Origin of the sequence: Desulfoferrobacter suflitae (assembly GCF_022603395.1) — a bacterium.
GTDB classification, from domain to species: Bacteria; Desulfobacterota; Syntrophobacteria; order Syntrophobacterales; family Syntrophobacteraceae; genus Desulfoferrobacter; species Desulfoferrobacter suflitae.
Map to the genome: position 1 here is coordinate 115,344 of NZ_JAIBKA010000008.1, position 161,531 is coordinate 276,874.

Here is a 161,531-nt window from a genome sequence, read left to right on the forward strand (position 1 = left end):
TTCGCCTGTCTGCTGTTCGTGCTGATCATCGTCAATCCGGTACTGTCCCTGATCAGGAACAGCTGGCGTTTTCACCTGTTCGAGGTGCTGCTCATCTGGTCCATGGTCACGGTCGCCACCGGCATTGCCTATACCGGCCTGCTGCGCACCTTTGTCATCAACCTCACCAGCCCGGCCTGGTTTGCAACCTCGGCCGGCGACCTGGGGAAACTGCTGCTTCCGCTACTTCCTTCCGCCCTATTCCCCAAGGATCCCGATATCATCCAACCGCTGTATTATGGTTTGAAAGGTGGTCTGGATATGGGATGGTGGGAGGTCATCACGCACATTCCCTGGAATATATGGATACTGCCGATGTTCTGGTGGGGAATGCTTGTCCTGTGCGTCTATGCGGCCCTGCTGGGGATGACCGGGGTATTCTCGCACCAGTGGATCGAAAACGAAAAAATGAACTTCCCGCTGCTGCGCGTTCCCCAGATTCTGTGTGAGGAATCCGAAAGCAACACCCTGTTCGAGTTCCTGCGCCATCGATATTTCCTCATCGGTTTTTGCATTCCCCTCTTTCTGCACACGTTCAACGGACTGCACACGTATTTTCCGCAGGTGCCGGAAATGCCCACCCTCATCCTCACGCAGGGCTATGTTCCCAAGGAGGGCATGCTGGCCGGCTTCTACAAGATGAAAATTTACCTGTATCCCGCTTTCATAGGGTTTGCCTTCCTCACTTCCAACCAAGTCTCATTCAGCCTGTGGTTTTTTTTCATTCTCGGGGGGTTTCTGCCCGGCGTCCTGGAATTTTTGGGATGGCGACTGCCCGCCGCCGCCCTCGGAACCACCTTCGGCCCGGTTCTCTCTCGAGTCGAGGAAATGCAGATGGTCGGAGCCTTCGGGATTTTTTTCCTGTTCATTTTGTGGCTGGCCAGATATCATCTGCTGCTCGTCCTGCGCTCTCTCTTCAAGCGTGATTACCTGCTCGAATACCACGGCCTCATGTCCCCCCGATCGGCTTTTTACCTGTTCGCCGCAGGCTTTGTGGGCATTTTCGCCTGGATGACTTTCTTCGGCATGGATGTCCTTGTGACCATTGTCTTTCTGGCCGTGTGCTTCATGCTGCAATTGGTCGCTTCGCGCCTCATCTGCCAGGGTGGACTGCCGTATTTTACCCTGACCGCCGCCCCATCGGACGGCTTCCTGGCCTTCATGAACACGCGCATGATCGCCCCCCTCACCCTCTATCTGGCGCTGGTGGTGCAAAAAGTCACCTTTCTGGACATGCGCGAATCGCTGGCACCGTCCCTGTTTCACTCCTCCAGGCTGGCGGATGGAAGCACCCCGCACAATCGCTTCCTGTGGGGGGTGGTTTGGGCAATCGGCGTGGGATTGGTGGTCTCCTTTGTCGCCATGATGGCTCTCTACTACAAATTCGGAATTTCCACCCTGCCCGACGACTGGGCCATCGAGACGTCCCGCCGCGTTCATGAAAACGTCGGGCAACTGTTGGAATATCCCGAGCAGGCCAAGGCATGGAGCATCACCTTCACGGCGGTGGGTGCCGCGGTCATGACTTTTCTTGTTCTGGGCTACCATCATTTTCTGTGGTGGCCGCTGCACCCCATCGGTTACCTGACCACCTACAGTTCCGCCATGGACATTCTGTGGTTCAGCTTCTTTATTGGATGGGTCAACAACGCGTTGACCCTGCGCTATGGAGGCGTCAGCCTGTATAAGGAAGTGCGGCGCCTGTTCATCGGATTGGTGGTGGGAGACATGGTGATGGCCGTAGTGTGGCTGATCGTGGGCATGTTTACCCCAATCAGCTACCATGTGCTGCCCTTGTGATCGAACCAGCGCCCAAGCGATGCAGATTCGAGGCCAGAGCGAACAACGCTGTTACCGCTTCGCATTTTTCCAGTGTTCTTCCTATCGTGCTTGCGTGATTGCCTGACTGGAGAATTTGGATGTACGAAGAGCAAGACAAGGAACTCAAGGAATATCGAGACCTTTTAAAGCCACCGGAGGAATTTGAAGAGGGCTTTGGCTGGAAGTCCATCGTCGGGGCCATCCTCATCGGATTCCTGATGATGCCCGGATCGATGTATCTGGGACTGGTGGTCGGCACCGGCATCGGCCCGGCGGCACGCTGGGTCACCGTCATTCTGTTTGCGGAAGTCGCCAAGCGCGCCTACACCCGGCTGCGTCAGCAGGAAGTGTTCGTGCTTTACTACATGGCCGGAGCTGCAATGGCCTCACCCTTTTCCGGCCTCCTCTGGAATCAGTACCTGGTGCAGTCCGAAGCTGCGCGCATGCTCGGACTGACCCAGTTCATTCCCGAATGGATCGCACCGCAGCCGGGATCCGATTCTTTTGTAGAGCGCAGCTTCCTGCATCGCGACTGGCTGATCCCGATTCTTCTCATGGTGGGCTTTGAAATCATTTCCGCCGTCGACCACTTCGGCCTGGGATACGCGCTGTATCGGCTCACCTCCGATGTCGAAAAACTCCCCTTCCCTATGGCCCCGGTCGGGGCTCTGGGCAACATGGCCCTGGCCGAATCCACGCAGCGCAAGGAGGACAGCTGGAAATGGCGCATCTTCTCCATAGGAGGCATGATCGGCCTGTGTTTCGGGGGAGTCTATGTGCTCCTGCCGGCCGCCTCCGGCGTCATTCTGAATGAGCCGGTGCATCTTCTGCCCATCCCATGGATTGAGCTCACCGACATCACCGAAGAGTATCTTCCCGCCGTTGCTACGGGAATCAACCTGGATCTCGGATTGCTGTTCCTCGGCATGGTGCTCCCTTTCTGGGCGGTGATCGGCGGGGGCATCGGCCTCATATTGACGATCATCGCCAATCCCATCCTGCACCACTTCGGCATCCTGCACCGATGGCACAAGGGAATGGGCACCGTCGACACGATCTTTGCCAACAATTTCGATTTCTACATGAGCTTCGGCATCGGCCTCGGGCTCGCCATCGCCCTGGTCGGCATTGTGCACGTCATCTACAGTTTCAGCCGAGAGCAGATGGGGTCTTTCCGTGAACGGCTCAAGACCCTGTTCACACCTCCACCGGGACGCGGCGACTTCAGCATCTGGATAGCACTGGGCATTTACGTCGCTTCCACAACCGCCTATGTGATCCTGTCGTCCTTTCTCGTGCCCGGATTCCCGTGGATCTTTCTGGTCGCTTACGGGTTTATCTACACCCCCATTATTTCTTACATTTCCGCTCGCATGGAAGGCATTGCCGGCCAGTTCATAACCCTTCCCATGGTGCGGGAAGCCAGCTTTATCATGGCCTCCAGGTACTTCGGCTACTCGGGCATCGGCATCTGGTACGCCCCGATTCCCTTCCACAACTACGGCAAAGCCACCGTGAGGTGGCGTGAAATCGAGCTCACCGGCACCAGCTTTCGCAGCATCATCAAGGCGGAAATTCTCGTCATCCCCATCGTTTTGATCGCCAGCCTGCTCTTCTCACAATACATATGGCGGCTGGCCCCGGTGCCCTCCAGCCAGTACCCCTACGCGCAGCAGTTGTGGCATCTCCAGGCGCTCAACACGCTGCTCCTGCAGAGCGCCACGCTGGAAGGAGATTCGCCGTTTTTTCAGGCGTTGAAATTGGATTACGTGGGCATCGGTTTGGCCCTGGGAAGCGTCACCTATGCCGTGCTGGCCTACCTGAAACTGCCGATCATGCTGATCTACGGCGTGGTCCGAGGATTGGGGCAGTCCACCCCGCACAGTATCTTCCTGGAAATCATCGGCGCCTTTTTGGGGCGCTATTACTTCATCAAGAAATACGGCCTATCCTGGCGCCAATACGCCCCGGTGCTGCTGGCCGGGTTCTCCTGCGGCATGGGGCTTATGGGCATGCTCGCCATGGGTTTCACCCTGATCATGCGTTCCCTGCGCAGTCTGCCGTACTGAAACATGATTCATTATTCATTACTCCTTCAGTGCTCCGCCCATGAGCGCCAGCCCACCTGAAATGAATGCTCCCCACCAGGCACTCCTCGTCTTTCTTCGTTACCCCCGGCCCGGTCAAGTCAAGTCACGGCTGGCGGCACAGCTGGGCGATCACCAGGCCTGCGCCGTATATGCCAAGCTGTTGCGCAAGACCCTGGGCGTAGCCGCCGACTTCAAGCGCTCCCACCCCGGCGTGCACATACTGGCATGCTTCACGCCCGCCGACCACCAGACGCAGCTGGCAAAATCCTTCCCCGGGCCCTGGACATTCTTGCCGCAAAGGGGTTCTCACCTGGGGGAGCGCATGGATTTGGCCTTCCGTTGGGCTTTCGCCGCGGGTTACCGGCAGGTGGTGCTGATCGGATCAGACAGCGTCGATCTGGAACCGGAGGATCTGGAAGACGCCTTCGCTCGCCTCGAGCGCGGCTGCGCCGTGTTAAGCCCGGCAGCGGACGGCGGCTTTTGCCTCATCGGGCTGGACCGTCCCTGCCCCTCGGCTCTGACCCCGGAAGAGTGGAGCACCGCTACGGTGTTCGCCAGGACCCGGGAATTGCTTGAAAAAGATGGATTTCGGGTGCGCGTCAACCGAATCAAGCAGGATATCGATCGGCCGGAGGATATGGAGCACTTCTTCAGACAACCGCTGCTGCAGAGTCGGGTGTCCATCATCATACCCACCCGCAGGGGCATTGAAAAACTGGGACCGTTACTCGAATCGTTGCACTCCCGGCTGTGGCCGGGAGATGAAATCATTGTCAGTCTCTCCGGCACCAGGCCGCCCTTGGCAAACCTCACCCGGCTTCACCCGTCAATTCGCCTGGTGTGGTCCGCCGCCGGCCGGGGAATGCAGCTCAACCGCGGGGCACGGGAGGCGATGGGGGATATCTTGTGGTTTCTACACGACGACAGCCTCCCCCCCGACCAGTTCGGCTATTTGCTGCGCAAGATCGCTGTGGATGGGCAATTCAGCCTGGGGTGCTTCCTGTTGGGCTATGCCCCAACCGACCGGGCGATGGATCTCATTGCACGCTGGGCAAACCTGAGAACGCGCCTATTCGGCATTCCTTACGGAGATCAGGGGCTGTTCTGCCGCTCGGACGTGTTCCGGCAGCTGGGCGGATACCGGCAGCGCTACCTCATGGAGGACGTCGACCTGGTGCGCCGTGCAAGCAGAATCGGCAAGCTGCTGATCATCCCCGAAATCCTCCGCACCTCTCCGCAACGATACCGCAGCAAGGGAATCCTGCGCGCATCCCTGGAAAATCACCTGACCCTGCTGTTCTACTGGATGGGCACCGACGAGGACCGACTGTTCCGCTTTTATTATCGCTGAAGCACCGCGCAAGGTCCCTGCCTACGTTTATCCACACGGCTTTTCAACCATTGGCAAACACCCCCCCTCAGACGGCCCGGCAGCCGCCTTCAAGGTTCGTCGTTATGCCAAAATTGATAGGTTTACAAGCGCTTACAGATGTGCTTTAGATCCTTTGCATGGTCACGGTTTAGCGGGTTTTTCGACCTTATTTCACCGGCTTTTGAAAAACACGCAGATAGCGTCATTGCACTGCTCATCCGCTTTTCAGGTTGCACACATGGCAGAAAGGAGAACAACACATGGATAAGATACTGCGCATTGACATGGGTGCCGAAGGCGGCCCCAGGATCACCGAGTCCCCCTTGGGCGGATACGCCGGAATGGGCGGCCGGGGGATGACTTCCGCCATCATTTCCAAGGAAGTGCCTCCCACCTGCCACCCATTGAGTGCGGAAAACAAGCTGGTGATCGCCCCGGGTCTTTTGAGCGGGACCACGGGAGCCATGTCCGGGCGGCTTTCGGTGGGCTGCAAAAGCCCCCTCACCGGCGGCATCAAGGAAGCCAACTCCGGCGGCCAGCCGTCTCAGGTACTGGCGCGGCTGGGGTACGCCGCCATTGTTCTGGAGGGCAAGCCGCCAACCGACGACCTCTACAAGGTGGTCATCAACAGGGACGGAGCCACCATAAGCGTCGACAACGATTTGAAGATGCTTCCCAACTATGACGCAGTGGCAAAGATCAAGGGAGAATACGGCGACAAGGTGGCCTGCATTTCCATCGGCCCCGCCGGGGAAATGAAGATGAGCACCGCCTCCATCGCCTGCACCGACATGGAAATGCGCCCCACCCGACATGCCGGCCGTGGAGGAGTAGGGGCGGTGATGGGCTCCAAGGGAGTGAAGGTGATCGTGCTGGACGACGCGGGCAAGACCATGCGCTCCCCCAAGGACCCGGAAAAATTCAAGGAAGCCAACAAACGCTTTGTCGAGGGCCTGCGCAACCATCCGGTCACCGGGCAGGGGCTGCCGGCATACGGCACCAACGTGTTGACCAACATCGTCAACGAGGCGGGTGGCTATCCCACGTACAACTTCAAGCAGGGGCGCTACGATGAAGCGCATCTGATCAGCGGTGAAACCCAGGCGGAAACCGAGAAAGCGCGCGGCGGACTGGCCACGCACGGCTGCCATCGAGGCTGCGTAATCCGCTGCTCGGGGATCTACCACGACAAAGACGGCCATTTCCTCACCAAGCAGCCCGAATACGAGACCGTTTGGGCTCATGGAGGGAACTGCGGCATTTGCGACCTGGATGCCATTGCCACGCTGGATTTTCTGGATGACAATTACGGCCTGGACACCATCGAGATGGGTGCGACCATTGGGGTGGCCATGGAGGCCGGGCTGCTCAAATTCGGGGATGCCGAAGGGGCCATTAACCTGCTGCACGAAGTGGGCAAGGGAACCCCTCTCGGACGGATCCTGGGCAATGGAGCGGCCGTCACCGGCAAGGTGTTCGGGGTCGAGAGAGTCCCGGTGGTGAAGGGGCAGGCGCTCCCCGCCTACGATCCGAGAGCCGTCCAGGGAGTGGGCGTGACCTATGCCACCAGCCCCATGGGCGCCGATCATACGGCGGGCTACGCGGTAACGGCGAACATCCTCAAGGTGGGCGGAGAAGTCGATCCGTTAAAACCCCAGGGGCAGATCGAGCTTTCCAGGGACCTGCAGATTGCCACCGCAGCGGTCGATGCCACCGGCATGTGCCTGTTCATTGCGTTTGCCCTGCTGGATCAGCCGGAAACGTTTCAGGCACTGCTGGATATGATCAACGCCTTCTATGGGCTGGACCTGGCGGCCGATGGAGTCACCGATCTGGGCAAGAAGATCCTTTCCATGGAGCGCGATTTCAATGCCCGCGCCGGCTTCACCGCGCACCAGGACAGACTGCCGCGCTTCTTCACTCAGGAAAGGCTCGCCCCGCACAATGTCACCTTCGCTGTCAAGGATGAAGAGCTCGACCAGGTATTCAACTGGTGAGCCCACGCACAGCGCCGGTCACCCGCCGAGCGAGGCAGTGCGTGGAAATGCAGGCAGGTGCAGGTTGGGGTTTGCGTCCCAGTGTGCGCTTCCCCGGCCTCCACCGTTTTAACAACTTGTGATGAGCCGAGCGGTCCCTTGATAAAATTTCCTGACGGTTGCCTGACGGCGCGGTTTTGCCGCAGAGAAAAGCGTTTCCTGGTCGAAGTGGAAAGGCAAAACGCGCGGTTCTGGGTGCACTGCAACAATTCCGGAAGCATGCTCGGTTTGCTCAGGCGCGGAGCCGACGTTCTGCTATCACCGGGGCAGCGGCCCGGACGTCGCTTATCCCACACGCTGGAGCTGATAAAACTGGGCGATGCCTGGGTGGGAGTCAACACCCTGACACCCAACCGGATGCTGCGAAAAGCCTGGGAAATGTCCTTGATCCCGCAACTGAGGGGATATTCAGCCTACCGGAGCGAAGCCAAAGTCGGCTCCAGCCGGCTCGACGCCCGCTTGACAGGAGCCGATGGTGCTCTTTGGATCGAGGCCAAGAACGTCACCCTGGTGGAAGATGAGGTGGCCTATTTTCCCGACGCGCCGACCGAAAGAGGCCGGAAGCACTTGCTGGAGCTGATGGAGCTGGCTCGATCGGGCCAGCGCGTCGCCTGCTTCTATCTTATTCAGAGACCCGAGGCCCGCTGTTTTGCGCCGGCGGATTTCATCGACAGCACGTTTGCCGATTTGTTCTGGCAGGCCTTGGACGCCGGAGTAGAAGCCTGGCCCTATCAAGCCCTGATTTCCACCGAAGGCATCCGTCTCGGCGCACCACTGCCCCTGGCCATTGCCCACAAGGTGTAGCCGGGCCCTTACCGGCGGATGCCACGCATGATCACGCCGTCGTCGTGCCACCGACAATCGGCCTCCAGCAAATCAACTCCGCCCTTTGTCGTCCGCCCTCCGTCCTCACGGCAGGCAATCGGGTCCCCAGCCCCAGGGGCGGGAAAGACACGAACCGTACCATCCCCATCCCCAAAAATAGGGGCGGTAATAATACGGAGCGTTATAGGCGGGCGCAGGCGGCCAGAGATGAATCTGTGCAACAGAAACAACGGGGTAAGTATACTCGATGCCGCTCAAAGGGAGCACTTCCTTGCCCGTTATCCTGCCGGCTACGGTGACCTTTCGGCCCTTTTCATAGACTGCGCCGTCCAGATAGCCTGTTGCCCGGGCGATGAACCTGCCTTGCGAGTAGTCTCCATTGCCGGGCATTTGCCCGATTTCCAGCGGTGTTTGCAGCACCTTAATGAGGGTATAGCCGGGCTCATTGACGGTTTCGATGATGATCCCTCCCCAGATAACCATCTGCCCGAGATAACCCTCAGGATTTTCCAGCACCGCCACAAACGCGGGCGCATTCACCGCTCGATCCCGCAGGTCGGGCGCGATCACATGTTGGGTGCATGCGGAAAATGCCGTCCCCACCACAAGCACCCACACTATCTGCACTGCCAACCCTTTTCTCATGCAGCCGTCTCCCATAGAGCCCTTCTCATGAGATGCACGTCGCAGCTTGCCTCCCGCTCCAAATGATCTCCATGAAAACTAACTCTTTTCCGGAAGCGAATAAAGAGTTAAGGTGCTGAACCCGGAATTGACGGGCCATTTCACTACGGAACCCAAACAAACATGATTGAATCGTTTTCGCTATTTGCCGGATGGCTGATTGACGGAACAGGGCAACCGCTGCGGGAAAACATGTTCATTCGAGTCGAGCAGGGCCTGATTCACTCGGTCAGACGGGCACGGCAGGCAGACATGTACGCACCCGATCTTGTCAATTGCTCGCACGCCACAGTGCTGCCGGCCCTGCTGGATGCCCACGTGCACCTGTGCATGTCGGGAACCACCGCCGAGGAACTGCGCAGGAAACAGTTGAACTTCGATTTTGACATGGCGGGGAAAATGATCCGCTCTCATCTCATGGATCATTTGACATACGGCGTTGTCGCCATTCGCGACGGCGGCGATTATGCGGCTCATGCACTTCGCTACAAACACCAGAAACTGGCACAGGATCAACTCCCCATACACCTTCTGGCAGCGGGCAAAGGGTGGCGTTCCCGCGGTCGCTACGGCCGGCTCATAGGGCGCCCGCCGCAGGATGGAAAGAGTCTGGCCGAAGCCATTGCCGAGCAGAACATCCAGGCCGACCACGTCAAAATTGCCAATTCGGGAGTAAACAGTCTCACTCACTTCGGCAAGGAGACTCCGCCCCAGTTCCACGCAGGGGAGCTCACTGCGGCTGTCCGAACAGCGCGCAACAAGGGCCTCAGGACCATGGTGCACGCCAACGGGAAAAAACCGGTGCGGCAGGCGCTGCAAGCGGGCTGTCATTCCATCGAGCACGGCTATTTTATGGGTCCGGACAATCTCCAGTGGATGGCCGATCGCCAGGTCTATTGGGTTCCTACCGCCTACAGCATGAAGGTTTACGCTGATCTTCCGGACAACGGAAGCTCCCGGGCAGACGTCGCCAGAAAAAACCTGGATCATCAGCTGGAACAAATGGCGGCGGCAAGAACGCTGCAGGTTCCCATTGCGCTGGGAACCGATGCGGGCGGCCTGGGAATTAACCACGGCCAGGCCCTGAGTGAAGAAATCAAGCTGCTGATGACCGCGGGCTATTCTCTGGAATGGTCCATCCGCGCCGCCACCTGGGATGCCGCCCGACTGCTCGGCCTCGATGACGAATTGGGCGTGATCAAAAAGGGCATGCCCGCCACCTTCATTGTAGCCCGGGGCAATCCGCACTGCCTGATGGACAGCCTGTGTCCTCCCGAGCAACTCTATATCCGCGGCACCCTCTGGAGCGGCGGTGACACCCGGCTAACCTGAGGGGGGGGAGGCTCTGCCCCTGCCCGGTCGAGTGCTTTCCAAAAGCTCGTCAGCCGGTTTTCCTGGCGACCCACAGCAGGTGCTGGCCCAGACGAGCGAGCAGGGGAATTTTTTCCGCCAGGCGCTCCAAAGGGTCGACCCGGCGCGCGATAACGTCCACATTGCCTCGCGCCAGCAGCTCGACCACCAGAAACGGCAGCACTTCGACTTCGTAACTCCCCCACCAGACCGTCTCAAAACCATTGCGGCGCAGCAGGCGCGCCAGCTGTTGTCGCGAGAAATGATAGTGAATCCCATAGGCCGGTTCGGGCTTTTTCCAGTTGAATTCAAATTGCGCGTGCAGGTTGTGGTATGGCGGCAGCACCCCGTCCCAGGCGAGACTGAGGATCTTTTCCGCAACTCTGAAGGGATTGTTGCTGTAGTCCAGGTTATGGCTGCTCGGGGTTGTGAGCAACAGCAGCCCACCTGTGCGCAGCAGATCGCGACAGGCGGCAAGCCCGGCCGCAGGTTCCAGCAGATGTTCGAGCACCTCCGTGCACAGGATACAGTCGAAGCCGGCCTTCTTGAACGGCGGCCGAGCCGCGTCGCCGCACACCCACTCGAGATCCGCCGACCCGGGCTGCAGTTGAAACGCCCGGACGGCCTGCATCATCTTCATCGGGTTGAGCTCCAGCCCCACCACAGGAATGTGCAGATGGCGCAGAATATAGAGCGTATGGATGCCGAATCCGCAGCCGAGATCAAGGATTCTGCCGGCTCCGGCGGCATACCGATCGAGCATCTGCTGCACCCGTCGATAGCGCCCCAGGTAAAAGTGCCTGTCCAGCGGCGGACGAATCGCGGCCCGTTTCTCGAAGGTGTCGAAATCGCTCCGGCGCGTGTATTCTTCTTCAATGGCCCGGATATCCGCCAGCGTCATGCTCTTGCGAATGGTCTGGGAGTGCTTGAAATTAAGCGACGCTTCACGCCGGTAACCCAGATAATCCACCAGGAAGTACAAAACGACCGCCCAGAAGAGCAACCCGCTGCGCCAGCACACCAGGTCGGTCAGCATGAGGACTACAAGCGCCGCTTCTCGGGCACTTTTCTTCAATCGTTTGCTGATTTTCATCGATGCCTATTCGGACATTTTCAGCAGGATGCCGGATTTTTTAGAATCATGCACCGCAACGAGCAGCGCACCGGCGGCTGCTGTCACGTACAGAATCGCCAGCACATAGCCCAGCACCAGCGGATGGCCGGTGGCGCCGGCGGAAAAGCCGTAGAAAGATCGAAAATACTCCAGAAAGTAGGTAACGGGAAGGATGGCGGAAACCATCTGCAAGGGGCGCGGAAGAACCTCTACCGGATAATAGATGCCGCTCAGCAGGATCATGACACTCACGATGGAATTGGCGCCCACGTGAGCCCGCCCGCCGAATCGGAACGCCAGGGCGCAAACAAAAATCCCGACGGCAGCTGAGGTGAGCAGCAGCCCGCAGAAAAAGTGAATGATCGGTATAATCCCCTGCTGCAGGAGGCGAAAGCCAAAAGCATAGGCACTGAACGCCGACAGAAGGAACAGGACCAGCAGAGCATGAATGAGCCCCATACACCAGGAACCCGCGATCAGATGAAACATGCTCACCGGCGCAGCCAACTCCTGCTTCAGGCTCTTGTTCCAAATGCTGTATAAAATGACATAGGAAATGTCCAACTGCCCGATCTGCACGATACTCAAAGCGATGACCCCAATCAGAACGAACGCCACCATATCGCCGTCGAGGTGCAGAAAACGGGTGAGCAGGCCGACCGACACGAGCCCTATGGCCGGCCAGAAAAGAATCTCGAAGAGGTGAAACACCCTCTTTTTGGTTATCAGCCAGATTTTGAAAAAGAATGCATTAATCCGAATCAGATGGCTCTGCAAGTTTGACAAAGACGTCCCCCAAAGTGGCTTGAGCGATGCTGATGTCCTCGATCCAGGCACCCGCCTGCAGGAGCGACTGCAGGATGGAATGCAGTCGCTGTTCACGGGAATCAACCTGGCAATTCATCTGCCGGTCGCTGAGGAGAGTGCAGGACACGCCCGCGATCCCCTGCAGCCGATCCACCGCCATTCCCAGATTGCGTCCCCGGATGGTAATCCGTTCCTGCAACCGGACGCTCCGCTTGAGCTGTGCGGCCGAGGCGATGCGAATGAAGCGGCCGTCCCTGAGAAACCCGATGCGGTCGCTCATCTGCTCGGCTTCGTCCATCTGGTGGGTGGTCAGAATGAGGGTGGTCTGCCGCGTCCTGTTGAGCTCTTTCAAACGTTCCCGGATCAACCGGGACACCTTGGGATCCAGACCGACTGTAGGCTCATCCAGAAACAGCATGCGCGGATCATTGATGAGGGATTTGGCAAGGGCCAGGCGCTGCTTCAATCCGGTCGACAATTGGTTGAAGGGGATTTTGCGATACGCACCAAGCTCGAAGAATTCCGTCAGGCGTTCCGTTTGCCTGCTACGTTTGCTTTTGGCCAGGCCGTAGAGCATACCGAAATAGTTCAGGGTTTCGTCCACGGTGAAATTATCGGGAAGATTGGAATGGCCGCTGGCAAAGTTGACCACTTCGCGAATTCTGCGGCGATTCCTGGATATTTCGAAACCGCAGACGTATCCCCTGCCCTCATCGTGGTAGAGCAGGCCGGCAAGGATTGCAATGAGCGTCGTCTTGCCGGCGCCGTTGGGGCCAAGAATGCAAAACACCGCACCGGAATCAACCTCCAGATCGATTCCACGCAGGGCATGCACCGGCGGGACTGCCCCTCTGCCCGGATAAGTCTTGTGGATGCCGTGGAGTTGTATGGCCGCTGCCGCCATTGGCTGAACAGCCCCTACCCTCACTCCATCTGATACTTGTTCAAGTCCACCTCGATGAATTTCACCCGCTCAAATTTGTCCGTGCGCGGATAGGGAGCGGTGGCGTCCATACCCATCTTGGTCACTGTTCCGCCCTTCCCGTCCGGGTTGATCTGAACCATCGGATTGAGGATGTGACCGGGCTGATTTTTCATGATCATCAGGTCGGAGTCAGGATTGAAGCGGGTGGTGATGGCCCAGTTGACATCGATGGGATCGTACAGGTTCACATCCGTATCGACGGCAACCACACGCTGCAGCGGCGGGAAAGCGGCGAAGGTCTGCTCGATGGCTTTCCTTCCCACCTCCGGCCCGTCTTTTTCCACCTGCACCACCGCGCCGTAAAAACCGCATCCGCCGGGGCTGAGATAGACGCGCTGCAACTGCGGTACGCTCTCTTTGACTGTAGCAAAAATTTTTGCTTCGGCGGTGAAGCCCACCGCGTTCCAGACTTCCTGCCCTGACAGCAGCGTGTGGAAAACGGGGTCTTTGCGATGGGTAATGGCCTTGACCTGCATCACCCAGCGATTGTCTCTGTGGGCGTAGTAGCCGGTGACCTCGGCAAAGGGACCTTCGGGTTCGCGCACATTGGGCAGGATTTCCGCCTCGATCACGAACTGGGCATCGGCAAACGCCGGCACGTCCACCGTCTGGGCCTTCATCAAGCGCACGGGACGGCCCAGGATATGGCTGGCAATCCCATGTTTTCCGTCTCCCTGACGCGGAATCGCGGAAACAATCCAGGGGGCCAGGCCCACACCGTTATTGATGGTCACCTGCAAGGGCTCATTGCGTTTTTCCATGATCTCGAGGTACTCACCCAGGTGACGGCCGGGATCGATCAAGAAGGTGAGCCGGTCTTTGCCGGTGACCATCATGCGATGAATCGATATATTGGGTATGCCCGTCTCCGGGTTTTTCACGACCACCACGGATGAATCGAAATAGGGGCCTCCATCCTTCAGAGCATGAATGGGAACCGGCAGTTTATAGAGGTCCACTTCCTGTTCCACCACTTCATTGGCCGGTCCCTTGTCCAGTATGGGAGATGGATACTGGTCCTTATTCTTTTTCCAGGGTCCGATGGCCCCGGCGATCACGAAGGGAACTTCTTCCTTGGGCACCGCGAAAAGGTCCCCGATGGTATTGCGATTCCACAGCAAACCGATGAAGACCGGGTAGTCGCTCCCCTTTACCTGTTCGAACAGCAGGCACTTTTTGCCCTCGTACATTTTGGCAATCCCTGCCAGCTCGTACTTGGGATCGACTTCGCTTTTGACTCGTACCAGCTTGTCGGTCTTCTCCAGAAAATCGATGCAGCTTCCGAGATCCACCAGGCGCTCGGCGACGTCATCGGGCATCGGCCGGTTGGCGGCGCCTGCGTTGATCCATGGGAACACGACAAGCAGACACAAAATCCCGAGTAAGGCGGTCTTCTTCATGCTGAAATCTCCTTATTTTATGGTTTTTCCCTTTGGCCCAGGAGGATGTTCGGGAAGAGAGCCAGAGTGCATCCCTGGTCATTTCGGCGAAACACCGCCGGGGAGGCGGGAATCCAGAGGAGCACATGATTCTGGAAGCCGGCGCCCACCGCTATGACCGAAAAGGACACAAGCCCAATTCCCGGACAGGTTCCCAGCATCCTAGCAGAGTTTGACCATTTTTCAACAATTCTGTGCCCGGTCGTCACAACCGTCCGCACCCAACGGCTATGAAAACCGGCCTTTCTTTGCCGCAGATGCACGCGGATAAACGCTGTACCCACTGGGGATCAGGGTTCATCTGCAGTCACGGCCTGTGGTGGGTTACGGCGCAAAAAAACGCGCAGCCACCAACCCTGTCGGATCTGCACTTAACTCTGGCTGACAATTGCTGGCTTTATACTTGTAACCCGGGATGCTATCTCATATAGTGTTTACCTCAAACAAGCGGCGATAAGAACACCCTGAAACGGTCGGGCAAACGGTCATGAGTCTGGAACCCCGTTACTTTGAGACAGAACAAGGCGGCTTCCGTATCTGCGCCCTCCTGCAGCGCCTGGGCAACGACTATCTCGTCGCCATCTGGGGAGGCGCAGCCCATATCGGCGCCGTAGCCATGGCCCAGTCGAGGCCAAGCTTGGCCGATCCCGAGCGGCTGTCGGCGTCCGCCTCGGTATTTTGCTATGTGGGACACAAGGAGGACGAGCTTGCCAAGAAAGTCTCAGAACGCCTGGCGGCAGCTTTGGATGCCAAGGTTGTGGTGGTCGCGGGAATTCATTGGGACCATCTGGAGCCCTCGGGAATCCACCAGATCGTCACAAATGTTTATGCATTGATGGACAGCATTGTGCAACAGGAAAGCGCAGGAAAGATCCGTGAATGACTCTTCGAGGCGGATTGTGGTGGGAATCTCCGGCGCCAGTGGCGTGATCTATGGGCTGGAAATGCTGCGTGCTTTGCGCCGGCTGGGCTACGAAAGCCATGTGGTGATCAGCGCGGCGGCACGCCGAAATTTTACTCTTGAAACCAACGTCTCTTTGCAGGAAGTGGAGTCCCTTGCCGATCACGTGCACGCGGAAACCGATCTGGCCGCCCCTATTGCCAGCGGCTCCTTCCTCACTGCAGGCATGGCGGTCATCCCGTGCACCATCAAATCCCTTTCCGCCATAGCCAATTCGTACAATGAAAACCTGTTGATTCGAGCAGCCGATGTCACTCTCAAAGAGAGGCGCACTCTGGTGCTGGTAGTGCGTGAGACGCCCCTGCACAAAGGTCACCTGCAACTGATGCTGGCCGCCGCCTCGCTTGGCGCAGTAATTCTTCCTCCAGTTCCCGCCTTCTATCATTTTCCCGCAACCATCGACGACATCATTCGGCAAACAGTGGGCAAGGTGCTCGACTGCTTCCGCATTCCTCACAGCCTGTTTCGCCGCTGGGAAGGCCCGCGCGAGTAAGGTCCGGTTCCCGGCTGTTTCGATCATATATCGCAGCTCATTCCACCTGAACAAGGGAGGCGACCGGAATGACGATCAATATGCAAGGATCAAAACCCTATAAGAAGATGAGGCGCACCTGCCGCACCCGAGCGGTTTCTGAAAAGCGCGTCGTATGGCCGCGCTTTGTATCGCAACCCTTTGCGGAGGGCCGTTTTCAAGTGAGGCCGCTGCGCCGGCAACTGATCGATTCGGCCGCGGCCCTGTGGCGCATCGCCTATCCCGAAATATACGGATCACCGCATGAATTCCTGCTCGATCCCGAACGTTATGAAGGGTGCGTGGCCCTCGAGGATAACTGGGATGAGGATTCGCTCAGGCGCGTCTACTGCATGACGGTGGTGGAGGAGCTGGCAACGAACCAGGTGGTCTCGGCGACCCTCTTGACCAAATTTACCAAGAATCTGCAAGTGGAATACACCTTTGCCGCCACTCATCCGGACTATCGCCAGAGCAAGCTGACCGACGAGCTCAGACGAATGACGCGCAAAATCGCCTACAATTCCGGTGCTGAATATCTGACCACCTTTTGCGAAACCTGGCACGATATAACCCAGTACTGGTGCATCAAGGGCGGCTGGAAGATTGCCGGCATCTTCCCGGGAAATTTCGTGCGCTGGAACGGCGACAATGAAGAATATCGGGGCTGCGCCGTGCACTTCTACCGCTTCATCGGGGCAGCAGAAGCCCACACAACCAGGCCGGAAGAATGGCACCTGGCCGCTCCCGCAAAAGCCGTCTGGGACACCCTGGATAGGGTCAACCGGGAAATAGAAAGGGCCGCTAAAACCTCAAGCGAGGCGATTGAAGGGTAACGGAACACCCCTGCGACGCTGCAACGCAAATCGCATAACACCTCATTTGACCAAGGATGATGGCCCATGGATCCGGACCCGGGCAACCCCACGCATTCCTACAAGGCCCTGCTTTTCATTTGCTGTGGCGTGACGTTCACCTGCTATCTCGGCTCGTATATGCGCATTCCCGTAGTTCCTTTGTTTGCTAAATCGTTCGGTGCCAACACTGCTGAAGTGGGCATGATCAACTCCTCGTTCCTGTTCACGGCGGGCCTGCTCTCTCTTCCCCTGGGCATCCTGTCCGACCGTCTGGGACGTAAATTGCTCATTCTGTGCGGATTATTGATCTCTGCCCTGACCTCCGTGATGCTCTACTTCAGCAGCAGCGCGCAGCAGTTGATGTGGATTTATGTGTTGTTCGGCATGGGGCTGGCCGCATTCGCTCCCACCATGATGTCGTTTGTTGCCGACTTCTCTCCCCTCACCCATCTGGGACGCTCCTATGGCTGGTATACCCTGGCCATTTACGGAGGCATGAGTCTGGGGCCTGCCGTTGGAGGCATGACGGCACAGCGGTTCGGATTCCTCAGCGTTTTCCTGGTGTCGGGCGTCCTGATCTTTGCACTGTTCTGGCTGGTGCTGTGCTATCTTCCGCGCGCTCGCCACGTACTGATCAACAGACCGCCTAAACGCAACACCCGGGTGGTGGCCAAAGAATTTCTCAAAAACACCCCTCTGCTTGCCTGCTGGATGGTGACCCTGGGCGGTTGCTTCGGTCTCGGGATGTTTGTCACTTTTATTCCCCTCCATGCCCAAGGGCACGGTGTGAGCATCAGCGGCATCGGTATCATCTTTGCCACTCAGGCCGTGTGCAACGCCCTTTCACGCATCCCTTTCGGACAACTGAGCGACAAAGTCGCCCGCCGCAGCAACCTGGTGATCGTGGGGCTGCTGGGCTTTGCTCTTTGCATGTTCGGCTTCGGCCTGGCACACAGCCTCGTCACCTTCATGGTGTTCGCCGCCGGGCTGGGAATCAGCATGGGGGTAGCCTTCACGGCAGTCGGAGCGCTCATTTCGGAGGTGGTGCCGGCCGATGCGCGAGGCCTCGCCATGGGCGGCTATAACAGCTGCATCTATTTCGGCATGATGCTCAGCTCACTGGTGATGGGCATCATCATCGAAAGGATTGGCTTCAAAAACAGTTTTTTCGCGGTCGCCGGCGTGAACCTCAGCGCCATCCTGTTTTTTTACCTCATGTTCAACCGGACTGCAGCCGCCGCAGCGCCGAAAGTCGTCACACAATTGCCGGGCGAAGCCGACTGCCGCTCCCGGGACTAGCAGCTCGTGCGAGAACGCCGGTCACGCTCTCCGCCGATGACCTTGGACCGTCGCTTCCGCCTCCACCCTCAGCCCTTCAGCAGGGCGAGCAGTTCGGGCCAGGACGATATTCTCGGGACCCGATCATCCACATCCTGCAACTGCTCGGAAGCGACTCCCGGGGCAAACGGAATTTTCCTATCGCGCACATAAGTCATCCAGATGGGCCGCATTCCCGACCGGAGAGCTCCCTCCACATCCGGTTCGGGATCATCGCCGACGTAGGCAATTTGCGCGCAACCGCGGCGCAGCTCGTGCGCGAGCATGCCGAAGACCACTGGATGCGGCTTGCGATAGCCTATGGCGCCGGATATCAGGATCACCTCGAAAAAATCCATCAAACCGAGCACTTCCAATATGCGCCTCGCCGCCGGTGCATGGGTGAAGTTGGAGAGCAACCCCAGAGGATATTTTGCCTTGAGGTTCGCGAGCATTTCCGCGGTGCCGGGGATCAATGTCGAATAGTCCAGGAAGGCGGAAAAATAGGCTTCCACGGCTTCAGCAATGGTTCCCTCATCCGGTCCGATGCTGTAGCCCTGTTGCTGCAGCGCCGCACTGATCCAAAAACGGTTGTGCGTTTCCCTGCCGTCCCTGCGCGTCTCCCCAATGAAGCGCAGCGCCGCCTGCCGATGATCGCGGCGAAACACCTCACAGTCCAGCGACACGCCGTTCCCCTCGAGGCTGTCGGTCAACCGCGTGAGAGCGGCATCGAGAGCATCGGGGCGGACGGTGATCAGGGTATTGAATAGGTCGAAACCCAGAGCCTCTATGTTATGCATCGAGTCATTTCCCTCTCGTACCGTGCAATGGTTCCCGGTAATGATTATTCAATAGTATGGAAAACGTTCTGCCGAGGCATAGTAACACAGAAGGAGAACCATATGGAAACGTTGGAAAGAGACGCGTGCGTGTTTGAGGGGCGTGAATTGGCGGACGGGGCTGAGCTCTGTCAGGGAGACGAGTGCCGGGTGTGCGTGGATGGAAGGCTGACGGAATGGAAGGAGATATGCTGCCCGCGTATGCTGGATGAATGATGGATTCCCTGCCTTAAGAGACCCCTTTGGATAAGAGGCTTTGCCGGTGGGCAGGGTGTGCCTCGGTGGCACGAAATGCCTACCATCCTATCCCATTTTCTGCTATGGTCGAGTTCGTTCGGGAGCCGGCCTGATTGACCGCCGCCCTGTTGCCATCGGCGGCGTAGTGACCTGGCGGCAGGCCTGAGAGTGGGAGATGCTTCTCCCTCGAGGGCTGATCGTCAGGCACACGTGACTCCGTGGGTGGGGCGCAGTGCCTCAACCCGAACGATTTCAAGGTATTGGGTTCCTTCCCCCCGCGGACGGACGGGGTGTGTGCCCCGCAGGGGAAGAGGGAGTATGCGCATGATAACGAAATAAGCTCTTGACCTAACAAGGAGGGATTGCGTATGAAGCGTTTAGTTGTCATTTTGTCGATTGTCATTCTTGCCGGTTCGGGGTTGGCCCGGGCGGCAACCTTGCGATTGGCCATGGACGCCGACCCGGTTTCCCTGGATCCGCATGTCCAGTTATCCGGTGGAATGCTGCAGTACTCGCACATGGTCTATGACCCCCTCATTCGGTGGACTCAGGACGTGCAGTTCGAACCTCGACTGGCGGAGAAATGGGAACGCCTCGATCCTCTCACCGTCCGGTTTCACCTGCGCAAGGATGTCAGGTTTCACTCGGGCAACCCCTTCACCGCCAAAGACGTCGCCTGGACTCTGGCAAGGCTCAAGAAGAGCCAGGATTTCAAGGGGCTCTTTGAACCCTTTGCAGAACCGGTGATCGTCGATGACCACACTATCGACCTTAAGACCAAAAAGCCGTACGGCCTCACCCTGAACATGTGCACCTATATCTTCCCGATGGATTCCCAGTTCTATTCCGGCAAGGATGACAAGGGCCTGGACAAGGATGCCATTGTAAAAACAGAATATTCCTTCGCCAACGAACATGAATCGGGTACCGGGCCGTATTACGTCGAATCCCGCGAACCGGGCCAAAAATGGGTGCTGAAGGCGTTCCCGGAATACTGGGACAAGAACCGGGGCAATGTGGACACCATCATCCTCACGCCCATCAGTGAGGACGCCACCCGGGTAGCCGCCCTGCTTGCCGGGGACGTCGATTTCATTATGCCGGTGCCGCCGCAGGATTTTGATCGCATCGAGAACAGCCGGGGCATTCAGCTCATCACCATGCCCGGTACGCGCGTCATCACCTTTCAGCTCAACCAGAAGCGGCGCCCCGAATTCAAAGATGCAAAGGTACGCCAGGCCATCGTCTACGCCGTGAACAACACCGGCATTGTTGACAAAATCATGAAAGGCCGTGCCACTGTTGCCGCCCAGAATTCACCCCCGGGCTACGTGGGCTACGTCGCGGATTTGTCCCCCAGGTTCGACCTCGAAAAGGCCCGCCAGCTCATGAAGGAAGCCGGTCACGAACAGGGCTTCGTGGTCAGCATGATCGCCCCGAACAACCGTTATGTGAACGATGAAAAGATCGCTGAAGCGGTGGCCTCCATGCTTTCCAAGATCAACATCAAGGTGGAGCTCAAGACCATGCCCAAAGCGCAATACTGGGATGAGTTCGATGCCCAGGTCGCCGATATCCAGATGATCGGCTGGCACTCGGATACCGAGGACTCCGCCAATTTCTTCGAGTTCCTGTACATGTGCCCCAACAAGGAAACCGGCTACGGCCAGTACAATAGTGGCAACTACTGCAATCCTAAAGTGGATGAGTTGACCCTGGCTTCCCAGAGCGAAACGGACCGCGCCAAGCGAGCCACCATGCTGCAGGAGGTGGAGCGCATTCTGTACGCGGACGCCGCGTTTGTTCCCCTCCACTGGCAGATGCTCTCCTGGGCCGGCAGCGACAAGCTCAGGAATGCCGACAAGATCGTCAACGTCATGAATTTTCCCTACTTTGGTGATCTCAACATGGATTAACGCATCAACCGACCACGGACCGGCGCCGGCGGTCACAGCCGGCACCGGCTCCGTGCGGTATCCTGTGGCTCAAGAGCTGCCCCGCTTTTGGGCCGCTTTTGTACTCCAGGACTTTTTGCCCACAACCCGGCCGCCGTTCCGTGCCCCCTGCGGCAACGAAAGCATTGTCGATAGCCATATGTTTGCATTCATCATCAAGCGCACCGCCCAGGCCATGGTCGTCATGCTGATCATCAGCCTCATCGGATTTGCCATCAAGCAGTCCGTGGGGGACCCAATCCGCGAAATCACAGGCATTTCGGTTTCAGCCCAGGAACGGGAAGCCCTCAAGGAAAAATTGGGGCTCAACGATCCCTTCCCCGTTCAGTGGCTGCGCTTCGTGGGCAAGGCTCTCCAGGGCGACCTTGGCAACTCGTTTTACTTCAAGCGCCCGGCGTTGCAGGTCATTTTGAGCAAAGCGCCGGCCACCCTGGAACTGGTTTTTTCCACTTCCGTCCTGGTGATTCTGCTCTCCATCCCCATCGGTATCTATGCCGCGGTCAAACCGACCACCTGGCTGGCGCGATTTTTCATGGGGGCAAGCATCGTGGGAGTCTCCATCCCGGTTTTCCTCACGGCCATTCTGCTCATTTACGTCTTTTCCGTAGGACTGGGGTGGCTGCCCTCCTATGGTCGCGGGGAAACGGTAGAGATTTTTTCCGGCTGGCAAACCGGCTATCTCACCGTCGACGGGCTCAAGCACCTGATTCTTCCAAGCATCGCCCTGTCCTCCATCATGCTGCCCCTGTTCATTCGTCTCATCCGCGCCGAAATGAAGGAAGTCCTCGAAACCGAATACATCAAGTATGCCCGCGCCAAAGGACTCAAATCCTCCCGCATTCTCTTTGTGCATGCTTTTAAGAACACCTTGCTGCCGGTCATAACCGTCGGCGGCGTGCAGCTCGGCACCCTCATCGCCTTCACCATCCTCACAGAGACCGTCTTTCAGTGGAAAGGGATGGGGGCCATGTTCATCGAATCCGTGGAAAGAGCCGATACGTCCCTCATGGTGGCCTATCTGGTGTTCGTCGGATTCATCTTCGTGCTGGTCAACACCCTGGTGGATCTCATCTACGGGCTGGTGAATCCCATGGTCCGCATTTCCGGGAGGAAGTAGGCGTGAACACCTGGCGCAAGATGCAACAATCCTACTTCCTCCACAGCTTCCTGCGCGATCCGCTGGCGGTGGGCAGTCTTTTCATCCTGCTGCTGCTGGTCATTGCCAGTTTCGGCGCCCCCCTCATTGCGCCTCACAACCCCTACGACACGACCACCATTGACATCCTCGATTCGGAACTTCCCCCCATCTGGCTGGAAAAAAGCGACAGCCGGTTTCTTCTGGGCACCGACTCGCAGGGGCGGGACATGCTTTCCACCATGCTTTACGGCATGCGGGTGTCCATCATCATCGGTTTGGGAGCGGTTTTTCTGCAGGCTGTGATGGGCATTCTCATCGGTCTGGTGGCGGGTTATAAAGGCAAACGGCTGGACGCCTTCCTCATGCGTCTGGCGGACGTTCAGCTTTCCTTTTCAACCTATATGGTGGCCATCTTTTTCGGCGCCCTCTTCCAGGCCGCATTCGGCATGGGAATGTATGAGGAATTTGCCATTCCCCTGTTGATTTTCATCATCGGGTTCGCTGAATGGCCGCAATACGCCCGCACGGTTCGAGCCTCGGTTATGGCGGAGAAGAAAAAGGAATATGTCGAGGCCGCGCGCGTCATCGGCCTGAGACCCGGGCGCATCATGTGGCGGCATATTCTTCCCAACACGCTGACCTCGGTGCTGGTCATTTCCACCGTTCAGGTGGCCAACGCCATCATGAGCGAAGCGGCTCTGTCCTTCATCGGGCTCGGTATGCCCGTTACCCGCCCCTCCCTGGGGTCCCTCATCAAAGCCGGGTTCGACTATATTTTCAGCGGCTCCTGGTGGATCACGCTGTTTCCCGGCCTGGCCCTGGTGTTGCTCATCCTTTCGGTCAACCTGCTCGGCGACTGGCTGCGGGACTTTCTCAATCCCAAGCTGTACAAGGAGTAAACGTGGCGGACAGGGACAACCTGTTATCGGTGAAGGATCTTATCATCCGCTTCCAGCTCAGGCAGGGGGCGCTTACCGCCGTCAACCGGGTGAGCTTCGATTTGGCTAAGGGAGAGCGGCTTGGACTGGTGGGTGAATCGGGAGCGGGCAAGTCCGTCACCGGCTTCGGCATTTTGAATCTGATCAGCAAGCCGGGACGTATCACCCACGGCTCCATTCGTTTCGAAGGGCGCGAGTTGACGCAAATGTCTGAGGAAGAGATGCGTCGCATCCGCGGCAATCGCATCAGCATGATCTTCCAGGATCCCATGATGACCCTGAACCCGGTTTTGACCATCGGCACCCAGATGGTGGAAACCCTGTTGGCGCATAAACCGATATCCCGCCGGGAGGCAACGGAAATTGCGCTGGATCGCATCAACAGGGTATCCATATCGTCCCCCCAAAAGCGGCTCGAACAGTACCCGCATGAATTTTCCGGCGGCATGCGCCAGCGCATCGTCATCGCCATCGCCCTGCTCACTTCGCCGGCGCTGATCATCGCCGATGAACCGACGACCGCCCTCGATGTGACCATCCAGGCGGACATTCTGGAACTGCTGCTGCACCTGTGCGACACCGAAAAAACGGGCCTCATCCTGATCACTCACGACCTGGCGGTGGTGTCGCAGGTTACCGAACGCATCGCCGTCATGTATGCCGGAACCATTGTCGAGACCGGGGCAACCGGACAAATCATCCGGAACCCCCAGCACCCCTACACCCAGGGTCTGCTGGCTGCGCTGCCGCAAAACGTTCCAGCGGGCGGCCGCCTCAAACAAATTCCCGGTGTTATGCCCGGACCCAGTCGAATTCCAGCGGGCTGCCCGTTCAACACCCGGTGTGCGCTGTGCGAAGAGGTCTGCCGCACGGTGCAGCCGCCACTCGAACCCAAGCAGGCGGGCTGTCTGGCTGCCTGCCATCTGCTCAATTGAGCGGGATTGGACATGCCCCGGAAAACCTTGATCAGCATTCAAAATGTTGTCAAACACTTCGATATCTCGGGAGGTTGGCTGGACCAGCTGAAATTTTCCGGAGGCCGCCTGGTGCGCCGGAAAACCGTCGTTCGCGCCGTCAATGATGTGAGCCTTGACATTGAACAGGGGGAAACGCTCAGTGTGGTGGGTGAGTCCGGATGCGGCAAATCAACCCTGGCACGGACCGTTATGCGCCTCTACCCGCCCGACTCCGGACAGGTGCTGTACCGCGGCCAACGCATCGACAACTTGAGCTCCAGCGACATGAAGACCTACCGCACCCGTATGCAGATGGTTTTTCAAGACCCTTACGCATCCCTCAATCCGCGCATGAGTGTGCGTCAGATCCTGGAGGAGCCCATCCGTTTTCTGCGCGGCACTCTGCGCCGCGACGAAATCCAGGAAGCGGTGGCGGCAATCATGCTGCAGGTGGGTGTCGATCCGGATTGGAGAGATCGCTATCCACACGAATTCTCGGGCGGTCAGCGGCAGCGCATCTCCATTGCCCGAGCTCTGGCCGTGGACCCTGAATTCATCGTGGCCGATGAACCCATAGCGGCCCTGGATGTCTCGATCCAGGCTCAGATCCTCAATCTCATGATGGACTTGCAGCAGGAGCGGGGTTTGACATACATGTTCATCAGTCATGACTTGTCCGTGGTGAAGCACATCTCCAGCCGCGTGGCCGTGATGTACCTTGGTACCGTGTGCGAGCTGGCCAGGGCCGGCACGGTATTCCAATCTCCGCGGCATCCCTACACGCAGGCGCTGCTCTCGGCCATCCCGCGCCTGGGTGAACAAGGCTTTCGCCATGAAAGGCTCAAGGGGGACGTGCCCACTCCCATCCAATTGCCTTCCGGCTGCGTCTTCCACGGCCGCTGCCGCTACGCCGATGGCCGCTGCGTCAAAGAAATACCGCGACTGCGGCAGGTCGATGAACAGACCATGACGGCCTGCCATGCCGTCGAAGAGGGCCGCATATAGAGTTTTTCAGTGGCGCGTCCGGGATGATCCGGCAAGGTAATTGCCGCTGACTTTGAATTCCACCACCATCGGATTGTGGTCTGACGATTTGACTCGAATCACCCTCGCCTTGACCAGGTCCAATCCCCTGAAAAAGATGTGATCGACCGGTTTCTTGAATACTTTCTTGCGCAGATCTGTTTTGAAGGGCACCGAGCGAAGACCCAGTTCCTCGGTCACCTCGGCCAGCGAATTGACCCTTCTCATACTCCAGGTGTTGAAATCCCCCGCCAGGATAAGAGGGCCGGTATGATTCTGGAGCTCCTTTTTGAGCTCACGTGCCTGGGATCTGAACGATCCCGTCCCCAGAGCAAAATTGATGGCATGGACATTGGCCACCAGCAGCATTTCGCAGCAGTTGGACAGGCGGTACTTGGTGACAAGCGAGCTCTTGGGGACTCGAATGATCGGCTCTGTAGCTCGCAGTGCACGACAGTACTGGGGACGTGCAAAGGACGCAGTAAGAACGCCGCTTGGAACCTGGTTGGCCATATAGATGAAGCTCGGTGAAAAGACCCACCCCCGGCGCTCGGAATTCAACCCGTTCAATACCGTTTCTGTGAGATACGCTTCCTGAATCAGAACCAGATCCATGTTGGCCGAAATCTGCCGATAATCCCGCTTCCACGAGCTCCTGTCGCCCTTGAGTATGTTCCAGTTCAAAAGGACGATGGAGGATGAGTCCAACTGAGATTTGGAAAAGGCCTCCTTTCTTTCCGTTGAATGAACAACCTCACAACTGTTGGCGGCTCGATCATGTGAACCGATCTGTCCGGCTCGAACTGCTCGTACCATAACCAATTCCTTTTGCGGAACGCAAACACACCCTTGCGCCACAAACAAAGCGACGACAAAACAAAAATATTGTGACGCCCTCGCTAAATCAAGCTCTCTCAACGGAGAAACTCTCTGTCCTTGAAAAACAGCGCTTGCTGCGGGAAATGCCGCTATGCAACGGCAGCGAAACCTTTTGCCATGATTCTTCTTTCAATGCCTTTGACCACGACTCGCGCGACTTCATCAAAGGCAAAGTGTTTGCGAAACCACTCCGCCTGGCGCCGCGTGCTCAACCAAAAACCGGGTTTGCCCCGCTCCCCGGCCCAGCGCTCCACCCGTTGGTGAAGGCTCATACCAATGCCTTGCCGGCGATAATCCGGGTGCACCAGAAAGCCGGTGCCGCAGGCGTAGTCATGCAGCCGGTTGCTGACCGCCGCAGGCACTTCGGGAGGCAGGTCGTCATAGTCGATCACGGTATAAAAACCCAAAATTCGACTGCCTTGCAGGGCAAGGGCAAGGTCCCGATCGGTTTTGTAAACATAGCGGCTCAGCTTGTCACGAAACCTGCGGCGCTGCCCGTCGTCCATGTGTCCGCTCAGGCTCGCAGCGGCAGGCTCGATATGGCTTTCATCGGCGATCACGATTTCCCACTTGACATCCGCACAAACTGCGCTTTTCATCGCTTCCCCTTTGACATTACAATGCGGCCGCCGTTGCATGCAAATATTGTTAGTCGGCATACAATTGTGCTAGATTTCCCGTTGTAAAATGGTGCTGACAACGGATCTTCGTTGCAGCCGATACCTGGCCCGTCGTTCGCACAGGAAATCAGGCGGGGAGACCCGCCATCCGCAACCCGTATCGTGCATAACAGAACACAGGATTGCCATGAAAGCAAATAGACTGCAGCGCTTTATGATTATTTTTAAAACCCTGGCTCTCACCCTGTGGATTTCGCTGGAAGTGATCTACAAAGTGCACCGCCGAAGCGAAACCCGGCAGGCCTGCGACCGACGGCTGCGCTGGTGGTCGACCAGGCTCCTCAACAATCTGCGCCTTTCCTACGCGGTCCAAAACCCGCACCAGGTGCGCTTCCAACCGGGCAAGCCGTACATCATCATGAGTAACCACAGCAGTCTGTGCGATATCCCTCTCATTTTCGCCACCATGCCGGGCAGCATCCGCATGCTCACCAAAAAAGAGCTGTTTGATGTTCCCATATGGGGTCTGGGCATGAAGCGCGCCGAATTCATCTCCATTGACCGGAACAATCGACGGCAGGCGATACAGGATCTCAAGGAAGCTCAAAAGAAAATGGAAAGCGGCATCATCCTCTGGGTTGCCCCCGAAGGCACACGCTCGACCACGGGAAAGCTCGGACCGTTCAAGAAAGGCGGATTCGTGCTCGCCGTGAGAACCGGGGCCACCATCGTTCCTGTGGGAATCCGCGGGGCCTTCAATGTGCTGCCTCCCAAGACCCTGGATTTTCTCCTGGGAGAGCACGCCGAAGTTCATATCGGGGAGGCCGTCGACGCCTCGCAATTCAGCAACAAGACCCTCGCTCAACTGATGGGCCAGGTGGAGCAATCCATCCGCCGTCTGGCGGGCCTGGAAAGGGAAACGTCACAACACGATCAGCCCTCGTTCCCGCAACCAGTCGATGCTCGCCTTGAGAGCGATCATACGGCACGAAGGCTGCAAAAACCGGTGCTCCGCCTCCCTGACCAGGAATAACCTCTTGGGCTCCTCCGCCCGTTGGTAAATGTGCAGCGCATCGGTCCAGGGCACCGTCTCATCCTGTTCGCCATGAATGAGCAGGACTCCCTGGATCAGTTCGAGATCCGCCAGGTTGACCGGCGCACCGAGGCCGAAACCGGCCGGGAAAAAGGCTCCCAGCTGCGATGATGCTTCCATGGCCGCCTCAATTCCGGATAGATCAAAGGGAGTGGCCCAGCACACCACCGCATCCAGCGCATAACGGCGCGCAGCCAGGGCCAGCAGTGACAAATAGCCGCCCAGGCTGGAGCCCACAAGTCCCATCCTGCCATCGCTCCACATCTGCCGCTGCACGTATTCGAGCACGGCATGCAGATCGCGCAGACGGGACGAGAGCAAACTGTCGACCGGCTGAATGCGGCTTTGGCCGCAGCCGGAAAAATCAAAACGCAGCACGGCGACTCCCCGTTGCACCAGCTGCTCGCCGATGTATGCGAACTTTCGGCTGTCTTTGGAGCTCAACATGCCGTGGCAGCAGACAACCGCCGGCGCGGGAATACGTTCCGGCAGATGCAGCAAACCCGCCAGGGAACCTGCGGGGGTGTTGACGGATAGAGGTTGGGGAGGAGGCACGTTCATGTCATCTCACAGCAGCACGCCGGCCCTGCCGCACAACGCTGTCAGCTGGCCGTTCCGGCTTCCTTCGAGCGGATGGCGTAGAGCATGATCTGCTGACTCTCGCCGTCCGAATGAATGGTTTGTGTGGTCTGCTTGAATTCGAAATACCGGGTCAGTTCGGCAAAAAACTTCGGGGTTTGCAAGGTGGCGTTTTTGGCGAGAAAAATTATCCCACCGGGAGCCAGCGTTCTGCGCAGGAATTGCACCAGAGCCGGGTACGATTCCCGGTCGTACACCACTTCGGACCCCACAATGACATCGAAAACTTCGGAAAAGCTCGCATCGGTCCAATCCAGCCTGCGCACCTCGGCGTTCCTGGCGTCATTGAGCAGCACATTGGCGCGCGCAAAGCGCAAGGCGTCCTCGTTGATGTCGGTAATGGTCACGCGGTGGCCGCACAGAGCGGCGTAGACACCGACCACGCCCAATCCCGCCCCGATCTCCAGCATCCTCCGACCCAGCACCGCCTGCTGCCTGCCGAGAAAATAGGCCAGCAGGAAGCTCGAATCCCACAGCTTGGCCCAGTAGGGCAAATCCATCATGCCGGTGGCCTTGACGTCAATGAGCTGCTCCAGATAATCCTCAAATTCTTTGATCTGAAGAATCTTGAGCACCTTGTCACCGATCTTGAGCGGCACCACATCCACCGCATACCTGCTCTCAATCCAGACCATCAATTGGTCCAGCTCACTGTTGCTCATAATTGTTTCCCTGACGTTAGCGGTTCAACTCTCTGGGTACAGTCCTATTCGCGTCCCCTTCCGACAAAGGCCGGACCAAAATTGCACACCCGGCAAGCCGAGGTCCGAAACAGCCGGCAGCCATACTGTTCAAATAAATGATAATCGCTAATGCCTGATCCCCGCCCACACCCGTGCCGTTCGAATTCCCGTCAGCCGTGCGTACAGACCCTCCATATACACATAGATGACCGGCGTAATGTAGAGGGTGAGCAACTGCGAAACCACCAGGCCGCCCACTACCGCGAGCCCCAGAGGACGGCGCGCTTCGGCCCCCGCGCCGATGCCCAGAGCGATCGGCAGTGTTCCCATGAGGGCGGCCATAGTGGTCATCATGATGGGTCGGAAGCGCAAAATACACCCTTGATAAATGGCTTCCAGAGGGCTCTTGTCACCGTCCCTTTGAGCCTGCAGAGCAAAATCGATCATCATGATGGCATTCTTCTTGACGATTCCGATCAGCATGATGACACCCACAAAAGCATAAATGCTCAAATCCGTCTTAAAGACGATGAGCGTGAGCAATGCGCCAACGCCCGCTGCCGGCAGGCCGGACAGAATGGTGAGCGGGTGTATGAAGCTCTCGTACAAAATCCCCAGCACAATGTAGATGACCAGAATGGCCATAACCAGCAGCAGCCACAAACCCCGCATGGACGACTTGAATTGTTCCGCCGTGCCCTGAAAACTGGTGGTCACCGCGGCCGGCAGGTTGAGGTCGCGCACCGCCTTCTCGATGCTGCTCACCGCCTGGCTCAGGGCAACCCCCGGTTGCAGGTTAAACGAGATGGTCACCGACGGAAGCTGACCGGTGTGGTTGACGGTCAGCGGACCGATGCTGCGCTCCAGTTTTACAAAGGATTCGAGAGGCGCCATCAAACCTCCGGCCGAGCGCACATGCAGCATGGACAGCGAAGCTGGATCCAGCTGATACTGCGGTTCCACTTCCAAAATCACGGCATACTGATTGGTCGGCGTATAGATGGTTGAAACCTGCCGCGACCCGTACGCATTGTACAGGGTGTTCTCGATCTGCCGGGCGGTGATGCCCAGAGTCTGGGCCTTGTCCCGGTCGATTTGCACCATGATCTGCGGACTGCTGATCTGCAAATCCGTGGTCACATCCTGCAAACCGGGCAGTTGCTTGAGCTCCTCTTCCAAAAGGGGAGCGTAGTAGTAAAGCTCCTCCACGTCCGGCCCCTGCACGGTAAATTGGTAGAGGGCCTTGGTGCTTCTGCCGCCAATGCGAATGGCAGGAGGATTTTGCAGATAGACATTGATTCCGGGAATGTCGGCAAGCTTCCCGCGCAAGCTCTGGATCACCTGATCGGCCGATAGTTCCCGCTCCCGACGAGGCTTGAGCCGCATGGACAAAAATCCGGTATTGCCGGTGGAGCTCATGCCGGTCGCTCCCGCCACCGACATGAACGCCTCCACATTGGGGTCATCGGCAATCACCTCGGAAACCTGCTTCTGGTAGGCCACCATGGATTCGAACGAGGTGCCTTCGGCCGCCTGGGTGAACCCGAACAGCTGTCCGGTGTCCTGGCTTGGGATAAAATCCTTGGGAATGACGACAAAGAGGTACACCGTCGCCGCCAGCAGCCCGAGTGAAACCGCCAGTGTCAGGCGGCGATGATGCAAAACCCACTTGAGGCTGACGTCGTAGACGTTCAGCATGCCCTCGAAGAAACGTTCGGAAAAAGCATAGATGCGGCCATGCTGATCGGATCCAGGCGGCTTTATGAAGCGGCTGCAGAGCATGGGCGTGAGACTCAGGGAAACAAAACCCGAAATGAGGATGGCCACAGCGATGGTCACACCAAACTCGTGCAGCAGCCTGCCCAGGATTCCCCCCATAAACAGCAGCGGAATGAAGACCGCGGCCAATGACAGAGTCATGGACAGAATCGTGAAGCCGATTTCCCTGGACCCCTCGAAGGCCGCCTGCAGCCTGCCCTTGCCCATCTCCATGTGGCGCACGATGTTTTCCAGCATCACGATGGCATCATCCACCACAAAGCCCACGCACAGGGTCAGCGCCATCAAGGAGAGGTTGTCCAGGCTGTAATCCAGCAGGTACATGACGGCGAACGTCCCGATGATGGACATGGGCAGAGCGAGACTGGCAATGAGGGTGGCCGACAGGTTGCGCAGGAACAAGAAAATGACCAGCACGACCAAACCGATGGCCAGATAAAGGGTGAACTTCACGTCCTCAATGGATTCGCGAATCGAAATGGAACGGTCGTAGAGGATATTGAGATCGACCGATCCGGGTATCTGGGCGCGGAAAGTGGGCAGCAATTCCTTGATGGCATCCACCACCTGCACCGTGTTGGTGCCCGGCTGCCGCTGAATCGCAAGGACGATTGCCTGCGTGTTGTTGTACCAGCTGATGCGCTTGTTGTTCTCCACACTGTCCAGGACCCGGCCCAGCTCCTGCAATCGAACCGGCGATCCGTTGCGGTACGCGACAATCAGTGGTCGATAGGCGGCGGCATTGAAGAGCTGCCCGCTGGCTTCCACGGTATAGGCATGGTACTTGCCATACAGGGTTCCCGTGGGAAGATTGACATTGGCTTTATCGATGGCGTTTTCGATTTCATCCATGCCGATGCCCATATTGGCAAGGGCGTTGGGATTGACCTGGATGCGCACGGCATATTTTTGCGATCCGTAGACCATCACCTGGGCCACCCCGCTGATCATGGAGATGCGCTGCGCCATCAGAGTCTGGGCATATTCGTCGACGCGCGACAGGGGAAGGATGGGCGAGCTCAACGCCAGATAAAGGACCGGCTGGTCGGCGGGATTCACCTTACGGTAGCTGGGGGGATTCGGCATATCCACAGGCAGCAGCCGCTGGGCCTTGGCTATGGCCGTCTGAACATCTTGAGCGGCGGCGTCGATGCTGCGCTCCATGGCGAATTGCAGGGTGATCCGGGTGCTGCCGATAGCGCTGGTCGAGGTCATGGAGTCGAGGCCGGCGATGGTCGAGAATTCTTTTTCCAATGGGGTGGCGACGGAGGAAGCCATGTTTTCGGGGCTGGATCCGGGCAGACTGGCGGACACCTGGATGGTTGGAAAATCCACGTTGGGCAATTCACTCACCGGCAGCAGACGGTATCCCATCATGCCGAAAACCAGGATGGCCAGCATCAGCAGGGTGGTCGTCACCGGGCGCCGAATGAAGACGGCTGCAATATTCATGGTCTGGCTTCCCTGCCGGGTTGTTGCGAGCCTTCCACAACCTTGACCAGGGCCCCCGGGAACAGACGCAATTGCCCGTCGGTCACCACCTTGTCGGCGGCTTTAACACCCCCCTCGACCACCACCTCGTCCCCCACCGTAAAACCCAGTTTCACCTGCCTGAGCTCCACAGTCTGATCGGCCTTGACCACATAGACATAGCTCCCTTCCTGCCCCATTTGCACGGCCCGCGAAGGGATAATGACGGCGTTTGGCTGCTCGCCCAGGATCAACGCCACATAGACGAACTGGCCCGGCCACAGCGCATTGTCTTCATTGGCAAAGGTGGCCTTGAGCTGAATGGTGCCCGTTGTCGTATCGACCGAATTGTCGATAAAGGTCAGCCGGCCGACAAATTGCCGCTCCTGCTGCCCCGGGATGACCGCTTCCACCTGCAGCGGCTTGACACTCATGTGCCTTTTGATTTCCGGCAGATAGCGCTCGGGCACGGTAAAAATCGTATAGATGGGGCTGGTCTGGCGGATCACCACCATGGGCTTGTCATTGTCGTTGGCCTTCATGATGTTGCCCACATCCACTTTGACTTCCCCCGTATACCCGTCGATGGGGGAGCGGATGGCGCAATACTCGAGCTCGATCGCGGCTTTCTCCACCGCCGCCTCGTCGGCGCGCAGCGTGGCCTCGAGGGCTTTCACGCTGGTGCGCACCTTGTCGTATTCTTCAGCCGAAACGTAGCCCTTTTTGACCACCGACGTGTAGCGCTCCAATTGTTTGCGCGCGTTTTCCAGCTGCGCCCGGTCTCTGGCGAGATTCGCCCGAGCCAGCTTCAGTTCGGCTTCAAACGGGGCAGCATCCAGCGTGAACAGAAGATCGCCCTGCCTGACCCGCTGTCCCTCCTGGAAGTGCACACCGGTGATTTCCCCGGCCACCTGAGCTTGCACCACCACCTTGGCGAAAGACTGCACGCTGCCTATGGCACGCAGCTGCACCGGTACCGTTCTTTGCACCGCTTCGGCCACGCTCACGGGCATCGCCACGTGCCTGCGCGCATCCTGGACTTTGGCCTTGCTGTCGGCATCGTTGGAACAAGCGCTCAGCGCCGCCGCTAAAACGAACAACAGCGCGGCGGCCGGCTTCCGGCCGATGCGCCATTTCCTCGACGAATGCTCGATTGATTTCATGTGAAACATGTTCCTTACTACCTGCTCCCCGCTAAAACCAGCTGCCCATCATCTCCCATTCTAAGCTAATTTTGCCCAGGCAACCAGTGCTTCAACAGCACATTGTGCCCGAGGTGGTCACAACCGCAGCCGCAACGGCTGCATGGAAAATCTTCTTTTCTTCCTGAAAAGCCGCATGCGGGGGAGAGGAAGGCGAGGGGTCTCGTTGTCGCTACCGGGGCAATTGCCATCCTCCGCCAAGGGCCTTGAACAACGCCACCAGATTGGTCGACACGCGCTGATCGCTTGCCACCAGCTCGTCTTCGGACTGGGAAAGGGCCCTCTGACTCACCAGGACATTCAAAAAATCCACCAAGCCCTCGGCATACAGCGCACTGGAGATGTCAGCCGCACGTCGGTTGGCATCCACGGCGGCCATCAGCGATTTGCGCGTCTGTTTTTCCTTGGCATAGGCAACGAGCGCATTCTCAACATCCTCCAGCGAGGTCAGCACCGCCTGCTCATAGGAAGCCAGGGCCTGCTCCTGGCGAGCGTTCTGCACTTCGATGTTGGCGCGAATCCGCCCGGCGTCAAATACCGGCCAGCTCACCGTCGGTCCGACGTCCCAGAGCAGGCTGCCGCTTTGCACCAGGTCTTGAATGTCGGCACTCTGCAGACCGAGAAATCCGGTCAGGGAAAAACTCGGGAAAAGATCCGCCGTAGCCGCTCCAATGCGCGCAGTGGCAGCCGCCAGTTCCATCTCGGCGCGGCGGATGTCGGGCCGCCTGCGCAACAGCTCCGAAGGCAGTCCGATGGGCACCTCGGGGGGCACCGGAGGAATCGGTTTGTCCTCGGACAATTCCGTCAGCAGCGCCTCGGGCGGGCGCCCCAACAGCACCCCGATGCGATGCATGGCCTGCCGGGCGGACGATTCCAGGGCCGGCACCTGGGATTCGGTCGTGGTCAGCAGGGCTTCCGCCTGGGCCACGTCGAGCTTGTTGCCCAGCCCGGCCTCGAGACGTCCCCGGGTGAGGTCGAGGCTCTTGCGCTGCAAGTCTATATTTTCCTTCAGGATCGCAATTCGTCTCTGGGTGCCGCGCAGCTCGAGGTAATTTCGGGCCACCTCGGAGAGCAGGACCACCAGTACGTCACGCCGATTCCACCGGGCTGCCGCGAGGTCCGCATCGGCCGCTTGCACGCGCCTGCGGATGCGCCCGAAGACGTCGATTTCCCAGCCGGCGTCAAAGCCTGTTTCGAACAGATCCTGTTCGGAGCCCCCTCCGAACTCGGCCGTTTCCCCATCCCGCGCAACGGGTGTGGCTGTGCCGCTGCGCCGCACCCGTGAATAGCTGCCGGAAACGTTGACGCCCGGCGCCAGATCGGAGGCCACCACGCCGCGCAGTGCGCGCGCTTCGCGGATGCGGGCTGCAGCGCCCTTCAAGTCGAGGTTCGCGCTGACCGCACGATCAATCAGGGAATCGAGCTGGGGATCGCCGAACACAGTCCACCAGCCGATGACCTCGGAAGAAGCGCTGGTCACCCCTTGCTGGGGAGCCCCGCTCCATTGCCGGGGAACATCCACTTTAGGACTGTGAAAATCGGGGCCCACCATGCAGCCCGCCAAAGCCGCCAGCATGCAGCCCGCAGCCACGATCGTGAGGATCGATCCGACAACCGGTAATCCACCCTTCATCCATCCACTCTCCACAGGCCGGAAGTCCCGGCCGTCTTTCCCTGTTGTGCTTCCTCAACGTGCGCCACGCCACGGCCAGGTCCCTCGCCCCATTCCACGCACCGCTCGAGCGGCGCCGGCGCGGTTCACTTCTTCCCCTTCATCACCCTGGCTCCACCCAGATCGCCCAACCGCGCCTTCTCGAGATCCGTCCACAGGGTGCCGTCACCGGCGTGCAGGATGTTAACCGCCAGTTGATCGCTCAACCCATCGGCCAGGGTCCACAGATTGTAAGCCATGGGTTCGCCGAACGCCTTGACCTTGAGCTGAAACCCTCTCGCCCTTTCCCCCTCCACCATGCGAATGCGCTCGCTCTCAGCACGGCCCAGGCGCACCGTCTTCTCCGCGCGCACCCCCGCCGTTTCCTTTTCGATCTGGGCAACCCGCTTAAGCGTATTCCCGCGGATTTCCGCCACCTGCTTTTCCTGGTCGGCGCCGATTTCCGCTTTGATCTTTTTCGTCTCCTGCGCCACCTGTTCGCGCCGCTGCTCGATGAGGCTCAGTTCGGTATTGAGCTGCGCCATTTTCTTGGCGGTGTTTTGCTTTTCTTCATTGGTCAGATCCTGTTCCTGGGCGATGCTGGCCTGCTGGATGGGATCGAGAATCTGCATGGGCACGTTGACGTGGCGGATGAGGGCGCTGTGCACAATGATCCGTCGCTCGGCAAGGGTCCTGGCGAGGGCTTCAGTCAAGTCGTTCTGAAATTTTTCCCGCCCTTCCCCCACAATAAAATCGCGCGCCCCGTAAGCCGACCCCTTGAGCCGGGAAACCGAAAGAATCTGCGGCATGATGATCTTGTCGACAGCGGCGGGAAGATCTCCATAGCTGCGATACATCCAGGCGATGTACTTGGGCAGAAGCTCGAATTCCACCGTCATGTCCAGGCTGATTTCAAACCCGTCGCGCGACGGAAATTCCACAAACTGATTGAGCACAAAGGTCGAAATGGATTCATCGCCCAGCGGCTTTGGCGCCTCCCGAGGCTGTTCGGCGGCAGTGGTTTTGGCGGGTGCCGGCGCACGCGCCTTGGAAAGATACCCTGCCCGCTTTTCCTGCTGCTCCATCAGAAGCGAGCGCTGCAGTTCTTCCATGGCCCGGTTCTGCGTGACGATCTGCCCCTTGGTGATGACTTCGCTGCCCTTTTTGCCCAGCAGCGACACCTGATTGACGCCAATTTCCAGTACATTGACGCTGAATTCGCGCGGATTGATGTAGTACAGCCCGGGCTGCAGAATGTCCTGCCGCACTCCCTTTTGGTCGGGTGCGGCGAACTGCCCCTGCGCAGCCTGCTTGCCGGAAAGCGAGGTGATCACCCCGTCGTAGCCGATGGGGATGCTGATGGCCTCGATGATGTCGATCCGGTAGCCGACGGGATTCATGCGGTATTTCCCAGGCCCCAGAATTTTTCGCCAGATGCCCTTCTGACCGGGATCAGCCAGGAATTCCCCGGCGGGAAGTTCGTTGCCCACCTTGGATGTGACCACGCCCACCTTGCCGGCCGGGATGATGGTGACCGGAACGATGTCATGCTCATACAGGAAGGGATTGAGAAAATGCCGCCCCTCCCCCAAAACATCCTCCTGGACCCCCTTCTGACCTTTCTGCGCCAAAATCTGGCCGGGCGGCAGGGGAGCCCCCGTTTTGGCGGTGATCACCGCCATGCAGTTGATCGGTACATAGAAGCGGCAGAAAAACCACTGCCACACCAGCCAGGCTGCAGCGGCGAACAGGACCAGGGAGACGGCCGCCGAAGTCACCTTTTTCATGGCGCCACCTCCTTTCTGGGCGGCAGGTAGGGCAGGAAAAGCCCGCCCAGTCCGCTCTCCTGGTCGGTACTCAGGATGGATGCGATGCGCGGCCCGACCTGCTGATACAAGCGATGGCGGGCAAGATTCATGCCGTTTTCAAATGCCACTACCTGGCCCGCGATGACGTCGGCTTCCGCCTGGTTTTTCATGCGGATCACTTGCTGTTCCGCTTGCGACTGAAGCAGGATGGCTTCCGCCTGAGCCGCAGCGGCGTCTCTTTCCAGCCGCGCCACCTGCAGATCCTTGTTGGCCGCCGTCAGGCGCACCGCCTGATCCTGTTCAGCGAGTATCACGGCTTTGATGCGAACCGTATCGGCTTCCACCTTTTCCTTGTTCTGCTGGGCGAGCATCTCCTGGCGGGTCAGCTCCGCCTGCGATTTGGCCTGTTCAATCTGCTGTTCGAACTTCTTGGCGTTTTGCACGGCCACTTCGCGCTCGCGAATGATGCTGGCGATTTCATCCGGGGGTGTGATGTTGCGGATCAATACCGACTTGATGGCCACCCCCCAGGGTTTGCACAGTTCGACCAGGTGTGTCTCGAGGTTGTCCTGAAAGCGCTGCCGGGTGTCCCCCATGATGTAGTTCTTGGCGGGATTCTTGCTCCCCTCGATGCGGCTGAAGCCTCGAGCGCGCGGCAGAATGATCTTCTTCAAGATGTCGTCCATGTCGCCCACCTGGTGAGTGAGAAGGGCCACGTCGGCAGCCACCAGAGCGTACTCGATGGTGCCTTCCACGGTGATGGTGAAGCCGTCCACCGTGAGGAAGCTGATGGCGTCGTCGCCGCTCATCTCGAAGCGCTGGCTCTGCAGATTGACTTCCACCACGTTGTACATGTAGGGATTCAGATAGTAGGTACCGGGGTCCAATACCTCCGTCTGAACGCCTTTAAGGCCCTTTGCCACGAGAAAAGTATTACGTTCTTGGGGTGCCAGATCACTGTTCAACACATCTTTTCCCGTAAGGCAGGTGACCACCCCGGCGCAGCCGGGCCGGATGTTGAAGGCGTCGAATAATTGCACGTGGTAAGCGTAAGGGTTGATGCGGTATTTCCCCGGCCGCAATACGTCCCCGACAATTCCCTTGGACCCGTTACTGGCAATGATGCTGCCGGGCGGCAGTTCCTCACCGTAAAGCCGGGTCAGCACTCCCAGCTTTCCGGCCGGGATATCGGTGATGCGCTGGATTTCCCAGCCCCACGAGTAGGGGTTTTTGAAATAGCGCCCTTCGGGCAGCACCTCGAGCTGGATGCCCTTCTGCTCCGGGGTCGTGGCGAGAATCTGGCCGCTCGGCAAATCCTTCCCGGTCTTGTGAATAAGGATGGCGATTTCACCCGGTCCGGGTTCGATCCTGCAGTAGGTCCAAACCCACAGAGGCAGGAGCAGAAGCAGGGCCACAAGCAAGATCATTTTTCCGGATGTGCCGGGAGGCCGCCACTTGAAAACGGACTTCAACCGGGAAGCTCTGGACCGCGCACCTTGAGGGGATTGATCGTCATTCATAGCAAATCCTTTTTGCTGGGTTGCCGGAGAACTGCACTTTATCAAGGAATCGCCATTAAGCAAAACTCAATCCAACGACCGGGCAACGATCCGTACTGGATAACTGTCAGTCTGACGCGGGAGAGGGAGCCGACGCCCTTGGTGGGGTAGGCGCACACCGGCATGCGGGGACGAACGGCGAACGCAGGGAGCAAAAAAGCCCGGATCGCAATGCGACCCGGGCTCGAAGTGTTGCTAATTCCGGCTACCTGGCGAGCACCTAATCCCAGCAGGAAACGCAGTTTCCTTCGCTGTCCAGACACTGTTCGCAGTAACTCTCGCTGCATTTGCGACACTCGCTCATTTCCGATTTTCGCTCGAAATCGTAACCGCACGATCGGCAGTCAAACTTTTCTTCGAAATACATCGTATCTCCTTCCTCTCGGCTCCGCCGCCGTCGCCCATGCCGGGCGGCCCGTTGGCCGAGCGGCTTGCTGTTGCTGCAAATACCCGGAAACCGGGTTTTTCCAACCTTATGTCGCATTGTAACTCTTACCTGGAAAATAGCCACTCACCCGCTGAAAATCCATTGCAGACACACGCAATGCTGCTCCCTTCCAAGCGGACCGATGCAGCATTACTTGCATATCCCGCGTTCAGGGTATGGCTGGCTTGATTTTCTCCAATACCCGGGGAGACGCTGCGCCGAGCCATTCCTGTGGGCTCTGCGCCCTCAGTGAGAGCCAACCCCTGCTCCGACGACATCATCCTGTGCGCCGGCTACCGCATCGGGCCGTTTGAAGTGGAGAGCGCCCTGATCAAGCATCCCGACGTCGCCGAAGCCGCCGTGGTGGGAAAGCCCGATGAGCTGCGCGGCGAAACCATCAAGGCCTACGTCGCCCTGAAACCGGGGGGCGCCCCCAGCGAGCAGCTGGCTGATGAGCTCAAGGCGTTTGTCAAAAAACACCTGGCAGCGCACCAGTATCCGCGCGAGGTGGAATTCGTGGACCAGCTGCCCAAGACCCCGAGCAGCAAGATTCAACGATTCCTGCTGCGCAAAGGCTGATTTTGGGATTGAGGATTAAGGACCAGGCATGGATGCCGGGCAGCATCCGGTATCCGTGCCTGCCGTTGCAGTTCCTCTTCAGCCGCAGTCAAGCGGTCCCACCTCAAAGCGGGCAGCGCCCGCACCTTTTCACTCTTGACCTTTGACGTTTTTTGAATAGAGTGGACAGAAGTCGCGTCACCATTTTGCAGACTGATTTCGCACAGCCTTCGACCGGCCCAGCCGGCAGGCATTCAGCCGATCGTTTGTTTGCAGCTTGGAATCTTCGGATTCCCCGTTTTCAGACCAGACGGGAAGTACCGGTGCCAGCAAGAGCGCATGTCTATACAAGAAAGAACATCCTGGTCGCTGTAGCGGGACAAACTCCCGCCATTGTGACCGAAACGCTGTGGGCTCTCGAACAGCAGCGGGCCGTTCCAATCGATGAAATACGAGTCATTACCACGAGCCTTGGCGAGCAGGCCGTCATGCATGCCCTGATCGGCGACCGGGGAAAATTCGGCAGCTATTGCCGGGATTATGGGGTGGCTCCGGGGCGCATTGCGTTTTCGGAAAAGCAGCTTTATGTCCTTTCCGATGATGGCGGCAGGCCGCTGCCAGACATCAGAACCAGCAGCGACAACCGGGCTGCCGCCGATCAAGTGTATGCTCTGATCAAGCAGTGGACGGCACGCCGCGACGACACCCTTTTTTGCTCGGCGGCGGGCGGCCGCAAGACCCTCGGCATCTATCTGGCAATGGCGCTCATGCTGTGCGGGCGTGCCGAGGACCGGCTGCTGCACGTGCTGGTGTCACCCCAATTTGAATCGGGAGTAAGGGACTTTTTCTATCCGCCGCCCGAGGAACAATATTTTCAATGCTTCATGGGCCTGGACGGCGCTGGCGATCCCCTCTACCAGCAGGTCTCATCCAGCGAGGCACAGGTGGAACTGGCAGACATCCCGTTTGTCAGGCTGCGCGACCTCATCGGCGGCGAGCTGCCCCTGGAAAAAGGGCTCATAGAAACGGTCGGCCACTGCCAGTTGCTGCTCAGCTACCTGCAGACGCCTCCCAAGCTGCTCATTCAACTGGATCAGGGACTGGTGCAGCTGGGGCGCATCCAGTTTAGCCTGAGTCGCCAGCTGGTCGCCGTGTACGCCTTTTTCCTGCGGGAACTGCAGGAACGGGGAGGTGCGGCGACGACACTCGAGCTGTTCGAAAAGAGGCTGCGCCTGGCGGAGCTGGAGAGGCTCATCGACCGCTCGCGCAGCGGTGAGCAGGAACGCTACGCGTGGGAAACCATGCAGGACCTCGAAGATTTCCGAGCGCGCCTAGGACCGTGCGTCAGCAAGGTCAACCGGGCGGTCAACCAGGCTTTTGGCAAGAACCGCCTGGCCGAGCGCTATCGTATCGCAACCGGCCGCAGCTACCGGATGCAGCCCCTCGACTTCGCCATCTTCGAAGCCGCGGGGCGACCCTGGGGGACGACATAGCAATGATTCCGGCAAAATTGCCGGCAACGTTATTTTTTCCCGCAACTTTTGCGGGCGGTGTAAACAGGTTTTCAGTCTCTCACCTCCTCAAACTTGCGGCCGCAAGATTCTTATCGATCGAGAGGCTGTACGGCGGATGTGCAGGGCGGGGCAGGAACCCTGACGGAACGGACCGGAACGCCTGCGCGATGGCAGGACGGCAGGTGTAAAACCCTTCCCTCAACACGCCCCGCTTCCTTTGTAGGTCAGGGTGTGCGCAGCACTCCCTGACAGAACGGCTGACCTGCTGCAAATGTTAAAGAACCGGCTGTGATTGGACGGAGCGACTATTGATCGGACGGGACAAGGAGCTTCAAGTGGCACTGGAGCACATGAAAGTGGGGAAATTTCAATTTCGAATCAGGGCACTGGAGAATATCGGCTTGCCCGCATTTCACGGCGCAACCCTGCGCGGCGGTTTCGGCCAGGCCCTTAAAGGGGTTGCCTGCGCGTTGCGCAATCAGGGCTGCGATGGCTGTCTGCTGCGCAACCAGTGTGTTTATCTCTACCTGTTCGATACTCCTCCGCCCGCCGATGCAGCCATGATGCGCCTCTATCCCGCAGCCCCGCACCCCTTTGTCATCGAGCCTCCCGAGGCCTACACCCGCGTCACGGCGCCGGGAGAAACTCTTGAATTTAACCTGGTGCTGATTGGCCGCGCTCTGGAATATCTCGCCTACTTCACTTATGCCTTCATTCGGCTGGGAAAGCAGGGGCTGGGCAGAGGACGGGGCAAATTTGACCTGGAGGAAATTTCCATTGCAGCAGGTAATGGTGCCACTCCCATTTATCGGCAGAGTGAAAAAACTTTGCGTCAGCCGCTTGTGCCGGATTCGGCCGAAACCCTTGTGCAACGCGTCCGGCAGCTTTCGGGGTCAACCCGTCTGAGCCTCCGCTTCATCACCCCAACCCGCATCAAATTTGCCGAAAAACTGGTGGAAAAGCCCGACTTCCATCATCTTATTCGCTCGCTGCTGCGGCGCATCTCGAGCCTTTCCTACTTTCATTGTGGTACCAGACTCGAGTTGGACTTCCGCGACTTGATCGAGCGGGCCCAAACCATTCGCCGCGATGACTACCGACTGCGCTGGGTCGACCGCGAACGCTACTCGACTCGCCAAAAGCAGCACATGACCCTCGGTGGCTTTGTCGGAGAAGTTTCCTTCGAAGGGGATTTTACCGAGTTTTTACCGTTCCTGGCCCTGGGAGAATTGGTCCACACAGGCAAAGGCGCCACTTTCGGGCTGGGCAGATATGAGACCCAAAAACTTGAGTGAATCGCAGTGCGGCATCGAGCCGTTCAAGGGGTTGTTTGTGACTGCATAATCCCCTATTTCCGAGGGTGATTTCCCAGCCGCCAACCTGAATTGCCTGGAATCGTGCCTTCTGCACGATTCAGCATAGAAGTAATAAGCAACGATCGATGGAGACATTCAATGGACGATAATACCCTTAAAGTCGCTATCGCCGCTTTTTTGCACGACATCGGCAAACTGGCAGACGAACGTGTGTTGAATATTTCGAAGGAATATTTACAAAACAATGCGGATTTGTACCAACCTTTTCACCAGGGCAGGCACACTCATCGCCATGCGGTCTTCACGGCAGCCTTCATAGAACATATGGAAAAATGGCTGCCGGCCCAGTTGAACGCCGCGCGATGGGGTTTGGAGGACAGTTTTATCAATCTCGCCGCAGGCCATCACAAACCGGAGTCCCCCCTGCAGTGGATCATCGCTGTGGCCGATCGAGTGAGCAGCGGGTGGGACAGGGCCAGTTATGAAAAGGAGTACAATCGAGCGGTGAGTCCGCGTGACTACAAGAGAACGCGATTGACGCCCTTGTTTGAACACCTTGTTTTGAGCGACGTGCCGGCCGAACACACCACATCATACGATTATATCTACCCGTTGGCGCCCGTTTCCCCTTCGACAATCTTTCCCATTCGCCAGGGGAATGGACAAAAAATCCACAGACAATCAGCCGAAAATGATTATGCGAAACTGTTCGAGGGGTTTGTGCAGCATCTTGAAAAACTTTCCCATCGAACGGAAAACCTGGCTTTGTGGTTCGAGCATTTTGAAAACCTGATGATGATTTTCACCTCGTCTGTACCTGCAGCGCGGGCGGGAAACATCATCCCCGATGTTTCCCTGTTCGATCATGCCAAAGTGACTTCGGCACTTGCCTCCGCCTTGTACCTTTATCATCGTGCTACCGATAGCCTCACTGCAGCAGCGGTGAGGGACGATTCGGCAAAAAAAATGTTGCTGGTGGGTGGTGATTTTTACGGCATCCAAAAATTCATTTTCAGCGACGCCGGCGAAGCCGCACGGAATCGTTCCAAGATCCTGCGTGGGCGGTCCTTCGCCGTGTCTCTCATGACCGAGTTGGCGGCAGACATGCTGTGTCGTAACATCGGCATTCCCTCGGTAGCGACCCTCCTCAACGCAGCCGGCAAGTTCACGATTATTGCCCCAAACACCGAAAGTGCCAAGCACGCCATTCAAACTGCCGCAACGCAACTGGACGACTGGCTGATGAAGATATCCTTCGGCGAGTCGGCACTGGGCATAAGTTGGATCGAGGTATCCACCGGTGATCTCGTCCAAGATCGATTCGTCGCATCATGGGAACGGCTGACTGAAGCGATGGAACATAAAAAGTGTCGCAAGATTGACCTGGATCGTTTCGGCGGGGCGGTGCAGGGCTACCTGGATCATTTTCGCAATGATCTGCGCCATCCGCTCTGCCCCTTTTGCGGTAAGAGACCATCGAGTCAGGAGGTTGAAGGCTCTACTCTGATAGGAGAAGATGCTTCAGCGTGTGCAATCTGTCGTGACCACATTCTATTGGGCACCAATCTGGTGAAGAGATCCCGCCTCGCCGTGGCCACCAGAGATGCGGACATCAAAGGACCCGACAAGCTGCTTGAACCAATTTTTGACACATACCAGGTGGCCTTTGTCAGCGGCAAGCTGAACGAACTCGCACGCACCGGCAAGTTGCTCAAATACTGGGACGTTTATATTGACGAGCAGGGAGAAGTGGCAAGAGACGTCACTGCCAAGTTCATCAACGGCTATGTCCCGGTGACTCGCAAGGACGATTGGGCCGATGAGAGACTTTTGGCGGGTGGCAAATCTGAGCGCAAAAAGGAGGAATTGCTGGAGCAGATGCAGGAAGGGGCGATCAAAACATTCGGGCATATCGCCAACAAAGCACTCAACCTGGCAGAGCATGGCAAGCCTTGTGGAATAGAAGCCCTTGGTGTCCTCAAAGCGGATGTAGACCACCTCGGGTTGCTGATGGCCTATGGTCTAAAAACAGAACACTTCACCCTGTCACGTCTCGCCACACTCAGCCGTCAATTGAATTGGTTCTTTGCTCTTTATCTGCCTCACCTGCTGAAAACCGATGATCGATTCGGCGAAATTTATACTGTCTTTGCCGGCGGCGACGACCTTTTTCTAATCGGCCCCTGGAACCGTATTATCGAGCTCGCGGGTTTTCTGAACAGACAATTTACAGCATACGTCTGCAACAACGAGGATGTCCATCTATCAGCCGGCATCACTCTGCACAAGGCCAACACGCCCCTCGATCGCATGGCGGAAGATGCCGAAATGGCTCTGGCACGCGCCAAATCGAGGGGCAGAAATCGATTGACCCTTTTCTCGCAAACGGCGACCTGGAATGAATTCCATGAGCTTCAGAAAATAAAGATTGCCCTGCAGCGCTGGGTTGAGGACCAACAACTCAACAGTGCGATGATCTACCATTTGAACGAGTTCATCACCATGGCCGAGGCCGAGAAGAGGGTCCTACAGCCGGACAAAACAGTCTCTTTGGAAGACATGGAATGCCTTAAATGGCATGCCCACTTCTACTACGCGTTGGAAAGAAATGTCGGCAGGCAGCTGAAGGGTGAAGCACGTCAGGCCTTCCTGGCTGAATTCACGCAGGCAGCCGCCTGGCTGAAGGAATACGGCGCCACGCTGAAAATGGCTCTTTGGGATGTCATCTACAACCGAAGGAGAGGGAGATAACCAATGGTCGACGTTACATTTTACAAGGATAAGAAAAATCGCAAACTACGCCCGGAACTCTTTTCCCAGACCGCCGAGCAGTTGGCCGAGCGCATTTCGCAAGCTGACCGGTCAAACAAAAGGACTCAGCTCAGAAAGTTCTATGACGAGGTCGTGCGGCTCAACATGCAGACCAAGGCCAATGCCCGCGAGTGGGACAATATCCTGCCTTATGTGAACATGCTCATCGCCAAGGGTGCCTACGCTGAAGGCAGAAAGCTGGTTACCGGTGAGTTCGTAAAGTTTATGAAGGATTCCATCGGTCAAATTGAACAGCCGGAGGACTTGGACGTTTTTGCTAATTTGTTCGAAGCCTTTATGGGATTCTATAAGAAATACCGCCCCAGGGACTAAGAGGAGAAAGGCCATGCAATTGATAGACATGAAAGAGATCAAAGGCAAAATCACTCTAAAGAGTGGACTGCATATCGGGGCCGGAGACATGGAAATGCAGATCGGCGGCACAGACAACCCGGTGGTGAAACACCCCCATACTCTGGAACCTTACATCCCGGGTTCCTCCATTAAGGGCAAAGTCCGCGCCTTGCTTGAGCTCAAGAGCGGGTTGATGTTCAAAACCGGGGGCGAGCCCTTACAACCACGCCACCTGAACGGTCTCGACGAACAACAAATAAGGCAAGCCGAAATCATTCTCAAAATATTCGGCTCGAGTGGTGCCGATTCAGAGGAATTGGCACGCCTTGGACCAACCCGTGCGTCTTTTGCAGATTGTCCGCTGAACGACCAGTGGAGAAAAGAAGCCGTGTCAAAGCGATTGTCCTTAACCGAAGTGAAGTCTGAAAACAGCATCAACCGTATCCAGGGTACGGCACAAAACCCTCGATTTACAGAACGAGTGCCGGCCAATGCCGTTTTTGATTTTTCCATCAGCGTGAAAATATTCCAGCATGACGAGGAGGAGCTGTTCGACGTTCTACTACAGGGGCTCAAATTGTTGGAAATGGACGCCCTTGGCGGGAGTGGCAGTCGTGGGTATGGGAAAGTGCTGTTAGATTTCGAAGATGAGGCTTTGTTGCGCCGCTTTGCAAGCATCACCCTATTCGATATGGGAGGCAAGTGACTGTGAAGCTCTACACATTGACCATAAAACCGTTATCCGGTTTTGGCACGGCATTGAAAGGAGACAGCATTTTCGGCCAGTTCTGTTGGCAAGCCGCCTATGACTCAGCTCTATTGGACGGCGGCTTAGAGCCCTGGGTGGAAAAATACCCACAACAGCCGTTTGCGATCTTTTCTTCAGCCTATCCCACACTACCCGGTGAAACGCCCAAATTTGCACTGAAAAGGCCTGACTTGCCGCTGTCTCTGCTGTTTCCAGGAACCCCCGGAAAAAATAAAAGAGAGGGGGCGCTGCAACGCAAAGAAAACATGAACAAACGATGGATGCTGGTGTCGGAACATGGTGAGATTGCGCTGCATTCGGTCGAATTTGTCAACTCTGAAGAGCTCATAACCAGAATCATCCAGCACGACTCTGCACACACATGCGGCATTGAAACCAACCATTTTGCCCGTTCACTCATTCAGTCACACAACACCATCAACCGGCTGACGTCAACAACCGGCAAAGGGATGTTCGCCCCATTTGCCGAGATGAACACTTTTTATCACCCGGACGTGACTTTGACTATTTTTGTTCTACTTGACCCGGAGGCAACGGATATCGTTCGGATTTGCCGGGCCTTTACGACAATGGGCAGATGGGGCTTTGGTAAGAATGCATCGACCGGCTGCGGGCGTTTTCAACTTGTCGGACACCATGAGCTCTCTTTACCCAGCCCCAAGGCCGCTTGCGCCTGTTACACGCTGGCTCCTGCCGTGCCTGAAAAAGGTACCTTCAAAGACCTGTTCTTCACTCCCTTTGTTCGTTTCGGCAAACACGGCGATGTTCTCGTTCGCTCCCGAAATCCCTTCAAAAGCCCCGTCGTTATGGCTGATGAAGGCGCGGTGTTCATACCCAAATCCCGTAATATTTTTGAGAAACCTTACATAGGCAGGGCCATCGGCGGTATTTCCAAGAGTATGCCTCAGACCATTGCTCAAGGTTATACCGGTTACCTGCCGATCGACATGGAGTCCTGACATGAACGCCCCGGTGAAGTGTTATCTGCGCGTCCTGTCTCCCTTGCACGTGGGCTGTGACGAAGTGCTGGAACCGCTGGCTTTTCGAGTGGATGAAGCAGCCCATCAGCTGATTCACCTGGATCCTTTCGACTTCATAAAAGGCCTTGATCCAGCTGAAAAAACGCAGTTCGCTCAATTGTGCAGAAAGGGAACGATTGCATCCATATTGGAACTGTACAAGTTCATGCGCAACAGGAGTTTTCCCGGTACTTCGATCGAACTCTGCAGCGGCTTTGTGGACCACTACCGCAAGGTTCTCGGCATTCCACTGCACGATGCGAGCAGGATTCAAAAAGAGATCAACTCCTTTTGCATAGCAAGAACGGCAACCAATCCCACCGATGGCCGCTGCTATATTCCCGGATCCTCAATAAAAGGAATGCTGCGCACCGCCTACCTCAACATATTGGCAAAACACAAGCGGGTTCCCACACCCAGAGGCAGAGCGGCAGCGGACGAGTTGGAACGACGATTGCTGGAGGGGGGGAATTTTGCCACGGATCCTTTCAGGATGGTCAAAATTTCTGACTTCGTAGCCGTAGGAGAGGTCAAGACCAGAATCATGTACGCCGTGAATCGCAAAAAGGTGCCATCCAGATTCGAAGCCAGGGGACCCTATCAAATGCTTGAAACCGTCGTACCCGGTGGGCTCTTCACCGGCTGGATATCGGTGCAGCAGCCTGAAGTAGGATCGGGCATCAAGCGACCGCTGACCTTCGAAGAGCTCATGGGCAGCGCAAAATCTTTTTATGGACGGGAATTGATGCGTGAAAATGGCGACCTTGCATCCATCGGAGCGGAACAGGTTCACACCAGTGGTGACAGCAACGCTTTGCCGGTACGCCTCGGTCGGCATTCAGGCGCCGAGTGTCTTACCATAGAAGGTCATCGAAGCATCAAGATCATGCGCGCACGGGGACAGGCAGCCAACTATGCAGGCAACGCCACCACCCTGTGGTTGGCTGCCAATTCCAGCAACCCCAGCAGCAATCGTTTTCTGCTGCCGTTCGGCTGGGCTGCATTGGGCCAGGTAAACGACCAGCTTGGCGCAGCATTTGCCCGGCAGGAAGAAGAGTTCACCGCGAAACTTGCCAAGGCCTCGGCGACGACCCGAGTGTATCCATCAAAGCAGCTGACAACGGAGACGGACAAACCAAAGGGGGAAGTTTCAGGTGGGTCTGTACAAGCGCAGGACGTCCGCGCAAGCTGGCCAAATGCGATACTTTCCTGGAGTCCCGGAAATGCGCTGCTGACCGCCACGTGGCAAGGCAAAAAAGCCACTATTAGCGGGAAAGAACTGGTACCGCAGTCACTGCACAAGAAGCTTTTTGGGAAAAAGAAATCCGCCACGGCACACGTGGAAGTGGAGCCTATTGGCAATGCATTCAGGTTGGTTGCCGTAAAGGAGGCTGAGTGAACCGCGGTGAAAGTGAAAAAACCCGTGGCGTGCTATCAGATTGAGGCCCCTAAGTGGCGGGAAAATCAGCTATTGTGAAGGTTGCGGCCAGTTCTTCGCACGCATCTGGGAATTTCTTGGTGCTAGTCAATACGCGGTTAACTTTGCAGGATAAACCGGAGGTCACATGCATGGCACCACGCCTGTTATTGCTTTTCAACCACCACCTCACCCGTGAACAGCAGGAGGACGCTTATCGCTCCCTGCAAATCGGCGGTATTGTACAGCCCGCCGCGTCCATTCAGCTGATGTGGAGCCAGATACCTGCGGATATGAGCTCCATCAACGAATACCTGCAACCGATTCGTGACTGGCTCTCCAGCACGGCCGCCGGCGGTGATTATGTGCTCATTCAAGGGGACTTCGGCGCGTGCTATCTGATGGCCCGCTTTGCCTTTGAACGCGGTCTCATCCCCCTCTACTCGACCACACGCCGGCAAGCGGTGGAAGAACGCCAATCCAACGGCTGCGTGAAACTGGTCCATCACTTTCAACACCAACGCTTCAGGAGGTATGGCCTGTGAGCCTGAGCAAACAGCGCCGATCGAGGCCGCACCCAAACAGTCGCAGAGCTGGAACGGAGGTCATCGCAAATGAAAAAATGCCTGGTGTCATTGGTCAGTGATCAAACCATCCCCAACGTCCTTATCGCGGCTCACTACGCCCCTGATTACCTATTGTTCATCACTACCGCAACAATGGAAGACAGGGGCAAGTCCGCGTCCATCCTCGAAACACTCGCGTTGCGCGGGCAAGATTACCACGACCGGCACCACAAAATCGTGGTTGCCGCGGACTCCATCGTCGACCTGCAAAACAGGGTCAGCGAATGGATTCACCAATGCCCCGAGGAGTTCACTTTCGTGGTCAACCTGACGGGCGGCACCAAGCTCATGGCCATAGCCGCCTATGATGTGTTCATGGATTTCGGCAGCGAAATGGTCTACCTGCCGATTCCCAAAAACGAAATATTGACGCCCTTTCCTAAACGTCGTCCCAGACCACCCGTTGCCCTGCACGAAAGACTCTGCGTACAGGAGTACTTGACCGCCTACGGATTCAAGACCACCAACCGCAACAAGATCGAGCATCATAAGCAACGCTGTCGCTCTCGCACCCAACTCACCCGCCACCTGCTTGCCCACTACCGTGACCTCCATCCGCTGCTCGAAGCCCTGGGCGATCAAGTCCGTCCGCTCAGGAAAAGCGCCCTGAAGCGCGGCTGCGAAATACAAATGGCTTTTGAGTGCCGGAACCACCACGAGAGCGAGTTCCTATCCCTGATGGGGTTCAGGCACGAGGGACAGCAGATCGGCAAAACCATCCATCGGGAAGAATGGGAGTATCTACGCGGCGGCTGGCTGGAGGAACGGCTGTTTCTGGCGGTTGACGAGGCGCTTCCGCACGGCGGAGACATCTGCCTCAATGTCATGTGCGAAGACCCGGCGGGGAACCGCAACGAGTTCGATGTTCTCTTCACCCTGGATAATGTGCTCTACCTCGTTGAATGCAAATCGCTGGGAAGGCTGCAGGATGACGAGAAGGACATCATCAATGCCTTTCTCTACAAGCTCGGGGCTCTGCGACAGAATTTCGGTCTGACCCCGAAAGCGTTTCTGGCCACTACATCTCCCGGTGTGTTGGACGAGCATGGTAATTTGAAGCAGCACCTGGCTGAACGGGGCAGGCAGTTTTCAACGGAAATCATTCCCCTGCTGAAAACCGATGACTTGGAAGCATACTTTCGCGAACGGCTCATATGAGAACACCCCAGTGAGGAACCAGAATCAAAAGACCGAGAGAAGTGCCTGCGCCATTCCAGCCTCGGGTGGAATGAGGAGACCGCGAGGGGGGGGAGAGGGAGCACCCCCGAGAGTTGCGGGGCCATATGTGGGTAACTGAAAGCCCCGCCGGCGGAGAAGGAGTTAGAGCCCGGACACCTTCACCAGGCTCCGGTGCCGTGCCGCACGGAGGATGAACCATGAACGGAAACCAAATCGATGGCGGCAGGCGGAGCAGCGCCGCCGCCGACAATGATCTTTGTGCGCTGCTTTCTCACGCCGAATCCTGCCTCGCAGCGGGCGCCGAAGGCGAAGCACGGGATGCGCTCCTGCAAGGCTGCCGCCATCCGGCAAACAACCCGCACAGCCTGCGCCGCTGGGCACAAATCTGTCAGGAACTGGGCATGGCACGCCAGGCCAAAGAGTGCTACCAATGGGCCCTGCGCCTTGATGCCAAAGACGCCGAGACACACTGCCAACTGGCGCTGCTGCTGACCGACGTGGGCGACCACGAGGGAGCCATCCGCCACCTGAAAAAGGCCATCGGCGTGCGGCCCGACCACTCGCAAGCGCGCCGGCTGCTGGCGGAAAACTATGCCGCTCTGGGGCTGCCGGGGCAGGCGCAGGCCCTTGGCCACAAACCTCCAGAGCATGACGCTCCGCGGCCGGAAAGATACTTCCCGCCATCTGTGAGTGAGCGGGACACACGAGCTTTTCTGCGTCTGTTTGCCGGCAGGGAGATCGGCTACTGCACTCAGCACCTCGATGCCGCCAACGCAGATGCGCTGCTGCAGTTCCAGGACGCACCGTTAACCGATAAAGCGGCCGCAGCTCATCTTGCCGGCGACATCACTCTTGCAGCCTATCCCCTGCGCTCGGACAACACCGCCTGTTACGGCGCCCTGGTCCTGCGGCCGCCTGGCGGAGTGCTGCAGTCCAACCGGAAAAACCAGGGTTACCTGTTGCGCCTTCACGAGAAAATGCGCCATCACCTCGGGCTTCTCACTCTCTACTGCAACAGCCTCGGCCTGCCCGTTTATCCCGAGCAGAGAACCCCCCTCGAACTTCGCTTGTGGTTGTTTTTTTCCCAATTCACGCATTTTTTGAAAATCAAGCGCGTGATCGACGCAATCCTGGAGAACGCACCTAGGGGCACCCGGGATTTTCTGGTGGAGCCGCTCCTGGCAACCAAACCGGTCGGCATCGGCTGGAGGGAACAGGCGTTGCTGCTGCCCCTCGGCATCGACCGGACGACACTGCAACGATCGCTCTTCCTCGACGAGCACGGTGAGCCGGTAGGGGAACAGCTCAAATGGCTCAAGCAGATCAGACCGATCCCACTGACGGCCGTTTCCGAACAGCTCCGGCAGCTCAGGCGCACGGAACCCGGCGCCCTTGTTACTGAACGGCACACGCCGACTCGCCTGCAAACGCTGCTCAATGTCTGTCCGGTGCTTGCCGAACTCGCCCGCAAAGCCCGGCGCGGCTATCTGCTGCGACGCGATGAAAAGGTCATCGTGTTCTACACGGTCGGCCTGCTCGACGCAGAACACCATTGCCTGCACAGTCTGCTCGCGGGATGTCCGGACTACGATTACTCCAGGGTTGAAAAACAGGCCCAGCGGATGAGATCTCACCCCATCAGCTGCCATCGCATACGTGAACTGGTCCCGGAGATCACCGCTGCGGTCAACTGCCGCTGCAGCTTCGATCTGCGCGGCGCCAAATATCCTTCTCCACTGCTGCACATCAACCCGCACCTGGTCCCTGCGACGGCGGAACTGGCCTCGTCCCAAGATGTGCCGGTGAAGGAAGCCGCGCGCCGCTATGTGAACCTCACAAACCATTTGGCCGAGGTGCAGAGGGCCGTCGAAAGACTCGAAACAAAGCTTGCCCGCCACCTGGATCGGACCGGCGCCGATTTCATCCGAACGGAAGGAGCAACCATCCGCCGCGTGCGGCAGGGCAACCAGATTCAGTGGCACATCGAGTAGCCGGGAGACGGAATACGGCTCGGGCAGAGCGCACAATGTCCCATGTAGCTTTAGAAAGGTAGAGCGTAGGTTGGGTAGAGCGCAGCGAAACCCAACAAACAGCAGTTCAATCCAATGATGCACCCGGCTTGACGAAGCCCATCAGCGACTGCGGGCATAGAAATGCATGTTTCTTTCCTTAACAAGCATACAGGGCTGAAATATGGTTGCTTACGTTACCGAACAAGGCTGCTCCATCGCCCGTGAAGGCGAACGGTTGCTCATCAAAAAAGGCAAGACCGTGCTGCACACTCTGCACATGTTCAAACTCGACCAACTGGTGCTGTGCGGCAATGTGCTCCTCACCCCGCCTGCTACCTTCTATCTGCTCGCCCAGGGCGTGGACACAGTGTTCATGACCGCCGGCGGGCGCTACCGCGGGCGCCTGCAGCCGCCTCTCAGCAAGAACATCACGCTGCGCTGCGAGCAGTTCAAACAACTGAGCGACCCGCAGACGGCACTGGCGACGGCGCGCAGCATCGTCGTCGGCAAGATCGGCAACTTGAGAGCCTCCCTCATGCGGCTCAATCGAAGCCGTGATGGACTGTCCCTGGAGGATCACATTTTGGGTCTCAAGAAGCTGGCCGAAAGGAGCAGCACGGCATCCGACCTGGATAGTTTGAGAGGTTTTGAAGGACGCAGCGCGGTCATTTATTTCCAGGGTTTTGGCCAGGGCTTTCTGGCCGCTGGGGTGACCTTTGAAAAGCGCGTACGGAGGCCCCCGACGGACCCCGTGAATGCGCTGTTGAGCCTTGGCTACACCCTGCTTTTCAATACAGTCATGGCGGCAGTGAGCCAGGTCGGGTTCGATCCCTACCTGGGCGCCCTGCACTCGGTCGAATACGGCCGTCCCTCGCTCCCTCTGGACCTCATGGAAGAGTGGCGCCCGGTCATTGTGGATGCCCTGGTCCTCAGTGTGTTCAACACCAGAGCCATCACCCTGCAGGACTTCATTGTCCAGCGCCCGTCCCGCGAGCATTTGGAGGATGCACCAGGCGATGAGGAAGATTGGGAGGGTGATGCCGAGGATGGAGCCAAGGCTCCTGCAGTTCTGCCGGTACGGCTGACCGATGCCGGATTCAAAAAATTTCTTGCCCAGTTTGAACGTAAGATGGCGGACAAGGTTCGCCATCACCTCACCGGCCGGCAATTGTCCTACCGCGATTGCATCCGTGAACAGGTGCGCCAGTTCGCCCGAGTCATTCGCCGCGAGGAAAGCGGCTATCAGCCGATGCCCTGGAGGTGATGCCATGTATGTGTTGGTTTCCTACGATATCGTGGACCACAAGATTCGAACCAGGGTACTGAAATTTCTGAAAAATTTTGGAACACGCATCCAACAGAGCGTATTCGAGTGTGATCTGGATGAGATTTACTACCAACAAATGAAAAGGGGCGTTGAGGAACTGATCGACAAGGAATTGGACAGCGTCCGCTACTACCGACTGTGCCGCGTCTGCATGAGCCGTGTGGTCATTTCCGGCTGGGGCGAAGTACGCGAAGAGGAAGGTTTTGAAATCATTTGACGGAGATGAGTGCCGATGGCAAAAAGGGAGCATCACATTCTGGCCAGCTATGACGTCAGCGACCCCAGGCGCCTGATCAAGGTGGGAAAGATCATGAAGGACTACGGTGAGCGGGTGCTCAAGAGCGTGTTTGAGTGCCATCTGAGTGAATCGCGGTTTGCGGATATGAAGGAGCGGATCGAGGAGACCATAGATCCCATGGAAGACAGCGTGCGGTATTATTTTGTCTGCGACAAATGCGTAGGGAAGGTGGACGTTTCGGGGCTCGGGCGAGGTTTTGTAGAAGATCCGGAGGTACTCATCAGCTGAATGCGCGAACCTTGGCCCGTTTTGGACCACATACATAACCTATGAATTTAATGACATTTTTTTGCTTGCTGTCGTGGAGCCTCGCGGCACCCTGAATCGTTTACTATTTCAATAACTTGTGGATTACCCGACAAGGAGGACAGGAGCATACCATGAATTTTTGCAGTGATGGCAGCAGGGGTTCGCGCAACAGGGACCGCAAGCATGGGTCATTCCAGCCCAATGCGCCGCCGCTGCCGGAAACACTGACCTGATGAAGAAGGGATTACGACTTTACAGGCATTTTCGCAGGATTGTAATCTGTACCGTGCCGGAAACACTGACCTGATGAAGAAGGGATTACGACTCGGATTGTTCGTCCGACATGATTATTCCTTAGCAGTAGGCCGGAAACACTGACCTGATGAAGAAGGGATTACGACGCTCGTTGGACTTCCTGATGGTTGATTGGCATTGTGTGCCGGAAACACTGACCTGATGAAGAAGGGATTACGACTCTGCCCAAATGCGACCAGGTCGCACCACCACATGCTCAGCCGGAAACACTGACCTGATGAAGAAGGGATTACGACTGCTTGACCAAACCTATCAGCCTACCTCATTCGACCAAGCGCCGGAAACACTGACCTGATGAAGAAGGGATTACGACGCCAGTGGGAAGCATCTGCCCAAATGCGACCAGGTCGGCCGGAAACACTGACCTGATGAAGAAGGGATTACGACTCAAGCTCCGATCTGCCTGCTTGACCAAACCTATCAGCGCCGGAAACACTGACCTGATGAAGAAGGGATTACGACTCAAGCTCCGATCTGCCTGCTTGACCAAACCTATCAGCGCCGGAAACACTGACCTGATGAAGAAGGGATTACGACCGACTTCCAACCAGGAATGGTTACTTTCATTCAGATCAGCCGGAAACACTGACCTGATGAAGAAGGGATTACGACTATCAGCCTACCTCATTCGACCAAGCATGGGTGCCTTTAGCCGGAAACACTGACCTGATGAAGAAGGGATTACGACAAAACCCCTTTAAAAGGGGATAATAAAGGATAGTACACGCCGGAAACACTGACCTGATGAAGAAGGGATTACGACCGTGCAGAGATCGTTCGGGTATGTGGCGACACCGTTGCCGGAAACACTGACCTGATGAAGAAGGGATTACGACCCTCTCGGCGAAAACCTGATCAGGAGACTGAACCGGGGCCGGAAACACTGACCTGATGAAGAAGGGATTACGACGAAAACTGATCTCTTATACTTAAATGTCTTAGTCGGCCGGAAACACTGACCTGATGAAGAAGGGATTACGACTGGAAATCATTTTGAACTCCTTTCCTTGCCCCTAATAAGCCGGAAACACTGACCTGATGAAGAAGGGATTACGACATTTGTAATCCGTGGTCTGTGCTTTCTAGTATCCTAGGCCGGAAACACTGACCTGATGAAGAAGGGATTACGACGGTTGAGATAGCGCCTGGTTTGGCGCAACTCAACCCGCCGGAAACACTGACCTGATGAAGAAGGGATTACGACTTAGTTTGGAGGACTTGGTCATAAGTTTCATACTCAAGGCCGGAAACACTGACCTGATGAAGAAGGGATTACGACTTATTCTAAGGGCGACCCCATGAGCAAGACCATCTAGCAGCCGGAAACACTGACCTGATGAAGAAGGGATTACGACAGGGATAATTTTTTTCCTGCTTAGAGCAGGCGCAACCTTGCCGGAAACACTGACCTGATGAAGAAGGGATTACGACCTGCCCCAGAGACCATCACACGTGAAACTAATCTAATTGCCGGAAACACTGACCTGATGAAGAAGGGATTACGACGAGCAAGACCATCTAGCAGTCCTTCCTCCATCACCAGCCGGAAACACTGACCTGATGAAGAAGGGATTACGACCTCCTTGATCTTGAGGCGGTGCGAATAATCCGCACCGCAGCCGGAAACACTGACCTGATGAAGAAGGGATTACGACGGCAGGGTGTGCCAAGATTGTTGGCAGGGTAATCCACCCGCCGGAAACACTGACCTGATGAAGAAGGGATTACGACAACAAAAAAGCACTACTCCGAAAAGTGATGCTTTTTTTGCCGGAAACACTGACCTGATGAAGAAGGGATTACGACTAACCAGGGGATTTTTTCCCCTAGTCTTTTCTAGGGGGGCCGGAAACACTGACCTGATGAAGAAGGGATTACGACGCATCCTTTCTAACCAGGGGATTTTTTCCCCTAGTCTGCCGGAAACACTGACCTGATGAAGAAGGGATTACGACTCTCTAAGGAGTATTCTCTAAAGAGTCTTTTCTAATGCCGGAAACACTGACCTGATGAAGAAGGGATTACGACTTGTTGGTTTGCTTTCCAGTCGTTTGGCTTTGCTGTTACTGCCGGAAACACTGACCTGATGAAGAAGGGATTACGACGCCGGTTTGGCGTTGGTGTCCACCACAAAAGTGATGGGCCGGAAACACTGACCTGATGAAGAAGGGATTACGACCGACCTGAAAGGTCGCCTGTTTACGAAATTTGTAAGTGCCGGAAACACTGACCTGATGAAGAAGGGATTACGACTTTACGAAATTTGTAAGTAGGTTTTGTACCTTCCTAAGGCCGGAAACACTGACCTGATGAAGAAGGGATTACGACTTTCCGGCCAAGTTTTGTCGTTGACCCAAGCCTTGAAGGCCGGAAACACTGACCTGATGAAGAAGGGATTACGACATTTTGTCAGGTTTACTTCTTCGAAGCCAACCTTCTTTTGCCGGAAACACTGACCTGATGAAGAAGGGATTACGACAATAACTAATAAAGAAATACTCCTAAAGAAATACTCCGCCGGAAACACTGACCTGATGAAGAAGGGATTACGACGCTGTACCGTGTACCGTGTACTATCTATGCTTTTCCGCCGGAAACACTGACCTGATGAAGAAGGGATTACGACGTTCTTCTGACGGCATTTTGTCAGGTTTACTTCTTCGAGCCGGAAACACTGACCTGATGAAGAAGGGATTACGACGTTAGGACTGATAAGCTTGTTGGTCATGTTGCTTTACCGCCGGAAACACTGACCTGATGAAGAAGGGATTACGACCGTTTTTGTAATTCCAGTATGTGCGCAAGGTCACGTGCCGGAAACACTGACCTGATGAAGAAGGGATTACGACTTGCTCAGTTTTTCGTAGAGTAAATTGATTATGGTGACGGCCGGAAACACTGACCTGATGAAGAAGGGATTACGACCATGATAACAACTGCCGGAGATATTCATGCGGACGGGCCGGAAACACTGACCTGATGAAGAAGGGATTACGACTAACCGTGGCATAGTCACCCTTATGTGCCCTCACATCACGCCGGAAACACTGACCTGATGAAGAAGGGATTACGACGGTTTTGTACTTGCACATAGGGATCGCTTCATTTAAAAGGCCGGAAACACTGACCTGATGAAGAAGGGATTACGACTTTGCTGCGGGAATAGGTGATGAACATGCAGGTTAGCTGCCGGAAACACTGACCTGATGAAGAAGGGATTACGACTCGGACTTGCCGCTTTCCTTCAACTTCCGAAGGTTATCGCCGGAAACACTGACCTGATGAAGAAGGGATTACGACCCTGCATTACCCACCACGTCCAGAGCAGCAACAGCAGCCGGAAACACTGACCTGATGAAGAAGGGATTACGACGTATTTTTTGATGGCGTTCATGATTTTTTATCCTCTGCCGGAAACACTGACCTGATGAAGAAGGGATTACGACATTGGTGATGGTCGTATCGTTGACATCAGCCGGAGCTCGCCGGAAACACTGACCTGATGAAGAAGGGATTACGACCCGGTTCGGCATTCAAGTCTCTGATTTTGCTGGGTCGGTAGGCCGGAAACACTGACCTGATGAAGAAGGGATTACGACCCACTCGATGTTATCGTGGTGCATCAATAGCGGAGTCCGCCGGAAACACTGACCTGATGAAGAAGGGATTACGACGCTTCAACTGTATTGACGGTCCCACCGTAATCAAAGCAGGCCGGAAACACTGACCTGATGAAGAAGGGATTACGACACAAACGCCGCTTGAATGCCTCAATCATGTTTTCCCGCCGGAAACACTGACCTGATGAAGAAGGGATTACGACCGACTTCCGCCCGATACTGGTCAAATAATCTGTTTGCGCGCCGGAAACACTGACCTGATGAAGAAGGGATTACGACCCCGGCGTTTCATGTGCCCACATGGGCACATCTACGCCGCCGGAAACACTGACCTGATGAAGAAGGGATTACGACGCAGGCGCCTCCGGCCCCCTATGGGGCTGTGGCGCCGTGCCGGAAACACTGACCTGATGAAGAAGGGATTACGACCCAGCGCGCGCAGCCACCCAGCGCACGCTTAGGTGGCGGCCGGAAACACTGACCTGATGAAGAAGGGATTACGACACGGCGTGTGCTCGTAGATGTCCCGCTCCAATTGGCGCGCCGGAAACACTGACCTGATGAAGAAGGGATTACGACCCCACCGGCATACCTCGCGGCTCAATTTTTCGTCCGCGGCCGGAAACACTGACCTGATGAAGAAGGGATTACGACGCAACAAGGCCGTTGGCCTTGAGAATATCCAGGGTGTGCCGGAAACACTGACCTGATGAAGAAGGGATTACGACCATGCGGGTTTCCTTGTGGTTTGTGGTGGTTTGTGGTGGGCCGGAAACACTGACCTGATGAAGAAGGGATTACGACCCTTGTGGTTTGTGGTGGTTTGTGGTGGTTGCCTTGCCGGAAACACTGACCTGATGAAGAAGGGATTACGACTTTGCCGGTAAATTCAACGGTGATGTCTTGGTTCTTGGTGCCGGAAACACTGACCTGATGAAGAAGGGATTACGACATTGTGAGCAATAGGGCCGTCAAAATAAGAGGGTTTGCCGGAAACACTGACCTGATGAAGAAGGGATTACGACGTGACAAAACCCTTTGCGGTCTTGACGTTGGTAATGAGGCCGGAAACACTGACCTGATGAAGAAGGGATTACGACGAACAGGGTCCATCTCAGGGTCGTCCATCTCGGGGTGCCGGAAACACTGACCTGATGAAGAAGGGATTACGACAAACGTCTTTGACTTTGACTTTGACGATCTCGTTGACGCCGGAAACACTGACCTGATGAAGAAGGGATTACGACACTTCGCTTGACCGACGGATAGAGTCTTTCAGCTTTCGCCGGAAACACTGACCTGATGAAGAAGGGATTACGACTCCCACCAGGATTTATAGCCAAGAATCCGCCCCGGGTGCCGGAAACACTGACCTGATGAAGAAGGGATTACGACCGCCGCTGCCAGGTTCGGCCTGGCCTTCCTCGCCCTGGCCGGAAACACTGACCTGATGAAGAAGGGATTACGACGCAGTGCGCGCAATCGGTCAGCGCGCACACACCGCGCCGGAAACACTGACCTGATGAAGAAGGGATTACGACCGCCGCTGCCAGGTTCGGCCTGGCCTTCCTCGCCCTGGCCGGAAACACTGACCTGATGAAGAAGGGATTACGACTCGAGGTAATCCGCCTCGTTCCACGTCTCGGGGTCAGCCGGAAACACTGACCTGATGAAGAAGGGATTACGACGCAGTGCGCGCAATCGGTCAGCGCGCACACACCGCGCCGGAAACACTGACCTGATGAAGAAGGGATTACGACAGAGATACTGGGTGTGTTGGTTTATGATTTGTTGTTCGCCGGAAACACTGACCTGATGAAGAAGGGATTACGACTTAACACGGCTTTTTCAGTGTTTTGGCAAGGATAATCAAGCCGGAAACACTGACCTGATGAAGAAGGGATTACGACCTACCCGGGTGCCGTTGGGTTGTCTCGTGGCGGTCCGCCGGAAACACTGACCTGATGAAGAAGGGATTACGACGCGTCAAGCACGGCCAGGCGGTCAGCCAGCCGGCGAGCCGCCGGAAACACTGACCTGATGAAGAAGGGATTACGACCGACGAATGTTTTCTCACCCCCCCAAATTCATAACTCTTATGCCGGAAACACTGACCTGATGAAGAAGGGATTACGACCCAATTTCCTGATGCGTTCCCATACCCTACAGTATAGTGCCGGAAACACTGACCTGATGAAGAAGGGATTACGACTCGATGCTTTCCCTTAGTCGCTTAATCCTTACAGGAACCGCCGGAAACACTGACCTGATGAAGAAGGGATTACGACAGCGTAGCCCCACGCCACAGTAGCCCATGTCTGGGGCAGGCCGGAAACACTGACCTGATGAAGAAGGGATTACGACATCGTTATCGTCCCGTCGTCCTCGATCTGAATCTGAGCCGGAAACACTGACCTGATGAAAAAGGGATTAGTTCCGCCGGTTGCCGGCTGCCGAGAACCCCTCCCTCAATGCCGCAAACAGCGGTTATTCTGATCCGATGGCGCATCGATCCGCAACGCGCTTTTTTGTTGGGTTTCATTGCATTCAACCCAACCCGGCTGACCTCTCCAATGGGGATCGCCGACCGTCCACGACATGCCATTGACATATCCGCTCTTCTGGCCCCATACTGGATCGGAAGCAGTGACCCCATGAACCGGGGATCGCCTCCTGAACAAGGAGAAAGCCATGCGCCGTGTCACTTGTTTATTGACCACCGCATTGCTGATGACGTTTGCCCACCCGTGTTTTGCCCCATCCGACCTCCCCAAGGTGAAGGGCACACGGGCGGCCGACGAGCAGGTGGTCCTGCAGGACAGGTCGCCCGAGACGGCCCCCTGGAATCACCACAGGGAATTTCAAGCGGGGCGGCGATTCACCGACATCGGTTTCACCCGGGTCATCGACCGGCAGGAAGGAGTTCACTTCCGCGCGGTGAAGTCCTTTTCGACCGGCGCCGGGAAATGATCATTGCAGGTGCCATCGGGTTTGACCGCAAAGCCCTCTGCATGGTGGATGGCGACGGCATGTTCCCTGGTCGATCGGTTGCGCCCGACCAGGGTGGAACTCGTCTCCCTGCACGTTGACAAGCACCGCTGCATCGCCGACAGAGGCGGGATGACGCGGCAGGATTGATCTCTGGTCGGCATCGGATCGAGGCTGCGGGGCTTTTCCCGCAGCCGCGGGAAGGACTCGAAAGGAGGGTCGAAAGATGCGTTGCAACAATTTCTTGGTCGTGCTGCTTTGTTTTCTTTGCCTCACCGCCGCTGCCGGTGAGGCCCGCGGTGATTTCTACGTGGTCCCCGTGGCGCGCGGCGTGGGCACCCCCATCGAATCGCTGCCCTGCACCATCAGGGAGCCCGGTCTATATTACCTGACGAAAAATCTCACCCATACGGCAACCAGCGAGAATGCGATCACAGTCGATGCGAACCACGTGACCATCGATCTCATGGGATTCAATTTGATCGGACCCGGCACGGGAAAGACCATCGGCATCTACATGACGCACCGCTCCAACGTCGAGATCCGCAACGGCACGATCAGCAATTTCACTCCCGACGGCATCCGCGAGGCGGGCAGCGGCAGCAATCACCGCGTCATCAATGTCAGGGTCGCGGGTATCAATGGAATATCGTATGCCGGATATGGCATCATCCTGTTTGGCTCATCGCACCTGGTGAAGGACTGCACCGTGTTGGGACATTTCTATACCGGTATCAATGTGTCGAAAGGCACAACGGTCATCGGCAACACGGTATACGCCAATAACTACGGCATCTCAACCGGCGCCGGCTGTCTGGCGACCGGCAACACGGTATCCGACAACGCCGCTACCGGCATTTCGACCTCCAGCGGCTGTACCCTTTCGGGCAACAGCGCATACCACAACGGTGTCGGCATCTGGGTGTCATATGGCTGCACCATCGTCGGCAACACCGTCTACGGCAATACGGTGCAAGGGATCCAGTTGAATCCGTATTGCCTGGTGGATCAGAATACCGCCTACGGCAACAGCGGCTACAACATGACGCCGTGCTCGACTTGCGTGTTAGGGAAAAATGTCGCCCCGTGATCGGGTCGGGCCCTTGAAACCCCGACGACGGCTCACAGAGCGAGCGGAGAACGCAGAGGAAAATTTTTCACAACGGCTACGGTTGAAATGGGCGTATACTCGGGAGCGCATCGCGGGCGCCTGCCGATCAACTTTTTGACCTGATGAGCAAAGGGGTTGGGACGCTTTCTGAAATGGCTTTACAAGGATGTGCCGATCCAATAGAAGTGGGGTTTTGGGAAATACCCGCACCGTCTGACCAGCAACGCCAAGGAGGATAGCCATGCCCCACGTGATTGTTAAGCTCTACCCGGGCCGCACGGAAGAACAGAAACAACGCCTGGCTGATGCCATAGCCGAGGACCTTGTGCAAATCGCCGGATGCACGGAGGATTCCATTTCCGTCGCCTTTGAGGAGGTGGCGGCGGAGGAGTGGCCGGAGCGAGTGTACCGACCGGACATTCTGGATAACATGGATAAGCTCTACATCAAGCCGGGATATAACCCGTTTGCGTGAAACAACTGTTTTCCAAATTTCCGGCTTTCAGTTTTTTGCGGATTCACGGCAAAGCATGCGGGAACGACGAAGGCCGATCGGCTATAAAATGATGTTTTTTATCCTCAGCCCGTCTAATTGTGCGGCGCGGTGGTGCGGCACCTTGCCGGGCGCAGAACCGGGGTCCGTTGCCGGACCCCGGGGGTTCGTTCGTATTGTTTGTGACTCAGACCTGGTTTGCGCTCAATGGACGCCCGGAGTGACCCCGTTATCCAGAAACGAAGTGTCGAAATCCCCCGTCCTGAAAAGAGTGTTGCGCAGGGTCTTGAGGCAGGTGGGGATGGTCGTTTTCACCCCTTCGATACGAATTGCCTCGAGGGCCTCTATCAACTTGTCTACGGCCGCGTCGCGGCCGTCCGCCCAGGTGATCACCTTGGCCAGCAGCGGGTCGTAGTAGGGCGGCACCACCGCGTTTGCGCGCAGGGCATGATCGATGCGCAGCTGCGTGTTGTCCTCGGGCAGATACAAGGCGTGGATGGTCCCCGGAGACGGAATGTAGGTGTCCGGATCTTCCGCGTACACCCTGGCCTCGATGGCGTGGCCGCGCAAGCTCACATCCTGCTGTGAAAAGGCCAGCGGCTTGCCCTCGGCAATGTCCAGCTGGCATGCGACCAGGTCGATTCCCGTCAGGAACTCCGTCACCGGGTGCTCCACCTGCAGCCGCGCGTTGATTTCCATAAAGTAGTAGTCGCCCTCTTCCGACCGCAGCCCTTCTATGGTACCGGCTCCGTGGTAGCCCATGCGCAGCACCAGGCGGCGGGTCCAGTCGAACAGCTTTTCCCGGTCGGCCGGCGTCACGATGAGGGAGGGCGCCTCCTCGATGATCTTCTGGTTGCGCCGCTGGATCGAGCATTCCCGCTCGCCCAGGCAGACGCAGTGGCCGAACCGGTCGGCAACAAACTGCACCTCGATGTGACGCGGCCTGGGCACCACATGCTCGATGTAGCAGGCGTCCGATCCGAACGCCGCACTGCCTATGCTGCACGCCTGCCGGTAGATCTTTTCGATGTCCCGGGCGCGGGTGATCCGCGCAATGCCCTTGCCGCCCCCGCCCTTATCGAGCTTCAAAAAGAGCGGGAAGCCATGAGCCCGACCAAATTCCACCACGTCTCCCACACCCGCTACCGGCTTCAACGTGCCCGGAACCACCGGCACCCCCACCTGGTCGGCCATTTGCCGGCAGGTGCACTTGGAACTGATGATTCTTAACAGCTCAGGGGCAGGCCCAATCCAGACAAGACCGGCATGCACCACCGCTTCGGCAAACGCGCCCCGCTCCGACAAAAACCCGTAGCCGGGATGCACGGCATCGGCGCCCGTCTGCAGTGCCACTTCCACCAGCTTTTCGATGTTGAGATAACTCTTGAGCGGGTTGGCCGGGCCGATCAAAACGGCTTCGTCGGCCTCTTCCAGGTAACCCGCATCGCGGTCCGCCTCGGAATAAACCACCACACTCGCCACACCCCGCCGCTTGCAGGTGCGGATGATGCGGCCCACTATTTCGCCTCGATTGGCGATGAGAACCTTTTTTATCATGACACCACTGCCGTCGTTGAGGGGCTGCAACAACGCCGCCCTCAGATCTCGAGAATCACCATGGGATCGCCCACCTGCAGTTCATCCCATTCCTTCACCAGGACCTGCTTGACCACTCCCGCCTCTTCGCTGTTCACCGGTATTTCCGTCTTCATGCAGTTGATCACCGCAACTTCCTGACCCTTTTCCACCCGGTCTCCCACATTGACCACCACCCGGGCGGTGAGCCCCGGCATGATTGCATTTACCGATTTCTCCATAGGTTTGACTCCTTTATCTCGATGTATCCCCTGCCAAATCAGGCGAGCGAGGCTTCGCTCAACAACTCTTTCTGCGCCCTGCGCGCTTCGGTGGCTTCCTGCTGTCCGACCATGCGGAACGTGATGCTGTCGCGGCCGGGAGTCCCCTGCCCGATTTTCCAGAGATCCGCATTGATCACATTGAGGGCGCACATGTAACCGCCCAGGGTGGGACCGTCCGCGATCAGCAAAATGGGCGTGTTGCCGCAGATATTGAGGGCGCCGCGAATGGCGTAGGCGTGGTCCAGAATATTGGACGGGTGACTGCCCCCGACGCCCCCGTCCGGCCGGGCGAAAAAGCTTTCCGGAAGCGGATCCAGCCGATACGCGGAGCGGTTCGAATTGTGGTTGATCTTGAATGACTTGGAAAAGAGCAGGTCCATGCCCTCCTCGGTGACGTAGTCGGGAGACGTGTTCGGCCCCGGGATGGCGCGCAATTGCCATTGCCTCTGGTAATCCGGCCGCACGCCGTCCTTGAGTCTGCGCCCCGCCAGATCTTGCAGCGCACCCCTGGGGGCACCCAGCTTGAGCTCATCGCCGGCCGCCAGCTTGCGGCCCTCGAACCCACCGTACCCGCCGAATATGCAGGTGGACTTGCTGCCCAGATAAGCCGGCACGTCGATGCCGCCGGCCACGCCCAGGTAGCAGCGGAAGCCGTATTCGCCGATGTGACCGAACTTGACGGTGTCGCCCCTGTTGACCGCAACCGATTGCCACATGGGCAGGGATTCGCCGTTCAGCGTGGGCTTCATGTCGGTGCCGGTCACGGCAATGACCGTATCCCGGGCGAATTGTGCCTCGAGGAAACCGCCCGTGATTTCCAGCCCCGCTTCACCCGGGGAGTTGCCCACCAGCAGGTTGGCAAAACCGAGGGCCAGGTTGTCGAACGCCCCCGATGCAGACATGCCCATACCCAGATAGCCAAGACGTCCCGGCCAGTCTTCCACAAGCACCTCGATGCCGCCGTTTATGATCTTCAACATATTCCTCGCTCCTTTCCATTACAGTCTCGGTGCTTTGCGGACACCCTCAGCCTGCTTCGCTTTCAGCTCCCGCACCCCGTTTTGCACTTCTTCGCTGTGCACCCAGGTCAGGTAGTCCTTGGCGACCACCTGGCCGCTTTCGATCTGGTATCGATAGTCGGTCTTGTTGTGCACGTGATCGAAGATGTCCAAGATCTCCTGTTCCTGCACCTCGTGGAACTTGACCCGGTCGGCCGGGCGGTAGAGGAAGGGGCCCTCTTTGAAGATGGGGTGCTTGCAGCTGAATTGAAAGGTGGGAATGGTCCTGCCGAACAGCTGGTAGCCGCCTCCGGTCGGCGTCGTGTAGGTGAACACGCAGGGACCGCCGATGCCCGCGGCCCCCTCCGGCGTCCAGGTGCGGGGCGGATTGTACTTGGGAACCACCAGGGCGCAGCGCGGGTCCACCGGCCACAGGAAGGCGCCGCCGGGCCAGAAGCCGCAGCCGCTGTTGAACCACTCGGTGCCGAGGATCATGTTCTTGGCCTCGGCCACCGTGACCCCGTTGCACAGGGCCATGTATTCGAGGTTATAGCCGTTGATGACGTTGGGGGCGTCGGGGCGCACTTCTTTCACGTACTTCTGCACGGCTTTTTTGGTTTCGCTGTCCTCGAAGGCGAGCGGCAGGTGAATGACCCGGGATTCCAGCACCACGTCGTCGATGGTGGGCATCGAGTCTTCGGCCTCCTTGATCTGAGCGATCAAATCCGCGCTGGATAAAGCCTGCGGGTCGAAATGGAACAGGTTGGTGCGCAGGCCCGGCACCGTTTCGATCAATCCGTTGATTTGACGTGCACGGATGATGTCGTTGACGGCCAGTATGCGGAAAGAGTCCTGCAGAGCGGCGCGCTGTTCGCGGCCGTACTCGACTTGCAGAAAACCGTCTCCCGCCTGCCTGAAAAGGATTTCCAGCCGGGATGGCGTTTCCGGCATGGTGTCCAGAATGACGTCGTACTTGTTTCCCTTCATGTGTGTGACCCTCCAATACAGAGTAATTTCACGACCGACTACCCCTGCCAATGGTGTTGTTTGCCTCGGAACCGTACTGCCGACCCGCCGTGGCTAGAGGGGGGGAGCCGCCAGCGTGTAGCCGGCTCCCCTGAGAGCCTCGTGCACCGCCTTGAGGATGTCGACGGCACCGGGAGTGTCCGAATGGAGGCAGACGGACGATCCCTCGATGTCGATTTCGCTTCCGTCGGTGGCCCTCACCCTGTTCCGCCCGACCATTCTGAGCACCTTGTGCGCCACGTCCTGCGGCTTGTGGGGATCATGCTGGCGGGTGATGACCAGATTGCCCCGGGCGTCGTAGTCCAGGTCCCCGTAAAGCTCGTAGATCACCCGCACGCCCATGCGCTCGGCCACCTGACCGACAGCCCCGGTGCGCATGGTGTAAAAATAGAGCTGCCTGTCCACATCGAGGATCGCCCGGCAGATGGCTTCAGCCACTTCGGGGCGCCGGTTGGCCATGCCGTACAGCGACCCATGCGGCTTGACGTGGTGCAGGCGCAGGCCCGCCGCCTGCACAAAGGCATTCAATGCCCCCACCTGATACATGACATCGTCGTAGATCTCCTGGACACTGCAGTTCATTTCCCTGCGGCCGAACCCCTGGCGATCGGGCAGTCCCGGGTGGGCGCCCACCTGAACGCCGTGCTCCTTGGCCAGTTCAACGGTCTTGCGCATCTCCGAAGAATCCCCCGCGTGGAAACCGCAGGCAACGTTGGCGCTGGTGATAAACTGCATGAACGCTTCATCGTTTCCCATGCGATACAAACCGAAGCTCTCACCCATATCCGCGTTGATATCGATGTGCATTGCAGATCCTCCATCCTCGTTATGCCGGTTAAGCATCAGCTGTTTCATTGTTCGCGGCTCCCCCCTCACCCCGACCCTCGGTTGCGCGGGTGACGCTTTCCTCGGACAATCTCCTAAGCCGCCGGAGGCTCGCCGTGCTCGTTCCAGCCGCGCGCCTGGTAATACTCGCGGAGCATTTGCTCCATCTGCTCCTGCGTGATCACCTTCCCGGTTTCCGGCAGTGCCTCCTGGTGAAAGCGCGCCGGCAGCAGATCATCCTGCCGGGTCAAACCTTCCCTCAGGTTGAAGCGGCGCACGGCGTCACTCACGCCGGCGGCAATGCGGCGCATGGCCTCGACGTCCAAAGCAAGGCCGGTAGCACCCTTGATCATTTCCGCCAATTGTTCCCACTGGTACAGATCGCGGTAGAATCGGCACAGGACCAGGGTATCGAAAATGGTGAGGCGGTCCTCCCACTCGGTGAACACCCTGGCCTTCCCCTCCACCCCGTCGCGATCCACCATGCCGCTCAGCTCGGGTTTATAAAAGGTGGCGCGCAGGTGGCACGCACCCCGGTCGGAAGTTCCGTAGGCCAGCCCCATGCCCTTCAGAATGCGCGGGTCGTAGCCGGCCGGCTCGAGCCCCTTCACGTGAATGGCCTGGTCCTCCATGCCCCATTGCCTTGCCGCGTGCTTGATGCCCTGCGCCAGAACCTCCCCGATGCCGCGCCGGTAGGCGATGTCTTCCAGCAGCCGGGCCACTTCATCCACCTTGCCGTAGTCGACGGGATGCTCGATCTTTCCCCGGCGCGCCGCTTCAATGGCCAAGCCGGCCAGATTGCCCGCGGTGATGGTGTCGATTCCGAGTCGATCGCAGATGTCGTTGAGATAGGCGATTTCTTCTATGCCGGCGATTTCGCAGAGACCGCCGAAGGCAAAAATGGTTTCGTATTCGGGTCCCTCGATCTTGAGTCCTTTGTGGCGCCCTTCCTTGACGGTGGACAGCCGTCCGCACGCCATGAAGCACTTCAGGCAGGCATGCGGCTCGACCTCGCAGCGGCTGTGCAGGGCGGCGGCATTGAACTGCTCACGCAGCTCCGAGCGGCCCTTACTCCAGTAGCGCGTGGGGAAGCCGCCCGCTTCATTCATGATGTCCACCAGCATGGGGGTTCCCATGCTCTTGTAGGCCTTCACCCCGGGGTTGTCCCTGCCGATTTGAGCGAGGGTTTTGGCAAAATTCTTCAACAGTTCGGGATCGGCGAACTGCTTTTTGCTCTTGCCGTGGAAGGCGATGGCCTTGACCTTTTTGGCGCCCATCACCGCGCCCACCCCGGTTCGGCCGGCGCTGCGCCAGTAGTCGTTTTCGATGACGGCAAAGCTCACCTGGTTCTCGCCCCCCGGTCCGATGCAAATCACTCCGCATTTGCCGGTTTCCGGCCGATGCCGCAGCACCCATTCCTTGATGCGATCTTCGGTGGCGAAGGTATCGAGCCCCCACAGCTCCTCGGCAGAATGAAAGGCCACTCCCTCCGGGCTGACTTCCAGCCACACCGGCCCATCGGCCGCACCGCGCAGCATCACGGCGTCAAATCCGCTGGCGCAGATGTGCTCGGCGACCGTGCCCCCGGAATAGGACTCGGAAAAAAAGCCCGTCTGCGGCGACTTGGTGTACACCCCGTGGCGGCAGCAGCCCCAGACCGGGCTCCCCGAAACGGGTCCGTTGGCGAAAATCAGATGGTTTTCCGGGCTGAGCGGCTCCACCTGCGGCGGATTGTGCGCCAGCAGCAACTGGATGGCCAGCCCCTTTCCCCCGAGATGCGCGCCCAGCGTTGCTTCGTCCGGCTGATCAACGCGCCAGGTCATGTCCGTTACATCAACCGTGAGGATCCTATTGTAAAATCCTTGCATGATCGGTCTCTCCTTTATTGCGTGCTCCCCAAGGCCCGCCCTTTGCCCCCTACATCCCCAAATAGGCCGTCTTGATGTGCGGATCATTCAAAAGGTCCCGGGCCGGGCCTTCCAGAACGATTCGTCCGTGCTCCAGCACGTAGCCGCGGTCGCTCAGACCGAGCGAGTGCTTCACGTCCTGTTCCACCAGCAGCACCGTAGTGCCCTGCTGCGCAATGGTGCGCACCGTGTCGAAGATCATTTTGATGAGAATGGGCGCCAGTCCAAGGGACGGCTCGTCGAGCATCAACAGCTTCGGTTTGGCCATGAGGCCCCTGGCGATGGCCACCATCTGCTGTTCTCCACCGGAGAGCGTCATGGCCATCTGGCTCTCTCTTTCCCGCAGCCGCGGAAACAGCCGGTAGACTTCCTCGAGGGTCTCCTCCCTGGCTTTGTCCGCGCGGCTGTTGTAGGCGCCGACAATGAGGTTGTCCCGGACGGACATGAGGGAAAACAGCCGCCTCCCTTCCGGCACATGAATTATGCCGCGCTCCACGATAACTTCCGGCGGTGAACCATGAATCGGCCGGCCTTCAAACAGAATTTCCCCTGTGGACGGCTCCAGCAATCCGGAAAGGGTCTTGAGCAGAGTGGATTTGCCGGCTCCGTTGCCGCCGATGATGCTCACCACCTCCCCCTCCTCGACCCGCAAAGAGAGCTCGAAGATGACCTGCACGTCACCGTAACGGACGTCAATTCCGTTAACCTGCAGAAATGACATACTCATCCCCCAGATAGGCCTTGATCACCCTCTCATCGGAAGCCACCTGGTGCGGGGCGCCCTCGGCGATCTTCTGACCGAAATGGAGCACCACCACATGGTCCGAGAGGGCCATGATGGCGCGCATGATGTGCTCGATGACGAATATGGTGATGCCTCGCCCGCGCAGCTGTTGGATGACGCCGACCATCTCGTCCACTTCCGAGGGTCTGAGCCCGGCCATCACTTCATCGAGCAGCAGCAGTTGCGGTTCGGTGGCCAGGGCGCGGGCAATTTCCAGCCGCTTGCGGTCGGCGATGGTGAGGTTGCCGGCTCTGCTGTTCCTGTGCTTTTCGAAATGCAGATACTCGAGGACCTCGAGGGCCTTCCGTTCCGCCTCGCTGCGACTGTTGGTGCGGGCAAATGCACCCACCATGACATTGTACAGTACGCTCTTGGTGGCGAACGGCTTGACGATCTGAAAGGTGCGGGCGAGTCCCCTTTTGCAGAGGTTCCAGGGCCTTTCGCCGTTGATTCGGACCCCGTTGAAGTAGATCTCCCCGCCGCTCGGCGCGTACACTCCCGCAATGCAGTTGAAGGCCGTCGACTTGCCGGCTCCGTTGGGGCCGATCAGTCCGAAGATCTGCCCCGGCTCGATGGTGAGGCTCAGGTCGTTGAGGGCCCGCAGGCCGCCAAAATCCTTGTGAAGGCCGCGTATTTCAAGAATGTTCATGCGGATGCCTCCCCGCCTTCGGTGCCCGCCAGGCGATCCACCAGCCTATTGTAGAGACGTGTCAGCGGCTCCTGCAGTCCGCGCGGTTGATAGAGCATGACCAGAATCAGGACCACCCCGAAAATGATCAGGTGCAGCCCGGGCACCGTGTCGCCGAAGTAAATCCGCGAAAAATCGCTGACCGGTCTCAACAGCAGCGCTCCCAGCACCGGCCCGGCGATGGAGCCGCGCCCGCCGATCAGGGCAATGAAGGCGATCTCGAAGGATAAATCCAGGGAAACTACACTCTTGGGGTGGATGTACAGGGTGAATTGAGCGTAAAAGGTTCCCGCCAGCGCCGTCAGAAACGAGCTCATGGCCATGGCGATGAGCTTTGCCCGCGCCACGTTGACACCCAGGGCCATGGCCGCTTCGGGCTCTTCCCCGCCGGCATTGAGGTAGTAGCCGAGCTTGGAGCGTGAAATGCAGTAGGTGAGCAGCAGGACGGCTGCCAGCATGATCAAGATGATGTAGTAATAGGGTTCCTTGACGGCGAACATGAAGTTGCTCAGGCCCAGCTTCAGCGGTGGAATCTGCAGGCCGCGCGGACCATTGATGACAAAGGGGCCGAGCCGGTCGATGTTTTCGATCATGACGCGGATGCCTTCGGCAAAGGCGATGGTGGCCAGAGCAAAATAGGCGCCGCGCATTTTGAAGGTCGGCAGGCCGATGAGGATCCCGACCAGGGTGGCCAGGATGCCGCCGACCAACATCCCCAGCCAGGGACTGACGCCGTACTGCAGATACAGGATGGTGGAGGTGTAGGCGCCGATCCCGACAAACGCCGCGTGGCCCAGGGGGAGAACACCGGCAAAACCGCCCACCAGATTCCAGCTGGTGGTCAGGTAGGCGTAGAAATAGAGGAGTATGAGGATGTGCAGATAGGTGGCGCTGCGCATCACCAGCGGCAGACCAAGGGCCAGGACCGCGACCAGCAGGCAGGCGGATTGGTTTATGCTGCGACGTGTCATTGCGTTACCGATTCACGCGTATTTGAATTGAGCTGCAACAGCCGAGATCATTACCAGTCATACTTGACTCCAAACAATCCGGACGGTTTGAGAAACAGGAACACGAGGAACAACGCGTAAACGATGGCCTCCGTCCAGGTGGCTGCCATGAACTGGGGGCCGACCGATTCGATCAAGCCAATGATGATCCCCCCGAGCAGCGCCCCGCCGATGCTGCCCAGGCCGCCCAGCACGACGATGATAAACCCCTTGATATCGAACAGCACCCCGACCGTCGGGAAGACGTTGTAAAACGGAATCAGGGTGACGGCGGCGACGCCGGCCGTCGCCGTCCCGATGCCGAAGGCCAGGTTGTAGACCTTGTAAGGACTGATCCCCATCAGGCTGGAGGCCTCACGGTCCAGGCTGGTGGCCCGGATGGCCCGCCCGATTCGGGTCCTTTGCAGAAACCAGTAGAGCAGGCCCGCGGTAACCAGTGCCGTGACAAATCCCCAGAACTTGGGGACGGAAATGAGCATGTCGCCCAGCACAAACATTTTCCCGCGCAGCGCGTTGTCCTGCAGGTTGCGGTACTGGGGACCGAAGATCAGCAGGGTCAGATTGTCCAGAATGTACCACACGCCGGTGGTGACGATGATGACCGTGATCGGTTCGCGCACTTCCTTTTCCGCCTTGAAAATCGGCTTGATCACGATGTCCTGCAGGTAGTAGCCGAATACGAACATGACCGGGACCACGACCACCAGCGAGAGGTAGGGATGGATGCCGCTCATCTGCACCGTCCAGTAGGTCACGTACATGGCGACCATGAGCAGCGAGCCGTGCGCGAAATTGATCACCTTGAGGACACCGAAGATCACGGTCAGACCGAGGGCGGTGAGCCCGTAGATGGAGCCCATCAAGATGCCGTTGATGGTGTCTTCAAGGAGGTAGATCATGACCGTTACTTCTGCGGCACGGGGAACACCGGAGTGTAGCCGGCCCGGCGCGCGCCCTTGGGCCACACGGTGATGCGCTCGAAACCGCTGCCAAGGTCGTTGACCTGCACGATCACCAGGGAAGCATTCTTGTTCTGGCCGGATTCATCGAACTCCACCGAATCGTAGCCGACGATCATCCCCGGACCGCTGTCGAGCCGGGTGGCCGCCAGAGCCTCGCGGATTTTGCCGGGGTCGAGAGAGCCCGCCCGCTCCAGAGCGTCTTTCAGCACATACATGGCCAGGTAGGCGTCAACCGCCTCACCGGTCAGGTTCTGACCATATTTCGCCTTGTACTTCTCATTGGCTTCCTTGGCACCGGGCTTGTTGATATCGGTCTCCCATTCGACAATATCAAACAGATACCGGGAATTCTCGCCGGTCGCCTGGAGAAAGGACGGATCGGCGTGGCCGCCGCCGCTGCCGATGATCGCCTTGAGGTTCACCTGGTATTCCGCCAGAGTATTGGTCAACAGGATGGCATCGGCGGCATTGGAAACCAGCAGCAGCACATCGGGATTGGCGCGGCGGATCTTCTGCACCACCGGGCTCAAGTCGGTAGCCGTGGAGGGATAGGGCTCATCCAAAACCACTTCATAGCCGCCTTCCTGGGCCAGCTTTTTCCATTGCTCGGCAAACCCCTTGCCCCAGTCGCCGTTTTCATAGACGAAGGCGAGTCGCTTGACGTCTCCACCAAATTCTGCCTGCATGTCTTTCAGGAAGGCAAATTGATCGCGCGTCCACCAGCTGTCCTTGGCGGCGATACGGAAAACATTCTTGAAGCCCTGTTCGGTGATTTTGTCGGCCACGGACACGGGCACGATGAAAGGAATGCCGTATCTTTCGGCCACCGCCGTGACCGGATAGGTGACCGCCGAATTCCAGCAACCGGTCAATACGTTGACCTTTTCCGTGTTGATCAAACGCTCCGCCTCCGCCACGCCTTTTTCCGGTTTGGATTCGGAATCGGCGTACAGCATTTCAATTTTGGCGCCTCCCAGAGACTCGATGCCGCCCGCCGCATTGATCTCTTCAACCGCCATATCGCGCGCGTTCTTTCCCTGCTGGCCGACCGAGGCCGACGGTCCCGACAGGGGAATGATGTTTCCCACTTTGACGACTTTGTCTGCGGCGCCGGCCGGATGACCGAAAGCAAAATTGAGCGCCACGATCATGCATGCGGCCGCCAGACATTCCAGGATGTGCCGTTGCCTGTTCTTGTCCATTGCTTCCTCCTTGTCTTTAGGGTCCTTGTGGTTAGTGGTTTTCCACCCGCAAGAGATTACAGCCGGGAGCTGTCACGCGGGCTCCCGGCGCGATGGTGGATTGCCGTAAAAGTAAACCACCACATCGCGCGGCAATCCGGGATGGACAACAATGCTTTCGATGTCCAACATTTCCCGAGCCTGAAGTTTGACCACCATAAACAGCCGCCCGGCCGCATCGTCATAGTAGAGGCGCTGCTCGAGGATCCGGCTCCGGTAGGGATCAAGCAGTTTGCCGACTTCGGGAAACGCCGATTCACCGGCTCCCGTCGAGGTCCTTTCGAAGATCAAATAGGTGCAGCGCGGCTCCAACTGAGCCTTGATCTGTTGAAAGTTGCCGGGACTGGGCGCAGGGGTGCCGGCCATGTCATTGGTCGAGGGAGCTCAGCCCCTCCTCGAGAATGGTCAAACCCTTGTCCAGTTGATCCTGTTCGATGACCAGGGGCATCAACAGCCGAATGACATTGCTGTAGCCGCCGCAGGCCAGAATGATCAGCCCCCGGTCGAAGCAGTATTTGAGCAGGGCTTTGGCCTCATCGGTGGCGGGGGCCTTAGTGGTCCGGTCCTTGACCAGCTCCATGGCGAGCATCGGCCCTATGCCGCGGACATCGCCAACGATGGCGTATTTTTGCCGGAACTCGTCCAGGCGCCGGCGCAGGATCACTCCCAGCCGCTTAGCCTTGTCCAGCAGATTTTCACTTTCAAAAACCTCCAGCACCGCCAGGGCCGCCCTGCACGCCACCGGATTCCCTCCGTAGGTGCCGCCGATGCCGCCCGCATGCACGCAATCCATCAGCTCGGACCGTCCCACCACGGCACTGAGAGGCATGCCCGCCGCGAGGCTTTTGGCCACCGTCGTGAGATCGGCTTCCACCTGGCAGTGCTCCATGGCGAACATGGTGCCGGTGCGTCCCATGCCCGTCTGAATCTCGTCGGCAATGAACAGGATGCCGTTGGCTTCGCATATCTTCTTCAGTTTGGGAAAGTATTCCGGGGGCGGGGTGATGAAGCCCCCCTCGCCCTGGATGGGTTCGACAATCATGGCCGCGGTGGATTCGGGGGCCACGTGGGAGAGGAAAAATTCCTGCAGATAATCGGCGCAACCGACGTCGCAGGACGGATATTGCAGGTTGAACGGGCAACGATAGCAATAGGCGAAAGGTGCATGATACACTTCCGGCACGAAGGGGCCGAACCCGAATTTGTACGGTTTCACCTTGCTGGTGAGGGTCATGCCGAGCATGGTTCTTCCGTGGAAGCCGTGCTCAAAGGCGATGACGGCCGGTCTTTTGGTACAATAGCGGGCGATCTTGACGGCGTTTTCCACCGCTTCCGCCCCGCTGTTGATGAACAGGACCGACTTGGCGAAGTTTCCGGGCACGACCGCCTGCAGCTTTTCCGCCAGGGAAATGACGTGTGCATACGGCATCACCATAAAGCAGGTGTGGGTGAATTGTTCCGCCTGATCCTTGATGGCCGCCACCACTTTGGGGTGCGAGTGGCCGACGTTCATCACGGCAATGCCGCCGGCAAAATCGATATATTCCCGTCCTTCCACATCATAGAGCAACGCTCCTTTGCCGGACTGCACGTAGCAGCCGGTCAGGCTGGCGTGGCCTTTGGGGATGGCGGCGCTGCGGCGTTCATTCAATTGTGCGTTGGTCACAGGTCCTTTCATGTCTGCTCCTTGTTCGGTTGAGCCGGGATGGTGAGGTTGCAAGATGCCCGGATTCACTTGAGGCAATATTCGCGCCATTCTGTAATTCCCTGAGATAACCAGGGGTTGAGTAGAGGGAGCGGCATTGGAGCGGGACCAGTGAACCGAAACTGCATCAGTCTATATGAAAAAACTTTATATATCTATTGCTTAGACTGGATGCACAAGCGTATCAATTGATTTTACAAAAAATATATATGTTTTATCCAACACATAGAAAGGAGAGTGATGCACAAATGAATCGCCGGTCGTTGCGCCGGACCCCCCTGGGGCCCGGGCGGTACGCCGCCGGAGTCACGCCGGCGGCACACGCTGCGCGGGCCTCGCAACCCTCGCCATAGCTTCCGTCAGAAACTCAGCCCGTACTTTTTCATCTTGCGCACGATGGTCGCCTGGCTGGTGTGCAGCCGGGCCGCCAGTGCCCGCGTGCTGCTGCAGTCCAACATGGCGCTGCGGATTATTTCCCTTTCGAAGCTCATGAGCTCATCGTGCAACGACCGGCTGCCGGGGGTTCGTCTGCCGTTGCCGGCCTCCACCGGCGCATCGTTTTTCAGGCACGGGCGCAGAAAATCGTCCAACACCGGATTTTCGCTCATCACCACGGCTCGCTTGATGATATTTTTCAATTCCCGAATGTTGCCCTGAAAGGAATAGTTCTGCAGCAGGTTGAAGCCCTCGGCGTGAATTCTTTTCTTCATTCCGTAGGCTTGGTTGTATTTTTTCAGAAAGTGATCGGTGAGCTCGAAAATATCGTCACGCCGCTCGCGCAGCGGCGGAAGCTTGATGCTGAAGGCATTCAGACGATAGTAGAGATCGGGTCGGAAACGCTTTTTCTTCACCTGGGTTTCCAGATCCTGGTTGGTGGCTGCGATGATCAGGCAGTCGATCTTCCTGGAGCGTGTGGCTCCCAGCCGCTGGATTTCGTGGTCATCCAGGCACTTGAGCAGCTTACCCTGAAGTTGCAGGGGCATATCTCCGATTTCATCCAGGAACAGGGTGCCGCCGTGGGCCAGTTCAAAAAGCCCCGCCTTTCCCTGTTGAGCGGCCCCGGTAAACGCGCCCTTTTCATAGCCGAACAGTTCTGCTTCCAGCAGATTTTCCGGCAGGGCGGCACAATTGATCTGGATGAAGGGGCTCTTGCGCCGCTCACTGCTCTGGTGGATGAACTTGGCCAAGAGCCCTTTGCCGGTACCCGACTCGCCCAACAGCAGGATATTGGATGCGCCGATGCGGGCGAGCTTGAGGGCAACGCTCAAAATCTTGCGCATCTCATCGCTTTCCGCCACCACCTGGTCGCCTTTGAGCTCCAGCATGCTCAGTTCGGCCAGTTCGTCCTTGAATTTTTCGGTCACCTGGTAGCTCTGTTCCAGCTCCTGGCTCATGGCGTTCAAATCGGTCATGTCCCGTTCGTTGATCACCACCAGATAGATGTTGCCCTCTTCGTCAAAGGCCGGTGTTCCGGTGGCGAGCAGAAAGCGGTCGGTCTTGCCGATGTGCTGCATGATGCTCACCTGCCGTTTGGTCTCGAGGACTTCGAGGGTGACCGATCGATCGAACAGGCCTTCACCCACCAGTTCCTTGACGTTTTTTCCGATGACGTCGGCGGCCTTGATCCCGTTGAGTCTTTCCGATGCGTCGTTGATGCTGATCACCTTGCCCCGGCCGTCGCACACCCAGATGCCGTCGAAAGACGCCTTGACAATGGTTTCCAGTTGCTTGTTAAGCTGCTTGTACGATTCAAGCTTCTTGGCAGTGGCTTCAAAGGCGCGCATTTCCTGGAAATTGCAGATGGCGCCGAGGATAACTCCCTGTTCTTCCACCAGAGTGATGTTGAGCACCAAATCCACCTGCTTGCCGATAATATGGTGCCCCAACTTGGCCCGACGGCTTTTCAGGCAGCTCATCACCTGCGGTCCGGTGAGCGGCAGTATGTCCGAGATAAAAACGCCGGTGTGCTTTGCCGCACTGAATCCCAGGATCTTTTCCCCCTGCCTGTTGATGTGCACGATAATGCCCGCAGCATCCGTGACGACCACACCGTTGCTGGTGCACTGAAAAATGTGTTCATAGGTGATTGGGGCGGGCATAGCGATGCGGCACTCCTTTCTCGAATGACCTCCCGGGGCCTGACGACCCCGCCCGGAATCCAAGCTCTCTTTCCCATTACGGCCAGTCCCGCGCCACTGTCCATGGCGCGTTGGGGCATGACAAAACATCACCTCAGGGGAATGATACATTAAAACGGTCGTGAGAAGAACCCATTGATCCGGTCGAAACATCCTGGGGGTGTGATGGGCTGCCTCCAATCACGATTAACTGGTCCTCATTCCCGGCATGATGATTGCCGGATGGGTGCGCAGCGGGCTGCCGTGACCCTTTAATAAAGAGTGATCCGTTCTTATGTTAATTGGTGTATAATGATGACGATTGCAGCGACAATCTTTGTTCGCCGTCACTTCAGGAGGGTGGAGCGGGAGAGGTCACGATGAAAAATTGGATCACCGATATTCTAAAGTTTTCGGTCGTCATGGCGGCGGTCCTGGCCATGGCGGGTTGCGTTCACGGGGGATATGGATCCACCTACGGCTATTCGTACGGCTACACCGAGCCGTACCCTTCCTACTGGTCCCCTTTTTTCGGGTACTACAGCTTCCGTAGTTATGATTACGGCGGCCATCAGAAAAGAAGTCATCACGATGACTACGGCCACCGCTACTATCGTCAAAAGCCCGGGAAATATTATGGCAAGGACCGCTACGATCGCAGCTATCGGCGCTACCGGAAAGACGATGACAAGCCCGGCTACCGCGGCTACCGGCGCGACAACACCCAGCGCAGCTACCGCCAGTACCGCAGCGATGATGGTCAGCGGGGCTACCGCGGGTACAAAACGGACACCAACCAGCGCGGATATCGCGGTTCTGTGCAGGGACGTGGCGACCGCAGCACTCCCCGATACCGCAGCGGCAAAAACTAGCAACGGGTCCGAGAGAATGCCGGCTATCGACCAATCTCCGTGCGGGACTGCTGCAGTGCATCGTAGATGATCATCCGTTGCACCTCGATGAGTTCTTGCAGGGGCCTGTAGTCGGCCGACTCCTGCTGGGTGAGACCTTGCGTCTGCCGATAGAGCTCTGCAGCAAAACGCTTCCTGTCCCCGACAAAGGCCAGAATGCCGCCCGTTGCCTGCTCCATGATTTTGTTCAAAACCCGGGCGGTGAACTGATTGCGCTGCCAGATGGCCCGATCCATCTGTTCATTGGCGGCATCCGTCTGGTAGGCATGGATGAGCTGGTAGTCAAACTCACGGCCGGGATACACGGGTATCCTCTCTTTGATGAGCTCAACGGGAGTAGTCATGATATCCGTTGCCGCGGCAAATTCCACATCACTGAAGTAGGGATAGATTCCCACTTCTTCTCCGCTCTCCGAAAGGGGCTCACGAAACGATCCGTCTGCAAAGTAAACGGGAACGCCGGGGTGCTTCAAGGCATAGACAATGGCGGCGCTGTTTCCTACTTCCAGCCCGCGCTTCAGCAGGAACACCTTCTGGTCCCGGACGAACTTCTCACTGAACAGCTCCGGCGCCCGGCGCATTTGTATCAAGGTGCTGAACGCAATAGGATTTTCATCCAGAGCAAGGATCGTCGGCTGTTCCTGCTCGAGGATTACGAGGACATAGTCAAATACATCCTCCTTGCGCTTTGTTCCGATACCAACAAATTTTTCTATGGGCATTCGATTTCTCCTGTTTTCCCGCGGCGTGGGAACGCTGCGGCAAGGCGCGGCGCGCGTCATTGCCGGCAGAAATCCCACGGAATAATCCCAAACATCCAGCCCCATGGGTCGGCTAACTTTAGCTCTGCCCGACAGGGTGTCCCAAATGCGGTGGAATTGCAAGCATGCAGGTGCTGCGGAATGCGGCCGCTGGAACGTGTGGCGCAGTACCTTAAGAGTAAGTGTTTTTGCATGACATTTTGCCGCCGGTTGTTTAAGCTAGCGCCGATGCGCCGGGCAAGCGGAGTTCGACCCGGTTTAAGGTGGCCGATCAGTATTCCGACCACGCTCGACGCCGCCCGTGGCTGCGCCATGGCGGCCCGCGATGTGTGGGCAAGGGAGGGGGAGAATAGTCTGTACCTGGGGAAGCGTGTAGCGCCATGAATCACTTGAGCTCCAAACTACAAACCACGAGGCTGGAATGAAAATCGCCCTGCTGACAAACGAATATCCCCCCAATGTTTACGGGGGAGCCGGCGTCCACATTGAGTACCTCACCCGCGAACTGGCTAAACTGGAAAATGGCGCAAATTGCATCGAAGTGCTTTGCTTCGGAAACCAGGAGTCCCGCTCCGACGGATTGTCCATCCGCGGAATCGACAATTCCCTGCAGATGACACCGCGCGATCCGCGTCATCTCAAGTTTCTGGATGCTCTCTACAAGAATCTTTTCATGGCGGATGCCCTGGACGACGTGGACCTGGTCCACTGTCATACCTGGTACACTCACTTTGCCGGCTGTCTCATCAAGCAGATGCTGCAGGTCCCCCTGGTCTTGACCACACACTCCCTCGAGCCGCACCGGCCATGGAAGGAGGAACAACTTGGCGCCGCCTTCAACGCCAGTTCCTGGATCGAGAAGACCGCCTACCAGAACGCCGACGGCATCATTGCCGTGTCCGGCTCCATGTGCCGCGATGTCCAACAGCTGTACGGGGCGTCTGCAGAAAGGATTCGCGTCATCCACAACGGCATCGACCTGGATGAGTATAAGCCCACGCCCGATCCTGCGCTTCTGGAGCGTTACCACATCGATCCGACCAGACCTTATGTTCTGTTTGTCGGGCGCATGACCCTGCAGAAAGGCATCGGTTACTTTGTGGATGCCATCAAGGATCTCAATCCCGGCACCCAGGTGGTGCTTTGCGCCGGCCCCGCCGATACCGAGCAACTGGGGCGGGAAATAGCCGCCAAAGTGGCGGCGGCGAAAAATAGCAGCACAACCGATCTGATCTGGATCCCACAGTTTCTTCCCAAGCCGCAACTGATCAGCCTTTATACGCATGCGGCGGTGTTCGTCTGCCCTTCCATCTACGAGCCCTTTGGCATCATCAATCTGGAAGCGATGGCTTGCGGCACCCCCGTCGTGGCCTCTGCAGTGGGGGGAATTGTGGAGGTTGTGGAAGATGGGGAAACGGGCTTGCTGGTACCCTTTGAACCTCAACCTTGGGAACAGATCGATTCCGGGGATGCGGGCGGGTTTTCGAAAAGCCTGGCGGCCGCCATCAATTCACTCCTGTCGGCACCGGACAAGCTGGAAGCCATGGGAATTGCTGCTCGCAGGCGCGTTGAACAATATTTCAGCTGGCAAGCGATTGCCCGTCAAACCCTGCAATTTTACCGCGAGCTGACAGGTGAATCGGGCAGGAATGAGAGCCGTGCCCCAAGGGCTAATGTCGTCCGGTTCTAATTTTTTCTGTTTCCGGCAGCATCAATCCGGGAGCGTGCCGGGCAATCACCGCCCTTTCCAGCCGCCCGGCATGGACCAGAGCTATTTTCTCTTCAACACGAAGACCTGCTTTACGGGCGCGGCACCTATCACCTCAGCGGCGTCCGCCAGCTGTTCGGGATTCGCTTCGAGCTGTTCCCAGGACTCCAGGAGCAGACAGCCATTGTTCCTGGTGACCACAATGGGAATGGTTTTCTTGGATGGCTTTTTTCCCTCATAGAGAAGATTGGCCGGATCCTCCGGGCGCACCAATTTGCATTCGACGGTAAAGGATTCCACCCTCTGGTACAGCGTCGAAGTGGTATAGTCCTCACTCCGGAAGGGTTTGAGCTGCCCGTTTTCCAGTAGAAACAAATCCTGCACCTCCTGTTCCCGGCTGCCTTCAGGGGACTCCTTTTCCGCCTTCTCTGGTCCTTTCCCGGACCGCTTCCCGGCACTGTCCGCTGTTTTCCCTTGTTCCTTTCGCTTCATCACAAAACGCTCCTCATATTTTCCGGTTTTTAGAAGGAGTTCCAGAGCTGCCGCATCTCTGCCGCCTGCATCTTGTTCCGGATAGCACTCCTTACTGCAGAGCAAACAACGAAACGCTGGGATTCGGCATTGTTCCTTGTTGCACCACACATAAGTCATGCCTAAAGCTTTCGTCGAGTCACGGTTGATTATGTTTTACAGTAGCAAGACCTGATGATATCCATGCTTTTATAGGTTATGGGGCAAAATTGCAATGCGCGGCTGCGCAAAAAAAATCGCCGTCACACCAGGTGTTGCGCAATCGTGCCGGTGCCCTTAGGGTAACTGTTCAAAACGGCATGTGTGAAAAGGTGATACCCAATCAAGGAGGAGATCGCGGGCATGAGTATGCAAAATCGTATGATTCGAGCCGCCAAGTTGGATGCGCACTTGTATGAGGAGGTGGAGGCCGACGCTGGAGCGATGTATCAGGCAATGAGTGTCGTGGTGCTCGCCAGCATAGCTTCGGGCATAGGGATGATCGAGCAGGTCGGTATCGGCGGCCTCGTCATGGGCACCCTGGCCGCTCTGCTAGGCTGGTACGTGTGGGCTTACCTGGCGTACCTGATCGGCACAAAGCTGATTCCCGAACCGCAGACCCACGCCGATTTCGGTCAGTTGCTGCGCACCACCGGGTTTTCCAGCTCTCCCGGAGTGATTCGAATCCTGGGCATTATCCCGGGCTTAACGGGCATTGTCTTTTTGCTTGCTGCCATCTGGATGCTGGCGGCGATGGTCATCGCCATCAGACAGGCCCTGGATTATAAGAGTACGCTGCGTGCCGTCGGAGTGTGTGCCATCGGCTGGATCATCCAGGCCGTATTTCTGGCGTTTTTGCTGTCGCTTATGGGTGGCGTCGGTGGTGTTCCGGCCGACTAGAGTGAGAGTGCAAAACGTTCCACCAGGGAGGATTGCATGAAAGAGTTCAGAAAGATTTTGTGCCCCATTGATCTTTCCGAAGTGTCAGTGAAGATAATTCCCTACGTCACCACTCTGGCCGGCAAGTTCAATTCACAAGTGCACATCCTTTTTGTGGTCAGCTCCATGGAGCACTATGCGGCATTTTACATCCCGCATCCGGCTCTCCACGAATTCGAAGAGGAACTCGTGAAAGGTGCCAGGCAGAAGTTACAGGAATTCACCGCAGAGCAATTCAAGGAGTGGCCGGCTGCCAAAGTGGAAGTGCTGCGGGGAGATCCGGCGGAAGAGATAATCAAATATGCCGAATCCGCAGGGATCGATCTGATCGTAATGGGCACTCACGGCCGCAAGGGGCTCGAAAAAGTGATATTCGGCAGCGTGGCCGATCAGGTTGTGAAAAAATCCGCAGTCCCGGTCATGACCATAAATCCCCATCGTGCAAGCTGAGCCCTGCAGCGCTCTAGCCGCCGGCGATATGCAGCAGCCAAGCGGCTCGCAGCGCATCATTGGCGGCCGACTTGACTGGCCGTCCCTGCGTGCTTAGCTGTTGGTGTGCACGGGTGAAGCACATCTTTTCTGGTGATTTCAATAGGACTCAGGTCTCAGAGCGTGAGCGTACAAGTTCGCCGGTTTGACACTGGAGGGCGATTCTGAGATAGTCCCCTATGGAAGGAGGCAACCGATGACAGAAGAAAAGCAAGCTTACGAAAAGAAAATTGAGGCCCGTATCGAGCAGTTGAGTGCAAAGATTAACGAGTTGAAAGCCAGACTGAAAGGCAAGCAGGCCGAAAAACAGGCCGAGTATTACCAGCAGATCGAGGACCTGAAGGAAAACCGACAGAAGGTGCGGGAGAGGCTGCAGGAACTGAAGAAGTCGGGTTCGGAAGCGTGGACTGAGCTGAGAGGCGGACTCGATAAGGCCCTGAAGGATTTGCAGGAAGCTTTTGATAAGGCATCGAATAAGTTTTAGGCCGATGGGGTCCGATGGGAAACGGCATTTTATGCGCAACGTTTGAGAAGGAGGAGATTACTGATGAAAAGAATCGTCTTGATGTTCATGGCAGTGGCATTGGTGGGTTTCATGAGTGCGTGCGGGGGCGACACCGAAAAGAAAGAAGAGCCAAGCAAGGTGACTTCCGAAGAGGTTAAAGAGCAGGCAAAGGAAGCTGCGGAAACGGCAAAAACCTATGTGGCCGAGAAAAAGGACGAGTTGCTGAAAGGTCTTGAAGGGCAATACGCTAAGCTGGAGAAGGATATTTCCGAATTGGAGGCCAAGCTGAGTCAAGAGAGTGAAGAGAAAAAGGCCGCGTTGAACCAGGAAATCTCTCAGCTTGAAGAGAAAAAACAAGCGGCGGCTGAGAAGCTCGAGGCGTTGAAGAATGCTGCCGGAGAGTCATGGGAATCTATGCTGTCCGGGGTCAAGCAATCCCTGGAGGACCTCAAAAAAGCTTACCAGGAAGCAGCTGCCAAGGTTCAATAGCGATGCGCACCGGCGGCTTCCCGAGGGCACCACAGCTGGTCGGGAAGCCGGCATGCTGCGCGTCGTCCCGTTTTGAGGTTTCCCGCCGCCCCGGTGGTATTTTGCAGGGGTGGCGGGAGGTCCCGGAGAGCATTGTCTATATCGATTGATCACGCCGTTAGCACCCCTCTCACCCTGCCTCTTTGCCGGCAATTCTCATTTTGTACGGCAGACACCCGCCCTGGATGCGCCGGTTGGCGGGATACGGCGCAAAAAGCGCGCATCCACCCTCCCCACGCTCCACCAAACAGCAGTCGAAATGAGAATTGCTGGACCTCCGCTGGATGTGGAGAAATTTTCAGACGGATCGGATATTATTTAGGCCTTGACCATGCGCCGGAGATATTCTTAAATCCAGGCTTCAGGGTTTCTCCTGGATATTGTGGATCTGCAGGAGGATAAAATCATGGGGGATGAAGACGCCAGGAATCGGACGTCTCCAACCGGCAATACGGCACCCGGCCGGGACAGCCCAAAATCGCATGGGGCCTCGCCCGAGATGCGCCGCCAAGCACATCCAACGGGGGCAACGCCGGACGAGGCCTGCGGTTTGGGAGGAGAAACAAACCTTTCGATGTCGACCGAAAGTCTGCTGGATTTTTCCCGCAGCGTGCTGTCGCAGGATCCCTCCTCGCAGCTTTTTGTTCCTCTGGCCCAAGAGTTTTGCGCCAGGCAGCTCTGGAAAGAGGCCGTGGAAACCTGCCGGCGCGGCCTGATCTATCATCCCCATCACTTCAGGGGACGCGTGCTGCTAGGTTGGGCGCTGTTTGAACTGGGCGAAGAGCAGGAAGCAGAGGCTCTCCTCACCGAAGCATGCAAGGAGCTGGAGAGGAACGCCGTCATTTACAGGATACTCGCTGAATTGGCACAGAAGCGGGGCGATTCCGATCAAGCCTGGCGCTTGATGCATATCTATCACAGCCTGCAGGATGGACACCTGCATCACAAACAGGAGAGTGAACCAGGTCAGGTCAGGGAAGCGCAGGCTTCCCAGCCGATACAGCCGGAGGAGCCGCCCTTGATTGCTCTACTGTCATCTCTTCTCACCGAGTATGAGCGAGAACGATCCTCCCCTTTTCCCGACCCCCATCTGTTTTCCGACACGGACCGTAAGGTGCTGAAAGAAATCATCATTTCCGGTACATCTTGAAAGAGGAGCAAATGCACCCAGACATTCATTCGTTTTACATTCCTGTTATGGGAACCGCCTTCACCATTGAATCACCCGTCAAGGTAGCCAAGTACGGCATTTCTTCCGTCATTTCATCGGTGGATGATCTGCTCATCGAAAAAATGAGGAAATTCCACTGCAAACTTGCCGGCAGGGAATACATTCCCATCGATAAGTATGATCACGATGCGCGGGCTCGCCGTATTACCGCCTATTTGAATCTGCTGAACGGGGTGGTCAAAGACCAGTTCGCAAAGCTTAAGGCGTCGGCGTTTCAGGCAGGAACAGAAATTACTAAATATTTCGAATTGTTGTCCGACAGCTCGGCACTCAAGCAGCGCTACAAAACCATGCTCTCCATCACCGACCCGGCTGCCAAAAAACAGGCGCAGACCGAGTTGAGAAGCGCCATTCGGCCCGGTTCCATAGACCTCAACATCATGACCAAATTGGATCGGATGAATTTTGATAAGAGCGGCACTCCTCTTCCCGCCGAGTATTCGGATGCGTTGGCCGCTCTGCGGGGGTTCGCCAACAGCGACCTCACTGCTGCAATTGTATTTTCGGCCGGCTTTAATGGGCGTCTATACAGCTATGTAGAACAGTTCAAAGACTTTCATGCAGACGAGAGCGGGTTCCTAAAGAAGAAGATCGTCATCAAGGTGAGCGATTTTCGTTCCGCTCACACCCAGGGCAAGTTTTTTGCCAAAAAGGGGCTGTGGGTTTCCGAGTACCGGGTGGAATCCGGGCTGAACTGCGGAGGCCACGCTTTCGGTCAGGGGGGCTCCCTTATGGGCCCCAACCTGGAAGAATTCAAGCTGAAAAAACAGGAGCTGATAGCGGAGCTTTTTGAAATTTACAATAAGGCTCTGGCCGGCAAGGGCAAACCCACCTTCAGCGATCCCCATCCGCTTCGCATCACCGCCCAGGGCGGAGTCGGAACGGCCCAGGAACACAATTTTATACTGGACTATTACGGGATAGACGCGGTTGGCTGGGGTACCGCTTTCCTGCTTGTTCCCGAAGCCACCACCGTCGATCCACAGACACTGGAAAGACTGTGCAGGGCCGACCAGGATGATCTGTACCTGAGCGACGTATCACCCCTTGGAGTTCCCTTCAGCAATTTACGGACTTCGTCGAGCGAACAGACAAAGATGGAGAGAATTCGCTCGAACCGTCACGGCAGTCCCTGTTTCAAAGGTTTGCTGGCGACCAATACGGAATTTACCGACACTCCGATCTGTGTTGCTTCCCGCGCCTATCAAAAAAAGAAACTGCAGCAACTTGAAAGTCAGGCCCTCGACCCCGAAGCGTATCAGAAGGCCTACGAGAAGATCGTCAACAAGTCGTGCATCTGCAATGACCTGGGAGGGGCCGCAATCCTCGCGCATGACCTGGTGGAGCCCAATGAAGCCGGGGCAACGCCGGCCATATGCCCGGGTCCCAATTTGGCCTATTTCTCTAGAATCGTATCCCTGCAGGAAATGGTCGACCATATTTACGGCAGAAACAGCATCACCAACGACACACCGCGACCGAACATGTTCATCAGCGAGCTCAAATTGAATATCGATTACCTGGAAAGCGAGATCAATGAGCTGAAAACCATGCTGAGCGAGCAAAGCACCAAGTATTTGAAGGCATTCCGCAGCAAGCTGCTGGACGGGGTCTCATATTACCAGAATCTGCTGGACAGGATGCATGACGTGACGTCTGAATACCGCCTCAGGATGCTGGCCGAACTGCAGGTTCAACACGCCAAGCTGCAGGCCATGGTGCAGAAGTATGAAGGGGTATTTGCCTGAAAAGGGTTGGGGCGTTTGCGGCACCTGCCAGGACGGTCGCGGGATGGCCGCCAAGAGGAGTTCACCGGCGATGGACGATCACATTTTTTACCGCAACCTGCGCAAGACCTACCCACTGGTCGACCGGGGAGAAGGCATATATGTCTGGGATAAGCAGGGCAAGCGCTATATCGACGGCTCTGGCGGCGCGTGCGTGGTTAGCATCGGTCACGGAGTGGCTGAAATTCGCCAGGCGATGCTCGCCCAGGCGGACCGACTGGCCTTTGCTCACGGCAGCCACTTCAGCAGCGAGGCGGCCATTGACTGTGCCGAGCGCATCACGCGGCTGTGTTCAAGCCCTGATCTGAACAGAGTCTATTTCCTCTCGGGAGGCTCTGAAGCCGTCGAAACGGCAGTCAAACTGGTCAGGCAGTACTGGCGGGAAGTCGGCAGGAACGACAAGTACAAGGTCATTTCCCGCTGGACCAGCTTCCACGGCAACACTACGGGCGCCCTGGCACTGGGCGGACACACCGGCAGGCGAAAACATTACCACCCCCTTTTCCTGCACACGCCTCACATCGAACCGGCTTACTGCTATCGATGCCCATTTGGCACTACCCCTGAGCAATGCGACCTGGAATGTGCCGACCAACTGGAACGTACCATCAAGTATGAAGGGCCTGACGCCGTTGCGGCATTCATTGCCGAACCGGTTGTGGGCGCAACGGCCGGTGCGCTGGTACCGAAAAACGGCTACTGGCAGAAGATCCGAGCCATCTGTGAGCGTTATGATGTCAAACTGATTGCCGACGAAGTCATGACCGGGGTCGGACGCTGCGGTCGCAACTTCTGTCTCGATCATTGGGACGTCGTGCCTGACCTGGTGGTAACGGCCAAGGGGCTGAGCTCCGGCTACACGCCGATGGGAGCGGTCATCGTCAAAGAGGAAATTCACTCGGCCCTGGCGCAGGGTTCCGGAAGCTTCGTCCATGGGCACACCTATTCGCAGAATCCCCTTTCAACCGCTATTGCAGCAGCGGTGATCCGCTATATGGAAGAGCATCAACTGGTGCAACGCTGTGCCCGGATGGGCGACTATCTGCTGGAGAAACTGCGGGACCTTCTGCAACTGGAGATCGTGGGAGATGTTCGAGGATTGGGTTTATTCGCCGGCATCGAACTGGTCAGAGACAAGCGATCCAAAGCGACCTTCGACCCGGCCGTTAAAGTGAATGCCAAGGTAGCCCAGGAAGCATTCGCCAACGGCCTGATCACTTATCCGGGCGGCGGAGGTGCCGATGGAATCAATGGAGACCACTTGCTGCTGGCCCCGCCCTTTATCATCGAACGAGAACAGATCGATGATATGGTTGCCGTTCTAAGAAGCGCCATTGCGACCGTTCAAAAAGAGGTCTGCGTCATATCGTGATCGATATGAGCAGCCTGATTATTCTGCCCGCCTGGTCTGATCAATTGATCATCATCGCATGGTGTCAACGGTGCGACTTGTAAGATGGGACTCACAAAACAAATGCCCGGGGCACACTCGATTGCTCCTGCATCACTGCGCCCTGCGGGCAGGACCGGCGTTGGTTCAGCCCTGGAAACAGGGCGACCGCCGCCTGATCGGTCGCAAATGGTGGATCAGGCGTAGGCGTAGTAGGTTGGGTAGAGCGCAGCGAAACCCAACAGCTACCTGCAGGCGTAGTTGGACAGAGCGCAGCGAAACCCAACAATCACGCCAGTCCGCCCAACCCATGCCGGGGTTCGTTACGCGTACCGCATGACTCCACCCCCCCTGCAGAATTCCGCCGCTTGATTGTGTGGTGCTGCACTGAGGGCAAGGGGCCGGATGTTGAGTCCCAAATGCTGGAGAGAAATTGATGATGAGACAGCTTGTCGACCATACCAGAGCGTTCCTCTGCATTGGCATTCTGGCAGCGATCAGCCTGTCGGCGCGATCCGGATCGACCATCACACTGGAAGAATCCATGGCCCTCGCGCGCCGGTCGCTGCCCTCATTCCAAGCATCCGAGCAGCAGGTACAGTCTACCGAAGCCCTTTACACCGCTTCGCTTTCCCCCTATCTGCCATTCCTCGATGCGACAACCAGGCAGGAGCGCATCTACAGTTCGCCGGAAGATTTCACTCTCAGCACCTACGACGTCGTCTTGTCCTACATCCTGTTTGATGGGGGTAAACGAAGGGCAAACCGAAACATCGCCCAATTGAATTTAAATATCGATCAGCAGGAACATCGCAAGAATCTCATCGACCTTCTTTTTGATGTCAAGAGCGCCTTTTATATCGCCGTGGCGCGCCATGAAATTGTTCAACAAAGAGAGATCCAACTGCAGGATGCCGAAAGAGACCACGAGGTGGCGCAGGGAAGGAACAGGCTGGGAGCCGCCAAGTTATCGGACGTTCTCCAGGCGGGTGTGCGGCTGGAACAGGCGAAGTTTAACCTGGTTCAGGGTCGGGGCGAACTCAAAAACTCCCTGTCCGACTTTAACTCTCTGCTCGGCAGACCGCTGGGGACTCCCTATGATCTGGAGGGATCTCTGGATTTTGCCGTGCCATTGCCAACAATCAGTGCGTTGTCCACAGTGGCGCTGCAGAGGCCGGAAATCAAACAGGCGGAAAGTCAGGTCAAGATATCAAAAAACACCAAGTCCCTGGAAACCAGCACCTTTTTCCCGACAATTACCGCTAATGCTTCTTACAGCAAAGCGGAAAGCAGCATTGCGGAATTTCGCGGTATTTCGAGTGAAGACAAAGCGGTCGGTTTGAACGCGACCTGGAATATATTTGATTTGGGAAAGTTTTATCGGCGCAAATCGGCGAGCTTCGCCATCAGCGCGTCCAGGGAAAGATTGGACGAATCCAGGCGGCAACTCTTGCTGGATCTGGAAAAAACCTACCAGGACCTGCTGACGGCCGCTCAGAATGTGAAGGTTTCTGAAGAGCAACTGGTGGAAGCGGAACACAATTACGCACAGGCGTTCGGCGAATACAAGGTCGGCAAGGGGGACATTCTGTCTCTGGTCACCGCGCAAAGTCTATTGTCCAACGCCAGGGAACAGTTGATTTCCTCACGGCTGAACCACGTTTTGGCCAAAGCATTGCTCGAGCGGGTGGCCGGCATAGAGAGCCTCTCATCCTTGAAGCCGCAGACTCTGGATACCATGAACGGATCATGAGTTGCGTTAGGGAGACTGTTCAGTGAAAAAAATCATTGTCTTGCTTGTGTTGGCCGCACTCCTGGGCGCAAGCGGGTATTTGGGCTACACCAAGCTGTTCCGTAAAGAGGGCATCACGGTGCTGGAGAGTGCACCGGTGAAACTGGGCGGCATCCGCGGCGTGCTGGTGGAAACCGGCATCATCAAGCCGCAGGTGGGCGCCCTGGTAAAAATCGGGGCGCGGGCAACGGGGACCATTGTCGAGATGAAGGTCAAGATCGGTGACCGGGTAGAACAGGGGGAAATCATAGCCCTGATAGACGACAGGGAGATACAGAAAGAGATCGACCGCCTGCGGGCGGCGCTGGCTTCCGCCCGAGCCAATTTGAGCCAGGTGGAGCTGACCTATCCGGAACGGATCAAGGAGGCCAGGGCAAACTTTAACTATGCGCGGGTAAACTACAATCGCGAAAAAGAACTGCTGCAGTACGAATATACCACCAGGGACGCCGTGGATAAGGCGCTGAGCGATCTGCAGGCCACGCAGGCCAACCTCAAGCGTCTGCAGGAGGAATATCATACTCAGCTTAGCATAGCCAGAGCCGACGTGGCGGAAATTGAAGCCGGTTTGCAGCGGCAGCAGGTCAATCTGTCGTATACCAGGATAGTCGCCCCCATTGACGGGGTGGTCACCGAGGTGACGGCGCAGGAAGGTGAGACCATCGTAACCGGGCTGCAGGTGGCCAACCTGGTGACGGTTCTCGACCCATCCCGCCTGGAGATGTGGATTTACGTGGATGAAACGGATGTGGGCCGAGTGGCCATCGGCCAGCAGGTCGAATATTACGTGGACACTTATCCGGACAAGACATTCCATGGAACGATTGATAAAATTTATCCGCAACCGGAAATCAAGGACAACATTGTCTACTATCTTGCCATATCAAAGGTTCCCGAGGCGGAGGCGGTGTTCCTCAAGCCGGAAATGACAACGCACGTGAGGATCATCTACAAACAGGTGAATAACGCACTGACAGCGCCCAATGCCGCTGTTAAGTTTGAGCAGGGACGGCAGGTAGCTTACAAGGTCCTGGGACCCGATCAGGTTGTCAAGGTGGAGCTGCAAATCGGGATTCGCGGAGAGGACGATACGCAGATTATTGCGGGAGTCGAAGAAGGGGATGTACTGGCCACCCGGTTGGTGATCCCTCCCGGCCAGGGGCAGTGACCCGCAGCCCGGGGGAGCGGAAACGCAGGAACAGGAAGATCCGAGCGGATGCGATGGCTATCTGTCTTTTAAAAAACATAACCAAGTCCTATGAACTGGGTGGGGAATCCGTCGAGGTATTGAAAGACATTAATCTTCAGATTGAGACGGGGGACTTCCTGGCGATCATGGGACCATCGGGTTCCGGCAAAACCACGCTGATGAACATTATCGGCTGCCTGGACGTGCCTTCCGCCGGCGAATATTATCTGGCGGGAAAAGAAGTGTCGCACCTGTCGGACGATGAACTTTCCCTGCTGCGCAACGAACACATCGGCTTTATTTTTCAGAGCTTCTATCTGCTCCCCTATGCCACCGTTCTGGAAAATGTTCTATTGCCCACCCTCTATGTGGCCAACGGCAGCAATCGAGAGGCCACCGAGGGTGCGCTCAGGCTGCTCAAGCTGGTCGGTTTGGAAGACAGGGCCAAATTCAAACCGAATCAGCTGTCGGGAGGGCAACAGCAGCGCGTCGCCATTGCCAGGGCTCTGGTCAACGACGCAGAGCTCATCCTGGCGGATGAGCCAACGGGTCAGCTGGACAGTAAAACTTCCGGGGAAATCATGGAACTCCTCGCCGCAATGAACGGCCACGGAAAAACCGTGGTGCTCATCACGCACGACCGCATCACGGCTTCGTACGCCAAAAGGGTCGTGCACATCAGCGATGGCCGATTGAAGTTGGAAGAAAATGCACAGGATATTCAAGATCGCGGGGCAGTCATTTGATGCGGTGCAGGCGTTCAAGCTGAGGACTATCTTCTGCCTGCTGAGTGTGGCCCTCGGCATAGCCGCCATCACTGTTATCGTTGCCGCCACCGAAGGGGCCTACAAGAAGGCCTTTGACATGGTGGAACGGTTCGGCCCGGACGCCCTCCTGGTGATCAGTGGCAGTGAGGAGGCCAGGGCCGTTGGACAACGGGACAAGACCTTGACCCTGGACGACGTCAGGGCGCTGCAGGAAGCGCTGTCCGGCGCCTACCTGATCGCACCCATGACTTCCATCGGGGATGTAACCGTTTCCTACCGCAATCAAAAATACCAGACCCGGGTGATCGGCTCCTCCTCAGACTACAGTAACGCCTGGTCATGGCCGGTGGTGGAAGGCTCGGATATCTCGCCTGAAGACGTCAAGGCGCTGCGCAATGTCGGTCTGATCGGCACTCATCTGGCACTGGAACTGTTCGGTGAAATCGAGCCGGTGGGCAAGCACATTCTGGTCAACAGCATACCGGTGGAAATCGTCGGAGTGCTCGCTTCCCGAGGTACGACGCCGACCGGCAGCAATTTGGATGATCGCCTGATCATGCCCATCAGCACGGTCATGAAAAAGATGCAAAACGAAGCCAAGTACATCTCGGCAATAAAACTGAGGTTCGTCGATCAAAGCAGGATCAATGGGTACGAAGAAGAAGTGAAATCGTTTTTGAGACAACGCCATCGGGTCCCCAAGGGGGAACCGGACGACTTCAGGGTGATATCCCCCAAAGAGATCATTAAGTTCCTGGTCGCCCTGACCGGCTCGCTCGTTGTCTTTTTGGGTGTCGTCGGAGTCATATCCCTGATCGTTGCCGGATTTGTGCTGGCCAACCTGTTTCTGCTGTCGGTCAAGGAAAGAACCAAGGAAATCGGCATCAGAAGATCCGTTGGCGCCAGACGACGTGACATCCTGATGCAATTTCTGGGTGAAGCCGTGATCATCACCACCCTCGGAGGCATGGCAGGATTCGTGCTCGGTTTTCTCACTGCTCAACTGCTGACTCGCGTGGCCGAGTTTCCCATGCATTTTTCCTGGAAGGCGTTTACTCTGGGTTTGCTGCTCTCCTGGTTGATCGGCATCGCTTTTGGAATGCAACCGGCTGCAAGAGCCGCCAACCTGAAGCCGATAGAGGCCATACGAGGGTGAATAGAATAATTTTGAACCTCAAGATCGCGCTGCGATCCTTATACAGTTTCAAGCTGCGCACCACACTTGCAGTGCTGGGTGTGTTTCTCGGCACATTTTCCCTCATTGTCGTCTCCAATCTGACGGGATCCCTTGCCAAAAAAGCCGAAATGGAAATTGCCAATCTCGGCAGGAACATGCTTGTGGTGGCAAGCGGCACCGTGCGAACATTCGGGGGAACAGCCAGATTGCTCAGTCAGGCGACCACCCTCACCGTCCAGGACGCCCGGGCCATCATGCATCAGTCTCCCTTCATCGCACAGGTGGGCCCGGCCAGCAGCAAGACATTTCCTGTGAGATACGATCAGATCGTCCTCAAGTCGATATTGGTCAACGGAGTGACGTCCAATTATCCTTCCATCAGGAGCTTTGAAGTCGAGCGGGGCACTTTTTTCAGCGACGATGACGACAGGAATTCACACCGTGTCGCAGTCCTTGGCAAAGAAATCGCCGACAAGCTGTTTGCCGGAGCAAACCCTCTTGGGAAGCACATCCTCATCTACCGGGTTCCGTGCCAGGTGATCGGCGTTATGGAAGAAAAAGGGGTCGACATTTCCGGCGCCAACCAGGACAATCAGATCTTCATCCCTCTCAAGACTTTTTTGCGCAGATTCGTCAACAAGGATTTTGTCAATACCATTTATGTTCAAGTGGACCGGGGCGCGTCCATGACGCCGGCAAAAGCTCAAATAGAAGAGATCCTGAGGCACCGGCACAAAATCAAGGCAGGGCAAAAGGATGATTTTACCGTGGTCGATTCCAAGGACGTGCTGCAGCTGAAAACCCAGGCGACCGCCATGATAAACATCCTTGGCAGAATCTCCGCCGCCGTCTCTTATCTCATCGGTGCCATTGGCATTCTGTCGATCATGATCCTCATTGTGAATGAGCGTAAAGTAGAAATCGGCATACGCAGGGCGGTGGGATCGCGAAAACGCGACATTATCCTGCAGTTTCTCCTGGAATCATCGTTCATCTCGCTCAGTGGGGCGATGGTGGGAGTTGTGTTCGGGTTTTTGGCGAGCCTGGTTATTTTCCGGGTATCCCAACTTCCCCTGGTCCTCTCCTTGACCGGGTTTATCACTGCGTTTTTCGCTTCAGTAGCGGTGGGCATACTGGCAGGCATCTATCCATCGAAGCAAGCCACCAGCATTCAGCCGGTGGATGTGATCAGGGCATGAAAGGCATTCAACCGGTTCAGGACGGGGAGGCAAAGGTATGAAAAATGATCCATCCATGCGGCATAAGTGGGTACTGGCGGCATCACTCTTACTGGCCTTCGCTGCGGGGGCCGGCCTAACCCTGGTGATCGCCTATTTTCCGGATGTACCGCCCGACCATTTCGCCTACGACGATATCAACTGGGCACTGGAAAACGGCATCACAACCGGCTTTCCAGATGGAACCTTCAGGCCGGAAGAATATGTCACTCGGGCTCAAATGGCGGCTTTCATGCACAGACTGGCGGGCATGCTGGTTGCCGCAGGGGTCCATGTGGTCAAGGACCCGTTCGGTAACCCGGCCATCGACCGTTGGTTCAACAACGTCAATGGCGTCACTCCCATACTGGCAAAAACCACGGATGGTTATGCGATCGATGTGGGGTTTGACGTTTCCAAGCGTTATCCCCTGGCAACCATCGAGGGAAAATCGGTGGGGTTGCGCTTTCCGATTATTGCCGCCAGTGTGCCCGCAACAGGCGGCAACCAAACGGTCGACATCCGCATCAGGAATGACTCGGGACTGCCCGTGCCCGCTGACTTTTTTCTGCTGATTTATTAGCCCCCGGCAAAACAGCGAAAACCGCTACAGCCGTCAACCACACCGGCAACGCTCTTTGCGGCTTTGGTAATGACAGGTATGTGTGCATTTTTTGCCCCCCTGGATGTTTATTTATACCCGACACTGGATTGAGCTCAGCCGCCGGCTTAAAGTAAAAGCACATGCTTGTAGATTATTTTCGGCTCTTGTATGTTTTCGGCCGGAGGGTGGCGAACGGACCGGGGCAAGGGCAAACGGACACAAGGAGCAAGACCATGCCGAGCCATTACGCAAAAGCAGTGCACAATCTGCTGGAGCGCCACAATCACCAGAGCAACGCAGAAATCATTCGAGAGTGCAACCGCAGCAATGGGGTGAGCGAGCCACACAGAAAAGAGATGCTTCAGCTTTTCAGGGATTCCGGAAACGCCGCACTCGACCGGCTGATAGACCACTATACGGCATCCATGAACCAGGATCAGGATCCCGCCCGGCTCGCCGGCAAACCCTCCAAACCGAAACTGTCCTGCGGCTCCATACCGGAGGGCACCCACGAAAGCTGTGATATTCTGGGGGTGGGCGGAATGTTTGCCTACCTGAATGTCGCCTATCAGGCGCATAAACATGGCGGCAGCCATTGCATCATCACGCATCCGCAGGATATTTTCACCTTCTCGGGCTGGACGGTACATCCGGAAGAAGACATGGACCAGCGGCTCATCCAAATGTTTCAAACGAAGTCCCTTTTTATAAATGAGGTCAAACACTTGCTGGGCTTACGCGAGGCCCCGCAAAGCCTGCGCTTCAAGTCTTTCCGCATGGATTACCGCGCCATGAGTCGGCTGGCCCGGACAAACCCCGGAGAATTTCTGAAAAATATCAAGGTCGCTCTACAGTATGCCCTGTTGGAATTGACTGACTCGGAAAAACGCTACGCAAGGATGAATCTCACGAGAAATGCCGCCACGATCAAGGCACTCGAGGAAATGGGCTGCGTCGGCAGTGATCCTCGCAAACACATCATAAACCTGTGCGGTCGAGTGGTGTACGAGGTCTCGGGAGAATCCACGATTGCCGCCAAGGCGGCATTGAAGCGTGAGTTTGGTCTGCTCGGCAAGCGTCTTTCCGCTGCCGAATTGAGATCGATTTACGGGACCGAATTGGCTGTTTTTCAGGATATGCAAGCGGGACGGATCGATGCCGCTCAATATCCGGGAGGTCATTTCCTGCTCGGATACAAGGATAATGCCCTCAGACTTGCCGGAGAAAACCACGTGCGGGTATACGATAACGCCGTGGTGACAGGGATCATATGCGATCGGCAGCTTGGAAAATTTGCGGTCGTCGTGCGCAGCGCCGATCACGGGCAAAAGATTATCAGCGCAAACGTTGTGTTAGCGGCACTTGGCGATTATGCCGATGACGTCATCACGGTGGATGGGATCAGTACTCTGTTTGTGATCACCACCGATGATCCCCGTTACAGAATCTTTCCAACCGGTATGGGTGAAGGGGGCACCATCCACATCGTTCCCGTTTGGTCAGCACAAACCAAGGATGGAGCAGGCACACTTCATCACCATCTGGGCAAGGCGACCAACGGCGCCATCATGGGGAGAGATCCGGCACGGCATAAACGACTGCAACCGGACAGAAGCTTCCTGTTGCACCTGGAAGCTCACTTGAAAAAGATCATACCGCCTGCCGCCACGTTCCTATGGCTGGCCGCAACGGAATGCGGCCGCCCCGTCTCGGCCCGGCAGGGATACAGCGTAAAACCACTGAGGTTTGCGACGAACTGCCACAGGGATGCGGAAAGATTTTCACCACCGAGCTTTGCGGCCACCGGAGGATGTGGACTGGGGGGGAACACGGCGATCATTCCCGAGGTGCAGCAGGCCCTCGATGACAGGATCATTGCAGGCCGCCGGCAAGCTTCCGTTGAATAACCTGGATGGGGCCGTCCGCGCTGGTCCGCGACCACGAGGAACTTGTTCGGGGGCCATGGAATAAAAATTGCCGAAGACACAGAGAAGATTCTGGAGGAAATCCAATGTTCGGAAAAAAGATACGCCTGTTCACCCTGTTCGGCTTTGAAGTAAACATTGACTTCAGCTGGATCATCATCGCCATTCTCATTGCCTGGTCCCTTTCCACCGGCTTCTTTCCCTATGAATACCATAACCTGTCCGCACAGACTTATTGGCTGATGGGAATCGTGGCGGCCCTCGGCCTGTTCATTTCCATCATCGCGCATGAATTTTCGCATTCACTCGTCGCCAGAGCTCAGGGAATGTCCATGAAAGGCATCACCCTGTTCATATTCGGTGGAGTCGCGGAAATGGGCGAAGAGCCTCCCAACGCCAGGGCGGAATTTTACATGTCCATCGTCGGGCCCCTCTCGAGCATCGCCATGGCCCTTCTCTTCTACTGGCTCTACGCAGTTGGAGACCACAGCGGCTGGCCTGTTGCAATCAACGGCATATGCAAGTACCTTGCGATCATCAATGGAATCCTCGCTGCTTTCAACTTGATTCCGGCGTTCCCGCTGGACGGCGGCAGGGTCCTCAGGTCGATCCTGTGGCGCATCAGGGGAGACTTGAACTGGGCGACCCGCATTTCCTCACAGATCGGTTCCTTTTTTGGCGTCGCACTCATCGTGTACGGGTTTTATCGGGTGTTCTCCGACAATTTATTCGGCGGCATGTGGATGATCCTGATCGGCCTGTTTCTGCAGAACGCCGCTCAAACATCCTATCAGCAGCTCATCGCGCGCAAAGTTTTGGAGGGCGAGTCCGTCCGCCGCTTCATGAAGTCTGATCCCGTCACGGTAGAACCGGACACCACCATCGAGCAGCTACTCGAAGACTACATTTACCATTATCATTTCAAAATGTATCCGGTCGTGGACTCGGGCAACCTGCTCGGTTGCATCACCGTCAAACAGGTGAAGCAGGTGCCCAAAGAGCAGCGCCATGAGAGGACCGTGGGGCAGCTCCGCCTGGAGTGCTCGGCGGACAACACCATCAGTCCGGAAGAAGACGCCCTGCGGGCGCTTTCCAACATGAACCGCACCGGCATAAGCCGTTTGATGGTCGTCGAGGACCGTCGGTTAGTGGGCATCGTCACGCTCAAAGACATGCTCCGGTTTCTTTCCACAAGGCTTGAGCTCGAAGGATAGAGACCCCTTTGCTGAATCCGGATTGGGCGGTCCCCGCGGCGACCGCCCCTGGTGGCCGCGAAATAGCGCCCAGGCGGCAGTCATCCAGTTGCAGCCGCTACTTTTCACAACTCCTGCGGGGCCGCCATTCGTGCACGAGCGCACGGGCTCGATCTATCTGCTCCGGGGTCAAGCCTGCCGCCAGCTCCGTGCGGGCTTGCGCTGCAGACCTGCTGCCCCGCATCGCGGCAAGCTCCAGCCACATGTAGGCCTTCACGGGATCTCGCTCCACCCCTTTGCCGTACAGATAGACCATGCCGAGCATGAACTGCGCTCCACTGATCCCCCGCTCAGCCGGTGGATGCAGGAGCCTGGCAGCCTGCGTCAAATCCTGCTCGACTCCAGCCCCCAGCAGGTACAGCGTAGCCAGGTTGATCTGCGCTTCCAGGTCACACTGGTCCGCTGCCCGGCCAAACCATTTTGCCGCCTCCCGGTTGTCCTCGGGAACCCCGAGCCCGAGATAATACATATACCCCAACTTGCTCTGGGCGGCGGCATCGCCGTTTTTGGCAAGGGGCTCCAGGTTCTTCAAAGCCCCGGCATAATCTCCCCGCTCGTAAGCCTCCAGCCCTACCCTCAGACGATCCTCCCCGGCGCGAGGCGGCGTCCTTACCCCGCACGCCGTCAGGAGCAGCAGCATGACCATTGCCAGGTTCGCCAATGGATTTGTTTTCATGCGGCAAGGATCCAAATGTTCAGCTGATTTGTCCATTGAGCCGGAACAATCCCCATGGCCGTCTCGCCCTCGCTTTAGTGTTCAGTCCTGCTATCGGAATTCTTGCCCTGTGCGCGGGAAAACCCGAAAAGCATAATATGCTGGTGGAGTTCCGGCTTGTGTTGACAAGCCGGATCGTTTTGTCTTAGTTTTTTGCTTGATGCATAAGCACCCCACTGCAGATTACCGGGAGCCGCGCTGTGAAAAACGCCCCTTCCCTTCTTACCCTGTCGATCAACCCGGCCACCGCACCATGAAGATCATAGCGACCATCTGCTGCGTGATCGGCGTGTTGCTTGCCGCCGGCTGCACCCACCCGGAAAACGGCATCACCCTGTCGGTGGGAGGCGCTCCGGCGGAATTGGACTTCTGGCAATCTCTTGTGGAGCAATTCGAGGCTCAGACCAATATCCGGGTGGACTTTTTGAGACAGCCCACCGACACGGATCAGAGACGCCAGGGATTGGTTGTGGCCCTCGAGGCCGGGACAAGTGATCCCGATGTCTTCCTGATGGATGTGGTGTGGATTGCGCAATTTGCAGCTTCCGGGTGGCTGGCGCCGCTGGATGAATATGCCGCCGAAGATCGCTTGGATCTTGACACCTATTTTTCCAACATCCTGAATCTTGCGGACAGATATCACGAACATCTGATCGCCCTTCCGGTCTATGTCGACGCGGGGCTGCTCTACTACCGAAGCGACCTGCTCGATGATCTGGGCGTCTCGCACCCCCCGGCGACCTGGCAACAACTGGCAGCATACGCATCGCGGGCTCAGAACACAATGATCAAAGCCCAACCCGGCTTCCACGGATTCGTCTGGCAGGGGGCCCAGTATGAGGGGCTGATATGCAATTTTCTCGAATTTGCAGGTTCCAACGGAGGGGGAATTTTTCTGCAGAACGGGAAAATTCTCCTGAATCACCGGGCAAACCTGGAAGCCCTTCGTTTCATGCGTGATTTGATTCACCGGTATCGACTTTCACCCCCCAGCACCTATACCGAAATGCGCGAAGAACAGGTGCGTGAAACGTTTCAGCAGGGCAACGCCCTTTTTGAGAGGAACTGGCCGTATGCCTGGCCTCTGCATCAACAGGCCGATTCCAGAGTGAGGGGAGTGACCGCCATTGCACCGTTGCCTCACTTTCCAGGCGGACAAAGCGTGTCAACTTTGGGAGGATGGCATGTGGGGATATCCCGATTCTCAGACCAAAAGGGGCTGGCATGGAAACTGGTTGCATTTCTGCTTTCCTACGACACGCAGAAACAAATGGCACTGAAGCTGGGCTGGAATCCCGGCCGAAGGGATCTGTACAGCGACCCCGAGGTGCTGAGAAACATGCCGCATCTCAAACGATTGGAAGAAGTGTTTCAAAACGCTCGCCCGAGGCCGACAGTACCCTACTACACGCAGCTTTCAGCAGTCCTGCAGCGCTACTTGAATGCCGCTCTGGCCGGCAAACTGGAACCGCAGGCGGCCCTTGAAGCAGCCCAAAAAGAAGCGCAAAGAATTGTTCAGCGGTATCACACCAACCGACCAGCGAGACACTGAATGAAAAGTTACCGTTTCCCGGAGTTGCGAACCACTGCCGTTTTTCTGCTGCCGTTGACGGGTTTTCTCGTCCTTTTCATCCTGGTGCCGGTGATCGGAGCCATAGTCGACAGCCTGTATCTCGAGGTGACTTTTCTGCCCGCCAGGTTTGCGGGATTTGAAAACTATCGGTGGATGGTTCGGAATCCGGGATTTTGGCAGTCGTTTGCATTCACCCTGCTGTTCGTTTTGGTTTCGGTGCCCCTGGAGATTGTTCTGGGACTGACCTTTGCCCTGCTGCTCAATGAAAAGACGGCGGCGCGCGGCCTGCTGCGCGCCTGCGTACTCATACCGTGGGCCATTCCGGCGGCCGTATCGGCGCGCACCTGGGAGCTCATATACAATTACAATTACGGACTCGCCAACTTTCTGTGGATCAGGCTCGGGCTTTCATCGACCCCGATCAATTGGCTGGGAAGTGAACTGGGGGCGTTCACCTCATTGGTCTGCGCGGATGCATGGAAGACCACGCCGTTTGTCGCCATAATTCTACTCGCCGGGCTTTCGGCAATACCCGAAGACTTGTATCGACAGGCCGAGGTGGATGGCGCCAATTTTTTCCGGCGATTCACCACGATCACTCTTCCCCTGATCAAACCCGCGATCATTGTCGCCCTGATCTTCCGCAGCGTGGATGCCCTCAGGGTTTTTGACATCGTTTATGTGCTGACCCATGGCGGGCCCGGCGGATCCACCACCTCTCTCTCCCTGTATGGCTACAATTACTTCCTGATCGGGGACTTCGGCTACGGCTCCGCAGTTTCAGTGGTCCTCTTTGCCGTCGCCCTGGTTTTATCCGTCACATACGTAAAAATTGGGCGTTTCGGTGAGGACCTGAGATGAAGGAACAAACCATAAAATTTTTGCTGACGGTTGCCGGGTCCCTCTTCATGCTGACTTTCTGCCTGGCCCCGTTTGTCTACATGGTGGTTGTCAGTTGCAGCTCCAATCCTCACTTTCTGTCGGCGGCAAGCAGCTTCTCGTTCACCTTGAAAAACTATCACGCCATCTTGACCACCCCTTCCCTGCACTTTTTGGACTACCTGCAGAACAGCCTGATCGTTTCAGCACTGAGCGCGGTCTTTTCCATCTTGATCGCCGGGCTCGCCGCATATGCCTTCACACGGCTGAAAGTCCCGGGCAAGTTGCTTATCCTGCTGCTTGTACTGGCGGTTTCCCTGTTCCCGCAGATCAGTCTCATAAGCTGTCTGTTCAAACTCATGGCCGAACTGGGCTGGGTCAATACCTATGCGGCCTTGATCCTGCCTTATATCGCCTGGACTTTACCGCTGTGCGTGTGGATTTTGGTGAGCTACTTCGCTCAGATTCCGCAGGATCTGGACAATGCCGGATTGATTGACGGTTGTTCGCGCTGGCAGGTTATGTACAAGATCGTGTTCCCGGTAGCCGCTCCGGGTATTTTTTCCACAGCCCTGCTGGCCTTCATATTCGCGTTCAACGAATTCATGTTTGCGCTTATGCTGACCACCGACTACCAGGCCCGCACCATTCCGGTCGGTATTGCCCTGTTCCAGGGTCTGCATGGCCAGACTCCGTGGGGAAACATCATGGCCGCCTCTTCACTGAGCGCTCTACCGCTGGTGTTGTTATCCCTGGTTTTTCAGCGACATATCATTCAGGGTCTGACTCGAGGAGCGTTGAAAGGTTGAAATTACACCTGATTGACCTGTCAAAAAACTTTGAGACCGCTCGCGGCAGCATATCGGCGGTCCGCAACATCGATCTCGAGACCAGCGAGAGTGAATTTTTCGTATTGCTCGGTCCAAGCGGATGCGGAAAATCCACTCTGCTCAACCTCATCGCCGGTCTGGAGAGACCCAGTCGGGGAGAGATCCGGTTCGGTGAAAAACTTGTGGCCTCGGGAGGCGGCAACGTTTTTCTGACTCCCAAGGAAAGAAATGTGGCCATGGTGTTTCAAAGCTATGCTCTCTACCCTCACATGAGCGTATTTGAAAACATCGCTTTCCCCCTCAGGATCGCCGGCCAAGCCCGCCGGCAGATAGAAGAATCGGTGCAGAGAGTCGCATCGATGCTTGGCATAGCACATCTGCTCAGAGCCAAACCGGGCGAACTGAGTGGCGGTCAGCGGCAACGAACCGCCATCGGGCGGGCCATTGTGCGGCAACCGAGCATTTTTTTACTGGATGAGCCGCTATCCAACCTGGATGCCCAGTTGCGCACGGCCACCCGCATCGAGCTCAAGGCTCTGCAACGGCAGATGGGGGTAACCACAGTGTATGTCACGCATGATCAGGTGGAGGCCATGAGCCTGGGCCATCGCATAGCCCTCATGAAGGATGGAGGCATAGAGCAGGTGGGGGCCCCGGGAGAACTCTATGACCGGCCGGCCAATGCCTTCGTCGCCAGGTTTATCGGCTCGCCTCCCATGAATTTGTTGGCCGTTGATCTGGTTGAAGCAGCGGACTCCTGGTGGATTCGCATGGGCCGGCAGAAGTTTCCGCTGAGCGAAGTGAAACGAGGGCGTCACCTGGCGGCAAAGCAATACTTACTGGGCATCAGACCTGAGCATATCGCGATTCATGCTGACAGAGAAGATTATCAGGTGCGCTGCCGATTGCTTTCTGTCGAGCCTCTGGGGAGTCGGCTGGTGCTGCAGGTGTGCGCGGAGCATCAGGATTTGGCGCTTCTGACGGACGACACGAGGTACGCAGAAGCCGCCACAGGCACTCTCCTCAATGTGCGCTTTGACCTTTCCAGAATGTATTTGTTTGAAGCGGAAGGCAGGCAACAGACGGTTTTTTCTTCGCGTGACCACACCCACGGCAGCCTCGGAATGACGTAAGGCCGGTATTCCGGGGGAGGTTCCCGGGCGCGACCGAATGGGCGAAAACAAACTCACGTTATCACTTGATTTTTTTCAGGTTGCCCAAATGTTTCCTGACATAAACGTTGCAACTCCGGGCTGACTTCAAGCCGCCATGATCCGTTACCAGGAGCTCGAACGACAAAGTGGTCAACACAGGGTTGAACGCAGGCGCTTCAAATGAGGCCCGAGCACTGTTCTGACCGGTCAAAACGACCGGCGGACCGTTTGTTTGGCGCCATTGGTAGGAGGCAATTCCATCATCCGGGTCGGTCGAACCAGAACCATCCAGTACTGCCGTATTTCCGGCGTAGACCTGCTGATCGGAGCCGACGTCGGCAACAGGGGCCGCGTTGACCCAGACCACGTTGACCAGGCATGTGTCGCTCGATTCGAGACCGCTCACATCTTTAACGGTGAGCTTAAACTCCAACGAAGCACCTTCCGGTCCGACGTCCGGAGCAACAAACCCGGCCTCGGGCAAATCGGTATCCCACAGGGTTACGGCAGGCCCCGAAACCTGTGACCAACGGTATGAATCTATTCCATCGTCTGGATCTTTGGAAGCCATACCATTCAACCGGACTATTTCCAACTCCTGAACATCCTGTTGCGACCCGGCATCCGCCACGGGCGGCAGATTGGCGGAAACGACGGTGACCGTACAGCCGGCCTGTGACTTGGCCCCCCACTCATCGGTCACCTGCACGCTGAACGTCAAAGATTCACCGGCGGGTCCGACGTCCGGGGCAATAAACACAACTTCCGCTGCATAATAATCCGACAGGACCACGCTGCTCCCCCCGGTTTGGGTCCACTCATAGGAAAGGACTCCCCCGTCGGGATCGCTGGAATTGGCCGCGCTCAGCGTCACTTCACTGCCGCTGCGCAGTGTCTGGTCGGGCCCGGCATCCGCCAGCGGAGCCTGATTGTTCACCACGCAAGAGACTTCCTGGGAAAAATCGCTCTCATGGCTCGAATAATCGTAGGCCGTTGCCGCAAAATAAAATTTTTCCCCATCCGGCAGGTTTTCAATGGAGTATGTCGTCACGTTACCCACATCGACACTGAACTGGTATTGCTGGCTCGAGTTGCCATAATAGAGTTTGTAGCCGGCGACATTTGCATCGTCGTTTGCATCCCAGGCAAGAGTTACCCGGCCTGCATGGGCATAACCGGTGAGGGTGACACCGAAGGTGAGCAAAGCAAGGGCAAAAACCAGGAAGAGATTAAGCGATTGTGGCTGAACTTTTACATGATTTTTTACAGAATTATCCCACAGCATGACAGCACCCCCGTCATTGTGGCCGTGCCTGATCCAGCCTGTGGAGGTGCTGCAATCAGCCCGGCAACCCTGCGACCTTATCCCCGGCAAACGGGACTTAGGCCAGTGGCTTTGCGTCCTACCCTTTCGAGTAGTTTGCCCTTTTCAAGCTCCTATGGATGGTCAAAGAACGAATCGTCAGACGTCACTTCGGATTAGAGCAAATAGTGTACCAATGATTTCATGGGGTGCTCCGGGAATTGCGGTAACGCTTCGCGTGAGCGTTTCACGCAACCCTGTGGAAGTGCAGGTGAGGCCGGATGACGGCGCGTTCATACATTACCATTTGGTAATAACGTAATTCAACGAAGCAGCGGCAGTTCAAAGATGGCGGGCGCGGGAGAGGAGTAAGGCAATGCAAGGGACGTTGACCTGCCGGCAGGACCGGGCAGCGTGCTTCAATGGACGGGGGCTCAGCAGGGAACCTGCCCGCCGGTACCCTGCCGGTGCCGGTCGAGAGGCAGGTTAACCGGTACTGGCATATTAAATGCATCCATCTTCTGCCGGGCGGCCTTTACCCGGAAGGAGTGCGGCAACCCGCCTCCGGATTACGCAAGCATCTGCCCACAGGACAACGCCTGTTCCAGGAATACGGTTCGCAAACGGCAGTACCCTTTGCATCACAGCGAATTCAATGGCGACAACTACCAGGCGCGGGGTGGCGATGAAAACCGTTTCATTATCAGTACCCTTTGTGGTCCTTTCAACCAAAGTGAACCAGTCGGGCGATGTGGAAAAACATGTCATGACGCCTTTTGGCGATATTGACCTTAGTTTTCGCATGGCGGTGGATGAACTGGCAAAACGTACCCATTACGAAATCGAAGTGGAAGGGGACATTGAGCACTGGATGCTTGACGCCGATCTCATAGCCGGCTTCAGAAAAAGTCTGCTGGACTTCATTCGCGGGATTAGCGAGGAATGCCTTAACCTGGTCGATTACGAAAGTGAAGAGGTCTTCGTGCAATTCAAGGGAGCCGATTTTAATGTGCGCACATCGCTCATCCCCGGTGATCCGACCCTGGAAGACCCCCTGAGCATTTCTTACGGACCGTGTCGAATGTCCTCCTGAGGGTTTCAGCGCCCCTCATCTGTGTTTCAGCCAGCGGGGATGCGTGATGCCCATCTTCTTGATCTTGTAGTTCAGAGCTCTGGGACTGATGCCGAGTCTTTGTGCGGCTTCTTTTTGAATCCAGGAACATTCCTCCAGTGCCTTCAGAATGGCTTCCCTCTCGTTGGACTCCAAGGATCCGATCGGTGGGGGAGACACGGCGGTTGCCGCCACCCTGCCAAGCTCGCTCAAAAGCACATTTTCTTTGGTAATAACCGGACTTTCCTCCAGTATCGCCGCCCTCTCTATGGTGTTGGCCAGTTGACGTATGTTACCGGGCCAGGAATAATCTTTGAAAATCGAGATAACCTCGGGAGAAAACCCAACGAGCTTCTTGTGCAGTGTCGAACAGGCCTTTTCCAGCAGCCTGTTGGCCAAGGGCTGAATACATTCGCGGCGTTCTCGCAGAGACGGAAGATGAATCCGCAGCACGTTGATGCGGTAGTAGAGATCTTCCCGAAAGTTGCCGCCGTGCACTTCTTCTTCAAGAACTTTGTTGGTTGCCGCAATGATCCTCACATCCGAGTGAATCGTTTGATTTCCGCCCAACCGCTCAAACGATTTCCCTTCCAAAACCCGCAAAAATTTCGATTGTAGAGCGAGGCTCATTTCACCTATTTCGTCCAGGAAAACCGTCCCCCCGTTACCCTGCTCCAAGCGACCGATGCGCGTTTTGTTGGCTCCGGTGAACGCGCCCTTTTCGTGGCCGAAAAGCTCACTTTCCAGTAACGTCTCATGAATGTTAGCACAGTTGATATTGATGAAGGGTTTCTTGCACCGGGTACTGTTGAAATGGATACTGCCGGAAAGAAAGCTCTTGCCGGTGCCCGTCTCCCCGGTGATTAAAATCGTTGAATCGGTGTTGGCAAATTTCTTTATGGTGCTCATCACCCTTTTCATCGCCGGGCTGACGGCTACGATCCCGTTAAAGTCATAGACGACGTCCTGTCTTCTGCGCAAATAATCAATCTCGTTCTTCAGGCCGCGGGTTTCCAGGGCACGCTCGATCACCAAGCCGATCTTCTCGGCAGCAAACGGCTTGGAAATGAAGTCAAAGGCCCCCTCTTTCACCGCTTTCACTATCAGCTCGGACTGTTCAACTTCACTGGTGACGATCACCGGAATATGCTCGGCTACGTTTCTTAACCAACTGAGTAATTTGAAACCGTCTTCCTGCTGTAGTTGAATACTCAGGAGGATCGCGTCGTACTGGGTCCGCCGCAACAATTGATCGAGGCTCTTGCCGTCGGGCCAGTAGCTGACGGCATGCGGAGGAGACAGTGCCTGGTGAAGGGATTTTCGCCAGGAAGCATCTTCGTTTATGACCAGAATGTTTCTCATCATACAGATCTGACTAGTGTTGCAGGCAGAATCCACTCACCTACCGTGCCCGATGGAAATTCACCGTTCAAGGCGGTCGCCATTTCCCCTTTCCCCATGCACCTTGTCCGCGAAATTTTACCTCTCCCGTGGCGCATTTTATCATCTGCCGCAATGCGGGAACAAGTGCCGGCGCGCTGGATAATTTTTATTCTACTCCAAAAAAAGCTTTGATAAAAGTCTAAAATCACAGTAACTTTTCTCAGCATTCGGGGGGTGTGTGGCGGCCGAACCATTCCAGAGTCTTGCGCAGCCCCAAAGGCAAGGAGACTTTCGGGCTCCACCCCGACACCGCCTTGAACTGCTCGATATCAGCCAGGGAATGACGAATATCGCCGGGGCGCTCGGGCAGAAATGCCGGTGCCTCTGACCCATTGGTCAGCTGCAGCGTGGTTCTGGCCAGAGTGAGGATGCTGACGGCCTCACCGGTTCCCACATTATAGACGCCGTTTAATGGCGATGCAGGCCGCCTGTTGAGGCCGGCGGCATGCAGGTAGGCGTCCACCACATCGGATACGTAAATGAAATCTCTCGTTTGCTGCCCATCCCCCAGGATAGTCAGCGACTGCCCGGCCAGGGCCGCAGCCAGGAAACGGGAAACCACTCCGCTGTAAGGGCTTGCGGGATCCTGGCGGGGGCCGTAGATGTTGAAACAGCGCAGCGCAATTCCATTGGGGCTTTGCGCAACATCGCGCGAAGCGAGGAACTTTGAACGACCGTACGGGCTGGTGTGCCGCGTTGCAGCTGTAGCGTAATCTTCTTTCAGAGGCAAGCGCGGGTCACGGCCGTATTCTGCGGCGGAACCGGCAAATACGAAGGCGGTGAAGTCGAGCTCCCGCGACTCTTTAACCAAAGCCTGCGTCGCCGTAAGATTGATGCCCATGGTTTCATCTTCATGCTCCACCGAGTAGGGGACACTGACCACGGCAGCCAGATGGAAACAGTAGCGCAGTTCCGGGTGCCACCGCTTGAGTTTTCTCATGAGGTTGCGCTCGGTGATGGATGCCTCGTAAAAATAAAAATCCCGGCTGTCAGCAAAAGAGCGCATATTGTCTCGTCGGCCGGAAAAAAAATTGTCTATGCCAACCACTTGAAAATTCATCGCGAGGAGACATTCCGCCAGATGACTCCCGACAAACCCTGCTGCGCCGGTGATCAGACAGCCGACCTTTGTGCGCATATTTTGCATAGCAATCCAACTGCTCCCTTGACAAAATGAGGTTATTGGTGGCTTTTATGGGAAACATTCCGGGACCGAGGGCCGTGACAGTTCGGTCTTGAGTCAAGCTTGCGTCAATTCAAATGATGAATGGACCCAAGCTACAGGGGAATTGCTTTCTCCCCTTGCACGCTGAACCATTATTACGAGGATTATGTATATCATGTCTGAATTGTTTGACAAAATTCAAAAGAAACAGGCGACGGTCGGCATTATTGGTCTCGGTTACGTCGGGCTGCCGTTATTGATCCGATTCGGCCAGGCCGGATTTCCTCTGATCGGCTTCGATATCGACACCCGCAAAATCAATTCTCTATTGCATGGCCAGAGCTACATCAAGCATATCCCCATGGAGCCCGTCAGCAGGTTCTTGAAGCAAAAACAGCTGGACGTGACCATCAGTTTTGAACGACTGAGGGAAGCGGACTGCATTCTCATCTGCGTTCCCACCCCGCTGACGGAGAAACTGGAGCCCGACCTGCGCTTCATTATCAACACCACCGAAACCATTGCAACTCACCTGCGACCAGGGCAGCTGATCATTCTCGAAAGCACAACCTATCCGGGAACCACCGAAGAACTGTTGCTTGCCAGGTTTCAGCAAACCGGACTGCAAGTCGGCCGAGACTACTTCCTCGCCTTTTCGCCCGAACGGGAAGACCCGGGAAACAAGAACTATCACACCGGTAACATCCCCAAAGTGGTTGGCGGCATCACCCCCGCCTGCCGGGAACACGCCGGCCAACTTTACCGGCATGCCATATCCCAGGTGGTTCCGGTTTCATCCACACGCGTCGCAGAACTGAGCAAACTGCTTGAAAACATTTACCGAAGCGTCAATATCGCACTGGTCAACGAACTCAAGATACTCGCCCAAAGAATGAATATCGATATTTGGGAAGTGATCGAAGCCGCTTCGACCAAACCTTTCGGTTTCACCCCCTTTCAACCCGGACCCGGCCTGGGGGGGCACTGCATTCCCATCGACCCCTTTTATCTTTCCTGGAAAGCGCGCGAATATGACCTCACCCCGCGTTTCATCCAGCTGGCCGGAGAAGTCAATGTGTCCATGCCGTATTACGTGCTGGAACGAACCAACGAAGCGCTCAACGCCGAGCGCAAGTGCCTCAACGGCGCCAAAATTCTGGTACTGGGAGTTGCCTACAAAAAGGACATTGACGATGACCGTGAATCCCCTTCCTATGCGGTCATGCAGTTGCTTCTGGAACGTGGAGCCCAGGTCCAGTACAACGATCCGCACATTCCGAAACTCAAACCGGGCCGTAAACACCAGTTCGATATGGAGTCGGCACCATTGACCGAAGAACTGCTGAAAACCATGGATGCGATCCTCATACTGACGGATCACTCGGCTTACGACTATGAATGGATCGTGCGTCATGCGCCGCTGGTGATCGATACACGCAATGCCACCCGAAATATCCAGGATGGCCGCGCTAAAATTACCAAGGCATGACCGTCACACGTCAGCACCGCTTGATGTCGGCAATGGTGTTTTCCACCAACTTGCGTATTTCTTCAAGGCGCCCGGGTGTTTGCGCCTCATAGCGCAGCACCAGCACCGGTTGAGTATTGGAAGCGCGCACCAGCCCCCAGCCGTCGGGAAAGACTATACGGGCGCCATCCACGTCAATGACGTCATACCCTTCAGCCTTGAAAAACCGTGTGGCTCTGGCGACCACATCAAATTTGATCTCGTCAGGGCACGCGACCCTGATTTCGGGAGTTGTTTCAGTAACGGGAATTCCTTCCAACAGCTGGGGAATTGTTTTACCGCTGTTGGACAGGATTTCGAGCAGCCGGCAGGAGGCATAAATACCGTCATCGTAACCAAAGTAGCGGTCCTTGAAGAACATGTGCCCGCTCATCTCACCCGCCAAAACGGCATCCTCCTCGCGCATTTTTGCCTTGATGAGAGAATGGCCGGTGCGCCACATGATGGCCCTGCCGCCACGTTGTTCTATATCGTCATACAGGGTCTTGGAACATTTAACCTCGGAAATGAAGGTCGATCCCGGTCGCCGCGCCAGAATTTCGCGGGCAAAAATGACCATCAGCTTATCCCCGTAGACCACTTCGCCCAAATGATTGACAACGCCCAGTCGATCCGAATCGCCGTCGTAGGCAATGCCCACATCGAGCTGTTTCTCTTTGACCAGACCAATCAAGTCCTGAAGATTCTCCAGCACCGTTGGATCCGGTTCATGGTTGGGAAAGGTGCCGTCCATGTCGCAGTAGAGTGGGTGCACTTCGCATCCCAGTTTTTCCAGGATCGGCACCGCGAGCGGCCCGGCGGTGGCATTGCCGGCATCCACCCCGACCCGCAGCCGGTTCCCGAGCCGAATGTTTTGAACGACAAACTCCACATAGGGCGTGATGACGTCAAATCGGCTCAGACGTCCGTTACCTGACACAAAATGATCACCTTCCATGACGCCGCGCAGTTTTTGGATTTCCGCTCCGGAAATCGTATCGAACCCGTTGCACACCTTAAAGCCGTTGTATTCGGGGGGATTGTGGCTGGCAGTGATCATGATCCCCCCCTGTGCCTGCAGCTGACGTATGGCAAAATAGAACACCGGGGTCGGACACAAACCGACATCAACCACTTCCATGCCCGCAGCCAGGAGGCCGTCTACCAACAATTTCCGGTAGCGTTCTGAGCTCAGCCGGCAATCTCTGCCCACCACCACCCGTCGCTTCTGCTCGCCAGCCATATAGGTTGCGAAGGCCTTACCGAGAAGAACTACATCACGGTCCTCGATTTCTTGATCGACTATGCCTCGTATGTCGTACTCGCGGAAAACTTTAGGGTCCACTCATTCCTCCTACGTGAATCATCAACGTCGAAATTCAGCAGATTCGCCCGTAACCCTTTATTATCCGGATAAAATACCGTCAAAACGGGAAACCTCCGGGGGTGGGCCGAGGCCTATTCTCCGGATATCGGCGCTCAGTTCTGCCCTAGCGCGCGGCGCTCCCTTAATGATACAATGGCTCGACTGGATAGATACGGGCAGTGATGGGGATAAAAGCGCGGACTGTCGAAATGCAGAAACGGGGTTCCGGAAACTATGGTTCGCTACGCAAGCTCTGCACTGAGCTTCAGCTCAGTCAATGGCTGAAAAAACCCGACCCTGCACGGGCTTGCAAGCTCATGCCGGCAGGTTGCCTGCAGCACTGTGCGGCCGCCATGTCTGAATGGCGGGCCACCCCCGTGTCACGGCCACCCACCCAAGACATGCATCGTTCATGGCACCGTGTTCCCGCAGAGATCCCGCCAGGTGGTTGTGGCCCTAGTGGTGCCCCCCTTTATCTTCTTGCCTGAGCCGCTTTAGCGTCATCAGAACTGCGGTCAGCACGCCTAATCCGATGACTGAGAGAGCTCCGTAAAGGGCTGCGAAAAATACGGCATGACTCGGATCGTACCAGGGGATGTCCCACGGCAACATGCTGGCGACGCTGCGTTTCAGTTCTGCACATAACAACTGGCCTGCCCCAAACATATGCTATCCCTCATTACTCACAAGCTTCATAAAAATCAAAAATGCAATCAAACGGGAAAAGTTGGAAAATGTTTAGCAAAGATTTGCCGGTGGGTCAATGTGAAATTGGGATGTCTCCGGCGCGGCCGCCACGCTGGATTGCGAGGGCCGGGCAGAAAGGCGGGAGGTGAGAAGAGCGACTACTGGAGTACAAAAAAAACAAGGGCTGAAAAAATCCTCTTTCAGCCCTCATTCGCACAGAAACGCCAATGGCCAGGGTCTCCGCTATCCATAATCTACCCCTTGTACATGACAATACGACCCGAAGGGTCGGTCGAGCACTTGCGCAAAAAATCGCTCATGGTACAGTTGAATTGGTCCCGATTGGCAAACCAGTAGTCAAGAGTTTTCTTACGAGCATCTTGACGGTTACGGCCGCGAATAAGCACAATTTTCATGGGTATCACCTCCTCTGATAAGACTTTTTGGGTAAAAAAAAACCCGAGCCAAGCTCGGGTTTTATTAAAGGCACTATATCACCTTTCTAGAGGAAGGCGCGCACCCTCCCCTCGTGCAAAACCCTATCAACAGGTTCTTGGCTCAAACAACTTAAAGTGAATCGCGTGTTGCTCTTACTACTACTGGGGTCGTCCATTCTCATTCTCTTGTGATCGTAACTGCAATGTTCACCTAAAACGTGCACAGTTTACCAGCAACAATCCATATGTCAATACATATTAGGGCACTTTCATGCGAAAGTCAAATCCGCCGGCGGCAACCGCACTTGACCCCTTCATGAGGAGTGAAGCGCCAGGAGTCAGCCGGGCAGGGTATCCTCCTCATCCAGGCAGGCATCAAACCATTCAGCCGGATTCCCCTTCTCACAACAATACAGCAGCTTTTTGCAGACCAGCCGGTCCGTCGGGAACGCCAAGGTTTCCGGCAGGCTGTCAAGTGGAAAATAGCGGGCCTCACTGGCATCCGATCCAGCTTTCAACCGGCCTGCCGAACGTCTCCCCCAAAACCACACGCCCACGGTCTGATGTTCGCGGTCGTGGAAATTTGAATGGACGGCAAAAACCGGCCCAAGGGTTACCTCCAGCCCCGTTTCTTCTTTGAATTCGCGCTGCGCCGCATCCCGAATATCCTCATCCCACTCCACATGGCCGCACGGAATACACCACATTCCGTCATAGGATCCTATGCGACGCACCAAAAGCAACTCATTCCTCTCCAGCAGGATCACCGCGACACCCACGGTAGGATTACGGTAGTGAATCTTCTCGCACACGGGGCAGTAAAGTCGCGGTCTGGCATGTGACCGCAACTCTGTAAGAGGAGTCCCACAGCCGGGGCAAAATCGAAAGTTCATGCCGGTTCCCTATGAGGATAAGAATTATCGTTTGGTCCGTCGGCAAAGCTCATACCCGTTGCAGGGCAAGTTCACAGCAGATCCTTCGAAGCGGATTCTTTCAGTCGCTCCACGATTCTCTTCACCTCCTGGCTCTTATTGAGATCGGCGACAAGCAGCGCGTCTTCCGTATCTACCACCAGGACATTGGTGAGACCCAAAACCGCCAGAAACCTTTTGCCGCGAGAGACGACAAAAGAGTCTTTAGAGTCCAGCAGCAGTGTATCGCCTTCTCCTATGTTGCCCAAATCGTCCCGGTCATGTTCCTTTCTCACCTCATAGAGACTGTACCATGAGCCCACATCGCTCCATCCGCACTCGCTGGGAACGACGTAGACCGGCTGGGTGGTTTTCTCCATTATGGCATAATCGAATGAAATTGCCTCCGTATTGCCATACAAGGCTTGCAGTGCCTCAGGGAATTCGGTTGTGTCGAAGGCCGCGCGCAATTTTTCGAGGCCCCGGGCAAAGGAAGGCATGTATGAAGTGAATTCCGCCAGCAAGGTCCGGGGAGTTGCCACAAAAATACCTGCGTTCCAGAAATAGCTTCCCCGGGCAAGATAGTCCGCAGCCATTTCCGGATTGGGCTTTTCAACAAATGTCCTGACCCGATACAGATTGTTTTCTTCCGGCTCTGCAGCCCGCTCAATATACCCGTAACCCGTCTCCGATCTGGTAGGAATAATACCCAGTGTCACGATGGCACCTCGCGCGGCCGCCTGGGCCGCCTGGACAAGCCCCGAGCGAAACACCTCGGGCCGGGCGATGTAGTGATCCGCCGGAACAATCACGATTGGGTCCTTTCCTCCCAAATGCTCGACATATTTGGCGGCAAGACCTATGCAAGGGGCGGTATTGCGTCCCGCGGGCTCGGCCAGGATTCGCACCGCACGCCCGGCAAAAAGCCTTTCGGTCTCGGCCAGATGCTGTTGCCCAATGACCAGGATGATGTGATCATCGGGGGCAAGAGGCCGAATTCGCTCGTAGGTTTCGACAATCATTGCCCTGTCGCCGACAATATTGAGAAACTGCTTTGGCAGAGATTCCCTGCTGGCCGGCCAGAAACGCGTGCCGGATCCCCCCGCCATGATGACGATATACATGCACACCTCCTTGATTTTCAGCCTACAGGCTAAGAACATTTACTGCGGTTGTGGCATCGCCGCGGCAAAAGGACCAGCCTGGTATGGGGAATTGCTTGATTTACCCTGGTCAAGATTTGTGCTGCGGAAAACCGGAAACTCCGAATCCAAATCAGCGACAGATTCCAATCCGGAGAATACCAACGGATCAAGTGAATGTGCGTTGATGAGAAGTTATTTCATTCCTGTGTGCGGGTGCCGAATCATTCCTCCAGCCGTGTCGCCCATAATGGATCGAGTATCTTCTGGTTTTCCAGCTTGAGGCAGGCGTAGATGGTTTGATTTAGCGGCGTTTCTACTCCCACTTCGTTACCCAGTTTCACCACCATGCCGTTGAGCGCCTCGATCTCCATGGGCCTCCGCCATTCCAGATCGCGCAGCATTGAACACTTGAACTTCTTGTTATAGGATTCCGCCAGACTGACCGATTCGGCAAGGACTTGATCGGGTAAATCGATGCCTTTGGATCGAGCAAGAACTTCCACTTCGCGCATAACGCTCACAACCAATTCGCGTGTTTCCGGGCAGCCCAGGACCAAACCCAGCGGGGCTCGGGAAAGAGTCGTGACGCCGTGCACGGCACAAATAAACAGGAACTTTGACCACAGGACCTGGCCTATGTTATTGCTCAGCTCAGCGTCGATACCCGCTCCCTGGAATGTCTGCAGTATTTTGGTGGATCTCTCGGTCGCTTGTTGGCTTCTCTCTCCAAAAACTATGCGTCCGGGATTTCCCATGTGAGCAATGACTCCAGGCGAAGCAATGGAGGCCTCGACATAACAAGTCCCCTCCAACACTTTTTCATCGCCGTAGAACCGGCCGATCTTCCGGGCGTTGTCGATGCCGTTTTGAAGGCTCAAAATGACCGTGTCATCCTCCACCATCGGGGCTGCAAATCTGGCAGCAGCGGTCGTATCGAAGGATTTTACGCAAACCAGGAGCAAATCAACCGGGCCGATTTCGTGAGGCTCCGAGGTGGCATGAATCATTACTCGAAAGCTACCGCCGCTGGACACCACTTGCAGGCCTTCTTCCTGAATGGCCTGAAGATGCTTGCCACGAGCCAAAAAGTGAATATCCACACCCGCCCGCGCAAGGAGACCCCCAAAGTACCCGCCTACTCCACCCGTGCCGATTACCCCGATTTTCATCGAATGCTCCTCTTTACCTCTGTTGGTCCTTAATCTATCGAAGAGTTGTCGCATTAGTGCGCGTAATTTATTTTGTTGGATGTGAATGTAGAGGAAGCAACTAATATTGCAGCAAGCTCCAGACAAAACGTGAATATTTATACATTCAACGATTTTCTACGTCAAACCAAACTCTCGTCTCCGGGGCTAACTCTGCAATTTGTTCGATACAGCCACAATACAGCGTGTGGCGGACGCCCGTAGAGGGTTTTCCCGTCGGTCAACGGGAGAGGGGGACCTGAGCCGCCCTGAGCTTATGCCGGGTCGTTCCGGCATGGGCATAAAATGAGGCCGCGATGGCCGAATGCACGCGAGGATGAGCCCGGGGTGATAAGAACTGACCATGAGGGTGCGAATCGCATTGAACCCATGGAAAAATTTTGACAAGGAACCACAAGCATGCCTATATGTTTTCCTCGCCCAAAGCTGCTGGATAAAAAACCAGACAGAATGACCCGTTTGCCAGCAAGCCGGAAGTTTGCAGCCACACACAAAATAAAAGCGCAACGGCAATGAAGAACCTCTTTGATAATATATTGGGATGTATTGGGAACACTCCTCTGGTCCGTTTGAATCGAGTCAATCCCAATCCGACAGTGACACTCTACGCCAAGCTGGAAGCGAAGAATCCGGGCGGATCCATCAAGGACCGTCCGGCTCTGGCGATGATTGAATCTGCCGAGAAAGAGGGTTTGCTCACTCACGACAAAATCCTCATCGAGGCCACAAGCGGCAACACCGGCATCGGACTGGCCATAGTAGCTGCGGTAAAAGGGTATCACCTGCTGCTTGCCATGCCGGAGACTGCCAGCATGGAACGGCAGAAGATTCTCAAGGCCTTAGGAGCCGAATTACTGCTCACACCCGGAGGATTGGGAACAGACGGGGCCATCGAAGAAGTCTACAACCTGGTGCGCCAGAACCCGGAACGATATTTCATGCCCGACCAGTTCAACAATCCTGCCAATCCCCTCGCCCATTATGTCGGCACAGGCCCGGAAATATTCGAGCAGACGGATGGGCAAGTCGATGTGGTAATCGTCACGCTGGGCACAACGGGCACGGCCATGGGGATCGTTCATGCTCTGAAAGAGAGGAGACCTGACATTGAAGTCATCGGGATAGAGCCCTATCCCGGGCACAAGATTCAGGGGCTCAAGAACATGAAGGAATCATACGTTCCAGGAATATTCGATCGCCACAAGTTGGACAGAATCATCCATGTCCGGGATGAAGAAGCGTTCGAGATGGCCAGGCGACTGGCGCGGGAGGAAGGAATTTTTGCGGGAATGAGCTCGGGAGCCGCCGTGGCAGGGGCGGTGCAAATCGCATCCGAACGGAGCTCAGGGCTGATTGTGGCCGTGCTTCCGGACGGCGGAGATCGCTACCTGAGCACTAATCTTTTCACCACTATGCTGGAACCGGATTTTTGTCTCTTTGATGTTCTGCAAAGGAAAAAGATCGACTTCAAGCCCGTCCAGGAAGGCAAGGTGCGCATATTCGTTACCGGCCCGCCCCTCGACCAGCACCTGACCCTGCAAGAAGCGAGACGCTTTCTGGTGGCGGATCTGCTCAGTCGCTTCCTTGCCTTCAAGGGGTTTTCCGTCAATCAGGTCATGCATATCCCCGATCTGGACAGTCGGACAATTCAGGGGGCCCTTGCGGAAAATTCCGAGCTTTCCGACTATGCACAAAGACAACTGGATAATTTCCTTGCGGATCTGGATTTGCTGGCAATCCAGAGGGCCTACAGTTATCCCCGCACCTCGGAGAACCTGGAAGCGATCACTGAGTTTGTCCGATCGCTCATTGCCAAAGGTTTTGCCTACGAGAAACTGCGCTCCGTTTATTACAATATTTCCCAGAGCAAAGACTACGGCAGACTGTCAAAGATCAACCTGAAGAAGATTCGTCTGGGCGCAACTGTTGATCTGGAAGCTTACGAAAAGTTAAATCCGCGCGACTTCACCCTGCTCAAACGGGCCACCCTGGCGGAGCTCAAACGCGGGAGCTATGTCAAAACCGAGTGGGGCAATGTCCTCCCTACCTGGCATATCGCAGCGGCATCCATAGCACTTCATCATCTCGGCTCGCCCATCGACGTGCAGATCAGCAGCAGCGATTTCCTGTTCCCACACCTGGAAAACATTCGCGCCATCGGTGAGTCGCTGACCGGTCTCTCCTTCGCTCAAACCTGGATGCTCTGTGCCCGCATATGGACGGAAAGAGACGGGAAAGAACAAAGTCATTTCGATGAAAATCTGTCCATCCGCGAATTGATCAAAATGGGCAATACTCCATCGGAAATCCGCTACTGGCTGTTGAGCACACATTATCGCAAGGCCATTAACGCTACCCCCGAAAACTTGATGAATGCCACCCAGGGCTATCACCGACTGGTCGAATTCATCCATCGCCTGCAGCGCACTCGTGGCGAGGGCAGAGAGCATACGCTGATTCCGGAAATGCTGTATCGGCTGGAGCAGGATTTTTTGGCGGCACTGGAAGACGATCTCAACACACCCAATGCCCTGGCGGCTCTGTTCAAGTTCAGCCGCCAGGCAAACCCGCTGCTTGACAGCGGCGACTTGAGCCGGGAACAACGCCGGCAGATCCTCGCAAGCATGCAAAAACTGGATCGTGTTCTGGGGATTTTTGATTTTGCGGTTGAGCCCTTAGACTCGGAAGAGGAGGCCCTGATTGCCAGGCGCGAAGAGGCTCGAGCCCAGGGACGATGGGAGGAAGCGGATGCATTGAGAGATCACCTGAGGGGGCGCGGCATCCGGGTTATCGACACCCCCGTAGGCACCCGCTGGGAGCGGCTGCAAAATTTCGCCAACTAGGCGCAGGCGATATCTTGCCGCACGAGCACCATCACGCCGCACTCAGCTCAGCGCAACCAACAGGGCAACCACCCCGGTTGCCCTGTTAGGTCACCGGCAGGCTCGAACTCATGCAAAATCCCAAACGGATTCGGCCAGTCCAATCGAGCGTGTCGCCTCAAACAGGCGGATGGCTTCTTCGTAGGCATGGTCCGTGATGCGCTTCTTGAAAGAAAGGGGCAAAGCGTTCATCTGGGCGGCAAACACTTTATTGGCTTTTTTTATGTTGCCCGCCGTATTGCCCGTTTCCTGCGCCCAAGCGCACATCTCCCGCCACAGTTCGTCGGGTACTCCCCGATAGGGCCGCTTGATGTACTCGCGCTGTTCGGTGGTGATGGCGTTGCCGTTTTGAGTCATGGCAAGACCGAATGAGATGTTCTGCCACAAAGTGCCCACGTTGCCCTTGCGAATTCCGTACTGGATGAATGTCGAAATCTTGTCAACCGAAGTTCCGGTGATGCCGTGTTGGGCAATATCAACCGACCAGGGCTGAATGGCCTGCCAAATCCTCCGGGTCAAATCCAGTTGAATCCCTTCCTGTGCCGTACCGAAATAGGTTCCGTGGATTGAGCCATTATTGATGGCGAGCAAATTGGGATGAATGCCGTTCTTATCCAGTTCGCGGATAAACCATTCCGCCTCTTCCGGCTGGGTGAAACCTTCACTGCTGCCACTTTTCGCCCCGATCTCACCCAACTCTACTTCCAAGTTGAGGCCCTGCGCGGTTATCGACTTGGCTAACTGCGAGGTAGCCGTCAGGTTCTTTTCGTTCTCCATGTGAGAGGCGTCAATGGCAAAAGAAGTAAAACCCGCCGCGATTTCCTCCTCAATAAGGGCATGGACGGACTCTACCTCCTGAGGGCTCTTCACCGTGATGTGATCGCCGTGAATGGCAAACGGTACACTGGTATTTCCCAGCCTCTCGTTTTCCGCAACAATAAACTCGGCAAAGCCGGCGGGCGTAAACTCTGTGTAACTCAGCTCTGATTTGGCAATTTCATACATCACCGGCGATTGACTGGACATCGAAGCCGTCACGATGCCTTCGACAGGCAAGCGGCAGCGGATGTTTGCCGCCATGATCATGGCATTGTGTTTCCTGGCGGCTTCAATCAGGGCTTTCCCATTGAACAGAGGAACGATGCTGTTGGGGAACCTTTTCCGCACATTTTCCGGTCTCTTGTCTACACTCGATTTAACCATTTTGGGTCACCTCCACTTTGAATTGTGGGCAATAAGGGATTACCCGAACAATGTTGCCATGCGGCAAGCACAAAAACTTTACCTGGTTTTGGGGTGCAAGTCACTCAAAACCGATCAGGCCATGTAGCTGAAGGTCAAGCCGGGGTGACACGCGAGGGGCCCTTTCCCGGTTCAGGAAAAATCTCAAGGACCTTCAGCGACGATAAAATCTCCTTGATCTAAGCCCTCTGAATCTCTATTGTACAGCGGACTTTGACGACGATGCGCAATTTCAAGGGATATTGGGACACGTTCTGCATGAAAACAATCACAACATTGCTCCTGCTGCTGGCGCTGACAGCACTTTTTGCCCGCGAATCTCTCGCAGAAGATCCGTTTACCGCAGAAATCGTTCGGTACTCTTATCAAATTCCAAATCAAACGGTGATCGGAGATCCTTCTAGCTATCTCGTCCAGAACAAGGACACCATGCTCGATATAGGCAGGCACAAAGGACTCGGCTACAACGAAGTCAATCTGCTCTATCCCGAAATGGATCCCTGGATCCCTCCCTATGGCAAACATATCATCGCCCCGACCTTTTGGGTTCTGCCCCCCACAACCCATGAACAATTGGTCATCAACCTTCCCGAATTGCGACTCTATTACTTCAACCGTGCAAGCGGCACCGTTCAGACCTATCCCATCGGCATCGGCGACGAGGGCTGGGAAAGTCCTCTCGGCACGTTCCATATCACTGAAAAACGCCCCAACCCCGCATGGTACATTCCCAAGTCGCTGCAAGCCAAGTATGGCATGGCGGTCATGCCGCCGGGACCGGCCAACCCGCTGGGCGAGTATATGATGAAGTTTTCAGCCGGTCCTTACGGCGTTCACGGCACCGCCATGCCATGGGGTGTCGGTAGACTGGTCAGTCATGGCTGCATCCGATGCTACCCGGAACACATAAGGCTTTTGTTTCCCCAGGTCAGTATCGGCACTAAACTGGAGATCATCTACGAGCCAATCAAATTCGGGCAAAAGGACGGTCTGATTTTTGTCGAAGCACACCCCGATGTCTATCGCAAAATTCCTGACTATTATGCCTTTGCCATGGAAAAGCTGAAGCACTATCCACTGGCCCAGCGCATTGACCAGAGGCGATTCTGGGTGGCTATTACCCTGCAAAGCGGCGTACCGATAAACGTTTCGACGCCCCCCGCATATGACTTCGGGCGTATGATGATTGAGACAGATCAAGACTGAGCCCAGTTGAAATCAATTTGCTTCATTTCATAACGGTTGATTTTCAGAGTCCCGGTTTTAGGTGTGGGTTGGGTTGAGTCACGCCTTTCGTGTGACGAAATCCAATGCCTATTGTGCTGGGTTCGTACCTCAACCCAGCCCGCTTGGAAGCCCAAATCATTTTCTTGAACAGTATATTATTTCCTGAACGGACTGTATTTGCACATAAAAACAGGCTCTTGTTGATTTTTTAAAGACTTCCTCAGTAGAATATGAACAGTTGGTTTTTTATGTTCGTTTCACTAAATTAAACTTGCTTTTGCAGGTTCCCTGGAGTAGCATTTTCAGTCGTAAGGCAGTCATCATAAAAAAATTGTGCAAGGTGGTCAGATCGCTCAAAAACTGGATATTTGGTGGAAGGGGGTGAGAGGCAAAAGGGTAATCGTTCATCTTTGTTGTTGCCACTTCTAACTGTGTATCTAACAATTACGTCTTAAGCCAGCAGGCCTCAAAGGAGGAAAGAGCAATGAAGAGAATATTAGCATTGTTATGTGTGGTAGCATTGAGTTTTACTATGATCGCAGGTTGCGCCTGCACCCCCAAGGAATGCCCGCAACCATGCATGGATGCCATCGATGCCCTCAGGAACCAGCCGTGCGATGCGAGCGCCTGTGAAGCAGCCGCTCAGCGCGCTGAAGCCGCTGCCGCCAGAGCTGAAGCCGCAGCTGATAAAGCCGAATCTATTTTTATGCAACACATGAAGAAGTAGTCATTCAAGCTTTCCTATTTCCTTAAAAGAAAGCCCGGTCGGTTGTTGCCGACCGGGCTTTCTTTTTTGCCTTGCCAGCCTCAGATTACTGGCTCTCAGATTTATCCATACTGCCGAAAACGAATTGTCCGATGAGACCTTCGATATCCAGGGGCGGCTGGGTATCCCTTATGGAGCCTCCCGGCTTGATAAATTCTTCCGACGCTCCAGGGCTTATACTGACATACTTTTCACCGATTATACCACTCGTTTTAATGCTGGCTATCACGTCTTCGGACAGTTGTACTGCATCTTGAATTTCAAGGGTTATTCGTGCCTGATCATCGACCAATTTTATAGTTTTCACCTGTCCGATCTCAACTCCAGCCATGGTCACAGGCGCTCTCGTTTTCAACGTGCCAACGGTGGCAAAATCAGCGTATACATCGTAGCTGGACGCTCCCCAGAGACTCACCTTGCCCAGGTTGAAGGATAAATAGGCCAGGCACCCAAAACCCACAATCAGAAAAAAACCGACACCAAGCTCCAATCCTCTTCTCTCCATAACCCATTCCTTTGATTAAGTCATAATAGAAGTAACCATATAATCGCACAACAGTATTGCGATAGAAGAGAGTACAACCGCTTTGGTGGTCGCCCGGCTCACCTGCTCGGGACCAAAATTGCCTTCATCCAAACCAGTGTAATAACCCTTATAGGTGCAGATCCAGATCATCAGGACAGAAAAGCAGAGGGACTTGACAATCCCCATGTAGACATCCTCCCACAGCACACTGCTCTGAACACTGTTCATGTAGACCCCCGGGTTGAGCCCGAACAGACCCACACCGACCAGATAGCCGCCGAAAATGCCGACCACGTCACAGTAGGCGGTGAGCAAGGGGAAGGCAATCAAGCTGGCGATGAGCTTGGGCGTAACCAGGTAAGCGTAGGGATCGATGGCCATACACTCGAGGGCATCGATTTGCTCATCGATGCGCATGATTCCAATTTCGGCACACATGGCAGAGCCCGCCCGGCCGGTCACCATCAGCCCCGTGAGCACCGGGCCCAACTCCCTTATGAGGCTGAGTGCAACCGCAGCTCCCAGCACACTCTCCGAACCGAATTTTGACAGCGTGTAGTGTCCCTGTAGGCCGAGCACCATACCCGTCGAGATTGCGGTGAATCCGATCACAAAGAATGATTTTGTTCCGACAAACTCGATTTGCTTGACAACCGGCCAGAATTTTCCGGGCGGCCTTATCAGCCCGCGCAGCATGAACCAAAAGTATACCCCCAGGCGCCCCAAATTTTCTATGCCGTCCAAAGCCGCAGCGCCCAGCATCCGAACAAAGCGGAGCATAGGATTCTCCTTGTGTTGTTCCCTTTCAACTGAATCTGTTCTCTCCATGACCACGGCCGCTGTCAGAGCTGTCGGAGCTTTCTTCCCACCAGAGCCTTAATGTAGGCCTCGGTATCCTCGTGTTTTTGGTCCGCTTGCCTTTGCAGGAACTGCACCACTCTCTCGTCCTGACTGGACTGGATATTTTCCGGGCTCCCGGCGGCCAGCAATCTGCCTTTATCCAACACAACGATTTGATCTGCGATGTGGAGGGCACTTTCCAGTTCGTGGGTCACCACAATAATGGTCATCCCGAGCGTGTCCCTGAGTTCCAGAATCAAATTATCCAGTCCCGCAGCCGTAATCGGGTCCAGGCCCGAAGACGGCTCATCCACGAACAGGATTTCCGGATCCATCGCCATGGCTCTAGCCAATCCCGCCCGCTTTTGCATACCGCCGCTGAGTTGCGACGGCATGTAGTCGCAATATTCCGACAAGCCCACCTGGTGGAGCTTGATGGTGGCAATGATGCGTATAGTTTCCCTGGACAACTTGCTGTGCACGCGCAGCGGCACAGAGACATTGTCTGCCACCGACATTGAGTTGAACAGTGCTCCGCTCTGAAACAATACTCCAATTCGGCTGCGATACTGGTTCATCCGCGCTTCATTGAAGCCGCCCATGTCCTCGCCATCCACCAGCAACCGCCCGGGGGGACTGGGCTTCAAACCTATCAAATGCCGCAACAGAGTGGTCTTGCCGCACCCGCTGACCCCCATGATCACCGTAATGCGGTTGGCGGGTATGGCAAAATGAATGTCGAAAAGAACGTGCCGATTTCCATAGTAGCTGTTCAAGCCACGAATATCGATGACATTTGAATGCCTCATACTCTAGCTCCCACCGCTGGTAGAGTGCTCCACGTCAAACGCCGAATCCAGCCGCGACAGGCGAATCATCTTGACGGCATTCTCATTCAACCCGGTCAGTCTCAGTTTGCCCCCTTTGCCGGCCAAGGTTCGCAACACCTCCACCATCAATGCGATGCCGGCCGTGTCCAGTTTAGACAGCCGAGAAAGATCCATTTCCATCACTTCGACTTGCTCCTGCCTGGCTAAACTCAAAATTCCCCTGCGGACCTTGGGAACACTCCAACGATTGAGCAGACCTTCCAATTGCACCACAATTTTGTTGGGTTCCAAGCGCTGGCTCGTAAAATTCACTTCCGATCCTCCATTGCTCACCTGATGGAGTCATGAGTTTTGTGCAATCCGCAACGATGAGCAGCGATCATCATGCCCACTGGCACATCCTTTGACCAACTCGCGCACCACCTTGAAACACTCCCCGACTATTCGAGTCAAAGCTCATTGGGAGTTAAGCCTTATCTTGACCAGCTGATGATAAACTCACTATACTCCATTTTGCAACAATGGGATGAAAACGGACCGCAATTGAGAATGACCCTTTACCTCAAGGAGCGAATATGGCGCTGGACTCCCCATCGCAGGTACTTGCGGCAATCCAGGAAAGACGCAGTATACGTCATTTTCTGGATGCGCCGGTGGATCGCAAATTGATCATGCAAGCGTTGCATGCCGCCTCCTGGGCTCCCTCGGGATTGAACAATCAGCCCTGGCGTTTTGCGTTGATATGGGAAGACGATCTCAAGCAGAAACTCGCCGGTCTGACGCGTTATTCGTCAACCCTGCAGGGAGCTGCTGTGCTGGTGCTGGTTTTCCTCGACCGGGAAAGCTCATACGACTACGTGAAGGATTGCCAGGCGATAGGTGCATGTATTCAAAATCTACTCCTGACGGTGCACGCACAGGAACTGGGAGCCGTGTGGATTGGCGAAATACTCAAGAATAAGGAAAAAATCCTCAAGATGATGGGGCTCCCCGACCGACTGGAGCTCATGGCGGTGGTGGCGGTCGGCCATCCGGTCCACCGCAACCAGAGCTCCCATCGCCGCCCGCTGGAAGAATTGATCGTTGCCGAAAGATAGGATTGCTGATGACTGCAAAGAACAGCTTCATACTGGAACGCTATTGCGTAGGGATGCTGCAGACCAATTGTTATTTGGTGGCAGACACCGATACAAGAGAATCCGTAGTAATCGACCCCGGCGGTAACAGTGCCGAAATCGCCGCGAGAATAAAAGAGCTGCACCTTAACCTTGCAGCAATTCTCAACACCCATGCTCATTTTGACCACATCATGGAAGCGTGGTCTTTAAAGCAATCCGCCGGGGGAGAGATTTACCTCCATCGTGCCGAGGAGCCTTTGATTTTGGACCGCACGGTAGGGCTGGGGGCAGTTCCGTCCGCAATTGCCGGCGCCTCGGCAAAAACCATCGACCGTTGGCTCAAGGAGGGAGATAAGCTCGAGTTCGGCTGCATCGAGCTTGACGTGCTGGAGACTCCCGGCCACAGCCCGGGTCACGTGTCCTTCTATTTGCCTAAACAAAAGGTGATCTTTGTGGGTGACACGCTTTTCGCCGGTTCCATAGGTCGAACCGATTTCCTCGGCGGATCGTTCGAGCAGTTGATCCGCTCGGTACGCGCAAAAATCTTCCCCCTGGATGACGCAACCCTGGTTTACCCCGGTCATGGGCCCGAAACGACGGTCGGCCGGGAAAAAAATGCGAATCCCTTTTTTGCTTAAATGCGGAATGTGGATCTGCAGCAACAAACCGGTCCACGAGAACGGCGGCATGCCTCTACCAGGCCGATAGGGGTTAAAGACGGTGCGCCACTGCATGACAAAGTCCATTCTACGGGAGAAGCATTCAATGCAAGCAATGTTTCCGCTCTTTCACCGGGCCTGCCTGGCCCGCCTCCTGACCCTTGCAAGTGCACTGATTTTGTGCAGTTGCGCAAGTCTGTCTGCTCCTCCCCAAAATCCCATTACCTCGTCCCCGCCGGCTACCGCTGCCGCTGCACCGGCCGCCTCGCCCGCGCTCTTCCATGAGTTCCCGGATATTCCCGTCCCCGCCGAACTGACCCCACTGCACGACGACTCATACATCTACCGGGAGGGAGACGTCAGGGCCGGGGTACTCATCCTCCGGGGAAGAGTGGATGTCGGCTCTCTCATCCGATTTTTTCAGGTGGGATTACCGCGCCAGGGCTGGGTTCCCAAAGGAGGCATGCGCTATCGTCGCTCGGTGCTGCTGTTCGAAAAGCCGGACAAGAGTTGCGTGATCGATATCTATGAAAAACTTTTCTATACCTATGCCGAAATCTACGTAGTTCCGGCAGCTGGAAATGTTAACGGGCAGGGATGATTTATCTGGGGCAGTCTATGGCGTTGAAGGGCAAATCCATACTTTTGGGAGTGAGCGGCGGTATCGCCGCTTACAAATCGGCCGAACTGGTCAGGCTTTTTACCAAAGCGGGCGCCACTGTGCAGGTGGTGATGACAGCAAACGCGCGGCAATTTATCACCCCGCTGACTCTCCAGGTGCTGTCCGGGCAACCGGTCTGCACCAATCTGTTCGATCTCGAATTCGAGTCACAAATCGGCCATATCCAGGTGGCTCGTGCAGCCCATCTGGCGGTGTTGGCTCCGGCTACCGCCAATCTGATTGCCAAGCTTGCGGCAGGAATTGCAGACGATTACCTCACCACTGTATTGCTCGCCACCACCGCTCCCGTTCTGGTGTGCCCCGCCATGAATACGAAAATGTATGAGAATTTGGCGACACAGAAAAACCTGGAGACTCTCCGCACTTATGGGCACCACATTGTAGAGCCGTCGGAGGGAACCCTTGCCTGCAAAGAGGAAGGAACCGGGCGCCTTGCGGAACTCCCGGAAATTCTGGAGGTCGCCGGGCGGATCCTCACCCCCGCGACCCTTAAGGGAAAGCAGGTTCTGGTGAGCTCGGGCCCGACCTGGGAAAGGTTCGATCCGGTGCGCTTCATCAGCAACCCTTCCAGTGGAAAGATGGGCTATGCCATTGCACAAGTCGCGGCCAGGCGCTCGGCAAAGGTTCACCTGGTCAGCGGACCGGTTTCCATCCCCGCCCCCCGCGGAACAACGCTGCACCGGGTAACCAGCGCCATGGAAATGCACGACCTGATAACCCGGCTGGCTCCGCAAATGGATGTGATTGTCATGGCCGCTGCCGTCAGTGATTACCGTCCCGCCCAAATGCTGCCGCAGAAAGCCAAAAAAGTCGGCAGCGATTTAACCATCACCCTGCAGAACAATCCGGACATCCTGGCCCAGCTGGGACGATCGAAACCGCAAGCAAAACAACAGATTCTTGTTGGCTTCGCCGCTGAGACGGAAAATCTCATTGAAAATGCCACCAGCAAACTGAAAGCCAAGAATCTCGATTTCATTGTTGCCAACAATCTTACCCAGTCCGGCTCGGGTTTTGGCTGTGACACCAACCAGGTGAGGATCATTGACCGCAGTGGCGATTCTACGGAATTGCCTTGCCTGCTGAAAGAAGAAGTTGCGGAACGAATTTGGGACCGCATCGAGCGGCTTTTTCAATGACAAGATCCCGCCGGAAACCGCGCGGCGCCGTTACACTAAACCTGCATGTGTGCACACAGACCCATGAGCACTCAGAAGCGCGCACTCCTTTGGGTCGGCAATGCAAGAGAATGCCATGGACGTAGACAATTCATTGCAACAGGAAATCCGTTCCCATCTCGCAAGATTGCGTTGGTATTTGACCGGCCTTTACCGGGGAGGCATGGAGCATTGGCCGGCAAGGACCGAAGCCGCCGATGCACGACGGCAGGCGAGGGATGATTCCCCGCAACCCGCGTTGCCTGAGAACCCACCGCAGAACCCGGCGGCGATCCTCTCCGACATTCAACAAGAGCTGGGAGACTGCAAGCGCTGCCGACTGCATGCCACGCGCAGTCGCATTGTGTTTGGCGAGGGCTCGCCTGCAGCTCGAGTCGTGTTCGTTGGAGAGGGACCCGGGTACGAAGAAGACCAGCAAGGACTGCCTTTTGTGGGCAGGGCGGGAAAACTTCTCGATAAGATGTTGAGAGCTTTGGGAGAGACCAGGCAGGACGTTTACATCTGCAACGTGGTCAAGTGTCGACCTCCCAACAACCGCACACCCAACAACGATGAAGTCGAGGTCTGCATGCCTTTCCTCATAAGACAGATCGAGACCATCCGGCCCAGGGTGATATGTGCCCTGGGTGCGTGTGCAGCGCACAATTTGCTGGGCGTGTCTAAACCCGTTTCACAGCTCAGAGGCAAGATCCACTACTGGCGCGGGATCCCACTGGTGCCAACCTTTCATCCTGCCTATCTGCTCAGGAATCCTTCCCAGAAATCGGCAGCGTGGCAGGATTTGCTGGAAATCCAGCGACTCGCAAGAAGCGGATAGATGCACCCAACTTTCACCAATGCTACCGCCGGTTTCGCTTTGAGGAGCACAGCAAATGAGATGCACCGGGCACTTTAGACAACTGCTTCTATGGATTTTGACGCCGCTCATCCTCAGCGTTTTTCTTCCCGGCAGTGCCTGCAGAGCGGCCACGCACCTCAACATGATTCATGTTCAGGACAGCATTAACCCGGGTGTTCAAGATTTTATAGAATCCGCCATCGAACAATCGGAAAGCGATGGGGCCCAATGCCTGATCATCTTTCTCGACACCCCCGGCGGATTGGTGACCTCGATGCGTGGCATCGTGCAGTCCATATTGAACTCCAAGATTCCCGTTATCGTCTACGTCTACCCGAGTGGGGCCCAAGCCGCTTCCGCCGGAGTTTTTGTCACCGTTGCCGCGGATATCGCCGCCATGGCCCCCGGCACCAACATTGGGGCCGCGCACCCGGTAGCTTCTTCCGGAGAGGATGTGCCCAAAACGATGAATGAAAAGGTGGTCAACGACATGCTTGCTTTTGCCCGCAGCATTGGCCAGCAACGGGGTCGCAATGAGCAATGGTTGGAAGATGCGGTTAAGGAAAGTGTTTCGATTACCGCGGAAGAGGCCTTCAAGAATAACGTGATCGATCTGGTGGCCGATGATATTCCCGACTTACTCAAGAAATTGGACGGCTGGGAACTGCAGCGGAAAGGCTACAGCGTCACTCTGCATACGCTGGATGCCGAGCAGCGCACTCTTGAGCCCGGTTGGCTGCACCAAATCCTGCGCGCCATAAGCAACCCCAACATAGCCTATATTCTCCTCATGATAGGACTCGCCGGGCTCTATTTTGAGCTCTCCCAACCGGGGGCGATTCTTCCCGGAGTTGTCGGCGGCATTGCTCTCATTCTGGCTCTGTACGCACTTCAATCCCTACCCGTGAACTACGCGGGCATTCTGTTGATTTTATTGGCTATCATTTTCTTTATCCTGGAAATTAAAATAGCTTCTTACGGGATGCTCAGCTTTGCGGGGGTCACCTGTTTGATACTGGGCTCATTGATGCTGTTTCGCACCAGAGGTTATGGGGGACAGTTGGATATGTCCGTGTTTATCCCGACGGTTGTGGCCGTGTCGGCATTTTTTGTGGCGATAGCCTCGCTGGCGTTCCGCGCCCAGATGCGCAAGCCCCAAACCGGCATAGATGCTCTGCAGGGTGAAACCGGAATAGTCAGACAGGACCTCTCCCCCGTGGGCAAAGTCTTTATTGCCGGGGAGCTGTGGAACGCCGAAGCGGATGAAGATATTGCCGCGGGCCAAAGGGTGCAGGTGGTTTCAGTGGAGAATTTAAAGTTGAAAGTAAAGCGGATCGATGCTAATTAAGTCAAGTTGTTTATCCCATTGCGCGGCATATTAGACCCAAAGGAGAGGGGCGATGTCATTTTACGGTATTGTCACCATTGTGATTCTAGCAGTCCTGTTCCTGGCCAACGCCATTCGGGTACTCAACGAATACGAACGTGGGGTGATATTCCGTCTGGGCCGGGTGATCGCAGCCAAGGGGCCCGGTCTGATAATCCTGATCCCTTTGGTGGATCGCATGCAAAAAGTGAGTCTGCGGCTCATTGCAACGGACGTCCCGCCGCAGGACGTGATCACGCGCGACAATGTCTCGGTCAAGGTGAATGCCGTCATTTACTTCCGCGTTGTGGATCCGGTTAAATCCATCGTCAGCGTATCGGATTATCTCTACGCCACCAGCCAGCTGGCGCAAACCACCCTGAGGAGCGTGTGCGGGCAGGCGGATTTGGACGATTTGTTGTCGGAGCGCGAAAAAATCAACGCCCACATCCAGGAAATCCTGGACAATCATACCGACCCCTGGGGCATTAAAGTGGGTCTGGTCGAATTGAAGCAAATCGATCTGCCTCAGGAAATGCAAAGAGCGTTAGCCCGCCAGGCTGAAGCTGAAAGGGAGCGCCGCGCCAAGGTCATCGCAGCGGAAGGAGAATTTCAGGCAGCGGATCGACTGTCGGAGGCAGCTGAAATCATCCAGCGCTACCCTACGGCGTTACAGTTGCGTTATCTGCAGACCCTCAAAGAAATTGCAGCGGAGAATAATTCCACTACAATCTTCCCCGTGCCGATCGATTTGTTGAAACCATTCATTACCATTTCCGAAGCATGGCAGAAAAGCAGGGACAAGGAGTTGAATGATGGGAAAGAAGAAGGATCGAACCAAGAAGGAAAAACCTCTTGAAAAGATGACGGCCAAAGAGCTCCGCGAACTGGCCCTCACCATGGAGGGCATCGTTGGTGTGCACGCCATGAACAAAAATGAGCTCATTTCGGCCATCAAGGAAGCCAAGGGCATCGTCGAGGAAAAGAGTAGGAAGGCGGTGGACGTGCGAGCCATCAAGGCAAGAATCAGCGAGTTGAGGGAAAAGAAAGAGGCGGCAAAAGAAGCCGGCAACAAGAAACTGGTTGATGCTTTCCGACGCCGCATCAGCAGCCTGAAAAAGAAGACCCGCAAGGCGGCCTGATCCTTGAAAAACATCAGCAGCCTGTGCAGCAATGCAACTGTTTCAATGCGCCCAGGCTTGCCTCAAGGTCACGCAAAATGCCTTTGGCGGTGGCGGCAGGCCATGCGGAAGGGAGCAAGCACGGAGAACCGATGACCCGAGACGAAGCCCTCAATCTGCTGGAAAATCACATCCATGCCGACAACCTGAAAAATCACTGCCTGGCCACTGAGGCCATCATGCAACAACTCGCTGAAAAATTAGAGCGGGATGAAAAACTGTGGAGGCTGGCTGGATTGTTGCACGACCTCGATTTCGAGTACACCCGTGATGAACCGGCGCAACACGGCAAAAAAACGGCTGAACTGCTGGCACCCTACGGCCTGCCCGCAGAAGTGATCAATGCCATCCTGAGGCACAACGCCGAGGCCTTGGGATTGGAGAGACAGACAACGATGGACTATGCTTTGACCTGCGCCGAAACCATCACGGGTTTGATTGTGGCGGCCGCCCTGGTCCATCCCGATAAGAAAATCCAAAGCCTGAAGCCCAAGTCGGTACGCAAGCGCATGAAAAGTAAAGATTTTGCGCGAAGTGTCAATCGTGATCACATCATGTTGTGTGAACACCTCAACATTCCGCTCATGGATTTCATCGAGCTCAGCATCCATGCCATGAACTCCATAAGCGATCAGATAGGACTGTAGAATTCGAGCGACCAGCGGATAGCGTGACCCTTGTGGAGGAGGAATCTATGCACGTGAAAAAGAATGTGGTGGCGGCGATTACCGCGGCTGTGCAACTTTATATGCAGGCTGAACAGCAGCCGACGGTTGCCTCCGAGGAGGCTCCAAGAGCTGCAGCACCAAGTCCCGCTTTCAATGCCTGGGCAATGTCCGGAAGGCAGGCCGCCATGGAGATGCGGCGTTTTTGGCAGATGCGCTTGGTGCGTTAGAACCAGCCGCACAGAAAAGCTGTGCCGGCCCGGCACCAGCGTCTGAAGAACCCCGGCTGCCCGGCGGCGGAAATGCCCTGTGCTCTATTGATTACAGCTCAAGATGGTACTATGGAAGTCAACGCTGAAGAGAGTTGCGAACAATCCCTCGAATGCAAAAAAGGAGAATTAGGATGGACAAGGAACAACATGGCACCTTAACAGCCGGACTCGTTGGGGATCAACCGGTGGAAGTGACTAATCCGGTAAAGATACAGGACCTGACTTTTCGCGACGGGCACCAATCGCTTTTTGCAACGCGCGGACGAACCGAGGATTTTATCCCCATCGCAGAAGACATGGACAGGGTAGGATTTTATTCCATGGAGGTTTGGGGAGGAGCCACCTTCGATACGATGCACCGCTTTTTGGGGGAAGATCCCTGGGAGCGCATCCGGACTCTCAAGAAATACATCAAGAAGACTCCCTTCTCCATGCTGCTTAGGGCCCAGAATCTGGTCGGCTATCGCAACTACGCAGACGATGTGGCCGTCGCTTTTGTCGAGCGTTCCTGCGAAAACGGCATCGACATTTTCCGAACCTTTGATGCCCTCAATGATTTCCGCAATTTTGAAACCGTCGTGCCGGTCATCAAAAAGCACAACAAACACTTTCAGGGATGCATTTGCTACTCCCTCACCCAATCGCGCCTGGGAGGTCCCGTTTACAATCTCGAGTATTTTGTGAATAAAGCGAAAGATCTCGAAGACATGGGTGCGGACACCATTTGCATCAAGGACATGGCCGGTTTGATTGCACCCTACGATGCCTACATCCTGGTGAAGGCCTTGAAGGAAAACTGCAAGGCCCCCATTCATCTGCACAGCCACTTCACCTCGGGCATGGCCGACATGTCCCTGTTGAAGGCCATCGAGGCCGGCGTTGACATAGTGGACACCTGCCTTATCCCGTGGGCTTACCGCACTTCACACCCGGCCATCGAACCCTTGGTGGTGACGCTGCAGGGAACCAACCGGGACACGGGGTTTGATCTGAAGCTGCTCGCCAAATGCAGTGAGCACATGGAAAAGATTTCTCCCAAATATCGCCACCTCCTGGACGACAGAATGTCCATCGTGGACATCAACGTGCTGCTGCACCAGACCCCTGGAGGCATGCTCTCCAACCTGGTGAATCAGTTGCGTGATATGGATGCCCTGGACAAGATGGACGAGGTTTTCAGACAACTGCCCATCGTTCGGCGCGAATTGGGCCAGGTGCCGCTGGTCACTCCCACCAGCCAGATCGTCGGCATCCAGACTGTCAACAATGTTCTGTTCGATACCCCGGATGAGCGATACAAGATGATCACCGCCCAGGTTAAGGATCTCTGCTACGGGCTGTATGGAAAAACCGCCGTTCCCATCGATCCCGAGGTGCAGAAGAAGGCGCTCAAGGGATACCCCCGCGGCGAAACCCCCATCACCGTGCGCCCGGCGGACGTGCTGGAACCCGAATTGGACAAGGCCAAGAAGGATACCGAGGGGTTGTCCAAAGACCTGGACGATGTCTTGGTGTACGCTCTCTACCCCACTACCGGCAAACGATTCCTGCGCTGGAAGTACGGGCTCGAAGAAGTCCCCAAAGAAGTCAAGCCCAAAACCATGGAAGACGTGAAACGCGAGGAGGAGCTCGTCAAAAAGGCGAAGGCCGGTCTGCTGATCGAAAAAGTTGCGAAGGAAACTCCCCCCAAAGGGCCTGACAGCCGCACCTTCAACGTTTTTGTGGATGGTGAATATTTCGAGGTGGAGGTGGAGCAGGTCGGCGGAGCGCCGGTGGTTACTTCCATCGCCCCTGCAGCGCAGCCCGCGGCTCCTCCCCAGGCAGCTCCGGCGGCTCCAAGGCCGTCGCTGGTGCCTCCGCCTCCGCCAAAACCCGCAGCGGCTCCCACTCCTGCTCCCCAGGCCGCGGCACCTCCCAAGCCCGCAGCCCCGGCAGCGGCAGCGGCAGCCGACGGCACCCCCATCGAATCGCCCATGCCCGGCATGATCATTCGCTACGAAGTGAATGAAGGAGGAGCCGTGAACGAGGGTGATGTGGTGCTGATTTTGGAAGCCATGAAAATGGAAAACTCCATCATGAGTCCCGTTTCAGGAACGGTCAAAAAGATCAATTTCAAGGACGGCGACAGCGTTCAAAAGGGTGATGTTCTCGCGATAGTTGGATAAAGCGAAGAGAAGCGCTTATCAGTCGATGAAGGAGCAAGTCATGTCTATGAAAAGAAAAAAGATCACCGTGGTCGGTGCCGGGTTTGTCGGAGCTACCGCAGCCCACTGGGCGGCCGCCAAGGAATTAGGCGACATCTGTATTATTGATATCGTCGAGGGTCTTCCGCAGGGCAAGGCACTCGATTTGCTGGAAGCCTCTCCGGTAGAAGGTTTCGACTCCCATGTCATCGGTACCAATGATTATGCGGATACCGCCGGCTCAGACATCGTCATCATTACCGCCGGTTTGCCACGCAAGCCTGGAATGAGCCGCGATGATTTACTGGCAAAGAACACGGCCATCGTCAAATCGGTTACCGAACAGATCGCCAAGTATTCGCCCAACGCCTACCTGATAGTGGTTTCCAATCCACTGGATGCCATGGTGTATGTGGCGCACAAGGCCAGTGGCTTCCCCACCAACCGGGTGGTGGGGATGGCCGGCGTATTGGACGCAGCAAGATTCAGAACGTTTATCGCCATGGAATTGAATGTTTCCGTCGAGGACGTCAATGCGTTTGTTTTGGGAGGCCACGGCGACAGTATGGTTCCCCTGCCCCGCTTCAGCACGGTGGCGGGCATTCCTCTGCCCGAACTTCTTGCGGCTGACAAAATTGAAGCCCTGGTTGATCGGACGCGCAAGGGTGGTGGTGAAATTGTGAACCTGCTCAAGACCGGCAGCGCATTTTTTGCCCCCTCCGCATCGGCGGTGCAGATGGCGGAATCGATTTTGAAAGACAAGAAACGGATACTACCCTGTGCCGCCTATTGCGATAAAGAATACGGCGTCGGAGGGTATTTCGTGGGCGTTCCGGCCAAGCTGGGCAAGGAAGGTGTTGAGGAAGTCATTGAAATCAAGCTGCTGCCAGACGAAAAAAGCGCTTTTGACGCATCGGTGGAAGCCGTGAGGAAACTGGTTAAACATCTCCCCCTGTAGTCTTCCCGATCAATGATAAACGCCAGATCAGGGGGTGGGTTCCCACCCCCTGATCGCCCTTTTCCACACGCACATCAACCGACGGCCTAACCCCGCACAAAGCCGTACCTTACCCCAAAATCCTGGATGGTGTGCTCGTCACAATGCACAATGGCCTCCTGAAAAGCCTTCAACCGCACGCATTCTCTACTGCACTCCTCCTTGCTGAGATGGACATTCTCACAGCTGCGGCAAGGACTTTCCATCGTTCTGACAAATGGAACGGACATAACTCCTCCCTCCTCCATAGTGCTAACTCCACCAAGAACCGCCAGCCCCTTGCAGTCATAGCTCTGATAACACGCCAAGCATATAAAATGGCTCCCATTTTTTTGTCAAGAACTTCCATCTCAAGACAGCCGCTATATGTAGTTGCGTCGGGCAGCTACGCGACCGCAGTAAGTTTTTCCTGCTTGAACACCGCCTCGCGCTTCAGCCGATTTACGGTTTCCTCCAGCACCGGAAATACATTTTCACGGATATCTCCGGCGACCGCAACCAGCATAACATCATCGCCTATCTGTCTGCGACCCGTGAAAAGATGCGCCTCGATGGCGGCGATGCCGGGCCGTGCCCGCATCTCTTCCAGAATCGCGTCCCACGCGCTGGTATTCACATCGATATCCAGATACTCCGCCCGCTTGCCGGCGCGACTGGTGGCGCGCACCAGCCCGTTATGGCAGGCAATCATGCCGACTTTAGCGGGGTCTGTTTGTTGTTTGATCCTGTCCATGAGGTCGATCAAAGTAGGCATTCGTTCCTCCCCCTCTGCGCTGTTTTCATTTTAGCGCACTCCATTTGTTTGCGGTTGATTCTTGTAATTCATACTGCTATAGACAATGTGATATCTTGAACAAAGTATTACTATGGCTTCCAGGAGAATGTTTTGGGTGTAGGCCAAAATCATTTGCTTAAACCCTATAGTTGGGAAAGGTTGACCTGAGTGCATCCTGCGCGTCTTTTTTTTAACCCGCTTAAGTCCGTTTCTCCAGTATCATTGTTGCGTATGAAGAAGGTTCGTGAGCTCAATGTTTCCCAATCCCCACTGAGGCTATCTTTTGACATGTCATGGTCAGCGGCGGATGGACTTAAGTTAGGAAATCTTGTTGAGGAGGCAAACCATGTTCGAAGAGAAAACCCTGGAAAAGATCAAGGCTGAAACGCAAAAATGGGAGGAAGGAACCGTCAGTAAAGCCCTCAGTCGCTCACCCGAGCGTAAAAAGGTATTCACCAGCATTTCCAACATCCCCGTTGAACGTCTCTACACCCCATTGGATATAAGCCGGTTGGACTACAGCAGGGATCTCGGATATCCGGGCGAATACCCATTCACCCGCGGTGTGCAGCCCACCATGTATCGCGGACGTTTTTGGACCATGCGCCAATATGCGGGATTCGGCAGCGCCAGAGAGAGCAATGAACGCTACCGTTATTTGCTCGAGCAGGGGCAGACCGGCCTGAGCGTGGCCTTTGACCTGCCCACCCAGGCGGGCTACGACAGCGACCATCCGCTCTCCATGGGTGAGGTGGGAAAAGTCGGCGTGGCCATTGACTCTATCGAGGACATGCGGGTGCTCTTCCATCAGATCCCCCTCGACAAGGTCACCACCTCCATGACCATCAACGCTCCGGCGTCCGTTCTTTTGGCCATGTATCTGGCCATCGCCGAGGAACAAAATGTGAGCTTCGACAAAGTGGGGGGAACCGTGCAGAATGACATCCTGAAAGAAATCACGGTTCGCGGCCAGTACATTTATCCACCAAAGCCCAGTATGCGGCTTACCGTAGACTTGATCGAATATTGTTTTAAGAATGTCCCCAAATGGAACACCATAAGTATCAGCGGCTATCACATTAGAGAAGCGGGCGCCACTGCGGCTCAGGAAATGGCCTTCACCATCGCCGACGGCATAGCCTATGTGCAGGCCTGCGTTGATCGTGGCATGGAGGTCGATTCTTTCGCCCCGCGTTTGAGCTTTTTCTTTAACGCCTTTACCAATGTGCTGGAAGAGGTGGCCAAGTTCCGGGCGGGCCGCAGGTATTGGGCGAGGGTCATGAAGGAACGGTTTGGAGCAAAGAACCCACGTTCCATGATGATGCGCTATCACGTGCAAACCGGCGGCGTCACCCTCACCGCCCAGCAGCCTCTCAACAATGTCGTGAGAGTGGCGTTGCAGGCCTACGCGGCGGCCTTGGGCGGATGCCAGTCCCTGCACACCAATTCCTATGATGAGGCTCTCTGTCTGCCAACCGAACAGGCTGTCACCGTGGCCCTGCGCACCCAGCAGGTCGTGGCCGAAGAGAGTGGTGCCGCCCTCACCATTGATCCTCTGGCGGGCAGCTATTTTGTAGAGGCCATGACGGACAGGATAGAAGCTGAAATTGATGAATACATCAAAAAAATCGATGCCATGGGAGGAACCCTGGCGGCCATTGAACAAGGCTTTATTCAAAAGGAAATTCAAAACAGCGCGTATCGATTTCAAAAGGAAATTGAATCGGGCGATCGCGTTTACGTCGGTATCAACAAATACACCATGGAAGAGCCTCCCCCAACCAACCTGCTCCAGATAGACATGGCTGTGGGTGAAGTCGAATCCGCAAAACTGGCAAACCTTCGCTCCGAAAGGGATGAAAGCCAGTGGAAAAAGGCATTGGACGGCCTCAGAGAGGTCTCACAAACCGACCAGAATGTCTTACCCGCGGTCATTGAGGCGGTCAAAGCCAGGGCCACCATCGGCGAAATTTGTGACGTGTGGCGCGACATTTACGGAGAGTACCGCCCCAAAGAATTTGTTTAGAATTTCTTGCTAAAATTAGAGCGCTTTGTCAGTGGAGGGAAATTTCATGGCACCTGCAAGTAAGATCAAGATCATAGTGGCGAAACCGGGCTTGGATGGTCACGACCGAGGAGCAAAGCTTTTGGCAAGGGTATTTGCCGAGGCGGGCATGGAAGTTGTCTATACGGGGCTTCGACAAACCCCTGAGATGATAGTGGAAACAGCTCTGCAGGAAGATGCCGACGTGGTTGGCTTGAGCAGTCTTTCCGGTGTGCACAATTACTTTTTTCCGAAGGTCGTGCAACTCCTCAAGAATAAAGGGCTCGATGACGTCATAGTGGTGGGCGGCGGTATCATCCCCAAAGAAGATGTCGAGGGCTTGGAAGCCAGCGGCGTCAAGGGCATTTTTGGACCCGGAACTCCCACCACGGAAATTGTGGATTTCATAAAAACCAATGCCAGGTCCCGTAACTAAGAGCTTGCCCTACAAGGAGATGTTCCCTTCCCGCTAGACCGTTGGCTGGCCCCACTCGACCCGATGGGTGGGGTACAGTGCCTGAACCCGAGGGATTCCACTGTATGGGTCTCCCTCTCCCCTTGCGGTGTGAGAGGGAGCGTCCCCCGAGTACCCAAGGGCCATGTGTGGGTAACGGTCAGCCCGGAGTGGAGAGGGGCTGTGCCGCGGGACTGTGTGTGGATTGGGTAGGTCAGGGTTTGGGAAGCACTCCCTGACAAAGCGGTTTTGTCGGGCAGCCCCCTACGCTCGCTCCCTGACCTGCTGAGCACAGGCTCACACAAGAGGGTGTCTGTTAGGCAGAGGACTTGCAAGTGCGTGGGCTGGATAGATTTTCCCACGGCATGGCTCATCCACCTCGATGAGTGTAAGGCATTGAGAGGTACACACAGTAATGGCAATCGATTACGCTAAAGAGATCCTGGAAGGTTCAGCGCGCGCCGCGGCAAGGTTGATCAGTTGGCTCGAGGATGAAGACCCGCGGGCCTATCCTTGCATGGAAAAACTCCATCCTCACACGGGTAATGCCTACATCATAGGCATCACCGGCTCGCCCGGCGCGGGTAAGAGCACTCTCACCGACAAGTTGACCCATTTAATACGGAAAAAGGGCCTCAGCGTCGGCATCATTGCCGTTGATCCTTCCAGCCCCTTTACGGGTGGAGCCATGTTGGGGGATCGCGTTCGCATGAGTCGCCTGAGCGTCGATCCGGGTGTCTTCATTCGCAGCATGGCAACACGGGGGTTCCTGGGAGGCATGGCCAAAGCAACCGGCGAGGTCGTCAAAGTCCTCGACGCCTTCGGAAAAGACGTCATAATCATCGAAACCGTTGGAGTCGGCCAGGATGAGGTGGACATCATACAGATTGCCGACACCACCTGCCTGATCCTCGTTCCGGGTCTGGGAGACACCATCCAGAGTATGAAAGCCGGCGTCATGGAAATCGCCGACATTTTCGTCATCAACAAAGCAGACCGGCCGGCAGCCGACCAGCTCTTTGCCGAAGTGTCCCTGAGGGTGGAACAGGACAATCACATCAAACCCAGAAGCTGGACCTGCCCGGTTGTCAAAACCATTGCCGTGGAAGACCGGGGGGTGGACGAGCTCTGGGACGCCATAGGCCAGCACAGAAATCATTTGAAAGCTACCGGAGAGTTCTTGCGCAAGCGCCGCGAAAGGACCCGTCAAGAAACGCTCCGGATGATCCACGACGGACTCTTTCGAGCCGTCTACCAAGAGCTTCAGACCAGCGGCCGACTGAACGCTATTGTCGATGATATTCTGGAACGGCGCCGCGATCCCTACAGCACGCGGCGCGACATTTTGCAGCATTGGCTCAGTACAGCAAAACATTCAAAGGAGGCATTATGAAGGTTCTCAAAGTGGACCATATCGGAATCGCGGTCAAGAGCATTGATGAAACCAAAAAACTTTACCATGACCTTCTGGGCCTGGACCATGCCGGGAACGAAACCGTCCAGGAGCAAAAAGTCACCACAGCTTTCTTTCCCGTGGGGGACACGGAAGTGGAACTGCTGGAATCTACTTCGGAAGATGGTCCCATCGCCAAATACCTGGAAAAGCGCGGCGAGGGAGTGCAACACATCGCCTTTCGAGTTGAAAATATTGAAGAGGCCCTGGCCGAACTGAAAGAAAAGGGCATTAAACTGATCGATGAAAAACCCAGGAGAGGTGCAGGCGGGGCAAAAATTGCCTTCCTGCATCCCAAGAGCACCTACGGTGTATTGGTCGAACTTTGTCAAAGAGATTAACAAACTGGGTTACTTGGCAGCGCATTAAGATCTATTCTCTTGCACAAGACGCTCGCATTGACAGTCAACTCAGCGGATATTACTGTCTAATTTAAGTAATTAAGAATGCTGTAGTTGAGAGGAGGGATCCTATGAGCCAGTTGCAGGAAGAGAGCCGACCACCGCGTTTGGAATTGAATGGGCCTGCGCCGGATTTCGAAGCGAACACCACGCACGGCCCCATTAGATTATCCAAGTGGGCAACAGGGAAATGGGTGATTTTGTTTTCCCATCCGGCCGATTTCACGCCGGTTTGCACCACTGAATTCATGGCATTTGCCAAGCTGCACGATGAATTTGAAAAAAGAGGCGTGAAGCTTCTGGGGAATTCCATCGACAGCAATTACAGCCACATTGCCTGGGTACGGAACATCGAAGAAAAGTTTGGCGTAAAGATCCCGTTCCCGATCATCGCCGATCTGGACCAGAAAGTGGCCAGGCTCTATGGCATGGTCCATGAACCGAGTTCGGCCACGGCTGCGGTGCGCTGTGTGTTCTTCATTGACCCGGAAATGCGTATAAGGACCATGATCTATTATCCGCTCAATGTGGGACGGAATTTTGATGAGATTCTGCGGGTGGTGGATGCCCTGCAGACGGTTGACAACAATGCGGTTGCCTGCCCGGCCGACTGGAGGCCCGGCGATCCGGTCATTGTGCCGCCGCCTGGAACCGCACAGGATGCAGAGGCGCGCGTCAAAGACAGTACTTTGCAGGTAACGGACTGGTACTTCTCCAAGAAAAAACTATAACGACGCAAGCGAGATGATTTGCGCAATTTGCGTAGAGCAGCGCTTTGGCCCTGCTCTACCTCACGCCGCCTTTCACGCCCGACCGTTCATTTCTCCGGACAATGTTCTTCAGGGTGGTCTCCCCCCCCCGGGCACTCCCCTATTTTTTACGTCCACCAGATGAAGCTGGACCTGCAATACAACTTCCAAGAAAATGTTTTTGCTGCCAAGATTATTTTGGCAAACACTATAACGGAGGCGAAACTGGACGACGCACGGATCAAAGTCACCGACGATGTCGAGCTTTTGCTCGACGTCATGCCGCCACAAATCCGGCAGGCTATCCAGACGGAAGACGGCCTGGAACTGCTGGTGGAAATTGTCCTTGACTTGGGAAGAGTCGCCGAAGCAAGATTCGCTGATCGCATAGCTGAGCTGACGGCAGAGCATGTCTCGCGCGAGGACATTCATTACGTGGTCACTCGTGTCGGTACCTTTACCGATGACAACCGCGCAGGGATAGAGAGGACGCTGCATCGCATCTCGGCGATACGCAATCGAGTGGGAACGATCATCGGCCTCACCTGCCGGGTAGGCCGTGCGGTATTCGGGACGCTCGACATTTTGCGCGACGTGATCGAGAGCGGCGTATCGCTTTTGCTGCTGGGACGCCCCGGTGTAGGGAAAACGACACTGTTGCGCGAGGCGGCGCGCGTGCTGGCTGACGATCTGGACAAGCGGGTCATCATTGTCGACACTTCCAACGAGATTGGCGGCGACGGCGACATCCCCCATCCGGGCATCGGCCGTGCGCGTCGCATGCAGGTGCCATCTCCCGACAGGCAGCATGCCGTGATGATCGAAGCGGTAGAAAATCATATGCCGGAAGTCATCGTCATCGACGAGATCGGAACCCAGGCGGAAGCGCTGGCTGCGCGCACGATCGCAGAAAGAGGAGTGCAGCTGATCGCTACAGCGCATGGAAATACACTCGATAACTTGCTGCAGAATCCCACGCTGGCCGATTTGGTCGGAGGCATTCAGGCCGTCACCCTGTCCGATGAGGAAGCGCGCCGGCGCCGAACGCAAAAGACGGTGCTGGAAAGAAAAGCACCGCCCACCTTTGATGTCATGGTGGAAATTCAGGACAAGAATCGTCTGGTGGTGCATCATGACCTGGCAAGAGTCGTTGATGCGTTCCTCAGGGGCCTGCCCCTCGCACCCGAAATGCGCATGCGCACCGACCAGGGGGACGTTGAAATACTCCCGGCCAAGGGCGAGCCGCCCCTCGGTGAAGTAGAGACCGCCGCACTTAAGCCCCCTCCGGCGAAACGCCCCAGACGCAAGGTGCATAGAATCTATACATACGCCATTTCAAGAAGTCGACTGGAAAAGGCCATCCACAAATTCAGGGTGCCGGCAACCATTGTGTCGGACATCGATAAGGCGGACCTGATACTCACTCTGAAATCCCAAGAAAAACGGCGCCCGCGGCGGTTGCGTGAGGCTCAGGCAAGCGGCGTGCCGGTGCATGTGGCCAAAAGTAACACGGTGGCGCAAATGGAGAATTTTTTGCGCTCGATTTTCCTCGTCGAAGACTACTTCAACGGCGAAGAGAGCGCCTTGAAGGAAGCTGCGACGGCTGCCGAGGAAGTAATGCAAAAGGGCGTGCCCTCGGAGCTGGCGCCGCAGAGCTCGCATTTTCGCCGGCTGCAGCATGAGCTCGTGGAACGCTGTGGGCTGACAAGCAAGAGCAAAGGCAAGGAACCTTATCGACGGGTAATCATCTACCCCTAGAATCGACGACCCCAACTGGAAAGATCACATACGACAATGCAATCCAACTTCCCTTTTTCCGCCCTCGTTGACCAAGAATTGATGAAACGCGCCCTATTGCTCAACGTGATCGACCCCACCCTGGGTGGGGTATTGATCCAAGGCGAGCGCGGGACCGCCAAATCGACGACCGTCCGCGCGCTGGTCAATCTGTTGCCGACCATTCGCGTTGTGGAGAACTGCCCGTTTCAGTGTGACCCCGACGACCCGCCAAACCTCTGCGATCATTGCCGCGCCATCATTGAATCGGGGCAGGAGCCCCCCGTCACCACTAGAACCGTTCGCATGGTGAATCTTCCTATCGGGACAACGGAAGACCGCCTGCTCGGCTCAATCGATATCGAAAGAGCCGTGCGGACCGGCCGAAAACGATTCGAACCCGGCCTTCTGGCGGAAGCCCACCGCGGCATCCTGTATGTGGATGAAGTTAATCTGCTCAATGACCAGATCGTGGATCTGTTTCTGGATGCGGCGGCCTCCGGGATGAACATCGTGGAACGGGAAGGAATCAGCTTCTCGCACGCCAGTCGCTTCATCCTGGTGGGCACCATGAATCCCGAAGAAGGGGATCTGCGGCCGCAGCTGCTGGACCGTTTCGGCCTATCGGTAGACATCGAAGGGATACAATCGTTGCCGCAGCGGGTGGAAATCACCAAGCGCAGGCTGGCCTTCGAAGAGAATCCGCAGGATTTCAGGCGCTGCTGGCAGAAGGCGGATGCAGAGCTGGCCCAATGCATCATGCGAGGCAGGCAGACATTGGCGCAAATCGCCTTCAGCGAGAACCTCCTTGAAGCGGCAGCCAGTCTTTCGGTGGCCATGGGAACCGACGGCCATCGAGCTGACATCACCATGATGAAAGCCGCAAGAGCCAATGCCGCGTTCGAAGGACGGCTCAAGATAACCGCCCGGGACCTGCAGCTGGCGGCGCGCCTGGCACTGCCGCATCGCATCAAGAAGTCTCCCCTGCAAAAGGCCCGGCTTGACGAAAGCAAGCTGCAAGAACTGATCGACCAGCACACCGCCGCGCAATCCCTCGACCAGGAGTGGGTACCCATCCATCAAAACAGGCAGAAACAATCGTCACCGGCCAAGAGCTACAAGTCGCCCGTGCAGTGTGTGACGCACCTCTGCCCGGGTGCCAGACCGCTCAAGCATCATTTTCCCTGGCAGCTGATGACCGGGGCTCACCCCGGGCGCCGTTTTAGTTTAGCCAATCTGCACAAGGGCGGCGCAGTTCTCGGCAGCCGGCTGCCGCACCACGGAGAAAAGCCGCAGGATCTCTCTCTGATTGCCACCCTGAGAGCCGCTGCACCGCATCAAAATGCCCGCAACGGCAAGCTGGGGTTTCAGGTGCACGGTGATGATTTCAGACTGAGGAAGCGATCCCATAAAACAGGACTCGCTTTGGTGATGGTGATTGATTCGAGTGCTTCCATGCGCACAAACGACCGAATGTCGCTCACAAAAGGCATCATTTCAGCCCTTATGGACGACCTGTACCGGCGCCGCGACAAACTGGGAATCATTACTTTTCGCCATACCGCCGCGGACATCATCCTGCCTCTTAGCAGCAATCTGCGGGGCGCAGCGGAAAGCATAGAACACCTGCCAGTGGGGGGCAGAACCCCCCTGGCGGCGGGACTGGAGCTGGGAATCCGGCTGCTGCTGCAGGAAAAGCGCAAGCACCCGGAGACTCTTCCGGCCATCCTGGTTTTTTCGGACGGAAGTCCCAACGTCAGCTGCTTCGGTGGAGATCCCCTGGAGGAAACCCTGTTTTATGCAAGCGAAGTCAAACGACACGAAATTCAGGCCATTCTTGTCGACACAGAATTCAATCCCATGGCCACGGGGTACGGCTATGAAATCGCTGCCCGCATGGCTGCAAGCTACATGACCATGGACCGGCTCCATGGGTAGCAGCGTGTCTGTCGACAGGGTGTGCGCCGTTCCCGGGAGATTAACGGCAAATCCCGCCCCTGCGTCATTTCGATGCCGCACCGCCAGGGCCGCCGGACCTCTGTATCACCTCACTTCAAGCCATATCCAAACTCCGCCAGAACGCGCGGATTCTTGCGCCAGTTTTTCTGCACACGGACAAACAACCCGAGGTACACCCGGCATCCCAACAAAGCCTCGATGTCCTTTCTGGCCTGCTTGCCGATCTCTTTCAGCATCTGCCCCTGCTTGCCAATGATGATGGCTTTCTGTGAGTCTCTTTCAACATGCACAACGGCTTCAATGTGAATTCGATGGCGCTGCTGATCCTCGGAAAACTGCTCGACGGTCACAGCCACCGCATAGGGTATCTCCTGATGAACCAGATGAAAGACCTTTTCGCGAATCAGTTCGGCCACCAGAAAACGCTCCGGTTGATCGGTCAGATAATCCTCCGGGTAATAAGCCGGACCTTCCGGCAACACTTGTTCTATCTCAGTCAGGAGCGCGTAGACTCCGTCGCCAAGCAATGCTGAAATGGGTACGATGGCACGAAATTTCATATACCCTTTGAACCGGTCGATCACAGGGAGCAGCTCCTGCTTGTTGCGCACCGTATCGATTTTGTTGACGGCTACAATGACCGGCGTATTGAGGCGTTGAATGGCTTCGATGATTGCCTCGTTCGCCGGATGATCCGCCCGCCCGGTCTCGATTAAAAAACAGATGACATCAACGTCATTCAGGGCAGCAAGAGCAGTATCCACCAATATTTGATTGAAGCGATCGCGAGCACGATGAATTCCGGGAGTATCCACAAAAATCATTTGGGAACTGGGCCCGGTCATGATTCCGAGAATTCGATTGCGGGTTGTCTGAGGCTTTGGTGCTGTGATGGAAATCTTCTCTTGTAAAATCTGGTTCAGGAGCGTCGACTTACCCACATTGGGAGCACCGACCAGTGCCACGTAGCCGGATCGAAAAATTGCTTTCTGTTCTGTCATGATGGATGCGTCCTGTTTTCGACGGTATTTTCCGACCAGGAGCCTAAATGCATCGGACTTCCAATTGATGGTCTGCAAACGTTGCCTCTCCCGCCAGTCGCACTGCAGTGAATCCCCAGCGCTTCATCCAGTAGCCAGGGTTCGCCCGTTGCGGTCCTCCCGCCTCACTCAACCTGCGCTGCGCAACCTTGACCAGCAGCGTTTTGCCATCCGTGAACTGCTCATTCGCCAGGGCTCCGTCAACCTGCCGCCGCCACCAGTGAACTTTTACCAGATAGCCGAAAGCCGGGTGATATGGACCGGCCACAATGGCACCCGGCGCCTGTAGAGCCGGATCGGCATGCAACCCCATGCGCACAACCTTGATGTCGGCCCGCACAAATCGCTCATAGGCGTCGGCGCACCAGCCTATGGCCTCCTCCAGAGTGATGGGCCGATAGGCCTTCTTGGAGTACCATTGGGCAAGGACCGTGCCGGTCAATACCAGCGTCGGGTAAAGCCTGACAAAATCAGGCCGCAGCTCGATCGTACGGGAAACGGTCTCGGCAAACCTTTCGCGGGTGTCCCCGGGCAGACCCGGCATCAGCTGTATGCCCAATTCCCAGCCGCCACGGCGAACCGCTTCGGCCGCTCGCCGCACGTGCAGGCTCGTATAGCCGCGCCGACTTGCAACGAGGACTTCATCATGCAATGCCTGCACACCGAGTTCGATCGTTTCAATGGGATAATCGGCCAGCAGACGGCGGATATCTTTCCCCATGCAGTCGGGCCGCGTAGAAAACCGAACACCGGTGAAGACTCCCACCGCGACATGCGGAGACACCTTATCGAGCATCAACTGCAGCTGTTCCCTCGGAACCGCCGTGAAGGTTCCGCCGTAAAGAGCCACCTGCCCCGCCAGGCCGGACCGCATGGCCTCGGCCGCAAGGGCTGCCAGGTCTGTGGTGAAGCGATCCAGCAGAGGAGCCGCCATCATCCGGTCATGTGGCCCCGAGACTACGGTATTTTGATTGCAATACACACAGCGGAAAGGGCAGCCGACATGAGTCAGAAAGATAGGATAAATTCGCTTTGCAGCCATTATATCAGGGCACAACCATGACCACTGGCCTGTTCAAACGCGCCTCTGGGAAACGCGCTAATCGACCGTTTCGTATTTTTCCTCGCGTAACTTTTCTAAAGCACCCATAGCCGCCAGCTGCTGCGCTTCTTTCTTGCTCTTTCCAAATCCCCGGGCAAGCAGCCGTTCCTCCAGCCACACGCTCATAAAAAAGGTCTTGTCATGGTCGGGCCCTTCTTCGGATTCCAGGAGGTACGTGGGGGTCTGTTTGAAAAATGCCTGGGTCAACTCCTGGAGCTGAGTCTTATAATCCTTGTCCAGGGCCTTCAAGGGATGCTCCTGATCCTTGATATCCAAATACTCCTGAAACAGGCGTTGCACCAGGTGGATTACGGTGGTCAGGTCGGAATCGAGGTAAATGGCCGCCAGCAGGGCCTCGAGACTGTCAGCCAGCAAGGACGGTTTTTGGCGCCCGCCGGTGAACTCCTCACCCTTGCCGAGAAACAGGTACTTTCCCAGTTCCAGCTGAACGGCCAGCTTGGCCAGTTCCCTTTCATTCACTATGGAAGACCGGAGGCGCGACAATTCCCCTTCATTGTAATCCGGAAACTTTTCCAGCAACAAATGGCTGATGGCCAGATTCAAAACCGCATCCCCAAGGAATTCAAGGGTTTCATTGTCCACCTGGCCGGGGGCAGGGTTTTCATAGACAAAGGATCTGTGTACGAGGGCCTGATAGAGCAGTCGAGGTTCTCGAAAACGGTACTGTAGTACTTTTTCAATTGCATCCAGCGCACTTGCTTGATTCATAACTTTTTGCTACCAATGAAGGTCAATCTTGAGCTGACGTTTGCACTGCATTGTGAATTGTTATTTTGTCCCCATATGTAAAAATAAGTCAAGCTATAGGTGGTCTTATGCTGATCTGGAGCAACCGCTGTGAATATTCTCCCGAGCGATATCTTCTGCTGGACCGGGATGGAGTGATCAACATCGATCGGCCCGACTACATCAAGCACTGGAATGAATTCATCTTCTATCCCGACGCTCTGGCAGCCCTCGAACAATGCAGAAAACAGCGCATTGGAGTCATTCTGATCAGCAATCAGTCGGCGCTAAACCGGGGGTTGATCAGCCTGGAGGATTTCTGGCAGCTGCACCACCGCATGGTGCAAGCAATCGAAGCAAACGGCGGTACGCTGGCGGCAGCCTTTTACTGCCCGCACCGCCCGGAAGAACGGTGTTCCTGCCGCAAACCGGCGCCCTTCATGTTGCTGAAGGCAGCCCAAATGTTCGACATTGCAATGCAGGAGGCGGTCATGATCGGAGACCGCCCAACAGACGTGCAGGCGGCCATTGCGGCCGGATGTCGCGCTGTTTTGCTGACACGGGAATTGGCCACAGGGCAGGCTCCTGACTCGGACTCCATCAACCCGGCTAACGTCACACGCTGCTCGAATCTGCTTGCGGCTCTGGCTGACCTGGTCGAATCAGTCGGCCCATAGAGGAAAGGACCCCCAATGTTTTTCCCTCCATTTTTGATGTTTTTCCTGTTTATATTTGTCTTCATACTGTTGTTCGTATTCGCCCTGGTGCAATATGGGGTGTTTACGCTGGCATTTGCACGCCTCGGCATTCCGCCCGAGCATCTTTTCTCGCTCTTTTTCTTGTGCATCCTGGGGAGCATGATCAACATTCCCCTGCGCCGCATCTCTCTAAGTGAGGAGCCAAGCCAAAGAGAGTTGGTAACGTTTTTTGGCATGCGATTTCGGCCACCGCCCTGGTCGCGGCCGCGTGAGATGGTACTGGCCGTCAATGTGGGAGGAGCCATCATCCCCACGTGCATTTCCCTCTACCTGCTGATCCATGCGCACAACCCGTTTCGCATGCTGCTGGCCCTGGTGGTGGTGACCATGGCAACCCATCGGCTGGCACGGCCGGTACCGGGTATGGGGATCGCCGTTCCTATGCTGGTTCCGCCGGTCATAGCCGCTCTGGCGGCGCTCGTATTGAATTCCCAATGGGCCCCGCCGACGGCCTATTTCGCAGGAACCATGGGGACCCTGATCGGCGCGGACATTCTCAACCTGGATAAATTGAAGCAGCTCAACGCACCCGTTGCTTCTATCGGAGGCGCGGGGACGTTTGACGGTATTTTTTTGACGGGAGTACTGGCCGTCCTGCTCGCCTGAGCAGGACCGATATCAATTCCGACCTTTGCACAACGAGGGGAATCGCATGGCGAGCAAGGTTTTTCACATCGATCTTAGAGCCGGCAACGATCAAAGTCTGCTCAGCAGAATTCGCCTGCTGGCCGACACTGCAGGGATTGCCAAGATTGTCAAGAAGCGGGGCCTGACGGCGATTAAAATTCATTTTGGGGAGCGCGGCAACACCGCCTTCATCCGTCCAATCCTGGTAAGACCTGTCGTGGACGCGGTGCACAAAGCGGGAGGCAAACCCTTCATCACCGACGCCAACACACTCTACGTGGGCACTCGAGGCAACGCCGCCGATCACTTGACAACGGCCCTCCTCAACGGATTCGGCTATTCCGTCGTCGGCGCTCCGCTGGTCATCGCCGACGGCATCGATGGACGCGATGAAGTGGCCGTGCCGGTCAATTTGAAGCTCTGCCGGGAGGTTCTGGTCGGCTCAGCCGTGGCGCGAGCGGACTCGTTGATTTCCCTGGCTCACTTCAAACTGCATGAAGCCGCGGGCTTCGGCGGAGCAATCAAGAATATCGGGATGGGATCGGCTTCGCGACGCGGCAAAATGGCGCAGCATTCCGAAGTGGCGCCCGAGGTCATCGCCAAGAAATGCATCGGCTGCGGGACCTGCCTGGCGCAATGCGCCCACGGAGCAATAGCTCTGGTTGATCGACCGGCGGACGCCCCCAGCCCCGACCCCAAGGTCACCAAAATTGTCCGCATCGATCAGAAAAAGTGCGTGGGCTGCGCCGGCTGCATTCATGCATGCCCGCAGGGAGCACTGGGCATCAACTGGGAAAAGGACCTGCCGCGGTTTATGGAACGGATGGTCGAATACACCCTCGGCACCCTCAAAGGCAAGGAAAAGCGCACCCTGTGCATCAACTTCCTGACCCAGATTTCACCTGCCTGCGACTGCTACCCTTTTACCGACGCTCCCATTGTGGCCGATATCGGCATCCTGGCCTCGACCGACCCGGTCGCCATCGACCAGGCCTCCATGGATCTGGTCAATGCCCAGCCGCCCCTGGCCTCATCCGTGCTCAAGGACTCGCCGCATGCGGCAGCGGATAAAGTCAAAGCGGTCTACCCGAAAATCGACTGGCAATACCAGCTGGATTACGCCGAACAGATCGGTCTGGGCAGCAGGACCTATGCATTGGTGAAATTGTAAGGAGTCAAAAGGACTTGCCAAAAACGGTCGCATTGAGTACATTGGGCGGACTGGAAGCGCCAAGCTCACTGGTGGGGCTCCCGGACTTCAAATCCGGTGTTCGGGCGTGAAGGCGTTCGAAGGTGGGTTCGATTCCCATGCGCTTCCGCCAACTTACGAGGACAACAAAATTTCTTGTTGTCCATTTTTTTGGTGTGCACATAGTGTGCACGTTTACATGGTGAAAATTATTTTACCATAGCATCCGGCAGCAGGCCGTGGTCCTGAAACGTACTGGCAGTTTGGAACCGCTCAAGGATGGGGACTGATTTGGCATGTACGTCGAAAAGAAGTCCTTCTTTCCATGAATCAATGTAAGCACTTCTATCGTATCGGATGAGACTTTGCAGATAAGTCGATACGATTAGACTATCAACTCTCTGATGTCGGGATCCTGCAACTCCGGAACCATTCTGCCCATGAGAGGGAAGTCCTTCAGAACTTCAGATTTTTCGACAATGTCCTTCACCACTTTTTTGGCATAGAACTTTGAGTCGGAGGCAATATGGTCATGAATGCTTCTGAGATCCCTTTTTGCAGGTCTAGACCAGATTACCTGATTCTATTTCTCTATTGAGATCGTCCACCGTTACATACTCGCCTCTCTTGATAGCCTCTCCTCCCTTTCTAACCTTGTCTATCACATAGAGACGATACATGATTTCATCGATATCGGCGGAATCCGGCAGTTTGGCAATCGCGCTGAGTGCTTCTTGTTTTAGAGTTTCCATTACTGTGGTTCCTTTTCATGTCAAGTCGGGCACAGTTTGTGACTCGCAAATCCTGAGCATTATAATCCGAAACCGATCTTCCAGTAACTCGGCAGCGACGACGTGGGCTCTATTTGAGCACTCTTGCGCACGCGGCATCACCTGGATCCATAGTCGGACTCTCATCTAAGAATGACGAGCCTTGACGCTCGCTGCCTGCGAGGGGATAAACGGCCCAAACCACGCCCCCAGTGATGAACTTCAGGGAATGCCGCGGGGTACGCCCAGCGTGGTTTGGGTCCCGCTTGACCCCTTGGTTATCATATTGGAAGCCACCGTGCCCATTTAATTGAGTCTGTGAATACGTGGCCTGCTTTTTAAATTTCCTGCGGCAGCTGAAAAAGATTGTGAATCCTACCAAGCCAGCTCCACAGAGTCATCAGAGGGAACTACTTACGAGCCATTGCAAATCTCTCTCCGGAAGTCGGAGACACAAAATATACTGTATTTCCTTCTGCAACGAACTGGATTGTGCGACCGCTCGGTGCCTTGAAGCTCACAGTATTGCCATTAATCGTCCCATTCTGGTACCCCACCAAGCTCGTTCCTCGTGCAGGTTGGAACGAATAAAAGAGCGAGTATCCGCTGTTGTCGGGAAGCTTCGCCAATTTATAGGAAACTGGGTTCGAAAAGTGAACTCCCCTGGAATTCGCGCCTGTGACAACACATGCGTATTCCCCGACAAGAATTGGGTTTGGCTCAGCTATTACGTTACACGAAGGCGGTGCTTCATTGGCTGCGCTTGTTACGGCGCTGGTCGAACCCGTGGTCTGACATCCGCCCAAAAAGATGATGATCACCGCGAGCAGCAAAAACCTCAAATCTACGTTCCTCATGTGCAGTTCTTCCTCCTTTCCCTTGAATCCTCTCTTGCCCTCCCATTCTTGAAGCTGCGCTCCGGCACGATCCACAGCGTTTGCTCAACAACCGAAGGTCCCGCTGTCCGTTCGGGAGGTGGCGAAATCCGAACCAACGATCATGAACTGTCCTCGCCAACGGCTCACAGGTGATGCTTGCGGTGCATGCTAACGGTCGGCATAAGGCGCGGCGGCTTTTTGCCGTCGCCCTTGATGCCATTGGGGCATGATCTCTCTCGCAGAGATGCTATGCATACATCAGACGGCCTCTTGGCTCTGGAATAGAGCGACCCAGTTCCTGTGCGGTCTCAATCCATTCCTGGATCACTACTTCTGCATTGGCTACAGCCTCTTGATAGGTTGCGCCATCCGCTGCACAGCCGGGCAGTTCCGGAACCTCAGCAATGAAGGCATGATCCTCATCACTCCAGTAGATAATGACTTCGTACCTAAATTTGCTGGCCATCTTAATCCAGACCTCCGAGACGATATTTCAGGATGACTTGTCTGACCTGTTTGACCTGATAGGGCTTTGCCTTGCCACCATCTTTTGGTTGCAGATTCAAGATCTCTTCTACTCCCTCTTTGGTAAAGATGTGGTGACTCCCACGGATGCGTTCCTGAAACCCCAGGCTCCGTAACAGGCTGCGCATGCCTTCAAAGGGGATGTTCGCATCCGAGGTGCCACGCAGTATCCGAACCAGGATCTTATCATGCTCGCTCATCAAGATAACCCTTCTGTTCCTGGATTTGTAGGATGACCGGCAGCCACAACGGGCAAGATCTATGCTTAGTCGTCGTCTGGCAGTTCCCCCAAGTCATCAAGAATCCTGCGGAGTTCGTAATCACGGTCAGTTCCTCTTGTTCTGCCTGTATCAGATCTGCCGTCTTTTTTCCGTACAACCCCTCTATGCGAATACGAATGACCGACGGGGTTATGGCCCGTGAGAGGGCGAGAAGAGCATGAAAGTCCGCATCAAAAGTGATTACGATCCGCTCTTCTTCTCGTCCTCTCTGAAGTATGGCGGCATCATCGGCCGTAGAATAGCCAATTTCACTGACATGGACTGTATCGATTCCTGCCTCTCGCAACAATCCTGCTGCCGATCTTGGCAGTCCCTGATCAAGCAGCAGTTTCATGGCTTAGCGGAAGATCAAGAACACGGTCATCGAGATGCGCCGCGGCATAGAGGAGAGCTTGCCGTATATCCTCATCGTCAAGCTCGGGATACTCCTCGCGTAGTTCCTCGCGATTAGGGTAGAAGGCCGCCAGTTCCACAATACGCCGGACCGTCAAACGCATATTGCGTACACAGGGTTGGCCGTTCATTCGAGCAGGATCAACTGTGATGCGATCAAATACCATCTTTGGGTACCTCCTGCTTCCTTATAGCATAGACCGGTTTCGCCACCAAGCCTCCTTTGCCGCAGGGATAGGCCGAGCCCCAACGTTTCGGCATAACCGGCTGGCAATGAAACGTAGCGGAATTGCAGGTCCGCGTTGATGCGGTTGTTGGGCGATATTCTTTTCAAGTTTGGCCATCTACATTATCCTCAGATCGGATCTTTTCGTAGACCTCCTTGAGGAGATGCTTGCTTACCGCCTCTCGGAATTGATCCTCGTTCATGAATTTCGCCGTAATCTCTTCGTTCTGGTCCATCCGGTCTATGAAGAGCCCCTCCAAAGCCTTGCGAAAGACGTAGCCGAAGTTCTCCATCGTATTGGCGAGCGCCGCCTGGCGGAGGTTGCTATCCGATACCGCGTCCTCCCGGATCGATTCGAAGAACAGCTGGTCACCAGGACGGAAGTCCGTTCCGAACCGCTCATTGAGGATGTCAATCAGCTTGGACAGTTCGATTTCGTCTCCCCGCGCAACACCCGTTCCTACGGATGTGGGACCCGAAACCTCGTAGCGGGCGCCGGGCTCCATCACAATTGACCCTTCGCCGATCTTCTGCAGGCGGTAATACTTCAGGGCCACATCGTCGTTGAAGTTGTAGACCGGGCCCCGGTCGTCTCTCGGCAGCTTGGTCAGCAGGAACCGGATGTACGAATAGAGCTTCTCGAGGTCGGTGTCCTGGAACGGGATCACCTGTGACATGAAGGAATAAAGGTTCCTATAGGCCACGAGCGTCTTGCGGAATTCCTCCCGGACATCCTCTTCCAGGTCGTTATAGCGTCCCACCGCCGGATCGATGCAGGCATTCATCCTGGCATGATCCGCCGTTGTCTGGTTTGGTTTTGGCTTATAGAAGACCTTGCAGAACTCCTCGACCTCGGCCTTGTAATAAACCTGGTGGCCGTCGAGCTTGGCCTGCAGTTCATATAGCTGCTGTGGTTCGGCACGCTCGCCGATAAGCATCTGCTCATAATAGGGCTGAAAGGCCTTGAGAATTTCATCCGGCTCATTCACGAAATCCAGGACAAAGGTATCCTCCTTACCGGAATGCGTCCGGTTGAGACGCGAAAGCGTCTGCACGGCCTGTATGCCTGACAGGCGCTTATCCACATACATCGTGTGAAGGAGGGGTTGATCAAAGCCGGTCTGATACTTCTCCGCGACGAGCAGCACCTGGTATTCCTCTGTTCCGAAACGCTCGGGCAGTTCCTTCTCCTTGATGTGCTTGCCCTGGGCGTCCACGTTCATGCCGGATTCCGTGTATTCTGCGCCTGCTGCGTCGGGGTCGATCACGGTCCCGGAAAAGGCCACCAGCGTTTTGATGCCCGCGTAGCCTTTGTCTTTAATGTAATTGTCAAAGGCCTGTTTGTACCTGACCGCGTGAAGACGGCTGGAAGTCACCACCATGGCCTTGGCCTTGCCGCCGATCTTGTGCATCGTGAAATGCCGGAAATGCTCGACCATGACCTCGGTCTTCTGCGCAATATTGTGCGGGTGCAGGCTCATGAATCGCGCCAGTGCACGCGCGGCCTTGCGCTTGTCCACCTGCGGGTCATCCTCGATTGACTTGATCAGCCGGTAATACGTCTTGTATGTCGTGTAATTCTGGAGCACGTCAAGGATGAAGCCCTCATCGATGGCCTGGCGCATGCTGTAGAGATGGAAGGGATTCGGCTTGCCGTCCGCGCCGGGTGTGCCGAAGACCTCCAGGGTTTTGTATTTGGGCGTTGCCGTGAAGGCAAAGAAGCTGATGTTGGGTTGATGCCCGCGCTTGGCCATGGTCTTGAGGATTTCCTCTTCATAATCGGGCAGCCCTTCCGCCTCGGCTTTTGCCCTGACCTCTTCCTTGATGGCTGCGCCGGCGAGCACGCCCTTGAGCTCGGTCGCCGTCTCGCCGCCTTGGGAGCTGTGCGCTTCGTCAACAACCACCGCATAACGGCGCATGGGCAGTTCGCCCATTTTCTCGGTGACGAACGGGAACTTCTGGAGCGTGGTGATCACAATCGGCACAGCGGACCAGAGGGCCTCCGCCAATTGGGTCGAGTTGATGTCGATCTTCTGGACCACGCCCTGCTTGTGTTCGAACTGATAAATGGTGTTCTGAAGCTGCTGGTCGAGGACAACCCTGTCGGTGATCACGATGATCGAGTCGAAAACCTTTTCGTCCTTTTCGGTGTAGAGGCTGGCGAGCCGATGGGCCAGCCAGGCAATGGAGTTGGATTTGCCGCTGCCGGCGGAGTGCTGAATCAGGTAGTTGGTTCCGGTGCCGCGCTCGCGGGCGTCGGCGACAAGCTTCCGCACGCAATCAAGCTGGTGATAGCGCGGGAATATCATGGTTTCTTTAAAGGGCACGGCGTGCCGTGCCCCTGCATTTTTCACCGGTTTCTTTTCGATGTGAATGAACCGTGCCAGGATATCCAGGAAGCTGTGACGCTCCAGGACCTCTTCCCACAAATACGCGGTTTTGTAGCCGCCGGGATTCTCCGGGTTGCCGGCGCCGCCTCCGCAGCCCTTGTTGAAGGGCAGAAAGCGCGTGCTTTTACCCGAAAGGCGCGTGGTCATGTAGACCTCGTCGGTGTCCACCGCGAAATGGACAAGCGTGCGCTTCTTGAATTGGAAGATCAGGTCTGACGGATCGCGGTCGTTTTTGTACTGCGTGACTGCATGCCGCCAGTTTTGAGCGGTCATGGGGTTCTTCAGTTCCAGGGTGGCGACGGGAATGCCGTTGAGAGCCAGGGTCACATCAAGGGTGTTGCCGTGCTTGGCCGAGTAGCCGAGCTGGCGCGTAACGGTGAGTCGGTTGGCGGCGTAGAGCGCCTGAGTGTCCGGGTTCATTCCACTGGCCGGGGCGAAATAGGCCACCCGGAACAGCTTGCCGAAACACTTGAACCCGTGTCGCATGACCGAGAGGCACCCCTCGTGGCTGGAGTTGAGCGCACGACACAGATCGTCTATCAGTAGGGACACGGCGCGCCGTGCCCCTACGGTCTTTTCTTTTTGGAGGTTGGCGAGGTACTCCCATTCCTTGGGTTGGGTTTTCCGGATGAACGCAATCACGTCGCCGACGAACAAACCCCGCTCAGTGTCGAAGCCGTCCCGGTCGCCTTTTTCATACCCACCGGCCGTGGTCAGGTGGTGTTCTATGGCGGTTTCGAAGGCGTATTCCGTATGTTGACCCGGCATCAGGAAACCTCCTTCCGAACGTCCATTTTCCCCGTTACTGCTGCTGAGATAAGGGCTCTACGGTATTCGCTGAGCGTCTTAATGCTGTCGATGATCCTTCTTTCCAGCAGCTTTGTCTTCTCTCCTTCTCGATCCAACACGGCCATAATCTTGTCTTGCTCTTCACGTGGTGGAAGCGGCACCTCGAGGCTTTTAAACTTGTCCTGGTCAATCGTTGCCATCGTTACCAAATTAGAAAGGGAGATGAGTCGGTTGATTGCAGGAATCGAGTTGAGGAAGTGGACGAGAAAGCTTGGATTAATCATTCTAGAATCTGGTCTCGCTCGAACGATGTGACACTCAAAAACCGTGGGCTCTTTGACGTTCAAGGCACACACGGAACGTCCCACTCCCTCCAGTTTCAGTGAAGACCGAACGAAAAAAATGTCTCCGGACTGTACCGCATACTTCCGTTGTTCAACTTCATCAGCTTCAACTCGATCCAGACTATCGTGATCCACAATGAAATCTTCACGATACACATCAAATACATTCACGAGTTTGGTGCCTGATCCGAAAAATTCCTTCTTCTTGAAGAGGCCATTAGACAGCCCCTCGCGAATAAGGTACTTGAGGCGCTTCACCTGCCAGTGGTGTGGAACCTCGCCTATCCAAGCTACCTCCGAATCTCTCATCTCAACATTAGGATTTAGCCCCTTGATTACGGCGTGGCTGATGAGAGCGGATCGCTTCTCCTGGAGCAACTCAATCTGCCGCTGCTTTTTTTCAATGAGCGTGTCGATCCGCGCTGTTTCGCGGTCAAGAAAGGATGCGACGGTACGCTGTTCCTTGAGCGGGGGGATCGACTGTCTAAAGTCTCTTATGAAAATTTCGGGCACACGTTTCTGACCGCCAGCACCATACATCTCCGCAGCGCCAAGATGTCTGAAAGCATGACTAATGGTGACGTAAAATAGGAAGTGGCGGTCCATCGATGGGTGGGGACGCAGGACATGTAGTTCCGTCGTACCGAATCCGATGCCGTTCATCAGATCATGTGCAATCGCTCCCTTGCCGTTCTCAAAGCAGGGCGTGATCTTAGCAGCAAGTACATCACCGTCTAGAAAATAGGTATATCCAGTTGAAACCTCAGCGAGCGGGCGTGACTGATCGAGGGATAATCCGCCATACTCGTGGACTGATTCCATTGGCACAAAGGAGACATCGAGAGTGCCGGGCAAACCGTTGATTTCAGATCTAATGGGATTGATTTTTGCCCGATAACGAAGTCTGACTGGGTCCCAATGCTCTGGAATCTCACCGAGCCATGCCACTCCAGACGGCTTGTATGCAGGATAGGCAAGATGTTTCATCTTCGCCTTTCCCATGGGTCTGTTCCTGCCTGTCGGCAGGCACGGCGGCGGACAGGTGTTGGACGAACATCAAATGGGCGAACACAAGGTTCGCCCCTGCGGTCGGTTGCGTTGGGGTTTTCCTGGTCTGTTTCCCATTGCGCCGGGTTGTTGGTGATGTATTCCCGAATGCGGTTCAATTCATTATCGTTGCGGATGACGTGTTCGTAATAATTGCGTTGCCAGATTTTCACGCCGGGGGTTTTTCGCATTTCATTGATGCGTTTTGTCACGGCGGATTTAAATGCCCGGATAATCGTCGGTATCGAACCGGATACGGGTTTTCCGAATTGTTCCACCGTAGGGGCACGGCGCGCCGTGCCCCTACGATCGTCGATGACCAATATCCCGTGAAAATGGTTGGGCATGACCACCCATTCATCCAATATGATTTTATCCCGGATATCACCGGTTTTGATCCATTCATCGGCAACGATTTCCCCCGCATCGTTCAACACCATTTTTCCATCCACGATTTTCCCAAACAGGCATTCCCGGTTCTGCGCGCAAATCGTCACAAAATACGCCCCGGCACCGGCATAATCGTATCCTTTCAACCGGATGGACCGGCGGCTCCGCCGCTCCGGGCGGTTCGCATGTAAATCACCCCTGCTCATTCGCCCCCCTTCGGAGTGATGAATGATGAAAAACATAGCTGAACCCGTTACCATAGCCCTGGGTCAATTCTTGAGACAGCGTGGCAAGAATCTGCTTTCCGTAATCGGCGCGCTGCCCCTCCTGGCGAACTATTAAGTATTCCTTAATAGTTCGCCAGGAGGGCCATTAGGATCGCCTTGAAAAGGGCGGCGGGGACCTTGATCCCGGCTTTCTTGAAGGCAGACGTCAAATGTTTTGAGAACTCGTCGCGGTCTTTGACAATGCCGAGCGAGGTGAGCGGCTCAAGAGCGGCCATAATTTCTTCTTGAAGCTTACGACCCGCTTCGATCTCTGCCTTGGCAGCCTTGGTGTCCTTGCGTTTCTTGCTGGTGGCCAGGTTTGCAAAGGCCTTGGTCTCGGCAAGCCGCACGATGCGATCTTTGTCCACGGCGAAGTTGAGTCGGAGCGGACGCTCGACCGTGATGCGGCGGTAGCCGAAGTCTTCGTTGTCAAAGACGCGGATATGCTCGCCTTCCTTGAGCGTGCCGTAGCGCCGGGTAATGTCGTCGCGCTGGTCGTCGCATACTTCGTGGCGCTTATTGCCGAGGGACTTGCGCATCTTTTTGAAAAAGCCGGTGCCGTCCACCAGTTGAACCTTGCCCCTGCGGCCCGGCTCCTTCCGGTTGGTGACGATCCAGAGATAGGTGTAGATGCCGGTGTTGTAGAAAAGCTGATCCGGCAGCGCCACGATGGCCTCCAGCCAGTCGTTTTCGATGATCCAGCGGCGAATCTCGCTCTCGCCCGAACCGGCTGCCCCGGTGAACAGCGGTGATCCGTTGAAGACGATAGCCAGGCGCGAACCGCCTTCCTTGGGGTCCTTCATCTTGCTGATCATGTGCTGCAGGAAAAGAAGCGATCCATCGTTGATGCGCGGCAAGCCGGCCCCGAACCGGCCGCCGAAGCCCTGCTCCTCATGCTCCCGCTTGATAAAGTCAGCCTCAGGCTTCCACTCCACGCCAAAGGGCGGGTTGGCCAGCATGTAATCGAACCTGTGGCGGGGGAAGCGGTCGTCGGTAAAGCTGTCGCCGAAGGCAATATGCTCGATGTCCTGGCCCTTGATCATCATGTCCGACCCGCAGATGGCGTAGGCCTGGGGATTGTAGTCCTGGCCGAAGACCTCCAGGCGGGCGTCGGGATTTAGTTCCCGGACATAATCCTCGGCAGCAGAGAGCATGCCCCCGGTACCACAGGCCGGGTCATAGAGCGTCTTGACGATGCCCCTGGTCGTGAGCACATCGCTGTCGGGCATAAAAATCAGATTGACCATCAGGCGGATCACCTCGCGGGGTGTGAAGTGGTCGCCGGCCTCTTCATTCGACGCCTCGTTGAACCGCCTGATCAGTTCCTCGAAAATGTAGCCCATCTCAAGGTTCGAGACTTCCTGCGGGTGCAGGTCAATGTCGCAAAACCGGGATACCAGAAGGTAGAGACGGTCCGCCTTGTCGAGTTTCCCGATGTGTTCCTCGAAGCCGAAGTTCTCGATGATCTCTCGGGCGCGGGTTGAAAAGCCCTTGATGTAGTTTGTGAGGTTGGCGGCGATGTTGTTGGGATCGCCTTTGAGTTTCTCGAATGAATAGCGGCTTGTGTTGTAAAAGGGTACTCCCGTAACCCGGCACAGGAGGGGATCGATCTTTTTGACTTTCCCGCCGGAAAGCGCCTTTTGTTTGGCGAGCACCTTGTCTTTGGTCGGCTCCAGAACGCAATCGAGCCGACGAAGCACCGTCATGGGAAGCATTACGTCCTTGTATTGATTCGGGCGATAGGGACCCCGCAGCAGGTCTGCCACTGACCAGATGAAATTCACTTTTCCACTGAAGTTATCGATCATGTTACTCTTTCATCATTGCGCATGCTGGTTCATAATCTTGTTCGCCTAATCGCGGCGCTGAGCCGCGAGCACGTCGGATGGGAGCGGGCCGAAGGAGTCGTCACAGCGCCGGCGCGCGCAGTCGGGTTAGATGCCTTGTTCCGGCGCGACAACGCGCCGGGACAAGGTGCCTGACGAAGTCAGCGCCGCGATTCCGCGCGACGCAGTCGCGCGAAACAGCCAGCTTGAGCGGCAAGCAAACACGCGGCCAAGGGGCTTCCGAATAGGGTGCAGATCTTTTGAAACGACATCCAGGGTAATGCTCCGAGTTCAGGAAGCGGCCGCATAGTGACAAGAGTGGTTACGCTGGAGCTCTTGCTCCCGGTGGAATCTCCAGTAGGCATCGAAATCACCACTGGACCGAAGCGAACGAATTCGGATTATGGCTTCAGCACTTTTCATACGCCAGCGAGCCCCGGTGCGATCCAACCGATCTTTGATCAGATGGCGGCAGGCACCTTCAATCACTCCCGATGCAATGGGGAGCCCTTCGGAGAGGAAGGAGTCATACTCGAGCATGGGGCTGTATTTGGGTTCATC

The 161,531-nt window shown here is 56.1% G+C and carries 143 protein-coding genes, 1 tRNA gene, 2 pseudogenes, 1 CRISPR repeat array and 1 riboswitch (1 of these 148 only partly in view); of the genes and pseudogenes, 83 read left to right on the forward strand and 63 right to left on the reverse strand.

Annotated features, from left to right (window positions below; translation table 11 throughout):
- The 5 genes from K1V27_RS14840 to sfsA all read left to right on the forward strand — a co-directional run.
- Positions 1–1,839: the 3' portion of a DUF6785 family protein gene (locus K1V27_RS14840; RefSeq protein ID WP_258930828.1), read on the forward strand. Its footprint begins 138 nt before the window's first position; 1,839 of the gene's 1,977 nt are visible here — the last part of the coding sequence; its start codon lies beyond the left edge, outside the window; it ends in the stop codon at positions 1,837–1,839.
- 119 nt (positions 1,840–1,958) lie between these two features.
- Positions 1,959–3,929: an OPT/YSL family transporter gene (locus K1V27_RS14845; RefSeq protein WP_258930829.1), complete on the forward strand. Its 1,971-nt coding sequence runs from the start codon at positions 1,959–1,961 to the stop codon at positions 3,927–3,929.
- 40 nt (positions 3,930–3,969) lie between these two features.
- Positions 3,970–5,301 (forward strand): TIGR04282 family arsenosugar biosynthesis glycosyltransferase, encoded by a 1,332-nt coding sequence (locus tag K1V27_RS14850; protein WP_258930830.1) that lies wholly within the window; start codon positions 3,970–3,972, stop codon positions 5,299–5,301.
- Positions 5,302–5,582: 281 nt separating this feature from the next.
- The gene (locus K1V27_RS14855; RefSeq protein WP_258930831.1) at positions 5,583–7,319 is read left to right on the forward strand and encodes an aldehyde ferredoxin oxidoreductase C-terminal domain-containing protein; all 1,737 of its coding nucleotides are present in this window, start codon (positions 5,583–5,585) and stop codon (positions 7,317–7,319) included.
- A 138-nt stretch (positions 7,320–7,457) separates the two neighbouring features.
- Entirely contained in the window at positions 7,458–8,162 is a 705-nt protein-coding gene (sfsA, locus tag K1V27_RS14860; protein ID WP_258930832.1) for a DNA/RNA nuclease SfsA, read from the forward strand.
- A gap of 105 nt (positions 8,163–8,267) precedes the next feature.
- On the opposite strand, the gene K1V27_RS14865 is transcribed toward sfsA, so the two are convergent.
- A complete protein-coding gene (locus K1V27_RS14865) occupies positions 8,268–8,828 on the reverse strand; it encodes a Slp family lipoprotein (protein ID WP_258930833.1) in 561 nt (186 codons plus the stop codon).
- Between the two features lie 162 nt (positions 8,829–8,990).
- Here K1V27_RS14865 and K1V27_RS14870 point away from each other — a divergent pair, with 162 nt between their 5' ends.
- Positions 8,991–10,199: an amidohydrolase family protein gene (locus tag K1V27_RS14870; protein WP_258930834.1), complete on the forward strand. Its 1,209-nt coding sequence runs from the start codon at positions 8,991–8,993 to the stop codon at positions 10,197–10,199.
- A gap of 49 nt (positions 10,200–10,248) precedes the next feature.
- Here the strand turns inward: K1V27_RS14870 and K1V27_RS14875 are convergent, their stop codons facing one another.
- The 4 genes from K1V27_RS14875 to K1V27_RS14890 are packed head-to-tail and all read right to left on the reverse strand — an operon-like array spanning position 10,249 to position 14,523.
- A complete protein-coding gene (locus tag K1V27_RS14875) occupies positions 10,249–11,310 on the reverse strand; it encodes a class I SAM-dependent methyltransferase (protein ID WP_258930835.1) in 1,062 nt (353 codons plus the stop codon).
- 6 nt (positions 11,311–11,316) lie between these two features.
- Positions 11,317–12,117 carry an ABC transporter permease gene (locus K1V27_RS14880; protein ID WP_258930836.1) on the reverse strand — a complete coding sequence of 267 codons (801 nt, stop codon included), beginning with the start codon at positions 12,115–12,117 and terminating at the stop codon, positions 11,317–11,319.
- Positions 12,083–13,042 (reverse strand): ABC transporter ATP-binding protein, encoded by a 960-nt coding sequence (locus tag K1V27_RS14885; RefSeq protein WP_258930837.1) that lies wholly within the window; start codon positions 13,040–13,042, stop codon positions 12,083–12,085. Before K1V27_RS14885 ends, K1V27_RS14880 begins: the two co-directional genes overlap by 35 nt.
- Before the next feature lie 20 nt (positions 13,043–13,062).
- Positions 13,063–14,523 (reverse strand): UbiD family decarboxylase, encoded by a 1,461-nt coding sequence (locus K1V27_RS14890; protein ID WP_258930838.1) that lies wholly within the window; start codon positions 14,521–14,523, stop codon positions 13,063–13,065.
- A gap of 526 nt (positions 14,524–15,049) precedes the next feature.
- Here K1V27_RS14890 and lpdD point away from each other — a divergent pair.
- The 4 genes from lpdD to K1V27_RS14910 all read left to right on the forward strand — a co-directional run bounded on the left by lpdD (position 15,050) and on the right by K1V27_RS14910 (position 18,190).
- Complete coding sequence (gene lpdD, locus K1V27_RS14895; RefSeq protein ID WP_258930839.1) at positions 15,050–15,445, forward strand: prenylated flavin chaperone LpdD; 396 nt, start codon at positions 15,050–15,052, stop codon at positions 15,443–15,445.
- Positions 15,438–16,016: a UbiX family flavin prenyltransferase gene (locus K1V27_RS14900; protein ID WP_258930840.1), complete on the forward strand. Its 579-nt coding sequence runs from the start codon at positions 15,438–15,440 to the stop codon at positions 16,014–16,016. Before lpdD ends, K1V27_RS14900 begins: the two co-directional genes overlap by 8 nt.
- Before the next feature lie 68 nt (positions 16,017–16,084).
- Positions 16,085–16,870, forward strand: coding sequence for a hypothetical protein (locus tag K1V27_RS14905; RefSeq protein WP_258930841.1), 786 nt, complete (start codon positions 16,085–16,087; stop codon positions 16,868–16,870).
- A 66-nt stretch (positions 16,871–16,936) separates the two neighbouring features.
- Positions 16,937–18,190, forward strand: coding sequence for an MFS transporter (locus K1V27_RS14910; protein ID WP_258930842.1), 1,254 nt, complete (start codon positions 16,937–16,939; stop codon positions 18,188–18,190).
- Between the two features lie 68 nt (positions 18,191–18,258).
- Here the strand turns inward: K1V27_RS14910 and K1V27_RS14915 are convergent, their stop codons facing one another.
- Positions 18,259–19,008: an HAD family hydrolase gene (locus K1V27_RS14915; protein ID WP_258930843.1), complete on the reverse strand. Its 750-nt coding sequence runs from the start codon at positions 19,006–19,008 to the stop codon at positions 18,259–18,261.
- 102 nt (positions 19,009–19,110) lie between these two features.
- Here K1V27_RS14915 and K1V27_RS14920 point away from each other — a divergent pair, with 102 nt between their 5' ends.
- The 6 genes from K1V27_RS14920 (at position 19,111) to K1V27_RS14945 (ending at position 25,276) form a co-directional block, all read left to right on the forward strand.
- Positions 19,111–19,263 carry a hypothetical protein gene (locus K1V27_RS14920; RefSeq protein WP_258930844.1) on the forward strand — a complete coding sequence of 51 codons (153 nt, stop codon included), beginning with the start codon at positions 19,111–19,113 and terminating at the stop codon, positions 19,261–19,263.
- A 389-nt stretch (positions 19,264–19,652) separates the two neighbouring features.
- Positions 19,653–21,200 (forward strand): ABC transporter substrate-binding protein, encoded by a 1,548-nt coding sequence (locus K1V27_RS14925; protein WP_258930845.1) that lies wholly within the window; start codon positions 19,653–19,655, stop codon positions 21,198–21,200.
- A 178-nt stretch (positions 21,201–21,378) separates the two neighbouring features.
- Positions 21,379–22,356 (forward strand): ABC transporter permease, encoded by a 978-nt coding sequence (locus K1V27_RS14930; protein WP_353740587.1) that lies wholly within the window; start codon positions 21,379–21,381, stop codon positions 22,354–22,356.
- Between the two features lie 20 nt (positions 22,357–22,376).
- Positions 22,377–23,276 (forward strand): ABC transporter permease, encoded by a 900-nt coding sequence (locus tag K1V27_RS14935; protein ID WP_353740588.1) that lies wholly within the window; start codon positions 22,377–22,379, stop codon positions 23,274–23,276.
- A gap of 2 nt (positions 23,277–23,278) precedes the next feature.
- Entirely contained in the window at positions 23,279–24,250 is a 972-nt protein-coding gene (locus tag K1V27_RS14940; RefSeq protein ID WP_258930848.1) for an ABC transporter ATP-binding protein, read from the forward strand.
- A gap of 12 nt (positions 24,251–24,262) precedes the next feature.
- Positions 24,263–25,276, forward strand: a complete 1,014-nt coding sequence (locus tag K1V27_RS14945) for an ABC transporter ATP-binding protein (RefSeq protein WP_258930849.1) — start codon at positions 24,263–24,265, stop codon at positions 25,274–25,276.
- A gap of 6 nt (positions 25,277–25,282) precedes the next feature.
- Here K1V27_RS14945 and K1V27_RS14950 read toward each other — a convergent pair whose 3' ends face one another.
- Positions 25,283–26,152 carry an endonuclease/exonuclease/phosphatase family protein gene (locus K1V27_RS14950; RefSeq protein WP_258930972.1) on the reverse strand — a complete coding sequence of 290 codons (870 nt, stop codon included), beginning with the start codon at positions 26,150–26,152 and terminating at the stop codon, positions 25,283–25,285.
- A 110-nt stretch (positions 26,153–26,262) separates the two neighbouring features.
- Positions 26,263–26,772, reverse strand: coding sequence for a GNAT family N-acetyltransferase (locus K1V27_RS14955; protein WP_258930850.1), 510 nt, complete (start codon positions 26,770–26,772; stop codon positions 26,263–26,265).
- A gap of 208 nt (positions 26,773–26,980) precedes the next feature.
- Between K1V27_RS14955 and K1V27_RS14960 the strand changes: the two genes are divergently transcribed.
- The gene (locus K1V27_RS14960) at positions 26,981–27,826 is read left to right on the forward strand and encodes a lysophospholipid acyltransferase family protein (protein ID WP_258930851.1); all 846 of its coding nucleotides are present in this window, start codon (positions 26,981–26,983) and stop codon (positions 27,824–27,826) included.
- On the opposite strand, the gene K1V27_RS14965 is transcribed toward K1V27_RS14960, so the two are convergent.
- The 8 genes from K1V27_RS14965 to K1V27_RS15000 form a co-directional block, all read right to left on the reverse strand.
- Positions 27,716–28,447, reverse strand: coding sequence for an alpha/beta hydrolase family protein (locus K1V27_RS14965; RefSeq protein ID WP_258930852.1), 732 nt, complete (start codon positions 28,445–28,447; stop codon positions 27,716–27,718). The two genes, K1V27_RS14960 and K1V27_RS14965, sit on opposite strands and share 111 nt — an antisense overlap.
- Before the next feature lie 41 nt (positions 28,448–28,488).
- Positions 28,489–29,187, reverse strand: coding sequence for a class I SAM-dependent methyltransferase (locus K1V27_RS14970; protein WP_258930853.1), 699 nt, complete (start codon positions 29,185–29,187; stop codon positions 28,489–28,491).
- A 147-nt stretch (positions 29,188–29,334) separates the two neighbouring features.
- On the reverse strand, positions 29,335–32,439 hold the full coding sequence (locus K1V27_RS14975; protein ID WP_258930854.1) for an efflux RND transporter permease subunit: 3,105 nt from the start codon (positions 32,437–32,439) through the stop codon (positions 29,335–29,337).
- The gene (locus K1V27_RS14980) at positions 32,436–33,620 is read right to left on the reverse strand and encodes an efflux RND transporter periplasmic adaptor subunit (protein ID WP_258930855.1); all 1,185 of its coding nucleotides are present in this window, start codon (positions 33,618–33,620) and stop codon (positions 32,436–32,438) included. Before K1V27_RS14980 ends, K1V27_RS14975 begins: the two co-directional genes overlap by 4 nt.
- 211 nt (positions 33,621–33,831) lie before the next feature.
- The gene (locus K1V27_RS14985; protein ID WP_258930856.1) at positions 33,832–35,292 is read right to left on the reverse strand and encodes an efflux transporter outer membrane subunit; all 1,461 of its coding nucleotides are present in this window, start codon (positions 35,290–35,292) and stop codon (positions 33,832–33,834) included.
- Between the two features lie 125 nt (positions 35,293–35,417).
- Complete coding sequence (locus tag K1V27_RS14990; protein ID WP_258930857.1) at positions 35,418–37,097, reverse strand: SPFH domain-containing protein; 1,680 nt, start codon at positions 37,095–37,097, stop codon at positions 35,418–35,420.
- Entirely contained in the window at positions 37,094–38,638 is a 1,545-nt protein-coding gene (locus K1V27_RS14995) for an SPFH domain-containing protein (protein ID WP_258930858.1), read from the reverse strand. The genes K1V27_RS14990 and K1V27_RS14995 overlap by 4 nt, the downstream gene beginning before the upstream one ends.
- Positions 38,639–38,897: 259 nt before the next feature.
- Entirely contained in the window at positions 38,898–39,044 is a 147-nt protein-coding gene (locus tag K1V27_RS15000) for a hypothetical protein (RefSeq protein ID WP_258930859.1), read from the reverse strand.
- Positions 39,045–39,371: 327 nt separating this feature from the next.
- Between K1V27_RS15000 and K1V27_RS15005 the strand changes: the two are divergent.
- The 17 genes and pseudogenes from K1V27_RS15005 to K1V27_RS15085 form a co-directional block, all read left to right on the forward strand.
- Positions 39,372–39,683 (forward strand): annotated as a pseudogene (locus K1V27_RS15005) (AMP-binding enzyme); the annotation flags it as partial.
- A gap of 302 nt (positions 39,684–39,985) precedes the next feature.
- Positions 39,986–41,155, forward strand: a complete 1,170-nt coding sequence (csm6, locus tag K1V27_RS15010; RefSeq protein ID WP_258930861.1) for a CRISPR-associated ring nuclease Csm6 — start codon at positions 39,986–39,988, stop codon at positions 41,153–41,155.
- Positions 41,156–41,484: 329 nt separating this feature from the next.
- Positions 41,485–42,471, forward strand: coding sequence for a CRISPR system precrRNA processing endoribonuclease RAMP protein Cas6 (cas6, locus tag K1V27_RS15015; RefSeq protein WP_258930862.1), 987 nt, complete (start codon positions 41,485–41,487; stop codon positions 42,469–42,471).
- 159 nt (positions 42,472–42,630) lie between these two features.
- Positions 42,631–45,243: a type III-A CRISPR-associated protein Cas10/Csm1 gene (gene cas10, locus K1V27_RS15020; RefSeq protein WP_258930863.1), complete on the forward strand. Its 2,613-nt coding sequence runs from the start codon at positions 42,631–42,633 to the stop codon at positions 45,241–45,243.
- Between the two features lie 3 nt (positions 45,244–45,246).
- Positions 45,247–45,636, forward strand: a complete 390-nt coding sequence (csm2, locus tag K1V27_RS15025; protein WP_258930864.1) for a type III-A CRISPR-associated protein Csm2 — start codon at positions 45,247–45,249, stop codon at positions 45,634–45,636.
- A 13-nt stretch (positions 45,637–45,649) separates the two neighbouring features.
- Positions 45,650–46,363, forward strand: coding sequence for a type III-A CRISPR-associated RAMP protein Csm3 (gene csm3, locus K1V27_RS15030; protein ID WP_258930865.1), 714 nt, complete (start codon positions 45,650–45,652; stop codon positions 46,361–46,363).
- A gap of 2 nt (positions 46,364–46,365) precedes the next feature.
- Positions 46,366–47,385, forward strand: a complete 1,020-nt coding sequence (locus K1V27_RS15035; protein WP_258930866.1) for a hypothetical protein — start codon at positions 46,366–46,368, stop codon at positions 47,383–47,385.
- 1 nt (position 47,386) lies between these two features.
- The gene (gene csm5, locus K1V27_RS15040) at positions 47,387–48,844 is read left to right on the forward strand and encodes a type III-A CRISPR-associated RAMP protein Csm5 (RefSeq protein ID WP_258930867.1); all 1,458 of its coding nucleotides are present in this window, start codon (positions 47,387–47,389) and stop codon (positions 48,842–48,844) included.
- A 170-nt stretch (positions 48,845–49,014) separates the two neighbouring features.
- Positions 49,015–49,407, forward strand: coding sequence for a CRISPR-associated protein Csx20 (gene csx20 / locus K1V27_RS15045; protein ID WP_258930868.1), 393 nt, complete (start codon positions 49,015–49,017; stop codon positions 49,405–49,407).
- A gap of 69 nt (positions 49,408–49,476) precedes the next feature.
- Positions 49,477–50,646: a Card1-like endonuclease domain-containing protein gene (locus tag K1V27_RS15050; protein WP_258930869.1), complete on the forward strand. Its 1,170-nt coding sequence runs from the start codon at positions 49,477–49,479 to the stop codon at positions 50,644–50,646.
- Positions 50,647–50,864: 218 nt separating this feature from the next.
- A complete protein-coding gene (locus tag K1V27_RS15055) occupies positions 50,865–52,658 on the forward strand; it encodes a CRISPR-associated primase-polymerase type A1 (RefSeq protein WP_258930870.1) in 1,794 nt (597 codons plus the stop codon).
- Positions 52,659–52,860: 202 nt separating this feature from the next.
- Complete coding sequence (gene cas1, locus K1V27_RS15060; protein ID WP_258930871.1) at positions 52,861–53,943, forward strand: CRISPR-associated endonuclease Cas1; 1,083 nt, start codon at positions 52,861–52,863, stop codon at positions 53,941–53,943.
- 4 nt (positions 53,944–53,947) lie between these two features.
- Positions 53,948–54,223, forward strand: a complete 276-nt coding sequence (gene cas2, locus K1V27_RS15065; protein WP_258930872.1) for a CRISPR-associated endonuclease Cas2 — start codon at positions 53,948–53,950, stop codon at positions 54,221–54,223.
- 15 nt (positions 54,224–54,238) lie between these two features.
- A complete protein-coding gene (gene cas2, locus K1V27_RS15070; protein WP_258930873.1) occupies positions 54,239–54,532 on the forward strand; it encodes a CRISPR-associated endonuclease Cas2 in 294 nt (97 codons plus the stop codon).
- A 235-nt stretch (positions 54,533–54,767) separates the two neighbouring features.
- Positions 54,768–60,925: a CRISPR direct-repeat array (repeat unit 37 nt; unit sequence GCCGGAAACACTGACCTGATGAAGAAGGGATTACGAC).
- A 254-nt stretch (positions 60,926–61,179) separates the two neighbouring features.
- On the forward strand, positions 61,180–61,458 hold the full coding sequence (locus K1V27_RS15075) for a hypothetical protein (protein ID WP_258930874.1): 279 nt from the start codon (positions 61,180–61,182) through the stop codon (positions 61,456–61,458).
- A gap of 244 nt (positions 61,459–61,702) precedes the next feature.
- Positions 61,703–62,566 (forward strand): right-handed parallel beta-helix repeat-containing protein, encoded by an 864-nt coding sequence (locus tag K1V27_RS15080; protein WP_258930875.1) that lies wholly within the window; start codon positions 61,703–61,705, stop codon positions 62,564–62,566.
- Between the two features lie 262 nt (positions 62,567–62,828).
- On the forward strand, positions 62,829–63,062 hold the full coding sequence (locus K1V27_RS15085; RefSeq protein ID WP_258930876.1) for a tautomerase family protein: 234 nt from the start codon (positions 62,829–62,831) through the stop codon (positions 63,060–63,062).
- A 222-nt stretch (positions 63,063–63,284) separates the two neighbouring features.
- On the opposite strand, the gene K1V27_RS15090 is transcribed toward K1V27_RS15085, so the two are convergent.
- The 14 genes from K1V27_RS15090 to K1V27_RS15155 all read right to left on the reverse strand — a co-directional run bounded on the left by K1V27_RS15090 (position 63,285) and on the right by K1V27_RS15155 (position 78,184).
- Positions 63,285–64,637, reverse strand: a complete 1,353-nt coding sequence (locus tag K1V27_RS15090) for an acetyl-CoA carboxylase biotin carboxylase subunit (RefSeq protein ID WP_258930877.1) — start codon at positions 64,635–64,637, stop codon at positions 63,285–63,287.
- Between the two features lie 41 nt (positions 64,638–64,678).
- Positions 64,679–64,897: a biotin/lipoyl-containing protein gene (locus K1V27_RS15095; protein ID WP_258930878.1), complete on the reverse strand. Its 219-nt coding sequence runs from the start codon at positions 64,895–64,897 to the stop codon at positions 64,679–64,681.
- Positions 64,898–64,935: 38 nt separating this feature from the next.
- Entirely contained in the window at positions 64,936–65,919 is a 984-nt protein-coding gene (locus K1V27_RS15100; protein ID WP_258930879.1) for a 5-oxoprolinase subunit C family protein, read from the reverse strand.
- Positions 65,920–65,937: 18 nt separating this feature from the next.
- The gene (locus K1V27_RS15105; protein ID WP_258930880.1) at positions 65,938–66,924 is read right to left on the reverse strand and encodes an allophanate hydrolase subunit 1; all 987 of its coding nucleotides are present in this window, start codon (positions 66,922–66,924) and stop codon (positions 65,938–65,940) included.
- Between the two features lie 93 nt (positions 66,925–67,017).
- A complete protein-coding gene (locus K1V27_RS15110) occupies positions 67,018–67,818 on the reverse strand; it encodes a LamB/YcsF family protein (protein WP_258930881.1) in 801 nt (266 codons plus the stop codon).
- A gap of 65 nt (positions 67,819–67,883) precedes the next feature.
- Positions 67,884–69,656, reverse strand: a complete 1,773-nt coding sequence (locus K1V27_RS15115) for an aldehyde ferredoxin oxidoreductase family protein (protein WP_258930882.1) — start codon at positions 69,654–69,656, stop codon at positions 67,884–67,886.
- A 49-nt stretch (positions 69,657–69,705) separates the two neighbouring features.
- Positions 69,706–70,416, reverse strand: a complete 711-nt coding sequence (locus tag K1V27_RS15120; protein WP_258930883.1) for an ABC transporter ATP-binding protein — start codon at positions 70,414–70,416, stop codon at positions 69,706–69,708.
- Entirely contained in the window at positions 70,397–71,128 is a 732-nt protein-coding gene (locus tag K1V27_RS15125) for an ABC transporter ATP-binding protein (RefSeq protein WP_258930884.1), read from the reverse strand. The genes K1V27_RS15120 and K1V27_RS15125 overlap by 20 nt, the downstream gene beginning before the upstream one ends.
- Positions 71,125–72,138 carry a branched-chain amino acid ABC transporter permease gene (locus tag K1V27_RS15130; RefSeq protein WP_258930885.1) on the reverse strand — a complete coding sequence of 338 codons (1,014 nt, stop codon included), beginning with the start codon at positions 72,136–72,138 and terminating at the stop codon, positions 71,125–71,127. Before K1V27_RS15130 ends, K1V27_RS15125 begins: the two co-directional genes overlap by 4 nt.
- 50 nt (positions 72,139–72,188) lie before the next feature.
- Positions 72,189–73,076 carry a branched-chain amino acid ABC transporter permease gene (locus K1V27_RS15135; RefSeq protein ID WP_258930886.1) on the reverse strand — a complete coding sequence of 296 codons (888 nt, stop codon included), beginning with the start codon at positions 73,074–73,076 and terminating at the stop codon, positions 72,189–72,191.
- A 5-nt stretch (positions 73,077–73,081) separates the two neighbouring features.
- Entirely contained in the window at positions 73,082–74,290 is a 1,209-nt protein-coding gene (locus K1V27_RS15140) for an ABC transporter substrate-binding protein (RefSeq protein ID WP_353740589.1), read from the reverse strand.
- 123 nt (positions 74,291–74,413) lie between these two features.
- Positions 74,414–74,746 (reverse strand): hypothetical protein, encoded by a 333-nt coding sequence (locus K1V27_RS15145; RefSeq protein ID WP_258930888.1) that lies wholly within the window; start codon positions 74,744–74,746, stop codon positions 74,414–74,416.
- 1 nt (position 74,747) lies between these two features.
- Positions 74,748–76,058 (reverse strand): 4-aminobutyrate--2-oxoglutarate transaminase, encoded by a 1,311-nt coding sequence (gene gabT / locus K1V27_RS15150; RefSeq protein ID WP_258930889.1) that lies wholly within the window; start codon positions 76,056–76,058, stop codon positions 74,748–74,750.
- Between the two features lie 386 nt (positions 76,059–76,444).
- Entirely contained in the window at positions 76,445–78,184 is a 1,740-nt protein-coding gene (locus tag K1V27_RS15155) for a sigma 54-interacting transcriptional regulator (RefSeq protein ID WP_258930890.1), read from the reverse strand.
- A 398-nt stretch (positions 78,185–78,582) separates the two neighbouring features.
- Between K1V27_RS15155 and K1V27_RS15160 the strand changes: the two genes are divergently transcribed.
- On the forward strand, positions 78,583–79,074 hold the full coding sequence (locus tag K1V27_RS15160) for a hypothetical protein (protein WP_258930891.1): 492 nt from the start codon (positions 78,583–78,585) through the stop codon (positions 79,072–79,074).
- A gap of 23 nt (positions 79,075–79,097) precedes the next feature.
- Here K1V27_RS15160 and K1V27_RS15165 read toward each other — a convergent pair whose 3' ends face one another.
- On the reverse strand, positions 79,098–79,835 hold the full coding sequence (locus tag K1V27_RS15165; protein ID WP_258930892.1) for a hypothetical protein: 738 nt from the start codon (positions 79,833–79,835) through the stop codon (positions 79,098–79,100).
- A gap of 460 nt (positions 79,836–80,295) precedes the next feature.
- Between K1V27_RS15165 and glgA the strand changes: the two genes are divergently transcribed.
- A complete protein-coding gene (glgA, locus tag K1V27_RS15170; protein ID WP_258930893.1) occupies positions 80,296–81,564 on the forward strand; it encodes a glycogen synthase in 1,269 nt (422 codons plus the stop codon).
- Positions 81,565–81,645: 81 nt separating this feature from the next.
- Here glgA and K1V27_RS15175 read toward each other — a convergent pair whose 3' ends face one another.
- Positions 81,646–82,074 (reverse strand): hypothetical protein, encoded by a 429-nt coding sequence (locus tag K1V27_RS15175; protein WP_258930894.1) that lies wholly within the window; start codon positions 82,072–82,074, stop codon positions 81,646–81,648.
- A gap of 381 nt (positions 82,075–82,455) precedes the next feature.
- Between K1V27_RS15175 and K1V27_RS15180 the strand changes: the two genes are divergently transcribed.
- The 15 genes from K1V27_RS15180 to K1V27_RS15250 all read left to right on the forward strand — a co-directional run bounded on the left by K1V27_RS15180 (position 82,456) and on the right by K1V27_RS15250 (position 98,846).
- Positions 82,456–82,992, forward strand: a complete 537-nt coding sequence (locus K1V27_RS15180) for a YIP1 family protein (protein WP_258930895.1) — start codon at positions 82,456–82,458, stop codon at positions 82,990–82,992.
- A 36-nt stretch (positions 82,993–83,028) separates the two neighbouring features.
- Entirely contained in the window at positions 83,029–83,481 is a 453-nt protein-coding gene (locus tag K1V27_RS15185; protein ID WP_258930896.1) for a universal stress protein, read from the forward strand.
- Positions 83,482–83,716: 235 nt separating this feature from the next.
- Positions 83,717–84,004: a sll1863 family stress response protein gene (locus K1V27_RS15190; protein WP_258930897.1), complete on the forward strand. Its 288-nt coding sequence runs from the start codon at positions 83,717–83,719 to the stop codon at positions 84,002–84,004.
- 63 nt (positions 84,005–84,067) lie between these two features.
- On the forward strand, positions 84,068–84,514 hold the full coding sequence (locus K1V27_RS15195; RefSeq protein ID WP_258930898.1) for a sll1863 family stress response protein: 447 nt from the start codon (positions 84,068–84,070) through the stop codon (positions 84,512–84,514).
- A gap of 445 nt (positions 84,515–84,959) precedes the next feature.
- The gene (locus tag K1V27_RS15200; protein ID WP_258930899.1) at positions 84,960–85,703 is read left to right on the forward strand and encodes a tetratricopeptide repeat protein; all 744 of its coding nucleotides are present in this window, start codon (positions 84,960–84,962) and stop codon (positions 85,701–85,703) included.
- An 11-nt stretch (positions 85,704–85,714) separates the two neighbouring features.
- Positions 85,715–87,532 carry a hypothetical protein gene (locus K1V27_RS15205; protein WP_258930900.1) on the forward strand — a complete coding sequence of 606 codons (1,818 nt, stop codon included), beginning with the start codon at positions 85,715–85,717 and terminating at the stop codon, positions 87,530–87,532.
- A gap of 70 nt (positions 87,533–87,602) precedes the next feature.
- A complete protein-coding gene (locus K1V27_RS15210) occupies positions 87,603–88,943 on the forward strand; it encodes an aspartate aminotransferase family protein (protein WP_258930901.1) in 1,341 nt (446 codons plus the stop codon).
- Positions 88,944–89,397: 454 nt separating this feature from the next.
- Positions 89,398–90,714, forward strand: coding sequence for a TolC family protein (locus K1V27_RS15215; RefSeq protein WP_258930902.1), 1,317 nt, complete (start codon positions 89,398–89,400; stop codon positions 90,712–90,714).
- Between the two features lie 22 nt (positions 90,715–90,736).
- Positions 90,737–91,921, forward strand: coding sequence for an efflux RND transporter periplasmic adaptor subunit (locus K1V27_RS15220; protein ID WP_258930903.1), 1,185 nt, complete (start codon positions 90,737–90,739; stop codon positions 91,919–91,921).
- 53 nt (positions 91,922–91,974) lie between these two features.
- Positions 91,975–92,688, forward strand: coding sequence for an ABC transporter ATP-binding protein (locus K1V27_RS15225; RefSeq protein WP_258930904.1), 714 nt, complete (start codon positions 91,975–91,977; stop codon positions 92,686–92,688).
- Positions 92,651–93,865 carry an ABC transporter permease gene (locus K1V27_RS15230; RefSeq protein WP_258930905.1) on the forward strand — a complete coding sequence of 405 codons (1,215 nt, stop codon included), beginning with the start codon at positions 92,651–92,653 and terminating at the stop codon, positions 93,863–93,865. The genes K1V27_RS15225 and K1V27_RS15230 overlap by 38 nt, the downstream gene beginning before the upstream one ends.
- A complete protein-coding gene (locus tag K1V27_RS15235) occupies positions 93,862–95,085 on the forward strand; it encodes an ABC transporter permease (protein ID WP_258930906.1) in 1,224 nt (407 codons plus the stop codon). The genes K1V27_RS15230 and K1V27_RS15235 overlap by 4 nt, the downstream gene beginning before the upstream one ends.
- Before the next feature lie 37 nt (positions 95,086–95,122).
- Positions 95,123–95,686, forward strand: coding sequence for an S-layer homology domain-containing protein (locus K1V27_RS15240; protein WP_258930907.1), 564 nt, complete (start codon positions 95,123–95,125; stop codon positions 95,684–95,686).
- Between the two features lie 254 nt (positions 95,687–95,940).
- Positions 95,941–97,614: a hypothetical protein gene (locus tag K1V27_RS15245; protein WP_258930908.1), complete on the forward strand. Its 1,674-nt coding sequence runs from the start codon at positions 95,941–95,943 to the stop codon at positions 97,612–97,614.
- A gap of 104 nt (positions 97,615–97,718) precedes the next feature.
- Complete coding sequence (locus K1V27_RS15250; RefSeq protein WP_258930909.1) at positions 97,719–98,846, forward strand: site-2 protease family protein; 1,128 nt, start codon at positions 97,719–97,721, stop codon at positions 98,844–98,846.
- Between the two features lie 97 nt (positions 98,847–98,943).
- On the opposite strand, the gene K1V27_RS15255 is transcribed toward K1V27_RS15250, so the two are convergent.
- Positions 98,944–99,561 (reverse strand): tetratricopeptide repeat protein, encoded by a 618-nt coding sequence (locus K1V27_RS15255; RefSeq protein WP_258930910.1) that lies wholly within the window; start codon positions 99,559–99,561, stop codon positions 98,944–98,946.
- 199 nt (positions 99,562–99,760) lie between these two features.
- On the opposite strand from K1V27_RS15255, the gene K1V27_RS15260 reads away from it, so the two are divergent.
- Genes K1V27_RS15260 through K1V27_RS15275 form a run of 4 tightly spaced genes read left to right on the forward strand, consistent with a single transcriptional unit; the run spans position 99,761 to position 104,015 of the window.
- Complete coding sequence (locus K1V27_RS15260; protein WP_258930911.1) at positions 99,761–101,152, forward strand: ABC transporter substrate-binding protein; 1,392 nt, start codon at positions 99,761–99,763, stop codon at positions 101,150–101,152.
- Positions 101,153–102,034, forward strand: coding sequence for a carbohydrate ABC transporter permease (locus K1V27_RS15265; RefSeq protein WP_258930912.1), 882 nt, complete (start codon positions 101,153–101,155; stop codon positions 102,032–102,034). It begins immediately after the preceding gene.
- Complete coding sequence (locus tag K1V27_RS15270; protein ID WP_258930913.1) at positions 102,031–102,861, forward strand: carbohydrate ABC transporter permease; 831 nt, start codon at positions 102,031–102,033, stop codon at positions 102,859–102,861. Before K1V27_RS15265 ends, K1V27_RS15270 begins: the two co-directional genes overlap by 4 nt.
- Positions 102,858–104,015: an ABC transporter ATP-binding protein gene (locus K1V27_RS15275; protein WP_258930914.1), complete on the forward strand. Its 1,158-nt coding sequence runs from the start codon at positions 102,858–102,860 to the stop codon at positions 104,013–104,015. The genes K1V27_RS15270 and K1V27_RS15275 overlap by 4 nt, the downstream gene beginning before the upstream one ends.
- Positions 104,016–104,076: 61 nt before the next feature.
- Here the strand turns inward: K1V27_RS15275 and K1V27_RS15280 are convergent, their stop codons facing one another.
- Complete coding sequence (locus K1V27_RS15280; protein WP_258930915.1) at positions 104,077–105,321, reverse strand: fibronectin type III domain-containing protein; 1,245 nt, start codon at positions 105,319–105,321, stop codon at positions 104,077–104,079.
- 59 nt (positions 105,322–105,380) lie between these two features.
- Positions 105,381–105,471: riboswitch (cyclic di-GMP riboswitch) on the reverse strand.
- Between the two features lie 553 nt (positions 105,472–106,024).
- Between K1V27_RS15280 and K1V27_RS15285 the strand changes: the two genes are divergently transcribed.
- Positions 106,025–106,432, forward strand: coding sequence for a hypothetical protein (locus tag K1V27_RS15285; protein WP_258930916.1), 408 nt, complete (start codon positions 106,025–106,027; stop codon positions 106,430–106,432).
- 15 nt (positions 106,433–106,447) lie between these two features.
- Here the strand turns inward: K1V27_RS15285 and K1V27_RS15290 are convergent, their stop codons facing one another.
- Together K1V27_RS15290 and K1V27_RS15295 are read right to left on the reverse strand one after the other, a co-directional pair.
- Positions 106,448–107,815, reverse strand: a complete 1,368-nt coding sequence (locus tag K1V27_RS15290; RefSeq protein ID WP_258930917.1) for a sigma-54-dependent transcriptional regulator — start codon at positions 107,813–107,815, stop codon at positions 106,448–106,450.
- A 238-nt stretch (positions 107,816–108,053) separates the two neighbouring features.
- Complete coding sequence (locus K1V27_RS15295) at positions 108,054–109,031, reverse strand: NAD-dependent epimerase/dehydratase family protein (RefSeq protein ID WP_258930918.1); 978 nt, start codon at positions 109,029–109,031, stop codon at positions 108,054–108,056.
- 193 nt (positions 109,032–109,224) lie between these two features.
- Here K1V27_RS15295 and K1V27_RS15300 point away from each other — a divergent pair, with 193 nt between their 5' ends.
- The gene (locus tag K1V27_RS15300) at positions 109,225–110,547 is read left to right on the forward strand and encodes a nucleotide sugar dehydrogenase (RefSeq protein ID WP_353740585.1); all 1,323 of its coding nucleotides are present in this window, start codon (positions 109,225–109,227) and stop codon (positions 110,545–110,547) included.
- A 10-nt stretch (positions 110,548–110,557) separates the two neighbouring features.
- Here K1V27_RS15300 and K1V27_RS15305 read toward each other — a convergent pair whose 3' ends face one another.
- From K1V27_RS15305 to K1V27_RS15330, 6 genes are all read right to left on the reverse strand, one after another.
- Positions 110,558–111,910 (reverse strand): phosphomannomutase/phosphoglucomutase, encoded by a 1,353-nt coding sequence (locus K1V27_RS15305; RefSeq protein WP_258930920.1) that lies wholly within the window; start codon positions 111,908–111,910, stop codon positions 110,558–110,560.
- A 477-nt stretch (positions 111,911–112,387) separates the two neighbouring features.
- Positions 112,388–112,597, reverse strand: coding sequence for a hypothetical protein (locus K1V27_RS15310; protein WP_258930921.1), 210 nt, complete (start codon positions 112,595–112,597; stop codon positions 112,388–112,390).
- Positions 112,598–112,872: 275 nt separating this feature from the next.
- Complete coding sequence (locus K1V27_RS15315; RefSeq protein ID WP_258930922.1) at positions 112,873–113,034, reverse strand: hypothetical protein; 162 nt, start codon at positions 113,032–113,034, stop codon at positions 112,873–112,875.
- A gap of 359 nt (positions 113,035–113,393) precedes the next feature.
- Positions 113,394–113,948: an NUDIX hydrolase gene (locus K1V27_RS15320; protein ID WP_258930923.1), complete on the reverse strand. Its 555-nt coding sequence runs from the start codon at positions 113,946–113,948 to the stop codon at positions 113,394–113,396.
- Positions 113,949–114,019: 71 nt separating this feature from the next.
- Positions 114,020–115,090 carry a mannose-1-phosphate guanylyltransferase gene (locus K1V27_RS15325; protein WP_258930924.1) on the reverse strand — a complete coding sequence of 357 codons (1,071 nt, stop codon included), beginning with the start codon at positions 115,088–115,090 and terminating at the stop codon, positions 114,020–114,022.
- A gap of 242 nt (positions 115,091–115,332) precedes the next feature.
- Entirely contained in the window at positions 115,333–116,280 is a 948-nt protein-coding gene (locus K1V27_RS15330; protein WP_258930925.1) for a ketopantoate reductase family protein, read from the reverse strand.
- A 551-nt stretch (positions 116,281–116,831) separates the two neighbouring features.
- Between K1V27_RS15330 and K1V27_RS15335 the strand changes: the two genes are divergently transcribed.
- Positions 116,832–119,162 (forward strand): cysteine synthase, encoded by a 2,331-nt coding sequence (locus tag K1V27_RS15335; protein WP_258930926.1) that lies wholly within the window; start codon positions 116,832–116,834, stop codon positions 119,160–119,162.
- A gap of 108 nt (positions 119,163–119,270) precedes the next feature.
- Here K1V27_RS15335 and K1V27_RS15340 read toward each other — a convergent pair whose 3' ends face one another.
- A complete protein-coding gene (locus tag K1V27_RS15340) occupies positions 119,271–120,404 on the reverse strand; it encodes a class II fructose-bisphosphate aldolase (RefSeq protein WP_258930927.1) in 1,134 nt (377 codons plus the stop codon).
- Positions 120,405–120,701: 297 nt separating this feature from the next.
- Between K1V27_RS15340 and K1V27_RS15345 the strand changes: the two genes are divergently transcribed.
- A complete protein-coding gene (locus K1V27_RS15345; RefSeq protein WP_258930928.1) occupies positions 120,702–121,649 on the forward strand; it encodes a L,D-transpeptidase in 948 nt (315 codons plus the stop codon).
- Positions 121,650–122,154: 505 nt separating this feature from the next.
- The gene (locus tag K1V27_RS15350; protein WP_258930929.1) at positions 122,155–122,397 is read left to right on the forward strand and encodes a hypothetical protein; all 243 of its coding nucleotides are present in this window, start codon (positions 122,155–122,157) and stop codon (positions 122,395–122,397) included.
- An 85-nt stretch (positions 122,398–122,482) separates the two neighbouring features.
- Here the strand turns inward: K1V27_RS15350 and mlaD are convergent, their stop codons facing one another.
- From mlaD to K1V27_RS15370, 4 genes are all read right to left on the reverse strand, one after another.
- Positions 122,483–122,941 carry an outer membrane lipid asymmetry maintenance protein MlaD gene (gene mlaD / locus K1V27_RS15355; RefSeq protein ID WP_258930930.1) on the reverse strand — a complete coding sequence of 153 codons (459 nt, stop codon included), beginning with the start codon at positions 122,939–122,941 and terminating at the stop codon, positions 122,483–122,485.
- A 15-nt stretch (positions 122,942–122,956) separates the two neighbouring features.
- Positions 122,957–123,742 (reverse strand): MlaE family ABC transporter permease, encoded by a 786-nt coding sequence (locus K1V27_RS15360; RefSeq protein WP_258930931.1) that lies wholly within the window; start codon positions 123,740–123,742, stop codon positions 122,957–122,959.
- 62 nt (positions 123,743–123,804) lie between these two features.
- Positions 123,805–124,611: an ABC transporter ATP-binding protein gene (locus tag K1V27_RS15365; protein ID WP_258930932.1), complete on the reverse strand. Its 807-nt coding sequence runs from the start codon at positions 124,609–124,611 to the stop codon at positions 123,805–123,807.
- Positions 124,612–124,614: 3 nt separating this feature from the next.
- A complete protein-coding gene (locus K1V27_RS15370; RefSeq protein ID WP_258930933.1) occupies positions 124,615–124,944 on the reverse strand; it encodes an STAS domain-containing protein in 330 nt (109 codons plus the stop codon).
- Positions 124,945–125,207: 263 nt separating this feature from the next.
- Here K1V27_RS15370 and K1V27_RS15375 point away from each other — a divergent pair, with 263 nt between their 5' ends.
- The 12 genes from K1V27_RS15375 to mdh all read left to right on the forward strand — a co-directional run bounded on the left by K1V27_RS15375 (position 125,208) and on the right by mdh (position 135,732).
- The gene (locus K1V27_RS15375; RefSeq protein WP_258930934.1) at positions 125,208–125,729 is read left to right on the forward strand and encodes a nitroreductase family protein; all 522 of its coding nucleotides are present in this window, start codon (positions 125,208–125,210) and stop codon (positions 125,727–125,729) included.
- A gap of 8 nt (positions 125,730–125,737) precedes the next feature.
- Positions 125,738–126,388, forward strand: a complete 651-nt coding sequence (locus K1V27_RS15380) for an MBL fold metallo-hydrolase (protein ID WP_258930935.1) — start codon at positions 125,738–125,740, stop codon at positions 126,386–126,388.
- Positions 126,389–126,515: 127 nt separating this feature from the next.
- Positions 126,516–127,010, forward strand: coding sequence for a hypothetical protein (locus tag K1V27_RS15385; RefSeq protein WP_258930936.1), 495 nt, complete (start codon positions 126,516–126,518; stop codon positions 127,008–127,010).
- A gap of 17 nt (positions 127,011–127,027) precedes the next feature.
- Positions 127,028–128,230 carry a bifunctional phosphopantothenoylcysteine decarboxylase/phosphopantothenate--cysteine ligase CoaBC gene (gene coaBC, locus K1V27_RS15390; protein ID WP_258930937.1) on the forward strand — a complete coding sequence of 401 codons (1,203 nt, stop codon included), beginning with the start codon at positions 127,028–127,030 and terminating at the stop codon, positions 128,228–128,230.
- Between the two features lie 115 nt (positions 128,231–128,345).
- Positions 128,346–129,086, forward strand: coding sequence for a uracil-DNA glycosylase (locus tag K1V27_RS15395; protein WP_258930938.1), 741 nt, complete (start codon positions 128,346–128,348; stop codon positions 129,084–129,086).
- Between the two features lie 55 nt (positions 129,087–129,141).
- Positions 129,142–130,455 carry an NfeD family protein gene (locus K1V27_RS15400; protein ID WP_258930939.1) on the forward strand — a complete coding sequence of 438 codons (1,314 nt, stop codon included), beginning with the start codon at positions 129,142–129,144 and terminating at the stop codon, positions 130,453–130,455.
- Between the two features lie 52 nt (positions 130,456–130,507).
- Positions 130,508–131,332, forward strand: a complete 825-nt coding sequence (locus K1V27_RS15405; RefSeq protein ID WP_258930940.1) for a slipin family protein — start codon at positions 130,508–130,510, stop codon at positions 131,330–131,332.
- The gene (locus K1V27_RS15410; protein WP_258930941.1) at positions 131,286–131,615 is read left to right on the forward strand and encodes a Rho termination factor N-terminal domain-containing protein; all 330 of its coding nucleotides are present in this window, start codon (positions 131,286–131,288) and stop codon (positions 131,613–131,615) included. Before K1V27_RS15405 ends, K1V27_RS15410 begins: the two co-directional genes overlap by 47 nt.
- 131 nt (positions 131,616–131,746) lie before the next feature.
- Positions 131,747–132,301, forward strand: a complete 555-nt coding sequence (locus tag K1V27_RS15415) for an HDIG domain-containing metalloprotein (protein WP_258930942.1) — start codon at positions 131,747–131,749, stop codon at positions 132,299–132,301.
- A 47-nt stretch (positions 132,302–132,348) separates the two neighbouring features.
- Positions 132,349–132,549 carry a hypothetical protein gene (locus K1V27_RS15420; protein ID WP_258930943.1) on the forward strand — a complete coding sequence of 67 codons (201 nt, stop codon included), beginning with the start codon at positions 132,349–132,351 and terminating at the stop codon, positions 132,547–132,549.
- A gap of 173 nt (positions 132,550–132,722) precedes the next feature.
- On the forward strand, positions 132,723–134,756 hold the full coding sequence (locus K1V27_RS15425; RefSeq protein ID WP_258930944.1) for a pyruvate carboxylase subunit B: 2,034 nt from the start codon (positions 132,723–132,725) through the stop codon (positions 134,754–134,756).
- Positions 134,757–134,802: 46 nt separating this feature from the next.
- Positions 134,803–135,732: a malate dehydrogenase gene (gene mdh / locus K1V27_RS15430; protein WP_353740591.1), complete on the forward strand. Its 930-nt coding sequence runs from the start codon at positions 134,803–134,805 to the stop codon at positions 135,730–135,732.
- Between the two features lie 86 nt (positions 135,733–135,818).
- Here mdh and K1V27_RS15435 read toward each other — a convergent pair whose 3' ends face one another.
- Together K1V27_RS15435 and K1V27_RS15440 are read right to left on the reverse strand one after the other, a co-directional pair.
- Positions 135,819–136,001 carry a hypothetical protein gene (locus tag K1V27_RS15435; RefSeq protein WP_258930946.1) on the reverse strand — a complete coding sequence of 61 codons (183 nt, stop codon included), beginning with the start codon at positions 135,999–136,001 and terminating at the stop codon, positions 135,819–135,821.
- Between the two features lie 155 nt (positions 136,002–136,156).
- Complete coding sequence (locus K1V27_RS15440; protein WP_258930947.1) at positions 136,157–136,525, reverse strand: molybdenum cofactor biosynthesis protein MoaE; 369 nt, start codon at positions 136,523–136,525, stop codon at positions 136,157–136,159.
- A gap of 367 nt (positions 136,526–136,892) precedes the next feature.
- On the opposite strand from K1V27_RS15440, the gene K1V27_RS15445 reads away from it, so the two are divergent.
- The 7 genes from K1V27_RS15445 to K1V27_RS15475 all read left to right on the forward strand — a co-directional run bounded on the left by K1V27_RS15445 (position 136,893) and on the right by K1V27_RS15475 (position 145,361).
- Positions 136,893–138,572, forward strand: coding sequence for an acyl-CoA mutase large subunit family protein (locus K1V27_RS15445; RefSeq protein ID WP_258930948.1), 1,680 nt, complete (start codon positions 136,893–136,895; stop codon positions 138,570–138,572).
- Between the two features lie 46 nt (positions 138,573–138,618).
- Positions 138,619–139,026 carry a cobalamin B12-binding domain-containing protein gene (locus tag K1V27_RS15450; RefSeq protein ID WP_258930949.1) on the forward strand — a complete coding sequence of 136 codons (408 nt, stop codon included), beginning with the start codon at positions 138,619–138,621 and terminating at the stop codon, positions 139,024–139,026.
- A gap of 433 nt (positions 139,027–139,459) precedes the next feature.
- Complete coding sequence (meaB, locus tag K1V27_RS15455) at positions 139,460–140,437, forward strand: methylmalonyl Co-A mutase-associated GTPase MeaB (protein ID WP_258930950.1); 978 nt, start codon at positions 139,460–139,462, stop codon at positions 140,435–140,437.
- Positions 140,434–140,838: a methylmalonyl-CoA epimerase gene (mce, locus tag K1V27_RS15460; protein WP_258930951.1), complete on the forward strand. Its 405-nt coding sequence runs from the start codon at positions 140,434–140,436 to the stop codon at positions 140,836–140,838. The genes meaB and mce overlap by 4 nt, the downstream gene beginning before the upstream one ends.
- A 131-nt stretch (positions 140,839–140,969) precedes the next feature.
- Positions 140,970–141,629, forward strand: coding sequence for a peroxiredoxin (locus K1V27_RS15465; RefSeq protein WP_258930952.1), 660 nt, complete (start codon positions 140,970–140,972; stop codon positions 141,627–141,629).
- Between the two features lie 159 nt (positions 141,630–141,788).
- Positions 141,789–143,405 (forward strand): R3H domain-containing nucleic acid-binding protein, encoded by a 1,617-nt coding sequence (locus K1V27_RS15470; RefSeq protein WP_258930953.1) that lies wholly within the window; start codon positions 141,789–141,791, stop codon positions 143,403–143,405.
- Between the two features lie 36 nt (positions 143,406–143,441).
- A complete protein-coding gene (locus K1V27_RS15475; protein ID WP_258930954.1) occupies positions 143,442–145,361 on the forward strand; it encodes a magnesium chelatase subunit D family protein in 1,920 nt (639 codons plus the stop codon).
- Between the two features lie 110 nt (positions 145,362–145,471).
- On the opposite strand, the gene era is transcribed toward K1V27_RS15475, so the two are convergent.
- Genes era through rnc form a run of 3 tightly spaced genes read right to left on the reverse strand, consistent with a single transcriptional unit; the run spans position 145,472 to position 148,253 of the window.
- Positions 145,472–146,383 carry a GTPase Era gene (gene era / locus K1V27_RS15480; protein ID WP_258930955.1) on the reverse strand — a complete coding sequence of 304 codons (912 nt, stop codon included), beginning with the start codon at positions 146,381–146,383 and terminating at the stop codon, positions 145,472–145,474.
- Between the two features lie 43 nt (positions 146,384–146,426).
- Positions 146,427–147,464: an elongator complex protein 3 gene (locus K1V27_RS15485; RefSeq protein ID WP_258930956.1), complete on the reverse strand. Its 1,038-nt coding sequence runs from the start codon at positions 147,462–147,464 to the stop codon at positions 146,427–146,429.
- Positions 147,465–147,521: 57 nt separating this feature from the next.
- On the reverse strand, positions 147,522–148,253 hold the full coding sequence (gene rnc, locus K1V27_RS15490; RefSeq protein ID WP_258930957.1) for a ribonuclease III: 732 nt from the start codon (positions 148,251–148,253) through the stop codon (positions 147,522–147,524).
- A gap of 107 nt (positions 148,254–148,360) precedes the next feature.
- On the opposite strand from rnc, the gene K1V27_RS15495 reads away from it, so the two are divergent.
- From K1V27_RS15495 to K1V27_RS15510, 4 genes are all read left to right on the forward strand, one after another.
- Positions 148,361–148,948 carry a D-glycero-alpha-D-manno-heptose-1,7-bisphosphate 7-phosphatase gene (locus K1V27_RS15495; RefSeq protein WP_258930958.1) on the forward strand — a complete coding sequence of 196 codons (588 nt, stop codon included), beginning with the start codon at positions 148,361–148,363 and terminating at the stop codon, positions 148,946–148,948.
- Between the two features lie 15 nt (positions 148,949–148,963).
- Positions 148,964–149,635 carry a DUF1614 domain-containing protein gene (locus tag K1V27_RS15500; RefSeq protein ID WP_258930959.1) on the forward strand — a complete coding sequence of 224 codons (672 nt, stop codon included), beginning with the start codon at positions 148,964–148,966 and terminating at the stop codon, positions 149,633–149,635.
- Between the two features lie 46 nt (positions 149,636–149,681).
- Positions 149,682–150,827 (forward strand): DUF362 domain-containing protein, encoded by a 1,146-nt coding sequence (locus K1V27_RS15505; protein ID WP_258930960.1) that lies wholly within the window; start codon positions 149,682–149,684, stop codon positions 150,825–150,827.
- A gap of 52 nt (positions 150,828–150,879) precedes the next feature.
- Positions 150,880–150,978, forward strand: a tRNA-Sec gene (locus K1V27_RS15510).
- Positions 150,979–151,230: 252 nt separating this feature from the next.
- Here K1V27_RS15510 and K1V27_RS22855 read toward each other — a convergent pair.
- The 11 genes and pseudogenes from K1V27_RS22855 to K1V27_RS15560 all read right to left on the reverse strand — a co-directional run.
- On the reverse strand, positions 151,231–151,419 hold the full coding sequence (locus tag K1V27_RS22855) for a type II toxin-antitoxin system RelE/ParE family toxin (protein WP_353740592.1): 189 nt from the start codon (positions 151,417–151,419) through the stop codon (positions 151,231–151,233).
- A complete protein-coding gene (locus tag K1V27_RS15515; protein ID WP_258930961.1) occupies positions 151,409–151,597 on the reverse strand; it encodes a hypothetical protein in 189 nt (62 codons plus the stop codon). The genes K1V27_RS22855 and K1V27_RS15515 overlap by 11 nt, the downstream gene beginning before the upstream one ends.
- A 1,143-nt stretch (positions 151,598–152,740) precedes the next feature.
- Entirely contained in the window at positions 152,741–152,959 is a 219-nt protein-coding gene (locus K1V27_RS15520) for a type II toxin-antitoxin system HicB family antitoxin (RefSeq protein WP_258930962.1), read from the reverse strand.
- A gap of 1 nt (position 152,960) precedes the next feature.
- Entirely contained in the window at positions 152,961–153,218 is a 258-nt protein-coding gene (locus K1V27_RS15525; RefSeq protein WP_258930963.1) for a type II toxin-antitoxin system HicA family toxin, read from the reverse strand.
- Positions 153,205–153,633: a DUF5615 family PIN-like protein gene (locus tag K1V27_RS15530; RefSeq protein ID WP_258930964.1), complete on the reverse strand. Its 429-nt coding sequence runs from the start codon at positions 153,631–153,633 to the stop codon at positions 153,205–153,207. Before K1V27_RS15530 ends, K1V27_RS15525 begins: the two co-directional genes overlap by 14 nt.
- Positions 153,617–153,859, reverse strand: a complete 243-nt coding sequence (locus tag K1V27_RS15535) for a DUF433 domain-containing protein (protein ID WP_258930965.1) — start codon at positions 153,857–153,859, stop codon at positions 153,617–153,619. The genes K1V27_RS15530 and K1V27_RS15535 overlap by 17 nt, the downstream gene beginning before the upstream one ends.
- Positions 153,860–154,022: 163 nt before the next feature.
- Positions 154,023–157,076, reverse strand: a complete 3,054-nt coding sequence (locus tag K1V27_RS15540; protein WP_258930966.1) for a type I restriction endonuclease subunit R — start codon at positions 157,074–157,076, stop codon at positions 154,023–154,025.
- Positions 157,076–158,443, reverse strand: a complete 1,368-nt coding sequence (locus K1V27_RS15545) for a restriction endonuclease subunit S (protein WP_258930967.1) — start codon at positions 158,441–158,443, stop codon at positions 157,076–157,078. The genes K1V27_RS15540 and K1V27_RS15545 overlap by 1 nt, the downstream gene beginning before the upstream one ends.
- Positions 158,425–159,084, reverse strand: a complete 660-nt coding sequence (locus K1V27_RS15550; RefSeq protein ID WP_258930968.1) for a transposase — start codon at positions 159,082–159,084, stop codon at positions 158,425–158,427. Before K1V27_RS15550 ends, K1V27_RS15545 begins: the two co-directional genes overlap by 19 nt.
- Before the next feature lie 143 nt (positions 159,085–159,227).
- A complete protein-coding gene (locus K1V27_RS15555) occupies positions 159,228–160,952 on the reverse strand; it encodes a type I restriction-modification system subunit M (protein WP_258930969.1) in 1,725 nt (574 codons plus the stop codon).
- A gap of 309 nt (positions 160,953–161,261) precedes the next feature.
- A pseudogene (locus K1V27_RS15560) lies at positions 161,262–161,531 on the reverse strand (ISKra4 family transposase); the annotation flags it as partial.

Excerpts from the sequence above, each read along its gene's own strand:
- K1V27_RS14845 (WP_258930829.1), top strand. The coding sequence starts at position 1,959 with ATGTACGAAGAGCAAGACAAGGAACTCAAGGAATATCGAGACCTTTTA.
- K1V27_RS14850 (WP_258930830.1), top strand. The coding sequence starts at position 3,970 with ATGAGCGCCAGCCCACCTGAAATGAATGCTCCCCACCAGGCACTCCTC.
- K1V27_RS14855 (WP_258930831.1), top strand. The coding sequence starts at position 5,583 with ATGGATAAGATACTGCGCATTGACATGGGTGCCGAAGGCGGCCCCAGG.
- K1V27_RS14865 (WP_258930833.1), bottom strand. The coding sequence starts at position 8,828 with ATGAGAAAAGGGTTGGCAGTGCAGATAGTGTGGGTGCTTGTGGTGGGG.
- K1V27_RS14870 (WP_258930834.1), top strand. The coding sequence starts at position 8,991 with ATGATTGAATCGTTTTCGCTATTTGCCGGATGGCTGATTGACGGAACA.
- K1V27_RS14875 (WP_258930835.1), bottom strand. The coding sequence starts at position 11,310 with ATGAAAATCAGCAAACGATTGAAGAAAAGTGCCCGAGAAGCGGCGCTT.
- K1V27_RS14885 (WP_258930837.1), bottom strand. The coding sequence starts at position 13,042 with ATGGCGGCAGCGGCCATACAACTCCACGGCATCCACAAGACTTATCCG.
- K1V27_RS14890 (WP_258930838.1), bottom strand. The coding sequence starts at position 14,523 with ATGAAGAAGACCGCCTTACTCGGGATTTTGTGTCTGCTTGTCGTGTTC.
- lpdD (WP_258930839.1), top strand. The coding sequence starts at position 15,050 with ATGAGTCTGGAACCCCGTTACTTTGAGACAGAACAAGGCGGCTTCCGT.
- K1V27_RS14905 (WP_258930841.1), top strand. The coding sequence starts at position 16,085 with ATGACGATCAATATGCAAGGATCAAAACCCTATAAGAAGATGAGGCGC.
- K1V27_RS14910 (WP_258930842.1), top strand. The coding sequence starts at position 16,937 with ATGGATCCGGACCCGGGCAACCCCACGCATTCCTACAAGGCCCTGCTT.
- K1V27_RS14915 (WP_258930843.1), bottom strand. The coding sequence starts at position 19,008 with ATGCATAACATAGAGGCTCTGGGTTTCGACCTATTCAATACCCTGATC.
- K1V27_RS14920 (WP_258930844.1), top strand. The coding sequence starts at position 19,111 with ATGGAAACGTTGGAAAGAGACGCGTGCGTGTTTGAGGGGCGTGAATTG.
- K1V27_RS14925 (WP_258930845.1), top strand. The coding sequence starts at position 19,653 with ATGAAGCGTTTAGTTGTCATTTTGTCGATTGTCATTCTTGCCGGTTCG.
- K1V27_RS14930 (WP_353740587.1), top strand. The coding sequence starts at position 21,379 with ATGTTTGCATTCATCATCAAGCGCACCGCCCAGGCCATGGTCGTCATG.
- K1V27_RS14935 (WP_353740588.1), top strand. The coding sequence starts at position 22,377 with ATGCAACAATCCTACTTCCTCCACAGCTTCCTGCGCGATCCGCTGGCG.
- K1V27_RS14945 (WP_258930849.1), top strand. The coding sequence starts at position 24,263 with ATGCCCCGGAAAACCTTGATCAGCATTCAAAATGTTGTCAAACACTTC.
- K1V27_RS14955 (WP_258930850.1), bottom strand. The coding sequence starts at position 26,772 with ATGAAAAGCGCAGTTTGTGCGGATGTCAAGTGGGAAATCGTGATCGCC.
- K1V27_RS14960 (WP_258930851.1), top strand. The coding sequence starts at position 26,981 with ATGAAAGCAAATAGACTGCAGCGCTTTATGATTATTTTTAAAACCCTG.
- K1V27_RS14965 (WP_258930852.1), bottom strand. The coding sequence starts at position 28,447 with ATGAACGTGCCTCCTCCCCAACCTCTATCCGTCAACACCCCCGCAGGT.
- K1V27_RS14970 (WP_258930853.1), bottom strand. The coding sequence starts at position 29,187 with ATGAGCAACAGTGAGCTGGACCAATTGATGGTCTGGATTGAGAGCAGG.
- K1V27_RS14975 (WP_258930854.1), bottom strand. The coding sequence starts at position 32,439 with ATGAATATTGCAGCCGTCTTCATTCGGCGCCCGGTGACGACCACCCTG.
- K1V27_RS14980 (WP_258930855.1), bottom strand. The coding sequence starts at position 33,620 with ATGAAATCAATCGAGCATTCGTCGAGGAAATGGCGCATCGGCCGGAAG.
- K1V27_RS14985 (WP_258930856.1), bottom strand. The coding sequence starts at position 35,292 with ATGAAGGGTGGATTACCGGTTGTCGGATCGATCCTCACGATCGTGGCT.
- K1V27_RS14990 (WP_258930857.1), bottom strand. The coding sequence starts at position 37,097 with ATGAAAAAGGTGACTTCGGCGGCCGTCTCCCTGGTCCTGTTCGCCGCT.
- K1V27_RS14995 (WP_258930858.1), bottom strand. The coding sequence starts at position 38,638 with ATGAATGACGATCAATCCCCTCAAGGTGCGCGGTCCAGAGCTTCCCGG.
- K1V27_RS15000 (WP_258930859.1), bottom strand. The coding sequence starts at position 39,044 with ATGTATTTCGAAGAAAAGTTTGACTGCCGATCGTGCGGTTACGATTTC.
- cas10 (WP_258930863.1), top strand. The coding sequence starts at position 42,631 with ATGGACGATAATACCCTTAAAGTCGCTATCGCCGCTTTTTTGCACGAC.
- csm2 (WP_258930864.1), top strand. The coding sequence starts at position 45,247 with ATGGTCGACGTTACATTTTACAAGGATAAGAAAAATCGCAAACTACGC.
- csm3 (WP_258930865.1), top strand. The coding sequence starts at position 45,650 with ATGCAATTGATAGACATGAAAGAGATCAAAGGCAAAATCACTCTAAAG.
- csm5 (WP_258930867.1), top strand. The coding sequence starts at position 47,387 with ATGAACGCCCCGGTGAAGTGTTATCTGCGCGTCCTGTCTCCCTTGCAC.
- csx20 (WP_258930868.1), top strand. The coding sequence starts at position 49,015 with ATGGCACCACGCCTGTTATTGCTTTTCAACCACCACCTCACCCGTGAA.
- K1V27_RS15050 (WP_258930869.1), top strand. The coding sequence starts at position 49,477 with ATGAAAAAATGCCTGGTGTCATTGGTCAGTGATCAAACCATCCCCAAC.
- K1V27_RS15055 (WP_258930870.1), top strand. The coding sequence starts at position 50,865 with ATGAACGGAAACCAAATCGATGGCGGCAGGCGGAGCAGCGCCGCCGCC.
- cas1 (WP_258930871.1), top strand. The coding sequence starts at position 52,861 with ATGGTTGCTTACGTTACCGAACAAGGCTGCTCCATCGCCCGTGAAGGC.
- cas2 (WP_258930872.1), top strand. The coding sequence starts at position 53,948 with ATGTATGTGTTGGTTTCCTACGATATCGTGGACCACAAGATTCGAACC.
- cas2 (WP_258930873.1), top strand. The coding sequence starts at position 54,239 with ATGGCAAAAAGGGAGCATCACATTCTGGCCAGCTATGACGTCAGCGAC.
- K1V27_RS15075 (WP_258930874.1), top strand. The coding sequence starts at position 61,180 with ATGCGCCGTGTCACTTGTTTATTGACCACCGCATTGCTGATGACGTTT.
- K1V27_RS15080 (WP_258930875.1), top strand. The coding sequence starts at position 61,703 with ATGCGTTGCAACAATTTCTTGGTCGTGCTGCTTTGTTTTCTTTGCCTC.
- K1V27_RS15085 (WP_258930876.1), top strand. The coding sequence starts at position 62,829 with ATGCCCCACGTGATTGTTAAGCTCTACCCGGGCCGCACGGAAGAACAG.
- K1V27_RS15090 (WP_258930877.1), bottom strand. The coding sequence starts at position 64,637 with ATGATAAAAAAGGTTCTCATCGCCAATCGAGGCGAAATAGTGGGCCGC.
- K1V27_RS15095 (WP_258930878.1), bottom strand. The coding sequence starts at position 64,897 with ATGGAGAAATCGGTAAATGCAATCATGCCGGGGCTCACCGCCCGGGTG.
- K1V27_RS15100 (WP_258930879.1), bottom strand. The coding sequence starts at position 65,919 with ATGTTGAAGATCATAAACGGCGGCATCGAGGTGCTTGTGGAAGACTGG.
- K1V27_RS15105 (WP_258930880.1), bottom strand. The coding sequence starts at position 66,924 with ATGAAGGGAAACAAGTACGACGTCATTCTGGACACCATGCCGGAAACG.
- K1V27_RS15110 (WP_258930881.1), bottom strand. The coding sequence starts at position 67,818 with ATGAAACAGCTGATGCTTAACCGGCATAACGAGGATGGAGGATCTGCA.
- K1V27_RS15115 (WP_258930882.1), bottom strand. The coding sequence starts at position 69,656 with ATGCAAGGATTTTACAATAGGATCCTCACGGTTGATGTAACGGACATG.
- K1V27_RS15120 (WP_258930883.1), bottom strand. The coding sequence starts at position 70,416 with ATGTCATTTCTGCAGGTTAACGGAATTGACGTCCGTTACGGTGACGTG.
- K1V27_RS15125 (WP_258930884.1), bottom strand. The coding sequence starts at position 71,128 with ATGAACATTCTTGAAATACGCGGCCTTCACAAGGATTTTGGCGGCCTG.
- K1V27_RS15130 (WP_258930885.1), bottom strand. The coding sequence starts at position 72,138 with ATGACACGTCGCAGCATAAACCAATCCGCCTGCCTGCTGGTCGCGGTC.
- K1V27_RS15135 (WP_258930886.1), bottom strand. The coding sequence starts at position 73,076 with ATGATCTACCTCCTTGAAGACACCATCAACGGCATCTTGATGGGCTCC.
- K1V27_RS15140 (WP_353740589.1), bottom strand. The coding sequence starts at position 74,290 with ATGATCGTGGCGCTCAATTTTGCTTTCGGTCATCCGGCCGGCGCCGCA.
- K1V27_RS15145 (WP_258930888.1), bottom strand. The coding sequence starts at position 74,746 with ATGGCCGGCACCCCTGCGCCCAGTCCCGGCAACTTTCAACAGATCAAG.
- gabT (WP_258930889.1), bottom strand. The coding sequence starts at position 76,058 with ATGAAAGGACCTGTGACCAACGCACAATTGAATGAACGCCGCAGCGCC.
- K1V27_RS15155 (WP_258930890.1), bottom strand. The coding sequence starts at position 78,184 with ATGCCCGCCCCAATCACCTATGAACACATTTTTCAGTGCACCAGCAAC.
- K1V27_RS15160 (WP_258930891.1), top strand. The coding sequence starts at position 78,583 with ATGAAAAATTGGATCACCGATATTCTAAAGTTTTCGGTCGTCATGGCG.
- K1V27_RS15165 (WP_258930892.1), bottom strand. The coding sequence starts at position 79,835 with ATGCCCATAGAAAAATTTGTTGGTATCGGAACAAAGCGCAAGGAGGAT.
- glgA (WP_258930893.1), top strand. The coding sequence starts at position 80,296 with ATGAAAATCGCCCTGCTGACAAACGAATATCCCCCCAATGTTTACGGG.
- K1V27_RS15175 (WP_258930894.1), bottom strand. The coding sequence starts at position 82,074 with ATGAAGCGAAAGGAACAAGGGAAAACAGCGGACAGTGCCGGGAAGCGG.
- K1V27_RS15180 (WP_258930895.1), top strand. The coding sequence starts at position 82,456 with ATGAGTATGCAAAATCGTATGATTCGAGCCGCCAAGTTGGATGCGCAC.
- K1V27_RS15185 (WP_258930896.1), top strand. The coding sequence starts at position 83,029 with ATGAAAGAGTTCAGAAAGATTTTGTGCCCCATTGATCTTTCCGAAGTG.
- K1V27_RS15190 (WP_258930897.1), top strand. The coding sequence starts at position 83,717 with ATGACAGAAGAAAAGCAAGCTTACGAAAAGAAAATTGAGGCCCGTATC.
- K1V27_RS15195 (WP_258930898.1), top strand. The coding sequence starts at position 84,068 with ATGAAAAGAATCGTCTTGATGTTCATGGCAGTGGCATTGGTGGGTTTC.
- K1V27_RS15200 (WP_258930899.1), top strand. The coding sequence starts at position 84,960 with ATGGGGGATGAAGACGCCAGGAATCGGACGTCTCCAACCGGCAATACG.
- K1V27_RS15205 (WP_258930900.1), top strand. The coding sequence starts at position 85,715 with ATGCACCCAGACATTCATTCGTTTTACATTCCTGTTATGGGAACCGCC.
- K1V27_RS15210 (WP_258930901.1), top strand. The coding sequence starts at position 87,603 with ATGGACGATCACATTTTTTACCGCAACCTGCGCAAGACCTACCCACTG.
- K1V27_RS15215 (WP_258930902.1), top strand. The coding sequence starts at position 89,398 with ATGATGAGACAGCTTGTCGACCATACCAGAGCGTTCCTCTGCATTGGC.
- K1V27_RS15225 (WP_258930904.1), top strand. The coding sequence starts at position 91,975 with ATGGCTATCTGTCTTTTAAAAAACATAACCAAGTCCTATGAACTGGGT.
- K1V27_RS15230 (WP_258930905.1), top strand. The coding sequence starts at position 92,651 with ATGCACAGGATATTCAAGATCGCGGGGCAGTCATTTGATGCGGTGCAG.
- K1V27_RS15240 (WP_258930907.1), top strand. The coding sequence starts at position 95,123 with ATGAAAAATGATCCATCCATGCGGCATAAGTGGGTACTGGCGGCATCA.
- K1V27_RS15245 (WP_258930908.1), top strand. The coding sequence starts at position 95,941 with ATGCCGAGCCATTACGCAAAAGCAGTGCACAATCTGCTGGAGCGCCAC.
- K1V27_RS15250 (WP_258930909.1), top strand. The coding sequence starts at position 97,719 with ATGTTCGGAAAAAAGATACGCCTGTTCACCCTGTTCGGCTTTGAAGTA.
- K1V27_RS15255 (WP_258930910.1), bottom strand. The coding sequence starts at position 99,561 with ATGAAAACAAATCCATTGGCGAACCTGGCAATGGTCATGCTGCTGCTC.
- K1V27_RS15260 (WP_258930911.1), top strand. The coding sequence starts at position 99,761 with ATGCATAAGCACCCCACTGCAGATTACCGGGAGCCGCGCTGTGAAAAA.
- K1V27_RS15265 (WP_258930912.1), top strand. The coding sequence starts at position 101,153 with ATGAAAAGTTACCGTTTCCCGGAGTTGCGAACCACTGCCGTTTTTCTG.
- K1V27_RS15270 (WP_258930913.1), top strand. The coding sequence starts at position 102,031 with ATGAAGGAACAAACCATAAAATTTTTGCTGACGGTTGCCGGGTCCCTC.
- K1V27_RS15280 (WP_258930915.1), bottom strand. The coding sequence starts at position 105,321 with ATGCTGTGGGATAATTCTGTAAAAAATCATGTAAAAGTTCAGCCACAA.
- K1V27_RS15285 (WP_258930916.1), top strand. The coding sequence starts at position 106,025 with ATGAAAACCGTTTCATTATCAGTACCCTTTGTGGTCCTTTCAACCAAA.
- K1V27_RS15290 (WP_258930917.1), bottom strand. The coding sequence starts at position 107,815 with ATGATGAGAAACATTCTGGTCATAAACGAAGATGCTTCCTGGCGAAAA.
- K1V27_RS15295 (WP_258930918.1), bottom strand. The coding sequence starts at position 109,031 with ATGCGCACAAAGGTCGGCTGTCTGATCACCGGCGCAGCAGGGTTTGTC.
- K1V27_RS15300 (WP_353740585.1), top strand. The coding sequence starts at position 109,225 with ATGTATATCATGTCTGAATTGTTTGACAAAATTCAAAAGAAACAGGCG.
- K1V27_RS15310 (WP_258930921.1), bottom strand. The coding sequence starts at position 112,597 with ATGTTTGGGGCAGGCCAGTTGTTATGTGCAGAACTGAAACGCAGCGTC.
- K1V27_RS15315 (WP_258930922.1), bottom strand. The coding sequence starts at position 113,034 with ATGAAAATTGTGCTTATTCGCGGCCGTAACCGTCAAGATGCTCGTAAG.
- K1V27_RS15320 (WP_258930923.1), bottom strand. The coding sequence starts at position 113,948 with ATGAACTTTCGATTTTGCCCCGGCTGTGGGACTCCTCTTACAGAGTTG.
- K1V27_RS15325 (WP_258930924.1), bottom strand. The coding sequence starts at position 115,090 with ATGTATATCGTCATCATGGCGGGGGGATCCGGCACGCGTTTCTGGCCG.
- K1V27_RS15330 (WP_258930925.1), bottom strand. The coding sequence starts at position 116,280 with ATGAAAATCGGGGTAATCGGCACGGGTGGAGTAGGCGGGTACTTTGGG.
- K1V27_RS15335 (WP_258930926.1), top strand. The coding sequence starts at position 116,832 with ATGAAGAACCTCTTTGATAATATATTGGGATGTATTGGGAACACTCCT.
- K1V27_RS15340 (WP_258930927.1), bottom strand. The coding sequence starts at position 120,404 with ATGGTTAAATCGAGTGTAGACAAGAGACCGGAAAATGTGCGGAAAAGG.
- K1V27_RS15345 (WP_258930928.1), top strand. The coding sequence starts at position 120,702 with ATGAAAACAATCACAACATTGCTCCTGCTGCTGGCGCTGACAGCACTT.
- K1V27_RS15350 (WP_258930929.1), top strand. The coding sequence starts at position 122,155 with ATGAAGAGAATATTAGCATTGTTATGTGTGGTAGCATTGAGTTTTACT.
- mlaD (WP_258930930.1), bottom strand. The coding sequence starts at position 122,941 with ATGGAGAGAAGAGGATTGGAGCTTGGTGTCGGTTTTTTTCTGATTGTG.
- K1V27_RS15360 (WP_258930931.1), bottom strand. The coding sequence starts at position 123,742 with ATGCTCCGCTTTGTTCGGATGCTGGGCGCTGCGGCTTTGGACGGCATA.
- K1V27_RS15365 (WP_258930932.1), bottom strand. The coding sequence starts at position 124,611 with ATGAGGCATTCAAATGTCATCGATATTCGTGGCTTGAACAGCTACTAT.
- K1V27_RS15375 (WP_258930934.1), top strand. The coding sequence starts at position 125,208 with ATGGCGCTGGACTCCCCATCGCAGGTACTTGCGGCAATCCAGGAAAGA.
- K1V27_RS15380 (WP_258930935.1), top strand. The coding sequence starts at position 125,738 with ATGACTGCAAAGAACAGCTTCATACTGGAACGCTATTGCGTAGGGATG.
- K1V27_RS15385 (WP_258930936.1), top strand. The coding sequence starts at position 126,516 with ATGCAAGCAATGTTTCCGCTCTTTCACCGGGCCTGCCTGGCCCGCCTC.
- coaBC (WP_258930937.1), top strand. The coding sequence starts at position 127,028 with ATGGCGTTGAAGGGCAAATCCATACTTTTGGGAGTGAGCGGCGGTATC.
- K1V27_RS15395 (WP_258930938.1), top strand. The coding sequence starts at position 128,346 with ATGGACGTAGACAATTCATTGCAACAGGAAATCCGTTCCCATCTCGCA.
- K1V27_RS15400 (WP_258930939.1), top strand. The coding sequence starts at position 129,142 with ATGAGATGCACCGGGCACTTTAGACAACTGCTTCTATGGATTTTGACG.
- K1V27_RS15405 (WP_258930940.1), top strand. The coding sequence starts at position 130,508 with ATGTCATTTTACGGTATTGTCACCATTGTGATTCTAGCAGTCCTGTTC.
- K1V27_RS15410 (WP_258930941.1), top strand. The coding sequence starts at position 131,286 with ATGATGGGAAAGAAGAAGGATCGAACCAAGAAGGAAAAACCTCTTGAA.
- K1V27_RS15415 (WP_258930942.1), top strand. The coding sequence starts at position 131,747 with ATGACCCGAGACGAAGCCCTCAATCTGCTGGAAAATCACATCCATGCC.
- K1V27_RS15420 (WP_258930943.1), top strand. The coding sequence starts at position 132,349 with ATGCACGTGAAAAAGAATGTGGTGGCGGCGATTACCGCGGCTGTGCAA.
- K1V27_RS15425 (WP_258930944.1), top strand. The coding sequence starts at position 132,723 with ATGGACAAGGAACAACATGGCACCTTAACAGCCGGACTCGTTGGGGAT.
- mdh (WP_353740591.1), top strand. The coding sequence starts at position 134,803 with ATGAAAAGAAAAAAGATCACCGTGGTCGGTGCCGGGTTTGTCGGAGCT.
- K1V27_RS15435 (WP_258930946.1), bottom strand. The coding sequence starts at position 136,001 with ATGTCCGTTCCATTTGTCAGAACGATGGAAAGTCCTTGCCGCAGCTGT.
- K1V27_RS15440 (WP_258930947.1), bottom strand. The coding sequence starts at position 136,525 with ATGCCTACTTTGATCGACCTCATGGACAGGATCAAACAACAAACAGAC.
- K1V27_RS15445 (WP_258930948.1), top strand. The coding sequence starts at position 136,893 with ATGTTCGAAGAGAAAACCCTGGAAAAGATCAAGGCTGAAACGCAAAAA.
- K1V27_RS15450 (WP_258930949.1), top strand. The coding sequence starts at position 138,619 with ATGGCACCTGCAAGTAAGATCAAGATCATAGTGGCGAAACCGGGCTTG.
- meaB (WP_258930950.1), top strand. The coding sequence starts at position 139,460 with ATGGCAATCGATTACGCTAAAGAGATCCTGGAAGGTTCAGCGCGCGCC.
- mce (WP_258930951.1), top strand. The coding sequence starts at position 140,434 with ATGAAGGTTCTCAAAGTGGACCATATCGGAATCGCGGTCAAGAGCATT.
- K1V27_RS15465 (WP_258930952.1), top strand. The coding sequence starts at position 140,970 with ATGAGCCAGTTGCAGGAAGAGAGCCGACCACCGCGTTTGGAATTGAAT.
- K1V27_RS15470 (WP_258930953.1), top strand. The coding sequence starts at position 141,789 with ATGAAGCTGGACCTGCAATACAACTTCCAAGAAAATGTTTTTGCTGCC.
- K1V27_RS15475 (WP_258930954.1), top strand. The coding sequence starts at position 143,442 with ATGCAATCCAACTTCCCTTTTTCCGCCCTCGTTGACCAAGAATTGATG.
- era (WP_258930955.1), bottom strand. The coding sequence starts at position 146,383 with ATGACAGAACAGAAAGCAATTTTTCGATCCGGCTACGTGGCACTGGTC.
- K1V27_RS15485 (WP_258930956.1), bottom strand. The coding sequence starts at position 147,464 with ATGGCTGCAAAGCGAATTTATCCTATCTTTCTGACTCATGTCGGCTGC.
- rnc (WP_258930957.1), bottom strand. The coding sequence starts at position 148,253 with ATGAATCAAGCAAGTGCGCTGGATGCAATTGAAAAAGTACTACAGTAC.
- K1V27_RS15495 (WP_258930958.1), top strand. The coding sequence starts at position 148,361 with ATGCTGATCTGGAGCAACCGCTGTGAATATTCTCCCGAGCGATATCTT.
- K1V27_RS15500 (WP_258930959.1), top strand. The coding sequence starts at position 148,964 with ATGTTTTTCCCTCCATTTTTGATGTTTTTCCTGTTTATATTTGTCTTC.
- K1V27_RS15505 (WP_258930960.1), top strand. The coding sequence starts at position 149,682 with ATGGCGAGCAAGGTTTTTCACATCGATCTTAGAGCCGGCAACGATCAA.
- K1V27_RS15515 (WP_258930961.1), bottom strand. The coding sequence starts at position 151,597 with ATGGAAACTCTAAAACAAGAAGCACTCAGCGCGATTGCCAAACTGCCG.
- K1V27_RS15520 (WP_258930962.1), bottom strand. The coding sequence starts at position 152,959 with ATGGCCAGCAAATTTAGGTACGAAGTCATTATCTACTGGAGTGATGAG.
- K1V27_RS15525 (WP_258930963.1), bottom strand. The coding sequence starts at position 153,218 with ATGAGCGAGCATGATAAGATCCTGGTTCGGATACTGCGTGGCACCTCG.
- K1V27_RS15530 (WP_258930964.1), bottom strand. The coding sequence starts at position 153,633 with ATGAAACTGCTGCTTGATCAGGGACTGCCAAGATCGGCAGCAGGATTG.
- K1V27_RS15535 (WP_258930965.1), bottom strand. The coding sequence starts at position 153,859 with ATGGTATTTGATCGCATCACAGTTGATCCTGCTCGAATGAACGGCCAA.
- K1V27_RS15540 (WP_258930966.1), bottom strand. The coding sequence starts at position 157,076 with ATGCCGGGTCAACATACGGAATACGCCTTCGAAACCGCCATAGAACAC.
- K1V27_RS15545 (WP_258930967.1), bottom strand. The coding sequence starts at position 158,443 with ATGGGAAAGGCGAAGATGAAACATCTTGCCTATCCTGCATACAAGCCG.
- K1V27_RS15550 (WP_258930968.1), bottom strand. The coding sequence starts at position 159,084 with ATGAGCAGGGGTGATTTACATGCGAACCGCCCGGAGCGGCGGAGCCGC.
- K1V27_RS15555 (WP_258930969.1), bottom strand. The coding sequence starts at position 160,952 with ATGATCGATAACTTCAGTGGAAAAGTGAATTTCATCTGGTCAGTGGCA.